Below are 229,500 nucleotides of genomic sequence, written 5' to 3' on the forward strand. Positions count from 1 at the left end.
GGCGGCCTGATCATCTTTGCCCGCAACATCGAACATCCGCGTCAGGTGCGCGAGCTGAGCGCGTCGATCCGCGCCATTCGCCCCGACCTTTTATTGGCGGTGGATCAGGAGGGTGGTCGTGTCCAGCGGCTGCGCCAGGGGTTTGTGCGGTTGCCGGCGATGCGGGCGATAGCTGACAACCCGAACGCCGAATACCTGGCCGAGCAGTGCGGCTGGATCATGGCCACTGAAGTGCTGGCGGTCGGTCTCGACTTGAGCTTTGCCCCGGTGCTGGACCTTGATTACCAGCGCAGTGCTGTTGTCGGCAGTCGTTCCTTCGAAGGTGACCCCGAGCGAGCAGCGTTGTTGGCCGGTGCCTTCATCCGCGGCATGAACGCCGCCGGGATGGCCGCCACGGGCAAGCATTTCCCAGGGCATGGCTGGGCCGAGGCCGATTCCCACGTGGCGATTCCGAACGACGAGCGTAGCCTGGAGCAGATTCGCGCCAACGACCTGGTACCGTTCGCCAGGCTGAGCAAGCAACTCGCCGCCGTCATGCCGGCCCATGTCATCTACCCGCAGGTTGATGCCAATCCAGCCGGGTTTTCCCGCCGCTGGCTGCAGGACATCCTGCGCGGCGAGTTGCAATTCGATGGCGTGATCTTCAGTGATGACCTGTCGATGGCCGGTGCTCATGTGGTCGGTGATGCTGCCAGTCGTATCGAGGCTGCTTTGACGGCGGGTTGTGACATGGGCCTGGTGTGCAACGACCGTGCTGCCGCGGAGTTGGCCTTGAGCGCTGCCCAGCGCCTGAAGGTCAAGCCTTCGGCGCGGATCGCTCGCATGCGCGGCCAGGCCTGTGCCTCCACTGAATACCGTCAGGACCCTCGCTGGCTGGCGGCGCTCGGCGCGCTGAGGGCTGCCCAGCTGGTTGATTAGCGTCTTTTGAAAGTCGCTATCTCGAAGCAAGGTGGGAGCAACATCTGCGCGCTCTGCAAGCCTGCTCCCACAGCCGATCTGCGGTGAACACAAGGCTCATGAACACCCAAGATCACCTGTGGGAGCGAGCTTGCTCGCGATGACGGCCGCACAGTCAACACCTGCGCCAACTGACCCACCGCCATCGCGAGCAAGCTCGGCTCCCACAAGGGTTTGGGGGGTTAGCGCTTTTCCAGTTTGTCCGGCAGCGGCGCGAACAAGGCCTCGATGTCGTCGCTCTGCAGTTTCCAATCCCCGGCCACGCGTCCGTCCAGTACGCCGGCCGCGAGGTCGGATTTTTCCTTTTGCAGTAGCTGGATCTTCTCTTCCACCGTGCCTCGGGCAATCAGCTTGTAGACGAACACCGGTTTTTCCTGGCCGATGCGGTAGGCGCGGTCGGTCGCCTGGTTTTCGGTGGCCGGGTTCCACCACGGGTCGTAGTGAATCACTGTGTCGGCCTCGGTCAGGTTCAGGCCTACACCACCAGCCTTCAGGCTGATCAGGAATATCTGACGCTTGCCGCTCTGGAATTCCTTGACGGGCGTGCGTCGGTCGCGGGTCTGGCCGGTCAGGAGGGCGTAATCGACGCCGCGCTTCTTCAGCTCATCTTCAATCAGCGCCAGCATGGACGTGAATTGGGAAAACAACAGCACCCGGCGACCTTCTTCAAACAGCTCCTCGAGCATTTCCATCAGGCTGTCGAGCTTACCCGAGGTGCTGTCTCGGGCGGGCAGGGTGGCGTCGTTGATCAGGCGCAGGTCGCAACACACCTGGCGCAGCTTGAGCAGCGCTTCGAGAATGATGATCTGGCTGCGGGCCACGCCTTTGCGGGTGATCTCGTCGCGGACCTTCTTGTCCATCGCCAGGCGCATGGTTTCGTAGACGTCCCGCTGGGCGTCGCTGAGTTCGACCCAATGGATGATCTCGGTCTTGGGCGGCAACTCCGTCGCCACTTGCTCCTTGGTCCTGCGTAGCAGGAAAGGTTTTATCCGACCGTTGAGGTGCTGCAGTCGTACCTCGCTGCCGCGCTTTTCGATCGGTACACGGTAATCGCGGTTGAAACTCTTGACGTCTCCGAGCCAGCCCGGCAGCAGGAAGTGAAACAGCGACCACAGTTCGCCCAGGTGATTTTCCAGGGGCGTGCCGGACAGGCACAGCCGCTGGCGGGCGTTGAGCTCCCGGGCGGCCTGGGCGGCTTTGCTGGTGGGGTTCTTGATGTACTGGGCTTCATCGAGGATCAGCACGTGCAATGGCTGCGCAGCCAGACGCTCGACATCCTTGGGCAGCAGGGCATAGGTGGTGAGGACCAGGTCGTAATCGGCCAACCGGTCGAAATGCTTCTTGCGCCCGGCGCCGTAAAGCGCCAATACCTTGAGTTGCGGCGTGAAGTGAGCTGCCTCGTCGAGCCAGTTGGGGATCAGGCTGGTCGGCATGACCACCATGCACGGCCGGTCCAGGCGTCCGGCGTGTTTTTCACTGAGAATGTGCGCCAGGGTCTGTAGGGTTTTGCCCAGGCCCATGTCGTCCGCGAGGATCCCGCCGACTTCCAATTGCCTGAGCGATTGCATCCAGCTCAAGCCTTCAAGTTGATAAGGCCGCAGCTTCGCATTCAGGCCTTCTGGCGCGGTGGCGGTGTAATCCTTGATGTCCCGCAGGCGTTGGGCCAGGCCGCGAATGTGTTCGCCACCTTCCCAGGTCAGCGGCATGTCCTGCAGCGGGTTCAGGCGCAAAGCGTCTGCGCTGTTGAGGCGCAGTTTGGTGGTGCCGGGCTCTTGCAGGTAGAACTCGCCCAGGGTCGCCAGCACCGGTTTCAGCCGGCCGTAGGGCAGGGCCACCTGCTGTGGGCCGAACTCCGAGTTCGGGCGGTTGGGCAGGTTGACCAGAATGAGTTCATCGTCCCGGCGCCGGGCCAGGCGTTCCGGGTTGAACAGTTCGATGTGCGAGCGCATCAGGTTCAGCAGGATCGGCAACAGGCTCAGGCGTTCGCCGTTGACGATGATCCCCAGTTCCAGGTCGAACCAGTCCCGCTCCGGCGTTTCCTCGACGGTGGCGTACCACTCGTCCACCGCCGTCAGGTCAAAGCCGAAGTCCTCATCGATCTGCAATTCCCAGCCTTGGGTGCGCAGTTTCGGCAGGTCGTTGAGGGTGAACGTCAGCCAGGCGCTGTCGTTGACCATCTCGTACAGTTCGCCGGCACTTTCCGGCAGGGCCTTGCTTTGTCGGGTCGCAACCTTGAAACCGAGGATTCGCAGCTGTTCGCGGTAGGACTGTTCCACATCGGTGTGGCGTTTTATCCGCAGTGTCTGGGTTTCCTGGCGAATCAGCACGTCGGTGTTGCGTTGGCCGCTGACGTACTCGTCCAGGTAACTGAAGGACAGCGCGGCGCGGTGTTGAATGTAGCGCTGCATCTTGCCGTTGCGCGGCTCGAAGGCGCTGAACTCGATGCTGGCCAGCCACAGCCGCGGCACCGGTTGCACGTTGTCCACCAGTACTTGTGGCGGGGCCTTGGGGCTGCGGTTGTCCAGCACGGCCTGGAGTTTCTCCAGCAACTGCGCGTCTTTTTCGGCGGCCGGGTAGGCCAGGGTTTCCTGGACTTGCAGCAACACCGCCGCGCAGTGCTTGCAGTTAATGCGCACCGGGCAGGAGCACGCGGCTTCGAGCAGAATCAGCGCGCCCTTGGCTGACTCTTTAAGGCGAATGGTCTGACGGTAGACGTTGCCGCCAGAGCCTTCGCAGCTGGCGGTGATGGTGCTGTCGCCGGCCTCGACGATCCTGACGCGGTTTTCCAGCGCATAACGGCGCCCGCGCTCCAGGCTCTGTTCCTTGAATCGATTGACCCAGGAAGGTGCCAGGGGTTTGCTCAGGGGCGAGGGCATAGGCGCGCCAATCAGTCCGGAATGACTTCAGGTGCCTGCCGTGGTGCGGGCGCGGTCAACGAGGTGATCTTGATCAGCAGGCCAAGATGCCCGTTGTCGAGAAAATTCAGTTGGCCATTCTTGGTATGGCTCTGCTGCTTGAGGCGCTCGCTGGAGGTGACCAGGCCATTGGCGTTGATCTGGTTGATCCAGAAATCGGCATCCACGTCGGTGAAACGGCCCAGTTTCAGTTCCAGGGTGCCCTCGATGGGGAATTGCCCGAACTGTTCGGCGCCGTCGCTGATGGCAACTTTGCGCCCCTGTTCACCGAGCGTCTGCTGCCAGGCCTTGTGCATCAACACGGTGTATTGGCCGCTGGCGGTGAGTTTCTCGACGATGTGGCCCAGGGCCGGCGTGCGCTGGCTGTCCGCGCCCAGGCGTTGCGCGCCGGCGTCCCAGTCTTCCGGTGCGGCGCGGCTGACAATCGCCGGCTCGGCGTTCTGGCGCACCAGAATCATTTCAACCTGATACAGGTCGTCGGCAAACGCCAGGGGGGCGACCAGGGTCAACAACAAGGTCAGTGAGCGAAACAGGCGCATGTGGCGTCCTTCAAGCAGTGGTCGGAGTGAGGCGCTCGAACAGCGCCTCTACGGTATTGAAGCGCTCTTCCGCGCGCTCCATGGGCACCATGAATTTGAACATCGTGGCACCTTCGAACTTGTAGCGTTTGGGCTGGCCCTGGATCAACTTGATCAGCACCAGTGGATCGACCGGCGTCTGGGCCTCGAACTCGATCCGGCCGCCGTTGGGGCCGCCGTCGACTTTCTTGATGCCCAGTTGTTCGGCCTTGAGCTTGAGCAGCGTAGTGCGCACCAGGTTCTTGGTCGGTTCCGGCAGCAGGCCGAAGCGGTCGATCATCTCCACCTGCAGGTCCTTGAGGCCTTCCTCGTCGCTGGCCGAGGCGATGCGCTTGTAGAGGATCAGCCGCGCGTGGACGTCCGGCAGGTAATCTTCCGGGATCAGCGCCGGCACCCGCAGGTTGATTTCCGGTCCGCCGCCCAGGGGTTGATCGAGGTTCGGCTGTTCGCCCTTGCGGATCGACTTGACCGCGCGTTCGAGCATTTCCATGTACAGGGTGAAGCCGACGGCCTGGATCTGGCCGCTCTGGCCGTCGCCGAGCAATTCGCCGGCACCGCGGATTTCCAGGTCGTTGGTGGCCAGCACGAAACCGGCGCCGAGGTCCTGGGTATTGGCGATGGCTTCCAGGCGCTTTTCCGCATCCGGGGTGATCTGCTGGCGCGGTGGCGTCAACAGGTAGGCATAGGCCTGGTGGTGGCTACGCCCGACTCGGCCGCGCAACTGGTGCAGCTGGGCCAGGCCGAATTTGTCGGCGCGCTCGATGATGATGGTGTTGGCGCTTGGCACGTCGATGCCGGTCTCGATGATGGTCGAGGCGATCAGCACGTTGAAGCGCTTGTGGTAGAAGTCGCTCATCACCTGTTCGAGTTCGCGCTCGCGCATCTGTCCGTGGCCGATGCCGATGCGCGCTTCCGGTACCAGTTCGGCCAGGTCGGCGGCGCATTTCTCGATGGTCTTCACGTCGTTGTGCAGGTAATAGACCTGGCCGCCGCGCAGCAGCTCACGCAGCAGGGCTTCCTTGATCGTGCTTTTGTTCTGCTCCATGACGAACGTGCGCACCGACAGGCGCCGGGCCGGCGGCGTGGCGATGATCGACAGGTCGCGCATGCCCGACACCGCCATGTTCAACGTGCGCGGGATCGGCGTGGCGGTCAGGGTCAGGATGTCGACTTCGCTGCGCAGGGCCTTGAGCTGTTCTTTCTGGCGCACGCCAAAGCGGTGCTCTTCGTCGATGATCACCAGCCCCAGGCTCTTGAACTTCACGTCGTCCTGCAGCAGCTTGTGCGTGCCGATGACGATGTCGATCTTGCCCTCGGCCAGGTCGGCCACGGCGGCGTTCACTTCCTTGGTGGATTTGAAACGGCTCATCACTTCCACGGTCACTGGCCAGTCGGCAAAGCGGTCGCGGAAACTGTTGTAGTGCTGCTGGGCGAGCAGGGTGGTCGGCACCAGGATCGCCACCTGCTTGCCACCATGCACGGCAATGAACGCGGCGCGCATCGCCACTTCGGTCTTGCCGAAGCCCACGTCGCCACACACCAGTCGGTCCATGGGCTTGGGCGCGAGCATGTCGGCGCGCACGGCTTCGATGGTGGTCTGCTGGTCGACGGTTTCTTCGAACGGGAAACCGGCGCTGAAGGTTTCGTAGTCGGCTTTCGGATCGGCGAAGGCATAGCCCTCGCGGGCCGCGCGGCGGGCGTAGATGTCCAGCAGTTCGGCGGCCACGTCGCGCACCTGTTCGGCCGCCTTGCGCTTGGCTTTCTGCCAGGTTTCCGAGCCCAGGCGGTGCAGCGGGGCCAGGGCGTCGTCGCTGCCGGTGTAGCGGGCGATCAGGTGCAGGTTCGCCACCGGCACGTAGAGCTTGGCGCCCTCGGCGTATTCCAGGGTCAGGAACTCGGCGGCCTGGCTGTCGATTTCCAGTGTCGCCAGGCCCAGGTAGCGGCCTACGCCATGGTCGATGTGCACCACGGGCGCGCCTTCGCGCAGTTCGGTGAGGTTCTTGATGACAGCGTCGTTGGCAGCGTCGGCGCGTTTCTCGCGACGGCGGCGCTGCATGACGCGTTGGCCGAACAACGGACTTTCGGCGACCAGGGCCAGGGCCGGGTCATCCAGGACCAGGCCATCGTTCAGCGGTGCGATGGTAATCGCCAGGCGATCCTTGCTGGCGACGAAGTCCGGCCAGCTGTCCACCGTCTTCGGTCGCAGCTTCAGGCGCTCAAGCAGCTCCAGCAGCACTTCGCGACGACCCGCGGATTCGGCGGTGAACAACACGCGACCGGGGAATGCATCGAGAAAGCTCGCCAGCGCCGCCAAAGGTTGCGTGGCCTTGGCTTCGATGGCCAGGTCCGGTAATGCCTTGGCCGGGAAACGTTCACGGCCGACGCCGGTTTCCACGTCCTGCTGGCTCGCCACCACCCTTGGCCAGCTCTTGAGGCGGGCAAAACAGTCTTCCACCGGCAGGAACAGCTCGGCCGGCGGTAATAGAGGCCGGGAAGGATCGACGCGACGTTCTTCGTAGCGGTTGCGCACGTCGTTCCAGAAGTTTTCCGCAGCCTGCTCGATGCCCGGCAGGGAAAACACCTGGGTGTCCTGGGGCAGGTAATCGAACAGGGTGGAGGTTTCTTCGAAAAACAGCGGCAGGTAGTACTCGATGCCGGCGGGCGTGATCCCGCTGCTCAGGTCCTGGAAGATCGGGCAGCGCCGGAAATCCACATCGAAGCGCTCGCGAAAGCGTGCCTTGAAGCGGGTCACGGCGTCTTTCTGCAGCGGGAACTCCTTGGCCGGCAACAGGCGGATCGACTGCACTTTGTCGATGGAGCGCTGGTTTTCCGGGTCGAAGGTGCGCAGGGTCTCGATTTCGTCATCGAACAGGTCGATGCGATAAGGCAGTTTGCTGCCCATCGGGAACAGGTCGATCAAGGCGCCGCGTACCGCGAACTCGCCGTGTTCGTACACCGTGTCGACACAACGATAGCCACTGGCCTCAAGGCGGGTACGCATTTGCTCGACATCAAGCTTCTGGCCGATGTCCAGCACCAGGCTGCTGCCCAGCAGGAATTGGGTCGGTGCCAGGCGATGTAGGGCCGTGGTGATCGGCACTACCAAAACGCCATGACTGAGTTCCGGCAGCCGATAAAGGCTGGCGATTCGCTGGGAAATGATGTCCTGGTGCGGCGAAAACAGATCGTAGGGCAGGGTTTCCCAGTCCGGGAAATGCAAGACCGGCAAATCCGGGGCGAAGAAACTCAGCTCCTGTTCCAGCCGCTCGGCGCTTTGGCTGTCGGCGGTCAGCAGCAGGGTGAAACGCTTTGCAGCGCTGGCAGCCTCGGCGATGGCCAGGCTCAGGGCGGCACCGGGCAGGTTGCCCCAGTGCTGTTTACCTGCCGCGGCAGGGAGAAGCGGAAGACGCAGAACGGGCACGGAAGATTGAGCTCCAGCATTGCGACAAAGTCGACAATTGTAGCGGGGGAAGGGGGCTGCTGTCAGTCGCAGACTACCCGGGCAGACAGGAAAACCACGGTGCGACAGGCGCGCATTGCTCCGCCGAGGACTCGGCGGCATAATGTAGCCCCTTTTTTCAGCCCCTACATGTGGAAGGTTACCGTGACTCAGAAGCCCGACCAGTGTCTTGGTGAATGGATTGATCGTGAAGCTCTCGCAGAAGCGATGATCCCTCTCATCGGTCAGCTCTACCGCAATAACAACGTGGTGAGCTCGATCTATGGCCGCAGCCTGATCAACCAGTCTGTCATCGCGATCCTCAAAGCCCACCGCTTTGCTCGCCACCGTTCTTCCGACGACAGCGAACTCTCCGTCCACGAAACATTCCCCCTGCTCAAAGCCATGAGCGAGCTCAAGCTCGGCGCGGCTTCGGTGGATCTGGGCAAGTTGGCGTTCAAATTCCGTAACGAAGGCAATGGCCGTAGCGCCGAGCAGTTCGTTCGTGAAGAGATGGCTGATGTGGTTGGCCAGCAGAACGTTTCGGCTCGCAAAGGCACTGACGTGGTCCTGTACGGCTTCGGTCGTATCGGCCGTCTGCTGGCGCGCATCCTGATCGAAAAAACCGGTGGCGGCGACGGCCTGCGCCTGCGCGCCATCGTGGTGCGCAAGGGCGCCGAGAACGACCTGACCAAACGCGCCAGCCTGCTGCGTCGTGATTCGGTCCATGGTTCGTTCAACGGCACCATCATCATCGATGAAGAGAACAACACCATTCTCGCCAACGGCAACCTGATCCAGGTGATCTACGCGAAGAGCCCGACCGAGGTCGACTACACCCAGTACGGTATCAAGGACGCACTGCTGGTGGACAACACCGGTGTATGGCGTGATGCCGAGGGCCTGGGCCAGCACCTGGCCTGCCCGGGCATCGACCGCGTCGTGCTGACTGCGCCTGGCAAGGGCAAGCTGAAGAACATCGTTCACGGCATCAACCACGGCGAAATCACCGCTGACGACAAGATCGTCTCCGCTGCTTCTTGCACCACCAACGCCATCGTGCCGGTGCTCAAGGCAGTGAACGACAAGTTCGGCATCGTCAACGGTCACGTCGAAACGGTTCACTCGTACACCAACGACCAGAACCTGATCGACAACTTCCACAAGGGCGACCGCCGTGGCCGCAGCGCCGCGCTGAACATGGTCCTCACCGAGACCGGTGCTGCCACCGCCGCTGCCAAGGCCCTGCCTGAGCTGGCTGGCAAGCTGACCGGCAACGCGATCCGTGTGCCGACGCCGAACGTGTCGATGGCCATTCTCAACCTGAACCTTGAGAAAGCCGCCACCCGTGAAGAGATGAACGAGTACCTGCGCTACATGGCGCTGCACTCCGACCTGCACAAGCAGATCGACTTCGTCAATTCCCAGGAAGTGGTGTCCACCGACTTCGTCGGCTCGCGCCACGCCGGTGTCGTGGATGCTGAGGCTACCATCAGCCAAGACAACCGCGTTGTTCTGTACGTCTGGTACGACAACGAATTCGGTTACAGCTGCCAGGTGGTTCGCGTGATGGAAGACATGGCCGGTGTAAACCCGCCAGCGTTCCCGCGCTAAGCTTTAGCTGCTTGTGAAAACGCCCCGACTTGTCGGGGCGTTTTTGTATCTGGAGGTTTGTGTTGGCTGGGCCGGCCTCTTCGCGAGCAGGCTCGCTCCCACAGGATGTACGCGGACAAACTGTGGGAGCGGGCTTGCTCGCGAAGGCGATCTGTCAGGCGCCGCCTACTACAGAGGCCTGCGCTGTCCGCAGTTCATGCCGATTGCCCTTGAACAGCACCAAGGTTGCAATCAACCCCAGCACCGCCGCACCACTGAGCCATATCCCTGGCGCGGCCTTGTTATCCAATACATGAATCAGATACGTACAGGCCGCCGGGGTAAACCCGCCGAACGTCGCTGTCGCCAGGCTGTAGGCCAGGGAGAAACCGGTGGTGCGCACCTCGACCGGCATGATTTCCGTCAAGGCCACGACCATTGCACCGTTGTAGGATCCATACAGGAGCGACAACCACAGCTCGACGATCAGCAAATGGCTGAAGCTGGGGTTCGCCACCAGCCAGGACAGTGCCGGATAGGCGGTGAGGATCGCCAGGACCGTCGCACCGAGCAGTAGGGGTTTACGTCCGATCTTGTCGGAAAACGCCCCCATTACGGGCAGCCAGAAGAAATTCGACAAGCCGATGCACACCGTGACCAGCAGCGCATCCAGGTCCGACAGGTTCAACTCGGCCTTGCCGAAGGTCGGTGTGTAGGCGGTGATCAGGTAGAACGACACCGTGGTCATCACCACCAGCGCCATACCGGCCAAGACAATGCCGAAGTTCTGACCGATGGAGCGGACAATTTCCGACAGGCTGGGACGATGTTTTCTCGCTTGGAACTCAGGTGTTTCTTCCAGCGAACGACGGATCATGAAGATCGCCGGGACAATCATGCAACCCACCAGGAACGGTACGCGCCAGCCCCAATCCCCCATTTCCTGGGGGCTCAGCCAGTGATTGAGGCCAACCCCCAGCAGGCCGGCGAATACCACGGCAGCCTGTTGACTGGCGGATTGCCAACTGACAAAGAAGCCCTTGCGCCCCGGTGTCGAGATTTCCGCCAGGTAAACCGACACGCCACCGAGTTCCACGCCGGCGGAGAAGCCTTGCAGCAATCGGCCCAGCAGCACCAGCAAGGGGGACGCCACGCCAAGGACCGCGTAGCCCGGCACGCAGGCGATCAGTATTGTGCCCATCGCCATCAGCGCCAGGGTGATGATCAAGCCTTTGCGACGGCCGTGACGGTCGATGTAGGCACCGAGAAAAATCGCCCCGAGGGGGCGCATCAGGAACCCGGCACCAAACGTGGCCAGGGACAGCATCAGCGAGGCGAACGCGCTGTCGGCGGGGAAGAACGTCTTGGCGATGGCCGTGGCGTAGAAGCCGTAGACCATGAAGTCGAACATCTCCAGGAAGTTGCCGCTGACAACGCGAAAAATCGCCTTGCCGTTGCTCGTGTTGGAAGACATGTGTAGGTACTCACTCTGGCAAATCTTGTATGGAAGCGCTGCACCCCTGTGGGAGCCTTGCAGGAACCTTGGAACCTTGGAACCTTGGAACCTTGGAGCTTTGCTCCCACAGGGCTCCATTGGCTCCCACAGGGTTTTTTGCGTGCGCTGGGGTTCATAATGGCCGGCGCGGTTTTGAGGGGAGATGAAGATTTGTTAACTGGACGATGGATTGGGCTTGTGGTGCTGGCCGGCGTGTTGTCGGGTTGCGGCAACGGCGACACCCTGGAGCGCTTCGCCGGCCCGACCATGGGTAGTCATTATTCGATTCAGTACGTCAGGCATTCCGCCGGGCCCGCTGCGAAAACGGTACAGGCCGAGGTGGAAAGCATCCTCGCCGAAGTGGACCGGCAACTCTCGACCTATCGCAGCGACTCGGACATCGAGCGTTTCAACGCGCTGCCGGCCAATAGCTGTCAAGTCATGCCTGGCCCGGTCCTGGAGTTGGTCCGCGTAGGTGAGCAGTTGTCGGTTCAAAGCGACGGCTCCTTCGACCTGACCGTGGAGCCGCTGCTGAACCTGTGGGGCTTCGGTCCCCAGTCTCGCGAAGAAAAAGTTCCGACCGCCGAAGCCTTGACCCTGGTGCGCCAGCGCGTTGGTCATGGTCATTTGCGCATCGAGGGCGACCGGTTGTGCAAGGACGCCGCAGTGGAAGTCGACTTCAACAGTGTCGCCGCGGGCTATGCCGTCGACCGCATCGCCGCCAGGCTCCAGACCCTGGGGATCGACAGTTACCTGGCCGAAGCCACCGGTGAACTCAAGGCCGCGGGGCGCAAGCCCGATGGTTCGGCCTGGCGTATCGCCCTGGAAGAACCCCGGGATGATCGGCAAGTGGCCGAGCGTGTCATCGAGGTCAATGGCTACGGGGTTTCCACCTCGGGCGACTACCGTAAATATTTTGAACAGGGCGGCAAGCGTTATTCCCACACCTTTGATGCACGTACGGGTGCGCCGGTCCTACATGACCTGGCGTCAGTCACGGTGATTCATCCTTCGGCGTTGATGGCCGATGGACTATCGACGCTGTTGCTGATTCTCGGTCCTGAACGGGGTTGGGACTATGCCCAGAAACATGGCATTGGGGTATTTTTCGTGCTGCGGGACAAAGATGGTTTTGTCACCCGCACCAACGATGTGTTTGAACGGATGAGCAGCGGAAAAAGCCAATGATGACAGCGTTACGAAAGCGTACCTGTGGCGAAATAGCGCAGGCAAAACTAGCCTACGACGCGACCAAGGGGTAATGTGCGCGGCGTTGACGCTTCTATAGACTGTGGCCGGGCTCGTGAACCGGCCCCAAATTGTTCCTTCATGCCGCGGGCCGGCATGATTTAGCCGTCGGTGCCAAGTGAGGCACAGCGGCCTGTTCTGAGGAGTACGCATGGCTGTCTACAACTACGACGTGGTGGTACTGGGTTCCGGCCCGGCGGGGGAAGGCGCGGCAATGAACGCCGCCAAGGCAGGGCGCAAGGTGGCGATGGTCGACAGCCGTCGGCAGGTCGGCGGCAACTGCACCCACTTGGGTACCATCCCGTCCAAGGCCTTGCGTCACTCGGTCCGGCAGATCATGCAGTTCAACACCAACCCGATGTTCCGGGCCATCGGCGAGCCGCGCTGGTTCTCCTTCCCGGACGTGCTCAAGAGCGCCGAGAAGGTGATCTCCAAGCAGGTGGCCTCGCGCACCGGCTACTACGCCCGCAACCGCGTGGATGTGTTCTTCGGCACCGGCAGCTTTGCCGACGAGCAGACGGTTGAAGTGGTCTGCGGCAATGGCGTGGTCGAGAAGCTGGTGGCCAAGCACATCATCATCGCCACCGGTTCGCGCCCGTATCGTCCGGCCGACATCGATTTCAACCATGCACGTATCTACGATAGCGACACCATCCTGAGCCTGGGGCACACCCCGCGTAAGCTCATCGTCTACGGCGCTGGCGTGATCGGTTGCGAATACGCCTCGATCTTCAGCGGCCTGGGTGTGCTGGTGGAACTGGTGGACAACCGCGGCCAGTTGCTGAGCTTCCTGGACTCGGAAATCTCCCAGGCCCTGAGCTATCACTTCAGCAACAACAACATTACCGTGCGCCACAACGAAGACTACGACCGCGTCGAAGGCGTCGACAATGGCGTGATCCTGCACCTCAAGTCCGGCAAGAAGATCAAGGCCGACGCCTTGCTCTGGTGTAACGGCCGTACCGGCAACACCGACACCCTGGGCCTGGAAAACATCGGCGTGAAGGTCAACAGCCGTGGCCAGATCGAAGTCGACGAGAACTACCGTACCTGCGTACCGAACATCTACGGTGCCGGTGACGTGATCGGCTGGCCGAGCCTGGCCAGTGCCGCCCACGACCAGGGCCGTTCGGCTGCTGGCAGCATTGTCGACAATGGCAGCTGGCGCTTCGTCAACGACGTGCCGACCGGGATCTACACCATTCCGGAGATCAGCTCGATCGGCAAGAACGAGCAGGAGCTGACCCAGGCCAAGGTGCCGTACGAAGTGGGCAAGGCCTTCTTCAAGAGCATGGCGCGGGCGCAGATCGCCGGCGAGCCGCAAGGCATGCTGAAGATCCTGTTCCACCGCGAGACCCTGGAAGTGCTGGGCGTGCACTGCTTCGGCTACCAGGCGTCGGAGATCGTGCACATCGGCCAGGCGATCATGAACCAGCCGGGCGAATTGAACACGTTGAAGTACTTCGTCAACACCACGTTCAACTACCCGACCATGGCCGAAGCCTATCGGGTAGCCGCCTATGACGGGCTCAACCGGCTTTTTTGAGCGGCTCCGGCCGGTGGCCTGAGCCGGCCGGGGAGACCGATTTCAGCAATTCTCGAGGGTGGCAGTGGCCAAACCGGGAAAGTCTGTAATCAGGCTGTCAGCGCCAAAGTCGGCGAGCCTGCGCATCAGCGCGGGCTCGTTGACGGTCCACACCGACACATGCAGCCCCTGGCGCTGCGCCTTGATCAGGCGTTCCGGCGTGCACAGGGTCCAGTTCAGCGCCAGAATCTCGCAGCCGTAACTCTGGGCGACCTTCAACGGGTCGAGCCAGGCGTATTCGGCCACCAGTCCGCGGGAGATGTCCGGGGTCAGGTCCAGGGCTGCCTTGAGCACTTCCCGGGAACTGGACGTGATGGTGATTTTGTCCAGCAGCCCGAAGCGCTGGGCCATTTCGCGGATGCCCAGCACCGTGGCGGCGGCGCGGGTGCGCGAGGCGCTCTTGACCTCCAGTTGCCAGTGCTCGAAATCACACTTCTCGAACAGTTCCTCAAGGCGTGGGATCGGGCACGGCTTGATCCAGCCCGGGCCACCCTTGCGCGCATCGTAGGTCACCAGCTCGGCGGCGGTATGCTCGACCACCTTGCCCCGGCGATCGGTGGTGCGCTTGAGGGTCGGGTCGTGGATCACCATCAACTCGCCGTCCATCGAAAGGTGCAGGTCCAGCTCGCAACGGCGTACGCCGTGCTTGAGGCATTCCTGAAAACCGGTCAGGGTGTTTTCCGGCGCTTCGCCCTTGGCGCCGCGGTGGCCATAAATGAGGGTCACGGTTCTTCCTTATTGATACCTGAGTCGTTCTGTTCCCGGGCCAGGCGACGCTCTTGCGCCTGTTTCTGCAGGATGTAGCGGGCCAGCAACTGGCGCTGGGCGTCGGTCGGGCGTTCGAACTCGGTGCCCACGTCGTAGCCGTCGCCCTTGGGGTCGCAGTGGGTGACCCGCGCCCGCAGCAACAAGCCGAGGGCCTGGGGCATCAGCACCAGTTTGATCGACAGGTGGGAGCCGATGGCGATCGGTGTGGGGTGTTGGAAGTCGACGCCGCCTTCGGAAATGATCACCGGCTGTGGTTCGCCGATTTCGCCGAGCGCAGTGAGGGCAATGACCTGGCTGAGCAGGTCGATGCGTTTGTTCATTGCCTTGAGGTACGCCGCGATGCTGCGTTCGCGCTCGCTGATCTGGCGCAGCAGGTGCTGTGACTCGAATTCGCTCAGGTGCAATTCACTGAGCAGATTGAACAATGGAGAAGCATCCTGCAACACTTCCTGGCCAGCAGCTTCAGGAATGGACAGGGGCCGAATTTCCAGTGCGATCGTGTCCTCGATACGGTAGTATTCGCGGCGATCTTCTTCATCTAATGTCGACATGGCGAACCCATGGTAGCGGCGGTGGTCTGAGTGTAAAGCTGGTTTGTGACCCCCGCCACAAGGACGTTCCTTTTCCCTCCGAACAAGCCCCGACATGTTCAGACCTCTCTTCGTATTTATCGGCACGCGTTATACCCGTGCAAAGCGTCGCAATCATTTCGTATCGTTCATTTCCCTGACCTCTATCATCGGGCTGGCCCTTGGCGTGGTCGTGATGATCGTCGTGCTCTCGGTGATGAACGGCTTCGACCATGAGATGCGCACCCGCGTGCTGGGCATGGTGCCCCACGCGACCCTCGAATCCGGCGAAGCCATCAGCGATTGGCCGAGCCTGGCCGCCAAGGTCAAGCAGAACCCGCAGGTGCTGGCCGTGGCGCCGTTCACCCAGATGCAGGGGCTGCTGACCAACGACGGCAAGGTGTCAAAGGTCTTGCTCAATGGCATCGACCCCGGGCTCGAGCGGCAGGTCTCGATCATCGACAACTTCATGCAGCAGGGCAAACTCGACGACCTGGCGCCAGGCAGTTTCGGCATCGTCATCGGCGACAAGGCCGCGGCCAAGCTCGGCGTCGCCATTGGCGACAAGCTGACCTTCGTCGCCCCGGAAGTCACCGTGACCCCGGGCGGCATGTTCCCGCGCATGAAACGCTTTACCGTGGTCGGCATTTTCCATGTCGGCGCCGGCGAGCTGGACGGTTACCTGGGCGTCACCAACCTTCAGGACCTGGCGCGCCTGCATCGCTGGAAGCCGGATCAGGTCCAGGGCCTGCGGTTGAAGTTCGATGATCTGTTCCAGGCACCGCGCGTTGCATGGACCATCGCCCAGCAGCTCGGGGAAGACCGCTTCTACGCCCGGGACTGGACCCGCACCCACGGCAACCTGTACCAGGCGATCCGCATGGAAAAAGCCATGATCGGCCTGCTGCTGTTGCTGATCGTTGCCGTGGCGGCGTTCAACATCATCTCCACCCTGGTGATGGTGGTGAACGACAAGAAGGGCGACATCGCCATCCTGCGCACCCTCGGCGCCACGCCGGGGCAGATCATGCGGATCTTCATGGTCCAGGGCACGGTCATCGGTGTGATCGGTACGTTCGTCGGCGCCCTGGTCGGGATGTTCGCCGCGCTGAATGTCAGCGCCGCGATTGCCGGCCTGGAAGGCCTGATCGGGCACAAGTTTCTCAACGCCGACGTGTACTTCATCGACTACCTGCCATCGCAATTGCAGGCCGATGACGTGTTGATGGTCTGCGGCGCCGCGTTGGTCCTGAGTTTCCTCGCCACCCTGTATCCTGCCTGGCGTGCCGCGCGCACCCAGCCTGCGGAGGCGTTACGTTATGAGTGAGTCGGGCATGAGTGAAAAAGCAATCTTGAGCTGCCGCAACCTGGGCAAATCCTATGAGGAAGGCCCGGAGTCGGTGGTGGTGTTGTCGGGCCTGCAACTGGAGTTGCATCCTGGCGAGCGCGTGGCGATTGTCGGCACCTCCGGGTCGGGCAAAAGTACCTTGCTCAACCTGCTGGGCGGCCTGGATACGCCAACCGCCGGCAGTGTCTGGCTGGCCGGCGAAGAGCTTTCGGCGCTGAACGAGAAGGCCCGTGGCCTGCTGCGCAACCGTTCCCTGGGCTTCGTCTACCAGTTCCACCATTTGCTGCCCGAGTTCACCGCGCTGGAAAACGTCTGCATGCCGCTGTTGATCGGTCGCACGGCGATTCCTGAGGCCCGTCAGCGAGCCACGGCGTTGCTGGAGCGGGTAGGGCTGGGGCATCGCCTGGAGCACAAGCCGGCCGAGCTGTCCGGTGGTGAGCGCCAGCGCGTGGCGATTGCCCGGGCCCTGGTCAACAAGCCTGGCCTGGTGATGCTCGACGAGCCGACCGGCAACCTCGACTCCCACACTGCCCAAGGCATCCAGGACTTGATGCTGGAGCTCAGCACGTCGATGCGCACCGCGTTCCTGGTGGTGACCCACGACATGAACCTGGCCCGGCAGATGGACCGCGTCCTGCACTTGCAGGAAGGTTGCCTGACGCCCATCTGACCGACCGAAACCCGGTACTTGCTGCAAGTGCCGGGTCTTTTATTTTCATACGGTGCCCCGCGAATGTTCAGACCGTTATCGATCTTTATCGGCACGCGCTATACCCGCGCCAAGCGCCGCAATCGCTTTGTTTCGTTCATCTCCATGACCTCGATGATCGGCCTCGCCCTGGGTGTGCTGGCGATGATCGTGGTGTTGTCGGTGATGAACGGCTTCCAGCGCGAAATGAGCTCGCGCATCCTCGGCATGGTGCCCCACGCCACTATCGTCGGCGTCAATCCGATCGACGATTGGCAGCCGGTGGCCGCTGCGGCGCTGAAAAATCCTGAAGTCATCGCTGCCGTGCCGTTTACCGAGATGGAAGGGATGCTGAGCCATAAGGGCTCGATGCAGCCGATCCAGATCAGCGGCGTCGATCCGGCCCAGGAGGGCAAGGTGTCCATCGTCGCCCAGCATATCGTCCAGGGGCGTCTCGATGCCTTGAAGCCGGGCGAGTTTGGCGTGGTGATTGGCGAAATTACCGCCCGGCGTTTTCGCTTGAACGTCGGCGACAAAATCACCCTGATCGTGCCGGAAGTCAGCACGGCTCCCGGTGGCATCACCCCACGGATGCAGCGGCTGAATGTGGTGGGTGTGTTCAAGGTGGGCGCGGAGCTGGACGGCTCCATGGCGCTGATCCACCTGGCCGATGCCGCACAGATGCAGCATTGGCAGCCGAACCAGGTACAAAGCGTGCGCCTGGCGGTGAAGGATTTGTACGCGGCGCCGAAGGTCTCCGGTGACATCGCCACCGGCCTGGGCGCGGCCTACAAGGCCGACGACTGGACCCACACCCAGGGCAGCCTGTTCAGTGCCATGAAAATGGAAAAAACCATGATCGGCTTGCTGTTGCTGATGATCGTCGCGGTGGCGGCGTTCAACATCATCGCCACCCTGATCATGGTAGTGAACGACAAAGGCGCGGACATCGCGATCCTGCGCACCATCGGCGCCACGCCGCGGCAGATCATGGCGATCTTCATGGTCCAGGGCACGGTGATCGGCGTTGTCGGCACGCTGATTGGCGGCGTGCTGGGGGTGATCGCGGCGCTGAACGTCAGTGCGCTGGTGGGCTGGCTGGAGCGGGTCAGCGGCCAGCACATCTTCAGTTCCGACGTGTACTTCGTCAGCAACCTGCCGTCGGAGCTGCAGCGTGGCGACGTGGTGCTGATCTGCTCGGCCGGGTTCATCCTGAGCTTCCTCGCCACCGTGTACCCGGCGTGGCGTGCGGCGAAGATCGAACCGGCGCAGGCGTTGCGGTATTCCTGATACGACACAGACCTCTGTGGCAGAAGGGCTTGCTGAAGACTCCGCCACAGATATGTTCCTTCGCCACCGGGGGGGGGGCGTTGGGCTTAATCTCCCTTCGGTAGCTCAATCATGAACCGCGTCCAACCATCGGCCGACTCGCAACGGATCTGCCCGCCATGGGCGCGGATGATCGAGCGGGTGATGGCCAGTCCGAGCCCCGCGTGTTCGCTGCTGCCCTCCTGGCGGGCCGGGTCGGCGCGGTAGAAGCGGTCGAACAGGCGCGGCAACAAGTCCGCTGCAATCCCCTCGCCACTGTTCTCCACGCTGATGTTCACCCCTTGAGCCTCATCGACAATGTGCACCCGCACTTCGCCGTCAGCGGGGGTGAAGCGCAGCGCATTGTCCAGCAGGTTGGAGAGCGCCCGGCGCAACATGTTGCGATCACCCTCGATGCGGCTCTCGCCCACGCGGCTCAAGCGGACGTTGGCGTCTTCGGCCAGGGGCGCGAAGAAGTCCAGCAGCACGTCCACCTCTTCGGCCAATTGCAGCGGTTCGCGATTGAGCGCCAGCAGGCCGTGGTCGGCCTTGGCCAGGTACAGCATGTCGTTGACCAGTTGCGCCATCCATTGCAGTTCTTCGAGGTTGCTGTGCAACGCCTCGCGGTAATCCTCCAGGGGCCGTTCGCGGGTGAGGGTGACCTGGGTGTGGGTCAGCAGGTTCGACAGCGGTGTGCGCAATTCATGGGCGATGTCGGCAGAGAACGCTGAGAGCCGCTGAAACGCATCGTCGAGGCGTCCGAGCATGGCGTTGATGCTGTGGGCCAATTCCGCCAGTTCGGCGGGCATTTGCTCTTCGGGCAGTCGGGCGTTGAGGGAACGGGCCGAGACACTGCCGGCAATGGCGCCCATGCGCCGCAAGGGGCGCAAGGCCCGCCGGGCGGCCCAGGCACCCAGCAGGGCGGTGGCCAGGGCCGAGAGGCCGACGGTCAGCCAGATCAGGCGCTGCATGCGTTGCAGGAAGTGCTGGTGGTGGGTGATGTCCAACAGCAGGGTCAGTTGCGGCGAATTGGCTCGGTCGGGATACAGTGGGGCGTTCAACACCCGGTAATCGTTGTCGGCATCGCTGAGGGTCGACAGGCCGGGACGCTCCGGCAATTGAGCCGGAATCCGGATCGAGCTGTCGTACCAGCGCACACCATCGCTGCCTTTGATGCGCAGCGCCAGGTCGGCCTGGCGGCTCAGTTCATCTTCCAGGCGCGCCTGGGTCTGCTCAGCGTCGAGGTCTTGCAGGGCCCGGCGCAGGCCGATCAGCTTGCCTTCGAGCAGTTGCTGGTCCAGCTCGATGAAGTGCGCCTCGCTGCCACGGCTGAACAACACCCCGGCGAACAATGACACCACGGCGGTGCAGGCGGCGAACAGCAGCGCCAGACGACTACTCAGCGACCACCGGCCCCTCACAGGGCGCGCTCTTCAAGCACATAGCCCATGCCCCGCACGGTATGGATCAGTTTGCTGGGGAAGTCGTCGTCAATCTTGATTCGCAGGCGTCGTATCGCGACTTCGATGACGTTGGTGTCGCTGTCGAAATTCATGTCCCAGACCTGGGACGCGATCAGTGATTTGGGCAGCACTTCGCCCTGGCGGCGCAGGAGCATTTCCAGCAAGGCGAACTCCTTGGCGGTGAGGTCGATGCGCCGCCCGCTGCGTTCGACGCGGCGGCGGATCAGGTCCAGGCGCAAGTCGGCCAGCTGCAGGCTGGTTTCCTGTTGCGTCGAACTGCCTCGTCGCAACAGGCTGCGCACCCGCGCCAGCAACTCGGAAAAGGCAAAGGGCTTGACCAGGTAATCATCGGCGCCCAGCTCCAGGCCGTGGACCCGATCCTGTACCGCATCCCGCGCGGTGAGAAACAGTACCGGCGTATCCAATCCGGCCCCGCGGACCGCTTGCAGGATCTGCCAGCCATCGCGGCCGGGCAACATCACGTCGAGGATCAGCAAGGCGTATTCACCGCTCAAGGCCAGTTGCTGGCCGGTGATGCCATCGGCCACCAGGTCGGCATTGAACCCGGCTTCACTCAGGCCTTGGCGCAGGTATTGGCCGGTTTTGGTTTGGTCTTCGACGATCAGCAGTTTCATGGGCAGCTCAGGGCATGATTTGAACGTGGGCGTTATACCGCGGCGGCCGGGGTCGTGGCACAACCTGACAGAGTTGTAATGCAACTGTCAGTCAATTGGCAGCCGCACCGATCTAGAGTCTTGGGCAAGTTGAACCTTACCTTGTCGGAGTATGAACATGTTGATGGTAAACCGTCTGATCCTGGCCGCCTCTGCGTGGGTATTGAGTACCTCGTTGTGGGCATCACCCGGTGCGCACTTTGATTTCGGCCAGCCCGCACCGGCGGCCAAGGCCAGTCGCACCATCGAGGTGGTGATGGGCGACATGTCGTTCAATCCCGGTACGCTGGATATCAAGGCGGGCGAGACGGTGCGGTTCGTACTGATCAATAAAGGCCAGTTGTTGCACGAATTCAACCTTGGTAACGCCGCGATGCATGCCCAGCACCAGCAGGAAATGCTCAAGATGCAACAGAGCGGCATGTTGACGCCGACCGGGATGAAGCCGGGAATGGACCATGCTTCGATGAATCCGGCCTCGATGGGGCACGGTGGCAAAGACGGCATGATGCGCCACGACGACGCTAACAGCGTGCTGGTTGAGCCGGGCAAGTCCGCCGAGCTGACCTGGGCTTTTGGCAGGGCTACCCGGCTGGAATTTGCCTGCAATGTCCCCGGTCATTACCAGGCCGGGATGAAGGGCGACCTGACAGTCAGTCAGTAAGCACTCAAAGGCTGCGGCAAAGGCTGATAGAATCGGCTGATTCTTCAGTCAGGTTTCCGTCATGCATCCCGCAGCCGAACATTCGCCGCTGGGCAAATCCAGCGAATACATCGCCACGTACACGCCGTCACTGCTGTTCCCCATCCCGCGCACGGCGAAATGGGCGGAACTGGGCCTGACGGCCGAGACCCTGCCGTACAAAGGCGTGGATTTCTGGAACTGCTTCGAGCTGTCGTGGCTGCTGCCGTCCGGCAAGCCGGTGGTGGCCATCGGTGAATTCGCGATCCCGGCGGATTCGCCGAATATCATCGAGTCCAAATCCTTCAAGCTGTACCTCAATTCCTTGAACCAGACCCCGTTCGCCGATACCGCGAGCCTGGAAGCGACCCTGCGCCAGGACTTGTCAGCGGCTGCCGGCAAAACAGTGGGCGTGCGGATCCGCAGCCTCAAGGACGTGGAGCATGAAGGCATCGTGGCGTTGCCCGGTTCGTGCATCGACGATTTGGACATCAGCGTCGACTCCTACGCGCACCCGCGCCCGGAACTGCTGCGTTGCGATGCTTCGCGCATTGTCGAGCAAAGCCTGCACAGCCACCTGCTCAAGTCCAACTGCCCGGTGACCAGCCAGCCAGACTGGGGCAGCGTGGCGGTGGAATATCGCGGTGCGGCCCTGGACCCCGCCAGCCTGCTGGCCTACATCGTCAGCTTCCGCCAGCATTCGGATTTCCATGAGCAGTGCGTGGAGCGGATCTTTCTCGACCTGCAGCGCTTGCTCAAGCCGGAGAAACTGACGGTGTACGCGCGGTATGTGCGGCGGGGCGGGCTGGACATCAACCCGTATCGCAGTACCGAAGATGTCCAACTACCGAACCACCGTCTGGTCCGCCAATAAACGCTCCTTGTGAAAGTGAGCTCTTGTGGGAGCGAGCTTGCTCGCGATGAGTCCGGTACATTCGACATTGATGTCAGCTGACACACCGCTATCGCGAGCAAGCTCGCTCCCACAGGGATTGCATTGCAGGTCGTGAAACTAAAAAGCCCCGCTATCGATAGCAGGGCTTTTTGCATTTAAAGGGTTCAGATCCCCATATTGCCCAAGGCTTGCACGATGTTGCGCAGGGTCCCGGCAAGGGTGGGGTGTTCCACCTCGAAGCGTTCAACCGCCAGGTTCACATTGTCGGCGAGGTTGTTGTCCGGTGCTTTGGTTTCCAACTCAAGCTCAAGTTCGATCTTTTGCATCAGCACGTGCAGGTCTTCGCGCTCGACTTCGGAAAGTGGTGGATTCTGTTCCAATTGCTCGCGCAGTTTGTTGAGCTGTTCTTGCAGTTCGCGGGCAGGCATTGGCGTACTCCCTTTATTGATAGGCACAGCCATGGACCGCGACGCTGGGTCAAAAGTCCGTGGCTTGCCTTAAGAGTAATCCACACTCACGCTCCCTGCATGATCCCGGTCATGGCTTCTCGCCTTTGAGTCGGCGCAGGCTGATGTCCGCCAGGCAAGTGTCGAGTTCGCCCAGGTGGTCGATCACCGAATGCACTCCCAAGCCGAACAATTGCACGGTGGCCTTGGCGCGCTTGGTTTCCCGTTCCTGTTGGCTCAGCGCCTGCCATTCGCCAGGCGCCAAGCCGCACAGCGAGCCGCAGGACGCCAGGCCGATGGTCCACAAACCGGCGTTGAGCCCCGACTGCAACAACCTGGGTTCGCCACTGACCAACACGCAACCGTCCAGTTGCTGGACATTGAGCGCCATCAGGGCCTGCCAACAGGCATGCGGCGCCGGCCAAGGATTATTTGTTGCTGGAAGTTGCGGCGGTTTGATCCATGTCGGCAATGAAGCCGCCAGGGCATGGCTGACGGCAGGTGGCAATTCGTCGAGCCAGGCGCAGGGGATTTCCTGGTGCTGCAAGTGGTGCAAGCTCTCAAGGGCGCCCGGTGTTGGCTGTGCATGCTCATCCGGCGCTGCCCCTGGCTGACGGATGCGTGCGCCGAAATCCACCAGGCATCCGCTCAGGCCAAACAGGACGGCGGTCAGGCTGGCGGCGGGGAGGGGCAGGGCTTCGGGGCGGGGCATGGGAACGTCCTTGAAATAACCAGCAGCCTAAAGGGCCTCGATGACAGTCCGGTGACAGTGAAATGAAGGGCAGCGCTCGCGGAAACGTCCTACGGCCCGCTTGTTTTTTCGGTGCTGCCTATCCACGCGTTCCGTCTTATACTAGCCAGCTTACCGCCTGGGCTCGGCGCCCTTGCTTGAACAATCCAAGGAGTTTTCCTCTATGCGCTGGAGCCATCGTCTAGCTCAGCTGTGTCTTTCCACCTGCGTCCTGCTGGTACCGTTCGCCACTCAGGCCGCCACGGAAGAAGATCCTTGGGAAAGCATCAACCGTCCAATCTTCACCTTCAACGACACCGTTGATACCTATGCGCTCAAGCCACTGGCCCAGGGTTATCAATACGTGACGCCGCAGTTCCTCGAAGACGGCATCCACAACATGTTCCGCAACATCGGTGACGTCGGCAACCTGGCCAACAATGTGCTGCAGGCCAAGCCGGCCGCTGCCGGGGTCGACACCGCCCGGTTGATCTTCAACACCACCTTCGGCCTGCTGGGCTTCTTCGATGTGGGTACCCAGATGGGCTTGCAGCGCAGCGATGAAGATTTTGGCCAGACCCTGGGCTACTGGGGCCTGGGCAGTGGGCCGTATGTGATGTTGCCGCTGTTGGGGCCAAGCACCCTGCGTGACGCGCCGGCCAAGCTGGTCGATGACTACACCGCCCCGTATCGTTATATCGATAACGTCTCGGTGCGTAACTCTATTCGAGGCCTGAACGTCGTCGACACCCGCGCCAGCCTGTTGTCGGCCGAGAAGATGGTGAGCGGCGACAAGTATGTCTTCATCCGCAACGCCTACCTGCAAAACCGCGAATTCAAGGTCAAGGATGGCCAGGTCGAAGACGATTTTTAATTTCGACCTGTAAAACCACGAAGGCGGCCCAAAAGGCCGCCTTCTGTGCTTTGGCGTCGGCTTTGAGCGGGTTTGATCCTTCCATTGAGTTACGCTTCGCTCGGTTCTTATAACTCTCTGTGCTTTGACAAATAAAGACGGCAAGCGGCTATCTGCCTGAGCTTGAAACGCCCCGCGGATGGGAGTACCGTCTGCGCCTTAGAAGGGCACCTCTGATGTAGTTGCGTGTAGGGCAAAGGCCTGAAACCGGTACGACAGAGAGGCTAGAAAGCGAATCCAGTAGTGCGTGCCAGGCCAGACCGCCCAGCCCGCTACGCCAACCTAATTCTGGCGCCGTTTGCCCACATGCCAAAAACCAGTGCCACGCTGCTGATAATCGATGATGACGAAGTGGTGCGAGCCAGTCTCGCAGCCTACTTGGAAGACAGTGGTTTCAGCGTCCTGCAGGCCAGCAATGGCCAACAGGGTCTTCAGGTATTCGAGCAAGACAAGCCCGACCTGGTCATCTGCGACCTGCGCATGCCGCAGATGGGCGGACTCGAACTCATTCGCCAGGTCACCGAGCTTTCCTCGCAGACCCCGGTGATCGTGGTTTCGGGCGCGGGCGTGATGAACGACGCCGTCGAGGCGTTGCGCCTGGGCGCGGCGGACTACCTGATCAAGCCTCTTGAAGACCTTGCGGTGCTCGAGCATTCGGTGCGCCGGGCCTTGGACCGTTCGCGGTTGTTGTTGGAGAACCAGCGTTACCGCGAAAAGCTGGAAACCGCCAACCGCGAGCTGGAAGCCAGCCTGAACCTGTTGCAGGAAGACCAGAACGCCGGGCGCCAGGTGCAGATGAACATGCTGCCGGTCAGCCCCTGGGCCGTCGACGATTTCCGTTTTGCCCACCAGATCATCCCGTCGTTGTACCTGTCGGGCGATTTCGTGGACTATTTCCGGGTCGACGAGCGGCGAGTGGCGTTCTACCTGGCGGACGTTTCCGGCCATGGTGCTTCTTCGGCATTCGTGACGGTGCTGTTGAAATTCATGACCACACGCCTGTTGTTCGAATCCAAGCGCAACGGCACGCTGCCAGAGTTCAAGCCCTCGGAAGTCCTTGGGCATATCAACCGAGGCCTGATCAGTTGTAAGCTGGGCAAACACGTCACAATGGTCGGTGGAGTCATCGACGAGGAGACTGGTTTGTTGACCTATAGCATCGGCGGTCACCTGCCTTTGCCTGTGTTGTATACGCCAGACAGCGTTCGTTACCTGGAAGGGCGTGGTTTACCGGTGGGCCTGTTCAACGAGGCCACCTACGAAGACCACGTACTGGAATTGCCGCCGACATTCAGCCTGACGCTGATGTCTGATGGCATTTTGGACCTTTTGACAGAACCTACACTCAAAGAGAAAGAAGCGGCCTTGCCTGAACGGGTGAGTGCAGCGGGCGGCAGCCTGGAAGGCTTGCGTCAAGTGTTTGGATTAGCCACGCTCGGGGAGATGCCGGATGATATCGCCCTGTTAGTGTTGAGCAGGAACCTTTGATGAGTACCGGTAGAATCCAGTTCGCCGAGCAGGACGGCACCTTTGTCCTGAAGTTTGTCGGTGAAGTGCGCCTGACCCTGTGTTCGGCGCTGGATGCGACTATTGAGCGGATCTTCACCGCGCTGAACTTCAGCGCCATCGTGATCGACCTGACCGAAACCCGCAGCATCGACAGCACCACGTTGGGCCTGCTGGCCAAGCTGTCGATCCTGTCGCGGCAAAAGGTCGGCCTGCTGCCGACGGTCGTCACCACCCATAACGACATCACCCGTCTGCTGCAATCGATGGGCTTTGACCAGGTGTTCAACATCGTGGGCGACCCTGTGCCGTGCCCGGAATGCCTGGACGACCTGCCTGACCAGGACCAGTCCGAAGAAGAAGTGCGGATCAAGGTGCTCGAAGCCCACAAGATCCTGATGGGGCTCAACGACTCCAATCGTGAAGCCTTCCATGACCTGGTGAATGCGCTAGAGGGGCCTTGACCTCGGGGCATGTATTGGCCTGACGGACGCCTTCGCGAGCAAGCCCGCTCCCACAGGTCTTGCGCCGGTCAAAAAAACTGAATCCTACCCAAATCCCCCTGTGGGAGCGGGCTTGCTCGCGAAAGCGCCGGTTCAGCCACCTGATCCCTCAGCGCGAAGCCAAATCCCAATAAAAAAGGGCGAACCCACCAAGGTTCGCCCTTTTTGCATGCCTTGTGAATCAGCTCAAAGCTTGGCTTGCAGCAACGCCTCCAGCTTCTCCTGGTCCCGGGCAAACTGACGAATACCTTCGGCCAGTTTCTCGGTCGCCATGGCGTCCTCGTTGGACAGCCAGCGGAACTGCGCTTCATTGAGGATCAAGCGCGCTTCCCCGGCTTGCCCTGGCGCCAGCTTGCGCTCCAGCTTGCCTTCGTCGGCGGCCAGTTTTTCCAGCAGGTCCGGGCTGACGGTCAGGCGGTCGCAGCCGGCCAGTTGCTCGATCTGGTTGAGGTTGCGGAAGCTCGCGCCCATGACCACGGTCTTGTAGTCATTGGCCTTGTAGTAGTTGTAGATGCGCGTCACCGACTGCACGCCCGGATCATCCGCGCCGGTGTAGTCGTTGCCATTGGCTTTCTTGTACCAGTCGTAGATACGGCCCACGAACGGCGAAATCAGGAACACCCCGGCATCGGCGCAGGCCGCAGCCTGGGCGAAGGAGAACAGCAGGGTCAGGTTGCACTGGATGCCTTCACGCTCCAACTGCTCGGCAGCACGAATGCCTTCCCAGGTGGAAGCGATCTTGATCAGCACGCGCTCGCGGCCAATACCGGCCTTTTCGTACAGATCGATCAGGCGATGCGCACGCTTGAGCATGGCCTCGGTGTCGAACGACAGGCGCGCGTCCACCTCAGTGGAAATACGCCCAGGGATCACTTTCAGAATTTCTTGCCCGACCGCCACGGCAAAACGGTCGCTGGCCAGGCCCACATCGCCCTTGCAGTCCGCCACACAGGCGTTCAGCTGCTCGGCATAACCTTGAATGGCCGAGGCCTTGAGCAACAGGGAAGGGTTGGTAGTAGCGTCCACGGGTTTGACGCGGGCGATGGCCTCGAAGTCGCCGGTGTCGGCCACGACGGTGGTGAACTGTTTGAGTTGTTCCAGCTTGGAAGTCATGAGCGTGCTCTGTCCTATGGGTCCGTTGACATTACCCGAGGGCTGGCAGCCACTCAAGGGCGTGAAGGGGTATCGACGGGCCCCAGCGGCAACAACCTGAAAACGGCTGTTTGAAAGGCCGGGGCGGTATCGGTAGATACGATGCCAAAACAGCGCGCAGGTTCAAAGCAAGTGACGGTTAACGCCCTTCCAGCAGTTGCCCCGCCTGATCCAGCAGCGCCAATGGATCCTTGGTTTTGTGAATATCCACCGACAACAACTGCCGAAACCGCCGCGCCCCCGGGAACCCGGTGCCCAGCCCCAACACGTGACGAGTGATGTGGTGCATCGCCCCGCCAGCGGCCAGGTGATCGGCGATATAAGGCCGCAACTGCGCCAAAGCCTCGGCTCGGGTGATGATCGGCGCGGTGCTGCCGAACAGCTGCTGATCGACTTCGGCTAGCAGATACGGGTTGTGATAAGCCTCGCGCCCCAGCATCACGCCGTCGAAGGTCTGCAAATGCTCGTGGCACGCCTCCAGCGTCTTGATCCCGCCGTTGAGCACAATCTCCAACTCCGGAAAATCCGCCTTCAACCGCGCGGCCACGTCATAACGCAGCGGCGGGATGTCGCGATTCTCCTTCGGCGACAACCCCTCCAGAATCGCAATCCGCGCATGCACGGTAAAACTCGTGCAACCGGCCTCACGCACCGTCCCGACAAACTCACACAACTGCTCGTAACTGTCCCGCCCATTGATCCCGATGCGATGCTTGACCGTCACCGGAATCGACACCGCATCGCGCATGGCCTTCACACAATCAGCCACCAAACCCGGATGCCCCATCAGGCAGGCGCCGATCATGTTGTTCTGCACCCGATCGCTGGGGCAGCCGACATTGAGGTTTACTTCGTCGTAACCGTGTTCCTCGGCCATACGGGCGCAGGCGGCCAGGTCGGCCGGGACGCTGCCGCCTAGTTGCAGGGCTAGCGGGTGTTCGGATGGGTGGTGGCGCAGGAAGCGTTCGTGGTCGCCGTTGAGTAGCGCGCCGGTGGTGACCATTTCGGTGTAGAGCAGGGCGTGCTTGGAGAGGATGCGTAGGAAGAAGCGACAGTGGGCGTCGGTCCAGTCCATCATCGGCGCGACGGAAAAGCGGCGGGAGAGCGGGGCAGTTTGTAGGGGCATTGGGAATCTGAATCAGCGAGGCGGATGGCACAGTTTATCAGGGAAGGGCAGGACGTGTTGGGAGAGCAATATTGCGCCGACTTCACCAGTTGGAGCGGGGGCGTTGTCGAGTGTGAAATACGCCGAGGATTTGGAGGCGATCACCGTGTACGCGATACGGAATCAGATAAGACCAGTTTGGTACTGCCCATTCCCGCGTCTGTTTGACTCGTCCTTCTCGACCCATTGCGGGAAACTGAGCCAATTTGTCTACGCTGGCGAAGATCGCTTCGGAGAAGTCGTCAGCAGCCTTGGGGTTTTCAAGTGCAATATAGTTGGCTTCGTCCTCCAGGTTTTTGAGTGCTTTTTCCAGCCACTCAACCTGCATTCTGACTCCAGCGCCGAGCACGCATCGCTGCCACTTGCTCATCGGTAGCAAATTTGCCTTGGTCAGCTTCCTTTACGGCAAGTTCGATCTGTGTGGTCAGCGCTTTTTCGTGTTCGATGAAGTCGCGAAGAACGTCCATCGCCAGGTAGCTCGCACTTTGGCCGTTGGTCTTGGCCAGATCGGCGAGGGAATTCGATAGGTCTTCGGGCAGATTCAGGGATATGCCGGACATGGCAGCCTCGATGGTCGACGTTTTCGGCATCTTACACCGTTGACCGAGCGCTTGAATCAGCAGGCCGTCGCAAGGTGTGTCTCGACGTGAATTGTTCCCCTCGTGCGCTGATCTGAAAAAGCCTCACAGACGCCGCCGTCCTGCGGGTAAATGTGGGATATGGAATGGCATGACATTGATCTCACACCGAGGATCAAAGCAAATGAGACTACCCATTCTCACTGGTCCATGCTTATGCTGATTATGGTTTCGGTTTGGATGTCTACCAAGCTCAATGCGCCGTCGGAAAATGAGCAGCCTGTGTCGATATAAACGACGTTGCCCAGGCGTATAACACTGGGTACTGTTGAGTGCCCAACATAGAGCCGGTCTATTCCTTTGATGGAAGTGTGGTCTTGTTGCTCGATTTTCTCTCTTGCATACAGCGCTGTTCTCAAGGCGTGCCGCTGGTGTGGCTCCCCAGAACTTCCAGTGATAGCGTCTTTGGCTTCCTGCCAGCCATCGTTACTTCGGATGACAGGCGCTTCGGCATGGACTATTCCAATTGTTTGATCACTTAATAAATTGATCTCAATGATCAGTGGAAGTGCTTGCAGGGCTTTTGATAGTTCTTGCTGAATGTCGGGTTGTAACTCGTACAGCCAGGCTCCACCATTTCGGATATGTCGGGGGATATCCCCATGCCCGGAGATACAGTCAATAAGCATCTGCTCATGATTGCCGCGTACGGCGTGGAACCACGGCTTCTCAAGCCAGTTCAATACATCCATGGAGTCGGGACCTCGGTCGATGAGGTCTCCCACGGAAAAGATGCGATCCAGCTCAGTGTTGAAGTTTAGTTTGTCTAAGGCTGCTGTTAGAAGTTTGAAATGTCCGTGAACGTCGCCCACCACAAAGTCACGACCTTTTTTGTTGGATGGGAAAGATCTCGTCCTGTACATTTTCAGTGCTTCAGCAGATGTTGATTGGCGGTGACTGTATCACTTGGCGAAATAAACAGTAAGCCGCTGAGCGGGGGTAATAACGTCGTACGGTCAAGCTTGAATCGCCTGCCCAATACACTTCTCAAAAACCTGCTCCATAGGCTCCATGACGCCGTTATAAGCCGCGATGTTGGCAAAAATCCACTCGTCCTTCTCAATCCCCCACCAACTGATTTCAAACCCGGCATTCATGATGAGGTGTTCAAACAGGATGCGTTGCGCACGACCGTTGCCTTCGCGGAAGGGGTGTACGACGTTGATGTCGGAATAGGCCTCTGCCACAGCGACGATCAGCTCAGCCCGCTCCATGCCCTCGAACCAGTTTGCCTCGGCCATGTTGGCGAAGATCTTATTGGCTTCCTTCTCCATGTACTCAGGTTGGCAGAAGCGGGTGGCTTGTTTGGACATGCCAACGGTGCGCAGCTCTCCAGCCCATTCGAACAGGTCTGAAAAGAGGATTCGATGAATGTTTTGAAGGTAGGCCAGGCTATAGGGAGGAGGGCTGAACTCGACGTTGTCCGCTGCGATGGCCGAGAGTTGTTGTTCGGCTTCGCTTAGGGTCGGTTCGTCACGGATATCGAGTTTGTTGCGCAGGACCGTGGAGCCGGGATAGCAATAAGCGTCCTCGCCGACTCCATATTTGTCAGGCATTAGTTCTGGTCTGGGTAAAGGCCTTCAAGACCTCTTCACGCGTTGGCATTTTGCGTTCGCTGTCGGCGAAGGTCGTTTTGAAACCTTCCAGACGGAGGCTGGCCGCGTAGTTGGATCTACGCGTCCTGGCGGCATAGGCCTTTTTGGTTTCAAGGCTGACATTGCCCATGGGGCTGGACCTCAAATGGCGCTGGTGGGCGGATTATAGCCCATCCCGTTGGCGTGGCCTATGTTGCGGCCTGGACGAAAGGCGTTGAGCGCTCATTCGTTTCGAGATTTTTCCTTGTGCTCATAGCTGTGCTGCTCAATCCATCGCCGGACACCCCCATCGGAAATTTCCCTCAAAACGCGTCGTTCCCGGCTGACTATCCACCCCATCACCCTCTGCGCTAAGTTCTCTCCGTCGCTGAAAATTCAGCGGCAGGGTGTGGAAGCCCTTACTCAAAGGCGCGTAGCGCCGCAAAATTTAAAGCAGACACTTTTCTTATGTCTGCTGTTAAATTACGGCGGCTGTACGCGGGGCGTCCTAGGGCGCGCCGGGTTCCTGAGTGCCGGTCTTCCACACCCGCGTACAGCTGCCACCCATCATGTGGAAGTGATGCTGGCAGATATTTCTCTTACTCAGGAAGTTAGCCAATGAAAAAGCTCACCCCCAACCCTCCGAAAGCCACAGCCAATCCAAGGTGGCTTTCGTCTAGCGTCACCCAAACGTATCTCCTGCTGAATATCCGAATCCCGATCCCGGATTTGACCTCTTTGCCAGCGGCATCCCAATCCGCCACTGACCTCCCATCCCCGCAGGAGTAAATCCCTATGTCCCGCTACATGCCCATCACCGGTATCGAAAACAATTTCCACGCGCTCCTGATCGACACAGAAGCGCCGCTGGACGTGCTGCACGACACTGCCGCTTACCGCATCGCCGCTGTCACCCAGTTGCTGGAGAACCTCGCCATGCGTTCCGACATCAGTACGGACGCCGTGATACTCCATGATTTCGCCCAAGTGCTAGCGATTCCCCTGCGCGATGGGTGTGATTTGCTGGATGTGATTGGGCGGCGATTGCAGGCGCAGGTTCTGGCGTCGTAAGGGAAGGGCGACCTCACGAGGTCGCCTGCACTGTCTTGATCATCGCCCTGTGCAGTCTGCAATCCTGTGGGAGCGAGCCTGCTCGCGATAGCGGTGGGTCCGTTGGTGAGGTGTTGGATGTGATGCCGTCATCGCGAGCAGGCTCGCTCCCACAGTTTTTCCGGGGTGTTCACAGATATTGCGTTCACCATAAATCCCTGCGTGGGAGCCTGTTCGCGATAGCGGTGGGTCAGTTGGTGAGGATGTTGGATGTGATGCCGTCATCGCGAGCAGGCTCGCTCCCACAGTAAAACTTGTGAGCAGTACTTGAGTAGCGTTGATCAGTTCGCTTCCGCGGGCGTAGAGGGTGCGCTGCCCGGCCGCTGCAACGAAGCGCCTTCCAAGGTCTTCCACAGCTTACGCATCGTTGGGTTGCGATTGGCAATCGCACAGTACGAGCGAATCTCCAGGCGCGTGCTCCATTGCTCGCCACCGGCCCGCACCAACAGCCCACGCTCCAACTCGTCGGCGACCGCACTCTGCGGCAACCAGGCCACGCCGTAGCCCTCGATGGCCATGCGCATCAGCAGCATCGCCATGTCCGCTTCATAGCAGCGTTCCAGCGCGATCGGTTCAGGGCCGTTGTTGATGACGATGTCCGCGACGCGCCCCAGGAACGTCGTTGCTGTGTAGGCCAGGTAAGGCACCGGTTTGCCGGCGCGGCCGGGCAGGCGGAACAGCGGTTCGCCCTTGCGGTTGGGCGCGCACAGGGGGATGAACGCATCGTGGCCGAGCACCAGGCTGCCAAAACGCTCGGGGTCCAGCAGGATGGGCGCAAGCGGATGGTGGTAGACCATCATCAAGTCGCAACTGCCTTCTTCCAATGCAATGACGGCGTCATGAATGTTGGCGGCCACCACTCGGGCGTTGAACTGTTCGTTGTGTTGCTGGAACTGCGAGAGCCACTTGGGCAGGAAGGTCATGGACAGGCTGTGGCCGGCGGTGATCTGGATCGAGCGTCCGGGCATTCGTTCCACGTCGCGCAGCGTCGAGCGCAACCTCAGTAATCCGGCGAGGGCCTCTCGGCTTTCATCGCAGAAGGTGACTCCCGCGGGTGTGAGTTGGACAGGGTAGGTGCCCCGGTCCACCAGCTTGACGCCCACCCATTCCTCAAGTGAGCGGATGCGCCGGGACAAGGCCGATTGCGTCACGCAACGCACCTCGGCGGCGCGGGAGAAGTTTTTCCATTCGCCAATCGCCAGAAGATCATCCAGCCATTTGAGTTGCATATCGGAATCCCCGTTGTGAGCGCTCGATTTTACTGCGCAATCCCCCGGCCCAGCGCGGCCTTTCGCTAACTATTCCAAAAGCGCATGGGGTTAGCAGGATTACTCATCATCTCCCCGGATCGGCTCCTTAGAATCTTTACCGTAGTGCCCATGCCATCAAGAGCATCGGGTACACCTCCTTGATCCCTGCCAAGTAAAAAAAATCCAAGAACTACTTGAGGACAGCACCGTGAAGAAGAATAAGCTCCCACGTCGAATTGCAATGGGCATTGCCCTGGGCGTACTTGTTGGTTGGGCGTGTCACCATTTCGCAGGGAGCGAGCAAAGTGCCAAAGAGATCGCCAGTTACTTCTCGATGGTCACTGACATTTTCCTGCGCATGATCAAGATGATCATCGCGCCCCTGGTCTTCGCGACATTGGTGGGCGGTATCGCCAGCATGGGCAACTCCCGTTCCGTTGGCAGGATTGGGGCTCGGGCGATGGCTTGGTTTGTCACCGCCTCGGTTGTCTCGCTGCTGATCGGGATGGGTCTGGTCAACCTGTTTCAACCCGGTGCCGGGTTGAACATGGACGTGGCCCAGCACGCAACGGCGGCCGTGCCAGTCAACACCGGTGACTTCAGTCTCAAGGCGTTCATCGGCCATGTGTTTCCGCGCAGCATTGCCGAAGCGATGGCCAACAACGAGATCCTGCAGATCGTGGTGTTTTCGCTGTTCTTCGGCTTCGCACTGGCCGGCGTGAAACGGGCGGGTTACACCCGGATCACCGATTCCATCGAAGAGCTGGCGAAGGTGATGTTCAAGATCACCGACTACGTGATGGCGTTCGCGCCGATTGGGGTGTTTGCCGCCATTGCCTCGGCGATTACCACCCAGGGGCTTGGCCTGCTGGTGGATTACGGCAAGCTGATCGCTGAGTTCTACCTGGGGATCCTGATTCTCTGGGCGCTGCTGTTCGGTGCCGGTTACCTGTTCCTTGGTCGCTCGGTTTTCCACCTCGGCAAGCTTATTCGCGAACCGATTCTCCTGGCCTTTTCCACCGCCAGCAGCGAATCCGCCTACCCGAAAACCATTGAGGCGCTGGAGAAATTTGGTGCGCCCAAACGCGTGTCCAGTTTCGTGTTGCCCCTGGGGTATTCGTTCAACCTCGACGGCTCGATGATGTACCAGGCGTTCGCCATCCTGTTCATCGCCCAGGCCTACAACATTGATTTGAGTTTCACGCAACAGATGCTGATTCTTCTGACGCTGATGATCACCAGCAAGGGCATGGCCGGTGTCGCGCGGGCTTCGGTGGTCGTGGTCGCGGCCACGTTGCCGATGTTCAATCTTCCCGAGGCGGGGCTGTTGTTGATCATCGGTATCGACCAGTTCCTCGATATGGCCCGCACTGCCACCAACGTGGTGGGTAACAGCATTGCGACGGCGGTGGTCGCCAAGTCCGAACCCCACGAAGAAGCCGACGAGGACGAGGGTGCACACGCTCCGGTTCGGTCACGATCCGAGCCGGTGCCGGTGGCTTGAGGAGACGTTCATGAAGGCTAAAGTGAAGTCGAGCCACAAGGCCTCTGTGGTTCGCAAGTTGGGCATCGTCGGCGGGCTTGGGTCTTTGGCCGGGGGCGATTTGTTCTACAAGTTGGTCAAGTCCCGGGCGGTGCTCGAGGACCAGGGGCGCTACCATTTCCTGTTCGAGCAGCACCCCTTCAAGGACGTGCTGCTGCCGCTGGACCAGGGCGCGAGCATGACGTCACGCAAGTTCTATGTGTTCCAGGTGTGCAAGTCGTTCGAGGACAGTGGCTTCGATGCGGTGATGCTCCCGTGCTTCGCCAGCCATACCTTTCGCGCTGAAATCGAGGAGGAGTTGGGCATTCCCGTGCTGGACATGATGGCCGCCTTGACCCGGCACGTCAGCCACACGGTGCCGCCCCAGACGATGTTGGGGGTGATCGCCTCCGACTTCGTGCGCCATTGCGGATTGTTCGAGCGACATTTCGGCAAAGACTTCCAGATTGTTTACCCCGACGCAGACGCTCAAGCGGGGTTGATGGAGGCGATGTACGGTCTCAACGGCATCAAGGATGGCCACCTCGAAGGCGTGCCGCTTGAAGCGGTCTACCAGGCGTGCCTGTCGTTGCAGGCCCAGGGTGCGACGGTGATCCTGCCCGGCATGACCGAGCTGTCCCTGGTCTGTGCCGATTTGCAGCGTCGCGGGATCACCGTGCTGGACATCAATGAGATCTACGCTGACTTCGCGACGCTGGACCAGCAGCCCAGGCGCCCACCGTTCAAGCTGGGCATCGTGGGCGGCGTCGGGCCTGCCGCCACGGTGGACTTCATGGCCAAGGTGGTGGCCAATACCCCGGCGGGAAAGGACCAGGACCACATCAAGATGGTGGTCGAGCAAAACCCGCAGATACCGGATCGGACGGCCAACCTGCTGCGCGATGAAACCGACCCGACGATGGCGATGTACGCCACGTGCAAACGTCTCGAAAGTGCCGGCGCCAACGCCATCGCGATTCCCTGCAACACCGCCCATGCCTTCGTCGAGCGGATCCAGGCGCACCTGAGGGTGCCCATCGTGAACATGCTGAGCGAGACGGTGGAGTGGATCGCGCGCACCTATGGTTCGGGCAAGGCGATTGGCCTGCTGGCGACTTCCGGTACGGTGCAGAGTCAGGTCTATCACCAGGCGGCGCGCCATGCCGGGCTCCAGCTCCTTACGCCCGGTGTCGATTACCAGGCGATGGTCATGGACGCGATCTACGGACCGCGGGGTATCAAGGCCGGCTTCACACAGGGGCTCTGCAAGGAACAACTGTTGCTGGCGGCCGAGCATTTGTGTGAGCTGGGGGCGGGGGTGTTGATCCTGGGGTGTACGGAGTTGCCGCTGGTGCTGGAACATTGCGAGGCGTTCGAGATCAATGGGCACAGGGTGGCCCTTGTTGACCCGACGATGATCCTGGCACAGAGGTGCGTTGCGTTGGCGCAAAAGGCACCACTCTGTGGGAGCAAGGCTTGCCCGCGATGAAGCCGACGCGGTCTCCCGAAGGCCAAGGTGCCTGCATCGCGAGCAAGCTTTGCTCCCACTGAAGAATCAACCAGCCTTGGCCGGCCCGCGCAACGCCGCAATGTCCCGCTTGGGCGGCACGCCAAACAAACGGGCGTATTCGCGGCTGAACTGGGAAGGGCTTTCATAGCCCACCTTGAAAGCCGCACTCGCCACGTCCACATGCTCGTTGAGCATCAAGCGTTTTGCTTCGTTCAACCGCAGCCACTTCTGGTATTGCAACGGGCTCATCGCCGTGAGCTGACGGAAGTGGTGGTGAAACGTTGGCGCGCTCATTTGCACCCGCGCCGCGAGGTCGTCTACGCGCACGGGTTCGGTGTAGTTCAATTTCAACCAGTCGATGGCCTTGGCGATCCGGTAGCCCTGGCTATCGACCGAAACGATCTGCCGCAGTCGGGCGGCCTGGTCGCTGAGCAGCAGCCGGTAGTGAATCTCACGCTGGATCAACGGCGCCAGGATGGGAATCGCTTCGGGCTCATCCAACAACGCCAGCAGGCGCGCGAACGGTTCCAGCAGGTCCGGCGTTGCGGTGCCGATTCCCGCGCCGATCCCGACTGCTCGATCACGCGGCGGTGACAGGCTGCCTTGGGCGATCAGATCGGCCACCATGCGCAAGTCGAGCCTCAGGACCAGGCCCAGGCAGGGCTCTTCCGGGCTGGCCTGCAGCACTTCGGAATTGGCCGGGATGTCCAGGGAGGTCATGAGGAACCGCCCGGTGTCGTAGCCATAGGCTTCGCCGCCGATCCAGACCTGCTTCTCGCCTTGGGCCACCAGCACGATGCTCGGTTCGATCATGCAAATCACCGGCGGCGCCGGGGCGTCGCGCCGGAAGAAGACGAGGCCGGCGATGGGCGTTTCAAAGTCGCCCGCGCGTGGGGTCCGGGTGCCAATGATGGCGGCCAGAGTCTCTTGTACGGATCTGCGTTGAATGGCCATGTCGGGTCCGGGTGTCATCTGAGCTCAAGCGCTATAGGCAGAACATTAACTCGCCAAGCGAAGCGCTGCCTATACGCAATAGAAGCACTCATAGGATCAGGCAAGCATCTCAGCGTAATGCACTACCTGCCGGCCGGGCTGAGCCCTGAAGATACAACCTCATTCAATCCAGCAAGGAGTCTTCTGATGCGTGTACAAGCCTATGGCGCTCACGCGGGCGACAAGCCCCTTGAACCCCTGCAGATCACTCGTCGCACGCCGGGCGCCCACGACGTCCAGATCGACATCGCTTTTTGTGGTATCTGCCATTCGGACCTGCACCAGGTGCGTGCCGAGTGGGCGGGTACCCAGTTCCCTTGCGTGCCGGGCCACGAAATCGTCGGTCGGGTCGCGGCGGTCGGCGCCCATGTGTCCGGCTTCAAGACTGGCGACCTGGTCGGCGTTGGCTGCATCGTCGACAGCTGCAAGCACTGTGACGACTGCGACAGCGGCCTGGAAAACTATTGTGACGGGATGATCGGGACCTACAACTTCCCCACCCCGGATGAACCCGGTTGGACGCTGGGTGGCTATTCGCAAAACATCGTGGTGCATGAGCGCTATGTGTTGCGCATTCGTCACCCCGAAGCCCAGCTTGCCGCCGTCGCGCCGCTGCTTTGCGCAGGCATCACCACCTATTCGCCGCTGCGCCACTGGAACGTCGGGCCGGGCAAGAAGGTGGGTGTGGTTGGCATTGGTGGCCTGGGTCACATGGGCATCAAGCTGGCCCATGCGATGGGGGCTCATGTCGTGGCGTTCACCACGTCCGAGTCCAAGCGTGAGGATGCCAGGCAGTTGGGGGCCGACGAGGTTGTCGTGTCGCGCAATGCCGAAGAAATGGCAGCGCACAACAAGAGCTTCGATTTCATCCTCAATACCGTGGCGGCTCCTCATGACCTCGATGCATTGCTGGTGCTGCTCAAGCGCGACGGCACGATGGCCCTGGTAGGCGCCCCGGCAACCCCGCATCCTTCGCCGAATGTCTTCAACCTGATCATGAAGCGGCGCACCCTCGCCGGGTCGATGATCGGCGGCATCCCCGAGACCCAGGAGATGCTCGATTTCTGCGCAGAGCACGGCATCGTCGCCGACATCGAACTGGTCCGGGCCGAGCAGATCAACGCGTCCTACGAGCGCATGCTCAAGGGCGATGTGAAGTATCGCTTCGTGATCGATAACGCGACTTTGGTCGGCTGATAGACGCGCCAACGGGTTGCTCGCGAAAGGGGGCTGCCTGAGACAGTGATGTTGAATGTGCCGCCGTCAATCTGCCCACAGATCCATCAAAGAAACACAGGATTGTCCTCCAATGACAGATAACTCATCGCCACAAGTCCAGCCCGCCTGGGGCGCTGTACTTGCCATGGCCCTCGCCGCATTCGTGCTCGTTGCCTCGGAGTTCATGCCAGTCAGTTTGCTGACGCCGGTAGCGGCCGATCTTCACGTCAGCGAAGGGCAGGCCGGACAAGGCATTGCCGTCTCTGGCGCCTTTGCCCTGATCACCAGCCTGTTCATCGTATCGATTGCCGCCCGGGTCGATCGAAAATGGCTTCTCCTGGGGCTGACCTTGCTGATGATCGTTTCCGGCACCGTGGCGGCGTTCGCGCCGAATTACCCGGTATTCATGCTCGGTCGCGCGTTGATCGGCGTGGCGATTGGCGGCTTCTGGTCGTTGTCGGCGGCCACCGCCATGCGGCTTGTGCCGGACGATCAGGTTCCGCAGGCACTGGCCATCGTCAATGGCGGCAATGCCTTGGCGACGGTGATCGCTGCGCCGCTGGGCAGTTTCCTGGGGGCGATCATCGGTTGGCGTGGCGCGTTTTTCTGCATCGTGCCCGTCGCCGCCATCGCCCTGGTCTGGCTGCTGTTACGCCTGCCCTCCATGCCTTCGCAGGCGAAGCAGGGCAGCACCAATGTCTTCAAGTTGATGACCCGGGCACCGGTCGCACTGGGTATGCTGGCGGTCAGCACATTTTTCATGGGCCAGTTCATGTTGTTCACCTACCTGCGACCGTTCCTTGAAACGGTGACGCAGGTGAGCGTTTCCATGCTGTCCTTCATGTTGCTGGTGATCGGTGTGGCGGGGCTGTTGGGCACCTTTCTGATCGGGGCCTGTTTGAAGAACAATCTCTATCGGACGCTCATCGTCATCCCGCTGTTGATGGCCGCGATTGCCATTGCCCTGGTGGGGTACGGCGGGTCGGTCTTGATCGCGACCCTCCTGCTCGGCCTCTGGGGCCTGGTGGCCACAGCGGCGCCCGTAGGTTGGTGGACCTGGCTTTCGCGAACACTGCCGGAAGATGCCGAAGCCGGCGGCGGCCTGATGGTGGCGATCGTCCAACTCGCCATCGCCGCGGGCGCGACAGTGGGCGGCCTTCTGTTCGACCTGAGTGGCTATCGCGCGACCTTCGAAACCAGTGCGGCGGTGTTGGGCGTTGCCGCTGTTCTTACGGTGCTGGCCGCTCGGTCAGCGCTCCGGGAGTTTTCATCGACTACGGATGCAGCGCCCTATGGCTCGGCGGGCTGATGTTCGATCCGTACTGGAGCTGGGCGGATACCCGATACGCGCAAGGCGCGGCTGACGAAATCGACAATGCCTTGCATAAACTCGTGGGAAGACCGGTGGAGGAACTGACGCTACCGGTGCCAGGGAGCGATCCAACCGTCGAATCAGCGCCGCAGTTCTAGTGGGTTCTCCAACGAAATGGGCGACCTCAAGGGTCGCCCATTTGCGTTAAAGCCCCAGGCCTTGCTCTACCAGCGCGAGCAAGGCGTCCTCGTCCAGCATGGTCGGTTCAAGACGCGGTTGCCCGGTCTGGCGCAGGGCCTGGATATGCCAGAGCGATTCACCATGTTCGCCGAGTGAGCGCACGATGCAGTGTTCCTGCCCCTTCATATGGACTTCAATGCAGCCCTCGCCCTTGGACGAGAAACGCGCAATCGGGTCGAATGAAATGCGGTGATGATTGCCTTCGATCACCAGTTGATCGATGGCGTAGTTGTACGTCGAGCCGCTGGAATGACTTTCAAATACGTGGGTGGGGTTGCGCCGAATATCCAGGCCCGCCTCGCACACGGGCGCCAGCCAGGTTTCGATCTGGCGATACAGTTCGTAGACCTGGGCGGGCCAGTGCTCGATCGCCAGGTCGGCGCAATTGTCGGTATCCGCGCGGGTTTGCTGGGTTTTCCTCAGTTTGGCCGCTAGCTCGTCTGCCTTGCTCATGTCGATTCCCTGTCGTGATGATAGGTTGAGCTTAGCTGATGGGCTGGGGTGTTCATTTGCGCTGGGTCATGGGGTGGTGGGTTGTTGAGTTTCAGTGCGATGACGATCACCGGAACAATTTACGAGGAGCAAGTCATGCACATGAGAGCACTGAGCAATAACGACCTGGGACCGTTGCGCGATGCGCTCACCCAAAAACCTTGTGCCCGGCTTCGGCGACGTACCTGAGCAAACGCCTCGTCTAGCGCAGCAAGTGCACCGCCAGCCCAGCCAGCCCGCACGCCAGCAATACCTGGATTACCCCCAGCTTGTAGCGAAACAGCGCAATGGCCGCCGCGATTGCGATGATTGCCGACGGCCAGTCCAGGGCACCTGCAAAACCGTTGGGCCAGAGTACGTGGTAACCAAAGAAACACGCGAGGTTGAGGATCACCCCGACCACCGCCGCGGTAATCGCGGTCAGCGGCGCGGTGAATTTCAGCACGTTGTGCGTCGATTCCACCAGCGGGCCGCCGGCCAGGATGAACAGGAACGAGGGCAGGAACGTGAACCAGGTCACCAGCGTGGCCGCGACGGCCCCGGCGAGAAAGGCTTGTTCGGGACCGAACACCTGCATCACGTAGCCTCCGACGAAACCGACGAAGGCCACGACCATGATCAGCGGCCCGGGCGTGGTTTCGCCCAGGGCCAGGCCATCGATCATTTGTGTCGGCGTCAGCCAGCCGAAGTGTCCGACGGCACCCTGGTACACGTAGGGTAACACTGCATAGGCGCCGCCGAACGTCAGCAATGCGGCCTTGGTGAAGAACCAGGCCATTTGCGTCAGCGTGCCTTCCCAGCCGAACACCGCGGTCAGCAGGCCCATTGGCAACGCCCACAACAGGGCACCGATGATCGCCAGCCGGGCGAGCCTGAAGGCGCTGAATCGAACGTGGTCCGGGGGCGGCGTGTCGTCGTCGATCAAGGCGGGGCCGAAGGATTGGTGCTGGGTAGCGTGACCGCCCAGGCTGAATTTTTCCGGTGCCCAGCGGCCGCCGAAATAACCGATGACCGCCGCACTCAGCACGATCAGTGGGAAGGGGAGATCAAAGGCAAATATCGCGGTGAACGACGCCGCAGCGATCGCCCACAGCCAGTTGTTCTTGAGTGCGCGGGAGCCGATCCGGTGGGCGGCATGTGCCACGATTGCCGTGACGGCCGGCTTGATGCCATAGAAAATGCCCGCCACTATCGGCACTTCGCCAAAGGCGACGTACAGCCACGACAACGCGATGAGAATGAACAACGAAGGCAGCACGAACAGTGCCCCGGCGATCACCCCGCCCCAGCTTCGATGCATCAGCCAGCCCAGGTAGGTGGCCAGTTGCTGGGCCTCGGGGCCCGGCAGCAACATGCAGTAGTTAAGGGCATGCAGGAAGCGTCGTTCGGAAATCCAGCGTCGGCGCTCCACCAACTCCTGGTGCATGATCGAGATCTGCCCCGCAGGGCCGCCGAAACTGATGAAGCCCAGTTTGAGCCAGAACCAGAAGGCCACGCGCAGGCTGACGGCGTCGGGGCGGGTCAGGGGCTTTTCGTCATCGGTTCGGATCGGTTTGCTCATGGGTGACGGGGCACGTAAAAGTCAAAGGCGATCTACGTTATGGGGCGTTACGCAATTTAGATAGCCCCCGGCAAGGATTGCTTGTAAAAAAAACAGCCCTTCAGAGATTTGAAACACAAGGTTGAAACAATCATCGCCCGATCATCCTGCTTTCGCACAATCGCCCCAAGGAGTGGGTCAATGAAACAACGTCTTGCCATTGTCGTGCTGATCGTACTGACACTGGGTTCCATGGGCGCGGCCAATGCCCGCGAATCCGGCAATGCACGGGCGCAATCCGTGGCCGGAGTGTTCGATTACTATTTGCTGGCGCTGTCCTGGTCGCCGACGTTCTGCCTGACTCACCAGAAGGATGCGCAGTGTTCCGGCAAGGGCTACGGCTTTGTGCTCCATGGCCTCTGGCCGCAATACACCCGGGGCGGCTGGCCGCAATCCTGTGCGCCTCAGGTGCCGTTGACGGCGGCTGAGCAGCAGAAGGGCCTGACCTTGTTTCCCACCCGCAAGTTGATGGCGCATGAATGGTCCAAGCACGGCACTTGCAGTGGCCTGGGCGCCATGGGTTACCTGGAGGTTGCCGACAAAGCCTTGGGCGCGGTGAAAATCCCATCGCAGCTGCAACCGCTCAATTCCTCGTATTATTTCGAGGCAGATGAAATCATCCGGCTGTTCCGCCAAAGCAATCCAGGCATTGCGCCCGACGGCATTGCGGTGATTTGCAGCGGGCCGCAACTGTCGGAAGTGCGGGTGTGCATGGACAAGGACCTGGCGTTCGCCGCGTGTGGCAGGGGCGTCAGGACACAATGCCGGGCCGGGGAGATCCGGGTGCCGCCGGTACGGTGAGAGCCGCAATCTGACCCGTGGCGAGGGGATTTATCCCCGTCGGGCTGCGCAGCGGCCCCCAAAAAACCAGGCAACTCGGTGTGCCAGGAAGATTGAGTTCACTGCTTTAGAGGTGCTGCGCAGCCCAGCGGGGATAAATCCCCTCGCCACGGGGAATTTCTTCGTTCTGAAGAGGGCATTTTTATCGGCTGGCAGGCGGGTTTTTGGATCCACTGCAGCCACCCATCGGCTCTGCTGCACAGGCAAATTGCCGCCTCACAAGCGGTAGGCTAAGCTCACGAATATTGGGGGCTTTGAGCGAATTCGCTCATGTTTTGCCCTCTTCAGGAATTCGCTTGCCTATCTCCATTCTCGATCCTTTCCATGTCCCTGGCGGTGCCTTGAAGCGCCTGCCGTTGCTCAAGGCTGCGGTTTCGTTTATCGCGGCGGTGTGCCTGTGCCTGTGCGGTTTGCTTTATCTGCAACTGGAGCAGTCGCGCAGCCACGACCTGGAGTCGGCCCGCGTCGCTTCGGCGACCCTTACCCGGGCCATGGCCCAGCAGGCGCAGGACACCTTCCTCCAGGCTGATTTGGTATTGGCCAGCCTGGCAGATTGGATCCAAGTAGACGGCTACGGTCCCGCCGTACAGCCACGCTTGCAGCAAACCTTTGCCCGACGTGTGCAATCGCTTGAGCAATTGCATGGTCTGTTCCTGTTCGACAAGCACGGTCACTGGGTGGTGACCTCCTTTGAAAACCTGCACCGGGGTGCTGGGGTGGCGGATCGAGAGTACTTCGTTTTCCACCAAGAGAATGCCTCCCTGGTCGCCCATATCGGCCCGGCAATCCGCAGCCGACAAAACGGCGGCTGGATCATTCCGGTTTCCCGGCGCTTGAATGATCAGGATGGCAACTTCCAAGGCGTGTTGATGGCCGGCATCAAAATGTCGTACTTCGATCGATTCTTCAAAAGCTTCAATCTGGATGATCAAGGCGAGATGGCCCTGGCTTTGTCTGACGGGACGCTCTTGGCCCGTCGTCCCTTCGATGAGGGGCGGATCGGTCACCCGCTGGCCCAGGAAAATATTTACAACCATGCCCTGGCCGGCGGGATGTCTGGCGATGCACTCATCCGTTCGACCATCGATGGTGTCGTCAGGCTGTATGGGCACCAACATCTGCAGGCTTATCCGCTGGTGGTCACCGCCGCGATGTCCGAAGGCGCGATCCTGGCGGGCTGGCATGACCGGGCTTTCCAATCCAGCCTCATCGTGGGCCTGGTGGTGTTGGGCATTTGCTTGTTCGGCTGGGTATTCGTGCGCCAGGTCCGTACCAGCGAACGGATCGAGGCGGACTTGCGCAAGGCTCAGGAAGCGTTGGAACTGATTGCCACCCATGACAGCCTCACCGGGCTGGCGAACCGGCGGCTGTTCGAACGGGCCCTGGACATCGAGTTCGGCCGGGGCGCTCGTCAGCGTAGCCCCTTGAGCCTGATCATGCTCGATATCGATTTCTTCAAGCGCTACAACGACGCCTATGGGCACGTGGCCGGGGATCATTGCCTGGCGGAAGTGGCCAAGGTGCTCAAGAGCTGCTGCCATCGCAAGGCCGATCTGGCGGTGCGTTATGGTGGCGAAGAGTTCGCGGTCCTGTTGCCCGACACCAATCTGTCGGGGGCCATGGCATTGGCCGAGCAGATCCGCCGCAGCGTCATCGACAAGCACATCACCCATTCCGGGTCTCCGACCGGCTACCTCACGGTAAGCCTGGGCTGCTATGCCTTTGTGCCCAGCAGCCTGGACAGCATTGAAGTCTTCATCCAGCGGGCCGATGCGGCGCTCTACCAGGCCAAGCACAGCGGCCGCAACCGGGTGGCGGTGTTGTCGACGGAAGGTGGGCTCGACACGCTGGCGCGCTCGGATCGTTGAGATCGGGTGGAATCATCGGCAACGTGTCAGGTCCATTGTTCAGACACTGCGCTGGCGACGCACACGAGGTGTGTAGGCTCTTTCGCAAAAAGCCGTGGGCTCGCCAACCGATCAGGCAGTGGGTGCTAAGGTTGGGAACAAGACTGGCCCCGGATCCTCGCCGTTCTCGACACCGCAGCCAGCGTTGACAGGACAGGAGCAGGTCAATGGATTCCGCTGCCGATACCCCTTCAAGCATCGCGCGTCACACCCCGATTACCCGTCGCCTGGTCGTGGCAGTCGCCGGGTTGTTTGTCCTGGGTGTCCTGATGGCGATTGCCGCGCTGTTCAACATTGCGCAAAAGCTGGACGCGGAGGATGTGCGCAAGACGCATTTCTATATCGAGCGCGCCCTCGAGAATCGCATCACCGCCTCAAAAAACTACATCGCCAGTTACGCCTACTGGACCACCGCCTACGACCACCTCAACGGCGAGGTTGACGTGCAATGGGCCTACGCCGAACAGAACATGGGCAAGACCCTGTTCACCAATGATGAATACGAGGGGGTGTTTGTCATTGATCGGCGACGCACCAAATATGCCGTGGTGCGTGGGCGCAATGTCCAGGATGATGCCGCGGTTTATATGAATGCGCCGCTGACGGAGCTGGTGGACCAGCTCCAGGCGCAGCCCGACCTGACGATGTCGACGATCCGCTACACATTGTTCGAGGGCTGGCCGGCCATCGTCACCGCTTCGGTGATTCTGCCCAACGACGAACGGCCCCAGGTCGAATCCAAAGGCACCTCGGTCCTGCTGTTTGTCGACCAACTGACGCCCGTCAAGCTGCGCAAGTTGGGCAAGAGTTATGGCCTCACAGACTTGAACCTCAAGAAAGACACCGAGCTCGAGCCCGGCCAGCCGGCCGTGCCGCTGGACAGCACCGGCTACAGCCTGGTGTCCCGCCTGGAGCGACCGGGCCAGCAATTGCTCTGGTCCCTGGTGCCGCCGCTGGGTGGTGCGTTGCTGATTCTGGCCCTGCTGACCGCTTACTTTTTTCGCTATGCGTTGCGCACGGCACGGCATGTGGACGCCAGTTACGACAGCCTGGAACAGTCGGCGCATGCCCTCGAGGCCAGCGAAGAGCGCTTCCGGGCCGTGGCCGAGGCGGCTTCCGACTGGATCTGGGAAATCGACGGGCAGCAACGCATCACTTATCTGTCGGGGCGTTTCAATACGGTCACCGGGTTTTCCGACCAGCAATGGCTGGGGCAGGATATCGAGCAACTGCTGTACTGCGACACCACGCCGATTGCCCTGTGGCTGGGCAAGTTGACGGAGGAACAGAACGCCAGCAACTTGCGCTGTTCCTACCGCGATTATTCCGGGCAATTGCGCTTCTGTCGTGTGTCGGCACGCCCGATCCACAGCAAGGCCGAGGTGGTGGGCTATCGCGGCACCGCCAGTGACATCACCGATGAAGTGGCGGCCCATGCCCAGGTCCAGCATCTGTCAATGCACGATGCGCTGACCGGCCTGCCGAACCGTAACAAGCTGGCGCGGCACCTGGATGATGCGCTGGTGGCCAAGGAGCATTCGGCGCCGCTGACGTTGCTAATGGTCGACCTGGACAACTTCAAGCCGATCAACGATTCCCTCGGCCACCCGGCCGGCGATGCGGTGTTGCTGGAAGTGGCCCAGCGACTGCGCGACAGCACCCGCGAGCAAGACCTGGTGGCGCGCCTGGGGGGCGATGAGTTCGTGGTGGTGCTCAACGGGATGGAACATACCACTGAGATCGATCGATTCTGTGAGCGGCTGATCGACAGCCTGCAGCAACCGATCCTCTACGAAACCCATTCGTTGCACATCGGCGCGAGCATTGGCATCGCTGTCAGCCGCCGCCAGGGTTATGTCCCCGGTGAGCTGATCCGTTGCGCCGACATTGCTTTGTACCAGGCCAAGTCCGAGGGCAAGAAAACCTGGTGCTATTTCGCCTCGCAAATGAACGATCAGATCCAGCATCGTCGCCAACTGGAAAGCGACCTGCGCCAGGCCGTGAAGAACAACGAATTTGTCCTGCATTTCCAGCCGCGCTACACCGTCGATGGTCGGGAGATTGTGGCGGTCGAGGCGTTGGTTCGCTGGCAGCATCCGACCCAAGGCTTGTTGAGCCCCGATGCCTTTATTCCCTTGGCCGAGCAAACCGACCTGATTGTCCCGCTTTCGCGTTGGGTATTGCGCGAGGCCTGCGAAACCGCACTGACCTGGCCGGGGGAGCTGATGGTCTCGGTCAACCTGTCACCGGCGCAGTTCGAGCGCAGCGATGTGGTGGAGGATGTGCGACAGGTGTTGATCGAAACCCGTTTCCCGGCGAGTCGCCTGGAGCTCGAGATCACTGAGAACGTGATGCTCAACGACGTTGATGGTGCCCTGCAGGTCATGAATGCCCTGAAGGAACTGGGCGTGCGCTTGAACATGGACGATTTCGGTACCGGTTATTCGTCCCTCGGTTATCTGCGCACCTATCCATTCGATGGCATCAAGATCGACAAGCGCTTCATTGCTTCCATGAGCAACAGCAGCAATGACCGCGCCGTGGTGCAGGCGATCATCAACCTGGGCAAGGCCATGGGGCTGACGGTGACTGCCGAGGGCGTGGAAACCCTGGCCCAGCTCGGTTCATTGGGCTCGGACCAATGCCATGAAGTGCAGGGTTATTTCCTCAGCCGACCGATCGACAAACAAGCCTTTGCGCAGTTGTTGGAGAAAGGCCAGCCCTTGCCGAAAACGGGTTCCTGAAAACCTGTTGCAACCACCAAGCCCGGTTGTCGGTCACAACGGTGACTGGGTATTTCGAGTTCTGGTGCTATGAAAAACCTTCGGATCGCGACCTTCAACATCAATGGCATCCGGGCCCGGCTGCCCAACCTGCTGGAATGGCTGGAGCGGGAAAAACCCGACATTGCCTGTTTGCAGGAGCTCAAGGCCGTGGACAAGGATTTCCCGGCGGCGGAGCTGGAGTCGGTCGGGTATGGGGCGATCTGGCAGGGGCAGGCGTCCTGGAACGGTGTCGCGATCCTGGCCCGTGACGCGCAGCCGCTGGAAAGCCGCCGAGGCCTGCCCGGCGGGGATGACGACAGCCACAGTCGCTATCTGGAGGCGGCGGTGCATGGCGTGTTGGTGGGCTGCCTGTACCTGCCCAACGGCAACCCGCAACCGGGTCCGAAGTTCGACTACAAGCTGGCCTGGTTCGAACGGCTCATCGAATACGCCCAAGGGTTGCAGGCCAGCGATCATCCCGTGGTGCTGGCCGGTGACTACAATGTGGTGCCCACCGACATGGACATCTACAACCCGCGCTCCTGGCTCAAGGATGCGCTGCTGCAGCCAGAAAGCCGCGCGTGCTACCAGCGACTGCTGGACCAGGGCTGGACCGATTCGTTGCGCCACCTGTATCCGGACGAGCGGATCTACACTTTCTGGGATTATTTCCGTCAGCATTGGCAGAAGAACTCCGGGCTGCGCATCGATCACCTGCTGCTCAACCCGGTGGCCAGCGCCTACCTGAGCGAGGCCGGCGTGGACGCCTGGGTCCGGAATCAACCCCACCCCAGCGACCATGCCCCCACCTGGATCCGCCTGGCTTCACGCAAGCGGCGGTGACCCGGCGAGGTGCCCCGGTCGATTGTTGTCTCGGTGAGGGGAATGCCTTATATCTGGCGCCCAATAACAGTGCGCTTGTCGTGAGCGCTGCGCCGACCCCGGAAAAGGACACCCCTCATGAGTCATCCCCAACTGAGCGATACGGCTCGCTATCTGCGGCGCCTGGGTTTCGATGCGCCTCCAGCGCCGACCCTCGACACGTTGCGTCAACTGCAAGGGCGCCATACTGCCGAGTTCCCCTTTGAAACCCTGTCGACGTTGCTGCGTCAACCCGTGTCCATCGACCTTGAATCGGTGGAGCGAAAAGTGTTCGAACAAGGGCGCGGCGGCTATTGCTATGAACTCAACCAATTGTTCCTGGCGTTGTTGCTGGAGCTGGGTTTCGATGCCCGCGGCATCACCGGCCGCGTGGTGATGAACGCGCCTGAAGGCACCTGGGCGGCCCGCACCCACCGGCTGAGCCTGGTGACGTTCGACGGTGTGCGCTACATCACCGACGTTGGCTTTGGTGGCATGGTGCCCACTGCGCCGCTGCTGCTGGACAGCCGTGAAGCACAAGTCACGCCCCATGAGCCGTACCGCATCGACACCCATGCGGACGGCTATCTGTTGCGTGCCAACGTTGCCGACGAATGGCGGCCGATGTACCTGTTCGATCTGCAGCGCCAGGAAGACATCGACTACACCCTCGGCAATTGGTACGTCAGCAACCACCCGGAATCCCCGTTCATGGGGCGGTTGATGGTCGCGTGTACCGGCGATGGGCTGCGCAAGACCCTGAACGGCAACAGCTATGCCGTGCACCGGATCGGGCAGGAGAGCGAACGCCGGTTGATCACCGATGCCGATGAGTTGATCGACTTGCTGGAACAAGAGTTTGGCCTGCGCGTACCGCCGCGCGAGCTGTTGCGGCCGGCGATCGTGGGGTTGCTTCAGCCGTAAAAAAGGCTGTTGGCCGGGGGAGTCTGTTCCTGTGTATGGCAACAAGTTGTATACAACTCTATGGACATTTGTCCTGAGTTTTGAATACAGTGTGCCCATAACAAAAAACAGGGAACCCCCGAACCATGAAAACGCCCCATGTTTCACTCCCACGGCCCGAGGACGAAAACCTTGGCGTCGGCGCGAATATGGCTTACGGCCTACAACATGTGTTGACCATGTACGGTGGCATCGTCGCCGTGCCGTTGATCATCGGCCAGGCGGCCGGGCTCTCGCCCGCGGACATCGGCTTGTTGATTGCCGCGTCATTGTTCGCGGGGGGCTTGGCAACGTTGCTGCAAACCCTCGGCCTGCCGTTTTTCGGCTGCCAACTGCCCTTGGTGCAGGGCGTATCGTTCTCGGGCGTCGCGACCATGGTGGCGATTGTCGGCAGCGGCGGGGAAGGCGGCTTTCAAGCCATCCTTGGCGCGGTGATCGCTGCGTCCCTGATTGGTTTGCTGATTACCCCAGTTTTTTCGCGCATCACCCGGTTCTTTCCGCCACTGGTCACCGGCATCGTGATCACCACCATCGGCCTGACCCTGATGCCGGTGGCGGCGCGTTGGGCCATGGGTGGCAACAGCCATGCCGCTGATTTCGGCAGCATGGCCAACATCGGTCTGGCCGCGGTGACCCTGGTGCTGGTGCTGTTGCTGAGCAAAATGGGCAGCGCAACCATCTCGCGCTTGTCGATTTTGCTGGCGATGGTCATTGGTACCGTCATCGCCGTGTTCCTCGGCATGGCGGACTTTTCATCGGTCAGTCAAGGCCCGATGTTCGGCTTCCCGACACCGTTCCATTTCGGCATGCCGACCTTCCACATCGCCGCGATCCTGTCGATGTGCATTGTGATCATGGTGACCCTGGTGGAAACCTCCGCCGACATCCTGGCCGTGGGCGAGATCATCGACACCAAAGTCGACTCCAGGCGCCTGGGCAACGGCTTGCGGGCTGACATGCTGTCGAGCATGATCGCGCCGATCTTTGGCTCCTTCACCCAGAGTGCCTTTGCCCAGAACGTCGGGCTGGTGGCGGTGACCGGGATCAAGAGCCGTTTCGTGGTGGCGACCGGCGGGGTGTTCCTGGTGGTGCTCGGCCTGCTGCCGTTCATGGGCCGGGTGATCGCGGCGGTGCCGACCTCGGTACTGGGCGGTGCCGGTATCGTGCTGTTCGGCACCGTGGCTGCCAGTGGCATCCGCACGCTGTCCAAAGTCGACTATCGCAACAACGTCAACCTGATCATCGTCGCCACTTCCATTGGTTTTGGCATGATTCCTATCGCTGCTCCGAATTTCTATGACCATTTCCCGAGCTGGTTCGCGACCATCTTTCATTCGGGCATCAGTTCTTCGGCAATCATGGCGATCGCGCTGAACCTGGCGTTCAACCACTTCACCGCGGGTAACTCCGACCAGCAGTCGGTTTTCGCCGCCGGCACCGAGCGGGTGTTGCGCTATCAGGACCTGGCGGCGCTGCGTGAAGGTGATTACTTCAGCGATGGCAAGCTGCATGATTGCGATGGCAATGAGATCCCGGTGGTGGCGGAGCCTGTTCACGAGCCCGCGGAGCATGCGCCGGTCCGTCTGAAAAGCAGTGAGCACGTCTGACAATTCCCTGTGGCGAGGGGATTTATCCCCGCTGGGGCGCGAAGCGGCCCTAAATGCCGACAAACCAGTGTGTCAGGCAGGTTAAGTTGACTACCTAGGGGCTGCTGCGCAGCCCAGCGGGGATAAATCCCCTCGCCACAGGGGTTATCTAGTGGACATGAAAAAGCCTGTGATCATCGATCACAGGCTTTTTTGTGCCACCCGGAAGGCTGATTACCAGCGACCGTAATGACCACGAGGCGGGCCATAGTAGTAGCCCCGTGGTGGCCCGTAATAAACCGGCGCTGGGCGATAGTAGATCGGTCGCTCTACATACACCGGCTGCGGCTGGTAGTAGACCGGTGGTGGTGCCTGGTAGTAGACCGGCTGTGGCTGGACGTAGACCGGTTGCTGCACATACACAGGTCGATCACGGTTGATGATGGCCGAGCCGATGATGGCCGAACCGACGATTGCGCCAAACACTGCGGGCCCCTCCCAACCACCACGACCGTTGGCGGATGCCTGGCCGGTGACCGCGAGTGCCCCCAGGAGCAGGGCGATGATGGGAAGTTTACGATTCATGGCTGTTCCTCGTTTCGGCCCCGACGCCTGTGGTCTGCAACAGACCCGATGAGAGTCGCGGGGATACTTGCTATGACAGCGATTTTCTCAGGATTTGCGACGCCGTTGGGTAAATATTGTGTAAGGTCTGTAGCGCTTTTCTTTACCGCGCCGCGTCATCCGGGGGCCTGAGACCGGGCCGAGGCTGGCGGTTGCATCATCGAATAAAACCTTTCGGGACGGTGATTCCGTCTGTCCGAAAGTGAATTGCAAGGAGACACGCATGCAGATCAATCCCAACAAAGACACCCAGCTGTGCATGTCGCTATCGGGGCGTCCCGGAAATTTCGGCCTGCGCTTTCATAATCACCTGTATGAACAATTGGGCCTGAATTTCTATTACAAGGCGTTCAGCAGCCAGGACCTGCCTGGCGCGGTGGGCGGTATCCGTGCCCTGGGCATTCGTGGATGCGGCGTGTCGATGCCGTTCAAGGAAGCCTGCATAGCCCTGGTGGACGAGCTGGATCCTTCCGCCGCGGCGATCCAGTCCATCAACACCATCGTCAATACCAATGGCCATCTGAAGGCCTACAACACCGACTACATCGCCATCGCCCAGTTGTTGCAAAGCCACGCGGTGCCCAAGGACTCGACCTTTGCCTTGCGCGGCAGCGGCGGCATGGCCAAGGCTGTGGCCAGTGCCTTGCGCGATGGGGGTTACAAGAACGGGCTGATCGTTGCCCGCAATGAAGCCGCCGGGCGAGCCCTGGCCGAGTCCCTGGGGTATGAATGGCAAGCTGAACTCGGTACCCGGCGGCCACAGATGCTGATCAATGTCACGCCGATCGGCATGACCGGCGGCCCGGAGGCCGACAAGTTGGCGTTTGAGCCCGAGATCATCGCTGCGGCCGAGACCGTGTTCGATGTCGTGGCGATCCCGTCGGAAACGCCCCTGATCGTGCGTGCCCGGGCCGAAGGCAAGCGGGTCATCACCGGGCTGGAAGTCATTGCGATCCAGGCCCTGGAACAGTTCGTGCTGTACACCGGCGTGCGGCCCAACCTGGAGCAATTTGAAAAAGCCGTGGCCTTCGCCCGGTCGGCGTAGGCGCTGCTATTCCAGCCGTGCCAGGCGTTCTTCCAGCGCCGCGATCCGTGCTTCGAGTTCTTCGATACGCTCCAGTGAGACAGCGCCGCCGGCACCACGCTCCACCGGGTGCTGGCGGGCGGCGAGAATCGCTTCGATGTCCGCCGGGTCGCCCATGGCGTGCACATAGCGGTCTTCGCGCTGGCCGGCCTGGCGTGGCACCAGCAGCGCCAGCCCTCGGGCGATCAGGCGTTCCAGCTGGTGCACCACTTGTTCGGCGTCTTCGAAGTCGTGCATCCGTCCGCTGCGGGTCAGCAGCTCATTGACCGTTTGCGGGCCACGCAGGAACAGCAAACCCATCAGGATCACCTGGGCCGGCACCAGCTCCAGGGCTTTGTCGACCCGATGTTCCCAGCGGTCGGCACGGCTGCCCATCACCAGTTTGGTAAAACCGCGACCTTCCAGCGCCCGCAGGCTCTGGCCGACCTGGCCGGGGTTGAGGTTCATCACCGGTTCGCGGCTGGTTTTCTGGTTGCAGGCCAGTACCAGGGCGTTGAGGGTCAGCGGGTAGGTCTCGGGGTTGGTGGCCTGTTTCTCGACCAGCGCGCCGAGGATGCGGATTTCCGTGCTATTGAGCCGCGGTTCTTCAGCCTGCCGTTGTTCTTCGATGCTCATCGCGCGTTCCCTATGCTGTGGAAGCCGCCTAGCCTAATCCTTGCGCAATAAAAGACAAGCTGTGCAACAAGCCGTGGCTATAATCGCAGCCGTTTGATTCATTCTTTCCTGCCACCTGCATGAGATCGCCATGACTATTTCCCTGTACGCCGCTTCCGTCCCGGTTTTCAAGCAGATGCTCAACGCGTTGAGCGACGTTCTGAACAAGGCCGAAGCTCACGCCACCGCGAAGAACATCGACCCTAACGCCTTCCTGCAAGCCCGTCTGTACCCGGACATGTTCCCGCTGGTGCGCCAGGTGCAGATCGCGGTGGACTTCGCCAAAGGTGTGTCCGCCCGCCTGGCCGAGATCGAAGTGCCGAAGTATGAGGACAGCGAGACCACGTTCGCCGAGCTGCAAGCCTTGATCGCCAAGGTACTGGCCTTCATCGACGGCATCCGCCCTGAGCAGATCGATGGCAAGGAAGGCATCGAAATCGTCACCCGTCCGGGTACGCCGAAGGAAAAGCGCTTCAGCGGCCAGAACTACCTGCTGACCTACGGCCTGCCGCAGTTCTTCTTCCACGTCACCACCACCTACGCCTTGCTGCGCCACAATGGCGTGGAAGTGGGCAAGCGCGACTACATGGGCGCGTTCTAACCCCGCCGGCATGAAAAAGCCCGGGACGGTGTGGGCCGTTCCCGGGCTTTTTTGTGGCTGACCGAACAGCCACCGCAACTGTTACGCCGTACGCGCGAGCTTCTCTTCCTCACCCAGGCACGCCGCCGCTGTGAACAGCACATCCGTTGACGAGTTCAGCGCCGTCTCCGCCGAGTCCTGCAGGACACCGATGATGAAGCCCACCGCAACCACTTGCATGGCGATTTCGCTGGGAATGCCAAACAGGCTGCACGCCAGGGGAATCAGCAACAGCGAACCGCCGGCCACTCCAGATGCGCCGCAGGCGCAAATGGCCGCGACAACGCTCAGCAGCACTGCCGTTGGTATATCCACCGCGATACCCAGGGTATGCACGGCCGCCAGTGTCAGTACGGTGATGGTAATGGCAGCGCCCGCCATGTTGATGGTCGCGCCCAGTGGGATCGACACCGAATAGGTGTCTTCGTGCAGGCCCAGGCGTTTGCTCAGTTCCAGGTTCACCGGAATATTCGCCGCCGAGCTACGAGTGAAAAACGCCGTGATGCCGCTCTCGCGCAGGCAGGTGAACACCAGCGGGTAGGGGGTGCGACGCAGCTTCCAGAACACGATGAGCGGGTTGACCACCAACGCCACGAACAGCATGCAGCCGATCAGCACGGTGAGCAGGTGCAGGTAGCCGAGCAGGGCGCCGAAACCGGAGGTTGCCAGGGTCGAGGCCACCAGGCCGAAGATCCCCAGTGGGGCGAAGCGGATCACCAGGCGCACGATCACGGTCACGCCGTTGGACAGGTCTTCGAGCACGGTGCGGGTGGTCTGGCCAGCATGGCGAATGGCGATGCCCATGCCGATGGCCCAGGCCAGGATGCCGATGAAGTTACCGTTCATCAGCGCTCGGACCGGGTTGTCCACCACGCTCAGTAACAGGCCCTGTAGCACCTCGCCGATGCCGCCGGGTGCAGTAACGGCGACATCATGTGTCGTCAGCACCAGGCTGGAGGGAAACAGCGTACTGGCAACCACCGCGACCACCGCTGCGGCGAAAGTGCCCAGCAGGTAGAGGAACAGAATCGGCCGGATATGGGTTTCCTGGCCATGTTTGTGGTTGGCAATCGACGCCATGACCAGCACGAACACCAGGATCGGCGCCACGGCCTTGAGCGCGGACACGAAGACCTTGCCGATGAATTCGGTGGACTTCGCCACATCGGGCGCCAGCCAGGCCAGGACAATACCAGTGATCAGGCCAATGACGATTTGCGTCACCAGGCTGGTGCGTTTGAGGCGTTGCATAGGGGTAACGGACGAAGCTGTCATAGCGGCATCTCTGATTTTATTGTGTGCGACGGTCGACGAGTCAGGGCAACAAGCGGGCAGGCCACGTGAGCGGACCGTGAGAAAGTACGGCGTTTGCAGGCCGCGGACTTTATCACAGCCCGATGAAAAATCTGACGGACCTGTGACGATCCGTCACTCGGGTGTTCAGCGCGTTTTGTCTGGTGGACGCGTTCTGTTAGGCTTTGTCGTTCTCACTTTCTTTCCACCAGCGGGCCCCCGGGCTAACGCTGGTGTCGTGGTTTCGCTGGAGTTCTGCATGTTGTTACCCATTTTCCTGTTGTCGGCCGCCGGTTTTACCGTGCTGACCACGGAATTCGTCATCGTTGGCCTGCTGCCCTCCATCGCCCGCGACCTGCACGTCAGCGTTCCCCAGGCCGGGCTGCTGGTGACGTTGTTCGCGTTTACGGTGGCGGCGTTCGGGCCATTCCTGACGGCCTGGTTCGCCCGCTTCGAGCGGCGCAAGTTGTTTATCAGCGTGCTGGTGATGTTCGGCCTGGCCAACATGCTCGCCACGGTCGCGCCCAATATCTGGGTGATGGCCATTGCCCGATTGATACCGGCCCTGGGCCTGCCGGTGTTCTGGGCGCTGGCCAGTGAAACGGCGGTGGACATTGTTGGGCCACAGTTGGCCGGGCGAGCCATTGCCCGGATCGGCTTCGGCATCGTCTGTGCCACGGTGTTTGGCATTCCCGTGGGTACGTTGATTTCCGATGCGTTTGGCTGGCGCAGCGCGTTCGCGATCCTGGCGGTCATTGCTTTTGCCAAGGCGTTGCTGCTGTTTATCTACTTGCCGAAAACCAACCTGCACCAGCATCAGGTGAGCTTTCGTTCGCAATTCAAGATCCTGCGCAGCCCGTTGATGCAAGGGCACGTGTTGTTGTCGATCCTGGTGTTCAGCGGCATGTTCACTGCCTACACCTATCTGGCGGATATCCTTGAGCGCCTTGCCGGATTCGATGGCACCCTGGTGGGCTGGTGCCTGATGGGCTTTGGCGCCGTCGGACTGCTGGGCAACTCCCTGGGCGGCCGGGCGGTGGACCGGCATCCGTTGATCGCATCGATGGTTTTCTGCCTGTTCCTGATCGGTGGCATGGTGGCGTTGGTGCCGAGCATTCATTCGCCCCTCGCGCTGGCGGCGGCGATGGGCATCTGGGGCGTGACCCAGGCGGCCTTGTTCCTGGTCAGCCATGTGCGACTGATGAAGGCGGCCCCGCAGGCCCCGGCCTTTGCCGCATCGTTGAACATCGCCGGGGCCAACCTGGGGATTGGCTTGGGGGCGATGGTCGGTGGCCGGGTCATCGATACCCTGGGCCTGGGCAGTGTCGGGTTCGCGGCGGCTGGGTTCATCTTCGTATCGATCCTGCTGGCGTTGCTCCTGATGACTTTCAAACCTCGCGTCACCTGCTAAGCGCTGAACAACTCGCGACGGGCGCCTTCTGCGATCGCGACGATGCCGGGGTGGCTGACCTTGCGCTCCACGGAAATGGCGTAGAAGGATTCGCTCACCGCATCGGTCTGGCCGATCACTTCTACGCCGTACTGGCGCTTGACCTCTTCGGCGATCACGCTCGGGCCGATGAAAATCCCGCTGCCTGATTGGCCGAAAGCCTGCATCAATGCGCTGTCGTCGAACTCGCCGACGATACGCGGCTGGATCTGCTGTTCGGCGAACCAGCGCTGCAAGCGGCTGCGCACCACGGTTTCCGGCCCGGGAATCAGCAACGGAGCGTCATGCAGGCCGTGGGGGAAATCCTGCCCGTAGCGTTCGGCCAGCGCAGCGGTGGCGAAAAAGCTGATCCCGCATTCCCCCAGCTTCTGGCTGTAACCCTTGATGTCCAGGTGAGTCGGCATCGGGCTGTCGGAAATCACCAGGTCCAGACGCTGGATCGCCAGGTCCGCCAGCAGCCGTTCGAGCTTGTCCTCGCGACAGGTGATGCGCAGCGGCTCACTCAACTCCATGGTCGGAGCCAGCAACCGGTAGACGATGGATTTGGGCACCACATCCGCCACCCCGACCCGAAACAGGGTTTGCTGCTCGTTGGGCTGGGCGCGCAGCATCAGTTCCAGCTCACCGCCCAACTGGAACATGTGTTCGGCGTAGGGCAAGGTCTGGCGGCCGGCCTCGGTCAGTTCCAACTGCCGTCCGACGCGGCGAAACAGCTTGAGGTTATAGGTTTGCTCGAACAGGGAAATCTGCCCGCTGATGGTCTGTGGGGTCAGGTTCAACTGCTCGCAGGCGCGCACGATGCTGCCGGTTTTCGCCACCACCCAGAAGTAATGCAATTGTCGGTAGTTGAGCATGGGTTCACCGATGTTCGTAAAAACCGAAGTATAACCGCTGAAAATACGAATTTTCCTGAACTATTCGCCTCTCTAGAATGCCTGGCCATTGGCGGGCCACTTTCGCGCACCTTCTATTCTCTCAAGAGGCATTTATTCCATGACGTACAAATCCCTGGGGCTTGTAGCCCTGTTGGTGATGTCCGCAACGACGCTGGCGGGCTGTGAACAGGCTGAAAAAAGTGCCCAGCAACTGATGGGGCAGGCTGCAGAAACCGCCAAGCAGGCCATCGACGACACCCACAAGGCCGCCGAGCAGGCGATCAGCGAAGCCACCGGCGGGTTGATCAGCCCGAAGAAAGAGCCGGCGGACGAAGCCGACGAAACCCAGACCCCTACCAAAACCATCTAACGCGTCACATCAGTCAGGACTGACCCATGGATTATCTTCTACAGCTCGCCGCCAGCCCCACCGCGTGGATCGCCCTGGCGACTCTGGTCGTGATGGAAATCGTGCTTGGCATCGATAACCTGATCTTCATTTCGATTCTGACCAACAAGCTGCCCCAACAGCATCGTGCCAAGGCGCGGCGGATCGGTATCGGCATGGCGCTGATCTTGCGCCTGGGCTTGTTGAGCACCATTGCCTTCATTGTGCAGTTGACCGAACCGGTCATCGAAATCCTGGGCCAGGCGTTCTCCTGGAAAGACATGATCCTGATTGCCGGTGGCCTGTTCCTGCTGTGGAAGGCGACCACTGAAATCCACCACAGCATGGACCCAGCACCGGATGATCCCAAGTCGGCCACGTCCGGCGTGACCCTGGGCTTTGCCGCGGCAATCGGTCAGATCCTGATGTTGGACCTGGTGTTCTCCATCGACAGCATCATCACGGCCGTGGGCATGACCGAGCACTTGCCGATCATGATCATCGCGGTTGTTGTGTCGGTGCTGGTGATGCTGTTGGCGGCCGAACCGCTGGCCAAGTTCATCAATGACAACCCGACAGTGGTGATGCTGGCCCTGGGCTTCCTGATCATGATCGGCATGACGCTGATCGCCGAGGGTTTCGGTGCCCATGTGCCCAAGGGCTATATCTACGCGGCCATGGCATTCTCGGCGGCGATCGAGGTGTTGAACATGTTGTCCCGTCGGGCCAGGGAAAGGGCGTTGGCCGACAACGCCTGATGCCAGGCAGACAGAAGCCACCCGGGTCCAGGCCCGGGTGGCTTTTTTTTGAGGGGTTGAAACGCGAATGCTCAGTGTGCGGTGGCGTGGCGTCGCGCGGATTTGATGGTTTTTTCCGATTGCGCAGGTGGCGCGTGATGGTGGCGCCGGGTGATCCGGAGCACGCCCCACAGCATGGCCGTGGCTACGCTCAGCCAGCCGAATATCAGCATCAGAATTGTCGTGGTCAGGCTCATCTGTGCCTCCTTTTATCCCCGGTCCGGGATAACTCACCTAATACATGGACAGTCTAGTCGCTCAAGTGTTGCAGGTAGTCGATCCGTGGCGGTTGGGCACGGATCGCTTCGTTCTATCGCGCTCGTAAAACTGCCGTTATGGCTATACCCAGGGCTGTGCGCACCTTATGATCGTCGACCCAAGCCTGGCCCGGATGCCGGGTACCTGAACAAGAGAGTCATCATGTCGCCGGTCATTTCATCTTTTCGATCACTGGTACTGGCGGTGTCCTGCCTCGTAGCCCTGGTGGGGTGTGCGGGCAGTGTGTCGCCGCAGATCCAGCGCCTGCCCGAGCGGGTGGAGCTCAACAGCGTGCCGTTCTTTCGCGGCGAGATGTACCAGGGCGCCCCGCAGTCCCTGGCCGCGCTGCTGACGTTGCAAGGCACGGTGATCACCCCGGGGTTGCTGGAGAAACCGCTGCACCTGCCGGGTGGCGAAGCCGGTTTGCAGCAGAATATGCCAACCCTGGCGCGCGAATACGGGTTGCTGGTGTATCCCCTCGACGCCAAGCTGCCCGCGCTGTTGGAGCAGGTCGCGGCAGGCTATCCGGTGTTGGTGCGCTATACCGACGGTTCGGCGTTCTGGGCCGAGCCTCGGTATGGGATTCTCGCCGGCTACAACCGTCAGAAGCAGACGGTATTGCTGCGCTCAGGCATGAACCGACGGCAGTTGATGAGCTTCAGTGCATTCGAATCGGCCTTCAACGGCGCGGGCGGCTGGGCGGTGCTGGTCCAGCGACCCACGCAGCTTCCGGCCAATGTCGACTCGCAGCGATGGCTCAAAGCTGCGGGCGAATTGGCTGGGGCGGGGCAGGAGCAAGCCGCGGCGCGGGCCACCAAGACCCTGGAAGCGGCGCATTGATCGTTCACCCCGTTCGTCACTTGCCGGGCACAACCCGGCAGGCCTGAGGCTCTTATCGTCAGGGTTGGGCATTTTCCGACCGTGATTGGAGGAGGCACGCATGGCACAGTCAAAAACACCTACGGGGCCACATTCGTCAGAGCACTCCAGTGGTGATGACCTGGGGTTTGATCCGGATTCGCCGGACCTTGAGGATCCCCAGGTTGATCCGGTAGGGCCGGCCAAGGCGCCTCTGGACAAGAAGGAGGAGCGCAAGCCCAAGCCCTATGATCCGCTGGGTGACCTGAAGGTCTAGGCATTGTTTGTTCCGAGAGGCTTGGATTGGTGTGTATATCCGTTATTTAGGTAACGGCTACTTATGGTTCCGCTCTTACAGCGGGTCACTTTTGAAAAGCGCAAAAGTAACCAAAACGCTCTTGCCCCACCACTCGGCACCTCGCCTAGGCTCGGTGTGCCCTCACTCCGGCATTGCTCCGTGGGCCCGCCGCGAAGGGCCATCCATGGCCCAGCGCGGCTATCCCGGCATCCATGCCGGGTTGCCCACTGCGCAATGCCTGCGTTCGGCCAGCGTGGTTTAACGGGGCGTCCAGATCAAAGTCCAGATCAAGGGCAAGAGCAAGCACATGCCGGCATCTATGTGGCTGAGCCACCGCTATCGCGAGCAAGCTCGCTCCCACATTGGATCTTCAGCGAACACAAAACCCATACACACCGCAAAACCTGTGGGAGCGAGCTTGAACTGGCCTAATAATTCCGGACACCTCTTAAGGGCGATATGATTTCGCCAATTTGGAGGTTCCATGAAAGAAAGAAGAGTCTTTTCCCGCGAGTTCAAACATCGTGCGGCCAGCATGGTGATTGATGACAACTGTTCAGTACAGGAAGTCTGCGCGTCGCTGGACATCAGTGCCACCGCATTACGACGGTGGGTGGACCAGGTTCGCAAGGAGCAAAAAGGTCAGCCAGTTCAAGGCACCAAGGCCATTACTGAGGATCAACGGCAGATTCAGGATCTGAAAGCCAAGATCAAACGCATGGAAATGGAAGCCGAAATCTTAAAAAAGGCTACCGCTCTCTTGATGTCGGATCCCGATCGTTTTCGATGATCGCGGAGCTAAGAGAGTCATTCCCGACCGCCATTCTGTGTCGCGTTTTCGATGTGAAGCGCAGCAGCTTTTACGAGTGGCTACAGCGTCTCTCGCGGCCTAAGATCGAGCGCGAAGAACTCAAGGGGAAGGTGGTTGAACTGCACAGCGAAAGCCGGGAAGCCATGGGGTCCAGAACGATCAGCAAGCATCTGAAGGCCCAAAACATAGCGGTCGGCAGAAGCCTTGTTAGAACACTGATGAGGGAAGCCAACATTGTCAGTAAACAACGCCAGCCTCACCCATTCAGGTCCAAAGGAGTTGAAGCATTTGTCGCACCCAATCTGCTCAAGCGTAATTTCAAGCCGACCGTGGTCAATCAGGTCTGGTGTGGCGACGTTACAAGCTTGATGGTGGGTAAACGCTGGGTTCATCTGGCCATTGTGATCGACTTGTTTGCTCGCCGGGTCATTGGCTGGGCATTTTCGCTGGTCAATGACGCCAACCTGGTCAGCAAGGCGTTACGCATGGCGATAGAGCTTCGAACATGCCCACCTGGATTGATGTTTCATTCGGACCAGGGCTGTCAGTACACCAGCCGCAAGTTTCAAGAAGAGTTGATGCGTCATGGCATTTTGCAAAGCATGAGTCATCGCGGGCAGTGCTGGGACAATGCTCCAACAGAACGTTTTTTCGGCACCCTGAAGTCAGAATGGGTCCCTCGCAACGGTTACAGCACGAGCGAGGAAGCACAAACCGATATGGTGCGCTTCTTCATGTACTACAACCGCACCAGGCTCCACAGCTACAACGACTACCTATCGCCAATAGCCATGGAGCAAAAAGCAGCATAAACACCGTAACTGGTGTCCGGATTTACTTGACCAGTTCAGCTTGCTCGCGATGACGTCGGCACATCCAACATCACCGCAAACTGACACTCCGCCTTCGCGAGCAAGCCCGCTCCCACAGGAAAAACGTGGTCCCACCAAGAACCAGGTCGGCTATCAGGCCGCCTCGCAGTGGACGTTGATCTCGGGCGCCCCGTTAACCACGCTGGCTGAACGAAGGTATTGCGCAGTGGGCAACCCGGCATGGATGCCGGGTTAGCCGCGCTGGGCCATGGATGGCCCTTCGCGGCGGGCCCACGGAGCAATGCCTTCGTTCAGGCATGCCGAGCCTAGGCGAGGCACCGAGTGGTGGGGCAGAAGCGTTTTGGTTACTTTTGCGCTTCTCAAAAGTGACCCGCTGTAAGAGCGGAACCATAAGCAGCCGTTACCTAAATAACGGATATACACACCAAAGCAATAAAACAAAAAAACGGCGCTTCCCATTTCTGAAAGAAGCGCCGCTTTTTCTAAGTGAACAGCATTACGACGAGTCGGGGCTTTTCTTTGTGCCGCGGATTATTTGGAGGCTTCCACCACACCACTCTGGCGGCTCTTGAGATTCTTGGCAGCCTTGTATTGCAGGGCCACCGCCGGCACTGCGGCGCTTTTTCCGGTTTCCACCCAGCTACGAATCCGGCTGGCATCGGCGAAGTGCGTGTATTTGCCGAACGCATCGAGGATCACCAGTGCCATCGGGCGATTGCCCATCTTCGTCACCAGCACCAGGCAGTGGCCAGCCTGGTTGGTGAAGCCGGTCTTGGTCAACTGGATATCCCAGTTGGCCTTGTGGACCAGGTGATCAGTGTTGCGAAAGCCTAGGCTGTACACCGGCTTGCGGAAGGTAACGGTCTTTTCCTTGGTGGTGCTCAGTTCGCTCAGCATTGGATACTTGCGAGCAGCGATCAGCAGCTTGGTCAGGTCCCTGGCGGTCGAGACGTTGTGGATCGACAGGCCCGTTGGCTCGACGTAATGGGTGCTGGTCATGCCCAGCGCCTTCGCCTTGGCGTTCATGGCGGCAATGAACGCCGCGTAGCCGCCCGGATAGTGGTGGGCGAGACTGGCGGCGGCACGGTTTTCCGAAGACATCAGGGCGATCAGCAGCACGTCTCGGCGCGACAGTTCGCTGTTGAGCTTGACCCGGGAAAACACGCCTTTCATCTCTGGGGTGTTGGCGATGGTGATGGAAATGTATTCATCCAGGTTCTGTTTGGCATCCAGCACGATCAGGCCGGTCATCAACTTGGTTACCGACGCGATGGGCACCACCACGTCCGGGTTGCTCGAATAAACGACTTTATCCGTCTGCAGGTCCAGCAACATCGCGCTGCCCGAGGCGACTTGCAGCTTGGTCGTGTCCCGAGGGGCCGCGATGGTCTCCTGTGCAACGACATTTTGCGTGATAAAACTGCCTGTGAAAGCGATGAATAGGCTGATGATGGAAAGACGGATTTTCACGCGAGTAGACTCGATAGAGTTGAAGGTGCCGTTGAGCAACGACTTTTAAAAAAAACGTCGCATTTTAGGAGTATGGGCGACAGCAGCGCTATATGCCTGTACCGCCGGGGGTTGTGAGTAAATAAAGTTTAATGAAGAGGGATTTTGGCGGACCGAATCTGAAAAATTCGTAATTTGCGCTAGCCACCTAAGCAATCGATGCCTGGCGGCCAAAGTCTGGTCGCCAGAAACACCTGTGGGAGCGAGCTTGCTCGCGATGGCGGTGTATCAGCCAACTTGGATGTTGGCCGGTCCACCGCCATCGCGAGCAAGCTCGCTCCCACAGGATCTTTGTTGATGCGTCTATCAGCTATGCAGCGTCTCAGCCGCGTACAAGGTGTTTTCCAGCAAGCAGGCGCGGGTCATCGGGCCTACGCCGCCGGGTACCGGCGTGATCCAGCCAGCGCGGGGCAGGGCGGTCTCGTAGACCACATCGCCCACCAGCTTGCCATCTTCCTGGCGGTTGATGCCCACGTCGATGACGATGGCGCCTTCCTTGATCCACTCGCCCCGCACCAGGCCGGGTTTGCCGGCGGCCACCACCACCAGGTCGGCACGGCCGACGTGGCCGGCCAGGTCCTTGGTGAAGCGATGGGTCACGGTCACGGTGCAGCCGGCCAGCAGCAGCTCCATGGCCATTGGACGGCCAACGATGTTGGAGGCACCCACCACTACGGCGTCGAGGCCATACAGGTCCACGCCAGTGCTTTCCAGCAGGGTCATGATGCCTTTAGGGGTGCAGGGACGAAGCAGCGGGATACGTTGGGCCAGGCGACCGACGTTATAAGGATGGAAGCCATCGACGTCTTTGTCCGGGCGGATACGCTCCAACAGCTTGGAGGCGTCGAGGTGTTCAGGCAGCGGCAGCTGGAGCAGAACGCCGTCGATGTTCGGGTCATCGTTCAGGCGATCGATCAGATCGGCCAACGCTTGCTGGGTGGTTTCGGAAGGCAGGTCGTAGGCCTGGGAAAGGAAGCCGACCTCTTCACAGTCTTTACGCTTGTGCGAGACATAAACCTGAGAGGCAGGATCGCTGCCGACCAGGATCACCGCAAGGCCGGGCGTGCGCAGGCCTTGCTCGCGGCGCTCGGTGACTCGTTGGGCGATCTGCTGGCGCAGGCTGGCGGCGATCGATTTGCCGTCGATAAGTTGTGCAGTCATTGCGCGTGGTTAACCATCGAGAGGGGAAAAAAAGAGAACGCATTCTCGCATGCCGGGGCGTGAGGGCAAAGGCGCTTGGTCTGCAAATTCCTCTAACCCCTTTAATTAAATGAATTTTTTTTAAAAAAGAGTTGACGACCTATCAGGCCGTCTATAACATTCGTCGCACTTGTCGGGCACAGCCTAGCACTGGTTAAGAAGGTGGAGTAGAGTTGGTTGTTTCAACTCGGCAAAACTGAAAGCACTTAGTTTGTAATCGTCCAAGAATACAGATTAAAAAGGCGCCCGTAGCTCAGCTGGATAGAGCATCCGCCTTCTAAGCGGATGGTCGCAGGTTCGAGTCCTGCCGGGTGCGCCAATTAGGCAGCTTTGGCACAAGTAAGGCAACAAGGCAATATGGTGGGCGTAGCTCAGTTGGTAGAGCACGGGATTGTGACTCCCGTTGTCGTGGGTTCGATCCCCATCGTCCACCCCATATTCTAGAAAGGCGCCAGATCTAACAATCTGGCGCCTTTGCTTTAAAAGCTTGATACGCGGATGTGGTGGAATTGGTAGACACACTGGATTTAGGTTCCAGCGCCGCAAGGTGTGAGAGTTCGAGTCTCTCCGTCCGCACCATACAAGTCGCTATTTAAATAGCAGAAAACGGCGCAGTACCTGAAAAGGGCTGCGCCGTTTTTGTTTTCGGTGGTTCTGTGTTTGGCATCGGCACTGTTTTCTGGTGCGCGCTGCGCTCGGGTCCTCGCGAATGTGTTTCGTGATGATGCGCGGCATGTCCGTCGGTCTCCTTGTGGGCCTGGGCGCTGCGCGACCGGGCCAGCCGCTTCTATATATAGAAGCGTTGGCGCAGAGCCCTGGGCTGAATCGACTGTATTTGCAATCCGGGTGGGGCATGACCGTTTGTCCCGTCCTAAATCCGGCGCCTGTTTCCAGCGCGTTTTCAGTAGGGTGACTTCTTGAGTTTGACCTACTAGAATGCATGCCCTTGATTCTGGGGTCGGAAACGCCCGGCCAACGTCTGTGCAACGAGGAATATCCATGCAAGTTTCTGTTGAAAATACTTCTGCTCTTGAGCGCCGCATGAGCATCACCGTGCCGGCTGAGCGCATCGAGACTCAGGTCAACAAGCGTCTGCAGCAGACTGCCCAAAAGGCCAAAATCCCAGGTTTCCGCCCAGGCAAAGTGCCAATGAGCGTGATCCGTCAGCGTTACGAGGCTGATGCGCGTCAGGAAGCCGTGGGCGACGTGATCCAGTCTTCGTTCTACGAAGCGGTCGTCGAGCAGAAGCTGAACCCGGCCGGCGCTCCGTCCGTCGAGCCTAAAGTGCTGGAAAAAGGCAAGGACCTGGAATTCGTCGCCACGTTCGAAGTGTTCCCTGAGTTCACGGTTGCCGGTTTCGAATCCATCGCCGTCGAGCGCCTGAGCGCTGACGTGTCGGATGCCGACCTGGACAAGATGTTGGACATCCTGCGTAAGCAGAACACCCGTTTCGAAGTGACTGAGCGTGCTGCCCAGAACGAAGACCAACTGAACATCGATTTCGTCGGCAAGGTCGATGGTGAAGTGTTCGCGGGCGGTTCCGCCAAGGCTACCCAGCTGGTGCTGGGCTCCGGTCGCATGATCCCTGGCTTCGAAGACGGCCTGGTTGGCGCCAAGGCCGGTGAAGAGCGCGTTCTGAACGTGACCTTCCCTGAGGATTACCAGAACCTGGACCTGGCTGGCAAAGCCGCCGAGTTCACCGTGACCGTCAACACCGTTTCCGAGCCGAAACTGCCTGAGCTGAACGAAGAGTTCTTCGCCCAGTTCGGTATCAAGGAAACCGGTCTGGAAGGTTTCCGCACCGAAGTTCGCAAGAACATGGAGCGTGAACTGCGCCAGGCCATCAAGTCCAAGGTCAAGAACCAGGTCATGGACGGTCTGCTGGCTTCCAACCCGATCGAAGTGCCAAAGGCCCTGCTGGACAACGAAGTGAACCGTCTGCGCGTGCAGGCTGTTCAGCAGTTCGGTGGCAACATCAAGCCGGACCAGCTGCCTGCCGAATTGTTCGAAGAACAAGCCAAGCGCCGCGTCGTACTGGGCCTGATCGTCGCCGAAGTGGTCAAGCAGTTCGAGCTCAAGCCTGACGAAGCCCGCGTTCGCGAGCTGATCCAGGAAATGGCCTCGGCCTATCAAGAGCCTGAGCAAGTCGTGTCCTGGTACTACAAGAACGACCAGCAACTGAACGAAGTCCGTTCGGTTGTGCTGGAAGAACAAGTTGTGGATACTGTTCTGCAGAAAGCTAGCGTGACCGATAAAGCGGTCTCTTACGAAGAAGCGGTCAAGCCGGTGGAAGCTCCACAAGCCGATTGATGGTTCTGCGGTAAGAAATACACACCCATAAGCCAGCCTTCGTGCTGGCTTATGCGTATTCAAGACATAACTATTTGGGAGTGACTGCGAGACATGTCCCGCAATTCTTTTTATCAGCATAGCTCTGACATCCAGGCCGCTGGCGGCCTGGTCCCGATGGTTATCGAGCAGTCCGCCCGCGGCGAACGTGCCTATGACATCTACTCGCGTCTGCTCAAGGAACGCGTCATCTTTCTGGTGGGCCCGGTAGAGGACTACATGGCCAACCTGATCTGTGCGCAACTGTTGTTCCTTGAAGCCGAAAACCCGGACAAGGATATCCATCTCTATATCAACTCCCCTGGCGGTTCGGTGACGGCGGGCATGTCGATCTACGACACCATGCAGTTCATCAAGCCTAACGTTTCGACGACCTGTATTGGTCAGGCGTGCAGCATGGGGGCGTTTTTGCTGACTGCTGGTGCCCATGGCAAGCGTTACTGCCTGCCGAACTCGCGCGTGATGATTCACCAGCCACTGGGCGGTTTCCAGGGCCAGGCATCGGATATCGAAATCCATGCCAAGGAAATCCTCTTCATCCGCGAGCGCCTCAACACCTTGATGGCCAAGCACAGCGGGCGCACGCTTGAAGAAATCGAGCGCGATACCAACCGCGACAACTTCATGAGCGCTGAAGCCGCACGTGAATATGGCCTGATCGATGAAGTGATCAGCCAACGCCCCGCTTAAAATAAGCAGCTCAAAATGAGGTTGATCGGCAGGTCCGATCACCTGCGGGCTTGAAAAAGCCCGCAATTGCCTTCATCTTGTGTTGCAAGCCTATCGGATTTGGATCGATCGAATGACTGACACCCGCAACGGCGAGGACAACGGCAAACTGCTTTATTGCTCCTTCTGTGGCAAAAGCCAGCATGAAGTGCGCAAATTGATTGCCGGCCCCTCGGTCTTCATTTGCGACGAGTGCGTCGACCTGTGCAATGACATCATCCGCGAGGAGGTGCAGGAAGCCCAGGCCGAGAGCAGCGCGCATAAATTGCCTTCGCCTAAAGAAATCAGCGGCATCCTTGATCAGTATGTGATTGGTCAGGAACGTGCGAAAAAGGTACTGGCCGTAGCGGTGTACAACCACTACAAGCGCCTGAACCAACGTGACAAGAAGAATGACGACGTCGAACTCGGCAAGAGCAACATCCTGCTGATCGGCCCGACAGGCTCGGGTAAGACCTTGCTTGCCGAAACCCTGGCCCGCTTGCTGAACGTTCCGTTCACCATCGCCGACGCAACCACCCTCACCGAGGCGGGTTATGTAGGTGAAGACGTCGAGAACATCATTCAGAAGTTGTTGCAGAAGTGCGACTACGATGTGGAAAAGGCCCAGATGGGCATTGTCTACATCGACGAAATCGACAAGATTTCCCGCAAGTCCGACAACCCGTCCATCACCCGGGATGTTTCCGGTGAGGGCGTGCAGCAGGCCTTGCTCAAGTTGATCGAAGGTACGGTCGCTTCCGTTCCACCCCAAGGTGGTCGCAAGCATCCGCAGCAGGAATTCCTGCAAGTCGACACCCGTAACATCCTGTTTATCTGCGGTGGTGCGTTCTCCGGCCTGGAAAAGGTTATTCAAAACCGTTCCACCCGCGGTGGCATCGGTTTCAACGCCGAAGTGCGCAGCAAGGAAGAAGGCAAGAAAGTCGGTGAATCCCTGCGTGAAGTCGAGCCTGACGATTTGGTCAAGTTCGGTCTGATCCCGGAATTCGTCGGTCGTCTGCCGGTCCTGGCAACGCTGGACGAGTTGGATGAAGCAGCGTTGATGCAGATTCTGACCGAGCCGAAAAACGCCCTGACCAAGCAGTATGCCAAGCTGTTCGAAATGGAAGGTGTAGACCTGGAGTTCCGTTCCGACGCGCTGAAATCGGTCGCCAAACGTGCCCTGGAGCGTAAGACCGGTGCCCGTGGATTGCGCTCGATTCTTGAAGGCGTATTGCTCGACACGATGTATGAAATCCCCTCGCAATCCGAGGTGAGTAAAGTCGTGATCGATGAAAGCGTTATAGAAGGCAAGTCCAAGCCACTGTATATCTATGAAAACAGTGAGCCGGCTGCCAAGGCCGCACCGGACGCTTAAGCGTCCCGCTGCCGGAATAAAGAAGGGGCCTTCGGGCCCCTTTGCTTTTAGCGCGTTTTAGACGTGTCTTAGCGCTTGTTTTTTTTCAAGGCTGCCCCCATCTTGGTTTCAAGCTTACTTCCATCTGTTTCCGGCCCTAGGGCCGCCGTAGAGGCGAAATCATGAAGACAACCATCGAATTGCCTCTCCTGCCATTGCGCGATGTCGTGGTGTATCCGCACATGGTTATCCCGCTGTTCGTGGGGCGCGAGAAGTCCATCGAAGCCCTTGAGGCTGCGATGACGGGTGACAAGCAGATTCTTCTGCTGGCCCAGAGAAATCCAGCCGACGATGATCCCGGCGAAGACGCACTGTATCGCGTAGGGACGATTGCAACGGTTCTGCAATTGCTCAAGTTGCCCGACGGCACCGTCAAGGTCCTGGTCGAAGGCGAGCAGCGCGGTACTGTCGAGCGTTTCAGCGAAGTGGACGGCCATTGCCGGGCCGAGGTGTCGCTGATCGAAGAAGTCGATGCGCCCGAGCGTGAGTCGGAAGTGTTTGTCCGCAGTCTGCTGTCGCAGTTCGAACAATACGTGCAACTGGGCAAGAAGGTGCCTGCAGAGGTCCTGTCGTCGCTTAACAGCATCGACGAGCCGGGGCGGCTGGTTGATACGATGGCGGCCCACATGGCCCTCAAGATCGAGCAGAAGCAGGAAATTCTCGAGATTATTGATCTGTCGGCCCGTGTCGAACATGTGCTGGCATTGCTCGACGGCGAAATCGATCTGTTGCAGGTCGAGAAACGCATTCGCGGTCGCGTCAAGAAGCAAATGGAGCGCAGCCAGCGCGAGTACTACCTGAATGAGCAGATGAAGGCCATTCAGAAAGAGCTGGGCGATGGCGACGAAGGCCACAACGAAATCGAAGAGCTGAAAAAGCGCATTGATGCCGCCGGCTTGCCCAAGGATGCACTGGCCAAGGCCCAGGCCGAGCTGAACAAGCTCAAGCAAATGTCGCCGATGTCTGCCGAGGCCACCGTGGTGCGCTCCTACATCGACTGGCTGGTCCAGGTGCCATGGAAAGCCCAGAGCAAGGTGCGCCTGGACCTGGCGCGCGCCGAGGACATCCTCGACGCCGACCATTACGGCCTGGAAGAGGTCAAGGAACGCATCCTTGAATACCTCGCAGTGCAGAAGCGCGTGAAAAAGATTCGTGGCCCGGTCCTGTGCCTGGTCGGTCCTCCAGGGGTCGGTAAAACCTCCCTTGCGGAGTCGATTGCCCACGCCACCAACCGCAAATTCGTACGCATGGCCCTTGGCGGGGTGCGCGACGAGGCGGAAATTCGTGGTCATCGTCGTACCTACATCGGTTCGATGCCGGGAAGATTGATTCAAAAGATGACCAAGGTCGGCGTACGCAATCCGCTGTTCCTTTTGGACGAAATCGACAAGATGGGTAGCGACATGCGCGGCGATCCCGCCTCTGCGTTGCTAGAAGTCCTCGATCCTGAGCAGAATCACAACTTCAACGATCACTATCTGGAGGTCGATTACGACCTTTCGGACGTGATGTTCCTCTGTACCTCCAACTCCATGAACATCCCGCCAGCATTGCTGGACCGGATGGAGGTGATTCGTCTGCCGGGCTACACCGAGGACGAGAAGATCAACATCGCCGTGAAATACCTTTCGCCCAAGCAGATCCAGGCCAACGGCCTGAAAAAAGGCGAGCTGGAATTCGACGAGGAAGCGATTCGCGACATCATCCGCTACTACACCCGCGAAGCCGGTGTGCGTGGCCTGGAGCGGCAGATTGCCAAGGTCTGCCGCAAGGCGGTCAAGGAACATGCGCTGGAAAAACGCTTCGCGGTCAAGGTCACTGCGGACCTGCTGGAGCACTTCCTGGGCGTGCGCAAGTTCCGTTATGGCCTCGCCGAGCAACAGGACCAGATCGGCCAGGTGACTGGCCTGGCCTGGACCCAGGTCGGTGGTGAGCTGCTGACCATCGAAGCAGCCGTGGTACCGGGCAAGGGTCAATTGATCAAGACCGGCTCCCTGGGTGATGTGATGGTCGAGTCGATCACCGCGGCGCTGACGGTTGTTCGCAGCCGCGCCCGCAGCCTGGGCATTCCCTTGGACTTCCATGAGAAGCGCGACACGCATATCCACATGCCCGAAGGGGCCACACCCAAGGACGGCCCGAGCGCTGGCGTAGGCATGTGCACGGCCCTGGTCTCGGCATTGACCGGTATTCCGGTGCGCGCCGATGTCGCCATGACAGGTGAAATCACGCTGCGCGGTCAGGTCCTGGCGATTGGCGGCCTGAAGGAAAAACTGCTGGCGGCACACCGTGGCGGGATCAAGATCGTGATCATTCCCGAAGAGAATGTCCGCGACCTGAAGGAAATTCCTGACAACATCAAGCAAGATCTTCAGATCAAACCCGTTAAATGGATTGACGAGGTCCTGCAAATTGCGCTGCAATACGCGCCGGAGCCCTTGCCGGATGTGGCTCCGGAGATTGTCGCGAAGGAAGAAAAGCGAGAGTCTGACTCTAAGGAAAGAATTAGCACGCATTAATACGCATTTGCCTGGGGGGCTTCCTTGACAGTTTTTTAGAGCCCTTGTTATAAAGCGGCTCTTAAGTGTCTGCAGGCCATTCAGCACTCGTTTTTGCTTTCACCAAAAAAACTTAGAATCATCTCAAATAGATATAAGGGGACTTAGAGTGAACAAGTCGGAACTGATTGATGCTATCGCTGCATCCGCTGATATCCCGAAAGCTGCTGCTGGCCGTGCGCTGGACGCTGTAATCGAATCCGTCACTGGCGCTCTGAAGGCTGGTGACTCCGTTGTTCTGGTTGGTTTCGGCACCTTCTCCGTGACCGATCGTCCTGCTCGTATCGGTCGCAACCCGCAGACCGGTAAGACGCTGGAAATCGCTGCTGCCAAAAAGCCAGGCTTCAAAGCTGGTAAAGCACTGAAAGAAGCCGTTAACTAAGGTTTCGTTGAGTTTATCCGGGTCGGGGTCATGCCTGGCTTGGCAGCGGAGCGGTAATACGGCCGGTTGCAACCGGTCTGGCACGCCAGGGCTTGCAGGTTCGAGCCCGGTCCGCTCCGCCAGTTACGAGAAGGCGCATCCTCGGATGCGCCTTTCTTCTATCCGGATTCTACCCACGCTCCACGGTTGCCTAAATTTGAAGTTCAACCGTTTCTGGGGGACGCATGCTGCAGAATATCAGGGACAATTCACAAGGCTGGATTGCCAAGACCATCATCGGGGTCATCGTCGCATTGATGGCGTTGACCGGTTTCGATGCCATTTTTCAAGCCACCACCAATAGCAACGACGCGGCCAAAGTCAACGGCGAAAACATCAGCCAGAACGAGCTTAGCCAAGCAGTCGACATGCAGCGCCGTCAGCTTATGCAACAGCTGGGCAAGGATTTCGACGCCTCCCTGCTGGACGAAAAAATGCTGCGCGATTCAGCGCTCAAGGGCCTGATCGACCGCAAGCTGCTGCTGCAAGGCGCACACGATGCGAAATTCGCTTTCTCCGAAGCGGCGCTCGATCAAGTGATCCTGCAAACGCCTGAGTTCCAGGTCGATGGCAAATTCAGCGCCGAGCGTTTCGATCAGGTGATCCGCCAGCTGGGTTACAGCCGTATGCAGTTCCGCCAGATGCTGGCTCAGGAAATGCTGATTGGTCAGTTGCGCGCCGGCCTGGCAGGCAGCGGTTTTGTCACCGATGCCCAAGTGCTGGCATTTGCCCGCCTGGAAAAACAGACTCGTGATTTCGCCACCTTGAACATCAAGGCCGACCCGGCCTCCGTCAAGCTGACCGATGACGAGGTCAAGGCCTACTATGACCAGCACGCCAAGGAGTTCATGACGCCTGACCAGGTGGTCATCGATTACCTTGAGCTGAAGAAAGCTTCTTTCTTCGATCAGGTCAGCGTCAAGGACGAAGACCTGCAAGCGGCCTACCAGAAAGAAATCGCCAACCTGTCCGAACAGCGTCGGGCTGCGCACATCCTGATCGAAGTGAACGACAAGGTGACCGAAGCCCAGGCCAAGGCGAAGATCGAAGAAATCCAGGCTCGCTTGGCCAAAGGCGAGTCGTTTGAAGCCTTGGCGAAGGAGTTCTCTCAGGATCCGGGTTCGGCGAACAACGGCGGCGATCTGGGCTATGCCGGTCCAGGCGTCTACGATCCGGAGTTCGAAAAGGCCTTGTACGCCTTGAACAAGGACCAGGTCTCGGCACCGGTACGCACCGATTTCGGTCTGCACCTGATCAAGCTGCTGGGTGTCGAAGCGCCTGAAGTGCCTACGTTTGCCAGCCTGAAGGACAAACTGGTCCGCGAGCTGAAGACCCAGCAGGTGGAGCAGCGTTTCGTTGAGGCGACCAAGCAACTGGAGGATGCCTCGTTCGAAGCCTCCGACCTGGCGCAACCCGCCCAGGACCTGAAGCTGACCGTCCATACATCGGCCCCGTTCGGTCGTGAAGGCGGCGAGGGGATTGCGGCCAATCGTGCCGTGGTCACCGCTGCGTTCAGCCCGGAAGTGCTGGAGGAGGGTGCCAACAGCACCGCCATCGAGCTGGACCCGGAAACCGTCGTGGTGCTGCGTGCCAAGGAGCATCGCAAGCCTGAGCAACTGCCGCTGGAAAAAGTGGCCGGGCCGATTCGTGCTCAACTGGCCAAGGAACACGCCAGCGCAGCGGCCAAGACCCGCGCCGACGAGTTGATCGCCAGCCTGGGTGACGGCAAGACTGCACTGGACAAGCCGGTCGACGGCCAAGGCTGGAAAGCCACCCAGGCAGCCACCCGCAACCAGGAAGGCATTGACCCGGCGGTGCTGCAAGCAGTGTTCCGCATGCCTAAGCCTGAGTCCAAGGACAAGCCGACGTTCACCAGCGTGACCTTGCCTGACGGCAGCCTGATGGTCGTGCGTCTGAATGGCGTGAACGAAGCGGCGGCACCGACTGACGAAGAGAAGGCGGAGTATCGCCGCTACCTGGCGTCCCGTGTTGGTCAGCAGGACTTCGCGGCGTATCGCAAGCAGTTGGAGAGTCAGGCGGATATCAAGCGTTTCTAATGGCTTGATGTTTGGATAAACCTGGCTGTAATGCTGTTCACTTAGAGACAACGGTGCTTCTTCAGAAATGGGAAGCGCCGTTTTTTTTGGGCTTGGGTTTGGGTGTATATCCATTTCTTCGGTAACGGCTACTTATGGTTCCGCAGCAATGGATATACACACCTAACCACGCCTCCAGAAACGGAATAAAAAAATCTTCATAACCGCTCAAGTGAACAGCATTAACCCGAACCGTCAGGTTTTTGTATCTGCTTGTTGCATGGAAAGCGGGTATTCGTCGATCTACCGGATCAGCGTCTTTTTCCTGCAAACAACCCCCAGTAAACTTGTAACCCCCTTGAAACAAGATTAGCCACGCTGCCAGGTCGCGTTCTGTTGCACAATACGCCCCGGACCGTTTTTCTCAGGATGTTCAATGTTCAAATCATTTCACATGCGCACCGTCGGGCTTGCATTGGTGCTGGCCGCCGCAGCCGGTTGCTCGTCGAAGAAAACCGCCATTTACGAGCACGAGAACTTCGATGACTCCGGCACGTTTTCGCGCACTTATCCAGTGAGTGACGCGGCGACCTGCGAGGCCGGGCGTCGGGCGTTGCTCAGCCAGGGCTACATCATCACCAGCAGCGATCCGAAGCTGGTCAGCGGTCACAAGAGTTTCCAGCAGACTGGCGAGACCCACATGGAGATCAGCTTCAACCTGGTCTGTGCCGAAGACGGCGGTACCGGCCACCGTGCGACCATGTTCGCCAATGCCTTGCAGGACCGTTATGCCCTGAAGAAAACCAACAACTCCGCCAGCCTGGGCGTGGGGGTGCTGGGTTCGGTGTCGATGCCGATCGGTTCCTCGGATGATTCGATGGTCAAGGTCGCCAGCGAAACCGTGTCGGCGGCCAAGTTCTATGAGCGTTTCTTTGCCTTGGTCGAGCTGTTCCTGCCTCCCGAAGCGAAGAAAGCTGCCGAGAAGGCTGAGAATACCGACAAGCCGAAAGCTGAGCTGGGTATCCCGGAAACCAAGGCTGAATCGGCTGCGCTGATGCCGGCTCCAGTTCCAGCACCAGAGCCAGAGCCTGTTGCGCCTGCTCCCGCAGCAGCCACGCCGGTAGAGGAGGTCGCGCCGACCCCCGTCGAAACCGCCCCCACGGTGTCAGAGCCCGTCGCACCGCCGAGCGAGCCCGCGCCAATTGCGCCCGAGTCGTTCGAGTCTGCGCCGACGACGGAAACTGTTACACCTCCACCGTCCAGCTCGTTACCTGCCCCGACCGAGCCGATTCAGCCGCTTCCGGCATCCTGAGGTCCAGTGGCAGGGAGTTACGCCCTGTCACACTTCACACGGTAATTTCCCGACCCTGTGCTACGTTTAATTCATGAAGCCTTTGCTTCATGTTTTGTTCATAAAGCAGCTTTATGCTGATGCCAGCGCCATCAGGCATTGGTTTCAATGACAGGGGAAGGACACGTAATGGATGATTATCAGGAAGAGCTGCTGGAATACCAGGCGTATGAACTGGACCCGCTGGAACCCGCCGAAGATGCGACGGAGTTGTGAAAACCGCTACGGGCTACAAGTGGTAAGCAGCAACCCAGGTTCTTGTAGCTCAAACCCCTCTGTGACTACGACGAAACTCCCCGGGCGTCTGGTTGTTCCAGCGCTTGAAGGCTCGTTGAAAGGCCTCGGCTGAGGCAAATCCCAACAAGTAGGCGATTTCGCCGAACGCCAGTTCGGTATCGCGTATATAGGTCATGGCCAGGTCGCGGCGGGTGTCGTTGAGGATGGCGCGAAACTGCGTACCTTCCTCGGCCAGCTTGCGACGCAGGGTCCAGGTTGGCAGCTTCAGGCGGGTCGCCACTTCTTCCAGGTCGGGTTCCCGACCGCCGTTGAGCAACGGCCCCAGCAGCTGAATGATGCGTTCACGCAGGCTGCGGGTGCGGGTTCGTTGTTCCAATTCCCGTTCACACAACTGAAGCAGATGGTGCCAGGTGCTGGGGCAATGCTGCGGGTTGCGCTGGGCGAGGCTGTCCAGGCCCAGGCGCAGTTGATTCTGTTCGGCGCCAAACTGGATCGGGCAGTCGCCGAGCGTGCGGTAGGCTTCCAGGTATGCCGGCTCCTCGAATTCGATTTCGATGCGTTCTGGCCGCAGCGCGATGCCGCTGACGCTGGACAGTTGGGCAAGCCAGCCGGCAATGATCGAATCCACGACGAAGCGGTTGTAGGCGTTATACGGGCTGATGGAATAGAACCGTAGCCAAGCGCCTCGGGCATCTTCATGGAAACTCGATTGGCCGCGATAGTTGGAGCCATACAGCGGTTCGAAGCGGATCATGCAGCGGGCGGCCTCGCGCACGGTCGGCGCCTGGGCGGCGGTAACGCCCGCCAGCCCGGCCTGGCTCAAGCGCCCGAGCTGACCCATGCGCAGGCCCAGGGCCGGGTCCTGAGTCTGTTGAATCGCAGCGTGGCCCAAGCGCATGTAGCGTGGGATCGACAGACGTGCCCCGGGCTCAGCCAGGCGCGCGGCATCGAGACCGTACTGTTCAAGCAAAGGTTGGGGGTCTTGCCCATGGCTGGCGACAGCGTCAGCCAGGCTATGGACGAAGCCCACTGACAAGTCCCCCAGGCGCATTGGCTGCGGTTTCATGTTCACAACCACAGGTTCAGCAGGCGGGCGCCACGGTCTTCGCCATCGGGGAAGTGTTGGCCGTTGTGGCTGATGAAGCTCTGGCCGGCGCTGCCGCTGTCCCAGAACTGGCCACGCAGGAATACGCTGACGCCGCCCCGGGCCTGGCTGATGGGCAATTGGCCGGTCAGTGTCAGGCGATGCCAGGCTTGGCCCTCGCTCACTTCACCCGGTTTGAGACTCACTTCGTTTGGTGTGGACAGGCCTTTATAACCGCTCCAAGGTTTGTCCCACGTTTCGCGGCCGATAATGAAGGCGGGCACCGCGATCAGTTCTGCGCCCTGGTCGTTGAGTTGCCGGTAGTGGAGCGGGTACCAACTGTCGCTGCCAATCAGCACGCCCAGGCGTCCGGCGGGGGTGTCGATGACGAGGGGGGCGGCCGGGTGGTCGGCGCCAAGCACATCCTGCTGTTCAAACACGGGATGCCGTTGGCGTTGTGGCTGGCCGATCGGCCGGCCATCGCTGCCGAACACCAGGCTGCTGTTGTACAGCGCGCCGCGGCCGACTTTCAGTTCACCGTCGCTGACGCTGGGCTCGGGAAGTACGATGGAACCGGCCACCAGGGTGATGCCGAACTCCTTGGCCAGGCCACCGAACAGCGCTTGATAGTCATGGGCCATGCGTTCGGCTTTCATGCGCAGGTAGGCATCGCCCAGTCGGTTATCGCCTTGAGCGCTGACCAGCGCCTGGATAAAAGCCAGTGGATTGCTGACCGCCAGCCAGTTCATGGCTTCCTTCAAGGTGGTGGCCTGGTACAACTCGTCTTTTTCGCCGCCGACCATCAACCAGGTGCCGATGTGCTCGGGCAGGACCACTACGGTCTTGGCATTGAGAAAGCCCTGGTCGCGAGCGGCCTGCAGATAGGCCGCCAGTTTGCGATGCAGGCGCTCGGGGCTCTGGTAGTCGGTGGGGAACAGTTCGGGCTGGATGCCCAGCAGATTGCCGCGGTCGGCCGGCGTGCCTTGATTCACCGCCAGGTGGATGCGCAGGTCTGACAGGTAATGACCCACCGGGCGATCCGTCGTCCACAGTGCGTAGGTGACCAGGGCGGCAATCAAGGCCAGTGAAAACAGCAGGTACAGAAATTTGCGCATGGGGAACAGTCAGCGGCCGTGTGCAGGTTCGTGATTTTTCATCAAGAGTTACGGGGCAGGGTACGGTAAAACAAGGGATTAGCGAAGGGCGGGCGCTGATTTGTCCTCACGGCAGGCACACGCAGAGGCGTCCATGGAACCCTTGGATCGCCTCTGCGCGGGCAAGGCGCGCTAGTGACTTTTGGCCTTCCTGATCCGGATCAGAATCAGCAGCATGATCAACAGCACCGGCGGCGTCATGCCCAGCAGCGCTTCGCGGGCCGAGAGGTTCGCGCCCAAGGTGTGCAGCCCGCTATAGACCAGTTTGAACAGGTTGATCAGGTAGTAGGTGATGGCAATGATCGACAGGCCTTCCACCGCGCGCTGAATTTTTATCTGTGCATCGGCTCGGGCATTGAGGCTGCGCAGGATCTCGGCGTTCTGGTCTTCCATTTCGACTTGCACGCGGGCTTGCAGCAAGTCACCCAGGTTGGCGACGCTCATGGCCAGTTGTTCGAGGCGCTGTTCGGTGGCTGCGCAATAACGCACCGTGGGTTTGAAACGCCGTTCGATGAACACGCCCAGCCGTTGGCAATCGCCCAGGTGACTCTCGCGCAACTCACCCAGGCGCTCGAACACCAGTTGTGCGTAGGCGCGGGTCGCGCTGAAACGGTGGCGATTCCTGACCGTGCTGCTGACCACCTGGCGAGACAGCAGGGCGATGTCCTCCAGCAGGGCCTTGGCATGCACGCCGCTGGCATTGGCGTTGCGCTCGGACAGGCTCACCAGGGTGCGATCGAATTCGTTCAGTTGTGGGTCCAGTGCCTTGGCGGTATTGAGCGACAAGGACGCCATCATGCGATAGGTCTCGATTTCCAGCAGGCGCCGGATCATGCGGCCCTGGCGATAAGCGTTGAGCCGTCGATTGATGAACAGCAGGCGGTTGGTGCCGTCCTCGGTCAGGCGAAAATCGCTCCAGACCACCGCATCGCCACCGCCCACGCAAGAGCCGCAAGGGTCCTTGAAACCGTAGCTGGGCAGGTCGAGACCGGCTTCTGCGCGCACCACCACCTGAACCGCATTGATCAGGTGCTGGGAATGACCTTCGATACCCTGGGCAAGGCATTCGGGCAGCGTTGTCCAGTGCAGTTCGTTGGTGCTGGCGGGAACGACCAGGGTCAGGGTGAAGAACTCGGCGTGGCGCTCCCACTTGAGCGGGTGTCCTTCAAGGCGGGTGATGCCTTGTGCGGCTTCTGCTGCGTGGGTTTCAGGGCACAGTCGTTCGAGCAGCGCGTTGCACTGGGCATTGTCGCCCAGAAACGCCAGGTGGAAGACGTGGGCCGGTTCGTCGAAATATAGCGACGGGCGGGCGTGCAACTCGTTGTGCAGCATTTTTCGTTGGGGATGCATGCCAGTGTCCTGTATCACAAATACTGTTCCTTTTTGACGGCGTCTGTTGTCGTCATGCTGCGTTGCCGCTCCTCGCCATAGCGGGCTATGACTCGTCGCGGCGCCTTGCCTGACGGCAACAGCCACTCGTCAAAAAAGGAACGTATTTGCGAAACAGGACACCGTGACGACCATGTGATTAGGGTTATTTTGGGTTCGAGCACTTGGTCCAGCGTTGATAGGACTGGCCCATCCCGTCGAGAGTCACGCACGGTTGATCGGCCCCCTGCACATTCGGATCATTAAGTTGTCAGTTACGGTCATTGAGTGCCCGCATCCCGGCTCTTACGCTGTGGGTCATGACAGACGCAAGCCGCAGAGCTTGCGCTTTTTCCCGTGATCGCCCGTTGTGGAGTTACCGATGACCGCCTCTCATTACCCGCACCTGCTGGCCCCGCTGGACCTGGGTTTCACCACCTTGCGCAACCGTACCCTGATGGGCTCGATGCACACCGGTCTGGAAGAGAAACCCGGCGGCTTCGAACGCATGGCGGCGTACTTTGCCGAGCGTGCCCGGGGGGGCGTCGGCCTGATGGTCACCGGTGGGATCGGGCCGAACGACGAGGGCGGTGTCTACTCCGGCGCGGCCAAGCTGACCACCGAAGAAGAAGCGCTCAAGCACCAGATCGTTACCCGGGCTGTACACGAGGCCGGTGGCAAGATCTGCATGCAGATTCTCCATGCCGGGCGCTACGCCTACAGCCCCAAGCAGGTGGCACCGAGCGCGATCCAGGCGCCGATCAACCCGTTCAAGCCCAAGGAATTGGATGAGGAGGGTATCGAGAAGCAGATCAGCGATTTCGTCACCTGCTCGGTACTGGCCCAGAAGGCCGAATACGACGGCGTCGAGATCATGGGCTCGGAAGGTTACTTCATTAACCAGTTCCTGGCGGCCCACACCAACCACCGTACCGACCGTTGGGGCGGCAGCTATGAAAACCGCATGCGCCTGCCGGTGGAAATCGTGCGTCGGGTGCGTGAGGCGGTAGGCCCGAATTTCATCATCATCTTTCGCCTGTCGATGCTCGATCTGGTGGAAGGCGGCAGCACCTGGGGCGAAATCGTCCAGTTGGCCAAGGCCATCGAGCAGGCCGGCGCGACGATCATCAACACCGGTATCGGTTGGCACGAAGCGCGAATTCCCACCATCGCCACCAAGGTTCCGCGTGCCGCGTTCAGCAAGGTCACGGCCAAGCTGCGTGGCTCGGTGAGCATCCCGCTGATCACCACCAACCGCATCAACACCCCGGAAGTGGCCGAGCAGATCCTCGCTGAAGGCGATGCCGACATGGTCTCCATGGCCCGGCCGTTCCTGGCCGATCCGGAGTTCGTCAACAAGGCCGCTGCCGGTCGCGGCGATGAAATCAACACCTGCATCGGCTGCAACCAGGCGTGCCTGGACCACACCTTTGGCGGCAAGCTCACCAGTTGCCTGGTGAACCCGCGGGCCTGCCACGAAACCGAGCTGAACTATCTGCCGGTGACCCAGGTGAAGAAAATCGCCGTGGTCGGTGCCGGCCCGGCCGGCCTGTCCGCTGCCACCGTGGCGGCCGAGCGTGGGCATCAGGTGACGCTGTTCGATTCGGCCAGTGAAATCGGTGGCCAGTTCAACGTCGCCAAGCGCGTGCCGGGCAAGGAGGAGTTCTTCGAAACCCTGCGCTACTTCAAGCGCAAATTGCAGACCAGCCATGTCGAACTGTGCCTTGACACCCGGGTGGATGTGGCGCAATTGGTGGCTGGCGGTTACGACGAGATCATCCTCGCCACCGGCATCGCGCCGCGCGTGCCGGCGATTCCTGGCGTGGAGCATGCCAAGGTGTTGAGCTACCTGGACGTGATCCTCGAGCGCAAGCCGGTGGGCCGCAGTGTCGCGGTGATTGGTGCTGGCGGTATCGGCTTTGACGTGTCGGAGTTCTTGGTGCATCAGGGTGTCGCCACCAGCCAGGACCGCGAGGCGTTCTGGAAGGAGTGGGGCATCGATACCCACCTCGAGGCTCGCGGCGGCGTGGCCGGGATCAAGGCCGAACCCCATGCACCGGCGCGCCAGGTGTTCCTGCTGCAACGCAAGACGTCCAAGGTCGGTGACGGCCTGGGCAAGACCACCGGCTGGATTCACCGCACGGGCCTGAAGAACAAGCAGGTGCAAATGCTCAACAGCGTCGAGTACCTGAAGATCGACGACGATGGCCTGCACATTCGCATCGGTGAAACCGGCGAGCCACAAGTGCTGGCCGTGGACAACATCGTGATCTGCGCCGGCCAGGATCCGCTGCGTGAATTGCAGGAAGGCCTGGAGGCGGCGGGGCAGACCGTTCACCTCATCGGCGGTGCCGACGTGGCGGCGGAGCTGGACGCCAAGCGGGCGATCAACCAGGGGGCGCGGTTGGCGGCGCAGTTGTAAGGCACAGCCCCAGACAAAACCCTTGTGGGAGCGAGCTTGCTCGCGATGGCGGCAGGTCAGTCAACCCCTATGTAGCTGACTAACCGCTATCGCGAGCAAGCTCGCTCCCACAGGGGGATGTGGTGAACCTGAAGTCACCCGCTGCCAAGCTGTTAAGATGCCGGGCATCTTTCTCCTCGACCTGCTGCCATGCTGCTTCCCGCCCTCGACTGGCATCCCCAACCCCGACTCGACCCCCTTCACCTGGACTGGCTCGCCCGTGCCGGTGTTGAAGTGGCGGTGTTGCGCCTGGACCGGATCGATCCGCTGATCAGCGGCAACAAGTGGTTCAAGCTGGTCCATCATTTGCGCGCCGCCCATGAGGCCGGTGCCGAGGGGGTCATGAGCCTGGGCGGGGCCTATTCCAACCATTTGCATGCGTTGGCCGCGGCGGGCAGGCGCTTCGGGTTTCCCACGGTGGGGCTGTTGCGTGGTCATCCCCAGGACACGCCGACGGTGCGCGACCTGAAGGCGTTTGGCATGGATCTGCACTGGTTGGGTTATGGCGGATACCGAGAGCGGCACGCGCCGGGTTTCTGGGCGCCGTGGCAGATCCGCTACCCACATTTGCATCCCGTGCCCGAGGGCGGTTCGGGGTTGCCTGGAGCACTAGGCTGCATGGCCTGGGCAGCCAATGTCCGTGAACAACTGGCAACGTTGGGATGGGCGGATTATCACGGCTGGTGGTTGGCCTGCGGCACCGGCACATCGCTGGCCGGGCTGGTGCTGGCCGAAGCGGGCGAGCGCCCGGTCTATGGCGTGCTGGCGGTGCCCCAGGACCATGGCGTGGCGCAGCAAGTCGAAAACATCGTGGCAGAGGCAGGCCTTTGTCGTGCGCTTTATGAATTGTTTGACGGCAGCCGTGGCGGTTTCGCCCGGGTCGATGCCGAACTCACCGAGTTCATCGAAACCACGGCGGCCATCGAACTGGAGCCGTTGTACACCGGCAAAGCCTTGATGTTGCTTAAAGCGCGGGTCGAAACCGGAGGGTTTGCCCCCGGCACCCGTTTGATTTTCGTCCACACCGGCGGTTTGCAAGGCCGCCGAGGGTTCGAGTAACAGCGATCAGCCGCGTTTGGGCATCATCCGCAACAGCGTGTTGTCCCGTACCACATAGTGGTGGTACAGCCCCGCCAAGGCATGCAAGCCAATCAACCAATAGCCGATGGTGCCGCCCAGCACATGCCAGCCTTCCAGTTGCTTGGCAAACTCCTTGTCCTGATCGATGAGCAAGGGCAGATCGAAACCGTAGAACATCACTTGATGACCTTCGGCGCTGGTGATCAGCCAGCCCAGCAACGGCATGGCGATCATGAACAGGTACAGCGCCCAGTGCATCAGGCGAGCCAGGACGGTTTGCCACACAGGCGAGGCCGGGAAAATTGCCGGTGTCTTACCCATGCTGCGGGCGAACAGGCGCAGCCAGACCAGCAGGAACACTGTCAGGCCGAGCATGAAGTGCGCTTCCTTGATCAGGGTCCGGCCACCGCTGCCCTTGGGGAAAATCCCCCGGAACTCGATGCAGGCATAAACCACGGCCAGCAGCACCAGCATCAGCCAATGCAAGGTCACCGTGACGGTACTGTAGCGGCTTTCTGAGCTTTTCCAGGGCATTGCAGGTATCTCCAACGATCAGGGTAGAGCGCCGTCTAGAGCGGCGTTGTCTATTTACTGTAAGCCCGTTTCGTTGAATTGGCATGAGCCAGATCAGTTTTGCCGGCATGAAGTCACAGGATGGGTCAGGGCGTGAAGTCCGGCGGATTCAGCAGCCAGTCCAGCAGCAGCCCGGCATCAGGATTGCCCCGGGGCGGTTTCGTGGGCGCGGCGGTTTGTCCTGCGCCGGTATCGACAGCCCCCGGGCACAGCACCGGTCGATCAGGGTCGCCATCGAGAAAACTCACCAGCACTTCGCTGCCGGCCATCAGGCTGGGGCTGCCATCCAACGTCAGCCGCGACACTGGCAGCGTGATGCCGTCCTGGTCCGGCGCCCATAGGCTGACACTCACCTGGCCACGCTCATCGGGGCTGGCCGGCTGGCCGGTGCGGCCGAGTACATGGGCCAGGTGGTACCCGGGGATGCAGGGCTTGGGGTGCTTGAGGGCCGGCCTGAATGTGGTGGACCAGGGAATGGCGGTGAACCGGTTACGGTAGTCACGGGCCGACGGTGTGGCGGGAAGATCCGGTTCCAGGATCGAAAACTGTCGTCCGCGATGCTGGACCTCGGTGATCAGCCATTGATCGTTGAAGGTGGAAACCGGGTGTTCGCAGATCTGCACGATGTCGCCGCCGTGCAGGCCCGGTTGGGTGCTGTGGCCATGAATTTGCCGTTGCCGGCAGCGCAACCGTTCAAGGTGGCGGCGACCGGCCTGGTAACGGTGAGCCAAGGCCGGGTTGCCGCGCATGGCTTCGTGATCGATCCGCTCAAGGGGTTGATTCGCCGCCGAGGCCTCGGTTTCTGACTGGGCCCGGTCACTGAACCCGACAGGCAGGCCAGGCATCATCGGGTGGTGACGCAAATACAAGCGCTTGATGGCCGGTAGCTGGCTGTCGTTCGGGTGCAGGGGCAGCTCGACGGGGCGTGCGGGAAAGCTCTTCGGGTCTTCGGCAAACACCAGGACATGGCCCTGGGGAGCGTGTTCGAAGTGGTAATGAATACCTTCTTCCTCGCACAGCCGTTGCAGGAGGGTCAGGTCGCTTTCCTCGTACTGGATGCAGAATGGGCGACACGGATACTGCCCATGGGGCAGTTCGAAACGGTAGCTGTCGACGGGTAGCGCGTGTTCTTCCAGCAGGCGTTGCAGCACCTGTACCACGCTGAGCCGATGGAAAACCCGGCGCCGCGGGCCTTGCTCCAGTTGCTGGAGGTAGGGAACCAACGTCAAGCGATAGCCGATGCACCGCGTCGCCAGGGCATTCAAGCTAACGCGGTGGACAATCCCATGGACGCCCGATTCGCCGTCCAGGCGCAGGAAGGCCGGATGCCCCAAGAGGAGGTCGGGATCTATCGGCGGGGCCAGGCCGATCAGTTCGAGGTCAAAGCGGTATGGCTGGTTGAGGGCTTCGCGGCCGTTGAAGCGCAAGACTTGCAGTTGCAAGTCGCTTTGCGTGAGCGTCAGGCTGAAGGGACTTTCCGTGTCGTTGCGCATCGCCGCTCCTACTGGCGGGGAGAGAGGCGCAGAGGGTACGAAACCGCGGGGGGAAACGGTGCTTGTGAGTCACTATTTCAGAAACGCCCTACAACACGCTGTGAAAATGTCGATCCGGCAGGGTGAATTTTTTGGTCGATCAGCCGGTTTAGGCCGTATAAACTTGCGCCACAGCGCCGGCCGGCAGATGTCTCGGCGCGTCAGACAAGAGAGTGAGTAATGGGCGCACAGTGGAAGGTTAAACACAAAGAAGCGGCTGCCAACGCCAAGGGCAAGATCTTCGGCAAACTGGTGAAGGAAATCACCATTGCCGCGCGCAACGGCGCGGATACCGCTACCAACGCGCACTTGCGACTGGTGGTCGAACAGGCGAAGAAGGCCTCGATGCCCCGCGAGACCCTGGAACGTGCGATCAAGAAAGGTTCTGGCCAGCTCGGTGAAACCGTGCAATACCACCGCGTCACCTACGAAGGGTTCGCGCCGCACCAGGTGCCGCTGATCGTTGAATGCGTGACCGATAACATCAACCGCACCGTTGCCGAAATTCGCGTCGCGTTCCGCAAGGGCCAACTCGGCGCCTCGGGTTCGGTGGCGTGGGACTTCAACCATGTCGGCATGATCGAAGCCGCGCCGGACAGCTCGGACGCCGATCCGGAAATGGCCGCCATCGAGGCCGGCGCCCAGGATTTCGAGCCGGGCGAAGAAGGCGCGACGTTGTTCCTCACCGACCCTGCCGACCTCGATGCCGTCCAGAAGGCCTTGCCGGAGCAGGGTTTCACCGTGTTGTCGGCCAAGCTGGGCTACCAGCCGAAAAACCCGGTCAGTGGCCTCACCGACGAGCAGATGGCTGAAGTCGAAGCGTTCCTCGAAGGCCTCGACAACCACGATGACGTGCAGGATATGTTTGTCGGGTTGGCCGGTTAAGCGCTACCCGCAATGTCCTGTGGTGAGGGAGTTTGCTCCCTCGCCACGGTCGCGCAGTAAACCTTCAATCTCATCAAACCCCGGCCGCGCTAATACATCCGGCTGACAGCAGCGCACCTGTAGATCCTGCAACGCTGCCAGTTCCTCAACACCGAGCCCCGGTTCGATCCGCGCCAGCAATTCCCCCAGCAGAATCCCGAAGGCCCGCACTTCGATGCGTTGCAGGGCGCGGGTTTGCAGGTTGTCCGTGGTGGCGTGGAACGACGCCGCGCCAAAATCCCCCAGCAGGCAATCGCCCTGGTCATCGCACAGAATATTGTGCCCGTAGAGATCCCCGTGGGTGATGCCCTGGCGGTGCAGGTGCGCCGCCACCGAGGCAATGCCATGGGCGATGCGCAGGGCCGCCGGAGCGCTCAGGCGCAGTTCATCGGCATAGACGTCGCGGCTGCACGACGCCAGGCTCGGCAGCCCGGCGAGGTTACGGTAGCTGGGTTCGATCAGCGCCATCACCAGCCCGTCCTGTTGCTCGGGGTGCCCGGCAACCTGGCCCAGCACCTCAATCAGGTTCGAGTGGCGACCGGCCGTGATGCAGGCATGCATCTCATGCAGGGGCGAGCCGTCGCTGGTCATCTGGCCTTTGTACAGCTTCACCGCGACCTTTCGTGCCGCCTGGCCGGGCGTCTGCCAGAGCGCCTGATGAATCACCCCCGACGCGCCTTCACCCAGTGGTTGTTGCAGTTCCAGATGCGACCAGTCGATAGGCGTCGTGGTATTCAGGGCCGCCGCTTCTGCCCGGGCTTCCAGCGGGTTACCGGCGTAGGCCAGCCAACTGAGGCTTGGCAACGTGAGCAGCCATTGCGGCAGTTCGGTCAGTTGGTTGGCGGCGATACGTAGCAGTTCGAGGCGATGACACTGGCTCAGGCTCGCCGGTAATTGCCGCAAGCGGTTGCCGGCCAGCATCAGTTTTTGCAGAGAGGGGCGTTGGCCCAGTTCATCCGGCAATTGGCTGACGCAGTTGTCGGTCAGGATCAGCCAGCGCAGCCGTGGCGGCAGCGCGGCGCCTGCGACGTGCGCAATACGGTTGGCCTTGAAACCGACCATGGTCAAAGCGCCGCAACGGCCCAGGCATTCGGGCAGTTCGGTGAAGCGGTTGTCCGAACAGAACAGCACGCGCAGGCGAGTCAGCCGATGCAGGTCGTCGGGCAGCGTGTCCAACTGATTGCCACTGAGGTTGAGAATCTCGAGGGAATCGGCCAGGTCGAAGATTTCCTGGGGAAACTGCGTCAAGCCGCAGGCCAGGTCCAACCGGGTAATGCCTGAGAGCTGGCCGGCGCGTAGTTGGGCGAGGGTGTGCATGGTGGGGGTCGCTGTTGATCAAGGGGAGGGTCTGGCGTCCGTAGCCAGACAGTTAACCAATAATCAGCTCAGTACAACACCCTGTGGCGAGGGGATTTATCTGTGGGAGCAAGGCTTGCCCGCGATGAAGACGGCGCGGTCTCTGAGAAAACGAGGCGCCTGCATCGCGGGCAAGCCTTGCTCCCACAGCAATTCGCGCTAGCGCTCGATGCTGCGGTTCCAGCGGGCGTTCCAGGCCGGGCGTTGTTCGTTGACCTGGTCCCAATCCACGGCAATCGCCGTTTCCAGGTATTGCTTCATCGCCTCCACCTGGCCGCGGGTCTTGTCGGTGGTCGGGGTGTTGGGGTTGGACGGGATCTGGTCGCCTTCTTCCAGGGCGATGGCCTGGGCTTGCGGGGTCAGCAGGAACGCGGCGAGCTTTTGCGCCAGTTCCGGTTGGGTGTTTTGCGCGATGGCGCATTCGGCGACGTTGAGGACCACGGCGCCTTCCTTCGGCTGGGCATATTCGACCGGCATGCCCTTGAGTTTCAGCGCGGTCACTTGGGTCGGCGTCAGCGGGAACAGCGCGGCTTCATCGGTCTGCAGCATCTCGGATATCTTCGCCGAGCTCGGGATGTACTCCAGCACGTTGCGTCCCACCGTGTTTGGCCAGGCCTTGAAACCCGGCTCAACGTCGGTTTCGCTGCCGCCCTGGATCCGGTTGAACATCAAAAAGCCGTGCAGGCCGAACGTGGACGAGGCCATCGACTGGAACACCACTTTGTCCTTGAGGCGCGGATCGGCCAGGTCCATCCATGAGGTGGGCGTATTCCAGCCCTTTTCCTTGAATAGCCGGGTGTTGTAGGCCAACCCCGTCACCCCGAGGCTGACGGCCACGGCCTGATCCTTGATGCGCCCCTTGGCCGGGATCTGCGCCAGGGGTGGGCTGTCTTCGAGCTTGTCGCACAAGCCCATGGCGATGGCGCGGTACATGATGCCGTCATCGAGGAACATCACGTGCATCTGCGGGTTGCCTTTGCTGGCCTGGACCTTGGCCAGGATGTCGGCAGAGGTACCAGGCACGATGACCACTTTGACGTTGTTGGCTTTCTCGAAAGCCGGCAAGACCTTGTCGGCGTAGAGCCGCTCCATGGTGCCGCCGTTCATGCCCAGGTAAAGCGTCGGCTCGGCCAACGCCTGGGTGGCCGGGAGCAGGGCGCCCAGGCAAGCGGAACCCAGCGAGCAGAAACCGAACAGTGCACTGCGTTTGACGTTATTCATTGGCACGACCTTCCTCTATCAAGCAACGGAGATGGAGTGAAACCGGGTGATGGAAAACGCATCCAGCGGCGTGGTCGAAGCCCCGCTGCAGATGATCTCGGTGAGCGCCTGGCCCACCGCCGGGCCGATCTGGAAGCCCGCGCCGGCAAAGCCGAACGCGTGCAACAGACCGGGCTGGGTGCTGCTGTGGCCGATCACCGGCTGGCGATCGGGCAGGTAACCTTCGGTGCCGCTCCAGGTACGAATCGCCTGGGCGCCCTCCAAAAACGGGTAGAGCTCGACGGCCTGACGCAGGATCTCCAGCACGGCGTTCTGGCCGGGGCGGGCGCGTGCAGCGTCCAAGGCAAAACCCTGGCCGCCGCCTAGCACGCAATTGCCGCGCGAGACTTGGCGGGCATAGATACCGCCGCCCTCGACGCCAGTGCTGGCGTCCATGACCAAGGGCAAGGGTTCGGTGACCAGCATCGCCGGGTGTCCGGCGTGCATCGGTACCGCTTCGCCGAACTGTGCGGCGAACTGGCTTGCCCAGGCACCGGCGCAGTTCAGCAGCCAGGGCGCGTGGAACGTCAGGCCTGTTGCTGTGTGTACGACAAAGCGCTGGCCGTCGTGCACAACGTTGCTGACGGCGCACTGTTCATGGATTTGCGCACCCTGCCGGCGAGCGGCCTGGGCAAAGGCTGGCGACACCAGGCGCGGATTGGCATGGCCGTCGTCCGGGCACAGCGATGCCCCGACCGCGACAGAGCCGACCCACGGAAAACGGCCGCGCAGGGCCGTGCGATCGAGCAGTTGCAGATCCAGGCCAAAGCCCTGGCTGGCGGCGGCGTAGTCGTGCAGCGCTTGCAGGTCTTCAGCGCTGCGGGCCAGCTTCAGATGACCGCTGCGCTGGTACTCACCGTCGATGCCGATCAATTGTGGCAACTGGCTCCAGATCTCATGGGCCCGTTGCGACAAGGGCAATTGCGACAGCGGCCGGCCCTGGCGGCGCACACCGCCGTAGTTCACGCCGCTGGAGTGCGAACCGCAGAAGTCGCGTTCAAGCAACGCCACCCGACGTCCGGCCTTACTCAGGAACAACGCGGCCGAGGCGCCGACGATGCCGCCGCCAATGATCACAGCATCCACTTCGATCATGGCTCGACCTCCAGGCCGAACGGCACGGGCTTGATCGGCGCCTGGGCCCGCAAGCGACCGATGCTGGACACGGTGCGGCCACTCTCGCGGGCAATGATTTCCGCCGCGGCGGCACCGCACATTCGTCCCTGGCAACGGCCCATGCCGACCCGGCAATGCGCCTTGACCCGATTGATCTCCCAATGGCCTTGGCCCACCACCTGGCGGATGTCGCCGGCGCTGACTTCTTCGCAGCGGCAAATCATCAGGTCATCGGCGGCATCGGCGGCCCACGCTTCAGGAAAGGCAAACGCACGTTCCAGGCCCTGTCGGAAATGGCCGATGCGTTCGAGGGATTGTTCCAACTGAGTGCAACGCTGCGGGTCGATCAGATAACCAATGTCTTCGAGCAAGGCCAGGGCCGCCCGTTCACCGGCCATCTCAGCGGCGTCGGCGCCCATGATGCCGGCGCCGTCACCGGCCAGGTAGATCCCCGGCACGCTGCTGCGTCCAGCGCCGTCGCGTCGTGGCAGCCAGGCGCGGTTGAGGGCGTTCCAGGTGAAGTCGCAACCCAGCAGGTCGGCCAGTTGGGTTTCACTGCGCAAGCCGTGGGCGAAGGCCACCGCGTCGCAGTCGAGGGTGTGTTCGCCGTTGGCGTTGCGCCATTTCAACGACTGCACCCGGCGTTCGCCGTCGAGGCGCGACAGGCTCGCGCCTTGATGCACGGCGATGCCGTGGGCGGTCAGCCAGGCGCGGTAGTAGAGGCCCTTGGCGAGGGTGGCCGGTTGTGCCAGCAGGCCGGGCAGGGCACGGACCTGGGCGCCAAAGGGCGAACTGTCGAGCACTGCGACCACGTTGGCGCCGGCCCGGGCGTATTGATAGGCCACCAGATACAGCAAGGGACCGCTGCCGGCGAACGCCACCCGTTCGCCGATGGCGCACCCCTGGAACTTCAGGGCGATCTGCGCCGCGCCCAGGCTGTAGACCCCGGGCAGGGTCCACCCGGGTACAGGCAGGATCCGGTCGGTGGCACCGGTTGCAACGATTACGCTGGCGTACTCGAGGCGGTCGGCGCGGCCTTCATGCAGGGTATCGAGCAGGCCGGCTTCGGCGTTCCACACCAGGGTGTCGGGACGGTAATCGAGCTGTTCGCGCAACGCGTCGAGCGTCTGGTGGATGGCGTTGGCCTTGTGCGCTTCGAAGCCATAGAGCTTGCCTGGCGAGCGCTTGAAATTGGCCGGTTGACGCCGATAGATCTGCCCGCCACCGCGGGCGGCTTCGTCCAGCAGGACCGGGTACAAACCGTGGGCGACCAATGTCTGCGCGGCACGGATACCGGCGGGGCCGGCGCCGATGATGGCTATCGGTTTCATCGCCACCTCATTGGCCGGGCCGGGGGATTTTTGCTGCGCTCGAAACCGTCATCGCGAGCAAGCTCGCTCCCACATTGGATCGGTTGTGGATGCTGGTGCCGCAGTACCCCTGTGGGAGCGAGCTCGCTCGCGATGAGGCCAGGCCAGTCGACAGTGTTCATACCTGGCGCCCCGGTTCGCGGCTGATGTGTTGTCCGGCTTCGAGCAGGGTCGAGCAGGCGCGGACGCGGCGGCCGTCGCCCAGGCGCACCCAGCAGTCCTGGCAGGCGCCCATCAGGCAGAAGCCGGCCCGGGGTTCGGCGCTGAAGTCACTGCCGCGCAGGTGTTCGCTGCAGGTCAGCACGGCGGTCAGCAGCGTGTCCCCCTGCAGGCCGGTGGCAGGCTTGCCGTCGAGGGTAAAGTCCAGGGCCGGGCGGTCGCCTTCGGCCAGTCGTTTCAGCAGCGCCATGGTGCCCTCATTGTTTGCCTACCAGGACCCGATCCAGGCCATAGACCCGGTCGAGCAGAATCATGGTCAGCGCGGTCAGCGCGATGACCAGTGCCGACACCGCCGCCATCATCGGGTCGATGGATTCGGTGGCGTACACGTACATGCGCACCGGCAAGGTTTGTGTGGCCGGCGAGGTGACGAAGATCGACAGCGTGACTTCATCGAAACTGTTGATGAACGCCAGCAGCCAGCCCCCGGCCACCCCTGGCAGGATCATCGGCAAGGTGATTTGCCGGAACAGCGTGAAGCGTCCGGCCCCCAGCGATTGCGCGGCCTGTTCGGCGCTGCGGTCCAGGCCGATGGCCGAGGCCAGCACCAGGCGCAACACGTAGGGCGTGATCACCAGCACATGGGCGAAGATCAGCCAGGCAAAGCTGCCGTTCACGCCCATCAGCGCAAACAGGCGCAGCAATGCGACCCCCAGCACCAGGTGCGGAATGATGATTGGCGACAGGAACAGGCCGTTGAAGAAGTCCCGGCCGGGGAACTCGAGCCGGGTGATCGCCAGGGCCGCGGGCACCGCGATCAACGTCGCCAGCGAGGCCGCGCTGAACGCCAGGACCAGGCTGTTGTAGAACGCATCGACAAAGTCCGCGCGTTCGAACACAGCGCGAAACCAGCGCAGGGAGAACTCGGTGGTCGGCAGGCTCAAGGTGTTTTCCGGGGTGAAAGCGACGAGGCAGACCACCACCAGCGGCGCGAGCATGAAGACCACCACCAAGGCGTGGAACAGCAACGCGAAAGGACCGTTTCTAGACATGACCCATTACCCCAATGACTTCTTGTAGCGGCCTTCGATCATCCGGTTCCACGACAGCATGATCAGCAGGTTGAGCAGCAACAGGGCAACGGCAATGGCCGCGCCCATGGGCCAGTTCAGCTCCGACAGGTACTGGTCGTAGATCAACGTGGCGACCATCTTCAAACGCCGTCCGCCGAGCAGACCGGGAATCGCGAAGGAACTGGCGGCGAGGCCGAACACAATCAGCGTGCCGGACAGCACACCGGGCATGATTTGCGGCAGTACCACTTTGCGGATCACCGTGAACTGGCTCGCTCCCAGGGACAGCGCGGCCTGCTCGGCGGCCGGGTCGAGTTTCTGCAGCGAGGTCCAGACCGGAATGATCATGAACGGCAACATCACGTGGACCAGGGCGATGACCACGGCGAACGGTGTATAGAGCAGCTTCATCGGCGAGCCGCCGAAGGCTTGCAGCGCCTGGTTGACCAGGCCGTCGGCGCCGAGCAGGAGGCTCCAGCCGAAGGCCCGCACCACCACTGAAATCAGCAGCGGCGTGAGAATCAGAATCAGGAAAATCGAGCGCCACGGTGCGCCCATGCGGCTGAGGATGTACGCCTCGGGCACGCCGATCAGCACGCACAGGAGAGTGGTCAGGGCACTGATCCAGAACGTGCGCAAAAAGATCTCGTAGAAGTACGGATCGCCCAGCAGGCTGGTGTAGTGCTCGAAGGTATAGGCGTCGCCGTTGATGCCCGAGCTGTAGTCGAAGACGTTGAACGACAGGACCAAGGTCAAGCCCAAGGGAATGACCAGCAAGCCCAGGTACAAGGCCAGGGCCGGCGCGGACATCAAGTAGCCTTGGCGACCGCGGCGCATCGCATCGATCAGCTTCATGCCGGCACCTCGTCCGCAGTCAGCACCCGCAGCAGCGCCGGGTCCCAATCCAGGCCCACCGCCGTGCCTTCGACCAAGGGCGCGGAGCCGTCGTTGCGGCGCACCACGCAGAGCTCCCCCAGGCTGGTGGAGACGCCGTACAGCCATTGGCTGCCAAGGAAGAAGCGGCTGACGAGGGTGCCTTGCAGTCGGCCTGAACCGGCCTCGCAGAGGTCGATTTTTTCCGGGCGCAGGCTCAGCGTCAGCTCGCCATTGCCCTGGCTGCAGGCTTGAACGACACCCGCACTGTCACGCATGCCGGGCAGCAGGTTGGCTTTGCCGACGAAGCTGGAAATGAATTCGGTGCGCGGGTGCTCGTAAAGGGTATACGGCGCGTCGATCTGGGTGATGCGCCCGGCCTGCATCACCACGACCCGGTCACTGATCGACAGGGCTTCGGACTGGTCGTGGGTCACCATCAGCGTGGTGATCCCGACTTCGCGCTGGATGCGGCGGATTTCGTATTGCATCTCTTCGCGCAAATTGGCGTCGAGGTTGGACAGTGGCTCGTCGAGCAACAGCACTGGCGGCTCGATCACCAGCGCCCGGGCCAGTGCCACGCGTTGGCGCTGGCCGCCCGAGAGTTCTCGCGGGTAGCGGTCGGCGTGGCGGTCCAGGCGTACCAGCTTCAACACCCGGTCTACCCGTTGTTGCAGTTCGGTATTGGCCACTTTGCGCATGCGCAGGCCGAAGGCGACGTTGTCCTTGACGGTCATGTGGGGAAATAGCGCGTAGCTCTGGAACACCACACCCAAACCACGGCTGGCGGGCTTGGCGTGGGTAATGTCGCGACCGTCCAGCAGGATGCGCCCGCTGCTGACTTCGACGAAGCCGGCGATCATCTGCAGGGTTGTGGTTTTGCCGCAGCCGGAAGGTCCCAGTAGCGAGACGAACTCGCCTTTTTCCACCGACAGATGGGTGGCGACCACGGCGTCGATGTCGCCGTAACGTTTGCCAAGTCCTTCAAGTTGCACAAAAGCCATAGCTGCGCTCCACCTGAGATTGTTATGCGTCGCCGCGAGGCGCGCTTTTTTGTATGGGCAGATACGAAAGGGTGTTGCTGGGGTGCGTTGGCGCTCGACCTTGAGTCGGCTGCCGCTGTTGTTCGAATCGCCCCTGTCTGGACGAAGAGTAGGACGAAGAATAGGATGGGCTCAATGGACTATTTCACTGAAGCGAAGACTATTTTCAGTTTCATTCGGTGAGTAAATTTAATAATGAGAAATTGCATGTCCAATTCCACTGATCGGAATAATGAGAAGGGCGAGGTGGGTGTCGGTGCGGTCTCCCGGCTGTTTGCCGTGTTGCGCAGCCTGGGTGACACCGCCGAGGGTGGGGAGCGGGTGACGCAACTGGCCCAGCGCATCGGCCTGTCCCAGCCCACCACGCATCGCTTGCTGCGCAGCCTGATGGACGAGGGCATGGTCGAGCAGGACGCACGCAGCAAACGCTACCGCTTGAGCCTGGAGTTCTTCGCCCTGGCCGCCCGCGCCGGCAACACCGGCAACCTGCGCGAACTGGTGCGCCCGGCCATGCTGCGGTTGTCGGCCTCCCTGGGGGACTCGTTATTTTTGCTGGCGCGCAGTGGTTTCGATGCGGTCTGCCTGGACCGCAGCGAGGGGCCGTTTCCGATCCGCACGTTCACCGGCGACATTGGCGGTCGCGTGGCGTTGGGCGTGGGGCAGGGCAGCCTGGCGATCCTGGCGTTTCTGCCGGAGGAAGAGCGCGACACGGTGATTCAATACAACCTGCCGCGGCTCAAGGATTTCCATTTGTACGACGAAGTCTTCCTGCGTTCGGAAGTGGAGAACGTCCGTACGCTGGGCTACGCCGGGCGCAATACAGGCGTATTGCAAGGCATGGCCGGGGTGGCGGTGCCGATCCTGGATCGTGACGGCCGGGCCGTGGCCGCCTTGAGCGTGGCCACGGTGAGCGACCGCCTGGGGCCCGATCGCCTGTCGACGGTGGTGGACATGCTCAAGCGCGAGGCAGCCCTGATCGGACCGCGGATCAACCCGTTCGACCCGTTGCTGCGCAGGCCTTCGCAGGTGTTTGGGCAGGGGTGAACACACTCTCAAGAGCAGCCTGTATCCCCTGTGGGAGCGAGCTTGCTCGCGATGGCGGTGGTTCAGTTAGAAATGATGTCGACTGATACACCGCTATCGCGAGCAAGCTCGCTCCCACAGAGATTCCCACAGGGTAGGGGACTCAGAAATTCAGGGTCTGCCTGAGCCGCTGCACTGTCGGCGTATCACTGGGGATGACCATCGCATAGTTGTAGCCCGGCCCGGACCAGTACTCGGCTTGCAACTCGCCCTCGCGGCGACTGCCCCGGGGCAGGAGGAAGTTTTTCGGGCCGGGTGGGCGCACGTAGAAGCTGATTTTCTGACCGCTCGTGTCCTGATAGACCACCATCGCCGCCGCGCCTTGTTCGGTGCTGAGCAAGCGCCCGCTGACCGGCTTGAAGCCGGCGCCCGACAGGTCTGGCAGCCGGTTGGCCTGGGTGAAGTAACGGTCGAGCCAATCTTGCATGTGCTGTTCGTCGCCGGTCTGGTAATCGGCCGGAAGGATGCCTTGCTGGGCAATCAAACGGTATGCCTGCAACGCATCGGCCATGGGGGCTGCGGCGCTGAGCAGGGTCATTTGCCGCGCCTGCCAGCCACCGAAGCCACCCACGCTGACGGCCAGCAGCAACACCGCGACGCTGGCCAAGTGGCGGCGGGAACGATGTTTCAGGTGCTGGCGAATCATGGCCGGGTCGAGGTCCGGGTTGGGCGGCTGTTGCAAGGCGCCGCTCAGGGCCGTGCGCAGGTGCTGTGCGTCCTGTTGCCAGGCGCGGACCCGGGCGGCGACTTCCGGCTGGTTGGCCAGGTAGGCCTGCACCAGGCGCTGGTCGGCCTCGCTCAGTTGGCGATCGACGTAGGCGTGCAGGTCGCTTTCGCTGGGGGGCATGCTGATCATTTGAGTATCCGCAGGGTAGGGCGGGTGATTTCGCCGTCGCTGAGTTGGCGCAGGGCCTGGCGGGCGCGGGACAGGCGGGACATCACCGTGCCGGTCGGCACGCCGAGGATGTCGGCGACTTGCTGGTAACTCAGGCCTTCCACCGACACCCACAACAACAGTGCACGTTGTTCCGTCGTGAGTTGATCGAAGGCCTGCAGGGACGATTGCGCGATCACGCTGCGCTCGGCCGAAGGGTGGGCATCGTCGCGACCGGTGAAAAACTCCAGCATGCGCGCATACCGACGGGAGCGGCGGTGACCGTCGAGAAACTGCCGGTACAGAATCGAAAACAGCCAGGCCCGCAGATCGCCGTCCGGGCGCTTGTCGCTCCATTTGGACAACGCCCGTTCCAGGCACATCTGCACCAGGTCGTCGGCGTTGCTCGGGTTGCGCGTCAGCGACATGGCAAAACGCCGTAGCCTGGGGATGAGCTCGCGCAACTGTTCGTCGAATGCGTTCATAGGGGTGTGGCTTCTGTGGGCAGTCACTGCGCCGGGACTGGAAAGACGACCCGCGAACGAGATTATTCCAGTGCAGGAAAAATAAATACGAGGCGTGGGAATAAACCTGTCACGCCTTCGTCTGACGGGTCCTTTCCAACAAATGGCCTCGAGGCCTGGAGATTTCTCATGGTTGATCCTTCATCCTCGTCGAGCCGGCCACCCTTGAGTGCCGCTGGCCTGACATTGCGCCTGAGCGGCATCGCCGTGATTGTTGCCGCGCTGGCCGGGGCGTTTGCCTACGTCAATGGTAGCCTCGACCCACAGCGCCTGACACCGCAGGCATTGGTCAATGTGCTGGAAAAAAACAACGGCGTTCACCCGGGCTTTCGACGCAACCACTCAAAAGGTGTCTGCGTCGCGGGCTATTTCCAAAGCACGGGCGAGGCCAGCACCTATTCCAGCGCCCAAGTGTTCTCGCAGCCGCAAACGCCAGTGGTTGGGCGTTTCGCCTTGCCCAGCGGCAACCCCTATGCACCGGACGGCAGTGTGCCGATTCGCAGCCTGGCACTGCGCTTTACCCAGGCCAACGGCCAGCAATGGCGTACCGGCATGAACAGCATGCCGGTGTTTCCGGTGGGCACGCCCGAAGCCTTCTACCAACTCCAGCAAGCCCAGTCGCCGGACCCTGCCACAGGAAAACCGAACCCCGCGGCCGTACCGGCGTTCTTTGCCGCACACCCCGAAGCGGTGCCGTTCCTGCAATGGATCAAGACCGCCAAGCCGTCGGCCAGCTATGCCACCGAAACCTACAACGGCATCAACGCATTCTATCTGGTCAACCCCGCCGGGCAGCGCCAGGCGGTGCGCTGGGGCGTGGTGCCGATGAGCCAGGATGCTGCGGATGCGACGCCACCCCAAGGGGCCGACTTCCTCGAGCAAGACTTGGCGAAGCGTCTCGCCGCCGGGCCGTTGCGCTGGCAGTTGAACATCACCCTGGCCAACCCGGGTGACCCGCTGAACGATGCCAGCAAGGTCTGGCCCGCTGACCGCAAGGTCCTCAATGCCGGCACATTGGTGCTCGAGCGCACCCAGGCGCAGGACAACGGCGAATGCCGCGACATCAATTATGACCCGCTGATCCTGCCCCAAGGGATCGAAGGTTCCGAAGACCCGCTATTGGTCGCGCGCTCCGCCGCCTACGCCAGTTCCTACCTGCGACGTACCAGCGAAGTGAGCCAGTTGCCCGCCAAACAGGAGTCCCGCCCATGAGCGCCCCTCGTCACTTTGCACCGCTGGCCCGGCTGCTGCACTGGCTGATGGCAGTAATGATCATCGCCATGCTGTTCATCGGCGCGGGCATGGTCGCCTCGGTGTCCGAACGCCATGAATGGCTGCTGCAGTTGCACAAACCATTGGGTATCGCGATTTTGCTGTTGGTGATCGTGCGCCTGCTGGTGCGCTTCACGACCCGCCAACCGCCGCTACCGGCCGATCTGCCGACCTGGCAAGTGTTGGCGGCAAACGCCTCGCATGTGCTGTTGTACGCTCTGATGCTGGTCCTGCCGCTGTTGGGCTGGGGCATGATTTCGGCGGCGGGGGACCCGGTGATGCTCGGCGACTCGTTGCAACTGCCTTCGATTCTGCCAGCCCACGCCCAGACGTTCGCACTGCTGCGCAAGGCCCACGGGTACCTGGCTTACCTGTTGTTCGTGACGGTGCTGGTGCATCTGGCGGCGGCGTTGTTTCACGCTTGGGTGCGCCGGGATGAGGTGTTGGACAGTATGTTGCGCGGCAAGGGCTGATGAAATCATGGCAAGGGAGCAAGCTCCCTCGCCACAGGTGTTCACCTTAGACTAGGGACATGATCAGGTCGTTGGATCAGCGTAACTCATCAACCATGGCCTCGATGGTGCTCAACACATCCTTGCCCAGTTGCATCGAGCGTTTTCCAGACCAGCCGGTGATTGGGTTCGGGTGATCGTTGTGGTCCTTGAACGGCATTTCCAGGGTCAGGGACAGGCAGTCATATTTCTGCCCGACTGCGTTACAGGCCAGGGTCATGTTGGCCTGGCCCGGTTCGTCGCGGGTGTAGCCGTGAGTGGTCTGGAAGTCTTTGGTCTGATGCTTGAGATGGCTGCGAAAGCGCTCTTCAAGTTCGGCAATGCGGGGCGTGTAGCCCGGGTTGCCTTCGCAACCGGCGGTGAATACGTGGGGAATTTCCTCATCGCCGTGAGCATCTAGGAACAGATCGACGCCGTACTTTTCCATTTGCTGCTGGACGAAAAAGACCTCGGGGCTGATTTCCGGACTGGCGTTCTGCCAGGCACGGTTGAGGTCCTGGCCCATGGCGTTGGTCCGCAGATGCCCGTGGAACGCGCCGTCCGGGTTCATGTTCGGCACCAGATACAGATCGGCCTTGGCGAGCAACTGGTTCAGTTGCGCATCGTCATGCTGCTGGAGGCGTTCGATTACGCCCTCCATGAACCACTCGGCCATGTGCTCGCCGGGATGCTGCTGGGCGATGATCCAGACTTTGCGCCGGCCTTCGGCACCGCTGCCCTTGCGCAGCAGTTGAATGTCACGGCCTTCCACGCTTTTACCGACGGCCAATAGTTCGGTGCCGGCCTTGTGTTGCGCTTGCTCGATCAGCCAATCGTGCCGGCCGCGGCTGTAGGGTTCGAAGTAGGCGAACCAGGCGTTGGTCTGTTCGGTCTCCAGATAAAAGCGCAGGGCGTCGCCTTCAAATTGGGTCGGAATGCGAAACCAGTTGACGTGATCGTAGGAGGCAACGGTCTGGTAGCCCGTCCAGGCCTTGTTGTAAGACGATTGACTGGCGTTGAGCAGGCGGAAGGAATACTCCTGGCCGACGTGCAGGCCGCTGGCCTTGAAGTGGAACCACTGGAAATGGGCGCTGCGGGTGTCGGGTCTTATCTTGAGCAACGACTGCAACGGGTTGCTGATGTCGACGACCTCGATGTTGCCGCTGTCGAAATTGGCACTGATATCAAAGGAAGATTTAGCCACGGTCACGATTCCTGGAGAGGAGTTTCATGGCCATTACTTTACACGCAAGAATGGTGAGCCGAGACGATTTACGTCACGTAAAAGAGGGGGGCGTCCTCCCTGGACGCCGAGCCAGCTTAGAGAGTCTGCAATTGATTCTCAAGTGCTGGGTGTCGATAGTTTTCGCCTGTGTGGCGGGGGACTCTTGTAAATGGATATTCATTTGCTATCATCGCCGCCACCGAATTGGCAGCACCCAAAAAGACTTCATTAGCCTGAAGACATAAGCCGAAAAATCGGCAAAAAAAGACCCGGCAAAAAGCCGGGTCAAAAACCGTGATTAGCCTGATGAGGAGATATTCCAGAAGTCCGACCTAAGGTCTTCTGATCTATCGACTGATCTCGCGACCAGCTGATGCAATAGTAATCATTATCATTTGCAAGTCAAATGGTTTTATCGCATCGATTGGAAAATTTTTCTCGTCGTTCGCGTTCGCGGCGACATTCCCAAGCGTTACCCCTAGCGAGTCGGGTAGCCATCCAGGGATCGGTCAAGCATCACCTTGACCAGGTCAATCATGTGCACCACCGAAAATGCCAGGTCACGGCTCGAGCCGTTCAACTGGTTGGCGGACTCGTGGGCGGTCGCCGCTGCACAGCGCAGCAGGTCGCATGCGTGAACAAGGGCTTCTTCTGCGCTGATGCTGTGGTGGACGTCGAAGAAGCGATGTTCTGACTGTGCCTGGGAAACACCTGGTTTCAAGTAGTAGTCGAGGGCGCGTTTGGCCGCCGGGCAATCCTGCAATGAAGGAAACGTGCCGTCGAAAGGGCTGCCGTGTTGGTCTTTGTTGGGCGTATCCATGGTGATGAAAATCTCCGTGTAGGGGGCTGAACTCCTGAATTCAGAATAGTACTTATCGTAATTGTGACGATAATTTAAATACTACAATTTGTGTTTTGAATGGCCGGAGTCATCCACGTATCGTGCCGCACATGGATAAATGGATAGAGTTGGTCAAGGCCAAGATGAAGGAGCTGCGTATCACGCAAGTGGTGCTCGCAGAACGGTTGGGAATGTCCCAGGGCGGCGTCGGCCATTGGCTGACCAGGCGCCGGCAACCCAGTGTCGAAGACATGAACCGGGTCCTGCGGGAGCTGGGGCTGGAGTTCCTGGAAGTGGCGATGGTGATTCGCGAGCCGGACACCTCCACGGACGAAGGCATGGCCCTGGCACAGAAGTACAACCCGTACTTCCGCTACCCGGTCAGTGAATGGCACGAGGTTGGCGAGGTTCGCGAAGGCGATCCTGGCGCCTACAGTCAGGCGCGCTACGAGCTGACGGACTATCACGCCCTGGGGGCCGCTTTCTGGCTGGTGGTGGTGGGCGACGCGATGACCGCACCCAGTGGGCTGAGCATTCCCGAGGGCATGTCGATCCTGGTGGATCCGGCCATCGAGGCGGTGCCCGGCAAACTGGTGGTCGCCTGCTTGCCTGGCAGTAGTGATGCGACCTTTCGCAAATTGATCGAAGAGAGCGGGCAGCGTTACCTGGTTCCGCTCAATCCGACGTATCCGAAAAACCTGTACACCGAGCAGTGTCGCCTCATCGGTGTGGTGGTGCAGGCCACCATCAGGTTCTGACTGGATCGGCCCTGGGAACGGGCCGACTCCTATTCTTCGAATGCCACCAGGGCGCTGCCTTCGCTGACCATTTCACCTTCCTGGCAATACAGCGCCTTGATCACCCCGGCCTTGGGCGCACGAATGCTGTGCTCCATTTTCATGGCCTCCAGCACCACCAGTTGAGCCCCGGCCTCCACCGGCTGGCCGACACTCACCAATACCCTCACGATACTGCCGTTCATGGGCGCGACCAGGCCACCTTGATGGCTGTGGCTGGCCTCGGCGGCGGCCAACGGGTCGTACAGGTCGATCCGGTGCAGGTCACCCGCCCATTGCAGATACAGGCTGTCGCCCTGGCGAATGGCCCGATGACTGCGGCGCAGGCCGTGGCGCTCGATCACCAGTTGCTCGTCCTTGAGTTCCGCGCAATGGGCGCTAACGTCTAGCGTCAGCGCGCGATCCTGGCCTTCGCAGCTCAGGTGCAAGGTGGTTTCCCTGGGCAGCCCCAGACGCAGCCCGGTGGTGCTGGCCCACGGTGAGTCGGCATCATCGCCGCGCACGCGCGGTGTCAGGCTCAAGGCGAAGCCCTGGGCGGCTGCGAACCAGAATGCGTCATCCAATTCGCCCGGCTCTGGCAGCAATTGCGCCTGGTAACGTGGGATAAATCCAGTGTCTAGCTCTGCCGCCGCGAAGGCGGGGTGAGCCACGATTCGGCGCAGGAATCCGATGTTGGTTTTCAGCCCGCCAATGGCAAATTCGTCGAGCATGCTCAACAGCCGCAAGCGCGCCTGTTCACGGTCTTCACCCCAGGCAATCAGCTTGCCGAGCATCGGGTCGTAGAACGGCGAGATTTCATCGCCTTCTTCAACCCCGCTGTCGACCCGCCGGCCCGCGCCCTCGGCCGATTCGCGATACAACGCCAGGCGCCCGGTGGCCGGTAGGAAATCGTTGACCGGGTCTTCGGCATACAGCCGCACTTCGATGGCGTGACCGAGCAGCGGCACTTGCGCTTGAGTGATCGGCAAGGGTTCGCCTTGGGCGACGCGGATCTGCCAGGCTACAAGGTCCAGTCCGGTGATCGCTTCGGTGACCGGATGCTCGACCTGCAAGCGGGTGTTCATTTCCATGAAGAAAAACTCGCCCCGCGCATCCAGCAGGAACTCCACGGTGCCGGCCCCGACGTAACCAATCGCCTGGGCTGCGCGCACGGCGGCTTCACCCATGGCCTGGCGCAATTGCGGGGTCAGGCCGGGGGCGGGGGCTTCTTCCACGACTTTCTGGTGGCGGCGCTGGATCGAGCAATCGCGTTCGTTGAGGTACAGGCAGTTGCCGTGTTGGTCGGCAAATACCTGGATTTCCACATGGCGTGGCTTGAGCAGGTACTTTTCCACCAGCATCCGTGAGTCGCCGAACGAGGACTGCGCTTCCCGCTGGGCCGAGGCCAGGGCTTCGGCCAGTTGGCTGACGTCCTCGACGACTTTCATGCCCTTGCCGCCACCGCCGGCCGTGGCCTTGAGCAATACCGGGTAGCCGATGCGCTCGGCGGCGTCGCGAAAGGTCTCCAGGTCCTGGGCTTCGCCATGATAACCCGGCACCAGGGGTACCCCGGCGGTTTCCATCAAGGCCTTGGCCGCCGATTTGCTGCCCATGGCATCGATGGCCGAGGCTGGTGGGCCGAGGAAGATCAGCCCGGCGCTTTCAATCGCCCGGGCGAACCCGGCGTTCTCGGACAGAAAGCCATAACCGGGATGGATGGCCTGGGCGCCGCTGGCTTTCGCTGCGGCGATCAGCTTGTCGATTTGCAGGTAGCTGTCGGCGGCCTTGCTGCCGCCCAGGTCGATGCGGATGTCGGCTTCACGGCTGTGGCGGGCATCGCGGTCGGTGGCGCTGTGGACGGCAACGGTGGTCAGGCCCATGGCCTTGGCGGTGCGCATCACGCGGCAGGCGATTTCGCCACGGTTGGCCACCAGCAACGTGGTGAGGGCAGGGGCGCTCATCGACGCGGCTCCTTGTTATTCGATTCGGCTTGCCAGTTCGGCGCACGCTTTTGCAGGAAAGCCCGCAGGCCTTCCTGGCCCTCCGGGCTGACGCGGATGCGGGCGATGGCGTTTTCGGTGTAGCGCCGCAGCGCCGGGGTAAGGGCGCCGTTGCCGACTTCACGCAGCAGTTCCTTGCTGGCGCGCATGGCCGCCGGGCTGTTGAGCAACAGGTTGTCGATCCATTGTTCGACTTGATAATCCAGGGCCTCGGCCGGGTAACTTTCCGACAGCAAACCGATTTCTTTCGCACGTTGCCCGTCGAAGCGTTCCGCCGTCAGGGCATAACGACGCGCGGCACGCTCGCCGATGGCTTGCACCACGAACGGGCTGATCACCGCTGGCGCCAGGCCAATGCGCACTTCCGACAGGCAGAACTGTGCTTCATCGGCGCCAATGGCCATGTCACAAGCGCTGATAAGCCCCAGTGCGCCACCGAACGCGGCGCCCTGGACGACGGCCAGCGTAGGAATTTTCAGCTTGGCGAGGTTGTACATCAGCTCCGCCAGTTCCCGGGCGTCATCGAGGTTGGTGTGGTAGTCGAGCTCGGCTGATTGTTGCATCCAGGCCAGGTCGGCGCCGGCGCTGAAATGCTTGCCGCGACCGCGGATCAGCAGGAAGCGCAAGCTTGGATCGCTGCTGACGTGGTCCAGGGCGAGGATCAGTTCGCGGATCATTTCGGCGTTGAACGCGTTGTTCTTCGACTCGCGGCTGAGCCACAAGGTGGCAACGCCCCGTGGGTCGGTGTGCAGTTCGAGGGTGTTGAAGTTATCCATGGGCATTCCCCGTTTACATCCGGAACACGCCGAAGCGGCTCGGTTCGATAGGCGCGTTCAGTGACGCGGACAAGGCCAGGCCCAGCACGTCGCGGGTCTGGGCCGGGTCGATGACGCCGTCGTCCCACAGCCTGGCACTGGAATAATAGGGGTGACCCTGTTCTTCGTATTGATCGAGGATCGGTTGCTTGATCTCGGCTTCCTGCTCGGCGCTGAAGGGGTGGCCACTGCGTTCGGCTTGTTCACGCTTGACCTGCACCAGCACGCCGGCCGCCTGTTCGGCGCCCATCACGCCAATCCGCGCGTTTGGCCACATCCACAGGAACCGAGGGTCGTAGGCGCGACCGCACATGCCGTAGTTACCTGCGCCGAAACTGCCGCCAATGATCACGGTGAATTTCGGCACTTTCGCGCAGGCCACGGCCGTCACCAGTTTGGCCCCGTGCTTGGCGATGCCGCCGGCTTCGTACTTCTGCCCGACCATGAAACCGGTGATGTTCTGCAGGAACAGCAATGGGATCCCGCGCTGACAAGCCAATTCGATGAAGTGCGCGCCTTTCTGCGCGGCCTCGGCGAAGAGAATGCCATTGTTGGCCAGGATCGCGATCGGGTAGCCGTGCAAGTGGGCGAAGCCGCACACCAGTGTCGTTCCGAACAGCGCCTTGAATTCGTCGAACACCGAACCGTCCACCAGGCGCGCGATCACTTCCCGGACATCGAACGGTTGCTTGGCGTCGGCGGAAACCACGCCGTACAACTCGTCACCCGAGTAAAGCGGAGCAATCGGCAGGCGATGCTGTAACTCGCCCTGTTTGCGCCAATTGAGGTTGGCCACGCTGCGGCGGGCCAGGGCCAGGGCATGTTCGTCGCTGTCTGCGTAATGGTCAGCCACGCCGGAGATCTTGCAGTGCACATCGGCGCCGCCCAGGTCTTCGGCACTGACCACCTCACCGGTGGCGGCTTTCACCAACGGCGGGCCGGCGAGGAAAATCGTCGCCTGCTGACGGACCATGATCGCCTCGTCCGCCATGGCCGGCACATAGGCGCCACCGGCGGTGCAGGAACCCATGACCACGGCGATCTGCGGGATGCCCTGGGCACTCATGTTGGCCTGGTTGAAGAAGATCCGGCCGAAGTGCTCGCGGTCCGGGAATACCTCGTCCTGGCGCGGCAGGTTGGCGCCGCCGGAATCCACCAGGTAAATGCAGGGCAGGCGATTCTGCTGGGCGATGGTCTGGGCGCGCAGGTGTTTTTTCACCGTCAGCGGGTAGTAGGAGCCCCCTTTGACCGTCGCGTCGTTGGCGACAATCATGCATTCGACGCCTTCCACGCGGCCGATGCCAGCAATCACGCCGGCCGCCGGCACGTCTTCGCCATAGACTTCGTGGGCTGCCAATGGGCTGATTTCCAAAAACGGCGAGCCCGGGTCCAGCAGCCGGTTGATGCGTTCACGGGGCAGCAACTTGCCTCGCGAGGTGTGCCGTTCCTGGGCCTTGGGACCGCCGCCTTGGCGAATGTGTGCGAGCAGGGTGCGCAGGGCCTCGACGTGTCCGAGCATCGCATCGCGGTTGGCGATGAATTCCGGCGAGCGCGGGTTGAGCTGAGTGTGCAGCGTGGCCATGGTCAGCTCCGTTAGCGGGTTTCGTTGAACAGTTCGCGGCCGATCAACATCCGACGAATCTCACTGGTGCCAGCACCGATTTCGTACAGCTTGGCGTCACGCAGCAGACGGCCGGCCGGGAATTCATTGATGTAGCCATTGCCGCCGAGGATCTGGATCGCGTCGAGGGCCATTTGCGTGGCGCGTTCGGCGCTGTAGAGGATCACCCCGGCGGCGTCCTTGCGGGTGGTTTCGCCGCGCTCGCAGGCTTGGGCCACGGCATACAAGTAGGCGCGGCTGGCGTTGAGCTGGGTGTACATGTCGGCGACCTTGCCCTGGATCAGCTGGAATTCGCCAATGCTCTGGCCGAACTGCTTGCGGTCGTGGATGTAGGGCACGATCAGGTCCATGCAGGCCTGCATGATCCCGGTTGGGCCACCGGAAAGCACGACGCGCTCGTAGTCGAGGCCGCTCATCAGCACTTTCACGCCACCGTTGAGTGTGCCGAGGATGTTTTCTTCCGGCACTTCGACGTCATCGAAAAACAGCTCGCAGGTGTTGGAGCCGCGCATGCCGAGCTTGTCGAATTTGTTGCTGCGGCTGAAGCCTTTCCAGTCACGTTCGACGATGAAGGCGGTGATGCCGTGGGGCCCCTTTTCCAGGTCGGTCTTGGCGTAGATCACGTAGGTGTTGGCATCGGGGCCGTTGGTGATCCAGGTCTTGCTGCCATTGAGCACGTACTTGTCGCCACGTTTGTCGGCGCGCAGTTTCATCGAGACCACGTCGGAGCCGGCGTTCGGCTCGCTCATCGCCAGGGCCCCGATGTGTTCGCCGCTGATCAGCTTGGGCAGGTATTTGGTTTTCTGTTCGTGATTGCCGTTGCGGTTGATCTGGTTCACGCAGAGGTTGGAGTGGGCACCGTAGGAGAGGGCGACCGAGGCCGAGCCGCGGCTGATTTCTTCCATCGCCACCACGTGGGCCAGGTAGCCCAGGCCAGCGCCGCCGTATTCTTCCGGTACGGTGATGCCCAGCAGGCCCATGTCGCCGAACTTGCGCCACATGTCGGCGGGAAACAGGTTGTCGATATCGATCTGCGCTGCTCGCGGCGCCAGTTCGGCCTTGACGAAGGCCTGCACCTGGTCGCGCAACATGTCGATGGTTTCGCCGAGGGCAAAGTTCAGGGATGGGTAGCTCATGGGACACCTTTGGCTTTTTTATCGGGTGCGGAGAGTGACGGAATCGCTCTCACCTTTACGTTAACGTAAGCCTACGACGAGAGGCTGTCAATCGGCCTTTACGTTAACGTCAACTTGGGCCAGAGTAAGTGCGCTTGAATAGCTTTACCAAAGGCATCTGTGCATGAGATTCCACCGCTACACCCACTAATAAAGACAAGAGGGGGCGTCATGGATCAACCCGGTTCGCATTCGCAGCTCAGCTACACCCGTGGTTCCGAGGACAAGGCCTTGCTGGGCCAGACCATCGGCGAAGTTTTCGACCAGACCGTGGCTCGCTATCCCGAGGGCGAGGCGTTGGTGGTTCGCCATCAATCGCTGCGTTACACCTGGCAACAACTGGCCGAGGCCGTTGATCTGCACGCCCGAGCCTTGCTGGCGCTAGGCTTGAAAACCGGCGATCGCCTTGGCGTGTGGGCGCCCAATTGCGCCCAGTGGTGCATCAGTCAGTTCGCCAGTGCGAAGATCGGCGTCATTCTGGTCAACATCAATCCGGCCTATCGCGTCTCTGAGCTCGAATACGTGCTTAAACAATCCGGATGCCAATGGCTGGTGTGTGCCGGGTCGTTCAAGACCTCGGATTATCACGCCATGTTGCAAGCGCTGGCACCAGAGCTGGCGGAGCAATCGATTGGCCACCTGCAGAGTGAACGCTTGCCGGATTTGCGCGGTGTGATCAGCCTCGATTCCCAGCCGCCGGCAGGTTTCCTGCCCTGGTCGCAACTGGCCGCCCTGGGTGCGGCGGTGACGCCGGAACAACTGGCCGAACGCCAATCCAGCCTGCAGTCCGATCAGCCGGTGAATATTCAGTACACCTCCGGCACCACCGGCTTCCCCAAGGGCGCCACCCTCAGCCACCACAACATTCTCAATAACGGTTACATGGTCGGCGAAAGCCTGGGCCTGACGGTTGGCGACCGGCTGGTGATCCCGGTGCCGCTCTACCATTGCTTCGGCATGGTCATGGGTAACCTGGGCTGCATGACCCATGGCAGCACCATGATCTACCCCAACGATGCCTTCGACCCGTTGCTGACACTAAAGGCCGTGGCCGAGGAAAAAGCCACGGCACTGTATGGCGTGCCCACCATGTTCATCGCCCTGCTGGACCAGCCGCAGCGGGGCGACTTCGACGTGTCCAGCCTGCGCACTGGCATCATGGCCGGGGCCACATGCCCCATCGAAGTGATGCGACGGGTCATCAATGAAATGCACATGGCCGAAGTGCAGATTGCCTACGGCATGACGGAAACCAGTCCGGTGTCATTGCAGACCGGTCCTTCAGACGAACTGGAACTGCGCGTAACCACCGTCGGCCGTACCCAGCCGCAACTGGAAAGCAAAATCATCGATGAGGCCGGCAATATCGTCCCGCGTGGTGCTGTCGGTGAGTTGTGTACCCGAGGCTACAGCGTGATGCTCGGTTATTGGAACAACCCCAAGGGCACCACCGATGCCATCGACCCGGATGGCTGGATGCACACCGGCGACCTGGCGACCATGGACGAGCAGGGCTACGTGCGTATCGTCGGGCGCAACAAGGACATGATCATCCGCGGCGGGGAGAATATTTACCCGCGTGAGTTGGAGGAGTTTTTCTTCACCCACCCGGCAGTGGCGGACGTGCAGGTGATCGGCATCCCGTGTTCGCGCTATGGCGAGGAAATCGTCGCCTGGATCAAGTTCCATCCCGGCCACAGTGCCTCAGAGCAAGAACTGCAAGCCTGGTGCAAGGAGCGCATCGCCCACTTCAAGACGCCGCGTCATTTCAAATTCGTCGAAGAATTCCCCATGACGGTCACCGGCAAGATCCAGAAATTTCGCATGCGCGAAATCAGCATTGAAGAACTGCGCAAGGTAGAAGGCTGAGCAAGACCCCCTGTGGGAGCGGGCTTGCTCGCGAAGGCGGCGTCACAGTCGATGAAGATGTTGGATGGGCTGGCCTCTTCGCGAGCAAGCTCGCTCCCACAGGTTTTGCGGTGCACATGGGCTTTGGGTCTGCTGAAGATCCAGTGTGGGAGCGAGCTTGCTCGCGATAGCAGTGGCCCAGCCACATAGATGCCGGCATGTGCCCCGCTCTTGCTCTTGCTTTAGATCTTGATCTGGGGCGCCCCGTTAAACCACGCTGGCCGAACGCAGGCATTGCGCAGTGGGCATCCCGGCATGGATGCCGGGATAGCCGCGCTGGGCCATGGATGGCCCTTCGCGGCGGCCCACGGAGCAATGCCGGAGTGAGGGCATGCCGAGCCTAAGCGAGGCACCGAGTGGTGGGGCAGAAGCGTTTTGCTTACTTTTGCGCTTTTCAAAAGTGAGCCGCTGTAAGAGCGGAACCGCCAGCAGCCGTTACCGCAACAACGGATATGTACTCAATCAACAAAATCCAGGCCACCTGTCAGGCCGCCTTCGCGAGCAAGCCCGCTCCCACAAGAAAACCCCAAACCCCAGACAGCACAAAGGGGAGCCGAAGCTCCCCTTTAATTTTGTCGTCGCGTGCTCTTTTTTTATTATTGAGGGGCGGCCTATTGTTGTTTTTGGCAGCCGTTGCCCTTTACCGCTGTTTTTGGCGATCCCCATCCGGGATCAAGAGCAAACGTATTTTTTTGAGCGCTGATCTGCTTTTTCGCCTTGCGATCCAACCGATTCGGGAGCTACCTGAAGGTAGTTTTATTGTTCTCTGCCCGGTTGCGGGTTGCTCCTGAAAGCACCCTGAAAAGCACATCCTCTCCAAAAAAATCTGTTAGCTGCGTCTCTGCCGTGTTGTTTTTGTTATGTCAGAGTCGTTTCGTCTTGTTTTTATTGGGTTTGCTGCGTTTTTTTATTCTTGTTATGCAAGAGATATAGCAGGTGGCGTGCCAACTTTTAAAAATCTATGTAAATCAATGAGTTGTATTTTTTGACTGAAAAACCTGGCGCGCCAAACCTGACAAATTGTTTCCGTGTTACTCGTTTCGCCGCTGTTACAAAGCCAGCGGTAACACCTCACTGTGCGCTGCGGGCCTTGGCGACACGCGAACCGCTAGGGCGGCCGAGCACGTCGCAGATCTGCCGACCCGCGGCGATCAGGGCATCCAGGTCGACACCGGTTTCGATACCCAAGCCGTTGAGCAGGTACAGCACGTCTTCGGTGGCAACGTTACCGCTGGCGCCCTTGGCATAAGGGCAGCCGCCCAGGCCGGCGATGGAGCTGTCGAACACCGCGATGCCTTCCAGCAGGCTGGCGTATACGTTGGCCATGGCTTGACCGTAGGTATCGTGGAAGTGTCCGGCGAGCTTGTCCCGAGGCACCTCGGCGCCCACCACCTCGAACATCCTGCGGGTGGCACCGGCGGTGCCCGTGCCGATGGTGTCGCCCAGGGAGACTTCGTAGCAGCCCATGGCATACAGCTCCCGAGCGACCCAAGCCACCTGTTCAGGCTTGACCGCCCCTTCATACGGGCAGCCCAGCACGCAGGACACGTAGCCGCGCACACTGACGCCGTGCTGCTTGGCGGCTTCCATGATCGGCGCGAAGCGCTCCAGGCTGTCCTTGATGGAGCAGTTGATATTGCGCTGGGAGAACGCTTCGGACGCGGCGGCGAACACCGCCACTTCTTTTACACCCGCTGCCAGCGCGTCTTCAAAACCCCGCAGGTTCGGCGCCAGGGCGCCATAGGTCACACCGGGCTTGCGCTGGATCTGCGCGAACACCTCGGCGGAACCGGCCATTTGCGGCACCCACTTGGGCGAGACGAAACTGCCGACTTCGATGTAACCCAGGCCGGCGGCGCTCAAGGCATCCACCAGGCGCACCTTGTCGGCGACGCTGATGGGCTGTGCTTCATTCTGCAGCCCGTCACGGGGGCCGACTTCGATCAGGCGTACAAAGGAGGGGAGGGACATGGGGATTGACCTGTAGTGAGTTGCCAAAGTATCGAGAACGATGCTGCCCCCTGTGGGAGCGAGCCTGCTCGCGATAGCGGTATGTCAGTCAACATTCATGTTGTCAGTTACATCGCTATCGCGAGCAGGCTCGCTCCCACAAGGGGCATGTTGTGTTACTGGACGATTTCCTCGCCATTGAGTGTCTGCTCCAGCGCCTGGATGCAGCGTTCTTCGGCGGTGTCGAGTTCCAGTTTCATCTGTTCGATGTCCAGCAATTGCTGTTCGAGCTGTTCCCGGCGCTCGGTGATTTTCGCCAGCATGCTGTGCAGCTGTTTCTGATTGCCGCTGGAGGGGTCGTAGAGTTCGATCAGCTCGCGGCATTCGGCCAGGGAAAAGCCAATGCGCTTGCCGCGCAGGATCAGCTTCAGGCTGACCTTGTCCCGCGGCGAGTAAATGCGCTCCTGGCCCCGTCGCTCCGGGCTCAACAGGCCTTGTTCTTCGTAGAAACGGATGGCCCGGGTGGTGATATCCAGCTCGCGGGCGAGGTCGGAGATGCTGTAGGTCTGGCTGCTCATGGAAGCGCTCGAAACGAAAGGGGCTGGCGCTAAGCTAAAGGCAGGTTGACGTTCGCGTCAAGCAGAGCGGTCTCATCCTGGAAGCGCAGCACCTGTGGGAGCGAGCTTGCTCGCGATGACGGCAGCACATTCAACATTAATGCAAGCTGATCCACCGCCATCGCGAGCAGGCTCGCTCCCACAATTTAGATCTTCTAGACCTTATCGAGCTTCTTCTCATGGGCCGTCACCTGCTGGCACAGCTCGATCATCTGCTCGCGCATCCAGCGGTTGGCCGGGTCCTGGTCGGTGCTTTCGTGCCAGTAGAGGTGGGTTTCCACCGGTGGCACATCGTTGACTGGTAACAGGAAGGCATGCAAATCGTGACGACGGGCAAAGCGCTCGGGGACGGTCATGACCATGTCCGTTTGTTGCAGCACCTGGGAGGCCATCAGGTAATGCTGGGAGCGCAGGGCGATCTTGCGCTGGATACCCATCTTGCCGAGGGCCAGGTCGACATACCCCAGCCCGTTGCGGCGGCTGGAAATATGCACGTGGGTCTGCGCCAGGTAATCATCGAGGCTGATCTTTTCCTTGCCCGCCAACGGATGGCCCTTGCGCATGGCGCACACGTAGCGGTCTTCCATCAACTTGACGTGGCGCACCTGCGGGTCGGTGTTGAGCGGTGCATCCACGGCGAAGTCGAGGCGGCCGGCGGCCAGTTCCTTGGTGGTTTCACGGCGCTTGGAGAGGAAGCTCTCGATCGCCACGGTCGGTGCCAGGCGACGCAGGCGCTGGAACAGCAGCGGCAGGATCACGCCTTCCGTGAGGTCGGTCATGCTGATGCGGTAGGTCTTGACGGCCTGCAACGGGTTGAAGATCCGGCTTTCCTGCACCGACACCCGCAGCAGCGACAGGGCGTTGCGCACCGGACCGATGATGTTCTGGGCCATGGGCGTCGGCACCATCCCCTGGGCGGTGCGTACGAAGAGCGGGTCGTTGAAGGTCTCTCGCAGACGCGCCAGGGCATTGGACACGGCCGGCTGAGTGATGCCGACGATCTGCCCGGCGCGGGTCAGGTTGGCTTCGGTGTAGATCGCATCGAAGACAATGAAAAGGTTGAGGTCGACCTTGCTCAGATTCATGGCGCTGCACTCTTGTTCTTGGGCTTGTTGTGAGGTGCCGGGTGGCGATGAGAATCAGTGAAACATATATCGGTGATGAATGTTAATACACGCCGAGAATAGGTTAGGTAAATTTTCGTAGCTGAACTAGCATCGATTTCATGACCTAAAACAACCTCTGCCAAGAAGGTGCTGCTCATGGATTTTGCCTATTCCCCCAAGGTTCAGGAACTGCGTGAACGCGTCACGGCGTTCATGGATGCCTACGTCTACCCGGCCGAAGCGGTGTTCGAACGGCAAGTGGCCGAAGGCGACCGCTGGCAACCCACCGCCATCATGGAAGAGCTCAAGGCCAAGGCCAAGGCAGAAGGCCTGTGGAACCTGTTCCTGCCTGAGTCCGAATTGGGGGCCGGCCTGACCAACCTGGAATACGCGCCGCTGGCAGAGATCATGGGGCGCTCGTTGCTGGGGCCGGAGCCGTTCAATTGCTCGGCGCCGGACACCGGCAACATGGAAGTGCTGGTGCGCTACGCTAATGAAGAGCAAAAGCAACGCTGGCTCGAGCCACTGCTGCGCGGCGAGATCCGCTCGGCTTTTGCCATGACCGAGCCGGACGTGGCCTCCTCGGACGCCACCAACATGGCCGCCCGTGCCGAGCGTGACGGCGACGAGTGGGTGATCAACGGCAAGAAATGGTGGACCTCAGGGGCCTGCGACCCGCGCTGCAAGATCCTGATCTTCATGGGCCTGAGCAACCCCGATGCGCCACGCCATGCCCAGCATTCGATGATCCTGGTGCCAGTGGACACTCCTGGGGTCAAGATCGTCCGGCCGCTGCCGGTGTTCGGCTACGACGATGCGCCCCACGGGCATGCCGAAGTGCTGTTCGATAACGTGCGGGTGCCGTACGAAAACGTTTTGCTGGGTGAAGGACGCGGCTTTGAAATTGCCCAGGGTCGCCTCGGCCCGGGCCGGATTCATCACTGCATGCGTTCCATCGGCATGGCCGAGCGCGCGTTGGAATTGATGTGCAAGCGTGCCGTCAGCCGCACGGCCTTCGGCCAGCCGTTGGCACGCCTGGGCGGTAACATCGACAAGATTGCCGATTCACGGATGGAAATCGACATGGCGCGCCTGCTGACGTTGAAGGCAGCGTACATGATGGACACGGTCGGCAATAAAGTGGCGAAGAGCGAAATCGCCCAGATCAAGGTGGTCGCGCCGAACGTGGCCTTGAAGGTCATTGATCGGGCAATCCAGATCCACGGTGGTGCCGGGGTTTCCAACGATTTCCCGCTGGCCTACATGTACGCCATGCAACGCACCCTGCGCCTGGCCGACGGCCCGGATGAAGTCCACCGCGCGGCCATCGGCAAGTTCGAGATCGGCAAGTACGTCCCAAAAGAAATGCTGCGTAGCAAGGGTTAGGATCTGGCCTGTGGGAGCAAAGCTTGCTCGTGATGACGGTAGCACCTCCCACATTGATGCAAGCTGACCCACCGCAATCGCGAGCAAGCTTTGCTCCCACAGGCTAATCCTGTGGGGGCGAGTCCGCTTACTCCTTGACGCTCATGTACTCCTCGGCCCAGCGGATGTAGTCCTCGGGCTGGGTGTAGGTGTGGGTCAGTTCGGTGGCGCTCAGGTCTGAAGCCTGGGTGAAGATCTGCCGTTGTTCGCGAAGGCTGTCGTAGGTCGCCTTGATCGCGGCGAAGTAGGCGCCGTGGCCGTCGATGGTCACGCGCACACCCAACTCGGCCAGGCGCTTGTCGTCGCGCAGCAACGGGTTGCCATAAGTGACAAGCATCAGCGGCACCGTCAGGTTTTCGCTGATCTTCTCCAGATGATCGAAGTCTTGCACACCCACCATGCAAATCCCGTCCGCCCCGGCACGCTCATAGTGCTGGGTCCGGCTGATTATTTCCTGGACCGGCAAGATCCCGGCGTTGGTCCGGGCAATGATCGCCATTTCCGGATCGACTCGCGCCTCCAACGCCGCACGAATCTTGCCGACGCCTTCGGCTACGCCGATCAGGTCGGTGGATTTACGCCCGAACTGGGCCGGCAGCAAGGTGTCCTCGATGGTCAGCGCCGCGATGCCGGCCCGTTCCAGTTCGACGATGGTGCGCATCACGTTCAGGGCATTGCCGTAGCCGTGGTCGGCGTCGGCAATCACCGGCAGTTGGGCCACGCGGCCGATGCGGGTGGCCTGTTCGGCAAATTCGCTGAGAGTGATCAGGGCGAAGTCCGGTGCGCCCAATACTTGCAACGACGCCACCGAGCCTCCCAGGATGCCTACTTCAAAACCCAGGTCAGCGGCGATGCGCGCCGACATCGGGTCGAACACCGAGGCGGTGTGGTAGCAGGTGTCGGAAGCCAGCAATTGGCGAAAGTTACGACGCAAATCTTGATGGGAAAGCCTGGACATATGAGTTCCACCAATGGAATGGAAAGGCTTGAGCAAAAGTGTCAACGCCGAAAGATCCAAAGGCTATCACGTGGCAAGCGCAAAGATGATGACGAATGTGTATGGGTGATGCCGTTATGGCATCAAGCGAAACAACGGGCCCGCAAGGTGGGCCGCCGGTGCCCTCGCGGTCAGTCGGGATACGAGGGGGCTACGCCGCCACCGCCTGTTGCCCCTGCCTGGGCAATGCCACGGCGCGCACCGTATCACCCGGTTGCACTTGCAGGCGTTTGGCGGTGAGGCGATCGACGAGTAGCTTGTGGCCATGCTGGTGCGCGCGAGCGCTGGTGACGCGGCAATTTTCCTGGCGCCGATTGTGAATCAGCCAGACCGGTGCCTGTTCGTCCGGGGTGCCAATGATCAGGGTCAGCGTCTGGCTGTCGCGTACCGTGCGGATCTTCGACACTGGCGCCTCGATCACCGGGCCGCCGTCAAAGATGTCGATGTAGCCCTTGTGGCTGAAACCTTCGGCGCTGAGGATTTTCATGGCCGGCTCGGTGTTCGGGTGCGCCTTGCCGATCACCGCCTGGGCCTGTTCGGTGAGCAGGCAGGTATACAGCGGCTGGCGTGGCATCAGCTCGGCGATAAACGACTTGTTGCCCATGCCGGACAACTGATCGGCGTGGCTGAAGTCTTTCTTGAAAAAATGCCGTCCCAGGCTGTCCCAGAACGGCGAACAGCCTTGTTCGTCGGCATGGCCCCGCAGTTCGGCGATCAGTTTTTCGCCGAACAGCTGGGGAAATTCGGCCACGAACAGCAGGCGCGCCAGGGACAGCAGGCGTCCGTTGTGGCCTTGGCGTTGCTCGGGGTGCAGGAACAACGAACAGATTTCCGACTGCCCGGACATCTCGTTGTTGAGGAACAGGGTCGGGATCTGCCGCTGGATCCCCAGCTCCGGCGCCGAGCTGACCGTCAGCCCGACCCGATAGTTGTACCAGGGCTCGCGCAGCCCGACCGCGCCGGTCAGGGCACTGATGCCCACCACCTGCCGATCATCGTCTTCGAGCACGAACAGGTAATCGGCGTCGGCACGTTCGACTTGTCCGGCAAAGGTCCGTTGGGCCCAGCGAATACGATGGGCCAGGCGCTCTTCGTTGGCCGGCAGGCTGGTGAAGCCGGGACCGGCGCAACGGGCCAGGTCCAGCAACGCGGGCAGATCGGTAATGGCGACCGGACGGACAATCATGCTGCAGCTCCTTCATCGTGTCGGTCCATGCGCCGATGCGTGCCACGGGATCGAGTGAGGCTCATAGGGCAACCACCCGGATCCGCTCGCCATCCATGACGCCCAGGGCGGCCAGCATGTCGGGCGACAGGGCCACCGGGCCCTCGGCGTTGACGTCCAGCTCGGCGACGATGGCCCGGTAGTCTCCAAGGCGGTCGTTACTCACCAGGTAACGGCCTCTGGCATCGATCTGCAGGCTTTGCCGGGCCGTGGCACTACGACTTTGCGTGATGGTACGGACGTTGGCGATACGGGCATGCAAGGTCGGCCCACCGTCGAAGATATCGACATAGCTGTTGGTCTCGAAACCCTCGCGCGCCAGGATGTCGAAGGCTTCCTGGCCGTCGGGATGCACCCGGCCGATGCAGGCCTGGGCTGCAGGCGGCAGCATGGGTACGTAGATGGGGTATTGCGGCATCAGCTCGGCGAGAAAGGTCCGGCTCTGCAAACCACACAACCGTTCGGCTTCGATGTAGGGCAGGTCGAAGAAGTGCTGGCCGATGGCGTCCCAGAAAGGCGACTGACCGTCCTCGCTGCTGAACCCGACGATTTCGGTGATGACTGATTCGGCAAAGCGCTGGGGGTGGGCGGCGATGAACATCAGCCGGGCCCGGGACAGCAGCTCCGATTCCGGCGTGCGCACCCGCTCGGCGTCGATGTGGAAGCCACGCAGCAGCGTCTGTCCGTTGAGGTCCTGGCACAGTGACAGCGCGGGCACGCCATGCTGGATATTCAGCTCCCGGGACTCGCTGGAAAACGGCCGGTTGCGCAGGCTGTAGAACGGTTCGTTGTAACCGGTGCTGGAGAGAATTTCCGAACAGCCGACCAGGCGCCCGGATTCCAGGTCCTCCAGGACAAAAAAATAATTCTCCGCGCCAGGGCCCTGCACATCGGCCTCGAACGAGGCGCATGAGTCGAGGATCTTTTCCTCCAGGCGCGCGGTATCGTCCGGCAGCGACGTGACACCCACCAGGCTGTCACGGGCCAATTGTTGCAGTTGCGGCAGATCGGTTAATTGAACTGGACGTAAGGCCAGCATGGATTGCACTCCTGTTCCAGAGAGCCCGGTGACAGGCACCGGGCTTGACGATCACTGTCGATGTCCACGCGTTGTAACCACGGTTGGCCGAGTCCTTCGACCGCCGACCCTCACTGACCGGCCGGATCGGGCACGGCGCTAGGGTTGCCGAATTTGTTGAGCGCACACAGGTAGACCACGCCCGCGGCAATCCAGATTAGGCCGAGCTTCTGCGCAGCCACGCCCATGTTGTACATGATGGCCGCGACGATCACGAAGCCGACCAGTGGGCAAATCAAGTGGCGAATTAGTTGGCCGGACCGCTGGCGGCGCCAGTAATGGTTGATGACGGTGATGTGCAGCAACATGAAGCCGCTCAGGGCGCCGAAGTTGACCAGGGAGGTGAGGGTGTCCACGGCGTCGATGAACAGGTAGCAGATCAACAGCGACAGCACTGCCACCAGGTAGATGCTCAAGTACGGGGTGTTGTGTTTCGGATGGACCTTGGCCAGCACCTTGGGCAACTGGCCGTCCCGGGCCATGCCGAACAACAGGCGCGACACCGCCGCCTGCGAAGTGATCGCCACGGCCACGCCCCAGGCCAGGGCCGTGGCAACCGCAGTCAAGGTGGCCAGCCAACTGCCGGCTGCCAATTCGGCGATTTCATAGAATGCGGTGTCGGCAGACTTGAAACCCATGCCAGCGGCCAGGTCCGTGGCGATCCAGGTCTGCACCACGAAGATCGCCCCCATCACCAGCAAGGTCACCAGGGCTGCCTTGCCGACGCTGCGGCCCGGGTCGCCCTTGATCTCTTCAGCCAGGGTGGAAATGGCGTCGAAGCCCAGGAACGACAATACCGCGATGGACACGGCTTGCATCAGTAGGGCGAAGTTGAAGTGTTCCGGGCTGTACAGCGGCGCCAGGGTCAGTTGACCGTTACCGGCGCCGCCGTGCAGGGCATTCCAGGCGTAGAACAGGAAAATCCCCAGCACCACCAACTGCGCCAGCAGGAAAATGATGTTCATCCGCGCGGTGAAGGTGATGCCCCGCAGGTTGACGAAGGTCGCGCTTACCAGGAAAGCCAGGATGAAACCGACCTTGGGAATGTCCGGGTACAAATGGTTCAGCGCCATGGCGGCGTAGACATAGAGCAGCGGCGGGATCAGCAGGTAGTCCAGCAGCATCAGCCAACCGGCGATGAAGCCGACGTGTGGGTTAAGGCCCCGTTGCGCGTAGGAATAGACCGAACCTGCCACCGGGAAGGCCCGGGCCATGCTGCCGTAGCTCAAGGCAGTAAACAGCATCGCCACCATGCCGATGATGTACGCCAGCGGCACCATCCCCGGTGCCTCGGCGTTGACATAGCCATACACGCCGAACGGGGCGATGGGGATCATGAAAATCATCCCGTATACCACCAGGTCTGTCAGCGACAGGCCGCGTTTCAATTCCTGTTTGTAGCCAAATGCCTCAATGCTCATGAGCCGTTTTCCTTTTCAGCTGTGTGGGTTGCGCTTGCTTGCTGTCTGTCGCTGGAAACTTGCCGCTGCCGTGCTACAGCAGGGGCGCCAGGTAGGCACTCCAGGTCCGTACCGCCTCGGGGCTGCGCAGTTGGTCGTTGCGCACTTCGATCAACACCGAATCCAGGCCGCGGCCATCGCCGTGCACCGGAACCGTCATGTCGGTCAGGGGGTTGATCTTGTAGGGTTGGTTGCCCGCTGCTCGCAGCGAATGCCGGCCCAGCCCGTCGACGATGTGCTGGGCATACTCCTTGGCTTCGCCGAACAGCACGCCCGCTTCCAGGGCACGCGGCTGGCCATAGAACACCGGGGTGAAACTGTGGATGCCCACCACGCGCACCGGCCGGTTGGCGGCCAGGCGCTGGTCGATCAACGCCCGCAACCGATCATGGAAGGGATGGAACAGGCACTGCTGGCGATACTCGCGCGTGGCCTCGTCCAGGTCATGGTTGCCCGGGACCTGGTAGATCTCGCTCTGGGCCGGAATGCTGTCTGGCACATGCAGCGGCCGGTTGAGGTCAATTAACAGCCGTGAGTAATTGGCAGCCAGCAAGGTCGCGCCGAGGGTTTCGGACAGGCGTTCGGCCAGGTGCAGGGCGCCAATGTCCCAGGCAATGTGCTCCTGGGACGCGGTTTCATCCAGGCCCAGATCGTTCAGCGCATCGGGAATGAAGCGGCTGGCGTGTTCGCACACCAGCAGCACCGGGTGTTCGGAGTCCTCCCGGGCCAGTCGGTAGGGTGGCTTGATGTAGAGGCCTGATTCAGCACATTCAATAGATTCGTGCATAGTGCTCACAACGCTCGGCAGGTGACAGTGCCTCGGTCAAGGCCAGCTCCTGGGCCTTCAAGGCGAAGTAGGTTTCGACCAGCGGACCGGGCAGGGTCTCGAGCAGCGCCCCGCTGTGACGCAGGCAGTCCAGTGCCTCGGCCAGGCTGGTCGGCAGGGCGATAATGCCACGGGCGCGCCGTTGTGCTTCATCCAGCTCATCGGGTATTTCATCAGTGACAGCGTTCAAGGCCAGTCGTTGCTGAATGCCCAGTCGCCCGGCAATCAGCAGTGCCGCCATCGCCAGGTGCGGTGAGGCGGTGGCGTCCATGGCGCGGAACTCCAGGTTGTACTGGTTCGCCAGCGGTTTGCCACCGAGGCTCACGGTCGGGCAAATGCGCAGCGCCGCTTCGCGGTTGCGCTGTCCCAGGCACGCATAGGACGCGCTCCAGTGATGAGGTTGCAGGCGCTCGTAGGACACCGGCGTCGGCGCGGCCAACGCACACAATGCTGGCAGATAGTGCAGCACACCGGCGGCCCAATGCTGGCCGAGGCTGGACAAGCCGTTACTGCTGGCGGCGTCATGCAGTACCGGGTCCGCGCTCAGGTCTTGCAGGCTCAGGTGCAAATGCACGCCGTTGCACACGGCGTTTTCCGCGGTCTTGGGGGCGAAGCTCAGGTCCAGGCCCATTTGCCGGGCGATTTCGCGGGTGATTTCCCGTACGTTCACGGCCCGGTCGGCGGCGGCTACGCCCAAAGTTGGGCGGCAGGTGATTTCGTATTGATGCTGGCCATATTCCGGCAGGAACATTTCCGGCTCGACACCGCCGGCCCGCAGGGCACTGAGCAACCACCCGGCGAACCCGGCCTGCTGGCGCTGGGCCTGGAGGCTGAAGGCCAGGCGATCAGGCTGCGCAGGTGTGGCAACCAGGTTGAATTCATGCTCGAACGCAGCGAAAACCTGCAAGCCCAGTTCGGCGCGATAACGCTCCACTTCGTCCTGCAGCAGCGTGCGCGGGCAAGCGCTCCAGGGCCGGCCGTCGGTCTCCCGAATGTCGCAATGGATGAAGTCGAGGGCAGGCGCCTGGGCGTCGGGGCCGTTGTTGACGGTCACCCGGCTGGACAGGTCCGGCACCAGCCGCAGGTCGCCATAAGCACCCCACGGGTTGGTCGAAGCGATGATGTCCTGGGGCGTCAGTGCGCTATTGGCCGGCACCCAGCCACAGCCCGCAGTGACGTAGTGGGGCAATTCATCACTGGGAAACGAGCGCCCACGGGTCACGCCGATCAGATCGGTGGTCACCAGGGTCGTGACGGGCAGCGGGGTGAGGACGGCTGCGGGATCAAGGCGGCTCATGGCTGCATCTCCTGCAACCGCGCGAGCACGGTGTCGGTATCGGTGATCCAGCAATAGCCCTTGATCGCGTTCAGGCACGCCAGGTGCCGTTGTTCGGTGTGGGTGGCGCAGGCATCTTCCACCAGGGTGACCAGGTAGCCGCGATCGGCGGCGTCGCGCACGGCCATGTCGACGCACTGGTCGGTGACGATGCCGGCGACGATCAAGTGGCGGGTCTGCAGGTTGCGCAGCACGTAGTCGATGTTGGTGGAATTGAAGACCCCGGAGGAGGTCTTGGGCAGCACGATTTCGTTTTCCAGCGGCGCCAGTTCGGCAATGATCTGAGCCTCGGGGCTGCCCTTGGGCAGGTGCATGTCCGACAGCTTGTGATCCAGGGAACGGTCGCGGCCATCGGCGGTGAGGCTTTCGATGTGAGTGTGCAACACGTTGTGTTGCCCTTCGCGCATCGCGTTGAGCAAGCGCTGCTGGTTGGGAATGACCTGGTGGCGGGCCCGCTGGATGAAATACTCGGCCTCGCGGGTGTGCAGGTGGGCATCGAATTGCGGTTCCAGCCAGGCGCGTTGCATGTCCACCAGCAGCAAGGCCGTGTGCTGGCGGGTGAACGGCAAATCCCGGGGCGAGCGATGGGGGAGCGAGAACATCCTTATTTTTCCTCCAGCAGGTGCGTGTTGAATTCCGTGCGCAAGGTGTCGATGCCTTCCAGGCGTTCGGCCAGCTCGGGGCATTGCAGGGTCAGGCAGGCGACCAGCGCCTCGACCTGGGCCAGCGCCGGCACCAGGCTGTCGAAGGCCGAGATCGATTCCACCGGGGCGCTGATGATCAGGTCGGCCAGCTCGCGCAACGGCGAAGCGTAGACGTCGCTGAACAGCACGACCCGGGCGTGGCGCGCCTTGGCCGCGCTGGCCACGCGCAGGGCCTGGGCCTGGTAGCGACGGTAATCGAAGATCAGCACCACGTCCTGGCGTTGCACGTCGAACAGCCGGTCAGGCAGTTGGGCGTTGTCTTCCAGGGCAAAACAGCCGGCGCGCAACAGACGCAAATGGTTGAGCAGGTAGTGGGCCAGGAAGCTGCTGAAGCGCCCACCGAAGCAATGCACCTGATGGCGGCTGTCGAGCAACCACTGCACAAGAATGCGCACGTCTTCGGGTTGGGTCAGGGCCTGGGTGTCGATGAGGTGGCGTTGACTGGCGGCCAGGTACTGGCTCCAGGTATCGCCTTGCTGCAATTTGGCCCGCGGTTTCAACAGGGTGCGGGGGGAGCGCAGGCGATGGTCCATGTCACTGAGCAATGCATCCTGGAATTCGGCGTAACCGCTAAAGCCGAGTTTTTTCACCAGCCGCACGATGGTCGGGTCGCTGACGCCGGCATGGTCTGCCAGGCGTGACATCGGGCCGAGGCCGTTGCGTGGGTAGTGATCGAGCAGGGCACGGACGACCTTGCGTTCCGACGGCGTCAAAACCAGGCCGGGATCGGTGATCAGATCTCTGAGAGGTGGCATCCGTGCTCCTTGCCAGGATGGGTGTTGAATTTCTTTCATAACTCCTGAAAACAGTATTTATGTAGCTGGTGCTACATGTCCAGTGGTTTTTACGTTCCGTTTAAAATGCTCCAGTATTGTGCGAAACCCTTGTAGGAGTTGGTTCCGGCTGGGTAGACCGAGTATGTCAGTCGATGCTTCTGACGATGTCGGACATAACGCCTTTTTGTCTCACTTATTTGATTTCGTATAAGGTGCTGTACAACTAAGTGCGTGAATATCCCGCCCATGTGCCCCTTCCGATTGCCTGAGAATCCAGTGTGCAAGCCACTCGTCTGACCTTGATCTGCCACGCCCGCACCGTCGCCCAGAAGCAGGCGCGCTTTGGCCTGGACGAACCGCTGGACGCCGACTGGCTGGCACGCTGTGCGCAGCTCGACCACCGCTACCGAAATGTCCGGCAACTGCTGTGCGGGCCGGAACTGCGCACGCGTCAGACCGCCGCCCTGTTCGGCGACGAGCCCGAGCAGGACCAGGCCCTTGCCGATTGCGATCTGGGACGCTGGCGCGGGTTGTCCATCGATGACTTGCTCCAGGCTGAACCGCAAGCCCTGCAGAGTTGGCTCGATGATGTCGAGGCGGCCCCCCATGGTGGTGAATCTGTCGCCCAGTTGTGTCGCCGTGTCGGGGACTGGCTGGCCAGTCTGGAAACCCGGCCAGGACATCTGCTGGCCGTCACCCACCCCTTCGTGATCCGCGCAGCCTTGGTGAATGTCTTGGGTTGCCCGGCCGCCACATTCAACCGGATCGACATTGAACCGTTGTCCACCCTCGAATTGCGTTTCAACGGCGTATGGCGATTGCGCACCCAAGGACCTGACCAGGAGTCGCCGCGATGAAGGCGTTGTCAGTCATTGGCATTGGGGCCGGCGATCCGGATCAGCTGACGATGCAGGCAGTGAAAGCCTTGAACCGCTTGGACGTGGTCTTCCTCATGGACAAGGGCCCGGCCAAGGACAAACTGTTGGACCTGCGGCGCGAAGTCTGTCGGCGCTATATCGTTGATCGTACCTACCGTTTCGTCGAAGCCTACAGCCCGGAACGCCAACGCGGCGACCTGGACTACAAGGACAGCGTCGAAGCGTTGAACCGGGCTAAACAGGCCACCTTCGAACGCTTGATCAATGAAGAACTGTCCGACGGTCAACGGGGTGGTTTTCTGGTGTGGGGCGATCCGGCGTTGTACGACAGTACCGTGCGCATCCTGCGGGCGATCCTCGACGCGGGCCGCTGCACCTTCGAATTCGAGGTGATCCCCGGCATCACCAGCGTCCAGGCCCTGGCCGCCCGGCATAAAGTGCCGTTGAACAGCATTGGCGGTTCGCTGGAAATCACCACCGGACGCCGGTTGGCGGCGGGGCAGGTGGGCGACGCGGCGAGTGTGGTGGTGATGCTCGATGCCGAGGACGCCTATCGCCAGGTGAGCGATCCCGATACGCACATCTACTGGGGAGCCTATGTGGGGACGCCGGATGAAATCCTTATCGCCGGCCGCCTGGGGGACGTGGCCGATGACATCGAGCGCACCCGCAAGGCCGCGCGAAAGGCCAATGGCTGGATCATGGATACGTATTTGTTGCGTAAGCCTCAATGATGTTTGCACATCAACCTGTGGCGAGAGGGTATGTGGGAGCAAGGCTTGCCCGCGATACAGGCGATGCGGCCTTCCAGAAATCGAGGCGCTCATATCGCGAGCAAGCTTTGCTCCCACAAATATGCCCTTGCCATAACGTTCGACAGCTTCATCACCAGTAGGCTAATTACCCCCGCCCAAACCGCTCCCGATACACCGACGGCGCCAACCCCACGACGCTGCGAAACGCCACGCGAAAGCTTTCCACCGAGCGGTAGCCACACAGTTGCGCGATGTTGTCGGTGTTGTCCCCGGTGCTTTCCAGCAACTCGCGGGCCCGGGCCAGGCGTTCATGTTGCAGCCAGGCCTTGGGCGACACGCCGCAGGCCTGGGTGAAATGGCGCAGGAAGGTGCGTTCGCTCATGGCCGCCTGGCTGGCCAGTTCGCGCACGCCGAGGGGTTCGTGCAGGCGTTCGCGGGCCCATTGCATGACACTCGACAGGTCGCTGCGTGGCGTGCGGCTGACCGGTGAGGGAATGAACTGCGCCTGGCCGCCCGTACGTTGCGGCGACATCACCAACCGGCGTGCCACGCAGTTGGCGACCTGGACGCCATGGTCCCGTGCCACCAGGTGCAGGCAGGCATCGATACCGGCGGCACTGCCCGCCGAGGTGATGACCTGTCCTGAATCCACGTACAGCACATCCGGGTCTACCCGCACGGCCGGAAAGCTTGCGGCCAGTTCGTCGGTGTAGCGCCAATGAGTCGTGGCGCCCAGGCCATCGAGCAGCCCGGCGGCGGCGAGTACGAAGGCACCGGAGCAGATCGACAGCAAGCGCGCACCACGGGCGTGGGCCCTGCGCAGTGCCTCGAGCAACGCCGGGGACGGTGGCTCGCTGCGGTTGCGCCAGCCCGGCACGACAATGGTCCGGGCGGTTTCGAGCAGTTCCATGCCGCCATCGGCCAATACCTGAAAGCCGCCCATGGCGCGCATCGGGCCGTCATCGACCGCGACGATCCGATGCGTGTACCAGGGAAAATCGAATTCCGGTCGCTCCAATCCGAAGATCTCGACGGCGACACCGAATTCGAAAGTGCACAGGCCGTCGTAGGCGAGGATCGCGACCAGACCAGGGGTAGGCTGCATTTGGCGGAAAATTCCCACAGAGTGTCTTGTGCGCCACTGTAGCGGCAAGCATCGGGGGGATAAAGTCTCTTCACGCCTTATCTATCCTGGAGTACACGCCCATGACCAGCCTGGTTCGCGAAGTGCCTGCTGCCCCCTCCGATATCGCCCTGCAGCATTTCAGCCGTCGCCTGACATTCGAAACCGATTGTTCCGACGTTCACGCCAGCCAACAGGCCGGCAACATCGATTTTGTGCTGGTGGATGTACGCGGACCACTGGCCTACGAGCGCGGCCACGTACCCGGGGCGATCAACCTGCCAACCCGCACACTCACCGCCCAGGCACTGGCCGCCTATGCCAAGACCACCCTGTTTGTGGTGTATTGCGCCGGCCCCCATTGCAATGGTGCGAACAAGGCGGCAGTGCGCCTGGCAACGTTGGGCTACCCGGTCAAGGAAATGATCGGCGGCGTCATGGGCTGGCTCGATGAAGGCTTTCGCTTGACCGGCACAGTGGAGCGCATGGCGGATGAGGCGATCAGCTGCGACTGCTGAGACAGCTTTTTGTGGGAGCGAGCTTGCTCGCGATGACGGCGGCACATTCGGCATTGAGGCACGCTGACGCACCGCGATCGCGAGCAAGCTCGCTCCTACAGAACTTCGGCGTTACAACACGGCATTAGTGGCTTTTTATACGTATTTGTCGCTTCAACATAATTCCCCTCCTGAGTGCCCCTCTAGACTCCCGGCCACTTCGGTTTTTGCTGACCGAACGCTGCTTACGAATCTGCCTATAACGATCAATAAAATACCCTGCGCACTCAGGAGCGAAAATGAAGAAGCTAGCCATGTTCGGTGCCCTGGCACTGTCCGTATTGTCCCTGTCGGCCGTGGCCGAAGACGCCAAGCCGATCCGTCTCGGGATCGAAGCCGGTTATCCGCCTTTTTCGATGAAAACCCCCGATGGCAAGCTGACCGGCTTCGATGTCGATATCGGCGACGCCCTCTGCGAGCAGATGAAGGTCAAGTGCACCTGGGTCGAGCAGGAATTCGATGGCCTGATCCCCGCGCTGAAAGTGAAGAAGATCGATGCGATCCTGTCGTCCATGACCATCACCGACGATCGCAAGAAAAACGTCGATTTCACCATCAAGTACTACCACACCCCGGCGCGGTTCGTGATGAAGGAAGGCTCCGAGGTCAAGGATCCGCTGACCGAGCTCAAGGGCAAGAAAGTTGGCGTGTTGCGGGCCAGTACCCACGACCGTTTCGCCACCGAAGTGCTGGTGCCTGCCGGGATCAACCTGGTGCGCTACAGCTCCCAGCAGGAAGCCAACCTGGACATGGTCGCCGGTCGCCTCGACGCCATGCTGGCCGACTCGGTCAACCTCGACGACGGTTTCCTGAAGACCGATGCCGGCAAAGGCTTCGCCTTCGTGGGCCCGACCTATGAAGACGCGAAATACTTCGGCGGTGGCGCCGGCATTGCGGTGCGCAAGGGCGATAAGGCCCTGGCCGACAAATTCAACGCCGCCATCAGTGAAATCCGCGCCAATGGCACCTACAAGAAAGTGCAGGACAAATACTTCGCCTTTGATGTCTACGGGCATTAATCGCTGAACCCAAGGTGGCCCGCCGTTGACCCGGCCGGCCACCTTTTTCATGGGCGATTGTTTTACCCTGCGCCTATCGAAATACCGCCATCCGGAGTTCTCTCATGCAACGCATCGACCATACCCTGCCATGGAGCCATCTGGGCACCGAGCGCCGGCTCAGTGTGTTTCGTTACGGCCACGGCCCGCGCAAGGCCTACATCCAGGCCAGCCTGCACGCTGATGAACTGCCGGGCATGCGTACCGCCTGGGAGCTGAAGCAGCGGCTCAACGACCTCGAGGCCCAAGGGCTGCTCAAGGGTGTGATCGAACTGGTGCCGGTGGCCAATCCCATCGGCCTGGATCAACATCTGCAAAGTGCCCACATGGGGCGTTTCGAACTGGGCAGCGGCAAGAATTTCAACCGCGCCTTCGTGGAACTCAGTGCCCCGGTGGCGCAACGCATCGGCGATCGCCTGGGTGACGACCCGGCCGCCAATATCACCTTGATCCGCCAGACCATGGCCCAGGTTCTCGACGACCTGCCAGCGCCACCTTCGCAACTCGAAGCGCTGCATCGCCTGCTGCTGCGCCATGCCTGCGACGCCGACATCACCCTGGACCTGCATTGCGATTTCGAGGCAGCGATCCATTTGTATGCCTTGCCGCAACAGTGGCCGCAATGGCGTTCCCTGGCCGCCCGCTTGAAAGCCGGTGTGGCATTGCTGTGCGAGGATTCGGGCGGCAGTTCGTTCGATGAGTCCTGCTCCTCGCCCTGGTTGCGTTTGGCCAAGGCCTTTCCCGCAGCGGCGATCCCACCGGCCAACCTGGCGACGACGCTGGAGCTGGGCAGCATGGGCGATACCCGGGTGGTGCAGGCCCAGGCCAATTGTGAAGCCATCCTCGGGTTTCTGGCCGAGCAGGGTTTCATCGCCGGGGATTGGCCTCCTGCGCCGGCGCAGTGCTGTGAAGGTTTTCCGTTCGAAGGCACTCAATACCTGTTCGCGCCGCACCATGGCGTGGTGAGCTTTTTGCGTGAGGCTGGCGAGTGGGTGGAGCAGGGCGATCCGCTGTTCGAAGTGGTCGATCCGTTGAGTGATCGGGTCACCACCGTGCGGGCTGGCACCAGTGGCGTGCTGTTTGCCCTGGACCGCGGACGCTACACCCAGCCAGGGATCTGGCAGGCAAAAGTCGCCGGGCGTGAGCCGATTCGTACGGGGAAATTGATCAACGACTGATAAGTGCTGTCTACCTCACCGCACGCTCTTTGCCGTGCGGCTATCGAACGATGGAGGAAGATTGATGTTTAAAGCGCTCGCCCTGTTTCTATTGCTGGTCTCGTCCGGGTTGCAGGCCCAACCCTCGCTGCACACGGACTTGCCGCTCAACTACCTGGCCCAAGCCGATGAGCAAGCCGGCAACCGCCCCCTGGTGATCTTCCTGCACGGCTCCGGCAGCAACGAACAGGACCTGTTCGAACTCAAGGGCGAGTTGCCCCAGGATTACAACTACCTCTCGGTGCGGGCGCCGAAGAGCATGGAACAGGACCGTTATCAGTGGTTCGCGAAAAAGGGCGAGGGTGCCTATGACGGTGACACCTCGGACCTGAAGGCCAGCGGCCAGGTGCTGCTGGACTTCATCGACAAGGCTCGGGCCAAGTACTCGACCGACGCGAGCAAGGTCTACCTGGTAGGGTTCAGCCAGGGCGCGATGATGAGTTACGAAGTGGCCTTGCGACACCCAGAAGCCGTCGGTGGCATTGCCGCGATGGGCGGGCGGGTCCTGTCGGTGTTACGGGCGGAACTGACCCCCGATGAATCGCGCCGGACACTGGCGGTGTTCATCGGCCATGGCACGGCAGACCCGATCATTCCCTACCACGATGGCACCGAGGCCAACAGCTTCCTGAAGACCCTGGCGCTGGAACCGGAATTCCATGCCTACCCGGGCGTCGGCCACAGCATCAGCGCCCTGGAAGTGCAGGACCTGCGGGCCTGGCTGGAGCGGCTCAATCCCTGACCACCGCAAGTCCTGGTGGGAGCGAGCTTGCTCGCGATGGCGGTGGGTCATCTTGCATCAATGCCAGGATGTGCCGACGCCATCGCGAGCAAGCTCGGCTCCCACATTCCCACATTCCCACATTCCCACATTCCCACATTCCCACATTCCCACATTCCCACATTCCCACATGTTCCGGGGTGCTTGTTACTTACCGCTGGCGATCTGTTTCACCAACGCTTCATGACCGGCCTTGTCGCTGGCCCGGGAGATGACCTGCACCACCGCCATGCGCGTGCCGGAGGCGCCCAGCAAGGTGGTGTCGAGGGTGGGTCCGCCGCCCTGGGTCGCGCTGGTGTCGAGCTGGCGCAGGCCCAGGCCGGTGCCTTTTTGCTTCAGGCTTTTTTCGCTGAGGATCTTGGCGTCCGGCAGGGCCTTGATGCGTTGGGCGGCGAAGTCGGCCATGGTGGTGTCGAGGAATGCACCATCGTCGTCCTTCACATTCGTACCGTTGACGATGGTGTTCTCAGCGGCAATCACCACGGTTCTGCTGGTGGCATTGCTGTACATCGTCCCTGTCGCCCCAGCGGTGCCCTGGGCCACTTCACCGGCGGGTAGCGGCGTCGCCGTGAAGCCCTTGGGCAAGGTGAAGGTGAACTTGCCGCCGAGCATCGACACCTTCTGCGCCGGTGCATCGCCGGCAGGTTTGGCCGGCGCCGCCTGGGCGGGTACCACGATGAGGCTGGCGATGGCCGTCAGCAACAGGGCGGCGGCTTGTTTACTCAGCAATGACATTGAAACGCTCCACAGATGGTCGTGCCTGGAGGCCGATCATCCCATGGGCGTCGCACCTGACTCCAGCGCCCGTGCAGAAGAGACCGTCATTTTGGCGAAAGGTGTGCGGTGTCGCCGGGCGGAGGCCGCACCAGCAGCCGTCGGGTCACCAGCAACATGGCCATCGACACCGCGACGCCCAAGACAAAAGCCGGCATGCCCAGCAACGGCAGGGCGAGGGCAAGGGTCAGGCAGAAGGCGGCGAAGCAATACATGCCGGTGGCCGTTGCCCGCAGCAGCGCGGCGGTGAAGGCCGGCCCCCGGGTTTGTTGAGAGAACACCGCCATGACACTGCCCAGCACCGGGAACACCGCCAGCAGCCCGCTCCAGCGTTCGCCCACGGTGCTGGCCAGCAGCGTCACCGCCAGGGTCAACAGCGCGCCAGCGATCATGCGCAGCAGCAGTTTGTCGGATTTGGCCGCCGGCCCGTTCATCACCGGCCGGACCGTCGGGAACAGATACGGCGCCGCCAGCAGCGCGGCCAGGGCGATCAGGCTCGACAACGGCAGCGAAGCCGGTAGCCAGGACAGGATCAACGCCACCAAGGCCCAGACGCCTAGCGCGATACCCAGCGCCCAGGGCCAGTTGCGATGCTGGGCGACTTGGGCGTACACCACGCAGAAGGCAATCATCGCGAACATCGCTGCCAACGCCGCGGTCGCCGACTGTGCGGCAAACAGCTCGCCTTGTTCTATGGCCAGGAACAGCAGAATCGGCCCCACCACGACTGGCAACCCCGAGAGCCAGCCGGCCACACTCGGTCCCCAACGCCTGCCCGCCTGGGAAATCAGCAGCAGGAACGCGGGAATCACCAGCAATTTGAGCAGCAGCACGCGGTCATCCTTGTCAGTCGTCGAGGCGCCACGTTAGCACCGTCCGCATCGCAAACCCACTGTGAGGGCGAGCTTGTTCGCCACGAGGTTGGGGGAGGCTGGGCTGACGTCATCGCGAGCAAGCTCGCTCCCACAGTAGTGTGTGGGGGCCGGTCTCGATATTTGGTTCGACACAAGCCCTCTGTGGGAGCGAGCTTGCTCGCGATGGCGGCAGCAGTGGCATGAAAGCCTCTAAGGTTCAACCCCGCGCAGCACTGAAGCGCCGCGCCAGCCCCTCACGCTCGAAGTGTTCGGTGATGAAGTCGATAAAGGCGCGAGTCTTGGCCGGGATCAGCGTGCGGCTGGGGTAATAGAGGGAAATCACGCCAAGGTCCATGTACCAGTCCGGCAGCAGCCGTACCAGTTCGCCGCGCTCCAGCCAGGGCAGCACGTCCGGCACGGTCAGCAGCGAAATGCCCAGGCCCAGCAAGGTGGCTTCGCGCATGGCGACCGGGTCGTTGAGAATGATGGATTCAGGCAGCCGCAACGCCGACTCCAATCCGGCAGCATTGCGCATCGTGGCCTGGCGTACGCGCCCGGTGAGGCTGGAGCGCAGCACAATGTTATCGAAGTGGGCCAGGTCTTCCGGGTGTTCGGGGCAGGCGCGTGCGGCCAGGTAGGCCGGGCTGGCTACCGCGACCAGATGTGCCGGCGCCAAGGTTCGCGAGATCACGCCAGGTGTCAGTTCGAAGCCGCCGCCAATCGCCGCGTCGAAACCTTCGGCGATCAGGTCTACCCGTCGGTTCTCGAAATGCCATTGCGGGCGGATCAACGGGTGGAGGGCCAGAAATTGCGGCAGCAACGGCAGCACATGGCTGATGCCGAAGCTTGGCGACAGGCTGAGGCGCAATACCCCGGCCGGCTCGCCACGCTCAGTGGTCACGGCGCCGATGGCGGCCTGCAAGGCTTCGAGATGCGTGCCGATACTGGCCAGGAAGTGTTCGCCGTTCTCGGTCAAGGACAGCTTGCGGGTCGAGCGCTGGAAAAGCCGCACCCCCAGGTTACGCTCCAGCATCGCCACATTGCGGCTCACCGCGGCAGGCGTCAGGGCCAGCAACCTGGCGGCCGCCGAGAAACTGCCGGTTTCGGCGCTGCGGGCAAAGCATTCGAGATTGGCGAGGCTTTCCATCAAAGTGACCTGATAGTAATGCTTGAAAATGATTCAACGTATTACTGGCTAATCATGACGTAATAGCAAGGGCAATATGCACCTCAACGGCGGACATCACCGCCCAGGTTTATCCAACTTTGAGGACATACGACATGAGCAGCATCGACACCATCGGCATCATTGGCGCTGGCGCCATTGGCAGTGCATTTGCCCGGGCCTTGGCCCGCCAGAATATCAACGTCGTGATTGCCAACAGCCGCGGCCCCGAAAGCCTCGCCGAGTTGGTCGCCGAGCTCGGCCCCACCGTCCGCGCCGGCACCGTGCAGCAAGCTGCTGCCCAACCAATGGTGCTGGTGGCCGTCAACTGGCCGAAGTTGCCCCTGGCGCTGAATGGCTTGCCGGACTTTGCCGGACGAATCGTGATCGATGCCAACAACGCAATCAAAGTCCCGGAGTTCGAGGCGATTGATCTGCAGGGCCGGGCTTCTACCGAGGTGTTCAGCGAATGGGTGCCGGGGGCACGGGTGGTCAAGGCGTTCAACCACATGTTGGCGCGCCTGCTGGAGGCTGATCCGGCGTCCGAAGGCGGCAAGCGCGTGCTATTTCTGACTGGCGACGATGAGCAGGCCCGTGGGGAAGTCGCGCAGTTGATCGATCGGCTGGGATTCTTCGGCGTGGACCTGGGCCCATTGAGCGTTGGCGCACGCTTGACTCAATTCCCGGGTGGGCCATTGCCGGTGCTGAACCTGGTCAAGTTCGACTGAGTACTTCACGACATACGTAAGGAAGCGCTCGATCAGCGTGGGAACCCGGTCTGAAGCACTCAGTCGGGTTCCACGTCCAATTGCAGGCTGTCATCGGCCAGGCGTTTGGCTCGCCGGACAATGCCGCTGATGCGTCGGCCTTCGGCATTGAATACCACGAGCTGGGCCTTGTGCAGGTCCTTCGGCAGCGGAGGTCGCACGTGCAGCGTGAACCATGGCGGTCTGCCGTCGTCGAGGCGTTTGACGTCGAACTCGCAGCTGACACTTGTGGTATTGCGACCAAACATCGTGTCGAGAGCGTAATCAAGATGAGTGCTGTCGGCAGCAGGGTCGAGGGACATCGGCGGTCTCCTGGGTGGGTACGCACGGCTGATGTTCAAGTGATTCTTCCTTGAATGGAAAATTCCATTGGGTGATCTGTAGAGATTAGCCTCAACCTGTGGGAGCAAGCCTTGCTCCCACAGATCATTCCCTTCTCCCCAAGAACGGGGCGGCTGGTGATCAAAGGCCAGGCACGCCGTCTTTCCACACCGACCAGTTCTTCACAATGTTCTGCACCAGCGGGTTGCCGGTGCGGAACAGATTTTCCAGTGCCGGGACGAACGCGCCCTGGTCGGCGTATTTGAGCAGGTTGTCCACTTCGTTGCCGCCGGGCTCGGGGCGGTCGAAGTCGGACCCGGCCCGCAGCACGGCCAGCCGGTTGATGTCCACCCGGCCTTCGCGACTGGCCCGGAGCAAGGCCTCGTAGGTGGAGTTATCTTCCTGTTGGGTGGTGCAGTAGACGCCTTTGTTATCGGTGAGCAGGCGGGTCCAGACTTCGGCGCGCTCGCTCAGGCGCGTTCCGGAAAACCAGGTGTTGCCGGCCAGGGTGTCGCAGCGGGTCACCACCGGCGGCTGGTTGGCCGGGGCGTACGGATACTTCAAGCGCCAGGCCGCCGATTCCTTGCTTTCCGCCAGGCTCACCTTCTGGCTGAGGGCAAAGGCCTTGGCTTGCAGGGCCGGGTTGAGTTCGAAGACTTCCGTCTTGTAGTCCAGCGGCGGCTTTTCGTTCGGCCCCTTGGTGTTGATGCCCAGGTAGCCGGTGGGCCAGTCCTTGGGCACATCCCGCGAATCCAGCTCCCATTGGGTACCGAACTCCACCAGGTAATGGGCCCAGGCCGTCGTGCCAAGCGTGCCGTGGTGCGGGTTGATGCCGGCGATCCCGGCCACGAGGAAATAGCTTTGGCGCAGGTCGACGGTGGGGGAGAGGGCCAGGGCCAGTGTCGAGGCCGCGGCGTTGGTCTGGCCCATGCCTGTGATCAGCAGGCAGACCCGCTCGGCATTGCAGCGGATCGTCGGGTATTCGGCGGACAGTCCCGGTACGCGGACTTCAGTCTTGAGTTCGAGGCGATCGATCCAGTTCTGCGCCTCGGGAGCGAACATCGTGATCAGCATGACTTTGGGTTGAAGCGGCGGTGCGGCCCCGGCGGTCGAGCAGAACAGAGCCGTGCAGGCCAGGCCGATTGAAATAGACAGGCGATTGATCATGTATTCGTGACCTCCATGGATTCGAAGTGGTGCTTCTACGTTTGCTCAGAATTGATAGCCAACCCCGGCGTAGTATCCCCAGCCGTCGGAGCGGGCGCGGAAGTTGCCGTCGCCAAAGTTAAGCTCACTGCCGTCCTGCCAGTTGCCGCCGTTGTGAAAGTAGCGGCCCACCAGCGTAAAGCGCAGGTGCGTGAAGGAATACAGCAGGACGTTGGTGGCGACTGTGGCGTTGGCGGTGCGGGCGGGGTTGTCCTTGTGCAGGTCCGAACCGAAATCGAAGTTGGTGAAGCCAATGTAAGTCAGGGATGCGCCGTTGCTGAACTGGCTGATCGGCACGATGTATTTGAGCTGGGCGCGGTAGCCATCCCAGGAGTATTCATTGCTGGCGCCATAGTTTTCCCACTGATAACGGCCATAGAAGTTGGCAGAGAGATTGACCCTTGAGTGGGTGTCGATGTCGGTGCCCAGGCCGCTGTACAAGGTGTTCGCGCGATTGGCGCTGTTGCTGCCGTGATCGTAGATCCAGTCGAACGCCACATACCATTCCTTGAACGGTCCGATGGCCAGGCTGCGGCCAGCCAGGTAGTCGATGGAAATACGCGGTTCGTGCTCCATGAACACCGGGGAACCGTGGTCCCACGCACCTTTGTCATGGCTGTTGCCAATGTTGAAGATCTTTGGGATGTCGACGTAGCCATAGAGCTCGAAGGGCCCTTTGCGTCCGAAGTATTCATATTCCAGATAGATATCGTCGACCGGTTGAGGGCCGAAGCTGATGTCCTTGCTGCCGATGAGCGTCAGGTCCTGGTTGTACCAGTCCGACAGGTAGACACCCTTTTTCGAGGGGGTGGCCTCGGGGCTGAGGGCTTCGCCCTGGGCGGACGCCTCGGCGGTTTGGGCTTGGGCCGTGGTGCTGAGTAGTCCGGTAACGGCGATCAGTAGCAGGGCGGCTGCCAATACGCCGGGTGTAGCGCGACACCGGGAAGTGCAGTGCATGGAAAGTCCTTGTTCGTGCGGGCTGAAGCCCGGGTTCCGTGGTTGAAAAAAAGCCATCGACCCGCTGGGTAGGATCGATTGCGCAAACGTTTGCACATGTCGTACCAGTTTTTTGTATTGGCTTGAAATGCATTGGATTCAGGCTTTTTTCCTGTCCTGTTGGTCAGGCTCGGTGCACCGAATTCGGCAGCGTCGTATGAAGTGGCACCAACGTGTTGCAGGAGCATGTGCTCGACGCGGCACTGAGTCGGTGGCGTTGCTGGTAGAATCGGCCATCTTGACTGACCAGAGGTATGCCCATGAGCGAGCCGATTCGCCTGACCCAGTACAGCCACGGCGCCGGCTGCGGCTGCAAGATTTCGCCCCAGGTACTGGAAGTGATCCTGGCCGGCAGCGGTGCGCAGAACCTTGATCCCAAGTTGTGGGTCGGCAATGCGTCCCGGGACGATGCTGCGGTGTACGCCATCGACGAGGAGCGCGGGGTGGTCTCGACCACCGACTTCTTCATGCCGATTGTCGATGATCCCTTCGATTTCGGTCGCATCGCCGCCACCAACGCCATCAGCGATATCTACGCCATGGGCGGTGACCCGCTGATGGCCATTGCGATTCTCGGTTGGCCAGTCAACGTATTGGCCCCGGAAATTGCCCGGGACGTGATTCGCGGCGGTCGTTCCGTGTGCGATGAGGCCGGTATTCCCCTGGCCGGCGGGCATTCGATCGACGCGCCTGAGCCGATTTTCGGCCTGGCGGTCACAGGCCTGGTGCAAAAGCGCCACATGAAACGCAACGACACGGCCACCGCCGGTTGCCGCCTGTACCTGACCAAACCCCTGGGCATCGGCATCCTCACCACGGCGGAAAAGAAAGGCAAGCTGCGCGCCGCCGACGTCGGCCTGGCCCGTGACTGGATGTGCACCCTCAACAAACCTGGCAGCCGCTTCGGCAAACTCGACGGTGTGACGGCGATGACCGACGTCACCGGTTTCGGCCTGCTCGGGCACTTGGTAGAAATGGCCGACGGCAGCCAACTGACTGCGCGCATCCGTTATGACGCGGTGCCGCGCCTGCCGGGCGTCGAGTACTACCTCGACCTGGGGTGTGTGCCGGGCGGTACGCTGCGCAACTACGACAGCTACGCGAGCAAGGTCGGTCGGGTCCAGGAACTGCACAAGCGCGTGTTGTGCGACCCGCAGACCAGCGGTGGCCTGCTGATTGCCGTCACCCCTGAAGGCGAGATCGAGTTCCTGCGGGTGGCCGCTGAACTCGGGCTGGCGCTGGAACCTATCGGCGAACTGGTCGAGCGACAGAGTTACGCGGTCGAGGTGTCTTGATGAGCCATGACATCACCGATTACCGCGACATCTTCCTCAATGACCGGCCGATGATGGACACGCGCGCCCCGATCGAATTCATCAAGGGTGCGTTCCCCGGCGTGATCAATTTGCCGTTGATGACCGACAGCGAACGGCAACGCGTCGGTACCTGCTACAAACAGCAGGGGCAGCAGGCCGCCATTGTCCTGGGGCATCAACTGGTGTCCGGCGAAACCAAGGCCCAGCGCATCCAGGCCTGGGCCGAGTTCGCCAAGACCCATCCCGACGGCCTGCTGTATTGCTTTCGCGGTGGCTTGCGTTCGCAGATCGTCCAGCAATGGCTCAAGGACGAAGCGGGCATTGATTACCCCAGGGTCGGCGGTGGCTACAAGGCCATGCGCACGTTCTTGCTGGACGCTGTCGAGCAGGCGGTCGCCCAGTGCGACCTGGTGCTGCTGGGCGGCATGACCGGCACCGGCAAGACCGAAGCGTTGGGGCAACTGAGCAATAGCCTGGATCTGGAAGGTTATGCCAACCATCGCGGTTCGAGCTTCGGCAAACGCGCCACCGGCCAGCCTTCCAACATCGATTTTGAAAATCGCCTGGCCGTGGATGTGCTGAAAAAGCGCGCCGCCGGCATCGAACAATTCGTGCTTGAGGATGAGAGCCGTGCGGTCGGCAGTTGCGCCTTGCCGCTGCCCTTGTACCAGCGCATGCAGCAGGTCCCGATGGTCTGGCTGGAAGACAGCCTGGAGCATCGGGTCGAGCGGATCCTGCAGGATTACGTCATCGACCTGTGTGCGGAATTTGTCGCCGTACATGGCGACGAAGGTTTCTCGTTGTTTTCCGAGCGGTTGCTGGCCAGCCTGGACAACATCCACAAGCGCCTGGGCGGCGACCGTCACCGGCGCTTGATGAACATCCTGGAAGCCGCCCTGGCCGAGCAGGCCAACAGCGGCGCCGTCGACTTGCATCGCGGTTGGATCGAAGGCTTGCTGCGTGAGTATTACGACCCGATGTACGTGTTCCAGCGGGAAAAGAAGGGCTTGCGGATCGAGTTCTCGGGGGAGCAGGCGGCGGTGCTGGAATATCTGCGGGAGCGGGCGGCCCGGGGCGGGTGACCACCGAAAGTCCCCTGTGGGAGCGAGCTTGCTCGCTATGGCGGCGACACAGGCACCATTGATGCAAACTGACCCATAGCTATCGCGAGCAAGCTCGCTCCCACAAAGGGACGTGGCGACTGATCAGGTCGGGCAGGTCTCCTGGCCATTATCCAGGCCTTGCTTGTAGCTCTGACTAGAGAGGCTGGCCTTGCCGTTGTGCCAGGTCAGGGTCAGCACGTACAGCGAATCAAAATCGCCTGACGCCCAGTCATCGGTAATGGTCTGCTTCTTGCCCACGGCCTCCCCGGCGACCTTGTTGATCAACTCCGGCAGGTAGCCATGTGACCAGGCGGTATAGATGGTGGCGTTGTGGTACTTGTCGTCCAGCAGTTCATCAGCGAGGTCGCTGGTGTCGTTGGCTGAATAATTGATGTTCACCGGCAACCCGAGCTTGATGGCACTGGGGCTGATGGTCATCAGCGGGCGAATATAGCTGTAGGAATTGTCCAGTTCACCCTCTTCGACATTGCGGGTCGGGTTGGCGGCGAACACGTAGTCGGCCTTGCCGAATTTTTCCGGCAGCAGGGTGGCCAGGTCGATGGCGCGGTTGAGGCCCTGGCAGTTGAGCTGGCCCAGGCCTCCGGCGGGTTTCTCGGCGTGGCGCAGGAACACCAACGTCTGCACGCCGTCGGCCGGCTGGGCGCGGCTGACGCTGGATTCCAGCAACAGCACCAGGCCACAGACCACCAGCAGCGTCGGCAGCATCAGCCACGAACGGTGTTTGAAGCGTCTGGCGAAATTCAGTGGGTTCATCATCGAATAGTTTTTCTTCAGCACTCTTGAGTCAGGCTGACAAGCCCTGGCACCGCGAAGCGGTTGGCCTCGGGTGGTTTCCCTGTCATTACGCCGCGTCGAATCCTCGGGGGCATTGCTCAGAGTCTCTTCAAGCCCTTTGGTTCGATCCTGGCTGGTCCCGGTGCACTGTAGCGATCTCCGCCAGGAGATGGGACGAACGTTAACGACAGGATGTTGCGAAATTAAGAAGGGACGACGTGAATTCCGTGACGGGCAGTGATGCCGTCCCGTACATCTTGGATTATCCTCGGGCTTTCCTTCATTTCCGAGCCGACCCCATGCCCGACTTGACCCCATTCCCCATCACCGAGAAATGGCCTGCCCAATACCCGGAGTGGATTCAGCTCTACTCCCTGCCCACCCCCAACGGCGTGAAGGTCTCGATCATGCTGGAAGAGATCGGCCTGCCATACGAGCCCCACAAAGTGGACTTTGGCAGCAACGACCAGCTGTCGCCCGAGTTCCTTTCCCTGAACCCCAACAACAAGATCCCGGCGATTCTCGATCCCCATGGGCCGGGCGACCAGCCGTTGGCGTTGTTCGAGTCGGGGGCGATCCTGATTTACCTGGCGGACAAGAGCGGGCAGTTGCTGGCCCAGGAGTCGGCGGCGCGCTACGAGACGATCCAGTGGCTGATGTTCCAGATGGGCGGGATCGGACCGATGTTCGGGCAGTTGGGGTTCTTCAACAAGTTCGCCGGCAAGGACTACGAGGACAAGCGGCCGCGCGATCGCTACGTCGAGGAAAGCAAGCGCCTGCTCAAGGTGCTCGATGGGCGTCTGCAAGGGCGCGACTGGATCATGGGCGAGCGCTACACCATCGCTGATATCGCCACGTTCCCCTGGGTGCGCAACTTGATCGGCTTTTACGAGGCCGGTGATTTGGTCGGGATCCAGAACTTCCCCAATGTGACGCGGGTGCTGGAGCGTTTCCTGGCTCGACCGGCTGTGGCGCGTGGGTTGAAGATTCCGGAATGAGTCACCCGACGACTCGCCGATACGATTACAAGCCACCGGCAGCCTGAATGCCGGGTGACGTGCATCAATGGCTCGCTGACCTTGTAAGTAGATTGTTGCCTGGCCGGTAACACGCTGTTTTCCAGTCGACGTTTGTGCCCTGGCCGGCCAGGGCATAAGCTTTGCTCCTTGTGATCGAGCACCCATTTCTGCCCAGGAGTCCCATGTCCAGCCAGTTCCCCGAAGCACGTCCACGCCGTCTGCGTCGCAATGCAAGCCTGCGCAGCCTGTTCCAGGAAACCGAGTTCACCTTGAACGACCTTGTGCTGCCGATTTTCGTCGAAGAGGAAATCAATGATTTTGTGCCGATCAAGAGCATGCCGGGCGTGGTACGCATCCCTGAGTCGAAGCTGGCCGGTGAGATCGAGCGCTACGCCCGTGCCGGCATCAAGTCGGTGATGACCTTTGGTGTGTCCCATCACCTGGACAACGATGGCAGCGACACCTGGAGCGAGCGCGGCCTGGTGTCACGCATGGCCGGGATCTGCAAGGACGCGGTGCCGGAAATGATCGTGATGTCCGACACCTGCTTCTGTGAATACACCGATCATGGTCATTGCGGCGTGCTCCACGGCGATGAAGTGGACAACGACCGGACCCTGGTCAACCTGGGCAAGCAAGCCGTAGCGGCGGCCCGCGCCGGTGCCGATGTGATCGCGCCATCGGCGGCCATGGACGGGCAGGTCCAGGCGATTCGCCGGGCCCTGGATGAAGCCGGTTTCAGTCAGACGGCAATCATGGCCTATTCCACCAAGTTTGCTTCGGCGCTCTATGGCCCGTTCCGCGAGGCCGGTGGCAGCGCGTTGAAAGGCGATCGCAAGAGCTACCAGATGAACCCGATGAACCGCCGCGAAGCATTGCGCGAGTCCTTGCTCGACGAACAGGAAGGTGCCGATGCGTTGATGGTCAAGCCGGCCGGTGCCTACCTCGATATCATCCGCGACATTCGCCAGGCGTCGAACCTGCCGCTGTCGGCTTATCAGGTCAGTGGCGAATACGCGATGATCAAGTTCGCCGCCCAGGCTGGCGCCATCGACGAAGCCCGCGTGGTACGCGAGAGCCTTGGCGCAATCAAGCGGGCGGGGGCAGACCTGATCTTCACCTACTTTGCCATGGACCTGGCGCTGAGCGGGATCTGATCCAGCGCTGCTCCCGGGGTTGGGTGTGAGATCCATCTTCACCGCCATTCCCTTGTGGGAGCGAGCTTGCTCGCGATAGCGCTGGGTCGGCTTGCATCAGTGTTGCCTGTGCCGCCGCCACCGCGAGGCTCGCTCCCACATTGGGCATAGCCCGCATCCACTTTTGATCGTATGGTTGCTCCGGAATAACGAACCCGATGGAGCACCATGCAATTCAACCGATTGATGATCAGCCTTGCTGCGCTGCTGGCCTTGGCTGGTTGCGGCAGCCGTCAGGCGCAGGAGCCTGAGCGTTCGCCTGCTGAGGTCAAGAAGCAGATCGTGCAGTTGTTGCCGGCCAAGACTGTGGATCGCGAAGGCTGGGCGACTGATATCCATGTGGCCTTTGCGGCCCAGCAGATTCCCTCTACGACGCAGAACATCTGTGCTGTCCTGGCGGTGACCGAACAGGAATCGACGTTCCAGTCTGACCCACCGGTGCCGGGGCTGGGCAAGATCGCTCGTCAGGAGATCAACCGTCGTGCGGCGGCGGTGCACATTCCGGAGCTGCTGGTCAGTGGCGCACTTCAGGTGCGCTCGCCCAACGGTAAAAGCTACAGCGATCGGCTCAATGCGGCGCGTAGCGAGAAAGAACTGAGCGGGATTTTCGATGATTTCATCGGCATGGTGCCGTTGGGCAAGACCCTGTTCGGCGATTTCAATCCGGTGCACACTGGCGGACCGATGCAGGTCAGCATCGCGTTTGCCCAGGCCAATGCGCGCAATTATCCCTATACGGTGGATGGCTCGATTCGTCGCGAAGTGTTTAGTCGTCGTGGCGGGATGTATTTCGGTATCGCGCATTTGTTGGGTTATCCGGTGAGCTACACCGAGCCGCTGTATCGTTTTGCCGATTTCAATGCGGGGTGGTACGCCAGCCGCAACGCGGCTTTCCAGCATGCGGTGAGTGTGGCGTCGGGCATTTCCCTGGCGCTGGACGGTGATCTGATCGCCCATGATTCAATCATGCCAGGCAGCACGGAACTGGCGGTGCGCACGCTGGGCAAGTCGTTGGGAATGCGCAACCCGACCATTCGCAATCAATTGGAGCTGGGTGACAGCCTGGCGTTCGAGGACAGCAAGCTCTACAAGCGTGTGTTCGAACTGGCAGAGCGGGCCGAGGGCAAGGCGTTGCCACGGGCGGTATTGCCGGGAATCGTGCTCAAGAGCCCAAAGATCACGCGCAAGCTGACCACGGCGTGGTTTGCCAAGCGGGTGGATGAGCGTTATCAGCGATGCATGAAGCGGGCGTCGGGGCGCTAGCCAGTCATTGGGCATGAAAAAAAGCCCGGCGGATGAGGCCGGGCTTTTAGGGGGATGGGTTTGGTGCGGGAGCAGTCTCAAGCGGTGTGTCGGGTGGACTGCGCAGCGGCTTGGTGATTGTTGCGGCCGCTGCGCGCCCGAGCGGGAGCAAGCTCCCTCGCCACGGGGTGTGTTGCCGATCATTTGTTGCGTTCAAGCAACTCATGCGTGGTTTTCGATCAGGCGGTCGGAGCCACCTTCGGCGACGCGGTTTCCCATCAGGCGATCAGAGCCACCTTCAGCGACACGACGTTCCAGCAGGCGTTCGGCACCGCCTTCAGCGACGCGTTTTTCGATCAGGCGGTCGGAGCCACCTTCGGCGACGCGTTTTTCGATCAGGCGGTCGGAGCCACCTTCGGCGACGCGTTTTTCGATCAGGCGGTCGGAGCCACCTTCAGCGACGCGTTTTTCGATCAGGCGGTCGGAGCCACCTTCGGCGACGCGTTTTTCGATCAGGCGGTCAGAGCCACCTTCAGCGACGCGGTTTTCGATCAGGCGATCAGAACCGCCTTCGGCGACGACGGGTTGGGACGAGGCGGCAAATACGTTGGCGGCCACTACGGAGAAAGCGAGGCTGAGGATGACTTGGCGTTTCATGATGGTGTGCTCCGGGGGTGCAGTGGTTTGTGTGGGGCCATTGTTGTCCCGGGCGATCATCAAGAGAACTTCATTGGCATGATGGTGAACATCGACGGCAGTGATAGCTCGTTGGCCAGCTACCGGTCAGCTTGATGGAACACTGATGGGCTCGCGGGCTCTACCGGCTAACGCTTATGCAGGAGGTAGGTTCATGTATCAGTTATTCGGTTGCAGGCAATCCGGCTCTTCGGCGGTGGAGGTTGCTCTGTGTCTTTGTGAGGTGGCTTATCGGCGGGTCGATGCCTATTCGACGCAAGACAACGATGCGGCGAAAGAACTCGAGGCACTCAACCCTCAGAAGCAGGTGCCGACCCTGCAGTTGCCGGACGGTTCGGTGCTGACCGAAGCGGCGGCGATCCTGATTCACCTCGGGTTGACCTTCCCCGCATCGAAGCTGCTCCCGCAAGACCCGGCCCAGCGTGCGCAGGCCATACGGGGTCTGGTCTACATCGCGGCCAATTGCTACACGCCCATCGGCATTATCGATTTTCCGGAGCGCTGGCTGGACGAGGCGGATGAGGCGACTCGACAGCGCTTGGTATCTGGCACGCAGCAACGGCTGTACCGCAACTGGGCGTTGTTTGCCGACCAGTTCCCGGCCCGACCTTTTCTAGGCGGTGAGGAACCGGGGGCGCTGGATATCCTGGCGGCCGTGATCACGAAGTGGAGAAACACGCGGGAGGCGATGCTGAGCGCCCGTCCGGCGTTCTACGAATTGTTGGAACGCATTGACCGTCATCCACGCGTGGCGCCGGTACTGTCGCTGCACTGGCCTGAATGAATCAGGGGCACGCCTTGCGCGAAGCCGCCTGTTCAACCAGGTCGACAAATTGCCGGACATTCTGCTGATGCGCCGTCACCAGTTCGTCGATACTGGTGCCCGCCGGCGTTTGCAGGCTGCTGCGGCACGTGAGGGGACGTGCGTCGCCGCCCAGGCTGCGCAGGCGCCATTGCACATCCAAGCGGGCATAGCGGCCAGGGATCGAGTCAAAGCGTTGCACGTCTACCCGCAGCAATGATTTCGGTGCGCCGGGGTTGCTCAGTTGTTCGTCCAGGCTGCTGTGCAGTTCGTCGGCCAGGCTGGCGCCCCACCATTCGGTTTCCAGGATCGCTAACCCGCTGTTGCCCTGGCGAATGACCATCTGGGTGCGATCCACCTGGGGCGGAACGCTCACCTGTTCGATCTGGATGTCCACGCCGGAGCGCGACAGGCCCGCCGGCTGAGCGGGGCTCAGGGTGTGGTAGTGGATCGGATCGCTGCGGCAGGCGCCGAGCAGCAACGCCATGGCAACCAGGGTGAGTTTCAGCGTCAGTGGCATGGGGCGCGCTCCTGTGATCATTCTTTCACCGGCAATGTGAGGTTCTGCGCCGGTGCGTCCTTGGGACGGCCGCGAAGCAGCGATTCGGGATGGCGGCTCAGGTAGTCCGACAGCTCGCGCAGCGAGCGCGACATGCGCCCCAGGTCGTCCAGGGTCTGGGTCAGTTGTTCGCGCTGCGGTGAATCTTCGGCCAGGGTCGAGTTGGCCGATTGCAGGGTCTTGCTGACGTCCTGCAAGGTGTTTTGCACACTTGGCAGCGTCTTGCTATTGAATTGGGCCAGGCCTTTGCGCAGCTCCACCAGGTTGCCATTCAGGTTGCTGGCGACGCTTTCCAGCGGCAGTTTGTTGATTCGCTCGACCATCGCCTGCAATTGTTCCTGCAATTGTTGGAGGCTACCGGGAATGGTCGGTATGCGCACAGGCCGGGCGGTGGGGTCGAAGGCGACTTTTTCCGCCTTGGGGTAGAAATCCAGCGAGATGTACAACTGCCCGGTCAGCAGGTTGCCGCTGCGGGCCTGGGCACGCAGCCCCCGATCGACAAAGCTGCCCATCAGGCGGGCAGAGGCGGCTTCGTCCTCCGGGTCGTGATTGAGTGCCTTGAGCAGTTTCTCATGGGCCTTGCCCAGGCGCTGTGGGTAGATCACCACGCCGACGTTGACCGGAAAGCTGCGCTGTTTCTCATCGAAATCCAGATTGATGGCCACCACCCTGCCGACCTCCACCCCCAGGAACTCCACCGGCGCACCGACGCGCAAGCCGCGCAGGGCCTGGTCGAACCGCAGGGCCAGGTATTGCGCCTTGCCATCGGGCGGGGCGAGGGCACTCTGCTGGTCGGCAAACAGCTCGTAGGTCTTGTCCTCGCTGGCGGGGACGTCGTTGGGGCTGTACTCCGGCGCCCGAAACGCGATGCCGCCCAGCAGCAGGGCCGAGAGCGATTCGGTCTTGACCGCGAAACCATTGGCACCGACGTTCACGTCCACGCCGCTGACGTTCCAGAACCGGGTGTTTTCGGTGACGTACACATCGTTAGGGGCGTTGACGAATACGTCGATGTTGACGCCTTTGCCCTCGGCGTCCAGGGCGTAGGACACGACCTGTCCCACCGGGATCTTGCGCAGGTACACCGGCGAGCCGATGTCCAGCGAGCCGAGGTCCTGGGAGTGCAGGGTGAAGCGCTTGCCCGGTTCGCCATAGGTGATGGGGGGCGGGTTCTCCAGGCCGGTGAAGGACTTGGCGCGCACTTTCGACTGGCCGGCGTCGGCCCCGATGAAATCCCCGGACAGCAAGGTGTCGATCCCCGAGATACCGCCGGCCCCGATGCGTGGCCGTACGACCCAGAACACCGAGTCTTCGTGAGTGAAGGTGTCGGCTGTCTTGGCGAGCTTGACCGTGGCGGTGACGTTCTTCTGGTCGTGGCTCAGTTGCACGTCGGTGACCTGGCCGATGACCACGTTGCGATACTTCACCTCGGTCTTGTTGGCGGTCAGGCCCTGGCCGGTCTTGAAGGTGATGGTGATGGTCGGGCCTTCCTGCAGCCAGTTGTGGACCACCAGGGAAATGCCCACCAGCACCGCAATGATCGGCACGATCCACACCAGCGATACCGTCCAGCGGCGGGTGGTGACGTGGGCGCGGCCGGGTGCGGGTTGCTGCCCGTCAGTGGCTTGCGACTTCATCCATGACCTCCTCGGATCGTTGAGTGTCCCAGATCAGCCGGGGGTCGAAACTCATGGCCGACAGCATGGTGAACAGCACCACGAGGCCGAAGAACAGGATGCCCGGTCGTGGTTCGATGTCGCTCAATGCCTGGAACTTGACCAGGGCTGCCACCAGGGCCACCACCAGCACATCGAGCATCGACCAGTAGCCGATGACTTCCACCAGTCGGTACAGTTTCGCCCGCTGGACCTGGGCCCAGGTGCTGCGCCGTTGTGCGGTCACCAGCAACAGGGTCAGCACCACGAACTTGATGCCGGGCACCGCGATGCTGGCGATGAAGATAATCAGGGCGATGTCCCAGGCACCGCTTTGCCAGAACTCGATGACGCCGCTGATGATGGTGCTGTCGGCGCCTTCGCCGAGCATCTGGGTATTCATGACCGGCAGCAGGTTGGCCGGGATGTAGAACACCAGCGCGGCCAGCATGTAGGCCCAGGTGCGGGTGATGGCGTCAGGTTTGCGTCGATGCAAGGGGGCGTCGCAACGCGGGCAGGTTCCGGGTTCGTTGGTCATGTCGCAGGCCAGGCCGCAGCTGTGGCACAGGCACAGGTCCAGGTCGCGGGCCTCTGGCGGGGTGTCCATCGGCTCGCCGTTCACAGGTTGTCCCAAAGGTCGCGGACATCGCGCCCGGCAATGCGGATCATCAGCAGGCTCAAGGCCGCCAGGGCGAACAGGCCGATGCCCGGGAGTACGTCCAGCAAGCCGGCGAGCTTGATCACCGCCACCAGCGCGCCCAGCAGGCACACTTCCAGCATGCTCCAGGGGCGCAGGGTTTCCAGGCTGCGCATGCACAGGTTGAACCCCGGCGCCCGCTGTTGGAGGTGGGCATGGCCCAGCACCCAGATCAGGAGCGCCAGTTGGAAGGCCGGCGCGATAATGATTGCCACCGCCGTCACCAGGGCGATGAAGGTGATCGGCCCATGGCTCAGCGCCACGATGGAATCCCATAACGTCGCGCTGTTGCTCAGGCCCTGGAGGCGGATGCTCATGATCGGGTAGATGTTGGCGAAGGCCCACAACACCGCGGCCGTCACGCTCAAGGCCAGGCGCTGCTCGATGGTCAGGCCGTTGTGGCGCTGGATCACCGCGTGGCAGCGCACGCACGAGGCTTTCTGGTGCGCAGCGAGCACCACCGGCTCGTACACCGCATCGCAATGTTCACAAATGATCAATCGGTCGGTGTCGGCCATCGGGATGCTCGCAGGAACAACCCCTTCAATATAGAAGTGCCTTGGGAATGAGCAACCCGTCCGAACGGATCATTCCCCGCGAATGTATTGCTCCAGTTGTCTGATCAGATCGGCCTGTTCGGCGATGGCTTCCTTGACCAGGTCGCCGATGGACAGCAGGCCGACCAGTTTGCCGTCCTCTACCACTGGCAAATGCCGCAGGTGTTTTTCGGTCATGATGCTCAGGCAGGTCTCGACATTCTGGTGCGGGTCGATGGTGATCACGGGGGAGACCATGATGTCACTGACCTTCGTGCCCACCGATGAGCGACCGCGCAAGACCATTTTGCGGGCATAGTCGCGCTCGCTGATGATCCCCAGCACTTCATCGTTCTTCACCACCAGCAAGGCTCCGACGTTCTTCTCGGCCATGCGCATCAGGGCCTGCAATACCATGTCGTCCGGTGAGATGGTGTGCACTTGCTGGTTCTTCTCATCTTTTAGCCGGAGCAACTGCGCGACGGTTTTCATGGGGGAGCCTCAGGTGTTGTTTTTGCTGGTTGTTAAAGCATCGTAGACCCAACGGCGCAGAGCAAGCGGTAAAGCGGCGGCCAGTCGTCCAAAAGCGTCATTGCCCGGAAATTCTCCTTCGATGTGGTGTCATCCACCTTTGTGGCGAGGGGATTTATCCCCGCTGGGCTGCACAGCAGCCCCAGAAAACTGCTAACGCGGCGTGTCAGGTTGATGTAATCAGCTTATTGGGGCTGCTTCGCAGCCCAGCGGGGATAAATCCCCTCGCCACAAAAGCAGTTCGGTGAAGTAACAGTTGGGCAGGTGAAGTTCCCTCGCCACAGGTAGAATCGTCGCTTACGTAGAATTCGAGGTTGCAGCGGTGGATTTACAGCAGGGCTTCGTCCTGACCCGGCATTGGCGCGATACCCCGGCCGGCACCGAAGTCGAGTTCTGGCTGGCGACCGACGCCGGTCCCCGGCGCGTGCGCCTGCCGGTGCAGACGTCGGTGGCCTTTGTGCCGCAGATCCAGCGCGGCCAGCTCGAAGCCTTGCTGCAAGGGGAGAAGGAGGTAGAACTACGCCCCCTGGACCTGCTGGATTTCGAGCATCGTCCGGTGCTGGGGCTGTATTGCCAGCACCATGCCCAACTGATGCGCCTGGACAGCACCTTGCGCCGCGCCGGTGTGGAGGTGTTCGAAGCGGACATCCGGCCGCCGGAGCGCTACCTGATGGAGCGCTTCATCACCGCCCCGGTCTGGTTTGGCGGTACGCCGGCCGCCGATGGCCTGCTGGTCGATGCCCAGATGAAACCGGCGCCCGAATACCGTCCACCGTTGCGCCTGGTGTCCCTGGACATCGAAACCACCGCCCAGGGCGAATTGTATTCCATCGCCCTGGAGGGCTGCGGCGAGCGCCAGGTCTACATGCTCGGGCCAGCCAATGGCGACGACACTGGCGTGGATTTCCAGTTGGAATACTGCGAATCGCGCACGGTACTGCTGAAAAAACTCAACGACTGGCTCGCCCGTTTCGACCCTGACGCGATCATTGGTTGGAACCTGGTGCAGTTCGACCTGCGGGTACTGCATGAACACGCCCGGCGCCTGGCCGTGCCGTTGCGCCTGGGGCGTGGTGGCGAAGAGATGCAATGGCGCGAGCACGGCGCGCGCAAGAATCACTTCTTCGCCTCGGCCGCTGGCCGGTTGATCATCGACGGTATCGAGTCCCTGCGTTCGGCGACCTGGAGTTTCCCCTCGTTCAGCCTGGAAAACGTTGCCCAGACGCTCTTGGGGGAGGGCAAGTCCATCGATAACCCGTACCAGCGCATGGACGAGATCAATCGCATGTTCGCCGAGGACAAGCCGGCCCTGGCCCGCTACAACCTCAAGGACTGTGAACTGGTGACGCGGATCTTCGCCAAGACCGAACTGCTCACGTTTCTCTTGGAACGGGCCAGCGTCACCGGCCTGCCGGCGGACCGCAGCGGAGGTTCGGTGGCGGCCTTCACGCACCTGTACATGCCGCTGATGCATCGCCAAGGGTTTGTTGCACCGAACCTGGGCCAGCGCCCGCCCGAGGCCAGCCCGGGTGGGTTTGTCATGGATTCCCAGCCGGGGCTCTACGAGTCGGTGTTGGTGCTGGACTACAAGAGCCTGTATCCATCGATCATCCGCACCTTCCTGATTGACCCGGTGGGCTTGATCGAAGGGCTGCGCCACCCGGATGACCAGGAATCGGTGCCAGGCTTTCGTGGGGCGCGCTTCTCCCGTACTCGACATTGCCTGCCGGCCATCGTGGCGCGGATCTCCGAAGGCCGGGAGACCGCCAAGCGCGAGCACAATGCGCCGCTGTCCCAAGCGTTGAAAATCATCATGAACGCCTTTTATGGCGTGCTCGGTTCCAGTGGCTGCCGTTTCTTCGATACGCGCCTGGCCTCGTCCATCACCCTGCGTGGCCACCAGATCATGCAGCACACCCGCCAGTTGATCGAAGCCCAGGGGCATGTGGTGATCTATGGCGATACCGATTCCACGTTCGTCTGGCTGCGCCGGGCCCATGGCCAGGAGGAAGCGGCCAGGATCGGTCGCGAGTTGGTGGCCCACGTCAACCAATGGTGGCGGGGGCAGGTGCGCGATGAGTTCGGGTTGGAGAGTGCGCTGGAGCTGCAGTTCGAAACGCATTTCAAGCGCTTTCTGATGCCGACCATCCGCGGCGCCGAGGAGGGCAGCAAGAAACGCTACGCCGGGCTGGTGACTCGCGCCGACGGCAGCGACGAAATTGTCTACAAGGGCCTGGAAACCGTGCGCACCGACTGGTCGCCGCTGGCCCGGCAATTCCAGCAGGAGCTGTACGGGCGGATCTTCCACCGAAAGCCCTATCAGGATTATGTGCGCGATTATGTGCAGCAGACCCTGTCCGGTGCGTTCGATGAACGGTTGGTCTACCGCAAGCGTCTGCGTCGGCCGCTGGAAGACTACGAACGCAACGTTCCACCCCATGTGCGGGCCGCGCGGTTGGCCGATGAGTTCAACCAGCGCCAGGGCCGCCCGCGGCAATACCAGAATGGTGGCTGGATCAGCTATGTCATCACCGTTGCCGGCCCCGAACCGCTGGAAATCCGCAGCGCGTCAATCGATTACGACCACTACGTGACCAAACAGCTACAGCCGGTGGCGGATGCGATCCTGCCGTTTGTGGATGATGATTTTTCGACGTTGGTGGGGGGGCAGATGGGGTTGTTCTGAAACTCCGTGGTATTCAGGCCGAGCCCGTGGTCAGGGTTTATCCCCTGTGGGAGCAAGGCTTGCCCGCGATGCGGGCGCCTCGTTTTTCCCAGGACACCGCGTCGTCTCCATCGCGGGCAAGCCTTGCTCCCACAGATGAACTCCCTCGCCACAAGTCTGTGTGAATCCCTGAGGTTGGATGGGTCTTCAGACCATCGCCAAGCGCTGCTTGCCCTGGGGCTGGGGAAATATCAGGTCGAGGGCGGCCAGGTCCTGCGGTTCAAGCTTGAGGTTGGCTGCTTCGGCATTCAAGCGCACATGTTCAGGTTTCACGGCCTTGGGAATGGCAATCACATTGTCCTGGCGCAGCAGCCAGGCCAGTGCGATCTGCGCCGGTGTGGCGCGATGGCGTTCGGCGATTTGTCCCAGGGTGTGATCCTTGAGCAGGTGCCCGCCCTGGCCGACCGGGCAGTAAGCCATGATCGGCATGCGCTGTTGTTGGCACCAGGGCAGCAGGTCGAATTCGATGCCGCGTTCCTGCAGGTTGTACAGCACCTGGTTGGTTGCACAGCCCGGCGCGGTCAGTTCTTCAAGGTCCGCCACATCGAAGTTCGACACGCCCCAACGGCCGATCTTGCCTTCTTCGCGCAGACGCTCGAAGGCCTCGACGGTTTCGTCCAGCGGGTACTGCCCACGCCAGTGCAGCAGATAAAGGTCGATGTAATCGGTGTCGAGCCGCCGCAAACTGCGTTCGCAGGCCAGGGGAATACCTTTGCGACTGGCGTTGTGGGGATAGACCTTGCTCACCAGGAAAACCTGGTCGCGCAGGCCGGTGATCGCTTCGCCAACGACGGTTTCGGCACCGCCTTCGGCATACATCTCCGCCGTGTCGATCAGGGTCATGCCCAATTCGATTCCCAACCGCAGGGCGGCCACTTCTTTCTTGTGATCAGACGGTTCCTCACCCATGCGCCAGGTGCCCTGGCCAATGACCGGTACGGACACACCCGCCAATTCCAGCGTCCTCATGCCTTTCTCCTGTTTTTGAGCTTTGACGTGTGGCAGCAGGATAGACCAAGTGTTCCCGCATGGATCGTTCCCATGCGTGGGAACGATCCGGCGGGGGAGTTATTTTGCGGAGAACTTCAACACCATGGTCTGGGTGTAGGTCTGGCCCGGATCAAGCCGCGTCGAGGGGAAGTTCGGCTGGTTGGGCGAGTCGGGGTAGTGCTGGGTTTCCAGGGTGAACGCGCCCCAATGCGGATAGACCTTGCCTTGCTTGCCCTTGACGGTGCCGTCGAGGAAGTTGCTGGTATAGAACTGCACGCCAGGTTCGGTGGTGTAGAGCTGCAGGCGTCGTCCAGATTCCGTGTCATACACCTCGGCGGCCAGTTTGTTCACGTCGCCTTTGGCGTCCAGCGCCCAGTTGAAATCGAAGCCGCCTTGTTTCGGTTCGGCGAATTTGAGTTGTGGGTGATCGGCTTTGATGTGGGTGCCGATGGCGGTGGGTTGGGTGAAGTCCATCGGCGTACCAGCCACGGGGGCCAGTTCGCCGGTGGGAATGAGTTTGCCGGTGACCGGCGTGTAGTGGGCCGCGTGCAGGGTCGCGAGCTGCTCGAGTATGTCGCCGTTGCCTGCGCCGGCCAGGTTGAAATAGCTGTGGTTGGTCAGGTTCAGCACTGTGGGCTTGTCGGTGGTGGCTTTGTACTCGATCCGCAACTCGTTCTGTTCGTTGAGGCTGTAGGTGACGTCGGTCTTCAGTGCACCGGGAAAGCCCATCTCGCCATCGGGTGACAGGTGGGTCAGGGTGACGCCCACCGAGTCCTTGGCATTGTGCGGCTGAGCCTTCCAGACGCGCTTGTCGAACCCTTGCGGCCCGCCGTGCAGGGAGTTGCCATGGTCGTTCTGCGGCACTTGGTAACGCTTGCCGTCCAGCTCGAAGGCGCCGTCGGCCAGGCGATTGCCAAAGCGGCCGATGGTCGCGCCGAAATACACGCTGCCGTTCTTCTGGTAACCCTGCACGTCGTCGAAGCCGAGCACGATGTCGGCGACCTTGCCGTTTTTGTCCGGCACGCTCAATGACTGGAGGATGCCGCCGTAGGTGATGACCGTGGCCTCCATGCCGTGACTGTTGCGCAGCACGAATTTTTCCACCGCCGTGCCGTCGTCGGTCTTGCCGAATGCACCGCGTTCGTTGGTCAGGCCGGCAGCCTGGGAAGCCGAGGTGGCGATCATCAGGGACACTCCGAGAGCCGTGAGCAGTTGTCTGGATTCAAGCATGGTATGACCTTCCTTCCTGTTGTTTTGTTGTTGTTTTGAACGCGGGCGAGTCCGTTACTGGTCGGACAGCGCTGAAGGTTTTTCTGGTTAGTAGTCTTTCTATTTGATGGGCGAGAAGGGATTTATAGCCATAAATAGAGAATTATCAATTAAAAAGTAAGACTAATTAGGCTGAGGAGGCGTTGCGATAGATTGAGGTTTTCTTCCAACACTGCACTTTTGCGTTTTTTGCTGCTCTATCCATGGGCCTGGAGGCGACGACTCCCATCGCTTCCCCATGCCCAGACCGAGACTCGATGGCCGGTGTTTTTTATTCTGTGACGAGATTGCGCCGCTGCTGCCTGGCGTTGTTGGTTGGTGTGTCGATGCTGTTCAGCGGCGGCTGCAGTCATCAGCAGGGGCAGGACATGGTCACGCAGTTCAGCAACGCCAGGCCCCAGGAGTTCTTGCAGACCAGCGTCGATCGCATGGCCACGTTGTCGATGCATGACAACCTGCAAAGCCTCTATCTGCTGATGAGCAAGCTTTACCTGCGCAACCCCGAAGAACTGCGCAAGTCCGGCTTTCTCGACGCCCGCACTGCGGAAAAACAGGTGCGCCTGGCCATCGAGCAGCAACAGCCCTTGCCAACCCTGGGTGGCAAGAAGGACCTGGCGGCCCTGAGCTATGCCATGAGCCCGGAATTTCTCGGCGATCGGGTCGGGGCGTTCATCTATGCCATCGGCAGCATGCTGGTCACCGCTCATGGCAATCGCCTCGAGTTCTACATGACCGACACCATCGACCCGCGTTTTGTCAGCAACGCGGCGCGCAATATCGAAAAAGCCACCTGGCTGCTGAGCCAGCGGCAGAACAAGGACGGTAAGCTGTTGCTGTTTTCCAATGAGATTTCGGAGGAGGGCAGCAACCTGAGTTTCGCCGTGGAGTTTGGAAAAATCGTCGCCCGATTGGACCTGCTGACCCAGATGCTCGATGAGCGCTACCGGCGGATCGGCTTGAATTACGCCCAGAGCCTGCTGTTCCTCAACTTCTTGCCGGTTCAATGAAGTGATGGAAAAGGAATAAAGATAGATCACATCGATATAGGGGGTTATAAGAAAAATCGCTATGCTCGCGGCCAGATTTTTCACGCGGTCGTGCTGAGACGGGTTTAATGGATTTCGGTAATGTCGGTTTAGTCGTTGCAGGTCTGGTGGTCGGCTTCATCGTCGGGATGACCGGCGTCGGCGGGGGTTCGCTGATGACCCCGATCCTGTTGTGGTTTGGTATCAACCCTGCGACGGCGGTAGGTACGGACCTGCTGTACGCGGCCATTACCAAGTCTGGTGGTGTCCTGGTTCATGCAAAAAATCGCAACATCGACTGGGCGATCACCGGCTGGCTGACGTTGGGCAGTGTGCCGGCGGTCGGCTTGACGCTGTGGTTCCTCAGCAGCCTGCACAGCTCCCCCGACGCCATGAACGCGGTGATCAAGCAAGCCTTGGGCTTCGTGTTGTTCGCCACCGCCCTGGCGATCCTGTTCAAGAAGCGCCTGCTGCAATTCGCCCACGACCGCGCTGGCGGCCACTACAACCCCTCCGGTGTCCGCCTCAATGTGCTGACGGTCATCACTGGCCTCGTGCTGGGTACGATGGTCGCGTTGACCTCGATCGGCGCTGGCGCCCTGGGTACTGTCGCGCTGTTCATCCTCTACCCGTTCCTGGTCACCAAGCGCCTGGTGGGCACCGAGATCGCCCACGCCGTGCCGCTGACCCTGGTGGCTGGCCTGGGTCATGCGAGCATGGGCAACATGGATTGGCACATCCTGGGTTTCCTGCTGATCGGTTCGTTGCCGGGGATCTACCTGGGCAGTCATTTGTCGGGCCGCATCTCCGATGAACTGCTGCGCCCGTGCCTGGCGGTGATGCTGGCGATGATCGGGTTCAAGCTGGCGTTCTAGCACTGGCACCGAGATCCACTGTGGGAGCGGGCTTGCTCGCGAAAGCAGTTTTTCAGTCAATGTTGATGTCGACTGACAGACCGCTTTCGCGAGCAAGCCCGCTCCCACACTCGTTTGTGGTGACTGTATTTTTAGCGTTCACACCTCTTCCTCCCACACGCGTTGGCTACCATGGTTGCGCAATGAACCCCCTCGCCTAAGCTTCAAGTCAGGCAGGCGCAGTATTGGGTGACGCACGCGGAACAATCGCCGCCCTGTGTACTCAGTACAGCGTAAATATCAAAAGGAGAGGCGCATGCTCATTCGGTCGTTGACCTTCGCTACCTTGCTGGCCATTGCCGGCCCTCTGTTCGCTGCCGATGGCGATTCCCCCCTGTTGGCGGACGCAGGCAGGTCACGTCCCCTTGTGGTCATCGCGCCCAGCACGGTCGACCCTGCCTGGGTGAGCCTGAAAAAGGCCTTGGATGAACCGGCAGGCAAGCAGGGCTTTTCCGAGCGCAACATGGTGCTCTATACCGTGCTCAATACCATTGGGCAGCGCGATGGCAAGGACCTGGACCCGCAAAGCACCATGGCGTTGATTCGCTCGCTCAAGCTGGGAGCCGGTGCACAGACCAAGATCATCCTGGTGGGCAAGGACGGGGAAAAGAAGCTTGAGCATTCCGGGGCGATCGAGTTGAAAGACCTCTTCGACACCGTCGATAAACTGCCTGCGGCAGAAAAAGAAGCAACACCTCCAGCCCCACCTCCCGCGCCGGAGCCTGCACCGGCCAAGGATGCGAAAGGCGCCAAGGCTGGCAAGGCCGCCAAGCCGGCGGCACCGCCGAAGCCGCTGGAGGATTGATCCCCGATAGCGCCGAGGCCCTTGTGGCGAGGGAGCTTGCTCCCGCTGGGCTGCGCAGCAGCCCTATGCTTTTTTTCAATGGATGATCGAATGACCGGTTTGGGGTCGCTGCGCGACCCAGCGGGAGCAAGCTCCCTCGCCACAGGGAAACTCATCACCCCGAGGCGTCATGAGTTATTGACCATCCAACGCCATCAGGATCCGATGCGCCGCTTTCACCCGTTCTTCGATCGGGTAGTTTCTGTTCGCTAGCATGACGATCCCCATGTCCTTTCCGGGCACGAACGCCGCGTACGCGCCGAAACCGTTGGTGGATCCTGTCTTGTTGATCCAGGTGCCGTCCGGCGCAGGGCGGGGCGGGTTGAGAGCTTCGGTTTTTTGTGGGGTCAGGGCCATCTGCGGTGTGTTGCCCGCGAGCAGGTCATCCAAGGTGAACGGAGCGGGGTAGAACTCCCAGCCCAGCCCCTGATTCATCCCGCCAACCTTGTAGAAACCTGTATGCGTCGTGGCAATCGCTTGCTTCAGATCCGCGTCCAGTTTTTCAGGTCGCAGGTTGGCCTCGAGGAAACTAATCAGATCCGATGAGCTGGTTTTCACCCCATAAGCCTCGGAATCCAGGGCACCTGGCCCGACCCGGACGGGCTTGCCGTCTTTGGCATAGCCTTGGGCGTATCGGCCCAACTGATCCTGCGGCACCCGCACATAGCTGTGCTTGAGCCCCAGTCCTGGCATCAGCGTGCGTTCCATCACCTCGTCAAACGACCGCCCCAGGCTGCGGGCTGCCAGATAGCCGTACAGGCCGATGCTCGGGTTTGAATAGAGCCGTTGGGTGCCGACCGGGTAGAGCGGCTTCCAGGTTGTGTAATAACCAAACATCCGGTCCGGATGGTCCGCCTCTTCGGGAAACTGCAACGGCAGGCCTCCGGCGGTATAGGTGGCGAGATTGAGCAGGCTGATGCCCTCGAAGGCGCTGCCGCGCAGCTCGGGGGCGAAGCGACTGGCCGGGTCGGCCAGGGACAGCTTGCCCTGGGCCTGTGCATAGGCGCCGAGGGTGGCGGTGAAGGTCTTGCTGACCGAGCCGATTTCGAAGAGGGTCTGGTCGTTGACCGGCTTTTTCGTGTCCTTGGAGGCCACGCCGTAGTTGAAGTAATGGCGTTGACCGTTGTAGGTGACCGCCACGGCCATGCCGGCGATGTCCTGTTGCTTCATCAACGGTTGGATGACGGCATTGACTGTGTCTTCAATGCGCTCCTGGGCAAAGCCTGCGGGCGTCCCGCAGACCAGGAAAAAAGTCCCGGCGAGTATCGATCTGGCAATTTGCATGGTGCAGCGTTCTCGTTGACCTTCCTAGAGTGGGGCAATCTAGGGCGTTTTTGGCTGCCCGGCAATCCGAGGCTATCGGGCGGAGGCATGTTTCTGAGCGGTCTGACAGGGCTGCGGGAACCTTCCCACAAAACGGCCCGGTTTCCCGGCGCGACCGGACCTCAAGCCAAACCACACAAAGCGGCAGCCGCCGGGTAAACTTGCGCTCTTTCTAAAGGAGTTCATATGAGTTACTACCAGCCCGGCATTCTCGCCACCCCTGTTCCGCCTCAGGCCCGTCATATGTTTTTTGCCTTGGAATCGGTCGAGGCACTGCCGGCTGCGATAGATAAACTCCTGTTGCTGCTCGATGGCCGGGCCGTGGTCGGCTTTGGCGAATCGCTGGTCCAGGCGCTGGGGGCCCAGGTCGAAGGCCTGCGGGCCTTTCCTGCCTTGACCGGAGTGGGCGTGGACAACCCGTCGACCCAACACGCGCTGTGGTGCTGGTTGCACGGCGAAGACCGCGGCGAGTTGATGCACCGCAGTCGCGCCATCGAGGCGGCGCTGGCCCCGGCGCTGCGCCTGGTGCAGATGAACGAAACCTTCCGCCACATGACCGGCCATGACCTGACCGGCTACGAAGACGGCACCGAAAACCCTCACGACGAAGCGGCCATCGCCGCCGCCCTGGCCCAAGGTGCCGACGGGGTGCGCGGTGGCAGTTTCGCTGCGATCCAACAATGGCAGCACGATCTTGATGGCTTCGCGGCGATGCAACCCCATGAGCGCGACAACATCATGGGCCGTCGCCTGAGCGACAACGAAGAACTCGACGACGCGCCGGAGTCGGCCCACGTCAAGCGCACCGCCCAGGAAAGCTTCGCCCCGGAGGCGTTCGTGGTCCGTCGCTCCATGCCGTGGATCGAAGGCGACCGTGCGGGGCTGATGTTCCTGGCGTTCGGTTTCTCCCTCGATGCCTTCGAGGCACAACTGCGCCGCATGAGCGGCCTGGAAGACGGCATTACCGATGGCCTGTATCGCATGAGCCGGCCAATCACCGGCGGCTATTACTGGTGCCCGCCGCTGTTGGATGGACGCCTGGATCTGCGCGCCCTGGCCCGGTAAGCGCAGCGGTTTGTGCAAAGCGTGACGTGAACGCTATTCTTGGCAGCGCACGTCTATCCGTGGAATGGGGGAAGCAAACGTGGATAAAGTCATCGTCATCACCGGTGGCGGCCGCGGAATCGGGGCGGCCACGGCGCTGTTGGCTGCCGAGTTGGGCTATCGGATCTGCATCAATTACCAGTCCGATGAGAGTGCCGCGCAGGAGGTGCTCGAACAGGTCCGGGCCAAGGGCGCGCAGGCGATTGCCGTGCGGGCCGACGTGAGCATCGAAGACGAAGTGATCGGCCTGTTCGACCGGGTCGACGCCGAGCTGGGCCGTGTCACTGCCCTGGTGAACAACGCCGGCACGGTCGCGCACAAGTCCCGGCTCGATGAAATGTCCGAATTCCGCATTCTCAAGATCATGAAGACCAACGTGCTGGGGCCGATTCTTTGCGCCAAACACGCGGTGCTGCGCATGTCGCCCAGGCATGGCGGGCAGGGCGGCAGCATCGTCAACGTCTCGTCGGTGGCCGCGCGCCTGGGCGCCCCGGGGGAGTACGTCGATTACGCGGCCTCCAAGGGCGCGCTGGACACCTTCACCATCGGCTTGTCCAAGGAAGTGGCCGGCGAAGGCATTCGCGTCAACGCGGTACGCCCCGGCTACATCTACACCGATTTCCATGCCCTGAGCGGCGATCCGGACCGGGTCAGCAAGCTGGAATCAGCGATCCCCATGGCCCGGGGCGGGCGTCCGGATGAAGTGGCCGAAGCGATTATCTGGTTGTTGTCGGACAAGGCTTCGTATGCGACCGGGACGTTTGTGGATTTGGGGGGCGGGCGCTGAGTCCTGGGGTGTCTGTTTTGGCCGCCATCGCGAGCAAGCTCGCTCCCACAGGAGACAGTGTTCCAATGTGGGAGCGAGCTTGCTCGCGATGGCGCTCTGACAGACAACCCAAATTCAAAACGATCGAATAATCCGCCCCAACGTCTCCATGGCCTTTTCCGAGGCCTCGGTCCACGGGCTGCCATAGTTCAAGCGGATGCAATTCCTGAAACGCCGGGTCGGTGAAAAGATCGGTCCCGGCGCGATGCTGATGCCCTGGGCCAGGGCCATCTGGAACAATTTCAGTGAATCCATCTGCTCCGGCAACTCCAGCCACAGGAAGTAGCCCCCTGCCGGCTGGCTGACTCGGGTCTGGGCCGGAAAATAGCGGGCGATGGCGGCGAGCATCGCGCTTTGCTGTTCTTCCAGGGCGTAGCGCAGTTTGCGCAGGTGACGGTCGTAGCCGCCGTGTTGCAGGTAGTCGGCGATGGCAGCCTGGGCCGGCATCGAGGCGCACAGCGAGGTCATGAGCTTGAGCCGTTCGATCTTCTGCGCGTAGCGCCCGGCGGCAACCCAGCCGATGCGATAACCCGGTGCCAGGCTCTTGGCGAACGAACCGCAATGCATCACCAGCCCTTCGGTGTCGAACGCCTTGGCGGGCTTGGGGGCCTGCTGGCCGTAGTAGAGTTCGGCGTAGACGTCGTCCTCGATCAGCGGCACCTGATGGCGGCGCAGCAACTCGACCAGCGCCTGTTTGCGTTCCTCGGGCATGGTCGCGCCCATGGGGTTCTGGAAGCTGGTCATGCACCAGCAGGCTTTGATCGGATGGCGCTCCAGTGTCTGCGCCAGCACGTCCAGGTCGATGCCGTCGCGCGGGTGGACGGGAATTTCCACGGCCTTGAGCTTCAGGCGCTCCAGTACCTGGAGACTGGCGTAGAACGCTGGCGCTTCGATCGCCACCAGGTCGCCGGGCTCGGTCACGGCTTGCAGGCACAGGTTCAAGGCTTCCAGGGCGCCGTTGGTGACCAGCAGTTCCTCCATGGGCAGCATCAATCCGCCGACCATGTAGCGCAGGGCGATCTGTCGGCGCAAGTGTGGATTGCCCGGCGACATGTCCGTGACCACCATTCGCGGGTCCATGTCCCGTGTTGCACTGGACAGCGAACGGGACAGCCGTTGCAGTGGGAACAGCGTCGGGCTGGGGAATGCCGAGCCGAACGGTACGGTGGCCGGGTCCTTGATCGAGTCGAGGACCGAAAATACCAGTTCACTGACGTCGACTTCGGTGGATTCGTGCACCTGGCTGCTGATCGCAGGCTCCGAAAACGGGCTCGGCGCATGGGTGTTGACGAAGTAGCCGGAGCGCGGCCGGGCCCGGATCATGCCGCGTCGTTCCAGCAGGTAATAGGCCTGGAACACGGTGGACGGGCTGACACCGTAGGTCTGGCTGGCGTAGCGTACCGACGGCACGCGCTGACCTGGCCCCAGCATGCCCGAGCGGATCAGTTCAGCGATGTCGTCGGCAAATTTCTCGTAGCGTTTCATGGTGGGGCCCAGTCTCGAATGACGCGTGGTTTGCGCTTTTTAAACTGTGGGAGCGAGCGTGTGGGAGCAAAGCTTGCTCGCGATACAGGCGACACAAATCAACAGTAAGGTCGTGTCATCGTTCTTCGCGAGCAAGCTTTGCTCCCACAGGCTTGCCCTCACAGGCTCGCTCCCACAGGTGTCCGGCATCTTAAAGCTTCAACGATTCATCGGTGCGACAAAACGGCTCCTGGCGATGCTGTAGATGCCCGGCTCGTCACTGTCGGCGACCTTGAACGTCATTTCCTGGGAGCCTTTACCGGGCCGTTCGCTGAGCATCGCCACCGACACCGGCACATCGACGATTTCCCCCGGGGCCAGGCTCAGTTGGGTCTTGCCTTGCAGGATGAAGCCGTCGCCGTCCACCAGGGACAGGTGATAATCCTGGCGCTGTTGGGTCTTGTTGATGATTTTCAGGCTGTAGATGTTCTCGATCTGGCCTGCGCTGTTTTCGCGGAACAGGCCACGGTCCTTGCTGACATCCAGCGACACCATGGGCCGTTGCATCAGCGCCACGACCAGCGCGCCGATCATCACCAGCAGCACGGCGCTATAGCCAATCAGCCGAGGCCTGAGCAGGTGAGTCTTGCCGCCCTGCAACTGATGTTCGGAGGTGTATTTGATCAGGCCACGGGCGTAACCCATCTTGTCCATGATCGAGTCGCAGGCATCGATGCAGGCCGCGCAGCCGATGCATTCCATCTGCAGGCCGTCGCGGATGTCGATGCCAGTGGGGCAGACCTGCACGCACATCTGGCAGTCGATGCAGTCGCCCAGGCCAATATTGGCCGGTTTTACTTCGCGTTTGCGCGGGCCGCGGATCTCACCACGGGCCGCATCGTAGGAAATGGTCAGTGTGTCCTTGTCGAACATCACGCTCTGAAAGCGTGCATAGGGGCACATGTGCATGCACACCGCTTCACGCAGCCAGCCGGCGTTGAGGTAGGTGGCGGCGGTAAAGAAAAGCACCCAGAACAGGCTCACGCCGGCCATTTGCAGGGTCAGCAGTTCCTCGGCCAATGGGCGGATCGGCGTGAAGTACCCCACGAACGTCAGGCCGGTGAGCAGACTGATGGCCAGCCACAAGGTGTGCTTGGCTGAGCGGCGCAAGAGTTTGTTCAGGCCCCAGGGCGCGGCCTGCAGCTTGATCCGCTGGTTGCGTTCGCCTTCGGTGATTTTCTCGCACCACATGAAGATCCAGGTCCAGGAACTCTGCGGGCAGGTGTAGCCGCACCACACGCGACCGGCAAACACGGTGATCGCAAACAGGCCGAAGGCGGCAATGATCAGCAAGGCCGACAGCAGGATGAAATCCTGGGGCCAGAAGGTCGCGCCAAAGATGTGGAACTTGCTTTCGGAAAGGTCCCAGAGCACCGCCTGGCGGCCACCCCAGTTCAACCACACCGTGCCGAAGAACAGCAGGAACAGAACCCCCGCACCGCTGATGCGCAGGGTACGAAACAAACCGGTGAAACTGCGGGTGTGGATCAGGTTGTCGGTGTTCCTGGCCTTTATCTTCGTTGGCGCAGGTTCGAACGTCTGTATCAACTGGACGGGGATTCTATCGCTCATGGTCGGTCGCTCATCAGCCTCTATCTGGCCGGCGCACTATGACCATGGAACTGTTTGCATAACAGACTCAGGTGTTTCGATAAAAACCGGATCAGATGCCATGAAACCCAGGCGCTGCGACACTTTGATGCACCCAGGGGCGAACGAACAACACCTTGTGGCGAGGGAACTGTGAGAACAAAGCTTGCTCGCGATACAGACACCTCGGTTCAAGAGGTTTCGTGTTGTTTTCATCGCGAGCAAGCTTTGCTCCCACAGTTTGAACAGCTCGCAGAGGCTTCAAGGGGCTCAGATCGCCGAACCGCTGTCCGTGGCCTTGAGGTGCTTGCGCCCGTCGACCGCACCGGCCACGGTCAGGGCATCGGCTTCGGCCTCGGTGATGTAGACCCGGTCGCCATTGAGCTCCACGATGGACATGGCCTTGTCCGGGTCGGTGATGATGGTCAGCTCGCTGGCGGGGCGCTGTTCGGTGCCGTTGGGGGTTTCGAAATGGCAGGTCTGGTTGTCATCGATACGGACAGTCATGGTGTTCCTCCTTCTGGGGTCATGAACGTTAGGTCGCGCGGCCAAGTCAGGGTTCGTGGCGGCTGATCAGCGGTCAGGCGCACCTCTGGCGTCGCCTGCGGTCCATCGTTTATCGACTGAAAAAGAGGACGGTCCATGGACGCCTGGTGGCATGAAGTCTGGGTAACCCTGCAGGCGGAATTCGCCGACATCACCGATGCCCAGCAGATGACCCGGGTCACGGTGCGCCTGCTCATGGCCGCGCTGCTGGGTGGCATCCTGGGTTTCGAGCGCGAACACAAGGGCAAGGCTGCCGGCGTACGAACCCACATGCTCGTGGCCCTGGGGGCGGCGCTGTTCGTATTGGTGCCACAGATGTCCGGGTCCCAGGCCGACGCGATGAGTCGGGTGATACAAGGCGTGGTCGCCGGCATCGGCTTTCTCGGCGCCGGCACCATCCTGAAAAACACCGACGGCGACGAAGGTCACGTCAAGGGCCTGACCACCGCTGCCGGCCTCTGGATGACCGCCGCCATTGGCGTCGCCGCCGGGTTGGGGCGAGAGGCGACGGCGGTGCTCAGCACGGTGCTGGCGCTGGCGATCTTCAGTGTGATGCCGGTGATCGTCCGGGCGTTGGAGAAGGGCGACAAGCCATAGCCTGAGCATAAGACTTGAACATTGGACTTGTGGGAGCGAGCTTGCTCGCGATGGCGGAGGATCAGCCAGCCACTATGCTGATTGCCAGTCCGCTATCGCGAGCAAGCTCGCTCCCACAGGGATTAGCTCCAAATCGTTGACTCAAACCCGCTCCGGCGGCGCCTCGCTCGGCGGGTCACCCAGCGGCGGTTGTGGGTCCAGCGGCGGGTCTTTCTCTGGAATCGGTTCCGGATCAGGGCCGGGCGGGGGCAAGGTGGGGTCGTCGATGTTCGGATCGGGTGTTTCGGCCGGGATGGGAATATTCATCGGGACGTGTCTCCGTGACGCACATGGCTTGAGTCGTGCTTATTGTTGTTGACCTCCTTGCACCGGCTTTGATCCCCGGATGCATCGGGGTAAATCCCTCTGAACTTTTAGTCGCTGATTCGGTTCGGAGTTTAAGTGAGTTTTTTCAGGGACCCGTTGGGCCTTTACCGCCACAAGCGCGTCCATGGGGCGTAAAAGGAGCGATGCTCGATGACTGCCGAACACCCGACTGAACTGGCCTGCAACCCGCATTTGCCGCTGTCCCAAGCCTTGCTGTTGCCGCGTATCGCGATTGAAAACACCATGCCGGTGATCGACGGTGGACAATTCGCCGCCAAGGCCGTGGCTGGGCAGGACGTGACAGTGACCAGCAAAGTCTTCGCCGATGGTCATGACAAGCTGGCCGTGCGCATTCGCTGGCGTGCGCTGCAGGATGAAGTGTGGAACAGCGAGGTCATGAGTGACCTGGGCAACAACGGCTGGCAGGGCCAGTTCAACGTGCCGGAACAAGGTCGCTATGTGTTTTGTATCGAGGCCTGGATCGATCAGTTCGCCAGTTTTCGCTACGAGCTGGAGAAGAAATTCGGCGCAGGGGTGCCGATCAGCCTGGAGTTGCAGGAAGGGCGCAACCAAGTGCAAATGGCCGTCGAGCGCAGCACCGGTGACCTGAGCGAGCAACTGGCGGCCTTGCACCATGAACTCTCAGGCCTGTTGCCGACCGAGCAGGTAGCGCTGTTCCTGGCACCGCGCAGTGCCGATCTGATGTCCCGGGCCGATCATCGCCCGTACTTGAGTATCAGCCCCGAGTATCCGCTGGATGTGGAGCGCCAGCTGGCCGAATTTGCCAGCTGGTATGAGCTGTTTCCCCGCTCGATCACCGACGATCCCCAGCGCCACGGCACTTTCAACGACGTGCATTCGCGCCTGGCGATGATCCAGGACATGGGCTTCGACGTGCTGTACTTCCCGCCGATCCATCCCATCGGTCGCAGTTTCCGCAAAGGCCCGAACAACTCCCTCACCGCCGGTCCCGACGACCCAGGCAGCCCGTATGCCATTGGCAGCGAGGAGGGTGGGCACGAGGCCATTCACCCACAGTTGGGTAGCCGCGAGGACTTCCGGCGCCTGGTGGCGGCGGCCGCTGACCACGGCCTGGAGATTGCCCTGGACTTCGCGATCCAGTGTTCCCAGGACCACCCTTGGCTCAAGCAGCACCCGGGCTGGTTCAGCTGGCGGCCGGACGGCACGATCAAATACGCGGAAAACCCACCGAAGAAATACCAGGACATCGTCAACGTTGATTTCTACGCGGCCGATGCGATTCCCAGCCTGTGGGTGGAGCTGCGGGACATCGTGGTGGGCTGGGTCAAGGAAGGCGTGAAGATATTCCGCGTCGACAACCCGCACACCAAGCCACTGCCGTTCTGGCAATGGCTGATCGCCGATGTCCGGACCCAATACCCTGAAGTGATCTTCCTGGCGGAAGCGTTCACCACGCCGGCGATGATGGCGCGGCTGGGCAAGGTCGGTTACTCCCAGAGCTACACCTATTTCACCTGGCGCAACACCAAGGCAGAGCTGGCGACCTATTTCAGCGAGCTCAATGAATCGCCGTGGCGTGAATGCTACCGGCCGAATTTTTTCGTCAACACGCCAGACATCAACCCGGCCTTTCTTCATGAGTCGGGGCGTGCCGGCTTTTTGATCCGTGCGGCCCTGGCAACCATGGGCTCGGGCCTGTGGGGCATGTATTCGGGCTTCGAATTGTGCGAATCGGCACCGGTGCCGGGCAAGGAGGAATATCTCGATTCGGAGAAATACGAGATCCGCCCCCGGGACTTCACCGCGCCGGGCAACATCGTTGCCGAGATCGCCCAGCTCAACCGCATCCGCCGGCAGAACCCGGCGCTGCATACCCACCTGGGTCTGAAAATCTACAACGCCTGGAACGACAACATTCTCTATTTCGGCAAGCGCACCGCCGACGGCAGCAATTTCATCCTGGTGGCGGTGAGCCTTGATCCGCACAACCCGCAGGAAGCCAGTTTCGAGTTGCCGCTCTGGGAGATGGGCCTGCCCGACGACGCCCAGGTCCAGGGCGAGGATCTGATGAACGGACATCGTTGGAGCTGGTACGGCAAGTACCAGTTCATGCGGATTGACCCGGCGTACCAGCCGTTCGGGATTTGGCGGATCAGCGTGGCGTGATGCTGTGGGAGCAAGGCTTGCCCGCGATGAAGAGGGCGCGGTCTCCCTGAGGAATCGAGGTGCCTGCATCGCGAGCAAGCTTTGCTCCCACAAAGCGCAGGCCTCACAACACAAAAAGACCTCACAAGCCTGTCTCCCGCGGCTTTAATGAATTATCAGGAGTTGCAAATGGCGAAGAAACCCCGGTCTGCCACCTTCATCAAAGATCCGCTCTGGTACAAGGACGCGGTGATTTACCAGGTCCACGTAAAATCCTATTTCGACTCCAATAACGACGGGATCGGTGACTTTCCCGGCCTGATCGAAAAGCTCGACTACATCGCCGATCTGGGCGTCAATACCATCTGGCTGCTGCCGTTCTATCCATCCCCCCGGCGCGACGACGGTTATGACATTGCCGAATACCGTGGCGTCAGCGCCGACTACGGCACCATGGCCGATGCGCGGCGGTTCATTGCCGAAGCCCACAAGCGCAACCTGCGGGTGATCACCGAGCTGGTCATCAACCACACCTCGGACCAGCACCCCTGGTTCCAGCGCGCGCGCAAGGCCAAGCCGGGTTCGAAGGCGCGGGACTTCTACGTCTGGTCCGATGACGACCACAAGTACGACGGCACGCGAATCATCTTCCTCGACACCGAGAAGTCCAACTGGACCTGGGATCCGGTGGCGGGCCAATACTTCTGGCACCGCTTCTACTCCCACCAGCCCGACCTCAACTTCGATAACCCGCAGGTCATCAAGGCCGTGTTGTCGGTGATGCGCTACTGGCTCGACATGGGCATCGACGGCCTGCGTCTGGACGCCATCCCGTACCTCATCGAGCGTGACGGCACCAACAACGAAAACCTGCCCGAGACCCATGACGTCCTGAAGCTGATCCGCGCCGAGATCGATGCCAACTACCCCGACCGCATGTTGCTGGCCGAAGCCAACCAGTGGCCGGAAGACACCCAGTTGTACTTCGGCGATGTCGACGCCCAAGGGATGAACGGTGACGAATGCCACATGGCCTTCCACTTCCCGCTGATGCCGCGCATGTACATGGCGCTGGCCCAGGAAGATCGCTTCCCTATCACCGACATCCTGCGCCAGACCCCGGAGATCCCCGCCAATTGCCAGTGGGCGATTTTCCTGCGCAACCACGATGAGTTGACCCTGGAGATGGTCACCGACAAGGAACGTGACTACCTGTGGAACTACTACGCCGCCGACCGTCGGGCGCGCATCAACCTGGGTATTCGTCGGCGCCTGGCGCCGTTGGTGGAGCGCGACCGTCGTCGCGTTGAGCTGCTCAACAGTCTGCTGCTGTCGATGCCCGGCACGCCGACGTTGTACTACGGCGATGAAATCGGCATGGGCGACAACATCTACCTGGGCGACCGTGATGGTGTGCGTACGCCGATGCAGTGGTCCATCGACCGCAACGGCGGTTTCTCCCGTGCCGACCCGGCCAGCCTGGTGCTGCCGCCGATCATGGACCCGCAATACGGCTACCAGTCGGTCAACGTCGAGACCCAGGCTGGCGACCCGCACTCGCTGCTCAACTGGACCCGGCGGATGCTGGCGGTGCGCAAGCAGTCCAAGGCCTTCGGCCGTGGCACGTTGAAGATGCTCTCACCGAGCAACCGTCGGATCCTGGCTTATACCCGCGAATACACCGGCCCTGACGGCAAGCACGAAATCATCCTCTGCGTGGCCAACGTGTCCCGCAGCGCCCAGGCTGCCGAACTGGATCTGTCGACCTACGCCGGCATGGTCCCGGTGGAGATGCTCGGCGGCAATGCCTTCCCACCCATTGGCCAGTTGAACTTCCTGCTGACTCTCGCGCCGTACGGCTTCTATTGGTTCGCCCTGGCAACCGAGAACCAGATGCCGAGCTGGCACGTGGAACCGGCCCAGAGCTTGCCGGACTTCACCACACTGGTGCTGAAAAAACGCCTGGAAGAATTACTCGAAGCGCCATCGCGCACCACGCTGGAGCAAACCATCCTGCCAAGCTGGCTGCAGAACCGGCGCTGGTTCGCCGGCAAGGACAGTGCGATCGAGAAGGTCGACATTGTTTATGGCGTGCGCTTCGGTGATCCACAGCACCCCGTGCTGCTCAGCGAAATCGATGTCACCAGTGGTGGCCAGACCCTGCGTTATCAGTTGCCGTTCGGTCTGCTTGCCGAAGACCAGGTCGGTGCGGCGTTGCCGCAGCAACTGGCGTTGTCGCGGGTACGTCGGGTGCGTCAGGTGGGCTTGATCACCGATGCATTCAGCCTGGAAAGCTTCGTGCGGGCCGTGCTGCACAGCATGCAGGCCGCCACGGTGCTGCCGTTCGCCGAAGGTGAGCTGCGCTTCGAACCCACCGAAGGCCTGGCCGCGCTGAACCTGGGGGATGAGCCAGAGGTGCGTTACCTGTCCGCCGAACAGTCCAACAGTTCGGTGGTGGTGGGCAGCAGCCTGGTGCTCAAGCTGATTCGCAAGGTCGCCTCGGGTGTGCACCCGGAACTGGAAATGAGCGCCTACCTGACCGCTGCCGGTTTCAGCAACATTTCACCGCTGCTGGGTTCGGTGGTTCGCCGCGACGCCCAGGGTGAAGATGCGCTGCTGATGATTGCCCAGGGCTACTTGAGCAATCAGGGCGACGCCTGGGAATGGACCCAGAACAACCTCGAACGCGCCCTGCGCGACGAGCTGGCGGACGCGGTCTCCGAGCAGGAGCAGCATTACAACGCCCTGGGCGAACTGAAGGATTTTGCCGGCATGCTCGGCCAGCGCCTGGGGGAAATGCACCAGGTATTGGCCCAGGCCACCGACGACCCGGACTTCGCGCCCCAGGCTACCAACGCCAAGCAAGCCCAGGCCATCGGCAAGGACGTGGCCGCCCAAGTGGAAAACGCCTTGCGCCTGCTCAAGCAGAACCAGGGCCAATTGAACCCCGCGGACCAGGCCATGGTCGCACGCTTGCTGGAGCACAAGAAAACCGTCCTGGCCCATGTCCAGACGCTGGCCGGCAAGGCTGAGGGAGGCTTGCGCATTCGCGTCCACGGTGACCTGCACCTGGGGCAGGTGCTGGTGATCAAGGGCGACGCCTACCTGATCGACTTCGAAGGTGAGCCGGCGCGACCATTGCATGAACGACGGGGCAAGCACAGCCCCTATAAGGACGTCAGTGGCGTGCTGCGTTCCTTCGATTATGCGGCAGCCATGGCGATTCACTTGCACACCGTCGACAGCACGGCCGATGCCGATGCGGCGCGGCAACGGGTCGCCGATCGTTATTTGAAAGAGGCTCGCCAGGCATTTGTCGAGGCATATCGGCTGGCGGCAGCTAGTCTTGCCCATGAGTGGAAGGATGCTGAAGGCGAAGACGCCGCGCTGGCGTTGTTCGGCCTGGAGAAGGCGGCCTATGAAGTGGCCTATGAAGCCGAGAATCGCCCCACCTGGCTGCCCGTGCCGTTGCACGGTCTGGTCGGGTTATTGAGTGGGCTGCAACCCTTTTCCGACGTAGCCGGACCGATTTAGTGGAGAGAATCATGAGTGTCTCGAACAAAGAACCACAGGGGCAGGCCAAAGAGTCGTTGCTGCCGGCGCCCCATGACATCGACGCGCTGGTGCGCGCCGAACACCACGACCCGTTTTCCATCCTGGGGCCTCATGGCGACGACGCCGGCGGCCAATTCATTCGTGCGTATCTGCCCGGAGCCCTGAGCGTGCATGTGCTGGCCCGCGATGGCGGCGAAGAGCTGGGGGAACTGCAACCCACCGCAACCCCAGGGCTGTTCGTCGGCCATTTCGACCGTGCCCAGGCGTATTTGCTGCGCACCCGTTGGGCCGGCGGCGAGCAGGTTGCCGAAGACCCCTACAGCTTCGGTCCGTTGCTGGGGGAGATGGACCTTTACCTGTTTGGCGAGGGCAATCACCGCGATCTCAGTTCCTGCCTCGGTGCGCAACTGACCACCGTCGATGGCATCGACGGCGTGCGGTTCGCGGTCTGGGCGCCGAATGCCCGGCGCGTTTCGGTGGTCGGGGATTTCAACGTCTGGGACGGGCGTCGGCATCCGATGCGCATCCGTTATCCGTCCGGCGTGTGGGAGATATTCATCCCCAGGCTAGGTGCCGGTGAGGGTTACAAGTATGAAATCCTCGGCGCCCACGGCATCCTGCCGCTCAAGGCCGACCCGGTGGCCCTGGCCACGCAGATGCCGCCAGACACGGCGTCGAGAGTCGCCTCCCCCCTGAAGATCGAGTGGCAGGACGACGAGTGGATGCAGCACCGTCGCGAGCGGCATCTCCCGGGTGCGCCGCTGTCGATCTATGAATTGCACGCCGGTTCCTGGCAGTGCGAAATCGACGAGGCGGGGGAGGTGGCCCGGCAATACAACTGGCATGAAATGGCCGAGCGGCTGATCCCGTATGTCCAGGACCTGGGCTTCACCCACATCGAGCTGATGCCGATCATGGAGCACCCGTTTGGCGGTTCCTGGGGCTATCAGCCGCTGTCGCAATTCGCGCCGACAGCACGCTTCGGTTCGCCGGACGATTTCGCGGCGTTCGTCAACGCCTGCCACCAGGCTAATATCGGCGTCATCCTCGACTGGGTACCGGCGCATTTCCCCACCGACACCCACGGCCTGGCCCAGTTCGACGGCACCGCGCTGTACGAATACGGCAACCCGCTGGAAGGCTTCCACCAGGATTGGGACACGCTGATCTACAACCTGGGCCGCACCGAAGTGCACGGCTTCATGCTGGCGTCGGCGCTGCACTGGCTCAAGCATTTCCACGTCGATGGCCTGCGGGTGGATGCCGTGGCCTCGATGTTGTACCGCGACTATTCGCGCAAGGCCGGCGAGTGGGTGCCCAACCGCCATGGCGGTCGGGAAAACCTCGAAGCCATCGATTTCCTGCGGCACCTCAACGATGTGGTGGCGCTGGAAACCCCCGGTGCGCTGGTCATCGCCGAAGAATCCACAGCATGGCCGGGCGTCAGCCAGAGCACCCAGCAGGGCGGCCTGGGCTTCGCCTACAAATGGAACATGGGCTGGATGCACGATTCGCTGCACTACATCCAGCAAGACCCGGTGTACCGTGCCCATCACCACAACGAACTGAGCTTTGGCCTGGTGTATGCCTGGTCCGAGCGCTTCGTTCTGCCGATTTCCCATGACGAAGTGGTTCATGGCAAACGCTCGCTGATCGACAAGATGCCCGGTGACCGCTGGCAGAAATTCGCCAACCTGAGGGCCTATCTCAGCTTCATGTGGGGCCATCCCGGCAAGAAGCTGTTGTTCATGGGCTGTGAGTTCGGCCAATGGCGCGAGTGGAACCACGACCAGCAATTGGACTGGTACCTGCTGCAATACCCTGAGCACCGTGGCGTGCAGAAACTGGTGAGTGACCTGAACCGGCTCTATCGCGAAGAACCGGCGCTGCATGACCAGGATGATGCGCCCCAGGGGTTCCAGTGGTTGATTGGCGACGATGCGCTCAACAGCGTCTACGCCTGGCTGCGCTGGAGCAAGGAGGGCCGGCCGGTGCTGGTGGTCGCCAACTTCACACCGGTGCCGCGCGAGGCCTACCGGGTCGGCGTGCCGTTCGGCGGGCGCTGGGTCGAATTGCTCAACAGCGATGCCGACACCTACGCCGGCTCCAACTATGGCAATGGCGGCGGTGCCTCCACCGAAGAAGTGCCCAGCCATGGCCAGGCCCTGTCGCTGGAACTCAACTTGCCGCCGTTGGCGGTATTGATCCTGCGGCCGGAGGGTTAACGTTCACCAGGTTCGACTGCCAAAGGCTGAGCTGATAACTGAAGGGGAATGATGACTGTGGCGAGGGAGCAAGCTCCCTCGCCACAGGTGTTTGTGGCGCTCATAAAAATCAAAGGCCATCACAGATCCAAATGTGGGAGCGAGCTTGCTCGCGATGGCGGTGGATCAGTCACCTGGATAGAGGCTGACACTACGCAATCGCGAGCAAGCTCGCTCCCACAAGGGATATTGCTCGCTTCAGCGAACCAGGCACGGCCGCTTGTTGTTGAACGTCCAACCTGGAATCAGGAACTGCATCGCCACCGCATCGTCCCGCGCGCCAAGACCCATGCCCTTGTACAGCTCATGGGCCTTGGCCAGTTGGTCGGTGTCCAGCTCAATCCCCAGCCCCGGTTTTTTCGGCACCTGCACGCAGCCGCCCTGGATCTGCAAGGGTGATTTGGTCAGCCGCTGACCGTCCTGCCAGATCCAATGGGTGTCGATGGCCGTGATGGCGCCCGGTGCGGCGGCGGCCACGTGGGTGAACATCGCCAGGGAAATGTCGAAGTGGTTGTTGGAGTGCGAGCCCCAGGTCAGGCCCCATTCATTGCACATTTGCGCCACCCGTACCGAGCCCTGCATGGTCCAGAAGTGCGGGTCTGCCAGGGGAATGTCCACGGACTGCAAGGTGATGGCGTGGCCCATCTCGCGCCAGTCGGTGGCGATCATGTTGGTGGCGGTCTTCAGGCCCGTGGCGCGGCGGAACTCGGCCATGACCTCGCGGCCCGAATAGCCGTTCTCGGCACCGCAAGGGTCTTCGGCATAGGCCAGCACTTTGTGCTGGTCGCGGCACAAACGGATCGCTTCCTTGAGTGACCAGGCGCCGTTCGGGTCCAGGGTGATGCGTGCCTGGGGAAAGCGCTCGGCCAGCGCCGTGACCGCTTCGATCTCTGCGTCGCCCTGGAGCACGCCGCCCTTGAGCTTGAAGTCCTGGAAGCCATAGTGGGCGTGGGCGGCTTCGGCCAGGCGGACCACGGCGTCGGCGTCCAGGGCTTTTTCGTGGCGCACGCGAAACCAGTCGTTGTCGGCGTCCGGTTCGCTGCGATAGGGCAGGTCGGTCTGCTGGCGATCGCCGAGGTAAAACAGATAGCCGAGCATCTTCACTTCATCACGTTGCTGGCCTTCGCCAAGCAGGGCAGCGACCGGTACGTCCAGGTGTTGGCCGAGCAGGTCCAGCAGTGCCGCTTCCAGGCCGGTCACCGCGTGGATGGTGATGCGCAGGTCGAAGGTCTGCAGGCCACGACCGCCGGCATCGCGGTCGGCAAAGGCGTGGCGCACGGTGTTGAGGATCTTCTGGTACGTGCCGATGGGGCTGCCGACCACCAGCGAGCGGGCGTCTTCGAGGGTCTGGCGAATACGCTCGCCACCGGGTACTTCGCCCACGCCGGTGTGGCCGGCGTTGTCCTTGAGGATGACGATATTGCGGGTGAAGAACGGGCCATGGGCGCCGCTGAGGTTCAGCAGCATGCCGTCGTGGCCGGCTACGGGCACGACTTGCATGCTGGTGATGATCGGGGCTTTGCTGATGTCTTGGGTATGCATAATTGTCCCACTCGTTGTTTTTATACGGGCATCGTATGGCAGTGACGTTGATAGACATCATACAACCTGAAATTTTTATCTTACAAGCGTCCTTTGATGTTTTAGGCTGTGTTCTCACCTTGGTTGTTTGTTAATTGACTGATTTTGTTCTGGTTTATATAAAATCTTAAAGATTTGATCGATCTGCACCGGTCTGGCGGAACTGCTGGATGGATGCCATGATTGAGGTTGTCATACAAGGTGCCGGCCGATCTGGTTTTTTTTCCGCCTTCCAGACTGCCCTTTCAAGGATCCGCGACCATGCAGCCAAACACCGAAATGCCTGCCCGCAAGCGCACCCACAATCTGGCCTATGACCTGGTGGAGAAGTTGAGTCAGAGCATTCTGCTGGGGCAACTGAAACCAGGGGAGAAGCTGCCCTCCGAAGGGGCTATCGTGCGGGCCCACGGTGTCAGCCGGACGGTGGTGCGCGAGGCGATTTCCAAGTTGCAGGCTTCGGGGCTGGTGGAGACCCGTCATGGCATCGGCACCTTTGTGCTGGCGCAAACCGGCGAGCCGGGGTTGCGGCTCAATGTCGACACCGCGGCGGGTGTGCGGGCAATCCTGGAGCTGCGCCTGGGCCTGGAAACCCAGGCAGTCGCCTTGGCGGCCCAGCGTCGCAGCGAACACCAGTTGCAGCAGATGCGCCAGGCGCTGGATGACTATCAGCGGTTGTCCGAGAACAACGACAGTTGTGTCGAAGCCGACCGGCGTTTCCATCTGCTCATCGCCGAAGCCACGGACAATGCCTGTTTTGTCGAAATCATGCAGCACCTGGGCAGTGCGATGATCCCCAGGACCCGAGTGAACGTGGCCGAACGCGGCCAGGCGGACCTGGGCAAGCTGGCACAGTTGGCCAACCTGGAGCACGAAGCGATCTTCAACGCCATCAAACGCCAGGACCCGGACGCCGCCCGCGCCGCCATGTGGCTGCACCTGACCAACAGCCGCGACCGGTTTGGCGCAGGTTCCTGACGGCTCATCGTCGCCTGACTCACCGCTTTCGCGAGCAGGCTCGCTCCCACAGTGGATTAGTGGTGCTCTGGGATTCTGTGCCCACCGCCAATCCTCTGTGGGAGCGAGCCTGCTCGCGATGAGGCCGGCAGGCCAAGCTCAAAACCAACAGGCAAAAAAAACCGGCGCAACCGAGGTTGCGCCGGTGGTGGTGCCAGTGGTTGTGCGGATATTCGTGGGTCCGCGCAACCACCGTTGAACCTGTGTCGGTTATGTCCGTTCCAGCGCCAGGGCCACGCCTTGGCCGCCGCCGATGCACAGTGTCGCGAGGCCTTTCTTGGCGTCGCGCTTGATCATTTCATGCAGCAGCGACACCAGGACTCGGCACCCCGATGCGCCGATAGGGTGGCCCAGGGCGATGGCGCCGCCATTGACGTTGACCTTGTCCATGTCCCATTTCAATTCCCGGGCCACGGCCAACGACTGGGCGGCGAAGGCTTCGTTGGCTTCGACCAGGTCCAGTTGATCCAGCGACCAGCCAGCCTTGTCCAGGCAGCGGCGGGTGGCCGAGACCGGGCCAATGCCCATGATGGCCGGGTCGACGCCGGCATTGGCGTAGGCACTGATTTTCGCCAGCACGGGCAGGCCCAGGGCCTTGGCCTTTTCCGCGCTCATCAGGATCACCGCGGCGGCGCCATCGTTGAGCGAGGACGCATTGCCCGCGGTGACGCTGCCGTCCTTCTTGAAGGCAGGCTTGAGCTTGCCCAAGGATTCGGCGGTGGTGCCGGCACGCGGCTGTTCGTCGGTGGCGAACGCCACAGGATCGCCTTTGCGCTGGGGAATCAGGATCGGCGTGATCTCATCGGCGAACCGACCGCCCTCGATGGCGGCGACGGCCTTCTGTTGGGACGCGGCAGCGAAAGCGTCTTGCTCCTCGCGGCTGATGCCGTACTGGTCCACCAGGTTCTCGGCGGTGATGCCCATGTGGTAATCGTTGAAGGCGTCCCACAGGCCGTCGGTGATCATGCTGTCGATCATCTTCGCGTGACCCATGCGCAGGCCGGTGCGGGCGGCCGGCAACACGTACGGGGCCAGGCTCATGTTCTCCATGCCGCCGGCGATGATGACGTCGGCGTCGCCACAGCGGATCGCCTGGGCGCCCAGGTGCAACGCCTTGAGTCCCGAACCGCAGACCTTGTTCAGGGTCAGCGCCGGCACCGCATGAGGCAGGCCGGCCAGAATCGCCGCCTGGCGAGCCGGGTTTTGCCCGGATCCTGCGGTCAGCACCTGGCCAAGAATCACTTCATCGACCTGTTCGCCCGACAAACCGGTCTGTTCCAGCAGGCGACGAATCACCGCGGCACCGAGTTCCGGCGCGGGAATGGCAGCCAGCGAACCCTGGAAACTGCCGATGGCGGTACGGGTAGCGGCGACAATCACGACTTCTTGCATCGAATCTCTCCTCACTGGGCAGCGAACTGCATTTCAGGCACGTGTTCCGGCACGATCAATTTGCCGGCGGTCTTGGCGACGATTTCCTCGACGCTGACGCCCGGAGCGCGTTCTTTCAGGATGAAGGCGCCGTCCTGGATTTCCAGGTAGGCGAGGTCGGTCAGCACCCGCTTGATGCATCCGGCGCCGGTCAGCGGCAGGCTGCAACGCGGCAGCAGTTTCGACTCACCGTCCTTGGACGCATGGGTCATGGTGACGATGATGTTCTCGGCACCGGCCACCAGGTCCATCGCGCCGCCCATGCCCTTGACCAGTTTGCCGGGGATCATCCACGAGGCGATGTTGCCTTCGACATCCACCTCGAACGCGCCGAGCACGGTCAGATCGATGTGGCCGCCACGGATCATGGCAAACGATTCGGCCGAAGAGAAGATCGACGCGCCGATGCGCGCGGTAACGGTCTGCTTGCCGGCGTTGATCATGTCGGCATCGACTTCGGCTTCGGTGGGAAACGCGCCCATGCCGAGCAGGCCGTTTTCCGATTGCAGCATGACTTCCATGCCTTCGGGAATGTAGTTGGCGACCAGGGTCGGAATGCCGATGCCCAGGTTCACGTAATAGCCGTCCTGCATTTCGCGGGCGACGCGTTGAGCCATTTGTTCGCGGGAAAGTGCCATGTTGTTATTCCTTCATTCGGGCCGGGGGGCAGGGGATCACTTGCGCACGGTGCGCTGTTCGATGCGTTTTTCGAACGTGCCGCAAATGACCCGGTCGACGTAGATGCCTGGGGTGTGGATCTGCGTCGGGTCCAGCTCGCCGGGTTCGACGATTTCTTCGACTTCCACCACCGTGATCTTGCCCGCCGTGGCGGCCAGCGGGTTGAAGTTCTGCGCGGTGTGGCGATAGATCACATTGCCGAAATGGTCGGCCTTCCAGCCTTTGACGATGGCGAAGTCGCCGGTGATGGATTCTTCCATCAGGTATTGGCGACCATGGAATTCACGCACTTCCTTGCCTTCGGCCACCGGGGTGCCGACGCCGGTGGCGGTGAAGAACGCCGGGATGCCTGCGCCACCGGCGCGCATTTTTTCGGCGAGGGTGCCTTGGGGGGTGAGTACGACTTCGATTTCGCCGCTGAGCAGCTGCTTCTCGAACAGGGCGTTTTCGCCCACGTAGGAGGCGACCACCTTGCGGATCTGCCGGTCTTCCAGCAGCACGCCGAGGCCGAAACCGTCGACGCCGCAGTTGTTGGACACCACGGTGAGGTCGCGGATGCCCTTGCGCTTGATCTCGGCGATCAGGTTTTCCGGGATACCGCACAGGCCGAAGCCGCCGGCAATGACGGTCATGCCGTCCTTCAAGCCTTCCAGCGCTTCCTCATAAGAGCTCACGCGTTTGTCGAAACCTGCCATAGACACCTCTTTTATTCTTGATGGGGTCGCAATGGGATGCAGTGTTGCGCCAAGTCATATATTTGTTAAGTTGATTTTTAGGTTGGATTGATTGATAAAACTCAACAATAGGCCTTGGAGCATAGCGAGCATGACCCTCAAGCAAATCCGCGCCTTCCTCGCCGTGGCCCAGAGCCTGAGCTTTGCCGTGGCCTGCGAGCGGCTGCACCTGTCCCAGTCGGCCCTTAGCCTGACCATCAAGGCCCTGGAAGAAGGCCTCGGCGGTCGCTTGTTCAGCCGCAATACCCGTAACGTGGCGCTGACCCCCGAAGGCGAATCCTTGCTGCCACTGGCCCGACGGCTGATTGCCGACTGGGACAACGCCGAGGACGAAATGCGCCAGCGCTTCACCTTGCAGCGCGGCCGTGTGACGTTGGCGGCGATGCCGTCGTTTGCCGGTAACCTGTTGCCGCCGATCCTCAAGACCTTCCGCGCCCGCTACCCGAATGTCAACGTCACGGTCAACGACGTGATCAACGAACAGGTGCTGGAAATGGTGCGTGATCGTCATGTCGAATTGGGCGTGGCGTTCGAGCCGATGCAGGGTTCGTCATTGGCGTTCACACCCTTGTATCTCGATCGTTTCGTCGCGGTGGTGCCGCTGGACTCACCGCTTGCCCAGCGCGACGAAATCCACTGGGAAACCCTGCTGGAGCAGCCCTTCATCACGCTGCAACGACCCTCCACCGTACGGGTGATGCTGGAGGAACATCTGCAGGCCCGGGGCATGAAACTGCCTGTGGAGTTCGAGAGCCACCAGTTGGCGACCGTCGGGCGGATGGTCGCCAGCGGGCTGGGGGTGAGTGCCGTGCCGGCGCTGTGCGTCGGGCAGATGCATGAACTGGGTGCCCGCTGCATCACCTTGAGCGATCCGGTGATCGAACGGGCCATCGGGGTGCTGACCAAGCCGGGGCATGAACTGTCGGCGGCGGCGCAGGCGTTGTTCGATACGCTCAGGGATCAGGATTTGGGCGCGCAGTTGATACCGAAGTAACCACAATGCCCCTGTGGGAGCGGGCTTGCTCGCGAAAGGGGTGTGTCAGCTACGCAGATATCGACTGACACACCGCATTCGCGAGCAAGCCCGCTCCCACAGGGTATTGCGTGGTGTCAGATCAACAGTGGCAACAGTTGCTCACACGGCTCTTCCAGCTTGAGGTCCAGCAGCTCATCGGCCCGGGTCTTGCCCCGGTTGATCGCCAGCAGCGGCTTGCCCTGGTCCTTGATGGCTCGGCACAGGCGAAACGCCGAATACGCCATCAGCGATGAGCCCACCACCAGCAGGCCGTCCGCTTGCTCGACGGCTTGCATGGCGCGGGACGCGGTAGGGGGGGCGACGTTCTCGCCGAAAAACACCACGTCGGGTTTCAACCGCTCGCCGCCGCAGTGAGGGCAGCGGGGCACCTGGAAGCGCGCTTCGAAGGCCGTGTCGAGCAGGGTGTCGCCATCGGGCGCTTGCACCGCATCGACACCGGCCAGGTAAGGGTTTTCGGTTTCCATCAACTGTTGAATCTGCTGTCGTTCGCTGCGCTGGCCGCAATCCAGGCACAGCACGCGATGCAGGCTGCCGTGCAGTTCGATGACGTCCTGGCTGCCGGCCTGGTCATGCAGCGTGTCGACATTCTGGGTAATCAGGCCGGTGATGCGTTGCTGTGCCTGCAACTCGGCCAAGGCTTCGTGAGCCACGTTCGGCCTGGCCTGTCTCACCCGTGGCCAGCCCAGCATCGCCCGCGCCCAGTAGCGCCGTCGTGCCTCGGCCTGGGCGAGGAACTCCTGGTACATCATCGGCTGTCGACCCCGGCGTACACCGTCGCTGTCGCGGTAGTCGGGGATGCCCGAAGGGGTGCTGATGCCGGCACCGGTGAGCACCAGGAAACGGCGTCCGGCCAGGTACGCCTGCAACTGATCGAGCGGTTCGCGATGGAAATCGTCCGGCATGGGGGTTCTCCGTGGGCCTGGATTCGTTGAGGGTAGCACTGTCGAGCACGGGGCCTGCGTCACGCCTTTCGTCGCTCAGCGGCGCTGTTCTGCAAACTTTCCTTGCCGGAGGGGCCTCCACACTTATGTGTGAAAGAGCAATCGGGTGTTTCGGTCGCTCTGAACCTGTCGCAGAGGAGGCTTATGAAGCAGACCATCGGTGAAGTACGGGCCATCAATCGACCGCGCGCAATGGTGGGTGTGTACGTGGAGCAGGAGCACAGCCATACCGTGCTCGTGCTGCGTTCGGCCAATGACATCGATATTGGCGACATCCTGGAGTGGGACAGCGGCACGGCCTTGGGCACTCAGTCCTATCACAACCAGACCAAGGGCTGGACCGCCGATGTGTATGTGGCAAACCACGGTGTGGCGACGGCCAACCTTGAGGTCCAGTTGATGGTGGGCTCTTCCTGACGGTGCCTTCGAGACCGCTGCAACGGGGGCCGGCGCGACATGGCCCCATGTGGGAGCGAGCTGGATGAAGTTTCGGTGTTCAGGGCGGCAAATCGATCCCTGCTTGTTTAGTAGCCTGTTGCAATAAGGGCCGAGGCAGCAGGGATGTAAATAACGACATTGACCACTCGTCGCCGTTTGCAGACTTCTCTTAAAACCTTGTCGGCGTCATGTTTTCCGAATAAGACGAGCCAGCAAGGCTCGTTGATATCAACTAAACGAGGTGAATGAAATGGCTAATACAGGAAATAAAAATCCTGGCAATTTCGCTAACGATCGTGAAAAGGCATCGGCAGCCGGGAAAAAGGGCGGCCATGCATCAGGTGGTAACTTCGCCAATAATCCTGAGCGTGCATCCGAGGCCGGGCGCAAGGGAGGGCAGGCCTCGGGTGGTAACTTTGCCAACGACCCTGGGCGTGCCGCAGAAGCCGGCCGCAAGGGCGGGCAAGCCTCGGGCGGTAATTTTGCCAATGACCCTGAGCGGGCTTCGGAAGCCGGCCGCAAAGGTGGCCAGGCCTCGGGCGGCAACTTTGCCAACGACCGGGAGAAAGCCTCCGAAGCGGGTAGAAAAGGCGGTGAGAACAGCCGCGGCGGCGGCCGTGATTCATAATGCCCGGTGACATGGCAAGCCCCGTGCCCATGGCATGGGGCCCCATTGGTTTATATAGTCGGGTTTGCCGGGTTTAAACTACTGTCGGGCTTTACAGTCTTTCGCCTTATTCATTAAAAGATGTTCGTTAATTGTTGAGCCGAGAACCGTTTATCTTGTTCATTGAATAAAAGATAAATCACCCTGTTACTTCCTCCGACTATAAAAACGGCGGGGGCAGCGTTTCCTTGCCTGGATATTACGTTTGATCGTTGCCACCGTTTAGGCGCACGATCAGCCATGTTTTGGTCAAGACCCGTAAGGACCTTCGATGGACCAGCCCACCTCCCGGATTCGATCCCCTTGGCGCACCTGGCTGAACCCCGTGCAAGACAACCTGTTGTTGGGGGTGACGTTCTGGCTCGGGCTGGCGTTGGTGACTGCATTGCTGCTTTACAGCGGCTACAACGCCCTGGTCGGCGCCGACCGTCAGAACCTGGGTTACGCGGTGCTGGGCGGTACCTCGGGTTTTGCCGCTACCGCTCTGGGGGCGTTGATGGCTGTGGTGTTGCGCGATATCGCCTCGCGGACCCAGGACATCATGCTCGGTTTTGCCGCCGGCATGATGCTCGCCGCCAGTTCTTTCTCGTTGATCCTGCCAGGTATCGAGGCGGCACAAATCATCTGTGGCAACCAGTTGCTTGCCGCGTTTGTCGTCGTGGTAGGCCTGGGCTTAGGGGTCGCCCTGATGATCGGCCTGGACCGTTTCGTGCCGCACGAGCACGAACTCAGTGGCCGACGTGGGCCCCAGGCCGAGCGCATTAATCGCGTATGGCTGTTCGTGCTTGCCATCACCTTGCACAACTTGCCGGAGGGCATGGCCATCGGCGTCAGTTTTGCCGACGGCGACTTCAAGGTCGGCTTGCCCCTGACCACCGCCATCGCCATCCAGGACATCCCCGAGGGCCTGGCCATTGCCATGGCGCTGCGCGTCACCGGTATCAGCGCCTTGCGTGCCGCGCTCATCGCGGTCGGTTCGGGGTTGATGGAGCCGCTGGGCGCGGTGATCGGCCTGGGCATGTCGTCGGGCGTCGCCGTCGCGTACCCCATCAGCCTGGGGTTGGCGGCGGGGGCGATGATCTTCGTGGTGTCCCACGAGGTGATTCCCGAGACCCACCGCAATGGCCATGAAACCCCGGCCACCCTGGGCTTGATGATGGGTTTTGCGGTGATGATGTTTCTCGACACGGCGTTGGGGTGAAGGCTTTGCCCAAGACCTGTTGGATCAGATCCTGTGGGAGCTTTGTGTTTAGACCAGGCCCCGTCCCCCGCGACCTATACTCAACCCCGTGGATGACCTGAATCCGGGGTGGCGCGACTGTGCTGCGTTCGCTGATGTTGGCCGTTATGCTCGTTCTGGCGGGGTGCGCCACGTCACAGCGCGGCCAACCGGTCGCCACGGTAGTGATAGCCCAGGATACTTGGCGACAGGTGGACCAGCAGATCATCGCGGCGTCGAAAAGCGCTATCGAACAGGCGGCCCTCTACGCGCGCGGGTCGATGGAGCACTGGCGCGTGTTGGTCTATGAACGCACCGAGGCTGAGTTCATTCCCTGGTTCAGCAGCTATTGGACCCAGGAGTGGCTGGCGGTGAAGGTCAGTTGGTACGCCGCCAGCGCCGAGGGTGAGGCAGATTCCTCGGCCAGGCGCCTGGCGGTCTACCTGCAAGAACAATATCGTGAACAGGTGCTGGAACCGGTGGCGGTGGAAATTGATCCCGAGGCGATCAGGGCCAACGCGACGGGCTATTACCTACGCCTGCTCAATCAGCAGATCCAGGTCATTGGCCTGCGCCATCGCATCCCGAACGAATTGATGAACCGGCGCCTGCACGGCATTCCTGCCGTCCGCCTGGGGCCGCCGCCGGCGCGTGATGCTTCGTTGTACGAGATGGTTCACACCGAGCCGCTGAACACACTGCCGGCTTATGCGGCCCTGATCGATCACGTCAACAAGGCCGCTGACACAGGGGCTGGGCCATCGGAGGCGGTGATCGCAACGGTGGCGCAACGCACCAGCGAAAAAATCGAGGCGCAATTTGCCACGCGTGGGGCGACCGGCGCGGCGGCGGCCGTGGCCGGGAAGGCGGCCGGGGCGTTGATCTCGGTGGGCGTGGCGGGCATTCGCGCGATCATCCACGAGGGCGAGCGGCCGGAAATGGAGGCGCAGATCCGCAAAAGCCTGAGCGCTGCGTTCGATGAGGCATGGTTCAAGTCGCTCAAGCATCCCCTCAGCGGGGTGATGGCCCCGGTGTATTACCTGGACGAGGAAATTAAAGGCGACCTGGTGGAGGCGGACCTGGCCAATCGAGCGGTGGCATTGCCGGACATCAAGCCGTGACGGGCCGACTCATTCTGACCCGAGGGTGACGCGACAACCCTTGCGCTGGCGGATCTGCTCGTCCGATGGGCGTTCCTTGATGAATTCGAAGCGCGGCTCGCCTTCGCTGTAGATCACCAGCCAGCCCCATTCCAGCTCACTTTCATCCTGCCCGGGCTTGGGCGGCGAGGCCCACCAGGGTTCTTTTTGCATGACCTGACGCATCGTCTACTCCTGCCGATTGATCCTTTGAACTATAGACCGCTCGATTTGATGACCAGCGCCCATGAAAACGCTTGCATCCTGTGAGAGCAGGGCTCGCCCACGAAACCGGCGACTCGGTTCCAGATAGACCGTGTGATCTTCATCGCGGGCAAGCCTTGCTCCCACAAAGTCTGCTCCCACAGCTCCCTCGCCACGGGGTTGTGTGCCTGAAGCTTGATAATCAGTGTGCTCTGATCCCGCCCACCAGCGTCTAGCGTCTGTATCCCCGCACTCGAACGGGGAATGACTGGACCCCGCGCATATGCAAGCACTGTTGAACGAGATCCTCGATACGGTTCGCCCCCTGATTGGTCAGGGCAAGGTGGCCGACTATATTCCGGCCCTGGGCACCGTAGCGTCCAACCAGTTGGGTATTGCCGTGTATGGCAACGACGGCGAGTTGTATTGCGCCGGCGACGCCGAAACAGCGTTTTCGGTGCAGAGTATTTCCAAAGTGTTCAGCCTGGTGCAGGCCATCGGGCATTCCGGCGAGGCGATCTGGGAGCGCTTGGGCCATGAGCCGTCTGGCCAACCGTTCAATTCCCTGGTGCAACTGGAATTCGAACGTGGTCGACCGCGCAACCCGTTCATCAATGCCGGCGCGCTGGTGATCTGCGATATCAACCAGTCGCGTTTCGCCGCCCCGGCGTTGTCGATGCGCGATTTCGTACGCCGTCTGTCGGGTAATCCACAGGTGATGGTGGACGGCAAGGTCGCCGAATCGGAATACCAGCACCGCGCCCGCAACGCGGCGATGGCGTACCTGATGCAATCGTTCGGCAATTTCCATAACGATGTGGAAGCGGTACTGCGCAGTTACTTCAGCCACTGCGCCCTGCGGATGAGCTGTGTCGACCTGGCGCGAGCGTTCTGCTTCCTGGCCAACGACGGGTTCTGCAAGCACAGCGGCGAACAGATACTCACCGCCCGGCAAACCCAGCAAGTCAACTCCATCATGGCCACCAGCGGCTTGTACGATGAGGCCGGCAATTTCGCTTATCGCGTCGGCCTGCCGGGCAAGAGCGGGGTCGGCGGCGGGATTGTCGCCGTGGTGCCGGGGCGGTTCACGGTGTGCGTCTGGTCGCCTGAGCTCAACGTCGCCGGCAACTCCCTGGCCGGCATGGCGGCGCTGGAGTTGATGAGCCAGCGGATCGGCTGGTCGGTGTTCTAGAGCCTGCCTCACAAAAAAAACCCGCTCCTGATCCAGGAGCGGGCCTTTTTGTTGAGTGGTGATCAGCAGAGGCGGTCGATGACCCGAACCTCAGAAGTGCTCTGCATCGACTGCCAGGCCTGGGTCAGCGTTTGCAACACGCGACCGATGAAGTCTTTGTCTGCCGCAGCCTTCTTGCCAACGTAGCCCTGGCCACGGCGGTACATCTTCAGCCGGGCACCCAGCTCTTGCGTGTTCTTTTCGAACTCGTCTTCGCGGGTGTAGGGCGACAGGCAGTCCATATGCACCTGGCCAGTCTTGCTGATCCACAGGATATGGTTGTCGAGCGTGTCCTTGTGTGCTGCGAATATGCGAGCCAGTTCATCAATAGATGGTTGATTATTCAGATTCATGTGTAAGCCCCTTGACCATTTGGTTGATCTGTCTGGTGGTTCGCAAAAACTTCGCTATTCGGTAAGTACCTGCCTGCTACCGAAACCAGGCCGTCAGCATTCTTCCGTCGAACTTCGACGGGGTCGTGCATCGGTTGTGTAGTGTTATCGAAGGGCTGCTACGCAGATGCGCTACAACGAAGAGAAACAGCGAAGAATCTTCAGGCAGTGTCAACTTTCGAGGGTTGAACCACGCGCGTCATGAGGATCTTCACCGACGTTTCTCGTCCTTGTTACCGGACGGTCAGGCCAGGTCAGCACCTTCAATCTGCCTTGTGGGCAGTCCCTTATCCAAAAAACAGCTCGGCGGTCAGACGAGCTTGCTCAAACAGTTGCCTGTACTCCCGATCGGGGAGACGTCTGCATCATGCAAGGGCAAATCGGAGGCGTCAACGGTTTTGTAGTGATTATTTTTGATCACTACATATTGTCGGACAAAATGGTTTGGGTATGAAAAATTGGCGAAAGGGGGCGAACTGCAGATCTGTGGCGAGGGGATTTATCCCCGCTGGGCTGCGAAGCAGCCCCAAGTGAGTCGACTTAATCTGCCTGATACACGAGGTGTTGGGGTTTAGGGCCGCTTCGCGCCCCAGCGGGGATAAATCCCCTCGCCACAAGGAGACTTTCGCCGCCTCATTGATGAGTCAGTGCTCAGGTGGCCTTGGCCTTGCTCGGCTTGCGCGGTGCGCCGCTGGTCTTGCGCTTGGTCGGCTTGCGTTTGTTTTTCCACGGCGTTGCGCCGCGCCCGGCGGGGCTGGCTGGGCCGCTGATGGTCAGGCTCATGCCCTGGCAGCGGGCGACGTGCTTGCTCATCCAGGCGGCTTGCCGGGTCACGAATTCCTCCAGGCTCATTTCGCCGCTTTGCACCATGTCCAGCGCTTGCTCCCAGATGGCCGTGGTGCCCGGGTCGGCGATGGCACGGGGCACGGCGTCGATCAGGCTGAAGGCCGCCGGGGTGGCGGACAGGGCCTTGCCGTTTTTCACCAGGTAACCGCGGTCGAGCAGCCCCTGGATAATCGAGGCCCGGGTCGCTTCGGTGCCAATGCCGGTGGTGTCCTTGAGCTTCTGCTTGAGCAGCGGGTCTTCCACCAGCTTGGCGACGTTCTTCATCGCCTTGATCAGGTCGCCTTCGGTGAACGGCTTGGGCGGTTGGGTCCACAGGTCCTTGGGTTTCACCTCGTCCACGGCGCAATCGCGACCTTCGCTCAGTGCCGGCAGCGTCTGCGGCGTCGGTGCTTCACGGCCCCTGGCCGGTGCCAGAGCTTCGGGCAAGGCGCGTTTCCAGCCAGGTTCGACGATCTGCTTGCCCACGGCACGCAGCGCCTGGCCGGCACAGTCGAAGTCGGCCTGGGTCCGGTCGTATTCGTGGTTGGGCAGGAACTGCGCCAGGTAGCGTGCGCGAATCAGCGTATAGACCGCGCGCTGCTTGCCGGCGAGTTTGTCGAGGTTTTTGGCGGCGGCGGTGGGAATGATGCCGTGGTGAGCGCTGACCTTGGCGTCGTTCCAGGCCCGGGACTTGCGCTGCGGCTGCAGGTGCTCGCGCAGCGGTGCAAGGCTTGGGTCGGCCTGGGCGAGGGCGGCCAGGATGGCCGGTGCTTCGCTGTGCTGGCTCAAGGGCAGGAAGCCGCAATCGCTGCGAGGGTAGGTGATGAGCTTGTAGGTCTCGTAGAGCGACTGGGCAATGTCCAGGGTTTCCTGGGCGCCGAGGCCGAGTTTCTTCGAGCAGACTTCCTGCAGCGTGCCCAGGTCGAAGGGCAATGGTGCCGCTTCGCGCAGACGTTCGGTACGTACCTTCAGTGTCCGGGCGGTGGTGGCGTTGGCCATGGCTTGGGCGGCGTCCCGGGCCAGGGCCTGGTTCAGGCAGCGTTCCTGGTCGTCGCAGGCGTCCGGATCAGCGCGCCACTGGGCGGTGAACGCCGTGCCTTCGTGGCTGAGCTGCACGTCGATGGCCCAGTAGGCGACCGGCACGAAGTCGGCGATGCTGCGGTCGCGGTCCACCACCAGGCGCAGCGTCGGCGTCTGCACGCGGCCCACCGGCAACACGCCCTGGTAGCCGGACTGGCGCCCCAGCAAGGTGAACAGGCGACTCATGTTCATGCCGATCAGCCAGTCGGCCCGGGAACGGCCCAGCGCCGAGTGGTACAGGTTGAAGGTTTCGGCCCCCGGCTTGAGGGCGGCCAGGGCCTTGCGGATCGAGGCTTCGTCCAGGGCCGAGAGCCATAGCCGCCGGATCGGCCCGCGATAACGGCAATGTTCCACCAGTTCCCGGGCGATCATTTCGCCTTCGCGGTCGGCGTCGGTGGCGATCACCAATTCCTTCGCTTCCCCCAGCAGGCGCTTGACCGCCTTGTACTGGCTGGCGGTTTTCGGCTTGACGGTCATTTTCCATTGGGCCGGTACGATGGGCAGGTCGGCCAAGACCCAGCGCTTGTAGCGCGCGTCGTAGGCGTCGGGTGGGGCGGTTTCCAGCAGGTGGCCGATGCACCAGGTGACCGTGATGCCAGGGCCCAGCCAGCAACCGTCGCCACGGCGCGTGGCACCGAGCACGGCGGCGATGTCCTTGGCCTGGGACGGTTTTTCACACAGGTACAGCTGCATAGCGCCCTTTTCCTGAGCAGGTTTCATGGGGTTGTAGCATGGTCATGGATGCGTGCCAGGGCAAGTTTTATCTGTATGGATATACAGATAAAAAGCGTTGCGCTGCGTTGCCAGGGCGGCTCTGGCATGACATTCGGCGGCCTGTTGACACACAGAATGAATTTCTCGCAGGGGGATTGCTCATAACTTCAAGGCGGTTGTTGCCGCAAAGAAGGTTTTATGAGGTCAAGGAGAGTCACTTTCATGAATTCGATGCCAAATGGCAACGGCCAGGCGACTACACGTTTGATTCTCGTTGTGGAAGATGATCCGACCATCCTGGAATTCCTCTGTGAAATACTCGAGGAAGAAGGGTTCGTCGTGGAGCCTCGGGAAAGCGCCGACGCGGCGTTGACGTTCCTCGAAGAGAGCGCCCATTACGTCGACCTGTTGCTCACCGATATCACCATGCCCGGCAAGATCGATGGCGCGGACCTGGCCAACCTCACGGGAGACCGCTGGCCGCAGATACCGCTGCTGATCATGTCCGGCTTCGAGACGCCGGAAAGTGCTGGAATCAAGCACCACGCTTCGTTCATCGCCAAGCCCTGGGCACTGGGACAGATGCTGGACCTGGTGGAAAGCACGGTGAAAAGTCACTCCATGAACTGAGCCATTCCAGCGAGTGGGGGTGGCCGGACACGTTTGGGTTGCAAGCGGCGATAGGCTCCATGACAATGCGAGTCATTATCAGTCGCGAATTATTCCATTGCCATGTCCGCCAACGATCTGTCCCTACGCAGTGCTGTCGACGTTCTGTACAGTGATCATCACGGTTGGCTCCAGGGCTGGCTGCGCAAGCGTTTGGGCAACACCTTCGATGCCGCGGACCTTGCCCAGGATACGTTTGTGCGGGTCATCAAGGCGCGCACTGCGCTGGATATCCGTGAGCCACGACCGTACCTGTCGATGATCGCCAAAGGACTGTTGATCGATCTGTTTCGCCGTCGCTCGCTGGAGCAATCCTACCTCGAAGTATTGGCGGCCATGCCGCAAGAGCAGCACCCCTCGCTGGAAGAACAGGCGATCATGCTCCAGGCCCTGATGGAGATCGACCGCTTGCTCCTGGGGCTGGGACCGCGGGTCAGGCAGGCGTTCATCCTGTCGCAGTTCGATGGCCTGACGTACCCACAAATTGCCGAACGCCTGGGGGTCAGCGTACGCACGGTCAACAATCACATGGCCAAGGCCATGGAGCATTGCTGCCTGATGCAGATTCAACTGCAGCTTTCATGAACCTGCCCCCTGAAGAGTTGAACGCCATTCGCGTGGCGGCGCAGTGGTACGCCCGGCTGCATTCCGGCATCAGCACCGACGCGGACCGGGCCGACTGGCGCGCCTGGCTGGCTGCCGATCCGTTGCACAGCCAGGCCTGGCAACGCATGGCGGCAGTGGCCGAGCAGATGGCAAGCGTCCCCGGCGCCCTGGCCGCACCGACCTTGAGCGACACCCACCGTCGATCCCGCCGCCAGGTGTTGCGCAGCGCCTTGCTGCTGACGTCCGCTGGCGGCCTGGGCTGGTTGGGCTGGCGCAGCCAGGCAAGCCAGAACCTGTTTTGCGATTACCGCACCGCCGTGGGCGAGCGTCGCGAATTCCAACTGGCTGATGGCAGCACGGTCCTGCTCAACACCGATACCTCGGTCAATGTTCGTTTCGATGGACAGCAGCGGCTCCTGGAGCTGTTGCGGGGTGAGGTGCTCGTGACGACGGCGGTCGATCCCTTGCGGCGTCCGTTCAAAGTGGTGACAGGGCCGGTCGAGGTGCTTGCGCTGGGCACGCGGTTTATCGTCCGTGGTCAGGCGCGAGGCGGCGAAGTGGCGGTGCTGGAGAAAGCGGTCGAGGTGAGCCTGCTGGCGACTGGAGCAAGGATGCGGGTCGAAGCCGGCCAGCGCCTGGTTTTCAATGAGCGGTCGCTGGGCTCGTTACGTGGCAACGATGTGTCGGTCGGTGCCTGGCAGAGGGGCAGCATCATCGCCATCGACCGTCCTCTGGCGGCGCTGCTGGATGAGCTGTCGCGCTACCGCCCCGGTGTGCTGCGTTGGGACCCGGCGATTGGCAACTTGAAGGTGTCCGGTGTGTTTCCTGTCGATAACACTGACCTCGCCCTGGCGGCGTTGGAGAGCGGCTTTTCGTTGCGGGTGACGCGCTACAGCCGATTCTGGATCCAGGTCGCAGGTGGCGAGCGGCGGTGACGCTGTGTAATAAAAAAATCCGGTCCTGCACTTTTCATCCTCATCGTTCGGCTCTTCCTCAGTGAGTTTTTATCGACCGTTTTGGGGGAGGGGAAATATGCCTTGGGTAAGCGCGCCAGGCCGTCTGGTGTTTGCAGTGAAAATCGGCTTGCTGGCGGTTACCACCGTCGGCGCCACGGCCGTGAATGCCAACCCGGTTCCAGGCGCCTCGGCGCAGCAGCGCTCGGTGCAGGCCTACGATATCGGCGCCGGCAGCCTGGTGGATGTGCTGACCCGTTTCTCCAGCGCCGCCGGTGTCGCCCTGTCGTTTGATGCCCGGCAACTGGAGGATTTGCAATCGCCCGGCCTGAGAGGTTCTTTCGGCGTGGGTAACGGCTTCGCTCGCATTCTTGACGGTAGCGGCCTGCAAGCTGAGCCCCAGGCCAACGGCACGTACGTGCTGCGTCGGCTGCCCGCCAACGGTTCGGTCATGGAACTGGGAGCCACCAGCATCGAGGCTCAGATGCTCGGGGCGACCACCGAGAACAGTGGCTCCTACACGACGGGCGCGGTGACCATCGGCAAGGGCGCGCATACCCTGCGCGAAACGCCGCAGTCGGTGACGGTGATCACCCGCAAGATGCTCGATGACCAGAATCTCAACACCATCGATCAAGTGATGGAAAAGACCCCCGGCATCACCGTCTACGACTCGACCATGGGCGGCAAGTATTTCTATTCCCGTGGGTTCCGGATGTCCGGTCAGTATCAATACGACGGCGTTCCACTGGACATGGGCAACAGCTATGTCCAGGCCGACAGTTTCAGCAGCGACATGGCCTATTACGACCGTGTCGAAGTCCTGCGCGGCGCCGCCGGGATGATGAAGGGCGCAGGCGGTACTTCCGGTGGCGTCAATTTCGTGCGCAAACGCGGCCAGGCCACGGCCCAGACCGAACTCAGCCTCTCGGGGGGGACCTGGGACAACTACCGCGGGCAGGTCGATACCGGTGGCCCGCTGAATGATTCCGGCACCGTGCGGGGCAGGGCGGTGATCGCCGAGCAGAGCCGGCATTTTTTCTACGACGATGCCCGGCGCAAGGACCAGATTTATTACGGTGCCCTGGATTTCGATCTGTCGCCCGACACGACGCTCGGCGTGGGCGTTGCCTATGAAGACGTCGATGCAAGCCCTTGCTGGGGCGGGCTTCCTCGCTACCGGGACGGCAACAATCTGAAACTCAGCCGTTCCACTTGCCTGGATCCATCGTGGAATACCTGGCGCAGCCAGCGCACCACGGTGTTCAGCGATCTCAAGCAGCAGCTCAATGACGACTGGGCGGTGAAGGTCGCCGGTGTCTATACGAAAAACACCCAGGACATCAAATACGCCTTTGCATCGGGTTCGGTGACGCCTGGCACCTCGACCACCAACCTGCTGGGCAGCATGTACGACTACGACCAGGTCGATTACGGCCTCGACGCCTACCTGGACGGCAAGTTCGACGCCCTGGGGCAGCAACATGAATTGATCGTGGGTTTCAACGCCAGTCGTTCGGACAAGGATGACTTCTTCTCGGTGGCACTGCTGCCACAGAAGCAGAACGTGTTCGATCCGGATCGACATATTCCCGAACCGGACGACAGTTACTTCATCGAAAACTCGACGCGCGGTGGCCCGGTCAAGACCGTTACCCAGCAGCAAGGCATGTATTCGACCCTGCGCCTGAAACTGGCGGACCCGTTGACCTTTGTCGTCGGCAGTCGGGTGAGCTGGTACCGTTCCAAGACCGACTCGGTGTTTCTCACGGGTGGTTCGGAGCACGCCAAGAGCACGGAGACGGGCCAGGTCACGCCGTTTGCCGCCGTGCTGCTGGACCTCAATGAGCACCTGACGGCTTATGCCAGTTATTCGGATATCTTCACGCCCCAGGGCAACTATCGCTCCGAAAGCGGCTCGGCGCTCAAGCCCCTGGTGGGCGAGAGTTATGAGCTGGGGATCAAGGGGGAATGGTTCGAGGGCCGCCTGAACAGCGCCTTCAACCTGTTCCGCACGGTGCAGAAAGACCAGGCCCAGACCGACTACTTCTCCACCTGTGCATCCTCGGACGGTTTTTGCTATGAGAACGCCGGCAAGGTTCGCGCCCAGGGTTTCGAAGCCGAGATCAGCGGTGAAGTCATCGAGCGCTTGCAACTGCTTGCCGGCTACACCTACACCCAGACCAAGACCCTCGACGACATAGACACGAGCCTCAACGGCGGTTCGTTCAACAGCTACGTGCCGCGCCATGTGCTGCGTCTGTGGGGTGATTATGCCCTAGGTGGGGCGTTGGAACGGTTCAGTGTCGGCGCTGGGGTCAATGCCCAAAGCGACAACTTCCGCGTATCGCCGGCGACAGGCGAGAAGATCACTCAGGCCGGTTATGCCGTGTGGAATGGCCGCGTCGGCTACCGCATCGATGACACCTGGTCGGTGGCCCTCAATGGCAACAACCTGTTCGACAAGCGCTACTACACCACCATCGGCACCGAGGGTTTCGGTAACTATTACGGTGAGCCGCGCAACTTCACCATGACCATGAAGGCACGCTTCTGAGCCGCTGGCGAGGGCGCCATTGCCCTCGCCACGGTTTCGTCCTCAGTTTTTATCCAGGTCCACGTTCCGGGTTTCCCGCAGGCAGATCATGCCCACCACCAGGCTCACCCCGGTGATCACCACCGGGTACCACAGCCCATAGAAAATATCCCCGGTGTAGACCACCAGGGCGAACGACACGGTGGGCAGGAAGCCGCCGAACCAACCGTTGCCGATGTGATAGGGCAGGGACATGGAGGTGTAGCGAATGCGGGTTGGGAACAGTTCGACCATCAACGCCGCCAGCGGTCCGTAGCACATCGCCGAGATGATGATCAGCGCCACGATCAAGGCCACGATCATCGGCCGGTTGATCTGCTGGGCGTCGGCCTGTTGCGGGTAGCCCGCCAGGGTCACCGCACCGCGCAGGGCCGCTTCGTCGTAACCTTCGAGTGTCACGTCACCGACGCTGACCTGTACGGAACTGCCTGCCGGGGCCGCAACGCTGCTGTAGGGCAGGCCTTGCTTGACCAGGAAGGTCTTGACCTTGTCGCAAGGGCTGTCGAAACGCGCCTTGCCCACCGGGTCGAACTGGAAGGTGCAGGTGGCCGGATCGGCGATCACGGTGATCGGTGCCTGGCGGCTCGCCTGGTCGATGGCCGGGTTGGCGTAATGGGCCAGGGTCTTGAAGATCGGGAAGTACAGCGCGGTGGCCAGCAGCAGGCCGATCATCAGCACCGGTTTGCGCCCGACCTTGTCCGACAGCCAGCCGAAAAAGATGAAGAACGGTGCGCCGATCACCACGCTGACGATCAGCAGGCTGTTGGCCAGGGCCGGGTCCATCTTCAGGAACTGGGTGAGGAAAAACAGCACGTAGAACTGCGCGGCATAGAAGGTCACCGCTTGCCCGGCGTTGATGCTGAACAGGGCGATCAGCACCACCTTGAGGTTTTCCCATTTGCCGAAGGATTCGCGGATCGGCGCCTTGCAGCACTTGCCTTCTTCTTTCATTTTCAGGAAGGCCGGCGACTCATGCAGGCTCAGGCGAATCCAGGTGGAGATGCCCAGCAGCAGGATCGACAGCAGGAACGGAATGCGCCAGCCCCAGACTTCGAACTGATCGCCGGTGAAGTAGCGACAGCCCAGCACCACCAGCAGCGAGAGCAACAGCCCGAGGGTGGCCGTGGACTGAATCCAGCTGGTATGAAAACCGCGCTTGCCCATTGGCGCATGCTCGGCAACGTACGTTGCTGCGCCACCGTACTCACCGCCCAGGGCCAGGCCCTGGAGCATGCGCAACACCACCAGGATGATCGGCGCGGCGATGCCGATGCTGGCGTAGTTGGGCAGCAGGCCGACGCAGAACGTCGCCAGGCCCATCAATACGATGGTGGCCAGGAACGTGTATTTGCGCCCGATCATATCCCCCAACCGACCGAACACCAGAGCCCCGAACGGCCGCACGATGAAACCGGCGGCGAATGCCATCAGGGCGAAAATGAACGCGGTGGTGTCGTTGACCCCGGCAAAGAACTGCTTGCTGATCACCGCCGCCAGGGCGCCATAGAGAAAAAAGTCGTACCACTCGAACACCGTCCCCAGGGACGAGGCGAAGATGACTTTCTGGGTTTCCTGGCTGGTGCCGACGCTGCGCGTGGCTTCCAGGGGCTGAACATGCTCGGACATAGCGGTATCCCTCACAGTGATTGTTTTTGTTGTTCCACTGCGACGCCGGGGTGGCGTCTCCTGATTTGACACACTTTCCTTGAATCGACTCATCCCCTTGTGGGAGCGAGCTTGCTCGCGATAGCGGCGGCACATTCAACCTATGCGTGGCAGACAGACCGCTATCGCGAGCAAGCTCGCTCCCACAGGGGGACTTTTGTTGTTTTTCAGACCGTGGCCGGCTCCTTTTGGGACGTGGTGATTCTGGTATCTGCCTCAAGCATCATCTGCGCCGCCTTCTCGGCAATCATCAGGGTCGGCGAGCAGGTGTTGCCCGAGGTGATGCGCGGCATGATCGAGGCGTCGGCGATGCGCAGGCCCTTGATGCCGTGGACACGCAGTTGCGCATCCACCACCGCGTCGCGATCCTGGCCCATGCGGCACGTGCCGACCGGGTGGAAAATCGTCGTGCCAATCCGGGCGGCGGCCTGGTGCAACTCATCTTCGGTTTGCAGGCTGGGGCCCGGCAGGTATTCCACCGGTTTGAACGCGCTCAGGGCCGGGGCCGCGACGATGCGTCGGGTCAGGCGGATGGCGTCGGCGGCGACCCGCAAGTCTTCGGGGTGGCTCAGGTAATTGGGTTGGATCAGTGGCGCTTCGTGCGGGTCGGCCGAACGAATGTCCACCCGGCCACGGCTTTGCGGGCGCAGGTCGCAGACCGATGCGGTGAACGCCGGGAAGCTGTGCAGCGGTTCGCCGAAGCGTTCCAGGGACAACGGTTGTACGTGGTATTCGAGGTTGGCCGAGGCCTGCTCCGGACCCGAGCGGGCGAATGCGCCGAGTTGGCTGGGGGCCATGGACAGCGGGCCGCTGCGGTCGTACAGGTAGCGCAGGCCCATGCCCATCTTGCCCCACAGGGTGCCGGCGATCTGGTTCAGGGTGCGGGCGTTTTCCAACTGGTAGATCAGCCGCAGTTGCAGGTGGTCCTGCAAGTTGCCGCCGACACCGGGCAATTCATGGGTCACGCCGATGCCCAGGCGTTGCAGCAGGCTGCGCGGGCCGATCCCGGAGCGTTGCAGGATGCCCGGCGAGCCAACGGCTCCGGCGCACAGGACAATTTCCTTGCGGGCCTTGAAGGTCATGCCCTTGCCTTGCCAGCGCGCGCTGACGGCGTGGGCGTGGTCGTCACGCAGCAACACGCGGTCGACCTCGACGTCGGTCAATACCGTGAGGTTGGCGCGGTGGCGAATCGGCTTGAGAAACGCCTTGGCCGCATTCCAGCGTACCCCGGCTTTCTGGTTGACCTGGAAGTAGCCGCAGCCTTCGTTGTCGCCGCTGTTGAAGTCGTCGACGTTGGGGATGCCGCTTTGTTCGGCGGCGCTGCGGAAGGCATCGAGAATCGGCCATGACAGGCGCTGGCGTTCGACCCGCCATTCGCCGTCGGCGCCGTGGAATTCGGACGCGCCGGCAAAGTGGTTTTCACTCTGGCGGAACAGCGGCAGTACGTCTTCCCAGGCCCAGCCAGCATTGCCCTCGGCGGCCCAGCCATCGTAGTCCGCCGCCTGGCCGCGCATGTAGATCATGCCGTTGATGGAGGAGCAGCCGCCCAGGACCTTGCCGCGTGGGTAGCTCAAGGCGCGACCTTGCAGGCCCGGTTGTGCTTCGGTCTTGAAGCACCAGTCGGTACGCGGGTTGCCGATGCAGAACAGGTAGCCGACCGGGATGTGAATCCACGGATAGTTGTCGCGCCCGCCGGCTTCGAGCAGCAGCACCCGGTGTTGCGGGTTGGCCGAAAGCCGATTGGCCAGCAGGCATCCGGCAGGGCCGGCGCCCACGATCACGTAATCGAATTCATCGACGACAGGTTGCATTCGCGACCTCATTCTTGTTTTTGTAGGGTCCATCCTAGTTGTTAGTTTTCGTCAAAAGAATGTTAGTTTTTGCGCAGCCGCTGTGCGTTTATAAACAGCTCCGCCTTCAGACGCGTTCAAGGATCGCCTCATGTTCGACTGGAATGACCTGCGCTATTTCCTGGAACTGCAACGCAGCGGGCGTTTGTTGACGGCTGCACGGCGCCTGAACACCACCCACGCCACGGTGGCCCGGCACATCGAGGCCATCGAGAAAAGCCTCGGCACCGCGCTGTTTGTCCAGCATGCCCAGGGTTATGAACTGACCCCGGCCGGCGAGACGCTGCTCAAGCACGCCGAAGCCATGGAGAACGTGGCGTTGCTGGCCCAGGAGGACATCACCCAGTCCAGTGCGCCCCTGGGCAAGATCCGCCTGGGGGTGACCGAAGGGCTGGGCATCATGTTCCTCGCCAGCCGCATGGACGGGCTGTTCCAGCGCTATCCGGGGTTGGAAGTGGAACTGGTGGCGGTGCCGCGCTTTGTCAGCATCCTCAACCGTGAGGCGGAAATCAGCATCCACCTCGAGCGCCCGGCGGCCGACCTGCTGGTCACCCGCAAACTCACCGACTACAGCCTGGCGCTGTACGCCAGCCAGGCCTATCTGGACCGCTCGCCAGCATTGCGCAGCCGCGAGGACCTGGCCCGCCATGCCTGGATCGGGTATGTCGACGACCTGCTGTTCAGCCAGGAACTGATGTTCCTCAACAGCTTTTGCCGCAACCCTCGGGTGGTGTTCCACAGCACCAGCGTCATCGCCCAGCAACAGGCCGCGCGCTCGGGCCTGGGGATCGCTGTGCTGCCGTGCTACATGGCCAGCGGCGACCCGACATTGGTGCGGTTGCTGCCGGACGAAACCATCCGTCGCAGCTACTGGATCAGTACCCGCCGCGAACTGCACAAATCCGTACGCTTGCGGGTGCTGTGGGATTACGTGGTGCAGCTGTGCGAACGGGAGCAGGGGCTGCTGTTGCCCTGAGCCTGCGGCGAGGGAGCTTGCTCGCGATGACGTCGGCACAGTCAACATCACTGCAAACTGATCCACCGCTATCGTGAGCAAGCTCGCTCTCACAGGCGAATGCTGTTGGCTAAGATAACGATGAGCCTGTGGCGAGGGGATTTAGCCAAACGTCGCACCGCCCGGCTGGGCTGCGCAGCGGCCCCGAGTTGTGAACTGACTGGCGGCGCTTGTCAGAAAAATCCCGGAAGAGTACAAATGTACTCCATGACGACTCTCACCCCCCGCCGTACCGCCATCCTGACTTTCATCCGCGAACGCATCGCCGATCAGGGCCAGCCTCCCAGCCTCGCTGAAATCAGCGAGGCGTTCGGTTTTGCCTCCCGCAGTGTGGCGCGCAAGCATGTGCTGGCGCTGACCGAAGCCGGCTTTATCGAGGTCAATCCGCACCAGGCCCGGGGTATCCGCTTGCTGAACCAGCCACCACGGCCCGAGCTGCTGGACGTGCCGGTGCTGGGGCGAGTGGCTGCCGGGCGGCCGATTGGCGCCGACGCCGAGGTCCACAGCCGCCTGATGCTGGACCCGGCGATATTCTCCAAGGCGCCGGATTACCTGCTGCGAGTCCAGGGTGACTCGATGATCGAGGACGGCATTCTCGACGGTGATCTGGTGGGCGTGCAGCGCACACCCCAGGCCTCCAACGGCCAGATCGTCGTGGCGCGCCTGGACGGTGAAGTCACCATCAAGCGCTTCGAGCGCATCGGCGAGCGGGTGCGCTTGCTGCCGCGCAACCCGGCCTACCAGCCGATCATCGTCGAGGCCGACCAGGACCTGGCGATAGAAGGGGTGTTCTGTGGCTTGGTGAGGCAAGGCTGATGGGCGCTGTCGTTGCGCTGGACACGCTGTTCAACGGCGGCCAGGTCTGGAAGGGTCGGCCTGCGCCGCCGGCCGCCAGCCCGCAACCCACCGGCCATGGGGCACTGGATGCAGCGTTGCCCAGTGGCGGTTGGCCGGAAGCGGCGTTGACGGAACTGCTCATCGCCGCGCCGGGCGTGGGTGAGTTGCAACTGGTGTGGCCGACCCTGGCGCGGCTGTCGGCGGCGGGAGAGCGGATCGTGCTGGTGGCGCCGCCGTTCGTGCCCTATCCCCAGGCCTGGCAGAACGCTGGCGTCGACCTGCGCCAGTTGTCGGTGATCCGCGCCGATGAGCGCGATGCCCTGTGGGCCACCGAACAATGCCTGCGTTCGGGCAGTTGTGGTGCGGTCCTGTGCTGGCCCCGCCAGGCGGATGACCGGGCCTTGCGCCGCTTGCAAGTGGCGGCGGAAACCGGTCAGACCCTGGCGTTCGCCTGGCGCTCGATCCAGGAGGCCATCAACCCGTCGCCGGCGGCGCTGCGCATCGCCATCGATACCCGGCCTGCGCAATTGCGCGTGCTCAAGTGCCGCGGCGGGTTGGCTCGTTCGGCGCCGATTGCCTTTGCCACGCTCGCCCCACAAACCGGGCATTGAGGTTGCGATGCGCTGGGTCTGTATTCTCTTCCCGCAATTGGCGCTGGACGCCGCGCTGCGTCAGCGCCCCGATCCTGACCAGCCCCTGGCCTTGCTGACCGGCCCGGCCCAACGTCGGGTGCTGCAAGCGGTGAATGCGCCAGCACGGGCTTTGGGCTTGCGTCCCGGTCAGACCATGACCGCCGCCCAGGCCTTGAACAAAGGTTTTGCCACCGCCGAATATGACGCGGCGCAGATCGAACACTGGCAACAGTTCCTGGCAGCCTGGGCCTACCGTTTCAGCTCCCAGGTCAGCGTGCATTACCCGCGTACGCTGCTGTTCGAAATCGAGTCAAGCCTGGGACTGTTTGGCCCCTGGCCGGTGTTCGAGGCGCGCTTGCGGACCGAACTGACCGAACTGGGCTTTCGTCATCGCATCGTCGCCGCCCCCAATCCGGTGGCGGCGCGGGTGTTGGCCAATGCCTATGACGCCCTGGTGGTGCCCGACGCCGAGACCTTGCAACAATGCCTGGGAGACATGCCCGTGGAGCGGATCGGCCTGGAACCCGAGGTTGCCACGGCGCTGTCGCGCATGGGCCTGCGCCGTCTGAGCCAGGTCCAGGCCTTGCCCCGGCAGACCCTGGCACGGCGCTTCGAGGCCCAGGTGCTCAAGCACCTCGACGCGCTGACGGGCAGCCGTACCCTGGCGCTGTCGTTCTACCTGCCACCAGACCGTTTCGATGTGCGCATCGAACTCAACTATGACGTGCAATCCCATCAGGCGCTGTTGTTCCCGTTGCGGCGCTTGACCGGTGACTTGTCGGCCTTCCTGTGCGGTCGCGACAGCGGCGTGCAGCGCTTCGACCTGCACCTGGAGCATGCCGCTTTGCCGGACACACTGATCAAGGTCGGCTTGCTCAGCGCCGAACGGGATCCAGCGATGCTCTTCGAACTGGCCCGCGGTCGCTTGGAACAGGTGCAGGTCGCGGCCCCGGTGCGGGGTTTTCGCTTGTGTGCCGAGGACCTGCCGAGTTTCGTGCCCCAGCGCCTGGAGCTGTTCGACGAGCGCCCGCAACAGTCCTTGCCTTGGGAGCAACTGCGCGAACGGCTGCGGGCGCGGCTGGGGGATGACGCGGTGCAGGGCCTGGGGTTTCGCGATGACCATCGACCTGAATGCGCCTGGCAAATGACGCCCCAACCCCGGCCCCAGGCCTGTCCGGTGCGCGCTGGCGTGCAGCGTCCCGGCTGGCTGCTGAATGAGGCCCAGGTGCTGCAGGACAGCCAGGCGCGAGTCCTCATGGGCCCGGAGCGCATCGAGACCGGCTGGTGGGACGGTGCCGACGTACGCCGCGACTACTACCTGATCGAAACCCGCAGCGGGCAACGCGGCTGGGCCTATCGACCGGTGGGCGAGGGTGGGCCGCTGTGGCTGCAAGGCTGGTTCGCATGAGCGTTGAATATGCCGAGCTGCATTGCCTGTCGAACTTCAGTTTCCAACGTGGCGCCTCCAGTGCCCTGGAGTTGTGTCGTCGGGCCAGGCAAGAGGGCTACCAGGCCCTGGCGATCACCGACGAATGCACCTTGGCCGGAATCGTCCGGGCCTGGCAGGCGGCCAAGGAACTGGAGCTGCAACTGATCGTCGGCAGCGAAATCCAGGTCGAGAACGGCCCGAAACTGGTGTTGCTGGTGGAAGACCTGGAAGGCTATCAAGCCTTGTGCCGGCTGATCACCCGCGCCCGGCGTCGCAGCGAGAAGGGCCACTATCGCATCGTGCGAGAGGACTTCGACCAGCCCTTGCCGGGGCTGCTGGCGTTGTGGATAGCCGAGGGCAAAGACGCCGAGGAACATGGCCGTTGGCTCCAGTCGATCTTTGCCGGGCGCCTGTGGCTGACGGTCCAGTTGCATTGCGGACAGGACGACCGCCGCCGGTTGGCAGACTCGTTGGCGCTGGCCGAGCGCTTGGATCTTCCAGTTGTGGCCAGTGGCGATGTGCACATGCACGCGCGCGGTCGTCGTGCCTTGCAGGACACCATGACCGCCATCCGTCACCACGTCACGGTGGCCGAGGCTGGCCAGCGCCTGCACCCCAACGGCGAGCGCCACTTGCGCAGCCGCAAGGATCTGGCCGATCTCTACCCGCAGGCCTTGCTCGATGAAACCCTGAACATCGCCCGGCGCTGTACCTTCGATCTTGGCCAACTGCGTTACCAATACCCCCGCGAGCTGGTGCCCGAGGGGCATGCCCCGGCGTCCTGGCTGCGGGAACTGACCGAGCGTGGCATGCGCGAGCGGTGGAAGGATGGCGTGACAGACAAAGTGCGGGCACAGATCGACAAGGAGCTGAGCCTGATCGCCGAGTTGGGCTATGACAGCTATTTCCTCACCGTACAGGACATCGTCAGCTTCGCCCGCAGCCGCCATATCCTTTGCCAGGGGCGTGGCTCGGCGGCCAACTCGGCGGTGTGCTACGCCTTGGGCATCACCGAAATCGACCCCAGCCTTACCAGCCTGTTGTTCGAACGCTTCCTGTCCCGGGAGCGCAACGAGCCGCCGGACATCGACGTCGACTTTGAACATGAGCGTCGCGAGGAAGTGTTGCAGTACGTGTTCCAGCGCTATGGCCGTCATCGTGCGGCATTGACGGCGGTGGTCAGCAGTTACCACGGCGCCGGGGCGGTGCGCGATGTGGCCAAGGCCCTGGGCCTGCCGCCGGACCAGGTCAACGCCCTGGCCGATTGCTGTGGCCGCTGGAGCGACGAGGCGCCGCCAGTGGAGCGCTTGCGTGAAGGCGGCTTCGACCCGGACAGCCCGGTGTTGCGCCGGGTCCTGAGCCTGACCCAGCAATTGATCGGTTTTCCCCGGCATTTGTCCCAGCACCCGGGTGGCTTCGTGATTTCCGAGCAACCCCTGGACACCCTGGTGCCGGTGGAAAACGCCGCCATGGCCGAACGCACCATCATCCAGTGGGACAAGGACGACCTGGACGCGGTCGGGTTGCTCAAGGTGGACATCCTGGCCCTGGGCATGCTCAGTGCGATTCGTCGCTGTTTCGATTTGATCGAGCACTACCGGGGCCAGCGCTACGCCCTGGCGTCGCTGCCCCAGGATGATCGGGCGACCTATGAAATGATCAGCCGCGCCGACACTATTGGTGTGTTCCAGATCGAGTCCCGGGCGCAGATGTCGATGTTGCCTCGGCTGAGACCCAAGACGTTCTACGATTTGGTCATCGAAGTGGCGATCGTGCGGCCCGGGCCGATCCAGGGTGGGATGGTGCATCCGTACCTGCGCCGCAGAAACAAAGAAGAGGCGGTGACTTATCCCTCTGAAGCGCTGGAAGAAGTGCTCAACCGCACCCTGGGTGTTCCCTTGTTCCAGGAACAGGTCATGCAGATCGCCATCGTCGCGGCCGATTACACCCCGGGTGAAGCAGACCAATTGCGTCGCTCCATGGCTGCCTGGAAACGTCACGGTGGGTTGGAGCCCCATCGGGAACGCCTGGCGCAGGGGATGAAGAAAAACGGCTACACCGCTGAGTTTGCCGCGCAAATCTTCGAACAGATCAAAGGCTTCGGCAATTACGGTTTCCCGGAATCCCACGCCGCCAGTTTCGCCTTGCTGACCTACGCCAGCAGTTGGCTCAAATGCCACGAACCGGCGGCGTTCGCCTGTGCCCTGATCAACAGTTGGCCCATGGGGTTCTACAGCCCGGACCAGATCCTCCAGGATGCCCGCCGGCATCAACTGTCGATCCGCCCGGTGGACGTGCTCGCCAGCGATTGGGATTGCAGCCTCGAGCCCATGGGCGGTCGGCAACCGGCGATCCGCATGGGGCTGCGCATGGTCAAGGGCTTTCGCGAAGAGGATGCCCGCCGTATCGAAGCGGCCCGCCGGCATCGGCCCTTCAGCGACGTGGCCGACTTGGGCGAGCGCGCGCAACTCGATGCCCGGGCCCAGGCGCAACTGGCCGATGCCGGTGCCTTGCAGGGCTTGGCCGGTGATCGCCATCGTGCCCGCTGGGAAGTGGCCGGGGTGCAGAAGCAACTGGGTTTGTTCGCCGGTTTGCCCTGCCAGGAAGAACCGCCCGTGGCCTTGCCAAAACCTACGCTGGGGGAAAACCTGTTTGCCGATTACACCACGCTCGGCACGACACTGGGCCCTCATCCACTGGCCCTGCTGCGTCCCGAACTGCGCGCCCGGCGCTGCCGCAGCTCACGGGAGTTGCAAGAGGTGGAGCATGGCCGCAACGTCAGCGTCGCCGGGCTGGTCACCGGCCGCCAACGCCCGGGCACGGCCAGCGGTGTGACCTTTGTCACCCTGGAAGATGAATTCGGCAACCTCAACGTGGTGGTCTGGCGCGACCTGGCCGAGCGCCAGCGCAAGACCCTGGTGGGCTCGCAATTGCTCAGGGTCGACGGGCGCTGGGAAAGCGTCGGCGAGGTCCGCCACTTGATCGCCGGGCGCCTGAGCGACCTGACCGAGTTGCTGGCGGGCATCCAGGTGCAGAGCCGCGATTTCCGCTGAATCCGCAAACAGCTCCCTCACCATGAAACCAAACGCCAACCCGGCGCTCGAAGCTCTGATCGCAAGGGATTTGTGTATGCCGACTCCCTGCAGGCATTTTGAGGTTCAGAATCGACCATGCAGTTTCTATCCCAAAATCACGGGTGCCCTGGATGGGGCGGTGAAATGGCCGGGCGTATCCGGGCGTTCGATTGGAGCCGGACCGAGTTGGGCGCCATCGAGCACTGGTCCGCCAGCCTGCGCAGCGCCGTCCAGTTGTTGCTGGCTTCGCCCCTGCCGATGGTGATGTTGTGGGGCCGCCAGGGCTTCATGATCTACAACGATGCCTATGCCGAGTTCGCCGGTGGCCGCCATCCTTACCTGCTGGGGTGCGCGGTGGAGTTGGGTTGGCCGGAGGTCGCCGAATTCAATCGGCATGTGCTGGACGTCTGCCTGGCCGGCGGCACCTTGTCCTACCGCAGCAAAGAGCTGGTCCTGCTGCGCGACGGCAAGCCTGAAGATGTGTGGATGGACCTCTATTACAGCCCGGTGCCCGACGACGACCAGGCCCCGGCGGGCGTGCTGGCGATTGTGGTGGAAACCACCGAGCTCGTGTTGACCGAGCGTGCCCGGCAAGAGGCCGAACGCAGTTACCGAGCCGTCAATGAACGCATCCAGTTGGCCCTCTCGGCCGGACCATTGCTGGGATCGTTCGTCTGGGACATCCAAGCCGACACGCTGTCGGGCGATGAGCGTTTCGCCCGTACCTTCAACTACCCGCCAGACTGTTCGCTGGACGCACTGCCCATCGAAATCGCCCGCCAGCGCATCCACGCGGATGACCTCGAAGAGGTCAACCAGCGGGTCGAACTGACCGTGCGCACGGGCGTGCCTTACAGCGCTGAATATCGGGTGCGCCGCATAGGCGGTGATTACCTGTGGGTGCTGGCCAGCGGTCGCTGCGAATTCGATGCCACGGGCAAGCCCCTGCGTTTTCCAGGTGTGCTGATTGACATCAATGAACGCAAGACAGCCGAGGCTTCGCTGCTCAAATTCACCCGCGACCTGGAACAGCGGGTCGCCGACGAGGTGCAGGCGCGGCTGGCGGCAGAAGAGCAGTTGCGTCAGTCGCAAAAGCTCGAGGCTATTGGCGGTCTCACTGGTGGCGTGGCCCATGACTTCAACAACCTGCTGCAAGTGATTGCCGGCAACCTGCACTTGCTGGCCCGCCACGAGCGGGACAACGTCAACGTGCAACGGCGGGTCAGTGCTTCCATCGAAGCCGTGGAGCGGGGGGCCAAGTTGTCATCGCAGTTGCTGGCTTTTGCCCGGCGCCAGCCATTGTCACCGGCGGTCTACAACCCACGACGCATCTACGAGGGCATGGGTGAGCTGCTGCAACGGGCCTTGGGCGAAACCATCCAGATTGAAGTGAGCCTGCCCCTGGAGCCCTGGTGCATCCACGTCGACCGCAATCAATTGGAAAACGCCCTGTTGAACCTGGCGATCAATGCGCGCGATGCCATGGGCGGCGAGGGCACCATCCGCCTGATCGGCGAGAACATCGTGCTCGATGAAGCGTTCTGTGCCGGCAAGGAAATCTCGGCTGGCGACTATGTCCGGTTGTCGGTGATCGACCGCGGTGCCGGCATGCCGCCCGAGATCCTGAAGCAGGTGTTCGAACCGTTTTTCACCACCAAGACCGATGGCCAGGGCACCGGGCTTGGATTGAGCATGGTGTTCGGGTTCGTCAAGCAGAGTGGCGGCCATATCGAGATCTCCAGCGACCTGGGCGAGGGCACGCGAGTACGGATGTATTTCCCTCGAAGCCTTGCGCCCGAAGCGGGCGAAACCGAGCAACACGACGTGCTTCAGTCCGGCCGGCAAGAGACGATTCTGGTGGTGGAGGACAACGACGAGGTGCGCAGCGCGTCGGTGGAACTGCTGGAACAGTCCGGCTATCGGACCCTCACGGCCGCCAACGGCGATGAGGCGATGAAGCTGCTGCTGGAAGGCATCTCGGTCGACCTGATCTTCACCGACGTCGTCATGCCCGGCCTGATCAAGAGTTCCGACCTCGCCGCCTGGGCCAAGGTGCAGAACCCGCCGGTCCCGGTGCTGTTCACCTCGGGGCACACCCGGGACATCATCTCCCGCAACCATCAGCTGAGCCCCGATACCCATTTATTGAGCAAACCCTACGGCCCGGACGCGCTGACCCGGATGGTGAGGAGTGTGCTGGGCGGCTGATCGCCGCGCTGCAAACAAATGGAACCGAAGCCGTCGCGCCACCTTCGAATGTTCAAGACCGGTCATCCATCCGGCCCTGCCATGAACGAGGTGCCTATGAACGACGATCCAGCAAACACCCAACCAGTCCGCCCTGCCGGGACGGACCAGGCCCAGAGCGCCGCCACGGAGGTCGATCAGAAGAATCGTCATAGGGACAATGACAACACCTTCAGCCCCGGCTTCAAGCCTGATCCGGATCGGCCGAAATCTGGCGAGGATACTGACGCTGATATCGACACCGATGGTGGCTAGCCTATAAAAAGCCCCGTTTTCTTTTTAGAACGGGGCTTTTTGTATTTCGCTACTTACTTGGATGCGCAGCCTGAAGTTTCTTGGCGGCTTCCAGGTGATGTTGCAGCTCCGGCAGCATCTTCTGGGCGAACGCCTTGAGTTCGGTATTGCCAGCCTTCTTGTCGTCGGTAACGGTTTCGGCTTCTTTCTTGAACAGGGCGATGGTTTCTTCGTGGGCCTTGACCTGATTGTTGGCGTAGGCCGCATCAAAGGATTCATCGCGCACGTCGAGAATCTTCGCCTTGGCTTTTTTCATCAGCGTGGTGTCGTCGGGTACTTCGATGTCATGTTTTTGCGCCAGGGCTTTCAGCTCTTCGTTGGCCTTGGTGTGGTCGGTGATCATCTTGTTGGCGAATTCCTTGATGTCCGCCGATTGGCTTTTTTCCAAGGCCAGTTTGCTGGTCTCGATTTCTGCAATGCCACCGGCCGCCGCGTTGTCGACAAAGTCGTTGGAAGTCGCGGCCCATGCCATGCCCATGCTGGTACTCAGGGCAACTGCCAGGCCGAGTTGACGCAGGGTGAATCTGTCCATAGGTAAGTCTCCACACACGTTGAACGAGCGATTCTTGTCGTCTCTGATCAATGGAGGGTGGGGTGCAGGCAAAGGTTTGATCGCCAAGCGATCCGGTACGACGAACGGTCACCGCTGGTCGGATTGGCGGTCGACAGAACCCTGTCGAGGAGGCCATCCTGATAATCGACGGGCGCCGCAAGGGCGTCTGCCACCGACCCATCGAAGGAGGTGTTCCATGCCGGTGTCCCACGATTTGTGCCAGGATCTTAAATGCACAAAAGATCACATCCAGCAAAAACGCAGCGAGAATCCAAGGCTCGACTCGTTAATTCAAAAATACTCCCAACTTGATGCCGAGGTGGTCGAAGCCGAGAAACCGTCCTCCGGCGCGCTGTCCGACGATGCTTTGGAGACGCTCAAGAAGAAGCGATTGCTGGTCAAGGACGAGATCGTGGCTCAGATGCAGCGCTAGCCTCGGGACCGAACCTGTGAAGGCCCTTTGTGTTGCGAAGGGCCTTTTGGGCGAGGCCCTCACCCTCACAAACTCAGGTCAATGGATCCCAGCGCTGCGACCAGTCGCTGCCGGTCTTGACGATCTCTCGCAACACCTCGAACGCCTGCTGCAGCGCCGCTGAATCCCGATCGCGGGAGTAGACCAGGTAGGTGGGGTAGTTGAATTCCGGTGCCTTGGGCACCCGTTCCAGGATGCCGCTGTCCAGGTAGCTCTGCACGACCCGTGTGCGGAAGTAGCCGCTGCCGCCGTTTTCCAGGATGTACTGCAGGGCCAGGGGGCCGAGGTTGAAGGTCACGGCGGCCTTGGCCTTGTCTGGTAGCGCGGTGTCGTGTTGGCGCCGGAAGTCAGCACTCCAGTCAATGTACACGTAGGGCTCGGGACGGGCGGCCAGGCGTACCAGGATGAGTTTTTCTTCCAGCAGCTGTTCCACCTGCAGGCGCGGCCAGTATTCGGGTTGATACACCACCGCCGCGTCCAGCAGACCCAACTCCAGCTGTTGCAGCAGTTTCTCGCCGTCGCGGATGTCCATGCGCAGGGCATGGCCGGGAATCTTCTGGCGCAGTTCGCCGGCCCAGGCGAGCATCAACGGATTGCACAGGCTGACCTCGCCTCCCAGGTGCAAGACGTTGCGATAGCCCTCGGGCAGTGGCAGGTCCCGACGGGCCGCTTCCCAGGTCTGCACGAGCTGGTTGGCGTAGACCACAAATGCTTCGCCGTCGCTGGTCAAGCGCGCGCCGGCACGGTTGCGTACGAACAGCGCGCAGCCGAGCTGGCTTTCGAGCTTCTGGACCCGGGCGGTGATCGCCGTCTGGGTCACGTGCAGCTTTTCGGCCGCAGCAGCGAGGCTGCCGTGGCGGACGATTTCCAGGAAGGTGCGGGCGAGGTCGATGTCCATGTTCAGGCCGATGCGGGGGAAGCGGGCATTGTAAGAGCTGCCGCGCCTTGCCGATACCTGCGAACCGCAGATCCCTTGTGGGAGCGAGCCAGCTCGCGATAGCGGCGGGGCAGCCAGCGAAGATACTTGAGGCAAAAACACGAATCCCGCCACGGGGGCGGGATTGGTTTGCAATCAAAGGCCCGCGAAGAACGCGAGCGCAGTCTCAGCCTGGGAACAGCTCGGACAGTTTCATGGCCAGCATCATGTCGCCTTCGGTGCGCAGCTTGCCGCCCATGAACGCTTGCATGCCGTCGGTGCTGCCGTCGACGATGCCTTGCAGGGTTTCGCCGTCCATCACCAGGGTCACCTGGGCGTCCGGGTTCTCACCTTCCTGCAGTTCACAGGTGCTGTCCTTGACGATCAGCGAGAAATTCTTGGTGTCGTCGATGCGGAAACCGAATACCAGGTCCAGGCCGGCAGCGGCGGCTGGGTTGAACTTGGCTTTCATGGCTTGTACGGCGTCGGCTACGGAGGTCATGGTTTCGATCCTTATTTGGGTGGTACAGCAAGGGTCTACAGTAATCCGGACTCAGCGGAAGGTGATGAGGTCCGGGGCCTTCAGCAGTTGCAGGTGGGCATGGCTGTTGAAGGAAGCCAGGGCCACCTCGCGGCCCCTGAATTTCAGGTGGTTGAGCGAGGTGTTGACGATTTGCCAGTTCAGTTCGAAGGCCTGTCGGGCCGGTATCTGGGTGATCAGGTGGAGCAGGGCGGTGATGGTGCCGCCGGAGGTGAACACGGCGATTCTATGGGTGTTGTCGGCTTGCTCCAGAATGCGGTGCAGGCCCGCCTGGACCCGCTCGACGAAACCCAGCCAGCTTTCCAGGCCCGGCGGATCATACTGGCCGCTGAGCCAGCGTTCGACGATCAGTGCGAAGATGCGCTGGAACTCGGCGCGGTTCTGCGCAGCGTTGCGCAGGATATGCAGCGCCTCGGGCTCCTGGGCAAGCATGTCCGGCAGCAGGGCGCGAATGACCGCGTCGGCATCGAACTCGTTGAACGCGGCGTCGATTTCCAGCCCGGGAACCGGCAACCCGGCGGCGGACATCTGGCCCAGCGCGCCGATGGCGGTATCCTGTTGGCGACGCAGGTCACCCGAGAGGCAGCGATCGAATACGACACCGAGCTCCGCCAGGTGGCCGCCGAGCACTTGCGCCTGGCGCACGCCATTGGGTGAAAGGACATCGTAGTCGTCCGCACCAAAGGAGGCCTGGCCATGTCGAATCAGATAGATACTGCCCACGTCCGCGTCATCCCGGTACGTTGAAGGTTTGGCGAGGTTATGGGGATGGCGGTGAGCTGTCAATGAAAAAACATACGCTTGTTTGAAATGCCCGTTGCAGCCTTGTCCTGCCTCGCTCGCCTCAAGGTAACCACAGGTTTCATGACTGGCCGCGACGCAGGCGCATGGGTATGCTGGAGCCGTTACGCGCCTGCGTTCAGTGGCGCATCGCATTTAAGGAGTTGCTGTGGAGTTTTTCATCGAGTACGCCGGTTTCCTGGCCAAGACCGTGACGTTGGTGATCGCCATCCTGGTGGTGCTGGCCAGTTTTGCGGCGCTGCGCAGCAAGGGGCGGCGCAAGTCGACCGGCCAGTTGCAGGTGAGCAAACTCAACGATTTCTACAAGGGACTGCGTGAGCGCCTGGAACAGACGCTGCTGGACAAGGATCAGCTCAAGGCGCTGCGCAAGGCCGAAGGCAAGGCTGAAAAGGCCGGGAAGAAGCACAAGGACAAGCCGGCGGCCAAGCCCCGGGTGTTCGTGCTGGATTTCGACGGTGACATCAAGGCTTCGGCCACCGAGAGCCTGCGTCATGAAATCACCGCGCTGCTGACCCTGGCGACACCCAAGGATGAAGTGGTGCTGCGCCTGGAAAGTGGCGGCGGCATGGTCCACAGCTACGGCCTGGCCTCGTCGCAACTGGCGCGGATCCGTCAGGCCGGAGTGCCGCTGACCGTCTGCATCGACAAGGTCGCGGCCAGCGGCGGCTACATGATGGCGTGCATCGGCGAGAAGATCATCAGCGCTCCTTTTGCGATCCTGGGCTCCATCGGCGTCGTCGCGCAATTGCCCAACGTCAACCGTCTGCTGAAGAAACATGACATCGATTTCGAAGTGTTGACGGCCGGGGAATACAAACGCACGTTGACGGTGTTCGGCGAAAATACCGAGAAGGGCCGGGAGAAATTCCAGGAAGACCTGGACATCACCCATGAGCTGTTCAAGAACTTCGTGTCCAACTACCGCCCGCAACTGGCCATCGATGAAGTGGCGACCGGTGAAGTCTGGCTGGGTGTCGCGGCGCAGGGCAAGGGCTTGGTGGACGAACTGAAAACCAGCGATGAATACCTGGCCGAGCGGGCCAAGGATGCCGAGCTGTACCACCTGCACTATGCCGAACGCAAAAGCCTGCAGGAACGTATCGGCATGGCGGCCAGCGGTTCGGTGGATCGCGTGCTGCTCAGTTGGTGGAGCCGGCTTACCCAGCAGCGGTTCTGGTAATTCGGGGGCAGGGGCTCTTGGCGTTGAGTCTCACTGCCAATCTCCCTGTGGGAGCGAGCTTGCTCGCGATGACGGCGGTAGATCCGATATCGAGGCAAGCTGATCCACCGCTATCGCGAGCAAGCTCGCTCCCACAGGGGTTTCGGTGGGGCTGCGAGATTTTTTGCAAATAATGCCCAACAAAAAAGCCCTGAACCGGTATCCCCGGATCAGGGCTTTTTCATGGGGCTTTTTCAGCGACGACGGAACAGCGGCAGTGGTTCGTCAGTGGCAGCCTGGTAGGTCACCGAGAAGTCCTTGAGGCTTTCGAGGGCTTCGTAGGGGTCTTTGTCGGCACGCAAGGCGAAGGCGTCGAAGCCGCAGCGGTGCATGTAGAACAACTGGTCGCGCAATACGTCGCCAATCGCCCGCAACTCACCCTTGAAACCATAGCGGTCACGCAGCAGGCGAGCGTTGGAGTAGCTGCGCCCGTCGGTGAAGGCCGGGAAGTTCAGGGCGATGACCTGCAACTGGTTGGCGTCCTCGCCGATTTCCTCGGCTTCCTCGTCGGCGTCCAGCCACACGCCCAGGCCGCCGTCGCGGGCCTTGAGGGCGTGGGCATGATCGCGCCACAGGGCCAGGGGCACGATCAGGTCGTCACAGTTGGAGATGCCGTCGAAGGTCGCGTCCTTGGGCAGCAGGTGCCAGGTTTCGTCGATGACCTCGTTGTTCTTAATGATTCGCTGCATAGACGCGTTCCTTGAAGAGGTCGATGCCAATACGTTGGTAAGTGTCGATGAAGCGCTCGTCTTCGGTACGTTGTTCGATGTACACGTCGATCAGCTTCTCGATCACGTCAGGCATGTCGTCCTGGGCAAACGACGGGCCGAGGATCTTGCCCAGGCTGGCGTCGCGGCTACCGCTGCCGCCCAGGGAAACCTGGTAGAACTCTTCGCCTTTCTTGTCCACGCCCAGGATGCCGATATGGCCGACGTGGTGGTGACCACAGGCGTTCATGCAGCCGGAAATGTTCAGGTCCAGCTCGCCGATGTCGAACAGGTAGTCCAGGTCGTCGAAACGACGCTGGATCGATTCGGCGATAGGGATCGACTTGGCGTTGGCCAGCGAGCAGAAATCGCCGCCCGGGCAGCAGATCATGTCGGTCAGCAGGCCGATGTTCGGGGTGGCGAAGCCTTGCTCGCGCAGCTCGCCCCACAGGGTGAACAATTGGCTCTGTTCAACGTCTGCCAGGATGATGTTCTGCTCGTGGGAGGTGCGCAGCTGGCCGAAGCTGTAGCGCTCGGCCAGGTCGGCCACGGCGTCCAGTTGCTTGTCGGTGATGTCGCCCGGCGCGACGCCGGTCGGCTTCAGGGACAGGGTCACCGCGACATAACCTGGCTTCTTGTGGGCCAGGGTATTGCGGGTGCGCCAGCGGGCAAAGCCCGGGTGTTCTTTGTCGAGGGCTGCCAGTTCGGCATCCTGATTGCCCAGCGCCTTGTACTGCGGGTCGACGAAGTGCCTGGCGACGCGATGCACTTCGGCTTCGGTCAGGGTGGTTTGGCCGCCACGCAGGTGAGCCATCTCGGCTTCGACCTTCTCGGCGAACACTTCAGGCGTCAGGGCCTTGACCAGGATCTTGATCCGCGCCTTGTATTTATTGTCGCGACGGCCGTAGCGGTTGTATACCCGCAGGATGGCGTCGAGGTAGCTCAGCAGGTCCTGCCACGGCAGGAACTCGTTGATGAACGCGCCGACCACCGGCGTACGCCCGAGGCCACCGCCCACCAGCACACGGAAGCCCAGCTCGCCAGCCGCGTTGTAGACGGTCTCCAGACCGATGTCGTGGACTTCGATGGCCGCACGGTCCGAGGTCGAGCCGTTGATGGCGATCTTGAACTTGCGTGGCAGGTAGGCGAATTCCGGGTGGAAAGTCGTCCACTGGCGGACGATCTCGCACCATGGGCGCGGGTCGATCAGTTCGTCGGCCGCGACACCGGCGAACTGGTCGGTGGTGACGTTGCGCAGGCAGTTGCCGCTGGTCTGGATCGCGTGCATCTGCACGGTGGCCAGCTCGGCGAGGATCTCGGGCACATCTTCCAGGGCCGGCCAGTTGTACTGGACGTTCTGCCGGGTACTGATGTGGGCGTAGCCCTTGTCGTAGTCGCGGGCAATTTGCGCCAGTTTGCGCACCTGGCGCGAGGTCAGCTGGCCATAAGGCACAGCCACACGCAGCATCGGGGCGAAGCGCTGGATATACAGGCCATTCTGCAAGCGCAGAGGGCGGAATTCTTCTTCGCTCAGCTCGCCTGCCAGATAGCGTCGGGTCTGATCACGGAACTGCTTGACGCGGTCCTCGATGATCCGCTGATCGTACTCGTCATATACGTACATATAAGTCTCGGTCTCAGGCTTGGGCCGATCAGAAACAGCTGCATGTTGGCTCGCTGGAATCGGGTTCTGCCTCGGCAATTCTGCGCGCACGGCCGCGCACTCCTAGAGGAGCCGGTGCAAGATACCTGTTTTGAGTTATGCGCAAAAGTGATGTTTGAGTATATGTAAAGAACCAAATCGACTAATGAGATTGATTATTGCCTAACCCACATTTGTCGTGCGGGCAATCATCGTCTTAACTGTGGTCGAGTCCCTATGCAATCACCTACAAAACCGACAAGAGGCGATGCAATGAGCAATCCGACCAAAGCAAGGAAAAGCGACAGTTCTGTTGATGCCTGGGCCATTTTGTTCCTGATTATCCTGGTGGTGGGCACCGCAGTGTTCTGGGTCAGCCATCAATAAACTCTAGCGGTTGCAGGCCACACGAAGGTCTCGTGTTCATGTGCCCGATCGCCACCCGGGTCGTTATACTGGGTGGCGTATTATTTGGGGCGGGCGGGATGTCGAAGTTTATCTGCAGGCTGTTAGGGCTGTTATGCCTGTCATTCTGGGTGCAGGCCCAGGCCGCCAATGGTGTGTCCTCTTCGGCAACCGAGGTTTTGGCTGCCAGTTCGGCTGCGCCTTCAGTCGTGTTCCTTAATCCGGGACACTCCACCGAGCCCTTCTGGGTCAGCTATAGCGAATTCATGCAAGCGGCGGCAAGCGGGCTGGGTTTGCGGCTGCGCGTGGAATATGCCGGGCGCGACCCCCAACGGATGATACGCCAGGCCCGCGAGGCCATCGCCGCGAAAGACCGTCCGGACTACCTGGTGTTGGTCAACGAGCAGTATGTCGCCCCGCGGATCCTGCAGTTGGCGCAGGGCAGTGGGGTCAAGCTGTTCCTGGTGAACAACACGTTGACCAGCGATCAGACTCGCCTGCTGGCAGAGGGCGGTGCCCTGCCGCCCGAGTTACTTGGCAGCCTGGTGCCCAACGATGAGCGCAGCGGTTACCTGATGCTCAAGGAACTCTTGCGCCAATACGGGCCGCTGGCGCCTGGGCAGACGCTCGACTTGCTGGCCTTTTCCGGGAAGAAACTCACCCCTTCGGCGCAACTGCGTGAGAAAGGCCTGCTCCGGGCGTTGGCCGAGCACCCGCAAGTGCATCTGCGCCAATTGGTGTATGGCGAGTGGAATCGCGAACGGGCTTATGAGCAGGCGAGCCAGTTGGTCAAGCGCTATCCGCAGACGGCGCTGGTCTGGTCGGCCAACGATGAAATGGCCCTGGGCGCCATGCAGGCGTTCGAGGAGGCGGGTCGCCAGCCGGGCAAGGATGTGTTGTTCAGCGCCATGAACAGCTCCAGGGCTGCGCTCCAGGCGCGTATCGACGGGCGCTTGAGCGTGCTGTTCACCGGGCACTTCAGCTTGGGGGGCTGGGCCATGGTGCTGCTCCATGATCACGCCCGGGGCGTCGACCTCGCGCGCCATGGCGGCTACAACCAGCAGGTCGACCTGATGCAGTCACTCGATCAAGCTCGGGCCCGCGCGTGGTTGAACATGAATCCTGCCAAGGACTATCGCCTGGACTTCAAGCACTTCAGCCTGGTGTCCCACCCGGATGGCCAGCGCTATGCCTTTTCGCTCGATGCGCTGGGGGGGCGCTAGAGCGGCTCAGATCGAGGCTGGCGAGACGGGCAATATGACTGTTTCGGTTGGAAAGAGATCTGGTTCCATAGTGTGCCGATACGTTTTATACGCCCGCAAAGTACAACACCAGATTGACGATCCCATACAACGTCAACCCGAAAACCACCGTAAACAGGATGCCGAGGATGATGAAGTGGCTCGGCTTGCCATGGGTGAAGTCGCGGGCGCGGTTTTTTCCGCTTTGCACGCCAAGGGCCGCCGCTCCAACGCTGTGCAGCATTTGCCAGAGGGTGGGTGCCTTATTTTCAGTCGGTTCATCCATGACGCTCTCCATACACAAGGTCGTATGTGGAGAGCATAGCCAATTGCTGCGGACTTAGTTGTCGTAACCCAGGTTCGGCGACAGCCAGCGTTCGGTCACGCTCAGGTCCTGGCCCTTGCGGGCGGTGTAGCTCTGGACCTGGTCCTTGTCGATCTTGCCCACGGCGAAATACTGCGCCTGGGGATGGGCGAAGTACCAGCCGCTGACTGCTGCCGCCGGGAACATGGCGTAGTGTTCGGTGAGGAACACACCGCTGCGCCCGGCCTTCAGTTCGCTGGCCTCGGGGTCGAGCAGGCGGAACAGGGTGGCTTTCTCGGTGTGGTCCGGGCAGGCCGGGTAGCCGGGGGCAGGGCGGATGCCGGTGTATTGCTCCTTGATCAGGGCGTCGTTGTCCAGACTCTCGTCCTGGGCGTAGCCCCAATAGTCTTTGCGCACCTGCTGGTGCAGCCATTCGGCACAGGCTTCGGCCAGTCGGTCGGCCAGGGCCTTGACCATGATCGAGTTGTAGTCGTCGCCGGCTTCCTGGTAGGCCTTGGCAACTTCTTCGGCACCGATGCCGGCGGTGGTAATGAAACCGCCGACGTAGTCGGTCACGCCGCTGTCCTTCGGCGCGACGAAGTCGGCCAGGGAGAAGTTCGGCTTGCCGTCGGTCTTGATGATCTGTTGGCGCAGGTGATGCAGGCGGGCCAGTGGCTTGCCATCGTCGCCGTAGACTTCCAGGTCATCGTCGTGCACCTGGTTGGCCGGCCAGAAGCCGAACACGGCGCGGGCGCTGATGAGTTTCTCGTCGATCAGCTTGCGCAGCATCGCCCGTGCATCGGCGTACAGCGCGGTGGCGGCTTCGCCGACCACTTCGTCGGTGAGGATGCGCGGGTATTTGCCGGCCAGGTCCCAGGATATGAAGAACGGTGTCCAGTCGATGTATTCGGCCAGGACGTTCAGGTCGATGTTGTCCAGTACTTTGGCGCCGGTGAAGGTCGGCTTGACCGGCTGGTAGCTGCTCCAGTCGAATTGTGGCTTCTTGGCCACGGCGGCGGGGTAGCTCAGGCGTTCGGTGCGGGCGCTGCGGTTGGAGGTACGCTCGCGTACGTCGATGTAGTCCAGGCGGGTTTTTTCGACGAAAGCCGGCTTGAGCTCCTTGGACAGCAACTGGGTCGCCACGCCTACGGCGCGGGAGGCATCGGTGACGTAGATCACCGCGTCGTTGCTGTACTTGGGCTCGATCTTCACCGCTGTGTGGGCCTTGGAGGTGGTGGCGCCACCAATCATCAGCGGCAGATGGAAATCCTGGCGCTGCATCTCCCGCGCCACATGCACCATCTCATCCAGTGACGGGGTGATCAGCCCAGACAGGCCGATGATGTCGCACTTCTGCTCCTTGGCCACCTGCAGGATCTTCTCCGCCGGCACCATCACGCCCAGGTCGACGATGTCATAGCCGTTGCAACCGAGCACCACGCCGACGATGTTCTTGCCGATGTCATGCACGTCGCCCTTGACCGTGGCCATCAGGATCTTGCCCTTGGCCTCCGGCTTGTCGCCTTTTTCCGCCTCGATGAACGGGATCAGGTGAGCCACGGCCTGCTTCATCACACGGGCGGACTTGACCACTTGGGGCAGGAACATTTTGCCGGCGCCAAACAGGTCGCCGACGATGTTCATGCCGGCCATCAGCGGGCCTTCGATGACCTCGATCGGCCGGGTGAAAGACAGTCGCGATTCCTCGGTGTCCTCAACGATGTGGGTGGTGATGCCCTTGACCAGCGCATGCTCCAGGCGCTTGTTCACTTCCCAGCCGCGCCATTCCTCGGTTTCCGCTTCCTTGACGCTGCCGTCGCCCTTGTACTTGTCGGCGATGGCGAGCAGGGCGTCGGTGCCTTCGGGGGTGCGGTTGAGGATCACGTCTTCCACGGCGTCGCGCAGTTCCACCGGGATCTGGTCGTAGATCTCCAGTTGGCCGGCGTTGACGATGCCCATGGTCAGGCCCGCGCGGATCGCATAGAGCAGGAACACCGAGTGGATCGCCTCGCGCACCGGGTTGTTGCCGCGGAACGAGAAGGACACGTTGGAGACCCCGCCGGAGGTCAGCGCGTAGGGCAGTTCGTCGCGGATGTAGGCGCAGGCGTTGATGAAATCCACGGCATAGTTGTTGTGCTCTTCGATACCGGTGGCGACGGCGAAGATGTTCGGGTCGAAGATGATGTCTTCCGGCGGGAATCCCACTTCATTGACCAGAATGTCGTAGGAGCGCTTGCAGATTTCCTTCTTGCGCGCCTCGGTGTCGGCCTGGCCGGCTTCGTCGAAGGCCATCACTACCACGGCGGCGCCGTAGCGCTTGCACAGTTTGGCGTGATGGATGAACTGCTCGACGCCTTCCTTCATGCTGATGGAGTTGACGATGCCCTTGCCCTGGATGCACTTGAGGCCGGCTTCGATCACTTCCCACTTGGAGGAGTCGATCATGATCGGCACGCGGGAGATGTCCGGTTCGCCGGCAATCAGATTGAGGAAGGTCACCATGGCCTTCTTCGAATCGAGCATGCCCTCGTCCATGTTGATGTCGATCACCTGGGCGCCGGCCTCGACCTGTTGCAGGGCCACTTCCAGGGCTTCGGTGTAGTTGTCCTCGCGGATCAGCCGGGCGAACTTGGCGGAACCGGTGATGTTGGTCCGCTCGCCGACGTTGACGAACAGCGAGCTGCGATCGATGGTGAACGGTTCCAGGCCCGACAGGCGGCAGGCCCGCGGGATCTCCGGGATTGGCCGCGGCGCATAGCCGGCCACGGCCTTGGCGATGGCTTCGATGTGCGCCGGGGTGGTGCCGCAGCAGCCGCCGACAATGTTCAGGAAGCCGCTCTGGGCGAACTCTTCGATGACCTTGGCCGTTTCGGCTGGCAGTTCGTCGTATTCACCGAATTCGTTGGGCAGGCCGGCGTTGGGGTGGGCCGATACGTGGGTGCTGGCCTTGTTCGACAGCTCCTCCAGGTACGGGCGCAGTTCGCTGGCACCGAGGGCGCAGTTCAGGCCGACGGAGATCGGCTTGGCATGGGCCACCGAGTTCCAGAAGGCTTCGGTGGTCTGGCCCGAGAGGGTGCGACCGGAGGCGTCGGTGATGGTGCCGGAGATCATGATTGGCAGTTCGACGCCCAGTTCTTCGTAGACGCCTTGCACGGCAAAGATCGCCGCCTTGGCGTTCAGCGTGTCGAAAATGGTTTCGATCAGGATCAGGTCGGCGCCGCCTTCGATCAGGCCCTTGGTGGCCTCGGTGTAGTTCTCCACCAATTCGTCGAAGGTCACGTTGCGGTAGCCGGGGTTGTTCACATCCGGCGACAGCGAGCAGGTGCGGCTGGTCGGGCCGAGCACGCCGGCGACGAAGCGCGGCTTGTCCGGGGTTTCCAGGGTCTTGGCGTCGGCCACTTTACGGGCCAGGCGCGCGCCTTCCAGGTTCAGCTCGTAGGCCAGGCTCTGCATGCCATAGTCGGCCTGGGACACCTGGGTGGCGTTGAAGGTGTTGGTTTCCAGGATGTCGGCACCGGCATCCAGGTAGGCTTTTTCAATGGCGCCGATCACGTCGGGACGGCTGAGCACCAGCAAATCGTTGTTGCCCTTGACGTCGCTCGGCCAGTCGGCGAAGCGCTTGCCGCGGTAGTCCTGTTCTTCCAGCTTGTAGCTCTGGATCATCGTGCCCATGCCGCCGTCGAGGATCAGGATGCGTTCCTTGAGGGCTTGCTGGAGAAGATAAAGGCGAGCGCTGCGATCAGACATAGGACTACCTGGAAAAAAAGACCATTACGAAGGCCGCGATGATAGCAAACCTGTGCAGGATTTGATCATGACGGGCTTTTGCATGAATATCGCTCATGTTTGCAAGGCGATGCTGGCCCGGTAGAATCGGCGGATTATCTCTTAGGGCCCCGAGACATGCCGTACCGCGTCTTATTCGGCAGTCTGTTGCTGCTGTTGTGTTTTACCGCAGCCGCCGGGAGTCCCGCTCCCGCGATCTCCTACACCCGCGACATCCAGCCAATTTTCACGGAAAAATGCGTGGCCTGCCATGCCTGCTACGACTCTGCCTGCCAGTTGAACCTGGGCAGTGGCGAAGGCACGGCACGGGGGGCGAGCAAGCTGTCGGTGTACGACGGCGAGCGGCGCCAGGCGGCCGATCCGACTCGCTTGTTCTATGACGCCTCCGGCCAGCGTGCCTGGCAGCGCAAGGGCTTTTATTCCGTGCTCGACGCCCAAGGCAGCCAGGCTGCCCTGATGGCGCGCATGCTGGAGTTGGGCCACCGCACGCCACTGCAGCCCAACGCCAAGCTGCCGGAAGAGATCGTGCTAGGCCTCAATCGTGAAAACAGCTGCGCGATGCCGGATCAATTCGACGAATACGCAGGCAGCCATCCCAAGGAAGGCATGCCCCTGGCCGTCACCGGCCTGACCGACCAGCAATACCAGACCCTGCAGCGCTGGCTGGCCGCAGGCGCTCCCATCGATCAGCAGGCCTTGGCTCCGAGCGCCGCCGAAGCCTTGCAGGTGGTGCAATGGGAAAACCTGCTCAATGCTCCTGGCGCCCGGGAAAGCCTGGTGGGCCGCTGGTTGTTCGAGCATTGGTTCCTGGCGCACATCTATTTCAAGGACGGCGAGCCGGGGCATTTCTTCCAGTGGGTCCGTTCGCGCACGCCCACCGGCCAGCCGATCGACCTGATCAACACCCGCCGTCCGAATGATGACCCCGGCACCCGTGTGTATTACCGGCTCTGGCCGGTGCAAGGGGTGATCGTGCACAAGACCCACATCACCTATGGCTTGAGCGCGGCGAAGATGGCGCGCATCAAGAGCCTGTTCTACAGCGGCAAATGGCAGGTTTCCGCGTTGCCGGGCTACGGTCCGGAGCGCCGGGCCAACCCGTTTTCCACCTTCGAGGCGATCCCGGCCCAGGCTCGCTACCAGTTCATGCTCGATAACGCCGAGTATTTTGTGCGTACGTTCATTCGTGGGCCGGTGTGCCGGGGCCAGATAGCTACCGACGTGATCCGCGACAATTTCTGGGCGCTGTTCCAGGACCCCGAACATGACTTGTACGTCACTGACCCGAACTACCGCGGCCAGGCCACGCCGCTGCTGGCGATGCCGGGGCAGAACGATGATGTGGGCAGCGTCCTCAGCCTGTGGCTCGACTACCGGGACAAACGCAACGAGTACGAAGCCTTGCGCCGCGATAATTATGCTGAGCTGCCGGCGCCGAGCTGGTCGACGCTGTGGGCCGGGAATGACAATGCACTGCTGAGCATTTTCCGGCACTTCGACAGTGCCTCGGTCAACAAGGGCCTGATCGGCGAGGTGCCGCAGACGATGTGGCTGTTCGACTTCCCGTTGCTGGAGCGCACCTATTACCAGTTGGCGGTGAACTTCGATGTGTTCGGCAACGTGTCCCACCAGGCCCAGACCCGGCTGTATTTCGACCTGATCCGCAACGGTGCGGAGCAGAATTTCCTGCGCCTGATGCCGGCCGACTCCCGGGAAGGCTACCTTGACGACTGGTACCAGGCCGGCGGCAAATTCAAGATGTGGCTCGATTACGAGGCCATCGACGATGACACGCCGACCGCCCTCAAGCTTGACGAACACGATCCCAAGGGCGATTTCACCCAGCAATTGCTGGCCCGTTATGGAGAGCTGAACGCCCGTCCCGATCCGATCAACCGCTGTGACGGTGCCTACTGCTCGCGTCCGAACATCGACCTGGCGCTGCAAAACGCCGAACAGGCCCTCAGCCGCCTGGTGTCGCGCCCGGCGGCGGGGCTCAAGGTGATCGACCAACTGCCGGAAGCGACCTTGCTGCGTGTCGAAACCGCCAGTGGTCAGCGTGAGGTCTACAGCCTGCTGCGCAACCGTGCCCACAGCAACGTGGCGTTCCTGCTGGGCGAGGAGGCGCGCTACCAGCCGGGACTGGACACGCTGACGGTCTACCCGGGCGTGCTCAGCAGCTACCCGAACTTCATGTTCAACATTCCGGCCGGGCAAGTGCCGGCGTTCGTCGAGGCCATGCAAGGCGCCCAGGATGCGCCAGCGTTCGAGCGGATTGTCGAGCGCTGGGGCATCCGTCGCAGTCACCCGCAGTTCTGGTACTACTTCCATGACCTGAGCCAATACATCCAGGAGACGGAGCCCGTGGAAAGCGGTGTGTTGGACATGAATCGCTACCAGAACCTCTGATCGACAGCTCCGGCGGCAAACCCCGTGCCGCCGGGTGCTTTCCTGACAAAAATACTAGGACTTTGTCCGGCGCGATGATTGGCGTAAACTGCCGGCAAGCCTGCGAGGAGTTTCCATGACCGCCATTACCATTACCGATGCCGCCCACGATTACCTGGCCGACCTGCTGTCCAAGCAGAACACCCCAGGTATCGGGATTCGCGTCTTCATCACCCAGCCCGGCACCCAGTACGCAGAGACGTGCATTGCCTACTGCAAGCCGGGGGAAGAAAAACCCGAAGACACCGCGTTGGGGCTCAAGAGCTTCACCGCGTACATCGACTCGTTCAGCGAAGCCTTCCTGGACGATGCGGTGGTCGACTACGCCACCGACCGCATGGGCGGCCAGCTGACCATCAAGGCGCCAAACGCCAAGGTGCCGATGGTCAATGCCGACAGCCCGGTCAACGAGCGTATCAATTACTACCTGCAAACCGAAATCAACCCGGGGCTGGCCAGCCACGGCGGCCAGGTTTCGCTGATCGACGTGGTGGAAGACGGCATCGCCGTGCTCCAGTTCGGCGGCGGCTGCCAGGGCTGCGGCCAGGCTGACGTGACCTTGAAGGAAGGCATCGAGCGGACCTTGCTCGAGCGCATTCCGGAGCTCAAGGGCGTACGCGACGTGACCGACCACACGCAGAAAGAAAACGCCTACTACTGATTGTGGCGATACCATCTTGCGATCAGCTCGTAACCTGTGGGAGCGAGCTTGTGGGAGCAAGGCTTGCCCGCGATGCAAACATCTCGGTGTGGCTGATAGACCGAGGCGACGCCTTCGCGGGCAAGCCTTGCTCCCACAGGTTCGCTCCCACAGGGGAATCCAGGTGGATTCTCTGGCGAGTCAGGGCCTGTAGAGATGCGCATGCCCGGCGCGGTACAGCGAAGACTCGCTGAACACATCGTTGCCCAACACACGCCCCACCAGAATCAGCGCCGTGCGGCGAAAGCCCTTGGCTTGTACCTTTGCCGCGATATCGTCCAGCGTCCCCATCACCCAATCCTGATCCGGCCACGTCGCCCGGTGGATCACCGCAATCGGGCAATCGGCGCCGTAATGGGGTCGCAGTTCGTCGACGATTTTTTCCAGATGATTGACCCCCAGGTGTATCGCCATGGTCGCCCCGTGCTGCGCCAGGCTGCCCAGTTCTTCCCCGGCAGGCATTGGGCTTTTGTCGGCGTAGCGGGTGAGGATCAGGCTTTGGGAAATGTCCGGCAAGGTCAGTTCGGCACCCAGCAGGGCGGCGCAGGCTGAGGTCGCGGTCACCCCCGGGATGATTTCGAAAGGGATGTCCAGTTCCCGCAGGCAACGAATCTGCTCGCCAATGGCACCGTACAGGCTCGGGTCGCCGGAATGCACCCGGGCCACGTCCTGGCCCTTGAGATGGGCGCTCTTGATCAATTCGATGATCTGTTCCAGATGCAGCTCGGCGCTGTTGATCACCTGTTCGGCACAATGGCCTTCAAGGACGGCGGTTGGCACCAGCGAGCCGGCGTAAATGATCACCGCGCAGTGGCGGATCAGTCGCTGGCCTTTGACGGTGATGAGATCCGGGTCGCCGGGGCCGGCGCCGATGAAGTACACGGTCATGACCGGCTCCTGTGGAAGGTGGGTGAGCGTCGCCCAGATGAAGATCGCTCATGATCCTGGGCGCCGATTATCGGGATTTACGCCACGACCGCCAATGCCAACGTGCACTTGGGGCCTTTCTGGCGAGGAATCAGCAGCGTCGCGGGCATCGTGCCCAACTGGTCCGCCAAGGCCAGGGCGGCGCTCTCGGCGATGCCGTAGCAACCGGTTCGCTCGAAGGCGATCTCGGAGCGGTGACTGAGCCGTTGCGCGTAATCGGCTAACTGTTCGGCACTGAAGCAGGTCAGCGGCAGGGCCAGTTGCCCGGCCAGCTCCAGCAGCCCGGGCTCGTCACGCTTGAGGTCGATACTGGCCAGGGCCCGTACCCGATGAAGTTCGATGCCGTGGGCCAGCAGCGTCTGGTCGAGCAAGGCCCGCAGCGTGCTGGCCGGGCAACCACGCTGGCAGCCCAGGCCGATCACCAGGATCGGCTCGGCGCTCATGCCTCGTGGTGGGCTTGGCCGTCACGGCGAAACAGCCAGGCGCTGATCAGGCCAAGGGCCAGCCAGAACGCGACGTTGGTCAGCTGCGAGGCGATCTTGAACTGACTCTCCAGCGCTTCGGGCGCCAGCATCGAGTGGACTTCGGGCTGCGGTGCGCCGATGACATGGGGCACCAGCAACGTCGCCACGCCCAGTACCTTGAGCAGCCAATGCCGGCCGAAGGCGATCAAGGCAATACCCACCGCCGTGGAAGCCGCGGTGCCGATCCACCACATCTGTCGTTGGGCCAGGTCGGCCGCTGCGGTGCCAGGCAGTTCCGGCGGCAGGCCGAGGGTTGGCGCCAGGACGAACGTGGCATAGCCGGCCAGGCCCCAGAGCAGGCCTTGGGACGTGCGAGTCGGTGCGCGCAAGGTGTACAGGCCCGCCAGCATCAGGGCAAAACCCACGGCGACCACCAGGTTGCCGCCCGTGGTAGACAGCACGCGCTGCCAACCGTCTTCCGGCTCCCAGGCCTCGGCATCATGGGTATGAGCCGCCCCGTCGGCGTGTTCATGGACCTCGGTCGCTGGGGCCTTCTCGAAGGTTTCCGCCTGGAGAATCAGCGGCGATACCCAGAAACTTTGCAGCAGGGTCAGCAGCAGGGCGGCCAGCAAGCCGCTGAAACCAGCGGTCTGCGCGATACGCTTGATCATGTCGTCAGTTCTCAATGGCACGGGAAAGCGGCGCTGTGGCGGGTATCGTGGGCGGCGTTGTGCACCGCTTCGATGTGGGAGAAACCGGCGAAATAGACCAGCCCTGCGCCCAGGATCGAAGCAAGGATCGCGGCGCTCAGGCGTTGGCTCAGGGTGGTGGTGCTGCTGGCGGTGCGGGCGGTGCTGCTGATGGTCGACATGGCGCTTCCCTCTGTTCTTGTTCAGTGGGCATTCGAGCGCGATGAGACCCCGGGCGAAAGCCCGCCAAGGTTCGAACAGCGCCCGCCCACCGCGGGTTTGTTGATGCATGAGTCATGGGCCGGTCTCCGGGCTCGCGAGGGGCCGGGCTTGCGCCTGGCCTGCAAGCGTCACCTTCCCATGCGCCCTTTTTGTAGCAGGGCATACACAGTGGTTCAGACGCTTCGCTCGCTTACCGTTGCGGGGGCAGCACCGGACTGACGTGGCTTTGGAGTAAAGCACACGATTCACCGGTTTCCCGTTTCACCCTGTGAAGGGCACCCGTAACTAGGCGCACAGGAGAGCATGGGCGGGGGCGGGGCGTCAATGCACAAGGGGCGCGGCGTCCTGCATATTACTTGCGGAGATTGACCCGCCCCCACACCCTGCGTAGCCTTGCGCCTTCGAGGTTCTTCGGCACGTGCCGGAGCTAAGAAGGGAACGCGGTCCAAGCCGCGGCTGCCCCCGCAACTGTGAACGGTGCTGTTTCTGCAAGGCCACTGTGCATGCCCTTTTAAACGGGCGCACGGGAAGGCGCAGCAATTGCCAGTCGAAAGATTGGCCCGCCGTCAGCCAGGAGACCTGCCTCGAGACAGATTCTCACTACAACCGGGCGGGGTGATCCGGTGGCGAAATCTTCCGCGCGCGCCTGTGCCAGCGGTTGTCGTCCCGTTTGCCCGCCACCTTGCCAAAGGGCATCCGATGAAAACACTGGCCAAACTCCCCGTCACCATCGTCACCGGCTTCCTCGGCTCGGGTAAAACCACTCTGCTGCGGCACATGCTCGACAACGCCCAGGGCCGTCGTATCGCCGTGATCGTCAACGAATTCGGCGAGCTGGGCATCGACGGCGAGATCCTCAAGCAGTGCTCTATCGGCTGCACCGAAGAAGAAGCCAGCGGCCGCGTCTATGAACTGGCCAACGGCTGCCTGTGCTGCACGGTGCAGGAAGAGTTCTTCCCGGTAATGCGCGAACTGGTGGCCCGGCGTGGCGACCTCGACCACATCCTCATCGAAACCTCCGGCCTGGCCCTGCCCAAGCCGCTGGTCCAGGCCTTCCAATGGCCGGAAATCCGCAGCGCCTGCACCGTCGATGCGGTCATCACCGTGGTCGACAGCCCGGCCGTGGCCGCCGGTACCTTTGCCGCGTTCCCCGACCAGGTCGATGCCCAGCGCAAACTCGACCCGAACCTGGACCACGAATCGCCGCTGCACGAACTGTTCGCCGACCAACTGGCAAGCGCCGACCTGGTGATCCTCAACAAGGCTGACCTGATCAGCCCTGAAGACCTGGCCAAAGTTCGCCTGGAAGTCGCCGAAGAGCTGCCGCCGGCGGTCAAGGTCATCGAAGCCAGCAGCGGTCGCCTGCCGCTGGACGTACTGATCGGCCTGGGCGCCGGTTCCGAAGAACACATCGACGGCCGCCACAGCCATCACGACCATCACCACGATGGCGACGATGATGACCACGATCATGACGCCTTCGATTCCATTTCCATCGAACTGCCCCAAGCTGACGAAAGCCTGTTGCTCGACGCATTGACGCAACTGGTGGTCCAGCACGGCGTACTGCGAGTCAAGGGTTTCGCTGCGATTCCGAACAAGCCGATGCGCCTGTTGATCCAGGGCGTCGGGACGCGGTTCGACAAGCATTTCGACCGCCAGTGGGGCGCCGAGGAAGCGCGGGTCACCCGTCTGGTGCTGATCGGCCAGGCGCTTGACGCCGCGCTGCTCGAAGCGCAGTTGCGCGCCGCCCTCGGCGCCTAAGCCATGCACCTGCTCAGGACCCAGCCCGGCGGTTTCGTGTCGGATGACAACATCGCCGACCTGGGGCAAACCCCCGCCGAACTGGTGATCCTGTGCAGCGGCGACTCCAGCCTGGCGCTGTTGGCCGAAGCGGCGAAGCAGTTGCCGGGCGATTATCCGCAGTTTCGCCTCGCCAACCCGATGCAGGTGCAGAACCACGCCTCGGTGGATCTGTACTTCGAAGACGTGCTGCGTCACGCCAAGGTCATCCTGTTGTCGCTGCACGGCGGCATCGGCTATTGGCGCTACGGCATCGAGCGCCTGATGGAACTGGCCGGGCGCGGGGTGAAGCTGATCCTGGTGCCGGGGGATGATCGTCCGGACCCGGAACTCAGTGACCTGAGCAACGTGCCCTGCGAAGATCGCGACCGGCTCTGGCAGTTCTTGCGCCAGGGCGGGCTGGGCAATGCCCTGGACCTGTTTTACAACCTCGGCAGCCAATGGTTCGGCCGCGATTATCCGTGGGCCGAGCCGCAGGCCTTGCCACGCACGGCCATCTATCACCCGGCGAAAACCAGCGCCAGCCTCGACGACTGGCAAACCGACTGGAGCGCCGGGCAACCGGTGGCGGCGGTGCTGTTTTATCGCTCCCACCTGCAAGCGGCGAACACCGCGTTCATCGACGTGTTCTGCCAGCGCCTGCAAGCGGCGGGGCTCAATCCGCTGCCGATTGCCGTGGCAAGCCTCAAGGAGCCTGGTTGCCTCGCACTTGTTGAGGACTGGCTGGACGAGGTGCAGGCGGGCGTGATCCTCAACACCACCGGCTTCGCTCAATCCAGCCCCGAAGCTCCGCACTTGCGACCGTTTCGCCGCAACATCCCGGTGATCCAGGCGATCTGCGCCCAGGACAACGAACCCGGCTGGCGTGCCAGCGAGCAGGGCCTGGGACCGCGGGACCTGGCGATGCACATTGCCTTGCCGGAACTGGACGGACGGATCATCAGCCGCCCGATCAGTTTCAAGGACCTGGCCTGGCGCAGCGAGCGCAGCCAGAGCGACGTGGTCTGCTACCGGGCCGCGCCCGAGCGCATGGATTTTGTCGCCGAACTGGCCCGACGCTGGACCACCCTGGCGCGCTTGCCCAATGCCCAGAAGCGTGTGGCGCTGATCCTCGCCAACTACCCGACCCGCGACGGTCGCATCGGTAATGGCGTCGGCCTGGACACCCCGGCAGCGGCGTTGAATATCCTCCGGGCCCTACAGGTCGAGGGCTATCCATTGTCGGCTGAGCTGCCGGTGAGCGGCACTGCGTTGATCCAGCAATTGCTCGGCGGGGTCAGTAACGACCTCGACAGCCTCGACTTGCGTCCCTGTCACCAGAGCCTGGCCCTTGCCGAGTACCAGGCCTTGTTCGACGCACTGCCCGAAGCCAATCGCCAAGCGGTGCTGGCGCGCTGGGGCTCGCCCGAGCAGGACCCGATGTGCCGCGAGGGGCGCCTGATGGTCGCCGGCCTTCGGCTGGGCCTGACGTTCGTCGGCATCCAGCCGGCGCGGGGTTATCAGGGCGATCCGAGCGCGGTGTACCATGACCCGGACCTGGTGCCGCCCCACGGTTACCTGGCGTTTTATTTCTGGTTGCGCCACACCTACGGCGTCCATGGAGTGATCCACGTCGGCAAGCACGGCAACCTCGAATGGCTACCGGGCAAGGGCGTCGGGCTGTCGGAAAACTGCTGGCCGGACGTGCTGTTGGGGCCGCTGCCGAATATCTATCCGTTCATCGTCAACGACCCGGGTGAGGGCGCCCAGGCCAAGCGTCGCACCCAGGCGGTGATCATCGACCACTTGATGCCGCCCCTGACCCGGGCCGAAACCTATGGGCCGCTGCGTAACCTCGAGCTGCTGGCGGACGAGTACTACGAGGCGCAATTGCTCGATCCGCGCCGTGCCCGGGAGCTGCAACGGGACATCCTCAACCTGGTGCGCGAGACGCACATCGACCGCGAACTGCAACTCGATGCATCCCTGGACAGCGACGTCGACGCGGCGATCTGGCTGCCACGCCTGGACACTTACCTGTGCGACTTGAAGGAGTCGCAGATCCGCGACGGCCTGCACATCTTTGGCGAGTCGCCCAGCGGACGGCTGCGCATCGACACCTTGCTGGCGTTGCTGCGCATTCCCCGGGGCGACGGCAAGGGCGCGCAGTCGAGTCTGCTGCGGGCGCTGGCCAAGGCGTTCGGGCTGGGTTTCGATCCGCTGGACTGTGCCTTGGCCGAGCCCTGGACCGGTGACTGTCCCGAGGCGTTGCGTCAGGTCAGCGCCGAGCCTTGGCGCACCGCCGGCGATACCCGCGAGCGCCTGGAGCTGTTCGCTGTGCAGTTGATCGAGCAGGCGCTGGACGGTGCGGTGGAGCAGCTCGACGCGCCGGGCTGGGAGCTGGTGGGCAGCATCATTGAAAACCTGCGATCCGTCGTAGCCCCGCGCCTGGACGCTTGCGGCTCGGCGGAAATGCGCGGCCTGCTCGATGCCTTGAGCGGGCGCTTCGTGCCGGCCGGCCCCAGCGGCGCACCGAGTCGCGGGCGCCTCGATGTGTTGCCCACCGGTCGCAACTTCTTCTCGGTGGACGTGCGCAACCTGCCCACCACCACGGCGTGGCGCATCGGTTTCCAATCGGCGAACCTGATCCTTGAGCGGCACTTGCAGGATCACGGAGACCACCTGCGCCAACTCGGCCTCTCGGTGTGGGGCACGGCCACCATGCGCACCGGCGGTGACGACATCGCCCAGGCCATGGCGCTGATGGGCGTGCGCCCGGTGTGGGCCACGGGTAGCCAGCGGGTCGATGACTTCGAGATCCTGCCGCTGAGCCTGCTGGACCGGCCTCGGGTCGATGTCACGCTGCGCGTGTCCGGCTTCTTCCGTGACGCCTTTGCCAACCTGATTCGCCTGTTCGATGCCGCCGTGCAGGCCGTCGCCGCACTCGATGAGCCGGACGACATGAACCCCTTGGCGGCCAAGGTGCGTGGCGAACGCGAAGCCCTGCTGGCATCGGGTCTTGAGCCGGAAGCCGCGGCGCGCCAGGCCGGCTGGCGGATCTTCGGCGCCAAGCCCGGTGCCTATGGCGCGGGCGTGCAGGGCGCGATTGACGGGCGCTTGTGGCAGAGCCGCGAGGATCTGGCCGAGGTGTACCTGAACTGGGGCGGTTACGCCTACGGCGCCAGCGATGAAGGCACGGCCGCCCGGGAGCAGTTCTCCCGGCGCTTGAGCCAGGTGCAGGCGGTGTTGCAGAACCAGGACAACCGCGAGCACGACCTGCTCGATTCCAACGATTACTACCAGTTCCAGGGCGGTATGCTGGCGGCGGTCGAGACCCTCAGTGGTGATGCGGCGGCCAGTTACCATGGCGATCACAGCCAGCCAGACTTGCCCAGGATCCGCACCCTGAAAGAAGAGCTCAACCGCGTCATCCGTTCCCGCGCAGCGAACCCGAAGTGGATCGACGGCGTGAAGCGTCACGGCTATAAAGGCGCGTTCGAACTGGCGGCGACGGTGGACAACCTGTTTGCCTTCGACGCCACCACCCGGTTGATCGACGATCACCAGTACGCCTTGCTGGCCGATGCCTACCTGCTCGACCCGGACACCCGGGATTTCGTCCGCGAGCACAACCCCGACGCCCTGCGGGACATGACCGAGCGCATGCTCGAAGCGCAGCAGCGGGGGATGTGGCAGGATCCAGGCGAGTATCGCGAGGCGTTGGAAAATTTGTTGTTGGACATAGAAGAAGATGGCTGACATGCCTTTGTGGCGAGGGAGCTTGCTCCCGCTGGGTTGCGAAGCAACCCCAAAAGCCCTGGCTCAATCCATCTGTCACACCGAGGTGCCAGATTCGGGTCTGCTGCGCAGCCCAGCGGGAGCAAGCTCCCTCGCCACAGGGACTCTCTCACATGCATGAGACATTCAACATGACCCACACCCCCCATTTCCCGCTCTGCGCCGTGGTCGGCGCCGATGATCTGAAACTGGCCCTGTGCCTGGCCGCGATCGATCCGAAAATCGGCGGTGTGCTGATCGAAGGGCCGCGGGGCATGGCCAAGTCCACGTTGGCCCGGGGCCTGGCGGACCTGCTGGCCAGCGGTCAGTTCGTCACCTTGCCCCTCGGTGCTACCGAAGAGCGGCTGGTGGGTACCCTGGACCTGGACGCAGCGCTGGGGGAAGGGCGCGCGCAGTTTTCTCCCGGCGTGTTGGCCAAGGCCGACGGTGGCGTGCTGTACGTCGATGAAGTGAACCTGCTGCCCGATCACCTGGTGGACTTGCTGCTCGATGTGGCCGCCAGCGGTATCAACCTGATCGAGCGCGACGGCATTTCCCATCGGCATCCGGCGCGCTTTGTGCTGATCGGCACCATGAACCCGGAGGAGGGTGAGTTGCGCCCGCAGTTGCTCGACCGTTTCGGCCTGAACGTCGCCCTCGACGGTCACACCGCACCGGCTGAGCGCGGCCAGATCATCCGGCGACGGCTGGATTTCGACAGTGATCCGCTGGCGTTCTGCGCGGCGTGGGAGACGGCCCAGCAGCAGTTGCGTGACCGTTGCCAGCAGGCGCGCGACCGCTTGGCCGGGATTGCCCTGGATGATGCGGCGCTGGCGCAGATCACCGAGCGCTGTTTTGCCGCCGGGGTCGATGGCTTGCGCGCCGACCTGGTCTGGCTGCGTGCGGCCCGGGCCCATGCCGCCTGGCGCGGGGCCGGCGCGATAGCCGATGAAGACATCGATGCGGTCGCCGAGTTTGCCTTGCGGCACCGGCGCCGTGGGCATTCGGCACCGGCACCGTCCCAGGCGCCGACCGGCGCGGAAAAAACCACTGAACCCAACGAAGGCCAGGGCCAGTGGGGCGATCTGCCGGCCCGGGCATTGCCGACCGGTGCCCGGCGTGACGTGCCGAGCTGGCCAAAAAAGCCCTAGGCATTCGCCCCCGTTCGCCGGCGGGGGCGAATGCCAGACCCCGTGCAGGACGACTCGACCAGGGCCGCCAGGGCCGCAGCAAAGCGGCGGCCAGCGGTGCGGTGAACTGGCCGGGGACGTTACTCAATGGCCGGCCACGTCTGTACGAAGACCTGCGCTTTCACAGTCGCCAGCGTTCGCCCCATGAGTTGTGGCTGGTCATCGTCGATGCGTCGGCCTCGACCCGGCGTCATCGCGCCTTGAGTGATGGCAAAGGCCTGCTGGCGCAATTGTTCGACGACGCCTACCGACAACGCGCCCGCCTGGCGCTGTTGACGGCCAGCGGCACGCTCCCCAATTGGCAGGTGCAAGGCCTCAAGGCCTCGGCCGGCCTGCGCGACTGGCTCGATGGGCTGGGTGCGGGGGGCGGAACGCCGTTGCTGGCGGCGCTGAACGAGGCCGGGCGCTGGCTGGTGGCCCGACGCAAGCGCTACCCGGCGGAGCAGCAACGGGTGTTGGTGATGACCGATGGGCGGGTCAAGGAGGGGCTTTCACTGCCGTTCCTAGATTGTCCGTGCCTGTTGATCGACATCGAAAGAGGGCCGATCCGCCTGGGCCGGGCCCGGCAGTTGGCGGGGCGGTTGCAGGCGGAGTATCGGCATATTGATGAAACCACTTGAAATGTTCTTTGGCTGTGAAGGCCTCATCGCGAGCAAGCTCGCTCCCACATTTGGTTTCGCTGTGCACACATAACTGATGAACACCACAGCCCCCCTGTGGGAGCGAGCTTGCTCGCGAAGGCATCACCTCGGTCCCTGATCTGACCATCTAACCTGCATCACTGCACTATGCTCAGGCAGCCCCCTCACAGGAGTGAACCATGCGCGTACTCGTCACCAACGCCCAGGACGATTTTCGGGTCAAGGCCTATGCCGGCACCAACGGCGTGCTGCTCGCCATGGACCTGGCGGAATCCCGACGCAAAGGGCTGCTGGGCTTTGCCATCGAGAAGCAGCAGGGTGACAAACCCTGGCTGTTCCTGTTCAACAGCCTGACCTTCCCCGATAAGGCCCACACCTTTCCCCAGTTCCGCGCGACCCCCAGCGACAAGGCACCCTTGCAGAAATTTCGCTGGGCCGACTACGCCGTCAACCCCGGCGTAACCATGCACTACCGCGTGCACCTGGCCTATGGCAGCCCCGAAGCACCGCAGT

204 protein-coding genes, 3 tRNA genes and 2 riboswitches (2 of these 209 only partly in view) are annotated in these 229,500 nt (G+C 61.6%); of the genes, 103 read left to right on the forward strand and 104 right to left on the reverse strand.

Going from position 1 to position 229,500, the window contains the following annotated elements; all coding sequences use genetic code 11:
• A protein-coding gene (gene nagZ, locus HU749_RS10560; RefSeq protein ID WP_172436025.1) for a beta-N-acetylhexosaminidase crosses the window boundary here: on the forward strand, positions 1–918 show its 3' portion. The gene continues 81 nt to the left of window position 1, outside the view; the window shows 918 of its 999 coding nt (coding positions 82–999); the start codon falls outside the window, past its left edge; its stop codon occupies positions 916–918.
• 221 nt (positions 919–1,139) lie between these two features.
• Here the strand turns inward: nagZ and HU749_RS10565 are convergent, their stop codons facing one another.
• From HU749_RS10565 to mfd, 3 genes are read right to left on the reverse strand one after another with little or no spacing between them, the layout of a single operon-like run.
• A complete protein-coding gene (locus HU749_RS10565) occupies positions 1,140–3,833 on the reverse strand; it encodes a DEAD/DEAH box helicase (RefSeq protein WP_186650317.1) in 2,694 nt (897 codons plus the stop codon).
• Positions 3,834–3,844: 11 nt separating this feature from the next.
• On the reverse strand, positions 3,845–4,411 hold the full coding sequence (locus HU749_RS10570) for a CsiV family protein (protein ID WP_014339353.1): 567 nt from the start codon (positions 4,409–4,411) through the stop codon (positions 3,845–3,847).
• 10 nt (positions 4,412–4,421) lie between these two features.
• A complete protein-coding gene (gene mfd / locus HU749_RS10575) occupies positions 4,422–7,871 on the reverse strand; it encodes a transcription-repair coupling factor (protein WP_095961964.1) in 3,450 nt (1,149 codons plus the stop codon).
• Positions 7,872–8,039: 168 nt separating this feature from the next.
• Here mfd and HU749_RS10580 point away from each other — a divergent pair, with 168 nt between their 5' ends.
• Positions 8,040–9,503 carry a glyceraldehyde-3-phosphate dehydrogenase gene (locus tag HU749_RS10580; RefSeq protein WP_041476049.1) on the forward strand — a complete coding sequence of 488 codons (1,464 nt, stop codon included), beginning with the start codon at positions 8,040–8,042 and terminating at the stop codon, positions 9,501–9,503.
• Positions 9,504–9,657: 154 nt separating this feature from the next.
• On the opposite strand, the gene HU749_RS10585 is transcribed toward HU749_RS10580, so the two are convergent.
• A complete protein-coding gene (locus HU749_RS10585) occupies positions 9,658–10,956 on the reverse strand; it encodes an MFS transporter (RefSeq protein ID WP_186650320.1) in 1,299 nt (432 codons plus the stop codon).
• A gap of 159 nt (positions 10,957–11,115) precedes the next feature.
• On the opposite strand from HU749_RS10585, the gene HU749_RS10590 reads away from it, so the two are divergent.
• Together HU749_RS10590 and sthA are read left to right on the forward strand one after the other, a co-directional pair.
• Positions 11,116–12,165 carry an FAD:protein FMN transferase gene (locus HU749_RS10590; RefSeq protein ID WP_189664627.1) on the forward strand — a complete coding sequence of 350 codons (1,050 nt, stop codon included), beginning with the start codon at positions 11,116–11,118 and terminating at the stop codon, positions 12,163–12,165.
• Positions 12,166–12,376: 211 nt separating this feature from the next.
• Positions 12,377–13,771, forward strand: coding sequence for a Si-specific NAD(P)(+) transhydrogenase (sthA, locus tag HU749_RS10595; RefSeq protein ID WP_003183399.1), 1,395 nt, complete (start codon positions 12,377–12,379; stop codon positions 13,769–13,771).
• Positions 13,772–13,813: 42 nt separating this feature from the next.
• Here sthA and HU749_RS10600 read toward each other — a convergent pair whose 3' ends face one another.
• Together HU749_RS10600 and HU749_RS10605 are read right to left on the reverse strand one after the other, a co-directional pair.
• Positions 13,814–14,536, reverse strand: coding sequence for a glycerophosphodiester phosphodiesterase (locus HU749_RS10600; RefSeq protein WP_003199672.1), 723 nt, complete (start codon positions 14,534–14,536; stop codon positions 13,814–13,816).
• Positions 14,533–15,129, reverse strand: coding sequence for a PilZ domain-containing protein (locus HU749_RS10605; protein WP_186650322.1), 597 nt, complete (start codon positions 15,127–15,129; stop codon positions 14,533–14,535). The genes HU749_RS10600 and HU749_RS10605 overlap by 4 nt, the downstream gene beginning before the upstream one ends.
• A gap of 94 nt (positions 15,130–15,223) precedes the next feature.
• Between HU749_RS10605 and HU749_RS10610 the strand changes: the two genes are divergently transcribed.
• From HU749_RS10610 to HU749_RS10620, 3 genes are all read left to right on the forward strand, one after another.
• Positions 15,224–16,474 (forward strand): lipoprotein-releasing ABC transporter permease subunit, encoded by a 1,251-nt coding sequence (locus HU749_RS10610; RefSeq protein WP_186650324.1) that lies wholly within the window; start codon positions 15,224–15,226, stop codon positions 16,472–16,474.
• 7 nt (positions 16,475–16,481) lie between these two features.
• Positions 16,482–17,165, forward strand: coding sequence for a lipoprotein-releasing ABC transporter ATP-binding protein LolD (gene lolD, locus HU749_RS10615; protein WP_162843734.1), 684 nt, complete (start codon positions 16,482–16,484; stop codon positions 17,163–17,165).
• Between the two features lie 63 nt (positions 17,166–17,228).
• Entirely contained in the window at positions 17,229–18,473 is a 1,245-nt protein-coding gene (locus HU749_RS10620) for a lipoprotein-releasing ABC transporter permease subunit (RefSeq protein WP_014339346.1), read from the forward strand.
• A gap of 86 nt (positions 18,474–18,559) precedes the next feature.
• Here HU749_RS10620 and HU749_RS10625 read toward each other — a convergent pair whose 3' ends face one another.
• Both HU749_RS10625 and HU749_RS10630 read right to left on the reverse strand, forming a co-directional pair.
• Positions 18,560–19,912, reverse strand: a complete 1,353-nt coding sequence (locus tag HU749_RS10625) for a heavy metal sensor histidine kinase (RefSeq protein ID WP_186650326.1) — start codon at positions 19,910–19,912, stop codon at positions 18,560–18,562.
• On the reverse strand, positions 19,909–20,589 hold the full coding sequence (locus HU749_RS10630; protein ID WP_014339344.1) for a heavy metal response regulator transcription factor: 681 nt from the start codon (positions 20,587–20,589) through the stop codon (positions 19,909–19,911). The genes HU749_RS10625 and HU749_RS10630 overlap by 4 nt, the downstream gene beginning before the upstream one ends.
• 157 nt (positions 20,590–20,746) lie before the next feature.
• On the opposite strand from HU749_RS10630, the gene copI reads away from it, so the two are divergent.
• Together copI and queF are read left to right on the forward strand one after the other, a co-directional pair.
• Positions 20,747–21,292: a copper-resistant cuproprotein CopI gene (copI, locus tag HU749_RS10635; RefSeq protein ID WP_186650328.1), complete on the forward strand. Its 546-nt coding sequence runs from the start codon at positions 20,747–20,749 to the stop codon at positions 21,290–21,292.
• A gap of 61 nt (positions 21,293–21,353) precedes the next feature.
• Positions 21,354–22,184 (forward strand): NADPH-dependent 7-cyano-7-deazaguanine reductase QueF, encoded by an 831-nt coding sequence (gene queF / locus HU749_RS10640; protein WP_079304355.1) that lies wholly within the window; start codon positions 21,354–21,356, stop codon positions 22,182–22,184.
• 185 nt (positions 22,185–22,369) lie between these two features.
• Here queF and HU749_RS10645 read toward each other — a convergent pair whose 3' ends face one another.
• Both HU749_RS10645 and pcrP read right to left on the reverse strand, forming a co-directional pair.
• On the reverse strand, positions 22,370–22,633 hold the full coding sequence (locus HU749_RS10645; RefSeq protein ID WP_079304357.1) for a DUF4404 family protein: 264 nt from the start codon (positions 22,631–22,633) through the stop codon (positions 22,370–22,372).
• Positions 22,634–22,742: 109 nt separating this feature from the next.
• Positions 22,743–23,363, reverse strand: a complete 621-nt coding sequence (gene pcrP, locus HU749_RS10650) for an HAD superfamily inactivated hydrolase PcrP (protein ID WP_186650330.1) — start codon at positions 23,361–23,363, stop codon at positions 22,743–22,745.
• Positions 23,364–23,565: 202 nt separating this feature from the next.
• Between pcrP and HU749_RS10655 the strand changes: the two genes are divergently transcribed.
• From HU749_RS10655 to rssC, 3 genes are all read left to right on the forward strand, one after another.
• Positions 23,566–24,255 carry an MlaA family lipoprotein gene (locus tag HU749_RS10655; protein ID WP_079304360.1) on the forward strand — a complete coding sequence of 230 codons (690 nt, stop codon included), beginning with the start codon at positions 23,566–23,568 and terminating at the stop codon, positions 24,253–24,255.
• A gap of 345 nt (positions 24,256–24,600) precedes the next feature.
• Positions 24,601–25,782, forward strand: a complete 1,182-nt coding sequence (rssB, locus tag HU749_RS10660; RefSeq protein ID WP_057452379.1) for a two-component system response regulator RssB — start codon at positions 24,601–24,603, stop codon at positions 25,780–25,782.
• Entirely contained in the window at positions 25,782–26,264 is a 483-nt protein-coding gene (rssC, locus tag HU749_RS10665) for an anti-sigma factor antagonist RssC (protein WP_014339337.1), read from the forward strand. The genes rssB and rssC overlap by 1 nt, the downstream gene beginning before the upstream one ends.
• 225 nt (positions 26,265–26,489) lie before the next feature.
• Here rssC and tal read toward each other — a convergent pair whose 3' ends face one another.
• From tal to HU749_RS10700, 7 genes are all read right to left on the reverse strand, one after another.
• Positions 26,490–27,416, reverse strand: a complete 927-nt coding sequence (gene tal, locus HU749_RS10670) for a transaldolase (protein ID WP_003199698.1) — start codon at positions 27,414–27,416, stop codon at positions 26,490–26,492.
• Between the two features lie 178 nt (positions 27,417–27,594).
• Complete coding sequence (dusA, locus tag HU749_RS10675; RefSeq protein WP_186650332.1) at positions 27,595–28,581, reverse strand: tRNA dihydrouridine(20/20a) synthase DusA; 987 nt, start codon at positions 28,579–28,581, stop codon at positions 27,595–27,597.
• An 82-nt stretch (positions 28,582–28,663) separates the two neighbouring features.
• Positions 28,664–28,948: a type II toxin-antitoxin system RelE/ParE family toxin gene (locus HU749_RS10680; protein ID WP_046064729.1), complete on the reverse strand. Its 285-nt coding sequence runs from the start codon at positions 28,946–28,948 to the stop codon at positions 28,664–28,666.
• The gene (locus HU749_RS10685) at positions 28,938–29,180 is read right to left on the reverse strand and encodes a hypothetical protein (RefSeq protein ID WP_024616335.1); all 243 of its coding nucleotides are present in this window, start codon (positions 29,178–29,180) and stop codon (positions 28,938–28,940) included. Before HU749_RS10685 ends, HU749_RS10680 begins: the two co-directional genes overlap by 11 nt.
• A 218-nt stretch (positions 29,181–29,398) precedes the next feature.
• Entirely contained in the window at positions 29,399–30,121 is a 723-nt protein-coding gene (locus tag HU749_RS10690) for a metallophosphoesterase (RefSeq protein ID WP_079304363.1), read from the reverse strand.
• A 93-nt stretch (positions 30,122–30,214) separates the two neighbouring features.
• Positions 30,215–30,814 (reverse strand): putative adenosine monophosphate-protein transferase Fic, encoded by a 600-nt coding sequence (locus tag HU749_RS10695; RefSeq protein WP_079304365.1) that lies wholly within the window; start codon positions 30,812–30,814, stop codon positions 30,215–30,217.
• Positions 30,807–30,983 (reverse strand): YhfG family protein, encoded by a 177-nt coding sequence (locus tag HU749_RS10700; protein ID WP_139381141.1) that lies wholly within the window; start codon positions 30,981–30,983, stop codon positions 30,807–30,809. The genes HU749_RS10695 and HU749_RS10700 overlap by 8 nt, the downstream gene beginning before the upstream one ends.
• Before the next feature lie 644 nt (positions 30,984–31,627).
• Between HU749_RS10700 and HU749_RS10705 the strand changes: the two genes are divergently transcribed.
• Entirely contained in the window at positions 31,628–31,903 is a 276-nt protein-coding gene (locus HU749_RS10705; protein ID WP_013692639.1) for a hypothetical protein, read from the forward strand.
• A gap of 320 nt (positions 31,904–32,223) precedes the next feature.
• Here HU749_RS10705 and HU749_RS10710 read toward each other — a convergent pair whose 3' ends face one another.
• Entirely contained in the window at positions 32,224–33,171 is a 948-nt protein-coding gene (locus tag HU749_RS10710; protein WP_186652493.1) for a LysR substrate-binding domain-containing protein, read from the reverse strand.
• A gap of 229 nt (positions 33,172–33,400) precedes the next feature.
• Here HU749_RS10710 and HU749_RS10715 point away from each other — a divergent pair, with 229 nt between their 5' ends.
• Complete coding sequence (locus HU749_RS10715) at positions 33,401–34,696, forward strand: dicarboxylate/amino acid:cation symporter (RefSeq protein WP_046064733.1); 1,296 nt, start codon at positions 33,401–33,403, stop codon at positions 34,694–34,696.
• 10 nt (positions 34,697–34,706) lie between these two features.
• Positions 34,707–36,203 (forward strand): cysteate racemase, encoded by a 1,497-nt coding sequence (gene cuyB / locus HU749_RS10720; RefSeq protein WP_186652492.1) that lies wholly within the window; start codon positions 34,707–34,709, stop codon positions 36,201–36,203.
• Positions 36,204–36,269: 66 nt separating this feature from the next.
• On the opposite strand, the gene HU749_RS10725 is transcribed toward cuyB, so the two are convergent.
• Positions 36,270–37,178 carry an AraC family transcriptional regulator gene (locus HU749_RS10725; protein ID WP_186652491.1) on the reverse strand — a complete coding sequence of 303 codons (909 nt, stop codon included), beginning with the start codon at positions 37,176–37,178 and terminating at the stop codon, positions 36,270–36,272.
• Between the two features lie 186 nt (positions 37,179–37,364).
• On the opposite strand from HU749_RS10725, the gene HU749_RS10730 reads away from it, so the two are divergent.
• Both HU749_RS10730 and HU749_RS10735 read left to right on the forward strand, forming a co-directional pair.
• The gene (locus tag HU749_RS10730) at positions 37,365–38,414 is read left to right on the forward strand and encodes an NAD(P)-dependent alcohol dehydrogenase (RefSeq protein WP_186652489.1); all 1,050 of its coding nucleotides are present in this window, start codon (positions 37,365–37,367) and stop codon (positions 38,412–38,414) included.
• 112 nt (positions 38,415–38,526) lie between these two features.
• Entirely contained in the window at positions 38,527–39,744 is a 1,218-nt protein-coding gene (locus tag HU749_RS10735) for an MFS transporter (RefSeq protein WP_186652487.1), read from the forward strand.
• 207 nt (positions 39,745–39,951) lie between these two features.
• Here the strand turns inward: HU749_RS10735 and HU749_RS10740 are convergent, their stop codons facing one another.
• Positions 39,952–40,440, reverse strand: a complete 489-nt coding sequence (locus tag HU749_RS10740) for a hypothetical protein (protein WP_186652486.1) — start codon at positions 40,438–40,440, stop codon at positions 39,952–39,954.
• Positions 40,441–40,681: 241 nt separating this feature from the next.
• Positions 40,682–42,040, reverse strand: coding sequence for a chromate efflux transporter (gene chrA, locus HU749_RS10745; RefSeq protein WP_095962918.1), 1,359 nt, complete (start codon positions 42,038–42,040; stop codon positions 40,682–40,684).
• A gap of 180 nt (positions 42,041–42,220) precedes the next feature.
• Here chrA and HU749_RS10750 point away from each other — a divergent pair, with 180 nt between their 5' ends.
• The 6 genes from HU749_RS10750 to HU749_RS10775 all read left to right on the forward strand — a co-directional run bounded on the left by HU749_RS10750 (position 42,221) and on the right by HU749_RS10775 (position 51,022).
• A complete protein-coding gene (locus tag HU749_RS10750; protein ID WP_186652485.1) occupies positions 42,221–42,880 on the forward strand; it encodes a ribonuclease T2 family protein in 660 nt (219 codons plus the stop codon).
• Between the two features lie 335 nt (positions 42,881–43,215).
• A complete protein-coding gene (locus tag HU749_RS10755; protein ID WP_186652484.1) occupies positions 43,216–44,787 on the forward strand; it encodes a sensor domain-containing diguanylate cyclase in 1,572 nt (523 codons plus the stop codon).
• Between the two features lie 206 nt (positions 44,788–44,993).
• Positions 44,994–47,570 (forward strand): bifunctional diguanylate cyclase/phosphodiesterase, encoded by a 2,577-nt coding sequence (locus HU749_RS10760; RefSeq protein ID WP_186652483.1) that lies wholly within the window; start codon positions 44,994–44,996, stop codon positions 47,568–47,570.
• 69 nt (positions 47,571–47,639) lie between these two features.
• Positions 47,640–48,434 (forward strand): exodeoxyribonuclease III, encoded by a 795-nt coding sequence (gene xth, locus HU749_RS10765; RefSeq protein ID WP_046064744.1) that lies wholly within the window; start codon positions 47,640–47,642, stop codon positions 48,432–48,434.
• Positions 48,435–48,551: 117 nt separating this feature from the next.
• Positions 48,552–49,376 carry an arylamine N-acetyltransferase family protein gene (locus HU749_RS10770; protein ID WP_186652482.1) on the forward strand — a complete coding sequence of 275 codons (825 nt, stop codon included), beginning with the start codon at positions 48,552–48,554 and terminating at the stop codon, positions 49,374–49,376.
• Between the two features lie 125 nt (positions 49,377–49,501).
• Complete coding sequence (locus tag HU749_RS10775) at positions 49,502–51,022, forward strand: nucleobase:cation symporter-2 family protein (RefSeq protein ID WP_186652481.1); 1,521 nt, start codon at positions 49,502–49,504, stop codon at positions 51,020–51,022.
• 213 nt (positions 51,023–51,235) lie between these two features.
• Here HU749_RS10775 and HU749_RS10780 read toward each other — a convergent pair whose 3' ends face one another.
• Complete coding sequence (locus HU749_RS10780) at positions 51,236–51,586, reverse strand: hypothetical protein (protein ID WP_014339318.1); 351 nt, start codon at positions 51,584–51,586, stop codon at positions 51,236–51,238.
• Positions 51,587–51,848: 262 nt separating this feature from the next.
• Between HU749_RS10780 and HU749_RS10785 the strand changes: the two genes are divergently transcribed.
• Entirely contained in the window at positions 51,849–52,670 is an 822-nt protein-coding gene (locus HU749_RS10785) for a shikimate 5-dehydrogenase (protein ID WP_079304391.1), read from the forward strand.
• 6 nt (positions 52,671–52,676) lie between these two features.
• Here the strand turns inward: HU749_RS10785 and HU749_RS10790 are convergent, their stop codons facing one another.
• Positions 52,677–53,324 carry a YceH family protein gene (locus HU749_RS10790; protein ID WP_079304393.1) on the reverse strand — a complete coding sequence of 216 codons (648 nt, stop codon included), beginning with the start codon at positions 53,322–53,324 and terminating at the stop codon, positions 52,677–52,679.
• Between the two features lie 130 nt (positions 53,325–53,454).
• Here HU749_RS10790 and HU749_RS10795 point away from each other — a divergent pair, with 130 nt between their 5' ends.
• Complete coding sequence (locus HU749_RS10795; protein ID WP_003199840.1) at positions 53,455–53,964, forward strand: DUF1993 domain-containing protein; 510 nt, start codon at positions 53,455–53,457, stop codon at positions 53,962–53,964.
• Positions 53,965–54,045: 81 nt separating this feature from the next.
• Here the strand turns inward: HU749_RS10795 and sstT are convergent, their stop codons facing one another.
• Complete coding sequence (gene sstT / locus HU749_RS10800) at positions 54,046–55,278, reverse strand: serine/threonine transporter SstT (RefSeq protein WP_186652480.1); 1,233 nt, start codon at positions 55,276–55,278, stop codon at positions 54,046–54,048.
• Positions 55,279–55,555: 277 nt separating this feature from the next.
• Between sstT and HU749_RS10805 the strand changes: the two genes are divergently transcribed.
• The gene (locus HU749_RS10805; RefSeq protein ID WP_186652478.1) at positions 55,556–56,707 is read left to right on the forward strand and encodes an MFS transporter; all 1,152 of its coding nucleotides are present in this window, start codon (positions 55,556–55,558) and stop codon (positions 56,705–56,707) included.
• Here the strand turns inward: HU749_RS10805 and nhaR are convergent.
• The gene (gene nhaR / locus HU749_RS10810; RefSeq protein WP_079304399.1) at positions 56,704–57,600 is read right to left on the reverse strand and encodes a transcriptional activator NhaR; all 897 of its coding nucleotides are present in this window, start codon (positions 57,598–57,600) and stop codon (positions 56,704–56,706) included. The two genes, HU749_RS10805 and nhaR, sit on opposite strands and share 4 nt — an antisense overlap.
• 139 nt (positions 57,601–57,739) lie before the next feature.
• Between nhaR and HU749_RS10815 the strand changes: the two genes are divergently transcribed.
• The gene (locus HU749_RS10815; protein WP_046064750.1) at positions 57,740–57,991 is read left to right on the forward strand and encodes a hypothetical protein; all 252 of its coding nucleotides are present in this window, start codon (positions 57,740–57,742) and stop codon (positions 57,989–57,991) included.
• A gap of 26 nt (positions 57,992–58,017) precedes the next feature.
• Positions 58,018–58,767, forward strand: coding sequence for a TerC family protein (locus HU749_RS10820; protein WP_095962910.1), 750 nt, complete (start codon positions 58,018–58,020; stop codon positions 58,765–58,767).
• Between the two features lie 71 nt (positions 58,768–58,838).
• Here HU749_RS10820 and HU749_RS10825 read toward each other — a convergent pair whose 3' ends face one another.
• Positions 58,839–59,003 (reverse strand): hypothetical protein, encoded by a 165-nt coding sequence (locus tag HU749_RS10825; RefSeq protein WP_186652477.1) that lies wholly within the window; start codon positions 59,001–59,003, stop codon positions 58,839–58,841.
• A gap of 223 nt (positions 59,004–59,226) precedes the next feature.
• On the opposite strand from HU749_RS10825, the gene HU749_RS10830 reads away from it, so the two are divergent.
• From HU749_RS10830 to HU749_RS10840, 4 genes are all read left to right on the forward strand, one after another.
• Positions 59,227–59,904, forward strand: a complete 678-nt coding sequence (locus HU749_RS10830) for a peptidase C39 family protein (RefSeq protein WP_186652476.1) — start codon at positions 59,227–59,229, stop codon at positions 59,902–59,904.
• A gap of 100 nt (positions 59,905–60,004) precedes the next feature.
• Positions 60,005–60,199: a DUF6021 family protein gene (locus tag HU749_RS10835; RefSeq protein ID WP_014339307.1), complete on the forward strand. Its 195-nt coding sequence runs from the start codon at positions 60,005–60,007 to the stop codon at positions 60,197–60,199.
• A 505-nt stretch (positions 60,200–60,704) separates the two neighbouring features.
• Complete coding sequence (locus tag HU749_RS29205; RefSeq protein WP_038858942.1) at positions 60,705–61,010, forward strand: transposase; 306 nt, start codon at positions 60,705–60,707, stop codon at positions 61,008–61,010.
• Entirely contained in the window at positions 61,007–61,843 is an 837-nt protein-coding gene (locus HU749_RS10840; protein ID WP_225919112.1) for an IS3 family transposase, read from the forward strand. Before HU749_RS29205 ends, HU749_RS10840 begins: the two co-directional genes overlap by 4 nt.
• A gap of 552 nt (positions 61,844–62,395) precedes the next feature.
• On the opposite strand, the gene pbpG is transcribed toward HU749_RS10840, so the two are convergent.
• Positions 62,396–63,334 (reverse strand): D-alanyl-D-alanine endopeptidase, encoded by a 939-nt coding sequence (pbpG, locus tag HU749_RS10845; RefSeq protein ID WP_046064752.1) that lies wholly within the window; start codon positions 63,332–63,334, stop codon positions 62,396–62,398.
• A 345-nt stretch (positions 63,335–63,679) separates the two neighbouring features.
• Positions 63,680–64,534, reverse strand: coding sequence for a bifunctional methylenetetrahydrofolate dehydrogenase/methenyltetrahydrofolate cyclohydrolase FolD (gene folD / locus HU749_RS10850; protein ID WP_014339305.1), 855 nt, complete (start codon positions 64,532–64,534; stop codon positions 63,680–63,682).
• Between the two features lie 281 nt (positions 64,535–64,815).
• Between folD and HU749_RS10855 the strand changes: the two genes are divergently transcribed.
• From HU749_RS10855 to HU749_RS10900, 10 genes are all read left to right on the forward strand, one after another.
• Positions 64,816–64,892, forward strand: a tRNA-Arg gene (locus HU749_RS10855).
• Positions 64,893–64,933: 41 nt separating this feature from the next.
• Positions 64,934–65,009 (forward strand) — tRNA-His (locus HU749_RS10860).
• A 58-nt stretch (positions 65,010–65,067) separates the two neighbouring features.
• Positions 65,068–65,152, forward strand: a tRNA-Leu gene (locus HU749_RS10865).
• 420 nt (positions 65,153–65,572) lie between these two features.
• Positions 65,573–66,883 (forward strand): trigger factor, encoded by a 1,311-nt coding sequence (tig, locus tag HU749_RS10870; RefSeq protein ID WP_003199860.1) that lies wholly within the window; start codon positions 65,573–65,575, stop codon positions 66,881–66,883.
• Positions 66,884–66,976: 93 nt separating this feature from the next.
• The gene (gene clpP, locus HU749_RS10875) at positions 66,977–67,612 is read left to right on the forward strand and encodes an ATP-dependent Clp endopeptidase proteolytic subunit ClpP (RefSeq protein WP_018602422.1); all 636 of its coding nucleotides are present in this window, start codon (positions 66,977–66,979) and stop codon (positions 67,610–67,612) included.
• A 112-nt stretch (positions 67,613–67,724) separates the two neighbouring features.
• Positions 67,725–69,008 (forward strand): ATP-dependent Clp protease ATP-binding subunit ClpX, encoded by a 1,284-nt coding sequence (clpX, locus tag HU749_RS10880; protein WP_003183176.1) that lies wholly within the window; start codon positions 67,725–67,727, stop codon positions 69,006–69,008.
• A 161-nt stretch (positions 69,009–69,169) separates the two neighbouring features.
• On the forward strand, positions 69,170–71,566 hold the full coding sequence (lon, locus tag HU749_RS10885) for an endopeptidase La (protein ID WP_014339302.1): 2,397 nt from the start codon (positions 69,170–69,172) through the stop codon (positions 71,564–71,566).
• Between the two features lie 148 nt (positions 71,567–71,714).
• Positions 71,715–71,987: an HU family DNA-binding protein gene (locus HU749_RS10890; RefSeq protein ID WP_002552737.1), complete on the forward strand. Its 273-nt coding sequence runs from the start codon at positions 71,715–71,717 to the stop codon at positions 71,985–71,987.
• 224 nt (positions 71,988–72,211) lie between these two features.
• Complete coding sequence (locus HU749_RS10895) at positions 72,212–74,083, forward strand: SurA N-terminal domain-containing protein (RefSeq protein WP_095963341.1); 1,872 nt, start codon at positions 72,212–72,214, stop codon at positions 74,081–74,083.
• Positions 74,084–74,498: 415 nt separating this feature from the next.
• On the forward strand, positions 74,499–75,374 hold the full coding sequence (locus tag HU749_RS10900) for a DUF2242 domain-containing protein (protein WP_079304473.1): 876 nt from the start codon (positions 74,499–74,501) through the stop codon (positions 75,372–75,374).
• 304 nt (positions 75,375–75,678) lie between these two features.
• On the opposite strand, the gene HU749_RS10905 is transcribed toward HU749_RS10900, so the two are convergent.
• The 3 genes from HU749_RS10905 to HU749_RS10915 form a co-directional block, all read right to left on the reverse strand.
• Positions 75,679–76,716 (reverse strand): AraC family transcriptional regulator, encoded by a 1,038-nt coding sequence (locus HU749_RS10905; RefSeq protein WP_041476043.1) that lies wholly within the window; start codon positions 76,714–76,716, stop codon positions 75,679–75,681.
• Positions 76,717–76,718: 2 nt separating this feature from the next.
• Positions 76,719–77,849, reverse strand: a complete 1,131-nt coding sequence (locus tag HU749_RS10910; RefSeq protein ID WP_079304471.1) for a carbon-nitrogen hydrolase family protein — start codon at positions 77,847–77,849, stop codon at positions 76,719–76,721.
• 171 nt (positions 77,850–78,020) lie between these two features.
• Positions 78,021–79,238, reverse strand: a complete 1,218-nt coding sequence (locus HU749_RS10915) for a DUF3422 domain-containing protein (protein WP_095963342.1) — start codon at positions 79,236–79,238, stop codon at positions 78,021–78,023.
• 400 nt (positions 79,239–79,638) lie between these two features.
• Here HU749_RS10915 and HU749_RS10920 point away from each other — a divergent pair, with 400 nt between their 5' ends.
• A complete protein-coding gene (locus HU749_RS10920) occupies positions 79,639–81,678 on the forward strand; it encodes an oxidoreductase (protein WP_186652384.1) in 2,040 nt (679 codons plus the stop codon).
• Positions 81,679–81,867: 189 nt separating this feature from the next.
• Positions 81,868–82,776 carry a 1-aminocyclopropane-1-carboxylate deaminase/D-cysteine desulfhydrase gene (locus HU749_RS10925; protein ID WP_186652386.1) on the forward strand — a complete coding sequence of 303 codons (909 nt, stop codon included), beginning with the start codon at positions 81,868–81,870 and terminating at the stop codon, positions 82,774–82,776.
• A 6-nt stretch (positions 82,777–82,782) separates the two neighbouring features.
• Here HU749_RS10925 and HU749_RS10930 read toward each other — a convergent pair whose 3' ends face one another.
• Complete coding sequence (locus HU749_RS10930; RefSeq protein ID WP_014339294.1) at positions 82,783–83,331, reverse strand: cytochrome b; 549 nt, start codon at positions 83,329–83,331, stop codon at positions 82,783–82,785.
• Positions 83,332–83,456: 125 nt separating this feature from the next.
• Positions 83,457–84,863, reverse strand: a complete 1,407-nt coding sequence (locus HU749_RS10935; RefSeq protein ID WP_186652388.1) for a type VI secretion system Vgr family protein — start codon at positions 84,861–84,863, stop codon at positions 83,457–83,459.
• Positions 84,864–85,082: 219 nt separating this feature from the next.
• On the opposite strand from HU749_RS10935, the gene HU749_RS10940 reads away from it, so the two are divergent.
• On the forward strand, positions 85,083–85,787 hold the full coding sequence (locus HU749_RS10940; RefSeq protein WP_186652390.1) for a YebC/PmpR family DNA-binding transcriptional regulator: 705 nt from the start codon (positions 85,083–85,085) through the stop codon (positions 85,785–85,787).
• A 3-nt stretch (positions 85,788–85,790) separates the two neighbouring features.
• Here the strand turns inward: HU749_RS10940 and HU749_RS10945 are convergent, their stop codons facing one another.
• The 8 genes from HU749_RS10945 to HU749_RS10980 all read right to left on the reverse strand — a co-directional run bounded on the left by HU749_RS10945 (position 85,791) and on the right by HU749_RS10980 (position 94,037).
• Positions 85,791–87,143 carry a leucine-rich repeat-containing protein kinase family protein gene (locus tag HU749_RS10945; protein ID WP_186652392.1) on the reverse strand — a complete coding sequence of 451 codons (1,353 nt, stop codon included), beginning with the start codon at positions 87,141–87,143 and terminating at the stop codon, positions 85,791–85,793.
• Positions 87,144–87,341: 198 nt separating this feature from the next.
• Positions 87,342–88,403 (reverse strand): ABC transporter substrate-binding protein, encoded by a 1,062-nt coding sequence (locus HU749_RS10950; protein ID WP_046064760.1) that lies wholly within the window; start codon positions 88,401–88,403, stop codon positions 87,342–87,344.
• 18 nt (positions 88,404–88,421) lie between these two features.
• Positions 88,422–89,537: an NAD(P)/FAD-dependent oxidoreductase gene (locus HU749_RS10955; RefSeq protein ID WP_186652394.1), complete on the reverse strand. Its 1,116-nt coding sequence runs from the start codon at positions 89,535–89,537 to the stop codon at positions 88,422–88,424.
• Positions 89,534–90,889: an FAD/NAD(P)-dependent oxidoreductase gene (locus HU749_RS10960; RefSeq protein WP_186652396.1), complete on the reverse strand. Its 1,356-nt coding sequence runs from the start codon at positions 90,887–90,889 to the stop codon at positions 89,534–89,536. Before HU749_RS10960 ends, HU749_RS10955 begins: the two co-directional genes overlap by 4 nt.
• Positions 90,890–91,046: 157 nt before the next feature.
• Positions 91,047–91,337: a (2Fe-2S)-binding protein gene (locus tag HU749_RS10965; protein WP_186652398.1), complete on the reverse strand. Its 291-nt coding sequence runs from the start codon at positions 91,335–91,337 to the stop codon at positions 91,047–91,049.
• Between the two features lie 7 nt (positions 91,338–91,344).
• The gene (locus HU749_RS10970) at positions 91,345–92,139 is read right to left on the reverse strand and encodes an ABC transporter permease (RefSeq protein WP_046064764.1); all 795 of its coding nucleotides are present in this window, start codon (positions 92,137–92,139) and stop codon (positions 91,345–91,347) included.
• A 6-nt stretch (positions 92,140–92,145) separates the two neighbouring features.
• Complete coding sequence (locus HU749_RS10975) at positions 92,146–93,015, reverse strand: ABC transporter permease (protein WP_014339287.1); 870 nt, start codon at positions 93,013–93,015, stop codon at positions 92,146–92,148.
• Entirely contained in the window at positions 93,012–94,037 is a 1,026-nt protein-coding gene (locus HU749_RS10980; protein ID WP_079304455.1) for an ABC transporter ATP-binding protein, read from the reverse strand. Before HU749_RS10980 ends, HU749_RS10975 begins: the two co-directional genes overlap by 4 nt.
• 246 nt (positions 94,038–94,283) lie before the next feature.
• Between HU749_RS10980 and HU749_RS10985 the strand changes: the two genes are divergently transcribed.
• Positions 94,284–95,120: an IclR family transcriptional regulator gene (locus tag HU749_RS10985; protein WP_186652401.1), complete on the forward strand. Its 837-nt coding sequence runs from the start codon at positions 94,284–94,286 to the stop codon at positions 95,118–95,120.
• 142 nt (positions 95,121–95,262) lie between these two features.
• Here the strand turns inward: HU749_RS10985 and HU749_RS10990 are convergent, their stop codons facing one another.
• Both HU749_RS10990 and HU749_RS10995 read right to left on the reverse strand, forming a co-directional pair.
• Entirely contained in the window at positions 95,263–96,015 is a 753-nt protein-coding gene (locus HU749_RS10990) for an anti-sigma factor family protein (RefSeq protein ID WP_079304453.1), read from the reverse strand.
• Positions 96,012–96,518, reverse strand: coding sequence for a sigma-70 family RNA polymerase sigma factor (locus HU749_RS10995; protein ID WP_014339283.1), 507 nt, complete (start codon positions 96,516–96,518; stop codon positions 96,012–96,014). Before HU749_RS10995 ends, HU749_RS10990 begins: the two co-directional genes overlap by 4 nt.
• 168 nt (positions 96,519–96,686) lie before the next feature.
• Here HU749_RS10995 and HU749_RS11000 point away from each other — a divergent pair, with 168 nt between their 5' ends.
• Positions 96,687–97,769: a catalase family peroxidase gene (locus HU749_RS11000; RefSeq protein WP_079304451.1), complete on the forward strand. Its 1,083-nt coding sequence runs from the start codon at positions 96,687–96,689 to the stop codon at positions 97,767–97,769.
• Positions 97,766–98,302 (forward strand): cytochrome b, encoded by a 537-nt coding sequence (locus tag HU749_RS11005; RefSeq protein WP_095963555.1) that lies wholly within the window; start codon positions 97,766–97,768, stop codon positions 98,300–98,302. Before HU749_RS11000 ends, HU749_RS11005 begins: the two co-directional genes overlap by 4 nt.
• 76 nt (positions 98,303–98,378) lie before the next feature.
• Here the strand turns inward: HU749_RS11005 and HU749_RS11010 are convergent, their stop codons facing one another.
• Together HU749_RS11010 and HU749_RS11015 are read right to left on the reverse strand one after the other, a co-directional pair.
• Complete coding sequence (locus tag HU749_RS11010) at positions 98,379–99,530, reverse strand: M14 family metallopeptidase (protein ID WP_095963554.1); 1,152 nt, start codon at positions 99,528–99,530, stop codon at positions 98,379–98,381.
• 493 nt (positions 99,531–100,023) lie between these two features.
• Positions 100,024–100,365 (reverse strand): DUF6124 family protein, encoded by a 342-nt coding sequence (locus HU749_RS11015; RefSeq protein ID WP_186652403.1) that lies wholly within the window; start codon positions 100,363–100,365, stop codon positions 100,024–100,026.
• Positions 100,366–100,496: 131 nt separating this feature from the next.
• On the opposite strand from HU749_RS11015, the gene HU749_RS11020 reads away from it, so the two are divergent.
• The gene (locus HU749_RS11020; protein WP_046064773.1) at positions 100,497–101,144 is read left to right on the forward strand and encodes a LexA family protein; all 648 of its coding nucleotides are present in this window, start codon (positions 100,497–100,499) and stop codon (positions 101,142–101,144) included.
• A 29-nt stretch (positions 101,145–101,173) separates the two neighbouring features.
• Here HU749_RS11020 and HU749_RS11025 read toward each other — a convergent pair whose 3' ends face one another.
• Genes HU749_RS11025 through HU749_RS11040 form a run of 4 tightly spaced genes read right to left on the reverse strand, consistent with a single transcriptional unit; the run spans position 101,174 to position 106,734 of the window.
• On the reverse strand, positions 101,174–103,123 hold the full coding sequence (locus HU749_RS11025; protein ID WP_186652406.1) for an acetyl/propionyl/methylcrotonyl-CoA carboxylase subunit alpha: 1,950 nt from the start codon (positions 103,121–103,123) through the stop codon (positions 101,174–101,176).
• Entirely contained in the window at positions 103,120–103,938 is an 819-nt protein-coding gene (locus tag HU749_RS11030; RefSeq protein WP_018602285.1) for a gamma-carboxygeranoyl-CoA hydratase, read from the reverse strand. Before HU749_RS11030 ends, HU749_RS11025 begins: the two co-directional genes overlap by 4 nt.
• A 13-nt stretch (positions 103,939–103,951) precedes the next feature.
• On the reverse strand, positions 103,952–105,559 hold the full coding sequence (locus HU749_RS11035) for a carboxyl transferase domain-containing protein (RefSeq protein ID WP_186652407.1): 1,608 nt from the start codon (positions 105,557–105,559) through the stop codon (positions 103,952–103,954).
• 11 nt (positions 105,560–105,570) lie between these two features.
• Positions 105,571–106,734, reverse strand: a complete 1,164-nt coding sequence (locus HU749_RS11040) for an isovaleryl-CoA dehydrogenase (RefSeq protein WP_014339274.1) — start codon at positions 106,732–106,734, stop codon at positions 105,571–105,573.
• A 210-nt stretch (positions 106,735–106,944) separates the two neighbouring features.
• On the opposite strand from HU749_RS11040, the gene HU749_RS11045 reads away from it, so the two are divergent.
• On the forward strand, positions 106,945–108,642 hold the full coding sequence (locus tag HU749_RS11045; RefSeq protein WP_186652410.1) for an AMP-binding protein: 1,698 nt from the start codon (positions 106,945–106,947) through the stop codon (positions 108,640–108,642).
• A gap of 246 nt (positions 108,643–108,888) precedes the next feature.
• Here HU749_RS11045 and HU749_RS29360 read toward each other — a convergent pair whose 3' ends face one another.
• The gene (locus HU749_RS29360) at positions 108,889–109,014 is read right to left on the reverse strand and encodes a hypothetical protein (RefSeq protein ID WP_256211728.1); all 126 of its coding nucleotides are present in this window, start codon (positions 109,012–109,014) and stop codon (positions 108,889–108,891) included.
• On the opposite strand from HU749_RS29360, the gene HU749_RS11050 reads away from it, so the two are divergent.
• The gene (locus HU749_RS11050; RefSeq protein WP_186650603.1) at positions 109,013–109,384 is read left to right on the forward strand and encodes a hypothetical protein; all 372 of its coding nucleotides are present in this window, start codon (positions 109,013–109,015) and stop codon (positions 109,382–109,384) included. The two genes, HU749_RS29360 and HU749_RS11050, sit on opposite strands and share 2 nt — an antisense overlap.
• A gap of 368 nt (positions 109,385–109,752) precedes the next feature.
• On the opposite strand, the gene HU749_RS11055 is transcribed toward HU749_RS11050, so the two are convergent.
• The 3 genes from HU749_RS11055 to HU749_RS11065 form a co-directional block, all read right to left on the reverse strand.
• Positions 109,753–110,652 (reverse strand): hydroxymethylglutaryl-CoA lyase, encoded by a 900-nt coding sequence (locus HU749_RS11055; protein ID WP_003199998.1) that lies wholly within the window; start codon positions 110,650–110,652, stop codon positions 109,753–109,755.
• A gap of 155 nt (positions 110,653–110,807) precedes the next feature.
• Complete coding sequence (locus HU749_RS11060) at positions 110,808–111,209, reverse strand: MerR family transcriptional regulator (protein ID WP_024618895.1); 402 nt, start codon at positions 111,207–111,209, stop codon at positions 110,808–110,810.
• A 194-nt stretch (positions 111,210–111,403) separates the two neighbouring features.
• Positions 111,404–112,333 (reverse strand): LysR family transcriptional regulator, encoded by a 930-nt coding sequence (locus HU749_RS11065; RefSeq protein WP_003200002.1) that lies wholly within the window; start codon positions 112,331–112,333, stop codon positions 111,404–111,406.
• Between the two features lie 177 nt (positions 112,334–112,510).
• On the opposite strand from HU749_RS11065, the gene HU749_RS11070 reads away from it, so the two are divergent.
• The gene (locus HU749_RS11070) at positions 112,511–113,740 is read left to right on the forward strand and encodes an acyl-CoA dehydrogenase (RefSeq protein ID WP_024618896.1); all 1,230 of its coding nucleotides are present in this window, start codon (positions 112,511–112,513) and stop codon (positions 113,738–113,740) included.
• A gap of 127 nt (positions 113,741–113,867) precedes the next feature.
• Here the strand turns inward: HU749_RS11070 and HU749_RS11075 are convergent, their stop codons facing one another.
• The 8 genes from HU749_RS11075 to HU749_RS11110 form a co-directional block, all read right to left on the reverse strand.
• Positions 113,868–114,737, reverse strand: coding sequence for an isocitrate lyase/PEP mutase family protein (locus HU749_RS11075; RefSeq protein WP_014339271.1), 870 nt, complete (start codon positions 114,735–114,737; stop codon positions 113,868–113,870).
• A 190-nt stretch (positions 114,738–114,927) separates the two neighbouring features.
• Positions 114,928–115,962 (reverse strand): arginine N-succinyltransferase, encoded by a 1,035-nt coding sequence (astA, locus tag HU749_RS11080; RefSeq protein WP_186650605.1) that lies wholly within the window; start codon positions 115,960–115,962, stop codon positions 114,928–114,930.
• Between the two features lie 61 nt (positions 115,963–116,023).
• Complete coding sequence (locus HU749_RS11085; RefSeq protein ID WP_186650607.1) at positions 116,024–117,040, reverse strand: arginine N-succinyltransferase; 1,017 nt, start codon at positions 117,038–117,040, stop codon at positions 116,024–116,026.
• 110 nt (positions 117,041–117,150) lie between these two features.
• Positions 117,151–118,500, reverse strand: coding sequence for an APC family permease (locus HU749_RS11090; RefSeq protein ID WP_046064781.1), 1,350 nt, complete (start codon positions 118,498–118,500; stop codon positions 117,151–117,153).
• 73 nt (positions 118,501–118,573) lie between these two features.
• A complete protein-coding gene (locus HU749_RS11095; protein WP_095963263.1) occupies positions 118,574–119,326 on the reverse strand; it encodes an N-formylglutamate amidohydrolase in 753 nt (250 codons plus the stop codon).
• Positions 119,310–120,662, reverse strand: a complete 1,353-nt coding sequence (locus tag HU749_RS11100; RefSeq protein WP_186650609.1) for a type I glutamate--ammonia ligase — start codon at positions 120,660–120,662, stop codon at positions 119,310–119,312. The genes HU749_RS11095 and HU749_RS11100 overlap by 17 nt, the downstream gene beginning before the upstream one ends.
• Complete coding sequence (locus HU749_RS11105) at positions 120,659–121,303, reverse strand: cysteine hydrolase family protein (RefSeq protein ID WP_079302435.1); 645 nt, start codon at positions 121,301–121,303, stop codon at positions 120,659–120,661. The genes HU749_RS11100 and HU749_RS11105 overlap by 4 nt, the downstream gene beginning before the upstream one ends.
• Positions 121,304–121,305: 2 nt before the next feature.
• Positions 121,306–122,160 carry a MurR/RpiR family transcriptional regulator gene (locus HU749_RS11110; RefSeq protein ID WP_095963265.1) on the reverse strand — a complete coding sequence of 285 codons (855 nt, stop codon included), beginning with the start codon at positions 122,158–122,160 and terminating at the stop codon, positions 121,306–121,308.
• Positions 122,161–122,459: 299 nt separating this feature from the next.
• On the opposite strand from HU749_RS11110, the gene HU749_RS11115 reads away from it, so the two are divergent.
• Together HU749_RS11115 and cobF are read left to right on the forward strand one after the other, a co-directional pair.
• Complete coding sequence (locus HU749_RS11115) at positions 122,460–123,038, forward strand: histidine phosphatase family protein (protein WP_186650611.1); 579 nt, start codon at positions 122,460–122,462, stop codon at positions 123,036–123,038.
• Positions 123,035–123,793, forward strand: coding sequence for a precorrin-6A synthase (deacetylating) (cobF, locus tag HU749_RS11120; protein ID WP_186650613.1), 759 nt, complete (start codon positions 123,035–123,037; stop codon positions 123,791–123,793). Before HU749_RS11115 ends, cobF begins: the two co-directional genes overlap by 4 nt.
• A 166-nt stretch (positions 123,794–123,959) precedes the next feature.
• On the opposite strand, the gene ftrA is transcribed toward cobF, so the two are convergent.
• On the reverse strand, positions 123,960–124,919 hold the full coding sequence (gene ftrA, locus HU749_RS11125; RefSeq protein ID WP_186650615.1) for a transcriptional regulator FtrA: 960 nt from the start codon (positions 124,917–124,919) through the stop codon (positions 123,960–123,962).
• 101 nt (positions 124,920–125,020) lie between these two features.
• On the opposite strand from ftrA, the gene HU749_RS11130 reads away from it, so the two are divergent.
• The 4 genes from HU749_RS11130 (at position 125,021) to HU749_RS11145 (ending at position 128,511) form a co-directional block, all read left to right on the forward strand.
• On the forward strand, positions 125,021–125,455 hold the full coding sequence (locus HU749_RS11130) for a rhodanese-like domain-containing protein (protein WP_046064789.1): 435 nt from the start codon (positions 125,021–125,023) through the stop codon (positions 125,453–125,455).
• 278 nt (positions 125,456–125,733) lie between these two features.
• Positions 125,734–126,513: an ABC transporter substrate-binding protein gene (locus HU749_RS11135; protein ID WP_079302440.1), complete on the forward strand. Its 780-nt coding sequence runs from the start codon at positions 125,734–125,736 to the stop codon at positions 126,511–126,513.
• A 104-nt stretch (positions 126,514–126,617) separates the two neighbouring features.
• A complete protein-coding gene (locus HU749_RS11140; protein WP_186650617.1) occupies positions 126,618–127,730 on the forward strand; it encodes a M14 family metallopeptidase in 1,113 nt (370 codons plus the stop codon).
• Between the two features lie 64 nt (positions 127,731–127,794).
• Positions 127,795–128,511, forward strand: a complete 717-nt coding sequence (locus HU749_RS11145; RefSeq protein ID WP_046064791.1) for an alpha/beta hydrolase — start codon at positions 127,795–127,797, stop codon at positions 128,509–128,511.
• 186 nt (positions 128,512–128,697) lie between these two features.
• Here the strand turns inward: HU749_RS11145 and HU749_RS11150 are convergent, their stop codons facing one another.
• The 3 genes from HU749_RS11150 to HU749_RS11160 all read right to left on the reverse strand — a co-directional run bounded on the left by HU749_RS11150 (position 128,698) and on the right by HU749_RS11160 (position 131,325).
• On the reverse strand, positions 128,698–129,285 hold the full coding sequence (locus HU749_RS11150) for a DcrB/PsbP domain-containing protein (protein ID WP_014339254.1): 588 nt from the start codon (positions 129,283–129,285) through the stop codon (positions 128,698–128,700).
• Between the two features lie 86 nt (positions 129,286–129,371).
• Entirely contained in the window at positions 129,372–130,157 is a 786-nt protein-coding gene (locus HU749_RS11155; RefSeq protein ID WP_046064792.1) for a hypothetical protein, read from the reverse strand.
• A gap of 238 nt (positions 130,158–130,395) precedes the next feature.
• The gene (locus tag HU749_RS11160) at positions 130,396–131,325 is read right to left on the reverse strand and encodes a LysR family transcriptional regulator (protein ID WP_186650619.1); all 930 of its coding nucleotides are present in this window, start codon (positions 131,323–131,325) and stop codon (positions 130,396–130,398) included.
• Between the two features lie 143 nt (positions 131,326–131,468).
• Here HU749_RS11160 and HU749_RS11165 point away from each other — a divergent pair, with 143 nt between their 5' ends.
• Positions 131,469–132,071, forward strand: coding sequence for an NADPH-dependent F420 reductase (locus tag HU749_RS11165; protein ID WP_186650693.1), 603 nt, complete (start codon positions 131,469–131,471; stop codon positions 132,069–132,071).
• A gap of 59 nt (positions 132,072–132,130) precedes the next feature.
• On the opposite strand, the gene HU749_RS11170 is transcribed toward HU749_RS11165, so the two are convergent.
• From HU749_RS11170 to HU749_RS11180, 3 genes are all read right to left on the reverse strand, one after another.
• Positions 132,131–132,412 (reverse strand): hypothetical protein, encoded by a 282-nt coding sequence (locus HU749_RS11170; protein WP_003200045.1) that lies wholly within the window; start codon positions 132,410–132,412, stop codon positions 132,131–132,133.
• Between the two features lie 160 nt (positions 132,413–132,572).
• The gene (locus HU749_RS11175; RefSeq protein ID WP_186650621.1) at positions 132,573–133,598 is read right to left on the reverse strand and encodes a purine-nucleoside phosphorylase; all 1,026 of its coding nucleotides are present in this window, start codon (positions 133,596–133,598) and stop codon (positions 132,573–132,575) included.
• Between the two features lie 45 nt (positions 133,599–133,643).
• Entirely contained in the window at positions 133,644–134,594 is a 951-nt protein-coding gene (locus HU749_RS11180) for a nucleoside-specific channel-forming protein Tsx (protein WP_186650623.1), read from the reverse strand.
• Positions 134,595–134,893: 299 nt separating this feature from the next.
• On the opposite strand from HU749_RS11180, the gene selD reads away from it, so the two are divergent.
• Positions 134,894–135,928 (forward strand): selenide, water dikinase SelD, encoded by a 1,035-nt coding sequence (gene selD / locus HU749_RS11185; protein WP_024618015.1) that lies wholly within the window; start codon positions 134,894–134,896, stop codon positions 135,926–135,928.
• Positions 135,928–137,031 carry a tRNA 2-selenouridine(34) synthase MnmH gene (gene mnmH, locus HU749_RS11190; RefSeq protein ID WP_079302445.1) on the forward strand — a complete coding sequence of 368 codons (1,104 nt, stop codon included), beginning with the start codon at positions 135,928–135,930 and terminating at the stop codon, positions 137,029–137,031. The genes selD and mnmH overlap by 1 nt, the downstream gene beginning before the upstream one ends.
• Positions 137,032–137,154: 123 nt before the next feature.
• On the opposite strand, the gene HU749_RS11195 is transcribed toward mnmH, so the two are convergent.
• Positions 137,155–137,829 (reverse strand): histidine phosphatase family protein, encoded by a 675-nt coding sequence (locus HU749_RS11195; RefSeq protein ID WP_186650625.1) that lies wholly within the window; start codon positions 137,827–137,829, stop codon positions 137,155–137,157.
• A 317-nt stretch (positions 137,830–138,146) separates the two neighbouring features.
• Here HU749_RS11195 and HU749_RS11200 point away from each other — a divergent pair, with 317 nt between their 5' ends.
• The 3 genes from HU749_RS11200 (at position 138,147) to HU749_RS11210 (ending at position 141,325) form a co-directional block, all read left to right on the forward strand.
• Complete coding sequence (locus HU749_RS11200; protein ID WP_014339247.1) at positions 138,147–138,845, forward strand: glutathione binding-like protein; 699 nt, start codon at positions 138,147–138,149, stop codon at positions 138,843–138,845.
• Between the two features lie 203 nt (positions 138,846–139,048).
• Positions 139,049–140,023 (forward strand): porphobilinogen synthase, encoded by a 975-nt coding sequence (gene hemB / locus HU749_RS11205; protein WP_018611454.1) that lies wholly within the window; start codon positions 139,049–139,051, stop codon positions 140,021–140,023.
• A 207-nt stretch (positions 140,024–140,230) separates the two neighbouring features.
• Entirely contained in the window at positions 140,231–141,325 is a 1,095-nt protein-coding gene (locus tag HU749_RS11210; protein WP_186650627.1) for a DUF1615 domain-containing protein, read from the forward strand.
• A gap of 201 nt (positions 141,326–141,526) precedes the next feature.
• Here HU749_RS11210 and HU749_RS11215 read toward each other — a convergent pair whose 3' ends face one another.
• Complete coding sequence (locus HU749_RS11215) at positions 141,527–141,961, reverse strand: phage infection protein (RefSeq protein ID WP_217870568.1); 435 nt, start codon at positions 141,959–141,961, stop codon at positions 141,527–141,529.
• Positions 141,962–142,154: 193 nt separating this feature from the next.
• Between HU749_RS11215 and HU749_RS11220 the strand changes: the two genes are divergently transcribed.
• Positions 142,155–142,784: a glutathione S-transferase family protein gene (locus HU749_RS11220; RefSeq protein WP_095963275.1), complete on the forward strand. Its 630-nt coding sequence runs from the start codon at positions 142,155–142,157 to the stop codon at positions 142,782–142,784.
• Between the two features lies 1 nt (position 142,785).
• Here HU749_RS11220 and HU749_RS11225 read toward each other — a convergent pair whose 3' ends face one another.
• The 5 genes from HU749_RS11225 to HU749_RS11245 all read right to left on the reverse strand — a co-directional run bounded on the left by HU749_RS11225 (position 142,786) and on the right by HU749_RS11245 (position 146,741).
• Positions 142,786–143,322 (reverse strand): PqiC family protein, encoded by a 537-nt coding sequence (locus HU749_RS11225; RefSeq protein ID WP_186650631.1) that lies wholly within the window; start codon positions 143,320–143,322, stop codon positions 142,786–142,788.
• A 17-nt stretch (positions 143,323–143,339) separates the two neighbouring features.
• Complete coding sequence (locus tag HU749_RS11230) at positions 143,340–144,998, reverse strand: PqiB family protein (RefSeq protein WP_046065883.1); 1,659 nt, start codon at positions 144,996–144,998, stop codon at positions 143,340–143,342.
• A complete protein-coding gene (locus HU749_RS11235) occupies positions 144,979–145,623 on the reverse strand; it encodes a paraquat-inducible protein A (RefSeq protein WP_046065884.1) in 645 nt (214 codons plus the stop codon). The genes HU749_RS11230 and HU749_RS11235 overlap by 20 nt, the downstream gene beginning before the upstream one ends.
• A gap of 11 nt (positions 145,624–145,634) precedes the next feature.
• Complete coding sequence (locus HU749_RS11240; protein ID WP_046065885.1) at positions 145,635–146,231, reverse strand: paraquat-inducible protein A; 597 nt, start codon at positions 146,229–146,231, stop codon at positions 145,635–145,637.
• A 69-nt stretch (positions 146,232–146,300) separates the two neighbouring features.
• Complete coding sequence (locus tag HU749_RS11245) at positions 146,301–146,741, reverse strand: CBS domain-containing protein (RefSeq protein ID WP_046065886.1); 441 nt, start codon at positions 146,739–146,741, stop codon at positions 146,301–146,303.
• A gap of 361 nt (positions 146,742–147,102) precedes the next feature.
• Here HU749_RS11245 and HU749_RS11250 point away from each other — a divergent pair, with 361 nt between their 5' ends.
• Complete coding sequence (locus HU749_RS11250) at positions 147,103–149,466, forward strand: DNA polymerase II (RefSeq protein ID WP_186650633.1); 2,364 nt, start codon at positions 147,103–147,105, stop codon at positions 149,464–149,466.
• A gap of 186 nt (positions 149,467–149,652) precedes the next feature.
• On the opposite strand, the gene HU749_RS11255 is transcribed toward HU749_RS11250, so the two are convergent.
• Both HU749_RS11255 and HU749_RS11260 read right to left on the reverse strand, forming a co-directional pair.
• On the reverse strand, positions 149,653–150,474 hold the full coding sequence (locus HU749_RS11255) for an aldo/keto reductase (protein ID WP_046062094.1): 822 nt from the start codon (positions 150,472–150,474) through the stop codon (positions 149,653–149,655).
• A gap of 99 nt (positions 150,475–150,573) precedes the next feature.
• Positions 150,574–151,725 (reverse strand): aldose epimerase family protein, encoded by a 1,152-nt coding sequence (locus HU749_RS11260; protein ID WP_186650635.1) that lies wholly within the window; start codon positions 151,723–151,725, stop codon positions 150,574–150,576.
• Positions 151,726–152,021: 296 nt separating this feature from the next.
• On the opposite strand from HU749_RS11260, the gene HU749_RS11265 reads away from it, so the two are divergent.
• The 3 genes from HU749_RS11265 (at position 152,022) to HU749_RS11275 (ending at position 154,508) form a co-directional block, all read left to right on the forward strand.
• Positions 152,022–152,771: a hypothetical protein gene (locus HU749_RS11265; protein ID WP_046062092.1), complete on the forward strand. Its 750-nt coding sequence runs from the start codon at positions 152,022–152,024 to the stop codon at positions 152,769–152,771.
• A gap of 107 nt (positions 152,772–152,878) precedes the next feature.
• Positions 152,879–153,664, forward strand: a complete 786-nt coding sequence (locus HU749_RS11270) for a sulfite exporter TauE/SafE family protein (protein WP_014339233.1) — start codon at positions 152,879–152,881, stop codon at positions 153,662–153,664.
• A gap of 295 nt (positions 153,665–153,959) precedes the next feature.
• A complete protein-coding gene (locus HU749_RS11275) occupies positions 153,960–154,508 on the forward strand; it encodes a DUF4174 domain-containing protein (RefSeq protein ID WP_095963030.1) in 549 nt (182 codons plus the stop codon).
• A gap of 174 nt (positions 154,509–154,682) precedes the next feature.
• On the opposite strand, the gene ampC is transcribed toward HU749_RS11275, so the two are convergent.
• Positions 154,683–155,831: a class C beta-lactamase gene (gene ampC, locus HU749_RS11280; RefSeq protein WP_186650637.1), complete on the reverse strand. Its 1,149-nt coding sequence runs from the start codon at positions 155,829–155,831 to the stop codon at positions 154,683–154,685.
• Positions 155,832–156,056: 225 nt separating this feature from the next.
• Here ampC and HU749_RS11285 point away from each other — a divergent pair, with 225 nt between their 5' ends.
• Together HU749_RS11285 and HU749_RS11290 are read left to right on the forward strand one after the other, a co-directional pair.
• A complete protein-coding gene (locus tag HU749_RS11285; protein WP_046062089.1) occupies positions 156,057–156,935 on the forward strand; it encodes a Dyp-type peroxidase in 879 nt (292 codons plus the stop codon).
• Positions 156,936–157,014: 79 nt separating this feature from the next.
• Positions 157,015–157,761 carry an SDR family oxidoreductase gene (locus HU749_RS11290; protein ID WP_079302514.1) on the forward strand — a complete coding sequence of 249 codons (747 nt, stop codon included), beginning with the start codon at positions 157,015–157,017 and terminating at the stop codon, positions 157,759–157,761.
• A 114-nt stretch (positions 157,762–157,875) separates the two neighbouring features.
• Here the strand turns inward: HU749_RS11290 and mapR are convergent, their stop codons facing one another.
• The 3 genes from mapR to HU749_RS11305 all read right to left on the reverse strand — a co-directional run bounded on the left by mapR (position 157,876) and on the right by HU749_RS11305 (position 161,421).
• A complete protein-coding gene (gene mapR, locus HU749_RS11295) occupies positions 157,876–159,285 on the reverse strand; it encodes a GntR family transcriptional regulator MpaR (RefSeq protein WP_014338630.1) in 1,410 nt (469 codons plus the stop codon).
• Between the two features lie 198 nt (positions 159,286–159,483).
• Positions 159,484–160,896 carry a cytochrome c oxidase accessory protein CcoG gene (gene ccoG, locus HU749_RS11300; protein WP_186650639.1) on the reverse strand — a complete coding sequence of 471 codons (1,413 nt, stop codon included), beginning with the start codon at positions 160,894–160,896 and terminating at the stop codon, positions 159,484–159,486.
• Between the two features lie 288 nt (positions 160,897–161,184).
• Entirely contained in the window at positions 161,185–161,421 is a 237-nt protein-coding gene (locus tag HU749_RS11305; RefSeq protein WP_046062087.1) for a DUF3203 family protein, read from the reverse strand.
• 135 nt (positions 161,422–161,556) lie between these two features.
• On the opposite strand from HU749_RS11305, the gene HU749_RS11310 reads away from it, so the two are divergent.
• The gene (locus HU749_RS11310) at positions 161,557–162,057 is read left to right on the forward strand and encodes an MgtC/SapB family protein (protein WP_014338633.1); all 501 of its coding nucleotides are present in this window, start codon (positions 161,557–161,559) and stop codon (positions 162,055–162,057) included.
• A gap of 141 nt (positions 162,058–162,198) precedes the next feature.
• Here HU749_RS11310 and HU749_RS11315 read toward each other — a convergent pair whose 3' ends face one another.
• Positions 162,199–162,363 carry a hypothetical protein gene (locus tag HU749_RS11315; protein ID WP_013692690.1) on the reverse strand — a complete coding sequence of 55 codons (165 nt, stop codon included), beginning with the start codon at positions 162,361–162,363 and terminating at the stop codon, positions 162,199–162,201.
• Between the two features lie 210 nt (positions 162,364–162,573).
• Here HU749_RS11315 and HU749_RS11320 point away from each other — a divergent pair, with 210 nt between their 5' ends.
• From HU749_RS11320 to glgB, 3 genes are all read left to right on the forward strand, one after another.
• The gene (locus tag HU749_RS11320) at positions 162,574–164,571 is read left to right on the forward strand and encodes an alpha-1,4-glucan--maltose-1-phosphate maltosyltransferase (RefSeq protein ID WP_079302456.1); all 1,998 of its coding nucleotides are present in this window, start codon (positions 162,574–162,576) and stop codon (positions 164,569–164,571) included.
• 168 nt (positions 164,572–164,739) lie between these two features.
• Positions 164,740–168,084, forward strand: coding sequence for a maltose alpha-D-glucosyltransferase (treS, locus tag HU749_RS11325; protein WP_079302457.1), 3,345 nt, complete (start codon positions 164,740–164,742; stop codon positions 168,082–168,084).
• Between the two features lie 11 nt (positions 168,085–168,095).
• A complete protein-coding gene (gene glgB / locus HU749_RS11330; protein ID WP_046062083.1) occupies positions 168,096–170,330 on the forward strand; it encodes a 1,4-alpha-glucan branching protein GlgB in 2,235 nt (744 codons plus the stop codon).
• Positions 170,331–170,567: 237 nt separating this feature from the next.
• Here the strand turns inward: glgB and gudD are convergent, their stop codons facing one another.
• Positions 170,568–171,911, reverse strand: a complete 1,344-nt coding sequence (gudD, locus tag HU749_RS11335; RefSeq protein ID WP_079302458.1) for a glucarate dehydratase — start codon at positions 171,909–171,911, stop codon at positions 170,568–170,570.
• A gap of 300 nt (positions 171,912–172,211) precedes the next feature.
• Here gudD and HU749_RS11340 point away from each other — a divergent pair, with 300 nt between their 5' ends.
• A complete protein-coding gene (locus HU749_RS11340) occupies positions 172,212–172,925 on the forward strand; it encodes a FadR/GntR family transcriptional regulator (RefSeq protein ID WP_079302459.1) in 714 nt (237 codons plus the stop codon).
• A 249-nt stretch (positions 172,926–173,174) separates the two neighbouring features.
• On the opposite strand, the gene HU749_RS11345 is transcribed toward HU749_RS11340, so the two are convergent.
• The 3 genes from HU749_RS11345 to HU749_RS11355 are packed head-to-tail and all read right to left on the reverse strand — an operon-like array spanning position 173,175 to position 175,768.
• On the reverse strand, positions 173,175–174,356 hold the full coding sequence (locus tag HU749_RS11345) for an acetyl-CoA C-acetyltransferase (RefSeq protein ID WP_046062080.1): 1,182 nt from the start codon (positions 174,354–174,356) through the stop codon (positions 173,175–173,177).
• Between the two features lie 11 nt (positions 174,357–174,367).
• Positions 174,368–175,033: a CoA transferase subunit B gene (locus HU749_RS11350; RefSeq protein WP_025214593.1), complete on the reverse strand. Its 666-nt coding sequence runs from the start codon at positions 175,031–175,033 to the stop codon at positions 174,368–174,370.
• Positions 175,034–175,069: 36 nt separating this feature from the next.
• Positions 175,070–175,768, reverse strand: coding sequence for a CoA transferase subunit A (locus HU749_RS11355; RefSeq protein ID WP_003200117.1), 699 nt, complete (start codon positions 175,766–175,768; stop codon positions 175,070–175,072).
• A gap of 130 nt (positions 175,769–175,898) precedes the next feature.
• Between HU749_RS11355 and HU749_RS11360 the strand changes: the two genes are divergently transcribed.
• Positions 175,899–176,801, forward strand: coding sequence for a LysR family transcriptional regulator (locus tag HU749_RS11360; protein ID WP_186650641.1), 903 nt, complete (start codon positions 175,899–175,901; stop codon positions 176,799–176,801).
• Between the two features lie 116 nt (positions 176,802–176,917).
• On the opposite strand, the gene HU749_RS11365 is transcribed toward HU749_RS11360, so the two are convergent.
• Entirely contained in the window at positions 176,918–177,745 is an 828-nt protein-coding gene (locus HU749_RS11365) for an NAD-dependent protein deacetylase (protein WP_095963025.1), read from the reverse strand.
• A gap of 183 nt (positions 177,746–177,928) precedes the next feature.
• Between HU749_RS11365 and HU749_RS11370 the strand changes: the two genes are divergently transcribed.
• From HU749_RS11370 to HU749_RS11385, 4 genes are all read left to right on the forward strand, one after another.
• The gene (locus HU749_RS11370) at positions 177,929–178,201 is read left to right on the forward strand and encodes a hypothetical protein (RefSeq protein WP_079302462.1); all 273 of its coding nucleotides are present in this window, start codon (positions 177,929–177,931) and stop codon (positions 178,199–178,201) included.
• A 271-nt stretch (positions 178,202–178,472) separates the two neighbouring features.
• Complete coding sequence (locus HU749_RS11375) at positions 178,473–178,850, forward strand: con-10 family general stress protein (protein ID WP_079302463.1); 378 nt, start codon at positions 178,473–178,475, stop codon at positions 178,848–178,850.
• Positions 178,851–179,160: 310 nt separating this feature from the next.
• Positions 179,161–180,090, forward strand: coding sequence for a ZIP family metal transporter (locus HU749_RS11380; RefSeq protein WP_063322037.1), 930 nt, complete (start codon positions 179,161–179,163; stop codon positions 180,088–180,090).
• Between the two features lie 119 nt (positions 180,091–180,209).
• Complete coding sequence (locus HU749_RS11385) at positions 180,210–181,229, forward strand: hypothetical protein (RefSeq protein ID WP_186650644.1); 1,020 nt, start codon at positions 180,210–180,212, stop codon at positions 181,227–181,229.
• Between the two features lie 9 nt (positions 181,230–181,238).
• On the opposite strand, the gene HU749_RS11390 is transcribed toward HU749_RS11385, so the two are convergent.
• Positions 181,239–181,433 carry a hypothetical protein gene (locus tag HU749_RS11390; protein WP_018611361.1) on the reverse strand — a complete coding sequence of 65 codons (195 nt, stop codon included), beginning with the start codon at positions 181,431–181,433 and terminating at the stop codon, positions 181,239–181,241.
• Positions 181,434–181,734: 301 nt separating this feature from the next.
• On the opposite strand from HU749_RS11390, the gene glsB reads away from it, so the two are divergent.
• Positions 181,735–182,643: a glutaminase B gene (gene glsB, locus HU749_RS11395; protein ID WP_014338647.1), complete on the forward strand. Its 909-nt coding sequence runs from the start codon at positions 181,735–181,737 to the stop codon at positions 182,641–182,643.
• 62 nt (positions 182,644–182,705) lie between these two features.
• On the opposite strand, the gene HU749_RS11400 is transcribed toward glsB, so the two are convergent.
• Both HU749_RS11400 and HU749_RS11405 read right to left on the reverse strand, forming a co-directional pair.
• Positions 182,706–183,035, reverse strand: a complete 330-nt coding sequence (locus HU749_RS11400) for a hypothetical protein (RefSeq protein WP_014338648.1) — start codon at positions 183,033–183,035, stop codon at positions 182,706–182,708.
• A gap of 690 nt (positions 183,036–183,725) precedes the next feature.
• A complete protein-coding gene (locus HU749_RS11405) occupies positions 183,726–185,672 on the reverse strand; it encodes a DNA topoisomerase III (protein ID WP_186650645.1) in 1,947 nt (648 codons plus the stop codon).
• A 243-nt stretch (positions 185,673–185,915) separates the two neighbouring features.
• Here HU749_RS11405 and HU749_RS11410 point away from each other — a divergent pair, with 243 nt between their 5' ends.
• From HU749_RS11410 to HU749_RS11425, 4 genes are all read left to right on the forward strand, one after another.
• Positions 185,916–186,323, forward strand: coding sequence for a response regulator (locus HU749_RS11410; RefSeq protein WP_003200142.1), 408 nt, complete (start codon positions 185,916–185,918; stop codon positions 186,321–186,323).
• 102 nt (positions 186,324–186,425) lie between these two features.
• Positions 186,426–186,947: a sigma-70 family RNA polymerase sigma factor gene (locus HU749_RS11415; RefSeq protein WP_003200143.1), complete on the forward strand. Its 522-nt coding sequence runs from the start codon at positions 186,426–186,428 to the stop codon at positions 186,945–186,947.
• Positions 186,944–187,903, forward strand: coding sequence for a FecR domain-containing protein (locus HU749_RS11420; RefSeq protein ID WP_079302466.1), 960 nt, complete (start codon positions 186,944–186,946; stop codon positions 187,901–187,903). The genes HU749_RS11415 and HU749_RS11420 overlap by 4 nt, the downstream gene beginning before the upstream one ends.
• 97 nt (positions 187,904–188,000) lie before the next feature.
• On the forward strand, positions 188,001–190,478 hold the full coding sequence (locus HU749_RS11425) for a TonB-dependent siderophore receptor (protein ID WP_186650647.1): 2,478 nt from the start codon (positions 188,001–188,003) through the stop codon (positions 190,476–190,478).
• Between the two features lie 42 nt (positions 190,479–190,520).
• On the opposite strand, the gene HU749_RS11430 is transcribed toward HU749_RS11425, so the two are convergent.
• A complete protein-coding gene (locus HU749_RS11430; protein WP_014338653.1) occupies positions 190,521–192,143 on the reverse strand; it encodes an MFS transporter in 1,623 nt (540 codons plus the stop codon).
• A 206-nt stretch (positions 192,144–192,349) separates the two neighbouring features.
• Positions 192,350–193,993: a GMC family oxidoreductase gene (locus HU749_RS11435; RefSeq protein WP_079302469.1), complete on the reverse strand. Its 1,644-nt coding sequence runs from the start codon at positions 193,991–193,993 to the stop codon at positions 192,350–192,352.
• A gap of 130 nt (positions 193,994–194,123) precedes the next feature.
• Between HU749_RS11435 and HU749_RS11440 the strand changes: the two genes are divergently transcribed.
• The 7 genes from HU749_RS11440 to HU749_RS11470 all read left to right on the forward strand — a co-directional run bounded on the left by HU749_RS11440 (position 194,124) and on the right by HU749_RS11470 (position 203,521).
• Positions 194,124–195,008 carry a LysR family transcriptional regulator gene (locus tag HU749_RS11440; RefSeq protein WP_014338655.1) on the forward strand — a complete coding sequence of 295 codons (885 nt, stop codon included), beginning with the start codon at positions 194,124–194,126 and terminating at the stop codon, positions 195,006–195,008.
• Between the two features lie 237 nt (positions 195,009–195,245).
• Complete coding sequence (gene lexA, locus HU749_RS11445; RefSeq protein ID WP_014338660.1) at positions 195,246–195,863, forward strand: transcriptional repressor LexA; 618 nt, start codon at positions 195,246–195,248, stop codon at positions 195,861–195,863.
• Positions 195,863–196,495, forward strand: a complete 633-nt coding sequence (imuA, locus tag HU749_RS11450; protein WP_046062069.1) for a translesion DNA synthesis-associated protein ImuA — start codon at positions 195,863–195,865, stop codon at positions 196,493–196,495. Before lexA ends, imuA begins: the two co-directional genes overlap by 1 nt.
• A 7-nt stretch (positions 196,496–196,502) precedes the next feature.
• Complete coding sequence (locus tag HU749_RS11455) at positions 196,503–197,924, forward strand: Y-family DNA polymerase (protein WP_079302470.1); 1,422 nt, start codon at positions 196,503–196,505, stop codon at positions 197,922–197,924.
• Positions 197,900–200,998, forward strand: coding sequence for an error-prone DNA polymerase (locus HU749_RS11460; protein ID WP_186650649.1), 3,099 nt, complete (start codon positions 197,900–197,902; stop codon positions 200,996–200,998). Before HU749_RS11455 ends, HU749_RS11460 begins: the two co-directional genes overlap by 25 nt.
• Positions 200,999–201,115: 117 nt before the next feature.
• Positions 201,116–203,227, forward strand: coding sequence for a PAS domain-containing hybrid sensor histidine kinase/response regulator family protein (locus HU749_RS11465; RefSeq protein ID WP_095963018.1), 2,112 nt, complete (start codon positions 201,116–201,118; stop codon positions 203,225–203,227).
• An 81-nt stretch (positions 203,228–203,308) separates the two neighbouring features.
• Positions 203,309–203,521, forward strand: a complete 213-nt coding sequence (locus tag HU749_RS11470; RefSeq protein ID WP_413037915.1) for a hypothetical protein — start codon at positions 203,309–203,311, stop codon at positions 203,519–203,521.
• Between the two features lie 49 nt (positions 203,522–203,570).
• Here HU749_RS11470 and HU749_RS11475 read toward each other — a convergent pair whose 3' ends face one another.
• On the reverse strand, positions 203,571–204,092 hold the full coding sequence (locus tag HU749_RS11475) for a DUF4142 domain-containing protein (RefSeq protein WP_018604791.1): 522 nt from the start codon (positions 204,090–204,092) through the stop codon (positions 203,571–203,573).
• A gap of 217 nt (positions 204,093–204,309) precedes the next feature.
• On the opposite strand from HU749_RS11475, the gene HU749_RS11480 reads away from it, so the two are divergent.
• The gene (locus HU749_RS11480) at positions 204,310–204,546 is read left to right on the forward strand and encodes an HP1242/YdcH family protein (RefSeq protein WP_003200175.1); all 237 of its coding nucleotides are present in this window, start codon (positions 204,310–204,312) and stop codon (positions 204,544–204,546) included.
• A gap of 73 nt (positions 204,547–204,619) precedes the next feature.
• Here HU749_RS11480 and HU749_RS11485 read toward each other — a convergent pair whose 3' ends face one another.
• The 3 genes from HU749_RS11485 to HU749_RS11495 all read right to left on the reverse strand — a co-directional run bounded on the left by HU749_RS11485 (position 204,620) and on the right by HU749_RS11495 (position 206,765).
• On the reverse strand, positions 204,620–205,483 hold the full coding sequence (locus HU749_RS11485) for a LysR family transcriptional regulator (RefSeq protein WP_003200177.1): 864 nt from the start codon (positions 205,481–205,483) through the stop codon (positions 204,620–204,622).
• A gap of 205 nt (positions 205,484–205,688) precedes the next feature.
• Entirely contained in the window at positions 205,689–206,003 is a 315-nt protein-coding gene (locus HU749_RS11490; protein ID WP_053178793.1) for an SCP2 sterol-binding domain-containing protein, read from the reverse strand.
• Positions 206,004–206,054: 51 nt separating this feature from the next.
• Complete coding sequence (locus HU749_RS11495) at positions 206,055–206,765, reverse strand: histidine phosphatase family protein (protein WP_079302477.1); 711 nt, start codon at positions 206,763–206,765, stop codon at positions 206,055–206,057.
• 226 nt (positions 206,766–206,991) lie between these two features.
• Between HU749_RS11495 and sohB the strand changes: the two genes are divergently transcribed.
• The gene (gene sohB / locus HU749_RS11500; protein ID WP_046062062.1) at positions 206,992–208,023 is read left to right on the forward strand and encodes a protease SohB; all 1,032 of its coding nucleotides are present in this window, start codon (positions 206,992–206,994) and stop codon (positions 208,021–208,023) included.
• Between the two features lie 233 nt (positions 208,024–208,256).
• On the opposite strand, the gene HU749_RS11505 is transcribed toward sohB, so the two are convergent.
• Together HU749_RS11505 and HU749_RS11510 are read right to left on the reverse strand one after the other, a co-directional pair.
• Positions 208,257–208,751, reverse strand: coding sequence for a DUF934 domain-containing protein (locus HU749_RS11505; RefSeq protein ID WP_014338669.1), 495 nt, complete (start codon positions 208,749–208,751; stop codon positions 208,257–208,259).
• Positions 208,735–210,393, reverse strand: coding sequence for a nitrite/sulfite reductase (locus HU749_RS11510; RefSeq protein WP_046062061.1), 1,659 nt, complete (start codon positions 210,391–210,393; stop codon positions 208,735–208,737). Before HU749_RS11510 ends, HU749_RS11505 begins: the two co-directional genes overlap by 17 nt.
• 503 nt (positions 210,394–210,896) lie before the next feature.
• Here HU749_RS11510 and HU749_RS11515 point away from each other — a divergent pair.
• Positions 210,897–212,039, forward strand: a complete 1,143-nt coding sequence (locus HU749_RS11515) for an ABC transporter substrate-binding protein (protein ID WP_079302479.1) — start codon at positions 210,897–210,899, stop codon at positions 212,037–212,039.
• A gap of 85 nt (positions 212,040–212,124) precedes the next feature.
• Here the strand turns inward: HU749_RS11515 and HU749_RS11520 are convergent, their stop codons facing one another.
• Both HU749_RS11520 and metH read right to left on the reverse strand, forming a co-directional pair.
• Positions 212,125–212,343 (reverse strand): DUF2970 domain-containing protein, encoded by a 219-nt coding sequence (locus tag HU749_RS11520; RefSeq protein WP_079302480.1) that lies wholly within the window; start codon positions 212,341–212,343, stop codon positions 212,125–212,127.
• Between the two features lie 54 nt (positions 212,344–212,397).
• Positions 212,398–216,108 carry a methionine synthase gene (metH, locus tag HU749_RS11525; RefSeq protein WP_186650651.1) on the reverse strand — a complete coding sequence of 1,237 codons (3,711 nt, stop codon included), beginning with the start codon at positions 216,106–216,108 and terminating at the stop codon, positions 212,398–212,400.
• 156 nt (positions 216,109–216,264) lie between these two features.
• On the opposite strand from metH, the gene HU749_RS11530 reads away from it, so the two are divergent.
• The gene (locus tag HU749_RS11530; RefSeq protein ID WP_079302482.1) at positions 216,265–218,556 is read left to right on the forward strand and encodes a fatty acid cis/trans isomerase; all 2,292 of its coding nucleotides are present in this window, start codon (positions 216,265–216,267) and stop codon (positions 218,554–218,556) included.
• Positions 218,557–218,671: 115 nt separating this feature from the next.
• Positions 218,672–219,256: a Fe-S biogenesis protein NfuA gene (gene nfuA, locus HU749_RS11535; RefSeq protein WP_003225494.1), complete on the forward strand. Its 585-nt coding sequence runs from the start codon at positions 218,672–218,674 to the stop codon at positions 219,254–219,256.
• A 180-nt stretch (positions 219,257–219,436) separates the two neighbouring features.
• On the opposite strand, the gene cobM is transcribed toward nfuA, so the two are convergent.
• From cobM to HU749_RS11555, 4 genes are all read right to left on the reverse strand, one after another.
• Positions 219,437–220,183 (reverse strand): precorrin-4 C(11)-methyltransferase, encoded by a 747-nt coding sequence (cobM, locus tag HU749_RS11540; RefSeq protein WP_186650653.1) that lies wholly within the window; start codon positions 220,181–220,183, stop codon positions 219,437–219,439.
• Between the two features lie 77 nt (positions 220,184–220,260).
• Positions 220,261–220,665, reverse strand: coding sequence for a cobalamin biosynthesis protein (locus tag HU749_RS11545; protein ID WP_046062056.1), 405 nt, complete (start codon positions 220,663–220,665; stop codon positions 220,261–220,263).
• Complete coding sequence (locus HU749_RS11550; RefSeq protein WP_046062055.1) at positions 220,662–221,357, reverse strand: CbtA family protein; 696 nt, start codon at positions 221,355–221,357, stop codon at positions 220,662–220,664. The genes HU749_RS11545 and HU749_RS11550 overlap by 4 nt, the downstream gene beginning before the upstream one ends.
• An 11-nt stretch (positions 221,358–221,368) precedes the next feature.
• Positions 221,369–221,557: a CbtB domain-containing protein gene (locus tag HU749_RS11555; RefSeq protein ID WP_014338677.1), complete on the reverse strand. Its 189-nt coding sequence runs from the start codon at positions 221,555–221,557 to the stop codon at positions 221,369–221,371.
• A 100-nt stretch (positions 221,558–221,657) separates the two neighbouring features.
• Positions 221,658–221,895, reverse strand: a riboswitch (cobalamin riboswitch).
• A gap of 89 nt (positions 221,896–221,984) precedes the next feature.
• Positions 221,985–222,198, forward strand: a riboswitch (cobalamin riboswitch).
• Positions 222,199–222,296: 98 nt separating this feature from the next.
• Here HU749_RS11555 and cobW point away from each other — a divergent pair.
• From cobW to HU749_RS11580, 5 genes are all read left to right on the forward strand, one after another.
• On the forward strand, positions 222,297–223,361 hold the full coding sequence (cobW, locus tag HU749_RS11560; protein ID WP_186650655.1) for a cobalamin biosynthesis protein CobW: 1,065 nt from the start codon (positions 222,297–222,299) through the stop codon (positions 223,359–223,361).
• A gap of 3 nt (positions 223,362–223,364) precedes the next feature.
• Positions 223,365–227,138, forward strand: a complete 3,774-nt coding sequence (gene cobN, locus HU749_RS11565) for a cobaltochelatase subunit CobN (RefSeq protein WP_186650657.1) — start codon at positions 223,365–223,367, stop codon at positions 227,136–227,138.
• 170 nt (positions 227,139–227,308) lie between these two features.
• Complete coding sequence (locus HU749_RS11570; RefSeq protein ID WP_079302487.1) at positions 227,309–228,307, forward strand: magnesium chelatase ATPase subunit I; 999 nt, start codon at positions 227,309–227,311, stop codon at positions 228,305–228,307.
• 101 nt (positions 228,308–228,408) lie between these two features.
• Positions 228,409–228,966: a vWA domain-containing protein gene (locus tag HU749_RS11575; RefSeq protein WP_186650659.1), complete on the forward strand. Its 558-nt coding sequence runs from the start codon at positions 228,409–228,411 to the stop codon at positions 228,964–228,966.
• A 200-nt stretch (positions 228,967–229,166) separates the two neighbouring features.
• On the forward strand, positions 229,167–229,500 hold the start of the coding sequence (locus tag HU749_RS11580) for a phospholipase D-like domain-containing protein (RefSeq protein ID WP_095963081.1). Its footprint extends 1,313 nt past the window's final position; the window shows 334 of its 1,647 coding nt (coding positions 1–334); it begins with the start codon at positions 229,167–229,169; its stop codon lies beyond the right edge, outside the window.

The organism is Pseudomonas ogarae (assembly GCF_014268695.2).
Lineage (GTDB): Bacteria > Pseudomonadota > Gammaproteobacteria > Pseudomonadales > Pseudomonadaceae > Aquipseudomonas > Aquipseudomonas kilonensis.

Coding starts and splice junctions, on each gene's coding strand:
- HU749_RS10565 (WP_186650317.1), bottom strand. CDS start 3,833: ATGCCCTCGCCCCTGAGCAAACCCCTGGCACCTTCCTGGGTCAATCGA.
- HU749_RS10570 (WP_014339353.1), bottom strand. CDS start 4,411: ATGCGCCTGTTTCGCTCACTGACCTTGTTGTTGACCCTGGTCGCCCCC.
- HU749_RS10580 (WP_041476049.1), top strand. CDS start 8,040: ATGTGGAAGGTTACCGTGACTCAGAAGCCCGACCAGTGTCTTGGTGAA.
- HU749_RS10585 (WP_186650320.1), bottom strand. CDS start 10,956: ATGTCTTCCAACACGAGCAACGGCAAGGCGATTTTTCGCGTTGTCAGC.
- HU749_RS10590 (WP_189664627.1), top strand. CDS start 11,116: ATGGCCGGCGCGGTTTTGAGGGGAGATGAAGATTTGTTAACTGGACGA.
- sthA (WP_003183399.1), top strand. CDS start 12,377: ATGGCTGTCTACAACTACGACGTGGTGGTACTGGGTTCCGGCCCGGCG.
- HU749_RS10605 (WP_186650322.1), bottom strand. CDS start 15,129: ATGTCGACATTAGATGAAGAAGATCGCCGCGAATACTACCGTATCGAG.
- HU749_RS10610 (WP_186650324.1), top strand. CDS start 15,224: ATGTTCAGACCTCTCTTCGTATTTATCGGCACGCGTTATACCCGTGCA.
- lolD (WP_162843734.1), top strand. CDS start 16,482: ATGAGTGAAAAAGCAATCTTGAGCTGCCGCAACCTGGGCAAATCCTAT.
- HU749_RS10620 (WP_014339346.1), top strand. CDS start 17,229: ATGTTCAGACCGTTATCGATCTTTATCGGCACGCGCTATACCCGCGCC.
- HU749_RS10630 (WP_014339344.1), bottom strand. CDS start 20,589: ATGAAACTGCTGATCGTCGAAGACCAAACCAAAACCGGCCAATACCTG.
- copI (WP_186650328.1), top strand. CDS start 20,747: ATGTTGATGGTAAACCGTCTGATCCTGGCCGCCTCTGCGTGGGTATTG.
- queF (WP_079304355.1), top strand. CDS start 21,354: ATGCATCCCGCAGCCGAACATTCGCCGCTGGGCAAATCCAGCGAATAC.
- HU749_RS10645 (WP_079304357.1), bottom strand. CDS start 22,633: ATGCCTGCCCGCGAACTGCAAGAACAGCTCAACAAACTGCGCGAGCAA.
- pcrP (WP_186650330.1), bottom strand. CDS start 23,363: ATGCCCCGCCCCGAAGCCCTGCCCCTCCCCGCCGCCAGCCTGACCGCC.
- HU749_RS10655 (WP_079304360.1), top strand. CDS start 23,566: ATGCGCTGGAGCCATCGTCTAGCTCAGCTGTGTCTTTCCACCTGCGTC.
- rssB (WP_057452379.1), top strand. CDS start 24,601: ATGCCAAAAACCAGTGCCACGCTGCTGATAATCGATGATGACGAAGTG.
- rssC (WP_014339337.1), top strand. CDS start 25,782: ATGAGTACCGGTAGAATCCAGTTCGCCGAGCAGGACGGCACCTTTGTC.
- tal (WP_003199698.1), bottom strand. CDS start 27,416: ATGACTTCCAAGCTGGAACAACTCAAACAGTTCACCACCGTCGTGGCC.
- dusA (WP_186650332.1), bottom strand. CDS start 28,581: ATGCCCCTACAAACTGCCCCGCTCTCCCGCCGCTTTTCCGTCGCGCCG.
- HU749_RS10680 (WP_046064729.1), bottom strand. CDS start 28,948: ATGCAGGTTGAGTGGCTGGAAAAAGCACTCAAAAACCTGGAGGACGAA.
- HU749_RS10685 (WP_024616335.1), bottom strand. CDS start 29,180: ATGTCCGGCATATCCCTGAATCTGCCCGAAGACCTATCGAATTCCCTC.
- HU749_RS10690 (WP_079304363.1), bottom strand. CDS start 30,121: ATGTACAGGACGAGATCTTTCCCATCCAACAAAAAAGGTCGTGACTTT.
- HU749_RS10695 (WP_079304365.1), bottom strand. CDS start 30,814: ATGCCTGACAAATATGGAGTCGGCGAGGACGCTTATTGCTATCCCGGC.
- HU749_RS10700 (WP_139381141.1), bottom strand. CDS start 30,983: ATGGGCAATGTCAGCCTTGAAACCAAAAAGGCCTATGCCGCCAGGACG.
- HU749_RS10705 (WP_013692639.1), top strand. CDS start 31,628: ATGTCCCGCTACATGCCCATCACCGGTATCGAAAACAATTTCCACGCG.
- HU749_RS10710 (WP_186652493.1), bottom strand. CDS start 33,171: ATGCAACTCAAATGGCTGGATGATCTTCTGGCGATTGGCGAATGGAAA.
- cuyB (WP_186652492.1), top strand. CDS start 34,707: ATGAAGGCTAAAGTGAAGTCGAGCCACAAGGCCTCTGTGGTTCGCAAG.
- HU749_RS10725 (WP_186652491.1), bottom strand. CDS start 37,178: ATGGCCATTCAACGCAGATCCGTACAAGAGACTCTGGCCGCCATCATT.
- HU749_RS10730 (WP_186652489.1), top strand. CDS start 37,365: ATGCGTGTACAAGCCTATGGCGCTCACGCGGGCGACAAGCCCCTTGAA.
- HU749_RS10735 (WP_186652487.1), top strand. CDS start 38,527: ATGACAGATAACTCATCGCCACAAGTCCAGCCCGCCTGGGGCGCTGTA.
- HU749_RS10740 (WP_186652486.1), bottom strand. CDS start 40,440: ATGAGCAAGGCAGACGAGCTAGCGGCCAAACTGAGGAAAACCCAGCAA.
- chrA (WP_095962918.1), bottom strand. CDS start 42,040: ATGAGCAAACCGATCCGAACCGATGACGAAAAGCCCCTGACCCGCCCC.
- HU749_RS10750 (WP_186652485.1), top strand. CDS start 42,221: ATGAAACAACGTCTTGCCATTGTCGTGCTGATCGTACTGACACTGGGT.
- HU749_RS10760 (WP_186652483.1), top strand. CDS start 44,994: ATGGATTCCGCTGCCGATACCCCTTCAAGCATCGCGCGTCACACCCCG.
- xth (WP_046064744.1), top strand. CDS start 47,640: ATGAAAAACCTTCGGATCGCGACCTTCAACATCAATGGCATCCGGGCC.
- HU749_RS10770 (WP_186652482.1), top strand. CDS start 48,552: ATGAGTCATCCCCAACTGAGCGATACGGCTCGCTATCTGCGGCGCCTG.
- HU749_RS10775 (WP_186652481.1), top strand. CDS start 49,502: ATGAAAACGCCCCATGTTTCACTCCCACGGCCCGAGGACGAAAACCTT.
- HU749_RS10780 (WP_014339318.1), bottom strand. CDS start 51,586: ATGAATCGTAAACTTCCCATCATCGCCCTGCTCCTGGGGGCACTCGCG.
- HU749_RS10785 (WP_079304391.1), top strand. CDS start 51,849: ATGCAGATCAATCCCAACAAAGACACCCAGCTGTGCATGTCGCTATCG.
- HU749_RS10790 (WP_079304393.1), bottom strand. CDS start 53,324: ATGAGCATCGAAGAACAACGGCAGGCTGAAGAACCGCGGCTCAATAGC.
- HU749_RS10795 (WP_003199840.1), top strand. CDS start 53,455: ATGACTATTTCCCTGTACGCCGCTTCCGTCCCGGTTTTCAAGCAGATG.
- sstT (WP_186652480.1), bottom strand. CDS start 55,278: ATGACAGCTTCGTCCGTTACCCCTATGCAACGCCTCAAACGCACCAGC.
- HU749_RS10805 (WP_186652478.1), top strand. CDS start 55,556: ATGTTGTTACCCATTTTCCTGTTGTCGGCCGCCGGTTTTACCGTGCTG.
- nhaR (WP_079304399.1), bottom strand. CDS start 57,600: ATGCTCAACTACCGACAATTGCATTACTTCTGGGTGGTGGCGAAAACC.
- HU749_RS10815 (WP_046064750.1), top strand. CDS start 57,740: ATGACGTACAAATCCCTGGGGCTTGTAGCCCTGTTGGTGATGTCCGCA.
- HU749_RS10820 (WP_095962910.1), top strand. CDS start 58,018: ATGGATTATCTTCTACAGCTCGCCGCCAGCCCCACCGCGTGGATCGCC.
- HU749_RS10825 (WP_186652477.1), bottom strand. CDS start 59,003: ATGAGCCTGACCACGACAATTCTGATGCTGATATTCGGCTGGCTGAGC.
- HU749_RS10830 (WP_186652476.1), top strand. CDS start 59,227: ATGTCGCCGGTCATTTCATCTTTTCGATCACTGGTACTGGCGGTGTCC.
- HU749_RS10835 (WP_014339307.1), top strand. CDS start 60,005: ATGGCACAGTCAAAAACACCTACGGGGCCACATTCGTCAGAGCACTCC.
- HU749_RS29205 (WP_038858942.1), top strand. CDS start 60,705: ATGAAAGAAAGAAGAGTCTTTTCCCGCGAGTTCAAACATCGTGCGGCC.
- HU749_RS10840 (WP_225919112.1), top strand. CDS start 61,007: ATGATCGCGGAGCTAAGAGAGTCATTCCCGACCGCCATTCTGTGTCGC.
- folD (WP_014339305.1), bottom strand. CDS start 64,534: ATGACTGCACAACTTATCGACGGCAAATCGATCGCCGCCAGCCTGCGC.
- tig (WP_003199860.1), top strand. CDS start 65,573: ATGCAAGTTTCTGTTGAAAATACTTCTGCTCTTGAGCGCCGCATGAGC.
- clpP (WP_018602422.1), top strand. CDS start 66,977: ATGTCCCGCAATTCTTTTTATCAGCATAGCTCTGACATCCAGGCCGCT.
- clpX (WP_003183176.1), top strand. CDS start 67,725: ATGACTGACACCCGCAACGGCGAGGACAACGGCAAACTGCTTTATTGC.
- lon (WP_014339302.1), top strand. CDS start 69,170: ATGAAGACAACCATCGAATTGCCTCTCCTGCCATTGCGCGATGTCGTG.
- HU749_RS10895 (WP_095963341.1), top strand. CDS start 72,212: ATGCTGCAGAATATCAGGGACAATTCACAAGGCTGGATTGCCAAGACC.
- HU749_RS10900 (WP_079304473.1), top strand. CDS start 74,499: ATGTTCAAATCATTTCACATGCGCACCGTCGGGCTTGCATTGGTGCTG.
- HU749_RS10905 (WP_041476043.1), bottom strand. CDS start 76,716: ATGAAACCGCAGCCAATGCGCCTGGGGGACTTGTCAGTGGGCTTCGTC.
- HU749_RS10910 (WP_079304471.1), bottom strand. CDS start 77,849: ATGCGCAAATTTCTGTACCTGCTGTTTTCACTGGCCTTGATTGCCGCC.
- HU749_RS10915 (WP_095963342.1), bottom strand. CDS start 79,238: ATGCATCCCCAACGAAAAATGCTGCACAACGAGTTGCACGCCCGCCCG.
- HU749_RS10920 (WP_186652384.1), top strand. CDS start 79,639: ATGACCGCCTCTCATTACCCGCACCTGCTGGCCCCGCTGGACCTGGGT.
- HU749_RS10925 (WP_186652386.1), top strand. CDS start 81,868: ATGCTGCTTCCCGCCCTCGACTGGCATCCCCAACCCCGACTCGACCCC.
- HU749_RS10930 (WP_014339294.1), bottom strand. CDS start 83,331: ATGCCCTGGAAAAGCTCAGAAAGCCGCTACAGTACCGTCACGGTGACC.
- HU749_RS10935 (WP_186652388.1), bottom strand. CDS start 84,863: ATGCGCAACGACACGGAAAGTCCCTTCAGCCTGACGCTCACGCAAAGC.
- HU749_RS10940 (WP_186652390.1), top strand. CDS start 85,083: ATGGGCGCACAGTGGAAGGTTAAACACAAAGAAGCGGCTGCCAACGCC.
- HU749_RS10945 (WP_186652392.1), bottom strand. CDS start 87,143: ATGCACACCCTCGCCCAACTACGCGCCGGCCAGCTCTCAGGCATTACC.
- HU749_RS10950 (WP_046064760.1), bottom strand. CDS start 88,403: ATGAATAACGTCAAACGCAGTGCACTGTTCGGTTTCTGCTCGCTGGGT.
- HU749_RS10955 (WP_186652394.1), bottom strand. CDS start 89,537: ATGATCGAAGTGGATGCTGTGATCATTGGCGGCGGCATCGTCGGCGCC.
- HU749_RS10960 (WP_186652396.1), bottom strand. CDS start 90,889: ATGAAACCGATAGCCATCATCGGCGCCGGCCCCGCCGGTATCCGTGCC.
- HU749_RS10965 (WP_186652398.1), bottom strand. CDS start 91,337: ATGGCGCTGCTGAAACGACTGGCCGAAGGCGACCGCCCGGCCCTGGAC.
- HU749_RS10970 (WP_046064764.1), bottom strand. CDS start 92,139: ATGTCTAGAAACGGTCCTTTCGCGTTGCTGTTCCACGCCTTGGTGGTG.
- HU749_RS10975 (WP_014339287.1), bottom strand. CDS start 93,015: ATGAAGCTGATCGATGCGATGCGCCGCGGTCGCCAAGGCTACTTGATG.
- HU749_RS10980 (WP_079304455.1), bottom strand. CDS start 94,037: ATGGCTTTTGTGCAACTTGAAGGACTTGGCAAACGTTACGGCGACATC.
- HU749_RS10985 (WP_186652401.1), top strand. CDS start 94,284: ATGTCCAATTCCACTGATCGGAATAATGAGAAGGGCGAGGTGGGTGTC.
- HU749_RS10990 (WP_079304453.1), bottom strand. CDS start 96,015: ATGATCAGCATGCCCCCCAGCGAAAGCGACCTGCACGCCTACGTCGAT.
- HU749_RS10995 (WP_014339283.1), bottom strand. CDS start 96,518: ATGAACGCATTCGACGAACAGTTGCGCGAGCTCATCCCCAGGCTACGG.
- HU749_RS11000 (WP_079304451.1), top strand. CDS start 96,687: ATGGTTGATCCTTCATCCTCGTCGAGCCGGCCACCCTTGAGTGCCGCT.
- HU749_RS11005 (WP_095963555.1), top strand. CDS start 97,766: ATGAGCGCCCCTCGTCACTTTGCACCGCTGGCCCGGCTGCTGCACTGG.
- HU749_RS11015 (WP_186652403.1), bottom strand. CDS start 100,365: ATGGATACGCCCAACAAAGACCAACACGGCAGCCCTTTCGACGGCACG.
- HU749_RS11020 (WP_046064773.1), top strand. CDS start 100,497: ATGGATAAATGGATAGAGTTGGTCAAGGCCAAGATGAAGGAGCTGCGT.
- HU749_RS11025 (WP_186652406.1), bottom strand. CDS start 103,123: ATGAGCGCCCCTGCCCTCACCACGTTGCTGGTGGCCAACCGTGGCGAA.
- HU749_RS11030 (WP_018602285.1), bottom strand. CDS start 103,938: ATGGATAACTTCAACACCCTCGAACTGCACACCGACCCACGGGGCGTT.
- HU749_RS11035 (WP_186652407.1), bottom strand. CDS start 105,559: ATGGCCACGCTGCACACTCAGCTCAACCCGCGCTCGCCGGAATTCATC.
- HU749_RS11040 (WP_014339274.1), bottom strand. CDS start 106,734: ATGAGCTACCCATCCCTGAACTTTGCCCTCGGCGAAACCATCGACATG.
- HU749_RS11045 (WP_186652410.1), top strand. CDS start 106,945: ATGGATCAACCCGGTTCGCATTCGCAGCTCAGCTACACCCGTGGTTCC.
- HU749_RS11050 (WP_186650603.1), top strand. CDS start 109,013: ATGCCGAGCCTAAGCGAGGCACCGAGTGGTGGGGCAGAAGCGTTTTGC.
- HU749_RS29360 (WP_256211728.1), bottom strand. CDS start 109,014: ATGCCCTCACTCCGGCATTGCTCCGTGGGCCGCCGCGAAGGGCCATCC.
- HU749_RS11055 (WP_003199998.1), bottom strand. CDS start 110,652: ATGTCCCTCCCCTCCTTTGTACGCCTGATCGAAGTCGGCCCCCGTGAC.
- HU749_RS11060 (WP_024618895.1), bottom strand. CDS start 111,209: ATGAGCAGCCAGACCTACAGCATCTCCGACCTCGCCCGCGAGCTGGAT.
- HU749_RS11065 (WP_003200002.1), bottom strand. CDS start 112,333: ATGAATCTGAGCAAGGTCGACCTCAACCTTTTCATTGTCTTCGATGCG.
- HU749_RS11070 (WP_024618896.1), top strand. CDS start 112,511: ATGGATTTTGCCTATTCCCCCAAGGTTCAGGAACTGCGTGAACGCGTC.
- HU749_RS11075 (WP_014339271.1), bottom strand. CDS start 114,737: ATGTCCAGGCTTTCCCATCAAGATTTGCGTCGTAACTTTCGCCAATTG.
- astA (WP_186650605.1), bottom strand. CDS start 115,962: ATGATTGTCCGTCCGGTCGCCATTACCGATCTGCCCGCGTTGCTGGAC.
- HU749_RS11085 (WP_186650607.1), bottom strand. CDS start 117,040: ATGCTGGCCTTACGTCCAGTTCAATTAACCGATCTGCCGCAACTGCAA.
- HU749_RS11090 (WP_046064781.1), bottom strand. CDS start 118,500: ATGAGCATTGAGGCATTTGGCTACAAACAGGAATTGAAACGCGGCCTG.
- HU749_RS11095 (WP_095963263.1), bottom strand. CDS start 119,326: ATGCACGAATCTATTGAATGTGCTGAATCAGGCCTCTACATCAAGCCA.
- HU749_RS11100 (WP_186650609.1), bottom strand. CDS start 120,662: ATGAGCCGCCTTGATCCCGCAGCCGTCCTCACCCCGCTGCCCGTCACG.
- HU749_RS11105 (WP_079302435.1), bottom strand. CDS start 121,303: ATGTTCTCGCTCCCCCATCGCTCGCCCCGGGATTTGCCGTTCACCCGC.
- HU749_RS11110 (WP_095963265.1), bottom strand. CDS start 122,160: ATGCCACCTCTCAGAGATCTGATCACCGATCCCGGCCTGGTTTTGACG.
- cobF (WP_186650613.1), top strand. CDS start 123,035: ATGAAGGCGTTGTCAGTCATTGGCATTGGGGCCGGCGATCCGGATCAG.
- ftrA (WP_186650615.1), bottom strand. CDS start 124,919: ATGCAGCCTACCCCTGGTCTGGTCGCGATCCTCGCCTACGACGGCCTG.
- HU749_RS11130 (WP_046064789.1), top strand. CDS start 125,021: ATGACCAGCCTGGTTCGCGAAGTGCCTGCTGCCCCCTCCGATATCGCC.
- HU749_RS11135 (WP_079302440.1), top strand. CDS start 125,734: ATGAAGAAGCTAGCCATGTTCGGTGCCCTGGCACTGTCCGTATTGTCC.
- HU749_RS11140 (WP_186650617.1), top strand. CDS start 126,618: ATGCAACGCATCGACCATACCCTGCCATGGAGCCATCTGGGCACCGAG.
- HU749_RS11145 (WP_046064791.1), top strand. CDS start 127,795: ATGTTTAAAGCGCTCGCCCTGTTTCTATTGCTGGTCTCGTCCGGGTTG.
- HU749_RS11150 (WP_014339254.1), bottom strand. CDS start 129,285: ATGTCATTGCTGAGTAAACAAGCCGCCGCCCTGTTGCTGACGGCCATC.
- HU749_RS11160 (WP_186650619.1), bottom strand. CDS start 131,325: ATGGAAAGCCTCGCCAATCTCGAATGCTTTGCCCGCAGCGCCGAAACC.
- HU749_RS11170 (WP_003200045.1), bottom strand. CDS start 132,412: ATGTCCCTCGACCCTGCTGCCGACAGCACTCATCTTGATTACGCTCTC.
- HU749_RS11175 (WP_186650621.1), bottom strand. CDS start 133,598: ATGATCAATCGCCTGTCTATTTCAATCGGCCTGGCCTGCACGGCTCTG.
- HU749_RS11180 (WP_186650623.1), bottom strand. CDS start 134,594: ATGCACTGCACTTCCCGGTGTCGCGCTACACCCGGCGTATTGGCAGCC.
- selD (WP_024618015.1), top strand. CDS start 134,894: ATGAGCGAGCCGATTCGCCTGACCCAGTACAGCCACGGCGCCGGCTGC.
- mnmH (WP_079302445.1), top strand. CDS start 135,928: ATGAGCCATGACATCACCGATTACCGCGACATCTTCCTCAATGACCGG.
- HU749_RS11195 (WP_186650625.1), bottom strand. CDS start 137,829: ATGATGAACCCACTGAATTTCGCCAGACGCTTCAAACACCGTTCGTGG.
- HU749_RS11200 (WP_014339247.1), top strand. CDS start 138,147: ATGCCCGACTTGACCCCATTCCCCATCACCGAGAAATGGCCTGCCCAA.
- hemB (WP_018611454.1), top strand. CDS start 139,049: ATGTCCAGCCAGTTCCCCGAAGCACGTCCACGCCGTCTGCGTCGCAAT.
- HU749_RS11210 (WP_186650627.1), top strand. CDS start 140,231: ATGCAATTCAACCGATTGATGATCAGCCTTGCTGCGCTGCTGGCCTTG.
- HU749_RS11215 (WP_217870568.1), bottom strand. CDS start 141,961: ATGAAACGCCAAGTCATCCTCAGCCTCGCTTTCTCCGTAGTGGCCGCC.
- HU749_RS11220 (WP_095963275.1), top strand. CDS start 142,155: ATGTATCAGTTATTCGGTTGCAGGCAATCCGGCTCTTCGGCGGTGGAG.
- HU749_RS11225 (WP_186650631.1), bottom strand. CDS start 143,322: ATGCCACTGACGCTGAAACTCACCCTGGTTGCCATGGCGTTGCTGCTC.
- HU749_RS11230 (WP_046065883.1), bottom strand. CDS start 144,998: ATGAAGTCGCAAGCCACTGACGGGCAGCAACCCGCACCCGGCCGCGCC.
- HU749_RS11235 (WP_046065884.1), bottom strand. CDS start 145,623: ATGGACACCCCGCCAGAGGCCCGCGACCTGGACCTGTGCCTGTGCCAC.
- HU749_RS11240 (WP_046065885.1), bottom strand. CDS start 146,231: ATGGCCGACACCGACCGATTGATCATTTGTGAACATTGCGATGCGGTG.
- HU749_RS11245 (WP_046065886.1), bottom strand. CDS start 146,741: ATGAAAACCGTCGCGCAGTTGCTCCGGCTAAAAGATGAGAAGAACCAG.
- HU749_RS11255 (WP_046062094.1), bottom strand. CDS start 150,474: ATGAGGACGCTGGAATTGGCGGGTGTGTCCGTACCGGTCATTGGCCAG.
- HU749_RS11260 (WP_186650635.1), bottom strand. CDS start 151,725: ATGCTTGAATCCAGACAACTGCTCACGGCTCTCGGAGTGTCCCTGATG.
- HU749_RS11265 (WP_046062092.1), top strand. CDS start 152,022: ATGGCCGGTGTTTTTTATTCTGTGACGAGATTGCGCCGCTGCTGCCTG.
- HU749_RS11270 (WP_014339233.1), top strand. CDS start 152,879: ATGGATTTCGGTAATGTCGGTTTAGTCGTTGCAGGTCTGGTGGTCGGC.
- HU749_RS11275 (WP_095963030.1), top strand. CDS start 153,960: ATGCTCATTCGGTCGTTGACCTTCGCTACCTTGCTGGCCATTGCCGGC.
- ampC (WP_186650637.1), bottom strand. CDS start 155,831: ATGCAAATTGCCAGATCGATACTCGCCGGGACTTTTTTCCTGGTCTGC.
- HU749_RS11285 (WP_046062089.1), top strand. CDS start 156,057: ATGAGTTACTACCAGCCCGGCATTCTCGCCACCCCTGTTCCGCCTCAG.
- mapR (WP_014338630.1), bottom strand. CDS start 159,285: ATGAAACGCTACGAGAAATTTGCCGACGACATCGCTGAACTGATCCGC.
- ccoG (WP_186650639.1), bottom strand. CDS start 160,896: ATGAGCGATAGAATCCCCGTCCAGTTGATACAGACGTTCGAACCTGCG.
- HU749_RS11305 (WP_046062087.1), bottom strand. CDS start 161,421: ATGACTGTCCGTATCGATGACAACCAGACCTGCCATTTCGAAACCCCC.
- HU749_RS11310 (WP_014338633.1), top strand. CDS start 161,557: ATGGACGCCTGGTGGCATGAAGTCTGGGTAACCCTGCAGGCGGAATTC.
- HU749_RS11315 (WP_013692690.1), bottom strand. CDS start 162,363: ATGAATATTCCCATCCCGGCCGAAACACCCGATCCGAACATCGACGAC.
- HU749_RS11320 (WP_079302456.1), top strand. CDS start 162,574: ATGACTGCCGAACACCCGACTGAACTGGCCTGCAACCCGCATTTGCCG.
- treS (WP_079302457.1), top strand. CDS start 164,740: ATGGCGAAGAAACCCCGGTCTGCCACCTTCATCAAAGATCCGCTCTGG.
- glgB (WP_046062083.1), top strand. CDS start 168,096: ATGAGTGTCTCGAACAAAGAACCACAGGGGCAGGCCAAAGAGTCGTTG.
- gudD (WP_079302458.1), bottom strand. CDS start 171,911: ATGCATACCCAAGACATCAGCAAAGCCCCGATCATCACCAGCATGCAA.
- HU749_RS11340 (WP_079302459.1), top strand. CDS start 172,212: ATGCAGCCAAACACCGAAATGCCTGCCCGCAAGCGCACCCACAATCTG.
- HU749_RS11345 (WP_046062080.1), bottom strand. CDS start 174,356: ATGCAAGAAGTCGTGATTGTCGCCGCTACCCGTACCGCCATCGGCAGT.
- HU749_RS11350 (WP_025214593.1), bottom strand. CDS start 175,033: ATGGCACTTTCCCGCGAACAAATGGCTCAACGCGTCGCCCGCGAAATG.
- HU749_RS11355 (WP_003200117.1), bottom strand. CDS start 175,768: ATGGCAGGTTTCGACAAACGCGTGAGCTCTTATGAGGAAGCGCTGGAA.
- HU749_RS11360 (WP_186650641.1), top strand. CDS start 175,899: ATGACCCTCAAGCAAATCCGCGCCTTCCTCGCCGTGGCCCAGAGCCTG.
- HU749_RS11365 (WP_095963025.1), bottom strand. CDS start 177,745: ATGCCGGACGATTTCCATCGCGAACCGCTCGATCAGTTGCAGGCGTAC.
- HU749_RS11370 (WP_079302462.1), top strand. CDS start 177,929: ATGAAGCAGACCATCGGTGAAGTACGGGCCATCAATCGACCGCGCGCA.
- HU749_RS11375 (WP_079302463.1), top strand. CDS start 178,473: ATGGCTAATACAGGAAATAAAAATCCTGGCAATTTCGCTAACGATCGT.
- HU749_RS11380 (WP_063322037.1), top strand. CDS start 179,161: ATGGACCAGCCCACCTCCCGGATTCGATCCCCTTGGCGCACCTGGCTG.
- HU749_RS11390 (WP_018611361.1), bottom strand. CDS start 181,433: ATGCGTCAGGTCATGCAAAAAGAACCCTGGTGGGCCTCGCCGCCCAAG.
- glsB (WP_014338647.1), top strand. CDS start 181,735: ATGCAAGCACTGTTGAACGAGATCCTCGATACGGTTCGCCCCCTGATT.
- HU749_RS11400 (WP_014338648.1), bottom strand. CDS start 183,035: ATGAATCTGAATAATCAACCATCTATTGATGAACTGGCTCGCATATTC.
- HU749_RS11405 (WP_186650645.1), bottom strand. CDS start 185,672: ATGCAGCTGTACCTGTGTGAAAAACCGTCCCAGGCCAAGGACATCGCC.
- HU749_RS11410 (WP_003200142.1), top strand. CDS start 185,916: ATGAATTCGATGCCAAATGGCAACGGCCAGGCGACTACACGTTTGATT.
- HU749_RS11415 (WP_003200143.1), top strand. CDS start 186,426: ATGTCCGCCAACGATCTGTCCCTACGCAGTGCTGTCGACGTTCTGTAC.
- HU749_RS11420 (WP_079302466.1), top strand. CDS start 186,944: ATGAACCTGCCCCCTGAAGAGTTGAACGCCATTCGCGTGGCGGCGCAG.
- HU749_RS11425 (WP_186650647.1), top strand. CDS start 188,001: ATGCCTTGGGTAAGCGCGCCAGGCCGTCTGGTGTTTGCAGTGAAAATC.
- HU749_RS11430 (WP_014338653.1), bottom strand. CDS start 192,143: ATGTCCGAGCATGTTCAGCCCCTGGAAGCCACGCGCAGCGTCGGCACC.
- HU749_RS11435 (WP_079302469.1), bottom strand. CDS start 193,993: ATGCAACCTGTCGTCGATGAATTCGATTACGTGATCGTGGGCGCCGGC.
- HU749_RS11440 (WP_014338655.1), top strand. CDS start 194,124: ATGTTCGACTGGAATGACCTGCGCTATTTCCTGGAACTGCAACGCAGC.
- lexA (WP_014338660.1), top strand. CDS start 195,246: ATGTACTCCATGACGACTCTCACCCCCCGCCGTACCGCCATCCTGACT.
- imuA (WP_046062069.1), top strand. CDS start 195,863: ATGGGCGCTGTCGTTGCGCTGGACACGCTGTTCAACGGCGGCCAGGTC.
- HU749_RS11455 (WP_079302470.1), top strand. CDS start 196,503: ATGCGCTGGGTCTGTATTCTCTTCCCGCAATTGGCGCTGGACGCCGCG.
- HU749_RS11465 (WP_095963018.1), top strand. CDS start 201,116: ATGCAGTTTCTATCCCAAAATCACGGGTGCCCTGGATGGGGCGGTGAA.
- HU749_RS11470 (WP_413037915.1), top strand. CDS start 203,309: ATGAACGAGGTGCCTATGAACGACGATCCAGCAAACACCCAACCAGTC.
- HU749_RS11475 (WP_018604791.1), bottom strand. CDS start 204,092: ATGGACAGATTCACCCTGCGTCAACTCGGCCTGGCAGTTGCCCTGAGT.
- HU749_RS11480 (WP_003200175.1), top strand. CDS start 204,310: ATGCCGGTGTCCCACGATTTGTGCCAGGATCTTAAATGCACAAAAGAT.
- HU749_RS11485 (WP_003200177.1), bottom strand. CDS start 205,483: ATGGACATCGACCTCGCCCGCACCTTCCTGGAAATCGTCCGCCACGGC.
- HU749_RS11490 (WP_053178793.1), bottom strand. CDS start 206,003: ATGACCTCCGTAGCCGACGCCGTACAAGCCATGAAAGCCAAGTTCAAC.
- HU749_RS11505 (WP_014338669.1), bottom strand. CDS start 208,751: ATGCAGCGAATCATTAAGAACAACGAGGTCATCGACGAAACCTGGCAC.
- HU749_RS11510 (WP_046062061.1), bottom strand. CDS start 210,393: ATGTACGTATATGACGAGTACGATCAGCGGATCATCGAGGACCGCGTC.
- HU749_RS11515 (WP_079302479.1), top strand. CDS start 210,897: ATGTCGAAGTTTATCTGCAGGCTGTTAGGGCTGTTATGCCTGTCATTC.
- HU749_RS11520 (WP_079302480.1), bottom strand. CDS start 212,343: ATGGATGAACCGACTGAAAATAAGGCACCCACCCTCTGGCAAATGCTG.
- metH (WP_186650651.1), bottom strand. CDS start 216,108: ATGTCTGATCGCAGCGCTCGCCTTTATCTTCTCCAGCAAGCCCTCAAG.
- HU749_RS11530 (WP_079302482.1), top strand. CDS start 216,265: ATGCCGTACCGCGTCTTATTCGGCAGTCTGTTGCTGCTGTTGTGTTTT.
- nfuA (WP_003225494.1), top strand. CDS start 218,672: ATGACCGCCATTACCATTACCGATGCCGCCCACGATTACCTGGCCGAC.
- cobM (WP_186650653.1), bottom strand. CDS start 220,183: ATGACCGTGTACTTCATCGGCGCCGGCCCCGGCGACCCGGATCTCATC.
- HU749_RS11545 (WP_046062056.1), bottom strand. CDS start 220,665: ATGAGCGCCGAGCCGATCCTGGTGATCGGCCTGGGCTGCCAGCGTGGT.
- HU749_RS11550 (WP_046062055.1), bottom strand. CDS start 221,357: ATGATCAAGCGTATCGCGCAGACCGCTGGTTTCAGCGGCTTGCTGGCC.
- HU749_RS11555 (WP_014338677.1), bottom strand. CDS start 221,557: ATGTCGACCATCAGCAGCACCGCCCGCACCGCCAGCAGCACCACCACC.
- cobW (WP_186650655.1), top strand. CDS start 222,297: ATGAAAACACTGGCCAAACTCCCCGTCACCATCGTCACCGGCTTCCTC.
- cobN (WP_186650657.1), top strand. CDS start 223,365: ATGCACCTGCTCAGGACCCAGCCCGGCGGTTTCGTGTCGGATGACAAC.
- HU749_RS11570 (WP_079302487.1), top strand. CDS start 227,309: ATGACCCACACCCCCCATTTCCCGCTCTGCGCCGTGGTCGGCGCCGAT.